The organism is Gilvimarinus sp. DA14 (assembly GCF_024204685.1).
Lineage (GTDB): Bacteria > Pseudomonadota > Gammaproteobacteria > Pseudomonadales > Cellvibrionaceae > Gilvimarinus.
In genome coordinates, this window is sequence record NZ_CP100350.1 from 3,060,172 (window position 1) to 3,290,857 (window position 230,686).

At 53.8% G+C, this 230,686-nt stretch carries 206 protein-coding genes and 1 other RNA gene (2 of these 207 running past the window's edge); 113 read left to right on the top strand and 94 right to left on the bottom strand.

All coding sequences use genetic code 11. The features are described 5' to 3' along the window. The 11 genes from NHM04_RS13335 to NHM04_RS13385 all read left to right on the top strand — a co-directional run. Positions 1-64: the 3' end of an ATPase, T2SS/T4P/T4SS family gene (locus tag NHM04_RS13335; protein ID WP_254264265.1), read on the top strand. Its footprint begins 1,607 nt before the window's first position; only the last 64 of its 1,671 coding nucleotides appear in the window; its start codon lies off the left edge, out of view; it ends in the stop codon at positions 62-64. Continuing rightward, positions 61-933 carry a type II secretion system F family protein gene (locus NHM04_RS13340; RefSeq protein ID WP_254264266.1) on the top strand — a complete coding sequence of 291 codons (873 nt, stop codon included), beginning with the start codon at positions 61-63 and terminating at the stop codon, positions 931-933. The genes NHM04_RS13335 and NHM04_RS13340 overlap by 4 nt, the downstream gene beginning before the upstream one ends. An 8-nt stretch (positions 934-941) precedes the next feature. After that, entirely contained in the window at positions 942-1,823 is an 882-nt protein-coding gene (locus NHM04_RS13345; RefSeq protein ID WP_254264267.1) for a type II secretion system F family protein, read from the top strand. Beyond that, positions 1,820-2,173, top strand: a complete 354-nt coding sequence (locus NHM04_RS13350; RefSeq protein WP_254264268.1) for a DUF192 domain-containing protein — start codon at positions 1,820-1,822, stop codon at positions 2,171-2,173. The genes NHM04_RS13345 and NHM04_RS13350 overlap by 4 nt, the downstream gene beginning before the upstream one ends. Beyond that, positions 2,155-2,661, top strand: a complete 507-nt coding sequence (locus tag NHM04_RS13355; protein ID WP_254264269.1) for a tetratricopeptide repeat protein — start codon at positions 2,155-2,157, stop codon at positions 2,659-2,661. Before NHM04_RS13350 ends, NHM04_RS13355 begins: the two co-directional genes overlap by 19 nt. Beyond that, positions 2,648-3,475 (top strand): TadE/TadG family type IV pilus assembly protein, encoded by an 828-nt coding sequence (locus NHM04_RS13360; protein ID WP_254264270.1) that lies wholly within the window; start codon positions 2,648-2,650, stop codon positions 3,473-3,475. The genes NHM04_RS13355 and NHM04_RS13360 overlap by 14 nt, the downstream gene beginning before the upstream one ends. A gap of 428 nt (positions 3,476-3,903) precedes the next feature. Continuing rightward, complete coding sequence (locus NHM04_RS13365) at positions 3,904-4,851, top strand: TRAP transporter substrate-binding protein (protein WP_371872601.1); 948 nt, start codon at positions 3,904-3,906, stop codon at positions 4,849-4,851. 9 nt (positions 4,852-4,860) lie between these two features. Next, positions 4,861-5,355: a TRAP transporter small permease gene (locus NHM04_RS13370; RefSeq protein WP_254264272.1), complete on the top strand. Its 495-nt coding sequence runs from the start codon at positions 4,861-4,863 to the stop codon at positions 5,353-5,355. Positions 5,356-5,414: 59 nt separating this feature from the next. Continuing rightward, positions 5,415-6,722, top strand: coding sequence for a TRAP transporter large permease (locus tag NHM04_RS13375; protein WP_254264273.1), 1,308 nt, complete (start codon positions 5,415-5,417; stop codon positions 6,720-6,722). Between the two features lie 8 nt (positions 6,723-6,730). Next, on the top strand, positions 6,731-7,114 hold the full coding sequence (locus tag NHM04_RS13380) for a VOC family protein (protein ID WP_254264274.1): 384 nt from the start codon (positions 6,731-6,733) through the stop codon (positions 7,112-7,114). Between the two features lie 26 nt (positions 7,115-7,140). Then, a complete protein-coding gene (locus tag NHM04_RS13385; RefSeq protein ID WP_254264275.1) occupies positions 7,141-8,427 on the top strand; it encodes a right-handed parallel beta-helix repeat-containing protein in 1,287 nt (428 codons plus the stop codon). On the opposite strand, the gene NHM04_RS13390 is transcribed toward NHM04_RS13385, so the two are convergent. Beyond that, positions 8,424-9,371: a sugar kinase gene (locus NHM04_RS13390; RefSeq protein WP_254264276.1), complete on the bottom strand. Its 948-nt coding sequence runs from the start codon at positions 9,369-9,371 to the stop codon at positions 8,424-8,426. The genes NHM04_RS13385 and NHM04_RS13390 overlap by 4 nt on opposite strands. A 315-nt stretch (positions 9,372-9,686) precedes the next feature. Here NHM04_RS13390 and uxaC point away from each other — a divergent pair, with 315 nt between their 5' ends. The 9 genes from uxaC (at position 9,687) to NHM04_RS13435 (ending at position 24,403) form a co-directional block, all read left to right on the top strand. Next, on the top strand, positions 9,687-11,102 hold the full coding sequence (gene uxaC / locus NHM04_RS13395; protein ID WP_254264277.1) for a glucuronate isomerase: 1,416 nt from the start codon (positions 9,687-9,689) through the stop codon (positions 11,100-11,102). Between the two features lie 14 nt (positions 11,103-11,116). Next, positions 11,117-12,592 carry a mannitol dehydrogenase family protein gene (locus NHM04_RS13400; RefSeq protein WP_254264278.1) on the top strand — a complete coding sequence of 492 codons (1,476 nt, stop codon included), beginning with the start codon at positions 11,117-11,119 and terminating at the stop codon, positions 12,590-12,592. Next, complete coding sequence (locus tag NHM04_RS13405; RefSeq protein WP_254264279.1) at positions 12,589-13,728, top strand: pectinesterase family protein; 1,140 nt, start codon at positions 12,589-12,591, stop codon at positions 13,726-13,728. Before NHM04_RS13400 ends, NHM04_RS13405 begins: the two co-directional genes overlap by 4 nt. 320 nt (positions 13,729-14,048) lie before the next feature. Next, on the top strand, positions 14,049-15,062 hold the full coding sequence (locus tag NHM04_RS13410; protein ID WP_254264280.1) for a substrate-binding domain-containing protein: 1,014 nt from the start codon (positions 14,049-14,051) through the stop codon (positions 15,060-15,062). Positions 15,063-15,085: 23 nt separating this feature from the next. Continuing rightward, the gene (locus tag NHM04_RS13415; RefSeq protein ID WP_254264281.1) at positions 15,086-16,750 is read left to right on the top strand and encodes a family 43 glycosylhydrolase; all 1,665 of its coding nucleotides are present in this window, start codon (positions 15,086-15,088) and stop codon (positions 16,748-16,750) included. Between the two features lie 308 nt (positions 16,751-17,058). After that, positions 17,059-19,815 carry a TonB-dependent receptor gene (locus NHM04_RS13420; protein ID WP_254264282.1) on the top strand — a complete coding sequence of 919 codons (2,757 nt, stop codon included), beginning with the start codon at positions 17,059-17,061 and terminating at the stop codon, positions 19,813-19,815. A gap of 124 nt (positions 19,816-19,939) precedes the next feature. Next, a complete protein-coding gene (locus NHM04_RS13425) occupies positions 19,940-21,553 on the top strand; it encodes a glycoside hydrolase 43 family protein (protein WP_254264283.1) in 1,614 nt (537 codons plus the stop codon). 2 nt (positions 21,554-21,555) lie between these two features. Next, entirely contained in the window at positions 21,556-23,151 is a 1,596-nt protein-coding gene (locus NHM04_RS13430; protein WP_254264284.1) for a carboxylesterase/lipase family protein, read from the top strand. Positions 23,152-24,169: 1,018 nt separating this feature from the next. Next, the gene (locus tag NHM04_RS13435; RefSeq protein WP_254264285.1) at positions 24,170-24,403 is read left to right on the top strand and encodes a DUF2789 domain-containing protein; all 234 of its coding nucleotides are present in this window, start codon (positions 24,170-24,172) and stop codon (positions 24,401-24,403) included. Positions 24,404-24,448: 45 nt separating this feature from the next. Here the strand turns inward: NHM04_RS13435 and NHM04_RS13440 are convergent, their stop codons facing one another. Beyond that, positions 24,449-24,955 carry a lactoylglutathione lyase family protein gene (locus NHM04_RS13440; protein WP_254264286.1) on the bottom strand — a complete coding sequence of 169 codons (507 nt, stop codon included), beginning with the start codon at positions 24,953-24,955 and terminating at the stop codon, positions 24,449-24,451. Between the two features lie 105 nt (positions 24,956-25,060). On the opposite strand from NHM04_RS13440, the gene NHM04_RS13445 reads away from it, so the two are divergent. The 6 genes from NHM04_RS13445 to NHM04_RS13470 all read left to right on the top strand — a co-directional run bounded on the left by NHM04_RS13445 (position 25,061) and on the right by NHM04_RS13470 (position 37,649). Beyond that, on the top strand, positions 25,061-25,963 hold the full coding sequence (locus NHM04_RS13445) for a LysR family transcriptional regulator (RefSeq protein ID WP_254264287.1): 903 nt from the start codon (positions 25,061-25,063) through the stop codon (positions 25,961-25,963). Between the two features lie 105 nt (positions 25,964-26,068). After that, the gene (locus NHM04_RS13450; protein ID WP_254264288.1) at positions 26,069-26,689 is read left to right on the top strand and encodes an energy transducer TonB; all 621 of its coding nucleotides are present in this window, start codon (positions 26,069-26,071) and stop codon (positions 26,687-26,689) included. A 272-nt stretch (positions 26,690-26,961) separates the two neighbouring features. Next, the gene (locus NHM04_RS13455; RefSeq protein ID WP_254264289.1) at positions 26,962-32,901 is read left to right on the top strand and encodes a discoidin domain-containing protein; all 5,940 of its coding nucleotides are present in this window, start codon (positions 26,962-26,964) and stop codon (positions 32,899-32,901) included. Between the two features lie 328 nt (positions 32,902-33,229). Beyond that, entirely contained in the window at positions 33,230-33,745 is a 516-nt protein-coding gene (locus tag NHM04_RS13460; protein WP_254264290.1) for an RNA polymerase sigma factor, read from the top strand. Between the two features lie 11 nt (positions 33,746-33,756). Continuing rightward, positions 33,757-34,794 (top strand): FecR domain-containing protein, encoded by a 1,038-nt coding sequence (locus NHM04_RS13465; RefSeq protein ID WP_254264291.1) that lies wholly within the window; start codon positions 33,757-33,759, stop codon positions 34,792-34,794. Between the two features lie 386 nt (positions 34,795-35,180). Further along, entirely contained in the window at positions 35,181-37,649 is a 2,469-nt protein-coding gene (locus tag NHM04_RS13470) for a TonB-dependent receptor (protein WP_254264292.1), read from the top strand. Positions 37,650-37,812: 163 nt separating this feature from the next. On the opposite strand, the gene NHM04_RS13475 is transcribed toward NHM04_RS13470, so the two are convergent. After that, positions 37,813-39,498, bottom strand: a complete 1,686-nt coding sequence (locus tag NHM04_RS13475) for a carbohydrate-binding protein (protein ID WP_254264293.1) — start codon at positions 39,496-39,498, stop codon at positions 37,813-37,815. A 219-nt stretch (positions 39,499-39,717) separates the two neighbouring features. Between NHM04_RS13475 and NHM04_RS13480 the strand changes: the two genes are divergently transcribed. Next, a complete protein-coding gene (locus tag NHM04_RS13480) occupies positions 39,718-40,557 on the top strand; it encodes a hypothetical protein (RefSeq protein WP_254264294.1) in 840 nt (279 codons plus the stop codon). 6 nt (positions 40,558-40,563) lie between these two features. Here the strand turns inward: NHM04_RS13480 and NHM04_RS13485 are convergent, their stop codons facing one another. The 9 genes from NHM04_RS13485 to NHM04_RS13525 form a co-directional block, all read right to left on the bottom strand. Continuing rightward, positions 40,564-42,687, bottom strand: coding sequence for a hypothetical protein (locus NHM04_RS13485; protein WP_254264295.1), 2,124 nt, complete (start codon positions 42,685-42,687; stop codon positions 40,564-40,566). Positions 42,688-42,982: 295 nt separating this feature from the next. Further along, positions 42,983-45,493, bottom strand: coding sequence for a glycoside hydrolase N-terminal domain-containing protein (locus tag NHM04_RS13490; RefSeq protein ID WP_254264296.1), 2,511 nt, complete (start codon positions 45,491-45,493; stop codon positions 42,983-42,985). A 19-nt stretch (positions 45,494-45,512) separates the two neighbouring features. Then, on the bottom strand, positions 45,513-46,313 hold the full coding sequence (locus NHM04_RS13495) for a rhamnogalacturonan acetylesterase (protein WP_254264297.1): 801 nt from the start codon (positions 46,311-46,313) through the stop codon (positions 45,513-45,515). Positions 46,314-46,384: 71 nt separating this feature from the next. Next, positions 46,385-47,179 carry a gluconate 5-dehydrogenase gene (locus NHM04_RS13500; RefSeq protein WP_254264298.1) on the bottom strand — a complete coding sequence of 265 codons (795 nt, stop codon included), beginning with the start codon at positions 47,177-47,179 and terminating at the stop codon, positions 46,385-46,387. 21 nt (positions 47,180-47,200) lie between these two features. Continuing rightward, entirely contained in the window at positions 47,201-48,040 is an 840-nt protein-coding gene (kduI, locus tag NHM04_RS13505; RefSeq protein ID WP_254264299.1) for a 5-dehydro-4-deoxy-D-glucuronate isomerase, read from the bottom strand. 43 nt (positions 48,041-48,083) lie between these two features. Next, the gene (locus tag NHM04_RS13510; protein WP_254264300.1) at positions 48,084-50,588 is read right to left on the bottom strand and encodes a glycoside hydrolase family 88 protein; all 2,505 of its coding nucleotides are present in this window, start codon (positions 50,586-50,588) and stop codon (positions 48,084-48,086) included. A 258-nt stretch (positions 50,589-50,846) separates the two neighbouring features. After that, the gene (locus NHM04_RS13515; RefSeq protein ID WP_254264301.1) at positions 50,847-53,549 is read right to left on the bottom strand and encodes a TonB-dependent receptor; all 2,703 of its coding nucleotides are present in this window, start codon (positions 53,547-53,549) and stop codon (positions 50,847-50,849) included. A gap of 304 nt (positions 53,550-53,853) precedes the next feature. Continuing rightward, positions 53,854-55,263, bottom strand: coding sequence for a glycoside hydrolase family 28 protein (locus tag NHM04_RS13520; protein ID WP_254264302.1), 1,410 nt, complete (start codon positions 55,261-55,263; stop codon positions 53,854-53,856). Between the two features lie 106 nt (positions 55,264-55,369). Continuing rightward, positions 55,370-56,140: a FadR/GntR family transcriptional regulator gene (locus tag NHM04_RS13525; protein WP_254264303.1), complete on the bottom strand. Its 771-nt coding sequence runs from the start codon at positions 56,138-56,140 to the stop codon at positions 55,370-55,372. Positions 56,141-56,342: 202 nt separating this feature from the next. Here NHM04_RS13525 and NHM04_RS13530 point away from each other — a divergent pair, with 202 nt between their 5' ends. From NHM04_RS13530 to rplQ, 32 genes are all read left to right on the top strand, one after another. Then, positions 56,343-57,869 (top strand): UxaA family hydrolase, encoded by a 1,527-nt coding sequence (locus NHM04_RS13530; RefSeq protein WP_254264304.1) that lies wholly within the window; start codon positions 56,343-56,345, stop codon positions 57,867-57,869. Positions 57,870-58,011: 142 nt separating this feature from the next. Further along, complete coding sequence (locus tag NHM04_RS13535) at positions 58,012-59,169, top strand: Re/Si-specific NAD(P)(+) transhydrogenase subunit alpha (RefSeq protein WP_254264305.1); 1,158 nt, start codon at positions 58,012-58,014, stop codon at positions 59,167-59,169. A 9-nt stretch (positions 59,170-59,178) separates the two neighbouring features. Then, positions 59,179-59,463: an NAD(P) transhydrogenase subunit alpha gene (locus NHM04_RS13540; RefSeq protein ID WP_254264306.1), complete on the top strand. Its 285-nt coding sequence runs from the start codon at positions 59,179-59,181 to the stop codon at positions 59,461-59,463. 12 nt (positions 59,464-59,475) lie between these two features. Further along, positions 59,476-60,876, top strand: coding sequence for an NAD(P)(+) transhydrogenase (Re/Si-specific) subunit beta (locus tag NHM04_RS13545; RefSeq protein WP_254264307.1), 1,401 nt, complete (start codon positions 59,476-59,478; stop codon positions 60,874-60,876). Positions 60,877-61,203: 327 nt separating this feature from the next. Further along, the gene (rpsJ, locus tag NHM04_RS13550) at positions 61,204-61,515 is read left to right on the top strand and encodes a 30S ribosomal protein S10 (protein WP_020210111.1); all 312 of its coding nucleotides are present in this window, start codon (positions 61,204-61,206) and stop codon (positions 61,513-61,515) included. Positions 61,516-61,623: 108 nt separating this feature from the next. Beyond that, the gene (gene rplC, locus NHM04_RS13555) at positions 61,624-62,268 is read left to right on the top strand and encodes a 50S ribosomal protein L3 (RefSeq protein ID WP_254264308.1); all 645 of its coding nucleotides are present in this window, start codon (positions 61,624-61,626) and stop codon (positions 62,266-62,268) included. Positions 62,269-62,288: 20 nt separating this feature from the next. Next, complete coding sequence (rplD, locus tag NHM04_RS13560) at positions 62,289-62,903, top strand: 50S ribosomal protein L4 (RefSeq protein WP_020210109.1); 615 nt, start codon at positions 62,289-62,291, stop codon at positions 62,901-62,903. Beyond that, entirely contained in the window at positions 62,900-63,196 is a 297-nt protein-coding gene (gene rplW / locus NHM04_RS13565) for a 50S ribosomal protein L23 (RefSeq protein WP_020210108.1), read from the top strand. Before rplD ends, rplW begins: the two co-directional genes overlap by 4 nt. 13 nt (positions 63,197-63,209) lie before the next feature. Continuing rightward, a complete protein-coding gene (rplB, locus tag NHM04_RS13570) occupies positions 63,210-64,037 on the top strand; it encodes a 50S ribosomal protein L2 (RefSeq protein WP_254264309.1) in 828 nt (275 codons plus the stop codon). A gap of 33 nt (positions 64,038-64,070) precedes the next feature. Then, a complete protein-coding gene (rpsS, locus tag NHM04_RS13575) occupies positions 64,071-64,349 on the top strand; it encodes a 30S ribosomal protein S19 (RefSeq protein WP_253969128.1) in 279 nt (92 codons plus the stop codon). Between the two features lie 25 nt (positions 64,350-64,374). Beyond that, entirely contained in the window at positions 64,375-64,707 is a 333-nt protein-coding gene (gene rplV / locus NHM04_RS13580; RefSeq protein WP_254264310.1) for a 50S ribosomal protein L22, read from the top strand. Between the two features lie 13 nt (positions 64,708-64,720). After that, on the top strand, positions 64,721-65,401 hold the full coding sequence (gene rpsC / locus NHM04_RS13585) for a 30S ribosomal protein S3 (protein WP_254264311.1): 681 nt from the start codon (positions 64,721-64,723) through the stop codon (positions 65,399-65,401). Positions 65,402-65,413: 12 nt separating this feature from the next. Continuing rightward, complete coding sequence (rplP, locus tag NHM04_RS13590; protein ID WP_020210103.1) at positions 65,414-65,827, top strand: 50S ribosomal protein L16; 414 nt, start codon at positions 65,414-65,416, stop codon at positions 65,825-65,827. Beyond that, positions 65,827-66,018: a 50S ribosomal protein L29 gene (gene rpmC / locus NHM04_RS13595; protein WP_020210102.1), complete on the top strand. Its 192-nt coding sequence runs from the start codon at positions 65,827-65,829 to the stop codon at positions 66,016-66,018. The genes rplP and rpmC overlap by 1 nt, the downstream gene beginning before the upstream one ends. A 2-nt stretch (positions 66,019-66,020) precedes the next feature. Next, positions 66,021-66,287, top strand: coding sequence for a 30S ribosomal protein S17 (rpsQ, locus tag NHM04_RS13600; RefSeq protein WP_020210101.1), 267 nt, complete (start codon positions 66,021-66,023; stop codon positions 66,285-66,287). A gap of 38 nt (positions 66,288-66,325) precedes the next feature. Next, complete coding sequence (gene rplN / locus NHM04_RS13605) at positions 66,326-66,694, top strand: 50S ribosomal protein L14 (RefSeq protein ID WP_020210100.1); 369 nt, start codon at positions 66,326-66,328, stop codon at positions 66,692-66,694. A gap of 36 nt (positions 66,695-66,730) precedes the next feature. Beyond that, the gene (rplX, locus tag NHM04_RS13610; protein WP_254264312.1) at positions 66,731-67,045 is read left to right on the top strand and encodes a 50S ribosomal protein L24; all 315 of its coding nucleotides are present in this window, start codon (positions 66,731-66,733) and stop codon (positions 67,043-67,045) included. A gap of 5 nt (positions 67,046-67,050) precedes the next feature. Beyond that, positions 67,051-67,590: a 50S ribosomal protein L5 gene (rplE, locus tag NHM04_RS13615; RefSeq protein ID WP_254264313.1), complete on the top strand. Its 540-nt coding sequence runs from the start codon at positions 67,051-67,053 to the stop codon at positions 67,588-67,590. Positions 67,591-67,600: 10 nt separating this feature from the next. After that, complete coding sequence (rpsN, locus tag NHM04_RS13620; protein WP_020210097.1) at positions 67,601-67,906, top strand: 30S ribosomal protein S14; 306 nt, start codon at positions 67,601-67,603, stop codon at positions 67,904-67,906. A 30-nt stretch (positions 67,907-67,936) separates the two neighbouring features. Further along, a complete protein-coding gene (rpsH, locus tag NHM04_RS13625; RefSeq protein ID WP_254264314.1) occupies positions 67,937-68,329 on the top strand; it encodes a 30S ribosomal protein S8 in 393 nt (130 codons plus the stop codon). An 11-nt stretch (positions 68,330-68,340) separates the two neighbouring features. Continuing rightward, on the top strand, positions 68,341-68,880 hold the full coding sequence (rplF, locus tag NHM04_RS13630; RefSeq protein WP_020210095.1) for a 50S ribosomal protein L6: 540 nt from the start codon (positions 68,341-68,343) through the stop codon (positions 68,878-68,880). Between the two features lie 10 nt (positions 68,881-68,890). Further along, positions 68,891-69,241, top strand: coding sequence for a 50S ribosomal protein L18 (rplR, locus tag NHM04_RS13635; RefSeq protein WP_254264315.1), 351 nt, complete (start codon positions 68,891-68,893; stop codon positions 69,239-69,241). Between the two features lie 10 nt (positions 69,242-69,251). Beyond that, positions 69,252-69,761: a 30S ribosomal protein S5 gene (gene rpsE / locus NHM04_RS13640; protein WP_026287037.1), complete on the top strand. Its 510-nt coding sequence runs from the start codon at positions 69,252-69,254 to the stop codon at positions 69,759-69,761. A gap of 36 nt (positions 69,762-69,797) precedes the next feature. Beyond that, positions 69,798-69,983, top strand: coding sequence for a 50S ribosomal protein L30 (rpmD, locus tag NHM04_RS13645; protein WP_254264316.1), 186 nt, complete (start codon positions 69,798-69,800; stop codon positions 69,981-69,983). A 1-nt stretch (position 69,984) separates the two neighbouring features. Beyond that, on the top strand, positions 69,985-70,419 hold the full coding sequence (rplO, locus tag NHM04_RS13650; protein WP_254264317.1) for a 50S ribosomal protein L15: 435 nt from the start codon (positions 69,985-69,987) through the stop codon (positions 70,417-70,419). Positions 70,420-70,428: 9 nt separating this feature from the next. Then, positions 70,429-71,766: a preprotein translocase subunit SecY gene (gene secY, locus NHM04_RS13655; protein WP_254264318.1), complete on the top strand. Its 1,338-nt coding sequence runs from the start codon at positions 70,429-70,431 to the stop codon at positions 71,764-71,766. Between the two features lie 22 nt (positions 71,767-71,788). Then, entirely contained in the window at positions 71,789-71,905 is a 117-nt protein-coding gene (rpmJ, locus tag NHM04_RS13660; RefSeq protein ID WP_020210089.1) for a 50S ribosomal protein L36, read from the top strand. Positions 71,906-72,157: 252 nt separating this feature from the next. Further along, entirely contained in the window at positions 72,158-72,514 is a 357-nt protein-coding gene (gene rpsM, locus NHM04_RS13665) for a 30S ribosomal protein S13 (protein WP_254264319.1), read from the top strand. 58 nt (positions 72,515-72,572) lie between these two features. Further along, positions 72,573-72,968 (top strand): 30S ribosomal protein S11, encoded by a 396-nt coding sequence (gene rpsK, locus NHM04_RS13670; protein ID WP_020210087.1) that lies wholly within the window; start codon positions 72,573-72,575, stop codon positions 72,966-72,968. Positions 72,969-72,980: 12 nt separating this feature from the next. Next, a complete protein-coding gene (gene rpsD, locus NHM04_RS13675) occupies positions 72,981-73,601 on the top strand; it encodes a 30S ribosomal protein S4 (RefSeq protein WP_254264320.1) in 621 nt (206 codons plus the stop codon). A 26-nt stretch (positions 73,602-73,627) separates the two neighbouring features. Next, the gene (gene rpoA / locus NHM04_RS13680; RefSeq protein WP_254264321.1) at positions 73,628-74,617 is read left to right on the top strand and encodes a DNA-directed RNA polymerase subunit alpha; all 990 of its coding nucleotides are present in this window, start codon (positions 73,628-73,630) and stop codon (positions 74,615-74,617) included. Positions 74,618-74,687: 70 nt separating this feature from the next. Continuing rightward, positions 74,688-75,083 carry a 50S ribosomal protein L17 gene (gene rplQ / locus NHM04_RS13685; protein WP_020210084.1) on the top strand — a complete coding sequence of 132 codons (396 nt, stop codon included), beginning with the start codon at positions 74,688-74,690 and terminating at the stop codon, positions 75,081-75,083. Positions 75,084-75,161: 78 nt separating this feature from the next. On the opposite strand, the gene NHM04_RS13690 is transcribed toward rplQ, so the two are convergent. The 14 genes from NHM04_RS13690 to NHM04_RS13755 form a co-directional block, all read right to left on the bottom strand. Further along, entirely contained in the window at positions 75,162-76,136 is a 975-nt protein-coding gene (locus NHM04_RS13690) for a glutathione S-transferase family protein (RefSeq protein ID WP_254264322.1), read from the bottom strand. 159 nt (positions 76,137-76,295) lie between these two features. Then, a complete protein-coding gene (locus NHM04_RS13695) occupies positions 76,296-78,521 on the bottom strand; it encodes an NADP-dependent isocitrate dehydrogenase (RefSeq protein WP_254264323.1) in 2,226 nt (741 codons plus the stop codon). Positions 78,522-78,758: 237 nt separating this feature from the next. Further along, entirely contained in the window at positions 78,759-79,061 is a 303-nt protein-coding gene (locus tag NHM04_RS13700) for a DUF2288 domain-containing protein (RefSeq protein WP_254264324.1), read from the bottom strand. After that, on the bottom strand, positions 79,058-79,960 hold the full coding sequence (locus NHM04_RS13705; protein WP_254264325.1) for a hydroxymethylglutaryl-CoA lyase: 903 nt from the start codon (positions 79,958-79,960) through the stop codon (positions 79,058-79,060). Before NHM04_RS13705 ends, NHM04_RS13700 begins: the two co-directional genes overlap by 4 nt. A gap of 2 nt (positions 79,961-79,962) precedes the next feature. After that, complete coding sequence (locus NHM04_RS13710) at positions 79,963-80,583, bottom strand: flavin prenyltransferase UbiX (protein WP_254264326.1); 621 nt, start codon at positions 80,581-80,583, stop codon at positions 79,963-79,965. 10 nt (positions 80,584-80,593) lie between these two features. Further along, entirely contained in the window at positions 80,594-81,955 is a 1,362-nt protein-coding gene (gene mpl, locus NHM04_RS13715; RefSeq protein ID WP_254264327.1) for a UDP-N-acetylmuramate:L-alanyl-gamma-D-glutamyl-meso-diaminopimelate ligase, read from the bottom strand. 117 nt (positions 81,956-82,072) lie between these two features. After that, complete coding sequence (locus NHM04_RS13720; RefSeq protein WP_254264328.1) at positions 82,073-82,390, bottom strand: hypothetical protein; 318 nt, start codon at positions 82,388-82,390, stop codon at positions 82,073-82,075. 40 nt (positions 82,391-82,430) lie between these two features. Next, on the bottom strand, positions 82,431-82,790 hold the full coding sequence (locus NHM04_RS13725) for a hypothetical protein (RefSeq protein ID WP_254264329.1): 360 nt from the start codon (positions 82,788-82,790) through the stop codon (positions 82,431-82,433). After that, positions 82,787-84,508 (bottom strand): S41 family peptidase, encoded by a 1,722-nt coding sequence (locus tag NHM04_RS13730; RefSeq protein ID WP_254264330.1) that lies wholly within the window; start codon positions 84,506-84,508, stop codon positions 82,787-82,789. The genes NHM04_RS13725 and NHM04_RS13730 overlap by 4 nt, the downstream gene beginning before the upstream one ends. A 126-nt stretch (positions 84,509-84,634) precedes the next feature. Further along, a complete protein-coding gene (gene ubiB / locus NHM04_RS13735) occupies positions 84,635-86,290 on the bottom strand; it encodes a ubiquinone biosynthesis regulatory protein kinase UbiB (protein ID WP_254264331.1) in 1,656 nt (551 codons plus the stop codon). A 16-nt stretch (positions 86,291-86,306) separates the two neighbouring features. Continuing rightward, a complete protein-coding gene (locus NHM04_RS13740; RefSeq protein ID WP_254264332.1) occupies positions 86,307-86,915 on the bottom strand; it encodes an SCP2 domain-containing protein in 609 nt (202 codons plus the stop codon). Then, the gene (gene ubiE / locus NHM04_RS13745; protein WP_254264333.1) at positions 86,915-87,664 is read right to left on the bottom strand and encodes a bifunctional demethylmenaquinone methyltransferase/2-methoxy-6-polyprenyl-1,4-benzoquinol methylase UbiE; all 750 of its coding nucleotides are present in this window, start codon (positions 87,662-87,664) and stop codon (positions 86,915-86,917) included. The genes NHM04_RS13740 and ubiE overlap by 1 nt, the downstream gene beginning before the upstream one ends. 75 nt (positions 87,665-87,739) lie before the next feature. Further along, positions 87,740-88,171, bottom strand: a complete 432-nt coding sequence (locus NHM04_RS13750; RefSeq protein WP_254264334.1) for an RDD family protein — start codon at positions 88,169-88,171, stop codon at positions 87,740-87,742. 10 nt (positions 88,172-88,181) lie between these two features. Further along, positions 88,182-89,009, bottom strand: coding sequence for a 23S rRNA (adenine(2030)-N(6))-methyltransferase RlmJ (locus NHM04_RS13755; protein ID WP_254264335.1), 828 nt, complete (start codon positions 89,007-89,009; stop codon positions 88,182-88,184). A 156-nt stretch (positions 89,010-89,165) separates the two neighbouring features. Between NHM04_RS13755 and NHM04_RS13760 the strand changes: the two genes are divergently transcribed. The 4 genes from NHM04_RS13760 to NHM04_RS13775 all read left to right on the top strand — a co-directional run bounded on the left by NHM04_RS13760 (position 89,166) and on the right by NHM04_RS13775 (position 97,253). After that, complete coding sequence (locus NHM04_RS13760; protein ID WP_254264336.1) at positions 89,166-90,887, top strand: autotransporter assembly complex family protein; 1,722 nt, start codon at positions 89,166-89,168, stop codon at positions 90,885-90,887. Further along, entirely contained in the window at positions 90,884-94,411 is a 3,528-nt protein-coding gene (locus tag NHM04_RS13765; RefSeq protein ID WP_254264337.1) for a translocation/assembly module TamB domain-containing protein, read from the top strand. Before NHM04_RS13760 ends, NHM04_RS13765 begins: the two co-directional genes overlap by 4 nt. Positions 94,412-94,658: 247 nt before the next feature. Continuing rightward, positions 94,659-95,474 (top strand): formate/nitrite transporter family protein, encoded by an 816-nt coding sequence (locus tag NHM04_RS13770; protein ID WP_254264338.1) that lies wholly within the window; start codon positions 94,659-94,661, stop codon positions 95,472-95,474. A 57-nt stretch (positions 95,475-95,531) separates the two neighbouring features. After that, positions 95,532-97,253 (top strand): bifunctional protein-serine/threonine kinase/phosphatase, encoded by a 1,722-nt coding sequence (locus tag NHM04_RS13775; RefSeq protein WP_254264339.1) that lies wholly within the window; start codon positions 95,532-95,534, stop codon positions 97,251-97,253. A 49-nt stretch (positions 97,254-97,302) separates the two neighbouring features. Here the strand turns inward: NHM04_RS13775 and NHM04_RS13780 are convergent, their stop codons facing one another. The 3 genes from NHM04_RS13780 to NHM04_RS13790 are packed head-to-tail and all read right to left on the bottom strand — an operon-like array spanning position 97,303 to position 100,569. Then, complete coding sequence (locus tag NHM04_RS13780) at positions 97,303-97,707, bottom strand: phosphate ABC transporter substrate-binding protein (protein ID WP_254264340.1); 405 nt, start codon at positions 97,705-97,707, stop codon at positions 97,303-97,305. Between the two features lie 14 nt (positions 97,708-97,721). Continuing rightward, positions 97,722-98,939, bottom strand: a complete 1,218-nt coding sequence (locus NHM04_RS13785; protein ID WP_254264341.1) for a porin — start codon at positions 98,937-98,939, stop codon at positions 97,722-97,724. Between the two features lie 25 nt (positions 98,940-98,964). Then, complete coding sequence (locus tag NHM04_RS13790) at positions 98,965-100,569, bottom strand: methyl-accepting chemotaxis protein (protein ID WP_254264342.1); 1,605 nt, start codon at positions 100,567-100,569, stop codon at positions 98,965-98,967. A gap of 276 nt (positions 100,570-100,845) precedes the next feature. Between NHM04_RS13790 and NHM04_RS13795 the strand changes: the two genes are divergently transcribed. After that, positions 100,846-101,058 carry a DUF2061 domain-containing protein gene (locus NHM04_RS13795; protein ID WP_254264343.1) on the top strand — a complete coding sequence of 71 codons (213 nt, stop codon included), beginning with the start codon at positions 100,846-100,848 and terminating at the stop codon, positions 101,056-101,058. Between the two features lie 15 nt (positions 101,059-101,073). Here NHM04_RS13795 and tatC read toward each other — a convergent pair whose 3' ends face one another. The 7 genes from tatC to NHM04_RS13830 are packed head-to-tail and all read right to left on the bottom strand — an operon-like array spanning position 101,074 to position 105,208. Then, the gene (gene tatC, locus NHM04_RS13800) at positions 101,074-101,838 is read right to left on the bottom strand and encodes a twin-arginine translocase subunit TatC (protein ID WP_254264344.1); all 765 of its coding nucleotides are present in this window, start codon (positions 101,836-101,838) and stop codon (positions 101,074-101,076) included. Then, a complete protein-coding gene (gene tatB, locus NHM04_RS13805; protein ID WP_254264345.1) occupies positions 101,835-102,209 on the bottom strand; it encodes a Sec-independent protein translocase protein TatB in 375 nt (124 codons plus the stop codon). The genes tatC and tatB overlap by 4 nt, the downstream gene beginning before the upstream one ends. Before the next feature lie 10 nt (positions 102,210-102,219). Further along, on the bottom strand, positions 102,220-102,453 hold the full coding sequence (gene tatA, locus NHM04_RS13810; protein WP_254264346.1) for a twin-arginine translocase TatA/TatE family subunit: 234 nt from the start codon (positions 102,451-102,453) through the stop codon (positions 102,220-102,222). A 34-nt stretch (positions 102,454-102,487) separates the two neighbouring features. Then, positions 102,488-102,829: a phosphoribosyl-ATP diphosphatase gene (locus NHM04_RS13815; protein ID WP_254264347.1), complete on the bottom strand. Its 342-nt coding sequence runs from the start codon at positions 102,827-102,829 to the stop codon at positions 102,488-102,490. Beyond that, the gene (gene hisI, locus NHM04_RS13820) at positions 102,829-103,224 is read right to left on the bottom strand and encodes a phosphoribosyl-AMP cyclohydrolase (protein ID WP_254264348.1); all 396 of its coding nucleotides are present in this window, start codon (positions 103,222-103,224) and stop codon (positions 102,829-102,831) included. The genes NHM04_RS13815 and hisI overlap by 1 nt, the downstream gene beginning before the upstream one ends. Continuing rightward, on the bottom strand, positions 103,221-104,012 hold the full coding sequence (locus NHM04_RS13825) for an aldo/keto reductase (RefSeq protein WP_254264349.1): 792 nt from the start codon (positions 104,010-104,012) through the stop codon (positions 103,221-103,223). The genes hisI and NHM04_RS13825 overlap by 4 nt, the downstream gene beginning before the upstream one ends. Further along, entirely contained in the window at positions 104,009-105,208 is a 1,200-nt protein-coding gene (locus NHM04_RS13830) for an FAD-dependent oxidoreductase (RefSeq protein ID WP_254264350.1), read from the bottom strand. Before NHM04_RS13830 ends, NHM04_RS13825 begins: the two co-directional genes overlap by 4 nt. 149 nt (positions 105,209-105,357) lie before the next feature. Here NHM04_RS13830 and NHM04_RS13835 point away from each other — a divergent pair, with 149 nt between their 5' ends. The 6 genes from NHM04_RS13835 (at position 105,358) to waaA (ending at position 111,159) form a co-directional block, all read left to right on the top strand. Continuing rightward, positions 105,358-107,103, top strand: coding sequence for a hypothetical protein (locus NHM04_RS13835; RefSeq protein ID WP_254264351.1), 1,746 nt, complete (start codon positions 105,358-105,360; stop codon positions 107,101-107,103). Between the two features lie 293 nt (positions 107,104-107,396). Beyond that, positions 107,397-107,576, top strand: a complete 180-nt coding sequence (locus tag NHM04_RS13840) for a hypothetical protein (RefSeq protein ID WP_254264352.1) — start codon at positions 107,397-107,399, stop codon at positions 107,574-107,576. A gap of 30 nt (positions 107,577-107,606) precedes the next feature. After that, on the top strand, positions 107,607-108,689 hold the full coding sequence (locus tag NHM04_RS13845) for a GDSL-type esterase/lipase family protein (protein ID WP_254264353.1): 1,083 nt from the start codon (positions 107,607-107,609) through the stop codon (positions 108,687-108,689). A gap of 87 nt (positions 108,690-108,776) precedes the next feature. Further along, entirely contained in the window at positions 108,777-109,115 is a 339-nt protein-coding gene (locus tag NHM04_RS13850; protein ID WP_254264354.1) for a hypothetical protein, read from the top strand. 58 nt (positions 109,116-109,173) lie between these two features. Next, complete coding sequence (locus NHM04_RS13855) at positions 109,174-109,752, top strand: CBS domain-containing protein (protein WP_254264355.1); 579 nt, start codon at positions 109,174-109,176, stop codon at positions 109,750-109,752. A gap of 114 nt (positions 109,753-109,866) precedes the next feature. Further along, on the top strand, positions 109,867-111,159 hold the full coding sequence (gene waaA / locus NHM04_RS13860; RefSeq protein ID WP_254264356.1) for a lipid IV(A) 3-deoxy-D-manno-octulosonic acid transferase: 1,293 nt from the start codon (positions 109,867-109,869) through the stop codon (positions 111,157-111,159). Positions 111,160-111,215: 56 nt separating this feature from the next. Here waaA and NHM04_RS13865 read toward each other — a convergent pair whose 3' ends face one another. The 16 genes from NHM04_RS13865 to NHM04_RS13940 form a co-directional block, all read right to left on the bottom strand. Further along, positions 111,216-112,619 (bottom strand): mannose-1-phosphate guanylyltransferase/mannose-6-phosphate isomerase, encoded by a 1,404-nt coding sequence (locus tag NHM04_RS13865; RefSeq protein WP_254264357.1) that lies wholly within the window; start codon positions 112,617-112,619, stop codon positions 111,216-111,218. Positions 112,620-112,666: 47 nt separating this feature from the next. Beyond that, a complete protein-coding gene (locus NHM04_RS13870; protein ID WP_254264358.1) occupies positions 112,667-114,262 on the bottom strand; it encodes a hypothetical protein in 1,596 nt (531 codons plus the stop codon). A 251-nt stretch (positions 114,263-114,513) separates the two neighbouring features. Then, positions 114,514-114,975, bottom strand: coding sequence for a GDP-mannose mannosyl hydrolase (locus NHM04_RS13875; RefSeq protein WP_254264359.1), 462 nt, complete (start codon positions 114,973-114,975; stop codon positions 114,514-114,516). Positions 114,976-114,977: 2 nt separating this feature from the next. Further along, positions 114,978-115,937: a GDP-L-fucose synthase gene (locus NHM04_RS13880; RefSeq protein ID WP_254264360.1), complete on the bottom strand. Its 960-nt coding sequence runs from the start codon at positions 115,935-115,937 to the stop codon at positions 114,978-114,980. Positions 115,938-115,949: 12 nt separating this feature from the next. Further along, a complete protein-coding gene (locus NHM04_RS13885) occupies positions 115,950-116,876 on the bottom strand; it encodes an FkbM family methyltransferase (protein ID WP_254264361.1) in 927 nt (308 codons plus the stop codon). A 2-nt stretch (positions 116,877-116,878) separates the two neighbouring features. After that, on the bottom strand, positions 116,879-118,360 hold the full coding sequence (locus NHM04_RS13890; protein WP_254264362.1) for a glycosyltransferase family 25 protein: 1,482 nt from the start codon (positions 118,358-118,360) through the stop codon (positions 116,879-116,881). Next, positions 118,360-119,475 (bottom strand): GDP-mannose 4,6-dehydratase, encoded by a 1,116-nt coding sequence (gene gmd, locus NHM04_RS13895; protein WP_254264363.1) that lies wholly within the window; start codon positions 119,473-119,475, stop codon positions 118,360-118,362. Before gmd ends, NHM04_RS13890 begins: the two co-directional genes overlap by 1 nt. A gap of 58 nt (positions 119,476-119,533) precedes the next feature. Further along, positions 119,534-120,304, bottom strand: a complete 771-nt coding sequence (locus NHM04_RS13900) for a sulfotransferase family 2 domain-containing protein (protein ID WP_254264364.1) — start codon at positions 120,302-120,304, stop codon at positions 119,534-119,536. Positions 120,305-120,355: 51 nt separating this feature from the next. After that, positions 120,356-121,483 (bottom strand): polysaccharide pyruvyl transferase family protein, encoded by a 1,128-nt coding sequence (locus NHM04_RS13905; protein ID WP_254264365.1) that lies wholly within the window; start codon positions 121,481-121,483, stop codon positions 120,356-120,358. A gap of 15 nt (positions 121,484-121,498) precedes the next feature. Continuing rightward, the gene (locus tag NHM04_RS13910) at positions 121,499-122,677 is read right to left on the bottom strand and encodes a glycosyltransferase (protein ID WP_254264366.1); all 1,179 of its coding nucleotides are present in this window, start codon (positions 122,675-122,677) and stop codon (positions 121,499-121,501) included. After that, positions 122,674-123,636 carry a glycosyltransferase family 2 protein gene (locus tag NHM04_RS13915; protein ID WP_254264367.1) on the bottom strand — a complete coding sequence of 321 codons (963 nt, stop codon included), beginning with the start codon at positions 123,634-123,636 and terminating at the stop codon, positions 122,674-122,676. Before NHM04_RS13915 ends, NHM04_RS13910 begins: the two co-directional genes overlap by 4 nt. Before the next feature lies 1 nt (position 123,637). Further along, on the bottom strand, positions 123,638-124,891 hold the full coding sequence (locus tag NHM04_RS13920) for a hypothetical protein (protein WP_254264368.1): 1,254 nt from the start codon (positions 124,889-124,891) through the stop codon (positions 123,638-123,640). A 38-nt stretch (positions 124,892-124,929) separates the two neighbouring features. After that, positions 124,930-125,889 (bottom strand): sulfotransferase, encoded by a 960-nt coding sequence (locus NHM04_RS13925; RefSeq protein WP_254264369.1) that lies wholly within the window; start codon positions 125,887-125,889, stop codon positions 124,930-124,932. A gap of 17 nt (positions 125,890-125,906) precedes the next feature. Then, positions 125,907-127,025, bottom strand: coding sequence for a hypothetical protein (locus NHM04_RS13930; protein ID WP_254264370.1), 1,119 nt, complete (start codon positions 127,023-127,025; stop codon positions 125,907-125,909). A gap of 11 nt (positions 127,026-127,036) precedes the next feature. Beyond that, entirely contained in the window at positions 127,037-128,335 is a 1,299-nt protein-coding gene (locus tag NHM04_RS13935; protein ID WP_254264371.1) for a hypothetical protein, read from the bottom strand. 180 nt (positions 128,336-128,515) lie between these two features. Then, positions 128,516-129,409: a glycosyltransferase family 2 protein gene (locus NHM04_RS13940; RefSeq protein WP_254264372.1), complete on the bottom strand. Its 894-nt coding sequence runs from the start codon at positions 129,407-129,409 to the stop codon at positions 128,516-128,518. A gap of 262 nt (positions 129,410-129,671) precedes the next feature. On the opposite strand from NHM04_RS13940, the gene NHM04_RS13945 reads away from it, so the two are divergent. The 3 genes from NHM04_RS13945 to NHM04_RS13955 all read left to right on the top strand — a co-directional run bounded on the left by NHM04_RS13945 (position 129,672) and on the right by NHM04_RS13955 (position 133,962). Further along, entirely contained in the window at positions 129,672-129,893 is a 222-nt protein-coding gene (locus NHM04_RS13945; protein WP_254264373.1) for an addiction module protein, read from the top strand. Between the two features lie 572 nt (positions 129,894-130,465). Further along, entirely contained in the window at positions 130,466-132,523 is a 2,058-nt protein-coding gene (locus NHM04_RS13950; protein ID WP_254264374.1) for a hypothetical protein, read from the top strand. Next, complete coding sequence (locus NHM04_RS13955; RefSeq protein ID WP_254264375.1) at positions 132,520-133,962, top strand: glycosyltransferase family 1 protein; 1,443 nt, start codon at positions 132,520-132,522, stop codon at positions 133,960-133,962. The genes NHM04_RS13950 and NHM04_RS13955 overlap by 4 nt, the downstream gene beginning before the upstream one ends. On the opposite strand, the gene NHM04_RS13960 is transcribed toward NHM04_RS13955, so the two are convergent. The 6 genes from NHM04_RS13960 to NHM04_RS13985 all read right to left on the bottom strand — a co-directional run bounded on the left by NHM04_RS13960 (position 133,875) and on the right by NHM04_RS13985 (position 141,781). Continuing rightward, positions 133,875-135,035, bottom strand: coding sequence for a glycosyltransferase family 1 protein (locus tag NHM04_RS13960; RefSeq protein ID WP_254264376.1), 1,161 nt, complete (start codon positions 135,033-135,035; stop codon positions 133,875-133,877). The genes NHM04_RS13955 and NHM04_RS13960 overlap by 88 nt on opposite strands. Before the next feature lie 45 nt (positions 135,036-135,080). Next, positions 135,081-137,546 carry a hypothetical protein gene (locus NHM04_RS13965; RefSeq protein WP_254264377.1) on the bottom strand — a complete coding sequence of 822 codons (2,466 nt, stop codon included), beginning with the start codon at positions 137,544-137,546 and terminating at the stop codon, positions 135,081-135,083. Then, positions 137,543-137,905, bottom strand: a complete 363-nt coding sequence (locus tag NHM04_RS13970; RefSeq protein WP_254264378.1) for a DUF2304 domain-containing protein — start codon at positions 137,903-137,905, stop codon at positions 137,543-137,545. The genes NHM04_RS13965 and NHM04_RS13970 overlap by 4 nt, the downstream gene beginning before the upstream one ends. Next, positions 137,902-138,618 (bottom strand): glycosyltransferase family 2 protein, encoded by a 717-nt coding sequence (locus tag NHM04_RS13975; protein ID WP_254264379.1) that lies wholly within the window; start codon positions 138,616-138,618, stop codon positions 137,902-137,904. The genes NHM04_RS13970 and NHM04_RS13975 overlap by 4 nt, the downstream gene beginning before the upstream one ends. A 105-nt stretch (positions 138,619-138,723) precedes the next feature. Further along, positions 138,724-139,803 carry a glycosyltransferase gene (locus NHM04_RS13980; RefSeq protein ID WP_254264380.1) on the bottom strand — a complete coding sequence of 360 codons (1,080 nt, stop codon included), beginning with the start codon at positions 139,801-139,803 and terminating at the stop codon, positions 138,724-138,726. Between the two features lie 130 nt (positions 139,804-139,933). Beyond that, a complete protein-coding gene (locus NHM04_RS13985) occupies positions 139,934-141,781 on the bottom strand; it encodes a hypothetical protein (protein WP_254264381.1) in 1,848 nt (615 codons plus the stop codon). A gap of 61 nt (positions 141,782-141,842) precedes the next feature. Between NHM04_RS13985 and NHM04_RS13990 the strand changes: the two genes are divergently transcribed. Then, entirely contained in the window at positions 141,843-142,022 is a 180-nt protein-coding gene (locus tag NHM04_RS13990; protein ID WP_254264382.1) for a hypothetical protein, read from the top strand. On the opposite strand, the gene cfa is transcribed toward NHM04_RS13990, so the two are convergent. Both cfa and uvrA read right to left on the bottom strand, forming a co-directional pair. Continuing rightward, complete coding sequence (cfa, locus tag NHM04_RS13995; RefSeq protein WP_254264383.1) at positions 142,019-143,224, bottom strand: cyclopropane fatty acyl phospholipid synthase; 1,206 nt, start codon at positions 143,222-143,224, stop codon at positions 142,019-142,021. The two genes, NHM04_RS13990 and cfa, sit on opposite strands and share 4 nt — an antisense overlap. A 170-nt stretch (positions 143,225-143,394) precedes the next feature. Further along, complete coding sequence (gene uvrA, locus NHM04_RS14000) at positions 143,395-146,226, bottom strand: excinuclease ABC subunit UvrA (RefSeq protein WP_254264384.1); 2,832 nt, start codon at positions 146,224-146,226, stop codon at positions 143,395-143,397. A 124-nt stretch (positions 146,227-146,350) separates the two neighbouring features. Here uvrA and NHM04_RS14005 point away from each other — a divergent pair, with 124 nt between their 5' ends. From NHM04_RS14005 to NHM04_RS14015, 3 genes are all read left to right on the top strand, one after another. Further along, complete coding sequence (locus tag NHM04_RS14005; protein WP_254264385.1) at positions 146,351-147,712, top strand: MFS transporter; 1,362 nt, start codon at positions 146,351-146,353, stop codon at positions 147,710-147,712. Between the two features lie 61 nt (positions 147,713-147,773). Continuing rightward, positions 147,774-148,364, top strand: a complete 591-nt coding sequence (ssb, locus tag NHM04_RS14010; RefSeq protein ID WP_254264386.1) for a single-stranded DNA-binding protein — start codon at positions 147,774-147,776, stop codon at positions 148,362-148,364. Positions 148,365-148,485: 121 nt separating this feature from the next. Beyond that, complete coding sequence (locus NHM04_RS14015) at positions 148,486-149,292, top strand: hypothetical protein (protein WP_254264387.1); 807 nt, start codon at positions 148,486-148,488, stop codon at positions 149,290-149,292. A 39-nt stretch (positions 149,293-149,331) separates the two neighbouring features. Here the strand turns inward: NHM04_RS14015 and NHM04_RS14020 are convergent, their stop codons facing one another. Further along, complete coding sequence (locus NHM04_RS14020) at positions 149,332-150,696, bottom strand: alpha/beta fold hydrolase (RefSeq protein ID WP_254264388.1); 1,365 nt, start codon at positions 150,694-150,696, stop codon at positions 149,332-149,334. Positions 150,697-150,848: 152 nt separating this feature from the next. Here NHM04_RS14020 and NHM04_RS14025 point away from each other — a divergent pair, with 152 nt between their 5' ends. Next, positions 150,849-151,712, top strand: coding sequence for a sugar nucleotide-binding protein (locus NHM04_RS14025; RefSeq protein WP_254264389.1), 864 nt, complete (start codon positions 150,849-150,851; stop codon positions 151,710-151,712). Positions 151,713-151,778: 66 nt separating this feature from the next. Here NHM04_RS14025 and fabB read toward each other — a convergent pair whose 3' ends face one another. The 7 genes from fabB to NHM04_RS14060 form a co-directional block, all read right to left on the bottom strand. After that, positions 151,779-152,996 (bottom strand): beta-ketoacyl-ACP synthase I, encoded by a 1,218-nt coding sequence (gene fabB, locus NHM04_RS14030; protein ID WP_254264390.1) that lies wholly within the window; start codon positions 152,994-152,996, stop codon positions 151,779-151,781. Positions 152,997-153,142: 146 nt separating this feature from the next. After that, on the bottom strand, positions 153,143-153,667 hold the full coding sequence (gene fabA / locus NHM04_RS14035) for a 3-hydroxyacyl-[acyl-carrier-protein] dehydratase FabA (RefSeq protein ID WP_254264391.1): 525 nt from the start codon (positions 153,665-153,667) through the stop codon (positions 153,143-153,145). 130 nt (positions 153,668-153,797) lie between these two features. Further along, a complete protein-coding gene (locus NHM04_RS14040; protein ID WP_254264392.1) occupies positions 153,798-154,760 on the bottom strand; it encodes a polyprenyl synthetase family protein in 963 nt (320 codons plus the stop codon). Between the two features lie 133 nt (positions 154,761-154,893). Next, complete coding sequence (locus NHM04_RS14045; RefSeq protein ID WP_254264393.1) at positions 154,894-156,186, bottom strand: NAD(P)/FAD-dependent oxidoreductase; 1,293 nt, start codon at positions 156,184-156,186, stop codon at positions 154,894-154,896. Positions 156,187-156,350: 164 nt separating this feature from the next. Further along, on the bottom strand, positions 156,351-157,373 hold the full coding sequence (locus NHM04_RS14050) for a Gfo/Idh/MocA family protein (RefSeq protein WP_254264394.1): 1,023 nt from the start codon (positions 157,371-157,373) through the stop codon (positions 156,351-156,353). 123 nt (positions 157,374-157,496) lie between these two features. After that, the gene (locus NHM04_RS14055) at positions 157,497-158,507 is read right to left on the bottom strand and encodes an AraC family transcriptional regulator (protein WP_254264395.1); all 1,011 of its coding nucleotides are present in this window, start codon (positions 158,505-158,507) and stop codon (positions 157,497-157,499) included. Beyond that, positions 158,507-159,412, bottom strand: a complete 906-nt coding sequence (locus NHM04_RS14060; protein WP_254264396.1) for a GGDEF domain-containing protein — start codon at positions 159,410-159,412, stop codon at positions 158,507-158,509. The genes NHM04_RS14055 and NHM04_RS14060 overlap by 1 nt, the downstream gene beginning before the upstream one ends. A gap of 316 nt (positions 159,413-159,728) precedes the next feature. Here NHM04_RS14060 and NHM04_RS14065 point away from each other — a divergent pair, with 316 nt between their 5' ends. Genes NHM04_RS14065 through NHM04_RS14075 form a run of 3 tightly spaced genes read left to right on the top strand, consistent with a single transcriptional unit; the run spans position 159,729 to position 166,422 of the window. Continuing rightward, a complete protein-coding gene (locus NHM04_RS14065) occupies positions 159,729-162,503 on the top strand; it encodes a TonB-dependent receptor (RefSeq protein WP_254264397.1) in 2,775 nt (924 codons plus the stop codon). A 57-nt stretch (positions 162,504-162,560) separates the two neighbouring features. Then, positions 162,561-164,450 carry a phytase gene (locus tag NHM04_RS14070; RefSeq protein ID WP_254264398.1) on the top strand — a complete coding sequence of 630 codons (1,890 nt, stop codon included), beginning with the start codon at positions 162,561-162,563 and terminating at the stop codon, positions 164,448-164,450. Then, complete coding sequence (locus tag NHM04_RS14075; RefSeq protein ID WP_254264399.1) at positions 164,443-166,422, top strand: PhoX family phosphatase; 1,980 nt, start codon at positions 164,443-164,445, stop codon at positions 166,420-166,422. The genes NHM04_RS14070 and NHM04_RS14075 overlap by 8 nt, the downstream gene beginning before the upstream one ends. A gap of 238 nt (positions 166,423-166,660) precedes the next feature. Here the strand turns inward: NHM04_RS14075 and NHM04_RS14080 are convergent, their stop codons facing one another. From NHM04_RS14080 to NHM04_RS14090, 3 genes are all read right to left on the bottom strand, one after another. Further along, a complete protein-coding gene (locus NHM04_RS14080) occupies positions 166,661-169,072 on the bottom strand; it encodes an RND family transporter (RefSeq protein WP_254264400.1) in 2,412 nt (803 codons plus the stop codon). Continuing rightward, on the bottom strand, positions 169,062-169,928 hold the full coding sequence (locus NHM04_RS14085) for a VacJ family lipoprotein (protein WP_254264401.1): 867 nt from the start codon (positions 169,926-169,928) through the stop codon (positions 169,062-169,064). The genes NHM04_RS14080 and NHM04_RS14085 overlap by 11 nt, the downstream gene beginning before the upstream one ends. Before the next feature lie 227 nt (positions 169,929-170,155). Further along, positions 170,156-170,842, bottom strand: coding sequence for an OmpA family protein (locus tag NHM04_RS14090; protein WP_254264402.1), 687 nt, complete (start codon positions 170,840-170,842; stop codon positions 170,156-170,158). A gap of 305 nt (positions 170,843-171,147) precedes the next feature. On the opposite strand from NHM04_RS14090, the gene acs reads away from it, so the two are divergent. After that, entirely contained in the window at positions 171,148-173,085 is a 1,938-nt protein-coding gene (gene acs, locus NHM04_RS14095) for an acetate--CoA ligase (protein ID WP_254264403.1), read from the top strand. Between the two features lie 22 nt (positions 173,086-173,107). On the opposite strand, the gene NHM04_RS14100 is transcribed toward acs, so the two are convergent. Then, positions 173,108-173,992, bottom strand: a complete 885-nt coding sequence (locus NHM04_RS14100) for a diguanylate cyclase (RefSeq protein WP_254264404.1) — start codon at positions 173,990-173,992, stop codon at positions 173,108-173,110. 122 nt (positions 173,993-174,114) lie between these two features. Between NHM04_RS14100 and smrA the strand changes: the two genes are divergently transcribed. The 4 genes from smrA to NHM04_RS14120 all read left to right on the top strand — a co-directional run bounded on the left by smrA (position 174,115) and on the right by NHM04_RS14120 (position 179,683). Beyond that, complete coding sequence (smrA, locus tag NHM04_RS14105) at positions 174,115-174,693, top strand: DNA endonuclease SmrA (protein ID WP_254264405.1); 579 nt, start codon at positions 174,115-174,117, stop codon at positions 174,691-174,693. A gap of 333 nt (positions 174,694-175,026) precedes the next feature. Then, positions 175,027-176,211 (top strand): efflux RND transporter periplasmic adaptor subunit, encoded by a 1,185-nt coding sequence (locus NHM04_RS14110; protein ID WP_254264406.1) that lies wholly within the window; start codon positions 175,027-175,029, stop codon positions 176,209-176,211. Then, complete coding sequence (locus tag NHM04_RS14115; RefSeq protein WP_254264407.1) at positions 176,211-179,345, top strand: efflux RND transporter permease subunit; 3,135 nt, start codon at positions 176,211-176,213, stop codon at positions 179,343-179,345. Before NHM04_RS14110 ends, NHM04_RS14115 begins: the two co-directional genes overlap by 1 nt. A gap of 134 nt (positions 179,346-179,479) precedes the next feature. Then, on the top strand, positions 179,480-179,683 hold the full coding sequence (locus NHM04_RS14120; RefSeq protein WP_254264408.1) for a DUF1418 family protein: 204 nt from the start codon (positions 179,480-179,482) through the stop codon (positions 179,681-179,683). 162 nt (positions 179,684-179,845) lie between these two features. Here the strand turns inward: NHM04_RS14120 and NHM04_RS14125 are convergent, their stop codons facing one another. The 6 genes from NHM04_RS14125 to NHM04_RS14150 form a co-directional block, all read right to left on the bottom strand. Beyond that, complete coding sequence (locus NHM04_RS14125; RefSeq protein ID WP_254264409.1) at positions 179,846-180,133, bottom strand: helix-turn-helix domain-containing protein; 288 nt, start codon at positions 180,131-180,133, stop codon at positions 179,846-179,848. Then, on the bottom strand, positions 180,120-181,454 hold the full coding sequence (locus NHM04_RS14130) for a type II toxin-antitoxin system HipA family toxin (protein ID WP_254264410.1): 1,335 nt from the start codon (positions 181,452-181,454) through the stop codon (positions 180,120-180,122). The genes NHM04_RS14125 and NHM04_RS14130 overlap by 14 nt, the downstream gene beginning before the upstream one ends. 366 nt (positions 181,455-181,820) lie before the next feature. Further along, on the bottom strand, positions 181,821-182,732 hold the full coding sequence (locus NHM04_RS14135) for a bile acid:sodium symporter family protein (RefSeq protein WP_254264411.1): 912 nt from the start codon (positions 182,730-182,732) through the stop codon (positions 181,821-181,823). A 112-nt stretch (positions 182,733-182,844) separates the two neighbouring features. Beyond that, on the bottom strand, positions 182,845-183,420 hold the full coding sequence (locus NHM04_RS14140; protein ID WP_254264412.1) for a YdeI family protein: 576 nt from the start codon (positions 183,418-183,420) through the stop codon (positions 182,845-182,847). 102 nt (positions 183,421-183,522) lie between these two features. Continuing rightward, positions 183,523-183,987, bottom strand: a complete 465-nt coding sequence (locus NHM04_RS14145; protein ID WP_254264413.1) for a GNAT family N-acetyltransferase — start codon at positions 183,985-183,987, stop codon at positions 183,523-183,525. A gap of 92 nt (positions 183,988-184,079) precedes the next feature. Continuing rightward, positions 184,080-184,430, bottom strand: coding sequence for a helix-turn-helix domain-containing protein (locus NHM04_RS14150; RefSeq protein ID WP_254264414.1), 351 nt, complete (start codon positions 184,428-184,430; stop codon positions 184,080-184,082). Between the two features lie 138 nt (positions 184,431-184,568). Here NHM04_RS14150 and NHM04_RS14155 point away from each other — a divergent pair, with 138 nt between their 5' ends. Together NHM04_RS14155 and NHM04_RS14160 are read left to right on the top strand one after the other, a co-directional pair. Next, positions 184,569-185,153 (top strand): NAD(P)H-dependent oxidoreductase, encoded by a 585-nt coding sequence (locus NHM04_RS14155; RefSeq protein ID WP_254264415.1) that lies wholly within the window; start codon positions 184,569-184,571, stop codon positions 185,151-185,153. Between the two features lie 8 nt (positions 185,154-185,161). After that, entirely contained in the window at positions 185,162-185,695 is a 534-nt protein-coding gene (locus NHM04_RS14160; protein ID WP_254264416.1) for a peroxiredoxin-like family protein, read from the top strand. Between the two features lie 711 nt (positions 185,696-186,406). Here NHM04_RS14160 and NHM04_RS14165 read toward each other — a convergent pair. From NHM04_RS14165 to NHM04_RS14175, 3 genes are all read right to left on the bottom strand, one after another. Beyond that, the gene (locus tag NHM04_RS14165; protein ID WP_254264417.1) at positions 186,407-186,835 is read right to left on the bottom strand and encodes a DUF3429 domain-containing protein; all 429 of its coding nucleotides are present in this window, start codon (positions 186,833-186,835) and stop codon (positions 186,407-186,409) included. A gap of 204 nt (positions 186,836-187,039) precedes the next feature. Further along, complete coding sequence (locus NHM04_RS14170) at positions 187,040-187,321, bottom strand: peptidylprolyl isomerase (protein ID WP_254264418.1); 282 nt, start codon at positions 187,319-187,321, stop codon at positions 187,040-187,042. Between the two features lie 102 nt (positions 187,322-187,423). Further along, entirely contained in the window at positions 187,424-187,639 is a 216-nt protein-coding gene (locus tag NHM04_RS14175; RefSeq protein WP_254264419.1) for a dodecin, read from the bottom strand. A 319-nt stretch (positions 187,640-187,958) separates the two neighbouring features. Here NHM04_RS14175 and NHM04_RS14180 point away from each other — a divergent pair, with 319 nt between their 5' ends. The 4 genes from NHM04_RS14180 to NHM04_RS14195 all read left to right on the top strand — a co-directional run bounded on the left by NHM04_RS14180 (position 187,959) and on the right by NHM04_RS14195 (position 194,471). Beyond that, positions 187,959-189,383, top strand: coding sequence for a GTPase domain-containing protein (locus NHM04_RS14180; RefSeq protein ID WP_254264420.1), 1,425 nt, complete (start codon positions 187,959-187,961; stop codon positions 189,381-189,383). Between the two features lie 239 nt (positions 189,384-189,622). Further along, positions 189,623-190,051: a hypothetical protein gene (locus tag NHM04_RS14185; protein ID WP_254264421.1), complete on the top strand. Its 429-nt coding sequence runs from the start codon at positions 189,623-189,625 to the stop codon at positions 190,049-190,051. A 597-nt stretch (positions 190,052-190,648) separates the two neighbouring features. Then, positions 190,649-192,475, top strand: a complete 1,827-nt coding sequence (locus NHM04_RS14190; RefSeq protein ID WP_254264422.1) for a glycosyl hydrolase — start codon at positions 190,649-190,651, stop codon at positions 192,473-192,475. A 364-nt stretch (positions 192,476-192,839) separates the two neighbouring features. Then, a complete protein-coding gene (locus NHM04_RS14195) occupies positions 192,840-194,471 on the top strand; it encodes a methyl-accepting chemotaxis protein (RefSeq protein ID WP_254264423.1) in 1,632 nt (543 codons plus the stop codon). A gap of 22 nt (positions 194,472-194,493) precedes the next feature. Here the strand turns inward: NHM04_RS14195 and NHM04_RS14200 are convergent, their stop codons facing one another. After that, entirely contained in the window at positions 194,494-195,546 is a 1,053-nt protein-coding gene (locus NHM04_RS14200; RefSeq protein ID WP_254264424.1) for an aldo/keto reductase, read from the bottom strand. Between the two features lie 241 nt (positions 195,547-195,787). Between NHM04_RS14200 and NHM04_RS14205 the strand changes: the two genes are divergently transcribed. Next, positions 195,788-196,519: a sulfite exporter TauE/SafE family protein gene (locus tag NHM04_RS14205; protein WP_254264425.1), complete on the top strand. Its 732-nt coding sequence runs from the start codon at positions 195,788-195,790 to the stop codon at positions 196,517-196,519. Positions 196,520-196,715: 196 nt separating this feature from the next. On the opposite strand, the gene NHM04_RS14210 is transcribed toward NHM04_RS14205, so the two are convergent. From NHM04_RS14210 to NHM04_RS14220, 3 genes are read right to left on the bottom strand one after another with little or no spacing between them, the layout of a single operon-like run. Then, positions 196,716-196,994 (bottom strand): YebG family protein, encoded by a 279-nt coding sequence (locus tag NHM04_RS14210; protein ID WP_254264426.1) that lies wholly within the window; start codon positions 196,992-196,994, stop codon positions 196,716-196,718. Between the two features lie 57 nt (positions 196,995-197,051). Next, the gene (locus NHM04_RS14215; RefSeq protein ID WP_254264427.1) at positions 197,052-198,218 is read right to left on the bottom strand and encodes a PepSY domain-containing protein; all 1,167 of its coding nucleotides are present in this window, start codon (positions 198,216-198,218) and stop codon (positions 197,052-197,054) included. A gap of 18 nt (positions 198,219-198,236) precedes the next feature. After that, complete coding sequence (locus NHM04_RS14220; protein ID WP_254264428.1) at positions 198,237-200,354, bottom strand: TonB-dependent siderophore receptor; 2,118 nt, start codon at positions 200,352-200,354, stop codon at positions 198,237-198,239. A gap of 128 nt (positions 200,355-200,482) precedes the next feature. Here NHM04_RS14220 and murJ point away from each other — a divergent pair, with 128 nt between their 5' ends. From murJ to prfC, 5 genes are all read left to right on the top strand, one after another. Further along, positions 200,483-202,087, top strand: coding sequence for a murein biosynthesis integral membrane protein MurJ (gene murJ, locus NHM04_RS14225; protein WP_256526696.1), 1,605 nt, complete (start codon positions 200,483-200,485; stop codon positions 202,085-202,087). A gap of 135 nt (positions 202,088-202,222) precedes the next feature. Continuing rightward, positions 202,223-203,560 (top strand): MATE family efflux transporter, encoded by a 1,338-nt coding sequence (locus NHM04_RS14230; protein ID WP_254264429.1) that lies wholly within the window; start codon positions 202,223-202,225, stop codon positions 203,558-203,560. A gap of 163 nt (positions 203,561-203,723) precedes the next feature. After that, positions 203,724-204,347 carry an adenylyl-sulfate kinase gene (gene cysC, locus NHM04_RS14235; protein WP_256526697.1) on the top strand — a complete coding sequence of 208 codons (624 nt, stop codon included), beginning with the start codon at positions 203,724-203,726 and terminating at the stop codon, positions 204,345-204,347. A 20-nt stretch (positions 204,348-204,367) separates the two neighbouring features. Then, entirely contained in the window at positions 204,368-205,153 is a 786-nt protein-coding gene (cysQ, locus tag NHM04_RS14240; protein ID WP_254264430.1) for a 3'(2'),5'-bisphosphate nucleotidase CysQ, read from the top strand. A gap of 148 nt (positions 205,154-205,301) precedes the next feature. Continuing rightward, positions 205,302-206,885 carry a peptide chain release factor 3 gene (gene prfC, locus NHM04_RS14245; protein ID WP_254264431.1) on the top strand — a complete coding sequence of 528 codons (1,584 nt, stop codon included), beginning with the start codon at positions 205,302-205,304 and terminating at the stop codon, positions 206,883-206,885. 52 nt (positions 206,886-206,937) lie between these two features. Here the strand turns inward: prfC and NHM04_RS14250 are convergent, their stop codons facing one another. Next, positions 206,938-208,104, bottom strand: coding sequence for a TonB family protein (locus tag NHM04_RS14250; RefSeq protein WP_254264432.1), 1,167 nt, complete (start codon positions 208,102-208,104; stop codon positions 206,938-206,940). Positions 208,105-208,428: 324 nt separating this feature from the next. On the opposite strand from NHM04_RS14250, the gene NHM04_RS14255 reads away from it, so the two are divergent. From NHM04_RS14255 to NHM04_RS14265, 3 genes are all read left to right on the top strand, one after another. Continuing rightward, the gene (locus NHM04_RS14255; RefSeq protein ID WP_254264433.1) at positions 208,429-209,121 is read left to right on the top strand and encodes a cyclic nucleotide-binding domain-containing protein; all 693 of its coding nucleotides are present in this window, start codon (positions 208,429-208,431) and stop codon (positions 209,119-209,121) included. Between the two features lie 114 nt (positions 209,122-209,235). Beyond that, positions 209,236-209,919, top strand: a complete 684-nt coding sequence (locus NHM04_RS14260) for a flagellar brake protein (RefSeq protein ID WP_254266641.1) — start codon at positions 209,236-209,238, stop codon at positions 209,917-209,919. Then, positions 209,870-210,625, top strand: a complete 756-nt coding sequence (locus tag NHM04_RS14265) for a hypothetical protein (RefSeq protein ID WP_254264434.1) — start codon at positions 209,870-209,872, stop codon at positions 210,623-210,625. Before NHM04_RS14260 ends, NHM04_RS14265 begins: the two co-directional genes overlap by 50 nt. 84 nt (positions 210,626-210,709) lie before the next feature. Here NHM04_RS14265 and NHM04_RS14270 read toward each other — a convergent pair whose 3' ends face one another. Further along, the gene (locus NHM04_RS14270; RefSeq protein WP_254264435.1) at positions 210,710-211,483 is read right to left on the bottom strand and encodes a hypothetical protein; all 774 of its coding nucleotides are present in this window, start codon (positions 211,481-211,483) and stop codon (positions 210,710-210,712) included. Positions 211,484-211,767: 284 nt separating this feature from the next. Here NHM04_RS14270 and dinB point away from each other — a divergent pair, with 284 nt between their 5' ends. Continuing rightward, positions 211,768-212,832, top strand: coding sequence for a DNA polymerase IV (gene dinB, locus NHM04_RS14275; RefSeq protein ID WP_254264436.1), 1,065 nt, complete (start codon positions 211,768-211,770; stop codon positions 212,830-212,832). 213 nt (positions 212,833-213,045) lie between these two features. Beyond that, a complete protein-coding gene (locus tag NHM04_RS14280; RefSeq protein ID WP_254264437.1) occupies positions 213,046-213,471 on the top strand; it encodes a biopolymer transporter ExbD in 426 nt (141 codons plus the stop codon). A gap of 140 nt (positions 213,472-213,611) precedes the next feature. Here the strand turns inward: NHM04_RS14280 and NHM04_RS14285 are convergent, their stop codons facing one another. From NHM04_RS14285 to NHM04_RS14315, 7 genes are all read right to left on the bottom strand, one after another. Continuing rightward, positions 213,612-214,892 carry an aminotransferase class I/II-fold pyridoxal phosphate-dependent enzyme gene (locus tag NHM04_RS14285; RefSeq protein ID WP_254264438.1) on the bottom strand — a complete coding sequence of 427 codons (1,281 nt, stop codon included), beginning with the start codon at positions 214,890-214,892 and terminating at the stop codon, positions 213,612-213,614. Between the two features lie 72 nt (positions 214,893-214,964). Then, a complete protein-coding gene (locus NHM04_RS14290) occupies positions 214,965-216,896 on the bottom strand; it encodes a M48 family metallopeptidase (RefSeq protein WP_254264439.1) in 1,932 nt (643 codons plus the stop codon). A 15-nt stretch (positions 216,897-216,911) separates the two neighbouring features. Then, complete coding sequence (locus NHM04_RS14295; RefSeq protein ID WP_254264440.1) at positions 216,912-217,508, bottom strand: LemA family protein; 597 nt, start codon at positions 217,506-217,508, stop codon at positions 216,912-216,914. Positions 217,509-217,530: 22 nt separating this feature from the next. Continuing rightward, the gene (locus tag NHM04_RS14300; RefSeq protein WP_254264441.1) at positions 217,531-218,109 is read right to left on the bottom strand and encodes a BON domain-containing protein; all 579 of its coding nucleotides are present in this window, start codon (positions 218,107-218,109) and stop codon (positions 217,531-217,533) included. After that, a complete protein-coding gene (locus NHM04_RS14305; protein WP_254264442.1) occupies positions 218,109-218,696 on the bottom strand; it encodes an SIS domain-containing protein in 588 nt (195 codons plus the stop codon). The genes NHM04_RS14300 and NHM04_RS14305 overlap by 1 nt, the downstream gene beginning before the upstream one ends. Positions 218,697-218,709: 13 nt before the next feature. Beyond that, the gene (locus tag NHM04_RS14310) at positions 218,710-219,093 is read right to left on the bottom strand and encodes a YraN family protein (protein ID WP_254264443.1); all 384 of its coding nucleotides are present in this window, start codon (positions 219,091-219,093) and stop codon (positions 218,710-218,712) included. A gap of 3 nt (positions 219,094-219,096) precedes the next feature. Beyond that, positions 219,097-221,043, bottom strand: coding sequence for a penicillin-binding protein activator (locus tag NHM04_RS14315; protein ID WP_254264444.1), 1,947 nt, complete (start codon positions 221,041-221,043; stop codon positions 219,097-219,099). 67 nt (positions 221,044-221,110) lie between these two features. Between NHM04_RS14315 and rsmI the strand changes: the two genes are divergently transcribed. The 10 genes from rsmI to murD all read left to right on the top strand — a co-directional run. Beyond that, the gene (rsmI, locus tag NHM04_RS14320; RefSeq protein ID WP_254266642.1) at positions 221,111-221,962 is read left to right on the top strand and encodes a 16S rRNA (cytidine(1402)-2'-O)-methyltransferase; all 852 of its coding nucleotides are present in this window, start codon (positions 221,111-221,113) and stop codon (positions 221,960-221,962) included. A 60-nt stretch (positions 221,963-222,022) separates the two neighbouring features. Then, an RNA gene (gene rnpB, locus NHM04_RS14325) (RNase P RNA component class A) lies at positions 222,023-222,369 on the top strand. Positions 222,370-222,683: 314 nt separating this feature from the next. After that, entirely contained in the window at positions 222,684-223,124 is a 441-nt protein-coding gene (mraZ, locus tag NHM04_RS14330; RefSeq protein WP_254264445.1) for a division/cell wall cluster transcriptional repressor MraZ, read from the top strand. Continuing rightward, entirely contained in the window at positions 223,124-224,062 is a 939-nt protein-coding gene (gene rsmH / locus NHM04_RS14335) for a 16S rRNA (cytosine(1402)-N(4))-methyltransferase RsmH (protein ID WP_254266643.1), read from the top strand. The genes mraZ and rsmH overlap by 1 nt, the downstream gene beginning before the upstream one ends. A gap of 8 nt (positions 224,063-224,070) precedes the next feature. Then, positions 224,071-224,358: a cell division protein FtsL gene (gene ftsL / locus NHM04_RS14340; protein ID WP_254264446.1), complete on the top strand. Its 288-nt coding sequence runs from the start codon at positions 224,071-224,073 to the stop codon at positions 224,356-224,358. A 51-nt stretch (positions 224,359-224,409) separates the two neighbouring features. Beyond that, a complete protein-coding gene (locus tag NHM04_RS14345; protein WP_254266644.1) occupies positions 224,410-226,098 on the top strand; it encodes a penicillin-binding protein 2 in 1,689 nt (562 codons plus the stop codon). After that, positions 226,095-227,591 carry a UDP-N-acetylmuramoyl-L-alanyl-D-glutamate--2,6-diaminopimelate ligase gene (locus NHM04_RS14350; protein WP_254264447.1) on the top strand — a complete coding sequence of 499 codons (1,497 nt, stop codon included), beginning with the start codon at positions 226,095-226,097 and terminating at the stop codon, positions 227,589-227,591. Before NHM04_RS14345 ends, NHM04_RS14350 begins: the two co-directional genes overlap by 4 nt. After that, complete coding sequence (gene murF / locus NHM04_RS14355; RefSeq protein ID WP_254264448.1) at positions 227,588-228,964, top strand: UDP-N-acetylmuramoyl-tripeptide--D-alanyl-D-alanine ligase; 1,377 nt, start codon at positions 227,588-227,590, stop codon at positions 228,962-228,964. Before NHM04_RS14350 ends, murF begins: the two co-directional genes overlap by 4 nt. Beyond that, positions 228,965-230,047, top strand: coding sequence for a phospho-N-acetylmuramoyl-pentapeptide-transferase (gene mraY, locus NHM04_RS14360; RefSeq protein ID WP_254264449.1), 1,083 nt, complete (start codon positions 228,965-228,967; stop codon positions 230,045-230,047). A 7-nt stretch (positions 230,048-230,054) separates the two neighbouring features. Next, positions 230,055-230,686, top strand: the 5' end (the start) of a protein-coding gene (gene murD, locus NHM04_RS14365) for a UDP-N-acetylmuramoyl-L-alanine--D-glutamate ligase (RefSeq protein WP_254264450.1). The gene runs 721 nt beyond the window's last position; 632 of the gene's 1,353 nt are visible here — the first part of the coding sequence; its start codon is at positions 230,055-230,057; its stop codon lies off the right edge, out of view.

A 230,686-nucleotide genomic window follows, 5' to 3' on the forward strand; every position in this document is an offset into this window, starting at 1 on the left:
AAACTTTTACGAAGAGCTGCGCGCCCGGGGTGTCGATGTCGATATGAGTATCTTTAAACCATGATTGCGGGACTTTCAGACATAGGTGTTCTGGCGCTGGTGGTTGTGCTGGTGTTCGCTGCGGCTATGTGCCTGGCCATGGCTGTAGCGCGCGAAGCGGGAGAGTTTGGCTCGCTATACCGGCGTCGCTTCACCTCCAACGCCAACCAAGAGTTGGCGGAAATGTTCATTTTTATGGACTCGTCCCAGCTATTTTTGATCAACATTATCGCCTTGGTGTTAATTCCCATCGGGGTGCACTGGCTGTTTCAGTTGTGGGTGGTTACCGCTGGTGTATTTGTCGTGCTGCTAATTGTGCCGGGCGCAATTTGGTCTCGCATGCGCAAAAAGCGCTTGCACAAGTTTGAAGAACAACTGCCGGACGCCTTTATGATGTTATCCAGCAGCCTGCAGGCCGGCGCCAGTATGAACATGGCGCTGGTGGATATGGTTAAGCAGTCGCCGGCGCCGGCCAGCCAGGAGTTTGGTCTGCTGGTCAAGCGCATGCAGCTTGGGGTAACTCTGGAGGACAGCTTGCTTGAGTTAGAAAAACGGCTGCCACTGCAGAGCTTTATTATGGCCAGCTCTGCTATTCGCATTAGCCGTGAAGTGGGCGGCAACCTGGTAGAAACCATTCAAAGCATGGCCGAAACCCTTCGGCGTAAAAAGACCATGGAGGGAAAAATTGATTCTCTCACGGCCCAGGGGCGGGCGCAGGGTACCTTTATGGCATTGCTGCCAATCGCGCTGGCGGTGTTGCTCAGCTTTCTTGAGCCCGAGGCTATGCGCAAGCTCTATACAACCCGCGAAGGTTTGATGGTGTTGGTGGTGATGATCTTTATGCAGATTATGGGTTTTGTGTTTATCCGCAAAATTACCAGTATCGATAGTTGAGGCAAGATATGAATAACCTGGTAGCCTTTGGTGCAGGAGCGGCGATGGCCGGCGCGGTAATGGCGGTTATCTATTTCGTCGCCGCGCTCAGCTACATGCTCACCGATGAAGAGCGCACCTACATGGACGAGCCGCCGGCGTTTATGAAGCCCGTGTGGCCCCTGATTCGTCTGGTAACCTATATTTTGGGCAGCAATTTGCCCAGCTCCTATTTAACCAAAGTGGATAACCAACTACAGAAAAACGGCGTGAGCTTTATGGTCACCGCCGAAGAGTATATTTCGGCTCGAGTGGTGTTCGCTCTGCTGTTGCCGTTTTTGGGTTGGTGTGCGCTGGCAAGCTCCGGCAAGGTGGACCCACTGATGCTGGTGCTGCTGGCCGCCGGTGGTTATTTTTTACCGGTAACCTGGGTAAAAGATGCCCGGCGCAAACGCGATGCCGAATTAATTCGCTCGCTGCCTGTTTATCTGGAGTACCTCACCATGTGTGTGGACGCGGGGCTAAACTTCTCTGGCGCTCTGAAGCAGGCGGTAGAAAAAGGGCCGCGCGGCGCCATGCGCAATGAGTTTCGTATCGTATTGCGCGATATCAGTTCGGGGCAAACCCGCGCCGATGCGCTAAACCGGCTCGCAGATCGGGTGGATTTAAAAGATATTTCGATATTTGTGCGCGCTGTGGTGCAGGCAGAAAAAATGGGTTCCAGCATGAAAGATACATTGCTGGTGCAAGCCAAAACCCGATTGAATGAGCGCTTTCAACGCGCCGAAAAGATGGCCATGGAGGCGCCGGTAAAATTGGTTATTCCGCTGGTAATTTTTATCTTCCCGCTCACCTTTATTATTTTGCTGTTTCCGATTGTGGTTAAGTATATTGAGCAGGGGACCTTTTGAAGTGCCTGCAGGCCAGCTGGCAGCGCGGCGGCAACCGGGTAGCGCACAGCAGGTTGATGTATGCGGATACTTATTGGCTCCGCCTGCGCGGTTTATTGGCGCGCCCCGCACCCGGTGCGGCCGAGGCCCTGTGCATTGAGCCGTGCAGCAGTGTACATATGTTTTTTATGCGCTATGCCCTGGACATCGTGTATCTCGATAGGGCCGGGGCAATTATTAAAATCGCCAGTCATCTCCAACCTTGGCGTTTGAGTCAATGCTGGGGGGCACACAGAGTCTTGGAATTTCGTGCCGGTGAGGTGGCGAGTTTAGGTTTGCAAGTGGGGGACGTATGCGTCGATGGTGGTTAATTGCTTTGCTGATTGGTCTATGTGCCTGTACCACACAGCAGCAAAGTGCCGAGGCTGTATTTGCCAGTCAGGAGCGTGCCGAGCGCTACTACCAGCAGGGCAACTACAATCAGGCTCTAACAGAATATCGCAGCGTGCTTGATGCGCTGCCTGAACACACACACAGCTGGTTGAGAATGGGCAACTGTTTTGCTCAGCTTGGGCGTTACCCCGAGGCGGTGAGCGCCTATGAGCAGGCTCTACTGTTGCAGCCGGATTTTGCCAGCGCCTGGATTAACCTGAGCTATGTTCAGGCGCAAATACTGGCCCGCACCGTGGCGGAAATGTACGAGCAGGTGCCCAAGACCGATCCGCAAATTGAGCGTGTGCAGGAGCTGGTCGATTCCGTACTCGCCCCTTTTGGTCGGGCCCAGTCCAATAGCGCAGCTAGTCCCGCCGCCGAGCAAGGTAATACGCCGTTGGAATTTACCGACTATGACGAGCAGTAAAACCAACCGCGGCCAGGCGATGATTGAGTTTGTCATCATCATTCCGGTATTGCTGTTGCTGATTTTTGCGGCGGTACAAATTGCGTTTATCTACTCGGCAAAAACGACGCTTAATTATGCAACCTTCCAGGCGGCGCGGGTGGCGGCCACCAATAACGCCACCTACAGCGCTATCCGCCGAGGGCTGGTGCGCGGTATGGCGCCTTTGTTTACCAACTCCTCGGCGCTCGGTGAGATGCGCGACGACATTGCCGCCGGTATCGATAGTGGCGGCACCCGTCGCGATGCCCTTTTTGAGGTGGACAATTACACTCGCGTAATTCGCATTAACCCCACCAGTGCGATGATTGGTTTGAGCGGCTTTGGTGAAGAGCTGGACGACGGCATGATCGCTCTGCCCAATGATAATTTGATGTACCGCCCTTCCAATTACACGGTGGACGACGTCAATATTCAGGACGCTAACCTATTAAAAATACGGGTGCAGTATTGCTACAAACTAATGGTTCCGCTGGTTAATAAAATTATTGGCTCGCTCAGTGAGTTGAATAATCGCCGCGACCCGGGCAGTTACCGCGAGCACCATACGGTCAACGACCCGCGCTTTGCCGATGCCAACCGCGGTGAGGTCAACGAAGCCGCAGGCGTGACCGCTAGCTACGACGAGCTGTGCGGTAATCGCGCCGATGGCCGCGAGGGTTTTGTGCTGTTTGCAGAAGCTATTGTGCGGATGCAGTCTCCAGCTTATGCGGAGGATTCAGACCCTGACTTTGAAGCGTTTATGTGTGACGGCGACAAAATGGTTTGCCCTTAGCCCGCTAACCTCTATCAGCATTTTGGTCAGGCAGGTTTTCAGAAAAACCCTTGTTTCAGGGTTGTTTTGTCAGGCCTTTTATGTAAATATTTCCCGTGATTGGTCAGATAGGTTGCTCGCCGCTCTAAATGGCAAGCTGATTCACTCTCAGGCTGTCACCCTTAAGCGGCTGTTTCCTGCTATCGGTCTTACCAATCAAGTGTGGCTCTCCTTGGGGCTTTTGGCCCGGCGCGGGTGCTGGCGTGGCGCTCCACCGAATTCGGTTGACCGTGTTGCACGGTAAGCACATGTCAGCCCCGCTTTTTTCTCGGTACAACCGGGAGCCTAACAAGAGTCAGACTGTGTTATAGTTCGGCTGACTTTAAGAGCCCATTACAATAAAAGCGGTGAGAATGAGCATGGGTAAGCCCTGGATAAAAATAACGTGTATGGCTCTGCTGGCGGGTGTATTGACGGCCTGCGGTGGAGAAACTGACGTGCGTACATTAAAAATGGCGCACACACTCGATCAAACCCACCCGGTGCATCAGGGCATTGTTTTTATGTCCGAACGCCTGACGGAAATTTCCGGCGGCAAGATGCAGATCGATATTTACCCCGGCGGTCAGCTCGGCAGCGAGCGCGAGTTAATGGAGCTGTTGCAAATCGGTTCCCTGGCCATGACCAAAGTCTCCTCTAGCCCCATGGAAGGCTTTGTGCCTGCCATGAAGGTTTTCAATGTTCCCTATGTGTTTCGCGATAACGAGCACTTTTGGCGAGTGCTAAACAGCGACGAAGGTAAAGAGCTTTTGCTGGCAGGGGATTCGGTTAACCTGCGCGGCCTGGGATACTTTGATGCTGGCAGTCGCAGCTTTTATAACGTGGATACACCTGTACACAAACCCGAAGATCTGACCGGGCAGAAAATTCGCGTGCAGCAGAGCCAAACCGCGCTGCAGATGGTGAAGGCTCTGGGTGGATCGCCCACGCCTATCTCCTGGGGTGAGCTTTACACGGCTCTGTCCCAAGGCGTGGTGGACGGCGCTGAGAATAATCCCCCCAGCTTCTACACCTCTAAACACTACGAAGTGTGCAAGTACTACACCCTTAACGAGCATACCTCGGTGCCCGACATTGTGCTGATCAGCAGTTATATCTGGAACAATCTGAACGAGCAGGAACAGGTTTGGCTGCAGCAGGCTATGGATGACGCCGTGGTGTACCAGCGTAAACTCTGGGCGGAGAAAACCCAGGAGGCGCTGGATGCGGTAGAGGCCGCGGGCGTTACTGTGATTCGCCCGGATAAGAAGCCGTTTATGGACAAGGTGCAACAAATGCACGAGTCCTACAAAGGCACCGAAATTTACGATCTGATTCAGACCTTCAAGGCGATGTAGGTTGGCCGTATGAAAGCGTTCGCACAAATTATCGAAAAAATCCTCGGCGCAGTGGTTGGCCTGTTAATGGCTCTAATGGTGCTGGATGTGACCTGGCAGGTGTTAACCCGCTTTGTGTTAAAAGAGCCCAGCTCTTACACCGAAGAGTTAGCGCGCTTTTTACTGGTGTGGATCGGCCTGTTAGGGGCCGCCTACGCCTATCGTAAAAAAGCGCACCTGGGGCTGGACATTCTGTCGCAAAAACTCGAGGGCGCGGCCAAGCGCAAGCTGGACATTTTTATTTCCATCGTCTGCATGGTGTTCGCCCTGGTTATTATGATCTACGGCGGCGCCAAGTTGATGCTGCTGACATTGGAGCTGGATCAAATGTCCGCCGCACTGCAGGTGAAAGTGGGTTACCTGTACAGTGTGATTCCGTTAAGCGGGGTTCTAATTGTACTGTTTTCGCTGGACCGAATTATTAACGGTGACCCAGAGCCAGAAACCCTGGAATTTTACGAATAATATTTTTCACATTTTGCCACCCGAGCAATTGCAAGAATAAACATAATTGAGGTAGTCAGATGGATTGGTCCGTCGTAGTTTTGTTGGTGACATTCGTCGTTCTGTTGGTTTTGAATGTTCCTATCTCTATCGGCATTGGTATTGCTACCTTCGCCGCCATGTTGTTTACCATCGACTTTGGCCCCGCTGCCGTTACCGTGGCGCAGCGTATGGCCAGTGGTATTAACAGTTTTGCCTTGCTGGCGATTCCCTTCTTTGTGCTGTCGGGATTATTGATGGGGCGCGGCGGTATCGCCCATCGCCTTATCGAATTTGCCAAGGTGCTGATTGGCATGCTGCCCGGTGGTCTGGCGTTTGTGAATATTATTAGCTGTACCCTCTTCGGCGCCATTTCGGGCTCGGCGGTTGCGGCCACCTCGGCCATTGGTGGTTTTATGATTCCCACCATGGAAAAAGAAGGCTACGACAAAAACTTTAATACGGCGGTTACCGTTGCCTCGTCCACCACAGGGTTGCTGATTCCCCCTAGTAATATTCTGATTGTTTACTCCCTCGCCAGTGGCGGCGTGTCCATTGCGGCGCTGTTTATTGCCGGTTACCTGCCGGGGATTCTGGTGGCCTTGAGTTTAATGGCTGTGTGTGCGGTGTACGCCAAAATGCACGGCTACCCGGTAGGTCGGGTTCCCACTGCAAAAGAGTTGACCAAGAAAACTCTGGATGCCATTCCCAGCCTGTTTTTGATTGTGCTGGTCATTGGTGGGATTGTCGGCGGCTTTTTTACCGCCACCGAAGCCAGTGTGATAGCGGTGCTCTATTCTCTGTTACTGTCGGTGTTTATCTACAAAGAGGTAAAACTGCCAGAGCTGCCAGAGATTTTTATTAAGTCGGTGGAGACAACGGCCATTGTGATGTTGCTGATTGCCACCTCTACGGCTATGAGCTGGATGCTCAGCTACGAGAATATTCCGCAGAATATCAGCGCTGCGCTAATGGGGCTGAGTGACAACCCGTTTATTATTCTGCTTACCATCAACTTGATATTACTGTTGGTGGGTATCTTTATGGATATGACTCCGGCGGTTCTGATTTTTACTCCAATCTTTCTGCCGGTAGCCATGGAGCTCGGCATGTCACCGCTGCACTTCGGCATTATGATGGTGCTTAACCTGTGTATTGGTTTATGCACGCCGCCAGTTGGCTCGGTATTGTTTGTCGGTTGTGGTATTGCAAAAACGTCTATTGCCAGTTTGATAAAACCCCTAATGCCCATGTACGCAGCGATGATCGTAGTGCTGATGCTGGTGGCATATGTGCCGGCAATTAGCGAGTTCTTGCCAACATTGTTTGGCCTTTACGAAGCTAAGTGAGTTCTAGTATGCGTATAGAACATTTTGCCTTTAACGTGGCCGAGCCCATTGCAATTGCCGAGTGGTACTGCAAGCATTTGGGTTTTACGGTAAAACATAAGTTTGATAAAGCGCCCCATACTCACTTTCTGGCGGATTCCACTGGAAATGTGATGATTGAAATTTACAACAATCCGCCCGATGAGGTGCCGGATTATCCCTCTATGAATCCGCTGACCTTGCACCTTGCTTTTGTCAGTGAAGACCCTGAAGTCGACGCCGAGCGCCTGTGCAAGGCAGGTTGCAAAGTTGTTGATGATGTTCGCTTAAAAGATGGTTCTGTGTTGCTCATGCTGAAAGACCCTTGGGGTTTTGCCATTCAGTTGTGTAAACGCGGCAACCCCATGGTGTAGCTCTCTTCTCCTAGTCCGGAGGTTTTATGAAGAAAATGTGTGCTAGTGGCGCTGTGTTGCAAACAGTCGCCACGGTTTTCGCGTGCCTGCTAATTACGTTAGCAAATGCCCAAAGTTTAGAGAATGTGTCTGGTTTTGGTATGGACACCCCGGCCGGAGAAGGCGGTCGAGTTATTAAGGTTACGAATTTAAATGCCGAGGGGGATGGCTCTCTGCGTTGGGCCCTGGAGCAAAAAGGTAAACGTATTGTCGTGTTTGAGGTAGGCGGCATCATTGATTTGCAAGGGCGCGGCATGGGTATTCACGAGCCCTACGTCACTGTGGCGGGGCAAACCGCGCCCAGCCCGGGCATCACCATTATTCGCGGTGGCATTGGTATAGGCACACACGATGTGCGCCTGCAGCATATTCGCGTGCGCCCGGGCACGAACGGCAAGGCCGAGCGCTCAGGCTGGGAGCCGGATGGGATAGGAATATCGCGGCAATTTGCACGCAATATTCATATCGACCACTGCTCTGCCAGTTGGGCGGTGGATGAAAATATGTCCGCCTCTGGTGAGCGCTACAAAGGGCCCGAGGCAACCTCGGGTAAGATTACTTTTAGTCATTCCATTATTGCCGAAGCCTTGGACTACGCGAGCCATAAAAAGGGTAAACACTCCAAGGGCATTTTGATTCACGACTATGTGCAGGATGTTGCGGTAGTGGGTAATTTGTTTGCGCACAATGATCGCCGCAATCCCTACTTTAAAGCACACGCCACCGGTGTGGTGGTAAACAACCTGATGTACAACCTGGGTAATGCTGCGGTGCAGCTGGGCTATGTGGAGGGCGAGTGGGACGGCAAAGAGTTGCGCCCGGGTAACCCCAAAGTCACCGTAGTGGGTAATGACCTTCGCTACGGTCGCGACAGTTACTCTGACTTGGCGCTGGTGGCCTACCAGGGCGATGCCTATGTGCACGATAATCAGGTGCTGAACCTCGATGGCAAGCCCATGCCCCAGGTGCAGGGCGATGTGCGGCTATTGGATAAACCACCGGTGTGGCCCCAGGGGTTAACCGCGCTGCCGTTGAAAGATGTGTATGAATCGGTACTAAGCCGTGCGGGGGCTCGGCCCTGGGATCGCGACGAGGTGGATGCACGCATTGTCGCAAGTGTCCGCAATCACACTGGGCGAATTATCGACTCGCAGGAGCAGGTGGGGGGCTATCCGCAAGCCAAGCCCGTAAGGCGTGCGCTTGAGGTGCCGGAGGACACCGCCGAAGTGTCCGCCTGGTTAGCCAGCTTCGTACCAGAAGCTTACCGCGATTAGCGGCCGGCTAGCTCGGTAAGAAATACCTGTTTGTCGATTACACCGCCGCGGTGGCGAATAATAATGCCGGCGCAGCGGTTGGCCTGCGTTGCCGCCTCGGCGGGGCTTTTGCCCGCCAGGTGAGCGGCGAGGTAACCGGCGTTAAAGGTATCGCCCGCTGCGGTAGTGTCGACAATGTCGGTGACCTTGGGAACGGCTACACGCTCTTGTTCGCCATCTTTGATAATAATGACATCCTCGGCGCCGCGCTTTAACACCAGCTCGCTGATGTTGCAGTCTTGATAGCGCGCCTGCACCTCGGCAATGGCGTCGCCATCGGTACCCCAGAGTAGTTCTTCATCATCTAGGGTCAGCAGTGCCAGATCGGTCAGGGCTAAAAGCTCAGAGTTTGCCTGTTGGGCTTGCTGTGGGTTATCCCAAAGGCGAGGGCGATAGTTACTGTCAAAGGCGACTTTGCCGCCGCGTTCTTTGTAGCGACGCAAAAAGCTCAATAAGTTTTTTCGCCCAGTCTCGCCAATAATGGCAAGGGTAATACCCGACAGATACACCATGTCAGTGCTGGCGAGCTGTTCGGCCAGGGTGCTCATTTCATCTTCACTATGAAATAACTCGCGTGCGGGTGCGCGATCACGCCAGTAAAAAAACTCGCGTTCGCCGTCCGGGCTGTTGTGAATCATGTACAGGCCGGGCACTTTACCTTCCTGGCGCACAATGGTGCCGGTGCTGATGCCTTCGTTTTCCAGCCGCTCAATGATGGCGTCACTGTAGTGGTCATCGCCCAGGCGGGTTACATAGGCGCTGTCAGTACCCAGCCGCGCCAGGGTAACCAGTGTGTTGTAGGTGTCGCCGGCGTAACCCAAAGCCTTGCGCTCGCCACCTTCGGCCGTGGGTTCTGCCCCGGCCAGCTCAATCATCACTTCGCCAATGCAGGCAATCTGTGCCATCTTGTCATCTCTTTATGTTTGAATTTTGGATACTGGGTCGCGATTCTACAATTGGTCAAGCCACTTTTTCAAGTCGAGGCCGGGCTAACCACTGTTAACATATAGTCAATTTTACTATAATGGGGCGGTACATAAATTGAGTTATTTGCCCCGCAGTCAGTGAGATTATAGGCCTTGTGGGGTAATGCGCGGCGGTTGTTATTGACAGACTGACGCGCTTTTGTAACCATAAATTGGTCATACCTAAAGGCTTGCCGCAAGCTGACTTGGTCAGACTGGTTTGTCTAACACTATAAACTACGGTAGTTAATTCACATGAGTGCACTTACATTACACCCAGATCGCCTGTTCCCCGCTGATGAGACCACCCGCGCCATTGCGCGCCGTCTTTATCAAGAGGTTAAAGACCTGCCCATTGTCAGCCCCCACGGCCATACCGACCCCTCTTGGTTTGCCGACAACGAGCTGTTTCCCAACCCGGCGGAGCTGCTGATTAAACCGGACCACTATGTATTTCGCATGTTGTATAGCCTGGGTGTGCCCCTGGTGGATTTGGGTGTGCCGAGTAAAGCCGGTTTGGCGGTGGAGCAAGATCCGAAAAAAATCTGGCGTCTGTTTGCCAAGCACTACTACGCCTTTCGCGGTACACCTTCGCGTATGTGGTTGGATTATGTGTTTAAAGAGGTGTTTGATTTAGATGTGCTGCTCAGCGAGCAAACCGCCGATGCCTACTACGAGCGCATCAACGGCTATTTGCAAACCGAAGCCTTTCGCCCTCGCGCCTTGATGGAGCGCTACAACATTGAGTGGCTAGCCACTACCGAGTCACCGTTAGACGATTTGCGCCACCACAAAAAAATTCGCGAAAGCGGCTGGAAGGGCGGTGTGATTACCGCTTATCGCCCAGACCCCGTAGTCGACCCCGACTTTGAAGGCTTTGCCAATAATGTGGCGCGCCTGGGTGAGATTACCGGCGAAGACACCAGCAATTGGAATGGTTACTTGGCGGCGCTGAAAAACCGTCGTGAATATTTTAAATCGTTCGGTGCAACCTCTACCGATCACGGGCACCCGACGGCGCAAACTTCTGACCTGTCGGTTGCCGAGTGCGAAAAACTATTTGCCAAAGCTTTGGCAGGGCAGTGCAGCAAGCAAGAGGCGGAAGTGTTCCGCGGGCAAATGCTGACCGAAATGGCGGGTATGAGTATTGAAGACGGCCTGGTGATGCAAATTCACCCGGGCTCGTTCCGCAACCACAACCCACATGTGTTTGAAAACTTCGGTCGCGACAAGGGTGCGGATATTCCGTCGCAAACCGAATACGTTAACGCGTTAAAACCACTGCTGGACAAATACGGTAACGACAATCGCTTATCGATTATTTTGTTTACTTTGGACGAAACCGTGTACTCGCGCGAATTGGCCCCGCTGGCCGGACATTACCCCGTGCTGAAACTTGGCCCCAGCTGGTGGTTCCACGACAGCCCCGAAGGCATGCGCCGTTTCCGCGAGCAAGTGACCGAGACGGGTGGTTTCTACAACACCGTTGGTTTCAACGATGACACGCGGGCGTTCTTATCAATTCCGGCACGTCACGACGTGGCTCGTCGTATGGATTGTAATTTCTTGGCGCGCCTGGTGGCCGAGCATCGTCTGCCAGAAGATGAAGCGCAAGAAGTTGCTATCGACCTGACCTATCGCCTTGTGAAGCAAGCCTACAAACTCGACTGAGTGGAAGACTATTCATGCAACGTTTAAATAAAAATAACCTGGGCGCGCTGGCCAATGTGGCCAGCCTGCCCAACTATGATCGCGACGCCCAGCAGGCGGGCATCGTTCATTTGGGCATCGGTGCCTTTCACCGTGCTCACCAGGCCTGGTACACCGAAGCGCTGTTAAACAAAGGTGCGCAAAACTGGCAAATCATCGGTGCCAGCTTGCGTTCGCCCACGGTTAAAAACCAACTGGCCGAGCAAGATGGCTTGTACACCGTCGTTGAGCGGGGCCCGGAAGGTGAAAAATTTCAGGTTATCGGTGCGGTAAAAGACGTTCTGGTGGGGCCAGAGTCGCCCGCAGCTTTGCTTGAGGTTATGAGCAAGCCCGAAATCAAAATCGTTTCGTTAACCGTCACCGAAAAAGGCTACTGTCACGACCCGGCCACTGGAAACTTAAACGAAAGTCATCCGGACATTGTGCATGACCTGGAAAACCCAGAAGCGCCCAAGTCTGCCATTGGTTATATCGTCGGTGCATTAAATGCGCGTCGCAAAGCCGGCGGAACAAGTTTTACCGTTTTAAGTTGCGATAATCTTCCCAACAACGGTGAAGTGTTGGAAAAGGTTGTATTGCAATACGCCGATAAATTCGACACCGAGTTGGCGGCCTGGATTCGCGCGAATACCACTTTCCCTTGCACCATGATCGATCGCATTGTGCCCGCCACTACCGATGCCGATCGCGGCGAGCTTGAAGGCAAACTTGGCCTGCGCGATGAAGGCATGGTGCTGGCCGAGCCTTTCAGTCAGTGGGTGATCGAAGATAATTTCTGCTCTGACCGCCCCGCTTGGGAAGACGCCGGTGCGCTGCTGGTGGATGAAGTGCACGCTTACGAAATTATGAAGCTGCGTCTGCTAAATGGCAGTCATTCGCTGCTGGCCTACACGGGTTACCTCGCCGGTTTTGACTACGTTAGTGAAGTTATGCGTGAGCCGGTGCTGGCAAGGTTATGTCAGGAATTTATGGACCGTGAAGTGGGGCAAACCGTTCAGGTGCCCACCGGCTTTGATATGGAAGAGTACAAGGTGCAGCTGCGCGAGCGTTTTGCCAACCCGGGCTTGAAACACCGCACCTGGCAAATCGCCATGGACGGTTCGCAAAAAATCCCTCAGCGCTGGTTGCAAACCCTGGCGGCGCAGCTTGATGGCGAAGGCAATATTGATTACCTGTGCCTGGCGCTGGCGGCCTGGATTCGCTATGTCTCTGGTGTGGATGAGCGCGGTCAGCCGATTGATGTGCAAGACCCGCTGGCCGCTGAGCTTAAATCGCTGGTAGACGCCAATCGCGGTGACGCGGCTGCAATTGTCACGGCGGTGCTAGGCGTTAAAGCTGTGTTCCCGCAAGCTGTCGCGGCGAGTGAAAAGGTTCACGCTGCGACTGCCGATTGGCTGGCACGCATCAGCGAGCAGGGCGTTTTGGCGGCGGTGAAAGCGGCTCAGCAATGAAGTCCTTTATTAAAAGTACCGGTGCGGCGCGCATAGCACAATTTGTAGTGCTTGTTGCTTTTGTGATGCTCGGCGTGCATCAGGCGCGAGGTGAAAGTCGCTTCGATGCTCTGGTTGCCCCGCCGGGCAGCGAGAGCGCCGACAAGTTCAGTGGCTTGCCCCGTTATGGCTCTATCGCCGGTGCGCTACAGGCTGGCCATAGCCAAATTGCCGTAGCTCCGGGCGACTACTACGAAAAGCTCACTATCAATCGCGACCAGGTAACGCTTGCCGGCCTTGGGGAAAAACCTCCGCGTATTTTCTTTGATGCCTACGCCGGAATGGCCGGCGTGTATCATCGCGATGACTGGGGTACGCCGGGCTCGGCCACGGTGACTATCAACGCTGTGGGCGTGCGTTTGCACAACCTGCATATCGAAAACAGTTTTGATTTTTTAGCCAACGACGCGCTGGATAAAGAAGACCCTTCACGAGTTCGTCATGCGCAAGCGGCGGCCTTATTGCTGGATATAGACAGCGATCTGACAGTTGTTACCGACAGCGTGATTGACGGTTATCAAGACACGGTTTTTGCCGATGGCGGGCGCAGCTATTTTTATAACAGCCAAATCAGCGGCAATGTCGATTTTATTTTTGGTGATGGTCTGGCTGTGTTTGATCAATGCGAGATTATATCGCGCAAACGTGGCAAGGCCTTTAAGTCGGGAGATATCCAAGGGCATATCTCCGCGCCGTCTACCAATATTAGTCAGCCTTATGGTCTGGTCTTTATTAACTCGCGGTTAACGCGGGAGGACGGCGTGCCGGATAACAGCGTCTCTTTAGGTCGCCCCTGGCATCCGACCACGACGTTTGCCGATGGCCGCTATGCCGATCCGGATGCGATTGGCTCTGCCGTTTATCTTGATACTTGGATGGATGCCCACATTCGCAAGGAAGGCTGGGCGAGTATGAACGGCACTGCTCGCGACGGAACCAAAAGCCGCGTGTTTACACCCGCCGAGTCACGTTTTTACGAGTTAAACTCCGGTGGTCCTGGGGCACAGCCCCACGCACAAAGGCGTACGCTGTCCGCTGCGGAGCAAAACTCCCTGCGTGAGTTTATCGCTCGTTTCAAAAGCGAGCTGAGTTTCTAATCGGGCAGCTTGCTGCCCGCCTTTATCTTGTCTGCTTACCTTTTAGTGCCGACGCTTAGGCGTACGATACGGGGAGTCAGTTCTGGCTTCCTGTTCGTTGGCAAGTTGTTAACCTTTTTCTTCCTACCTAAAGTGTAAAGTTTTTCAATTTGGAGCATTATCCGCCAATTTCTGCAAATTCCTGCCATTGCTAACTCGCGTTAGCAAATTATGTACTATATATTCCGTAAAAAGTGGTAAAGCCAAAAGCCATTTTTGGTCGTCCTTGCGGTCATGCAAGGGCGTGTAAAACCTGACACATAAAAATAATTGGTAGCAGTATGGCCCAAACCGTTGATGACATAGCAGCCCACATGGGGTTGTCGGTAACCACCATTCGCCTGGTGCTGTTAGGTAAGGCGCGCCAGTATCGTATCAGCCGTGCCACCGAAAGCCGGGTGCGTGAGTATATTGACGAGCATGGTTACCAAATCAATCACAGCGCCCGCAGCCTGCGTTTAAAGCGTACCGATACGCTGGCGCTGATAATTCCGCGCCTTTCTAACCATTATTTTGCGTACCTTGCCGAGCTTTTAGAGCGGCGCTGCCGCCAGGCAGGGTTGCAGCTCATGGTGGCCTGCTGTGACGACAGCGAAGAGAACCAGCAGGCGCTGATTGATAATTTTCAACAGCGCAACGTAGACGGCGTTTTTATGGTGCCTGCCAATGCCAAGCTTGCCGCAACAGCGGCGAGATATTTTGATAACCGTTTGGTGTTGCTGGATCGCGACTTTGGTATGTCTGAGTACCCCGTAGTGGTATCCGACAATGAACGGGCGGGATATGAGCTGGGCAGTAAGCTGTTGGAATTTTGTTTTGCTACGCAGCGCGCCCCCTCGATTTTACTGTTAGCGGGTAACCCTTATATGCCGTCTATTGATGCGCGCACTCAGGGAATAAAGCGCGCAGTTAAAGAGGCCGGCTTAGGGCGTAAAAACCTGCAAATACAAACAGCGCCGCGCAACGGTTTTAGCGACGGTAAGTCTGCGGTACAGGATTTTTTGCGCACCGGTCACGATCTGCCGTCAGTGTTGGTTACCTCTTCTATTCCTGTGTTTGAAGGTGCTCTTGATGCGTTGCGCGCCGAGGGGCGCGGCTATAGCTGCGACCAGGTTTTGGCCACCTTTGATGACAATACCATGCTGGACTTTCTGCCCAACCCTGTCTGCTCAATGCGTCAGGATTGCCCGCAAATGATTGACTTGGCATTTGCTGAAATGCAAGGGCTTATGACCGATCACGCCACCATCAGGCGGCATGTATCGACGCTGACTTTAGTGGCAAGAAATATGTAAACGTAATACGTAACAGGTGACGTATGAAAACAATAACTAAGCTAATGGCAGCATTGAGTGCGGCGGCACTTTTATCCGCTTGCCAGAGTGCGGAGCACTCTTCTGCACAAGTTGAGCGCGAGTGTTCGGATAGCCTGGGCAATTCGTTTATTCCCAGCTGCCAGCAATGGGCCACTACTTACGAGGGGCAGAGACAGGCGGATTTGGGAGATGGTACTTACCTCAACCCGATCATGGCGGGTGATCATCCCGACCCCAGTATTCTAAAAGATGGCGAGGACTATTATATGGTCTTCTCTACTTTTGAGTCTTATCCCGCACTGACTATTTGGCACTCCACCGACATGATCAACTGGGAGCCCGTGGGCCCGGCGCTGGAGAAATACGTGGGCAGCATCTGGGCGCCGGAGCTAACCAAGCACGAAGGTCGCTACTATGTTTATCTGCCCGCGAAGTACCCCGGTCACAATTCTAACTATGTTGTTTGGGCTGACCATATTGAGGGCCCCTGGTCCGACCCGGTGGATTTAGACCCGAACGAAGAGTATCCGGATCGCATTGACCCGGGCCACATTGTGGGCGAGGACGGCAAGCGTTATTTGTTTTTCTCTCACGGTGATTACGTACAGTTGTCTGACGATGGCTTGAGTTATGTCGGCGAAATGAAGCACGTTTACGACGGTTGGCAATATCCCGAAGAGTGGGATGTGGAAAGCTATGCCCAGGAAGGCCCCAAGATGATGAAGCGCGGTGACTACTTTTATATGACTACCGCCGTCGGCGGCACCGCCGGTCCTCCAACGGGCCATATGGTCATCGCTGCACGCTCCAAAAGCATTCACGGCCCCTGGGAGAATTCTCCATACAACCCAATCATTCGCACCGAGTCGGCTGCTGAAAAGTGGTGGTCGCGAGGCCATGCCACCGTGGTGGAAGGGCCCACCGAAGGCGATTGGTACATGATGTACCACGGCTACGAAAATGGCTTTTACACCCTGGGGCGGCAGAGCCTGCTCGAGCCTATCAAGTGGCTGGATGACGGCTGGTATGTGTCGGCCGGCTACGATGTGGGTAAGCCCATCCCTAAGCCCGAGGGCGGAGTAGGCGGTATTCAGCACGGCATGCCATTGTCTGACGATTTCAGCAAAAACAAATTTGGTATTCAGTGGAGCTTTTTTAAGGGCGATGTAACTGAGCAGGATCGCTTGCACTATGGCGTGGATGACCAGGGCCCTTACCTGAAATTGGACCCTAAGGGTGATTCCCCCTCTAATTCCTCGCCGATGAGTTTTGTCGCAGGCGACCAGGCCTACCAGTTTGAAGTTGATATAGAGCTAACTCCCGGAGCTATTGGCGGCGCCTTGTTGTTCTACAACGACAAGCTCTACGCGGGTGTTGGTGTGCTGGAAGACAAGTTTTTGCTGCATCGCTACGGCATGGACCAGCGTTATGCGCAAAAACCCGAAGGTAATAAGGTGCGGTTGCGGGTTACCAACGACAGGCACATTCTTACCGTTCGCTACAGTGTGGACGGTGGCGTTACATGGCAAAAGTATCCGACCCAGATGGAAGTATCGGGTTACCACCACAATGTCGCCTACGGATTTATGAGCTTGCGCCCGGCGCTTTACGCCGCCGGCGATGGCCCGGTTATTTTCCGCAACTTTACCTACAAAGCGCTCGAATAAAGCAGGTGTGAAATCCGGGGTGGCAGCTGCTGCCCCACGGAGAAGTTGCGTCTAAAAATTGGTCAGTCCGATATACTGAAAAGTGTTCAAAACTAACTTTCTAAATAGCAAAAAAATACTTTGTATATAGTATATAAATACACTAGATTGGTCGGGCCAATAGATCGTTAATGAAAGCTTTAGTGGTCTGTAAAAGCAATAATTGGACAGGCCGGTTGTTTGGGTAAGTGAGGCTGCTCAGCCCCAAGAACGGCCAGCTCGTCAACTACACTATCCGTGCATTACATAATAAATACGAAGGAGTGCTTATGTTTACTCGCAGAAAACTAACCAACCCGTTGCTCACCAGCTCATCCGTACTTGCCATGACTCTGGCGCTTTCTGGTCAGACATTCGCCCAAGAAGGTGACGCCGAAGAGTTTGCTTTAGAAGAAGTTGTGGTGACTGGCTTTCGCCAAAGTTTGGAGCGGGCGCTGGATGTTAAGCGCGATGCCGTCGGCTCGGTAGATGCCATTATGGCCGAAGACATTGCCGACTTTCCGGATCAAAACCTCGCAGAGTCGTTGCAGCGTATTCCCGGTGTAACCATCACTCGCGACTCCGGTGAAGGCCGTGAGATTTCGGTGCGCGGTTTATCCGGTGAATTTACCCGCGTACGTATTAACGGCTTAGAAGCCATTGCCGCTACTGGCGGTGAGGGTGGCCCCAACCGCGGTCGTAGTTTTGACTTTAATGTGTTTGCCTCTGAGCTTTTCAACTCCATTGAGGTACGAAAAACCGCACAGGCGAATATCGATGAGGGCTCGTTGGGCGCTGTAGTGGATTTGAACACTGGCCGTCCATTTAATTACGAAGAGGGTGCTACTTTTGCGGCCAATGTTGAAGGTCAGTACAACGATTTGACCGAAGATGTTGGTCCGCGCGTGTCGGGCTTGTTTGCGTACCACGACCCTGAAGGCGTGTGGGGTGCATCTTTCTCGGCTGCCTACTCGGATACCACTACCAAAGAAATGGGTCAGAATACCGTTCGCTGGCAGCGAGCTGGTTTCGCTTCAGTTATGGGGGTGGACTGCTCTGCGAACCCGGGTGACGCAGGTTGTGCTGAAGTGGCTGGAGCTTTCCATCCGCGTATTCCTCGCTACGGTCAAATTGAAGTTAAGCGCGAGCGCTTGGGTTTAACCGGTAGCTTACAGTTCCGCCCTACGGATGCCACCAAGGTAAGCATTGATGCACTTTATTCCGAGCTTGATGCGTCGCGCGGCGAAAAGTGGGGCGAAGTATTGTTTCGGGGTAATGAAGGTGGCATGGATGTTGTGGATTACAGCTATGATCCAAGCACCAACAACCTGAACATGATGGAGGTCAACAACGCCTGGGTTCGCAATGAAAATTTTGAAAAAGCCTGGACCACCAAGTTTAATCAAATTGGTGTTGATATAGAGCACGACTTTACCGATAACTTTAGTGGCCATTTGCTTTTAGGTACATCCGAATCCAAGCTGAACTTCCCTTACGAAATTACCTTTATGTACGATGACCGTGATTACAACGGTTATATGTACGATTACACCAACGATAAAGATCCCGTGCTGGCCTTTAACGGCCCGGATGTGACCGATGCTACTAACTTCCAGATGTCGGAGTTTCGTGATCGGCCTACGGATACCACGCATGGTTTTGACAATGTCAGTGTCGACTTTGATTGGCGCTTGAACGATGTGTTCAGTCTGGAGTTTGGTGCCAGCTATAAGAAATTTACCTTTGATACTGATGGTTATCGCCGCGACTCAACCGTTTGCGGTAACGAATCTATCGACTTCAATTGTGACACCGACGGTGACGGCACGGCTGATTTGTACGGTATTCCTGGCACTGCTGAGCTGTCAGAGGTTTACACCTTTGACGACGATGTGGGCGCTGGTAGCACGACTTCGTGGGTGATTCCGAGCCTGGACGGTTGGATAAACGAAATTGATTTGTTTAATCAGCCCGCCAGTCAAGATCAGGGTAGTGTCAACTCGGTTGAAGAGGAAGATCTTGCCGCCTTTGTACAATTGAACGGTACCACTGAAATCGCCGGCATGGGCTTCAACTTTAACGTTGGTGTTCGTTACGCCGAAACCGACCAAACGTCTTCCGGTTATAACTCCGGTTCTTGGGTAACTGTCGATCGCGATCCGTACGACGATATTCTGCCTTCTTTGAATACCGCACTTTGGGTGACGGACGATCTAGTGTGGCGTTTTGCTGCGGCGCAGGTAATGACTCGTCCGGGCCTGGGTAATTTGTCACCCGGTGGTAGCGTAGATACCTTTAACTACAAGGTGTCTTACAAAAACCCCTACCTGGATCCAACCCGTGCCGATTCATTCGATACCTCGTTAGAGTGGTATTTTGCGGACGAAGCTGTGGTGTCTTTGGCGCTGTTCTATAAAGACATCGAGTCGCGTCCCATCGGTTCTGAAAGCGAAGGCACCTACGCCTCTACTGGTTTGCCATTGTCTCTGCTGAACCCAACCTCGCCAGCAGGCCAGAACCCAGAAGGGCAGCCTTGGACCATTTCATCTATCGATAATGGCCCTGGCGGTGAAGTAGAAGGTTTCGAAGTGGCTTATCAATCGCCGCTGTCGGTATTTGGTGGCGAAGATACTCTTTTGGACAACTTCGGTGTTATTGCCAACTACACCTACGTAACCTCTGATGTGGATTACACCTTTGGTGATGAGATTATTACCGAGCGCTTGTTTGGGCTATCAGAAAACTCTTACAACGCTACGCTCTACTACGAAGATGATAAGTTCAACGCTCGTATCTCGGCGGCCTATCGCGATGATTACCTGACCAGCACCAGTGGTAATGGTAACCAGTTCGAAGGTTACGAGGGCACCATGAACGTAGACTTCTCAGCCGGGTATGCCCTGACCGAAAATCTGGACTTGAAACTTGAAGGTCTGAATTTGACCGACAATTATCAAGACCGCTTTACCGACCTTGAGAACAAGCGTCGTTATGAGTGGGACCACACCGGTCGCGTATTCACCTTCGGTGTTAAATACACCATGTAAAACCCATCCCCAGGACGATGGTTGGTTGTGAGCACTTCTTGTCATCCGTCCTGAACTCTTCAGCCGAACCAGCTTGCTGTGTTCGGCTGCTTTTTTATTGACAGACCACAAGCCTGAGGTGGATATGAGAACACTTTGGATGCTGGCGCTTATCGGTATGGCCGGCTGTCAAACCTCTCCCGAATCTGCGCAACCTAGCAAATCGGTTGCGGATAAAACCTATCAAAACCCTATTATTCACGCCGATTACTCCGACCCGGATGTGGTGGCTGTAAACGGCAATTTTTATATGACGGCGTCCAGTTTTAACGCGTCGCCCGGTCTGCCCGTTTTGCACTCTAAAGATCTGGTGCACTGGAAGTTGATTAATCACGCTCTGCCTACCCAAGTGCCGGCCGATGTATTCGCTACGCCTCAACATGGCAATGGCGTTTGGGCGCCCAATATTCGCTACCACAATAATGAGTATTGGATTTTCTACCCCGACCCCGATTATGGTATTTACGTGACTCGCACCAGTGAGCCGGCCGGCCAGTGGAGCGAGCCCGAATTAATTCTTGCAGGCGAGGGCCTGATTGATCCCACACCCGTGTGGGACGATGACGGCAAAGCCTATTTGATTCACGCCTGGGCAAAAAGCCGCGCAGGAATTAACAACATACTTACCTTGCGCGAGATGGCGCCCGATACCAGCTGGGTTTCGCCAGAGCACACCACCATTGTGGATGCCAATAAGCTTGAGCGTTTTCGCACGCTCGAAGGCCCCAAGTTTTATAAGCGCAATGGCTACTACTATATTTTTGCCCCCGCCGGAGGCGTGGACATGGGGTGGCAAACCGTTTTTCGCGCACGCGATATCGCCGGCCCCTACGAGCACCGCATCGTCATGGAGCAGGGCAATACGCTTGTCAATGGTCCCCACCAGGGCAGCTTGATTACCGCCCCCGACGGTCGCGATTGGTTTATCCATTTTCAGTCCAAAAAAGCCTATGGCCGTATACCGCATTTACAACCTGTTGCCTGGAAAGACGGTTGGCCCATCATCGGTGAAGACCCGGACGGCGACGGTGTGGGACAGCCGGTTACCGGTGGCCCCATGCCTCTGCCCGCTGTGGCGGAGGGCTTTAGCATTGATCCCGGCGATGAGTTTACCGAGCAATCGTTAAACTTGGTGTGGCACTTTAACGCCAATAAACAACAGCGCTTTTACTCGCTGAGGGAGAAGCCGGGCTTTCTGCGGTTGTTCGCCCAGCCGGCTCGCAAGGGAGATAACCTGTGGATGGAGCCGGCGCTTCTGATGCAAAAACTTCCCGCCGAAATCTTTGAGGCGCGCGGCAAAATTACCCTGTCGGAGAATGCTCGGGACGCAGGCTTGCTGCTATTCGGCGAAGACTACGCTTGGGTAGGCTTGCGCCGGGATGATCAAGGCCAGGTGCGCGTGGCTTATGTGCAGTGTATGGATGCGCGCAAAGGTTGTGAGGAAGATGAGACTGAATCCTTTAAGGTTAATTCCGATACCCTCGAGCTGCGGGTGATTGTGCAGCCGGGGGCGACCGCAGTATTCAGCTTTCGCGATGACCTCACCGGCCGCTTCCGCTCTATTGGGGAACACTTTCAGGCGAAGAAAGGACGCTGGGTCGGCGCTAAGATCGGCTTTTTTAGCCGTGCTAACGATGCACAGGCTTACGCGGATATCGACTATTTTCGTCTGAATAAAGTGGGTGGTCTGGGGGAATAAAAATGAGCGAATTGATTAATAATACACGCCGTCAATTTTTAAAAACGGGCGCTTTGGTGGCCGCCTCAGCGCCTTTGGCTGCAAGTGCCTTTGCCACGGCGGGCGCAGAATTACAAACTCGCAGCGGCCGGGTAAGGGGGGAAAAGCACAACGGCTTACATATTTTTAAGGGTATTCCCTATGGCGGCGACACCGCCCAGCGTCGCTTTCAGCCACCGGTAAAAGAGGCGTCGTGGCAAGGCGTGCGCGATGCCACAAGCTATGGTGCCTCCGCCCCCCAGGGGCGAGATGACAGCAGTAGTGAAGACTGTCTGTTTTTAAACTGCTGGACGCCAGGTTTAAACGATGGTGGCAAACGTCCGGTCTTGTTTTATATTCACGGCGGCGGCTATGCCAATGGCTCGGGCAGTGATCCCTTATATGACGGCTCTAGCCTCTGTCATCAAGGCGATGTGGTGGTCATTACCGTCAATCACCGTTTAAACGCGTTTGGCTATTTGTACCTGGCTAATCTGGCTGGGCCTGCGTATGCGCACTCGGGCAATGTGGGGCAGCTGGATTTAATCGCCGCATTGCAGTGGGTACAAGAGCACGCCGAGGCGCTGGGCGGCGACCCCAACAACGTCACCGTGTTCGGCCAATCCGGAGGCGGCGCCAAAATTGCCACCATGATGGCCATGCCTGCCGCGCAAGGCTTATTTCACCGCGCCTGGACTATGAGCGGACAGCAAGTCACTGCCGCCGGCCCGCGCGCCGCGACTCAGCGCGCCCAACGCTTTTTAGATACCCTAAAGCCCGGCGCCAGTCGTAAAACGCAACTCAGTGCCTTGCTTAAAGCGCCCATAGATGAAGTGCTGGAAGCAACCAAGGCCAAGGACTTTTCGCGCATTGAGGACAAGTCATTGCATTTTTGTCCGGTTATGGACTCCGGTGTGTTACCGCGTCATCCCTTTTGGCCCGATGCACCCGCGCAGTCGGCGGCCATTCCCATGGTGATTGGCAACACTCGCGATGAAACCCGCGCGTTTCTCGCCAAGGATGAAAACTTTAATCTTAAGTGGGAAGACTTGCCGGATAAAATCCGTCGCCAGCAATATGTAGATATCGAACCGCGCGCAGTGATTGATTTCTACCGTCAGCAATACCCTAATTACACACCCACTCAGGTTTTCTTTGCTGCCACCACGGCCGGACGGTCCTGGCGCGGTGCGGTCGAAGAACTAGAAGCCCGCGCCGCCCAGGGTAACAACACCTGGGCCTATCAACTGGACTGGGGCTCGCCATTAGACGGCGGTAAATACGGCGCCTTTCATACCCTGGATATTCCTCTGGTGTTTAACAATATTCATCAGCCGGGGTCGCGCACCGGCGACAGCGAAAGCGCGCAGAAAATGGCGCGCACCATGAGCGACGCGCTGCTAGCCTTTGCCAAAACCGGCAGCCCCAATGGCGAAGGTGAGCCAGAGTGGAAACCCTATGGCCTGGATAAGCGCCAAACCATGGTTTTCGATGTGCCGTCACACCTGGAGAATGATCCGCGCGGCGCAGAGCGAGCCTTTTATGCGCAGGTGCCGTTTATGCAGCGGGGAACGTTTTAATCAAATCTAATGTTGCCGCGCGTCACAGCGCGTGGCGAACCAAAAAAATACCGCTTGCGTGCTTTGGTTGTTCCGCACAGAAGTGGCTTGAGATGCTGGGGTTATGGCACTATAAGGCTCGGTTCTACTCGCCGGCGCCGGGGTTCACTGCAAGCGGCGCTCTCTTTTTTCGATGAGAAACCTTTTACAAAAACAACAATGAAGATTAAGAAGCGATATATTTGTTTTATTCTTATAGCTATTGTCTGGTTCGTCTTGTCTGGCGTTTTTTTTTCGACTAAAGAGAGTGTTGTAGATTGGGGGGGCGGATTTTTTTTGTACGCGGGTTCTAGCTACTATGTGTGTTGCTGGATATTTAACATTACAATGCCGCCACCTTTAACAGGTCCCAACATGGAGCCGGGCAAAGATGATTTTCTTCGTGCTGTATGCTTTATCTTCGCTTTAGGGTTAATGCTGGCATCGTCGCTTGGTTAAAGTTTTGCAAAAGAAGGAGTGAGAGCTGGGTAAGCGATCCATCTAAGTCGAACTTACATTTGAATTCCTTCTCGCTTTAATTTCCAAAGCCTCGGCGGAGGCCTCTGGGGTTTTTTAGTTGTAGTAACGGCAGATCTCCGGCGAAGAATTTCGTCGTTTGTGGATTACAGCGATCACATAACACGGTTCACTCCTAAATTCGTAAATAATCCGGTAAGAACAAATGTTCAGCCCCAAGCCTTAGCCTAGCGATTTCGGGTGTCATCTAGCCGGGTAGGGCGGTTGGTTCAATATGTCGGTTTGCCACATTTTCTGCCTCACCTTCCTGTCATAGTGTTCAGCGTCCCAAGTTAGTTAAGGCGCTGGACGGCGGATAAAAATACCCATCAGACCCACCAGTTCAGTAAATTTCACCTTCAAACATTGACTCTTTCCCAATATTCGCTGGCTATTGTCAACAATAGGTTTACATTAGTAGTAACGCTCGGCTGTTAATTTTACTGGTTCAGGAGTAATCTCAATATTTTGAAGGAGTTGTATTATGGAACCGCCCGTACATTCCCTAAGCGCGTTGTTCGATCAGTTGGGCTTGCCCAGCGAGGCCGAAGATGTTGAGGATTTTATTGGCCGCCATCGGCCGCTGGCCGCCGAGATTAAACTGGCCGAGGCCCCGTTCTGGAGCGAGAGTCAGCAGCGTTTTTTGCAGCAGGCGATTAGTGATGATGCCGATTGGGCCGAGGTGGTGGACGAGCTGGACGCACTGCTGCGCCACTGACGTAAAGGCAATGCCCTGCGTGTGTGGGCATTGCCTTTTTTCACGCTATTGATACGCACCGCTGGCGTAGGTTAACTCGTAGCTGTGGCTGTAGATTTCTAAAATATTTCCAAACGGATCTTCCATATAAATCATGCGGTAGGGTTTTTCGCCCGGATAATAGTATCTGGGTTCTTTCATTCGGCGCTTGCCGCCCGCTTGCTCGATTTTCTCGGCGAGTTCTTCAAGATTTGGGTCTTGCACACAGAAGTGAAACACGCCTGTTTTCCAGTATTCGAAATTATCTTCCGGGTTTTGCTGGTTGTTAAATTGAAACAGCTCGACACCAATTCTGTCGCCCGTGGATAAGTGGGCTATATCAAATTTCTTCCAGCCAGCGCCAAACACATCGGTACACATGACGCCTACGGGGCTGTCATCTTCCTCAATGGTGGTGGGTGGCATGATCAAATACCAGCCGAGTACCTGGGTGTAGAAGTCTACGGCCGCGTTAAGGTCTGGCACCGAAATACCAATGTGAGAAAAGGTGCGCGGATAAGGGGTGGTTTGCATAACGGTCCTCCTGTGTGGGTAGGTATTCAGAGTAGTAAAAACACAGCTAAACGTAAAATTATGGTTTATGATAATTTCCATAATTTTATGTAATGGTTGTGATGAATGAATTACCGTTGGCTGCATACCTTTATTACCCTTGTGGAAGAGGGCACCTTTACTCAAACCGCGCAAAAACTGCACATGACGCAGCCGGGCGTGAGCCAGCACATTGCGAAGCTTGAACAATCGCTAGGTGTAAGTTTGCTGGCCCGCGAGGGAAAACGCTTTGAGCTGACAGAGCCGGGGCGGCGGCTGGCCGATTACGCTGTGCGGGTGTTCCAGCAAGAGCAGCACTTGTTACAGACCCTGGCGGATGACAGCCCGTATCAGGGCGAGTGTCGCATCGGTTGCTCGGGCAGTTTGGCGCTGTTGCTTTACCCGGTTTTTTTGCAGCGCCAATGTGACCACCGCGAGCTGATGGTCAGCCTTGAGGCGGCGCCCAATGAGCGCTTAATCAATATGGTCGATAAAGGTGAGTTAGATGTGGCGGTGGTGAGTATTGCAAAGCCCAAGGGGGAGTTGGAGTACACGGCGATAGGGCATCAGAATTTATGCTTAGTAGTGCCGAAAACCTTCGCGGTCAAGCACAAAGGTTTACCTGACTGGGCGGCATTGCAGCAACTGGGTTTTATTGACCACCCGGATGCGGCCTCTTATATGAATCAGGTTTTAGCGTTGGCCTATGGTAAGCAATTTACCGGTTTGCAGGCGTTGTCTAAGCGAAGCTATGTGAATCAGATTAATCAAATCCTGACCCCGGTTGCCCAAGGCCTTGGCTTTACCGTCTTGCCGCAAGCGACGATCGACAGCTCCCCACACATCAAGAAAATTACGTCGGTGCCGTTGCCTAAGGCGGTGGTCGAGCCTCTTTATCTCATTAAGCGCCGGGAGTTTCGCAAGCCCAGCCGATATGAATGGTTTGAGTTGCAAATTCGCAGCGAAGTGAATCGGCTAGCCCGAGCGTAAATAACCGTTAGACGTTGCCTGAAAATTTATTAGCACAAAACAAACTTTGCGTGCCAAGCGTTGCTTGCCTATGGTTTGAGTGAGCCTCAACAAAGGTAATGGATTATGAGCACTGCAACGGCTATGCGCTTTACCGCAATTCCCATGGGGTTAATCTGTACCGCAGCACTTTTGCTGCTGATGGCAACCCTGATTCAAACCAACTACACCTACATTGAACCCGCTAAACCGGTCAATATTGGCAATGTCGTTATGCCCGAGTTGAAAGTCGAGGTGGTTTACGACTCGGCGCCCACCCGCCCTGAAGAACCGCCTGTCCCGCCTGCCTCGCCCGCCATTGAAGACCCGGTGCAGGTGGATACTCAAGGCCCCAATATCACCGTGTTTCGCGATCCGTCGCCGGCGAATGATTCGCTGAGCATAAACTTCGCGCAGCCCGGTGATTACTTGCCCATTGTTAAAGTCGCACCGCAATATCCGCGTACCGCGCTGAGCCGGAGTATTGAAGGCGAAGTGGTTGTGTCTTTTACCGTCACCGCAACCGGGGCAACGCGTGATGTCGTCGTGCTGAGTGCGCAAACCCTGGATGGATCGCCCACCAGCGTTTTTAATCGTGCCGCCATTCGCGCGGCCGAAGGCTTTAAATATAAGCCGCGTATTGAAAACGGCGTCGCCCAGGAAGTACACGGCGTGCAAAATCGCTTTCTGTTTGAGCTTGCCCGCTAGCGCATTCTAGGCCTGCTTTTTACTCTCACCCTCTGCCGGTGCTGTGCGCCGGCTTTTTTGTGCGTTTATTTTTTCAAGTTCTGAAACAGGCCCTAGTACTCGGCCCACAGTGGTGCCCGCAATGCTCCTTTGTCTGCGCATAAACGCCGCACTGTGCGTCGCTTAGGTGGAGGATAAATGCCCGTTGCTCGTCCTAGTTTCCGATATCCAAATAATAACGGCTGCTTCACCTCTTAGATTGGTGGCACGTAGCCAGCAATCGGAGAACGCCAATGGACTCTCAAACATTTCTGTTTTCACGTTGTCGTGCAATTGGCCTTGGCGCCATGCTCGGCACCTCAATGCTTTGGGGCAGTAGTGCTGCCTACGCACAGTCGGCGCCGGATGAGGCGGACTTCCAGCGCGAAGTTGTGGCCGAAGGGCTGGATTTGCCAATGGAGTTTGAAATATCGGCCGACGGGCGCGTATTTATTGCCAGTAAGTGCGGTGGTGTGTACGCCTGGAATTTAGATTCGGGCAGCCCAGCGCAAACCTCTACCGTGCCTAATGTGCGTTGCGTGTTTGAAGATGGCTTGTTGAGTGTGGCGCTCGACCCCAACTTTACCCAGAACAGTTATATCTACTTTCAATACACGGCGCCCGGCAGCATTACTCGCGTGTCGCGGTTTACGGTGAATGCGGATAACAGCCTGGATGTCGGCTCTGAGTCGGTACTCTTGGAGTGGATAACGGGCGATGAGGCCCATGGCCACATGGGCGGTTCACTGCAATTTGATACCCAGGGCAACTTGCTGATTACCACCGGTGATAACAAAGCGGCGGGCGGTTACTTTCAGCCTTCGGCTCAGGGAACCTCGGGCAACACCAATGATATGCGCGGCAAGATTTTGCGCATTACGCCCACCGCAGATGGCGGTTACACCATTCCGCCCGGTAATTTATTTGCAGGCGACGCGCTGCGCCGCCCAGAAATTTACGGCATGGGGTTTCGCAATCCCTTCCGCTTAAGTGTTGACCCGGCGACCAACTGCTCTTATGTCGGCGATATTGGCCCAGACGCTTCCACCGACAGTGCTGAAGGCCCAGGCGGGTTGGATGAGATCAACGAAATCTGCAGCGCTGGCAACTACGGCTGGCCTTATATCATTGGCTACAACCAGCCGTACGCCGGGTTTGACCCCAACAACATTGTCAACAACGCTTCTGATAATACTGGCGCAACGAACCTGCCCAATTCGGTGGGTGCCTTATGGACGGTGCGCCACCAGGCCACCATGGCAGGGCCGGTATACCGGCTGAATGAGGGTATTGATAACCCCTTTAAATTACCGGCTTACTACAATGGCAAACTGATCTTTTGGGATTTTAACAGCAGTCGTTTTAGCACTATCGATTTGAGCTCTCCGGCATCGCCGCCGGTGGCTGAACCCTTTCCCATTAATACCCAGGGCTTTCAAGGCGCCATTGACGCTGAGTTGGATCCGCGCACCCATCAACTGTATGTGTTGCAGTGGGGCTCTGGCTGTTGTGACAAAGAACCCTACGGTGGCGGTGCCCTGTATCGGTTTGATTATGTCGGCAACCGTGACTCGGGCACCAATGTGGCGCTGGGTGGTGTTGCCAGTGCCAGCAGTGAGGTGGCAGGTAATCTTGCCGCTTATGCCATTGACGGTGACCCAAGCACACGCTGGGAAAGTGACGCATCCGACCCACAGAGCCTGACGGTTGAATTGGCCGAGGCTGTGACCATAGGTTCCATTTCTATTGTTTGGGAGGGGGCCTACAGCTCGCGTTACGTGATTGAAGGGTCGAACGACGGTCAAAGCTGGACCCCTCTGGCGGAAGAACTTGCGGGCTCTGGTGGCACGCGCTTGCATATTATTGATTCCAGCGAGGCCTATCGCTATGTACGCTTAACGGGAACAGAGCGGGGCACCGGCTACGGCCATTCGATTTTTGAATTTGAAGTTTACGCTGGCGAAGTTGAAGAGCCACCCGAAGAGCTGACCGAGCACGCCTACCTGAACATGCCGCGCACGCTCGATGCGAATTTTACCGATGTGCCTTTGCTGTTGTCTCAAACTGGCGCCTTTGCCGATACCGCAAATCTGGTGCCCAGTGCACATTTAATTCCCTTTGAGCCCAACACAAAGCTGTGGTCGGACCGAGCGCTAAAAACCCGCTGGTTATCCTTGCCCGCCGAGCGCCAAGTGGAGTGGCACCAGAGCGACGATTGGGGTTACCCCCAGGGTACCGTGGCAGTAAAACATTTTGAGTTGCCCTTGGTGGGTGACGGCGCCGGGCTGACCAAGCGCCTGGAAACGCGTTTGATTGTGATGCAGGCCAATGGCCGGGTTTACGGTGTTACTTATAAATGGCGTGATGATAACAGCGATGCCGAGTTGCTGACCACCAGTGTGCTGGAAGACATTGTGGTCACCCGAGACGATGGCAGCAGCTGGACGCAAACCTGGGCTTACCCTAGCCCGACGGAGTGTATTGACTGCCATAATCCAGACTCGGCACAAATACTCGGCTTGTCCACCCGCCAGTTAAATGGTGAGTTCAGTTACCCCGATGGCAGCCGTGAGAACCAGCTGGTGCACTGGAACAATCTGGGTTTGTTTAGTCCCGGGTTTGATAACGCAAGTGTAGGCAGCTTTGACAAAATGGTGGCCATTACCGATACCAGTGCCAGTTTGGAGCAGCGGGTTAAATCTTATTTAGACACCAACTGCGCACACTGCCACGGCACGGGTAATGGTGGTTCGCAATGGGACGCGCGCTATAACACCCCGTTGGCGCAAATGCGTGTGGTGGGTGAAGCCACCACCGGTATCCGTAACTACCTGAATTATTACGGAATCGACAACGCCGAGGTGGTAACACCGGGGGCGCCACATCAATCCATTTTGTACATTCGCGATCAAAGCGAAAACCCTGACGACCGCATGCCGCCCATTGGCCGCGCCTTAGAACACCCGGAATATATCGCGGTGTTGGAGCAGTGGATTGACAGCCTGGATGGCACAACACCGCCGCCAACTACCGGGTTAATCAGCGGTAATGCCAGTGCCACGGCAACCTCTGTCGAGGCGGAATACGCCGCTGATTACGCCACCGACGGTGACCCGACCACCCGCTGGGCCAGCGAATTTGCCGATCCGCAATCGCTTACCGTGGATTTACAGCAGGTATACCGCATCGACCGCATTGTTCTTAACTGGGAGGCGGCCTACGGCAGTGCGTATGTTATTGAAGGTTCGCTGGACGGCCAGAACTGGGAGCCGGTGTACAGCCAGGAAGCCGGTGTGGGCGGCGAGGAAACCCTGGAAAACCTTTCTGGTAACTATCGCTACCTGCGCCTTACCGGCACGCAGCGCGGCACTGAATGGGGCTACTCGTTGTGGGAGTTTGAAGTGTACGGCGGCGAGCCGGTAACGGCGGCTGAGCCCGAGCTGGTCTCGCAAAATAAGGCGGTTACCGTGTCCAGCACCGAAGCGGACTACGCCGGCGCATTAGTGGTAGACGGGGACGCAACCACCCGCTGGAGCAGTGAATTTGCCGATCCGCAGTGGGTGCAGATCGACCTTGGCGAGCTGTATGCGCTGGATAGAATTGAGCTGAGCTGGGAGGCCGCACACGCCAGTGCTTACATCATAGAGGGCTCTACCGATGGCAGCGCCTGGTCTGAGTTGGTGAGTGTTGGCAACGCCGCCGGTGGCGACGTTGTACACGATGGCTTATCTGGCAGCTTCCGCTATGTGCGCCTGACAGGCACGGAGCGGGCCACCGAATGGGGCTACTCGCTGTTTGAAATGGCGGTATGGGGTGTTGCGGGCAGTGGCGATCCCGGCGATAACCCGGGCACACCGAGTCTTAGTGTGAATGCTCCGGTGAGCGGGCAAAGCTATCTGGAGGGCGAAGCGGTCATCGTTTCGGCCAGTGCCTCCGCCAGCCAGTGGTTTGCCGATGGCAATGGTCTGTTGGTGAGCGTCGACGGCGCGGTGGCCGAGTTCAGTGCCGCTAGCACGGTTAACCTGGGAGCCTTGGCCGCGGGAGCGCATACAATCGTTGTGCAGCTTGCGGACTCTGAGGCCCAAGCTGTGGGCAACAGCGTGAGCCTTAATGTGGTTGTGAACGAGCGCAACACTAACCCGGCGGAATTACTGTCGCTGAACAAAAGTGCTTCCAGCTCGGAAGTGGAGGGCGACTTTGTTGCCGCCAATGCAGTGGATGACGACTTGGGCACACGCTGGAGCAGTGCCCACGATGATGCAAACCACTACCTGCAAATTGACTTAGGGGCGAGCTACCCGCTTGGCCGGGTCGAGCTGGAGTGGGAGGCGGCCTATGCCACCGGTTATCGCATTGAAGTGTCGGGCGATGCGGCCAGCTGGAGCGAAGTGTTCAGCACTAGCAATGGTGATGGCGGCCTGGACACGGTTGATGTGTCGGCCAGTGGGCGTTACGTGCGCCTTACCGGCACCAGTCGGGCCACGGCTTATGGGTATTCGCTGTGGGAAATGCGCGTGTACAGCCAGGGCGATGTCGCACCAACGGCGCAGCTGGATGTGCTATCCCCCCTCGCTGGGCAAACCTTTGCTGCAGGCGAGGCGGTCACGGCCGAGGTCAGTGTCAGCGACAGTGACTGGTTTACGGACGGCGGTAGTTATCGCTACACCTTGGATGCTAACGCCGCCGTTACACGCAATGACGATGCGCCTTTTTCTCTCGGCGTTTTAAATGCGGGCGGCCATACGTTTGATGTGACCTTAGTCAGTGCAACGGGCAGCGATGTCGGCGCCGCTGAAAGTGTCACCTTTTATGTGGCGGGCGGCGAAACGCCTACCACTCCCAGCCCGGCACAATTGTCGCCCATTCAGGCCACAGCCTCTTCAGAAGTGGGTGGCAATCTTGCCAGTTACACCATTGATAGTATTTACAATTCACGCTGGGAAAGTGAAATCGCCGATCCGCAATTTTTAACCTTGGATATGGGGCAAAGCGTTTACCTGACCCGGGTGCGCCTGGATTGGGAGGCCGCCTACGCCCGTGTCTACCGTTTAGAAGTGTCCGCCGATGGTAATGAATGGACCAGCATTTACGAAAACACCAACAGCGATGGCGGAGTTGATGATATCGCCTTGAATGGTGAGCAGGGTCGCTACTTGCGGGTGTATGGGACGGAGCGTGCCACAGGCTACGGCTACTCGCTGTTTGAGGTTGAGGTATTTGGCTTGCCGGCCGATCCCTCACTGGCAATGATTGATGTGCTGAGCCCTGCCAATGGCGCCAGTGTGGCCGAAACCGATGCCGTCACCCTGTCGGTCAATATCAGTGACAGCAGCTGGCTTGTCAATGGCGGTGCCTACCGTTATCAGCTTAACGACCAGGCGCCAGTTACGGTGAATCAGTTGGCCGATATTAATCTCGGCACTTTACCCACCGGGCGTCACACCCTGGCCGTTACCTTAGTCGATAGCACCGGCGCGGCGGTCAGTGTGCCCCGCAGCCACAGCTTTACGGTTAATTGCGGTGCCGATTGCCCCAATGTGTTGGTGTTCTCGAAAACCTCTGGTTTCCGCCACGGGTCTATCCCCGCGGGTATCGCTATGGTGGAAGCGATTGCCGACGATTACGGCTATGGTTTTACCGCCAGTGAAGATGCCGCCGTGTTTACCGACGCGGGTCTCGCCCAGTACGACACCATAGTGTTTATGAACACCACCGGGGATATCTTTACCGACAGTCAAAAGGCGGCGTTTAGAAGCTATATCGAAAACGGCGGCGGCTATGTCGGCTCTCACTCGGCCGCAGACACCGAACACGGTTGGGACTGGTACACCGATGTGCTGCTCGCCGGTGCCGAGTTTATTCATCACGGTGATGGCATTCCCATGGCCCGGGTGGAAATCGAGCAGCAAAGCGATCCGTTGGTGAGCCATATAGGCAGTGACTGGAACCTGGCTGACGAATGGTATTTCTGGGAGTCCAGCCCACGAGGTGTGGGAAATGTGCAGGTGCTGGGTAATCTGGATCGCAGCAGCTACACCTCGAACTACCCAGTGGATGATCATCCTGTCATCTTTAAAAATACCGTGGGCAGCGGCCGTGTGTTTTACACCGCGATTGGCCACGTTGATGCCAACTTTTCAGATCCGAATATGATCGAAATGATGCGTAAAGCGATCGAGTGGACTTCTCAGTAGTCTCCCTCCTTTGCCCCCGGTAGCTATTACCGGGGGCTTTTTTGTCCCACTTTCACCTGATTAAAGTGGTCTGTGTGAGCCAGTTCTCGCAAAAAACCAATCGGTGCGCCACAGCCTTGCCACTTTGAGAGTGTTGCAAAGGTGGAAAACCTCTCGCCAGAAAACTTGATATACAAAACACTCGGCGAGTTTGCGCGCAAGCCTTAGCGGATTTGTTCCGCCCGGTCGTCTGATGTTAACAGGACCTAGTGACAACAGGCTTGGACGATGTAGTGCAGACGTAAGTCGAAAACAACATAAATAATAACGACAGACATCAGGTGATGGCATGCACTACATACGCAGTATGGAGAAAGTGTACTTTAAAGCGCTGGGGTTAATTACCCGTACCGTTGGCAAGGTAGTACCGCCGGACGATGTAGAAGATATTGTGCAGGAAACCTACGTAAAAGTCTGCCAGTTGCGCCCGCAGCAGAGCATTCGCAACCCTCAGGCGTTTGTGGTGAAAATGGCGCGCAATCTGGCGCTGGATCACATCAAACGCGCTGAGTACCGCCTGGCCTCGAGTATGAACGGCTGTGCGGTGGAGGTTGAAGCGCAATTGACCAGCAGCGAAGACCCGACCTTAGAAACTCTGGTGAGCGATGAGGCCTTTGGTATTTTTTGCGAAGCGGTACGGCAGTTGCCGCCACAGGCGCGACGCGCTTTTGTGTTAAAGAAAGTCTATGGCTACAGCCAAAAGGAAATAGCCGCGCAGTTAGGGGTCAGTGAAAGCACCGTGGAGAAGCATATCGCCAGCGGCTTGTATCGCTCGCGCCAATATATCAAGGAAAGAAACACCTAAGCGAGGTATCAATGGGCAAGGTTTATCGCCTGCGCCGAAAAGAGGATGTCGACCTGCAGGCTGCTCAATGGGTAGTGGCCATTGAGCGCACGCTCACCCCGCAGGAAGAGCGTGAGCTGTCCCTCTGGTTAAGCCAAAGCCCCCGCCACCGCAAAGCTTTGGCCGAGGCGGCCGATACCTGGGAGCAACTGGACAGTCTGGCCCGCTTGGCAGACTTGTTTCCCACCGCAGAATCCATGGCCCCGGATTCGGGCACGCGCTTTAACTGGAGTGTCGCGGCCTCGGTGGCACTGTTTCTGGTTTTCTCCTTCACCAGCAGTTTGTATTTCTGGCGTGATTGGGTCGCACCGGGTTCGCCAGTGGCACAGTTTACACAGCAATTCAGCACGGATGTGGGTGAGCAAAAACAGTTTGTGTTGAGCGACGGTAGCGAGCTACTGCTAAACACCGACTCAGAAGTGAGCATCCATTACGACAATAATCAGCGCAATATTTTTCTGTATCGCGGTGAGTTACACATCACCGTCGCCCACGATAGCAATCGCCCACTCAGGGTGCTTTCCGATAACAATATTCTTGAGGCGGTGGGTACGGCTTTTGGTGTGCAAAAGCTTGATCAAGGCGCGGTTTCTTTATTGGTGACCGATGGGCGGGTAAAGGCGTCTCGGCGCAATGAAAGCAGTGAAAACTCTGCGCCTGTGGCTGTGGTGGAATCCATTCAGCGCGGGCAGCGACTGATTCTCGCAGAGAATGAGGCGGCGATTGAAACTTTAACTGATTCAGGTGTTAATGCTCTGCTCGGCTGGCGCAACGGCCAGCTTATTTTTCGCGGCGAGCGGTTAGAAGCGGCCATTGCACAGGTGAGTCGCTATACCGATATCGATATTGTGATTGCCGATCCAAATCTAAAAGACGTAAAAATAGCCGGCTTATTTCGCGCCGGAGATATCCCCGCCTTACTGCAAAGCCTGCAGGATAATTTCTCAATTTACAGCGAGACGGTAAACGCTCACACCATCGCTCTGCATTCTGCTGCAACCGCACAATAATGATCCGATTCGTATGGAGGAAAGGCGCTATAACTTCGTCTTTGAAGGGAGCGATGCGCGGCATCGTTTCGGGAGTAGGGTCGGTATTGTTGGTTTTCTCAATGTCTCAGTGTGCTTGGGGTTTTGATAAAAACAAACGCATAACCTTTCGTATTCCTATGCAGCAAGCTGACGTGTCATTGACAGCGTTTGCAGAGCAGGCGCAGGTGACTTTAGTGTTTCCGTACGACGCGGTTAAAAACATAACAACGAACGAGGTTAATGGGCAGTTTACATTCTCCGGGGCGTTGGATGTTTTACTTGGTGGAACCTCTCTTGAATATTCTGTCAGTGACGACGGCCAGCTAACAATAATGAAGGATCAAACAGTATTAGAGAGCGATGCTATGAATAAAAAAAATTTATCCTTGGCGGTTGCCGGTGTTATGGGTGGTTTGCTGGGCGCCCCTGTGGATGCGCAGCAAAATGCTAATGTTTCGGCCAGTGGTCTAGAAGAGATTATGGTCACAGCCCGGCGCAAAGAAGAAAATTTGCAACAGGTTCCGGATACGGTTGTCGCGTTTTCCAGTGCGACTATTGAACGTGCCAATATTGAGGCCGCTCGGGATATTACCGTGCGTATTCCCAATGTTGCGATTACAGAATCTCTGAGTCCGTCTTCTACCTTTTTAATCGTTCGCGGTGTGTCCTCGGTAAGAAACTCCGAGCCAGCGGTTGCCGTTGTGGTGGACGGTGTGCAGATTGGAAGCTCTTCGGAGGTTTCGCAGTCGCTGTACGATGTGCAGCAGATTGAACTTCTAAAAGGACCGCAAGGCGCACTGTACGGGCGCAACGCCCTGGGTGGTGCGCTGATTATCACGTCCAAAAAACCAAGCCAGGACTTTGCCGGAAACTTTACGGTAGGCGGCGGCAGTGGTGATTTGTTTGAGGTTCGTGGCGCGCTTTCTGGCGCAATCACCGACGATGTGTTGTTTCGTTTTTCGGGCAATCACCGCTCTTTTGGCGGAACAATTGAAAATCAGTATTTAAATCGTGTTTACGAACGCAATGGCCGCGCGGTTGCGGGCTCTTCTCCCGGCAATAGTTACATGGATTTTGAAGAGAACCGTGATTTTCGTGCTCAGATTATGTGGGAGCCCAGCGATCAAACACGATTCGACTTGCGGTATTCCCACAGTGGCTTGGAGTCGGGTGCCATGTGGTATAGAAACTTATATCGCCTGGAGACCGATCCGAATGAAGTTTATGAGTTTCCCATAAACTCTAACGGCAATCCCACCGCCGTTCGCTCCATTGACACACTGACGCTAAAGTTTGAGCACGATTTTGACTTTGCCACTTTTACCTCCATCACCAACAGTACCGATACCAACGAACGCTACGGTGTGGCGGGTGAAACCCGTGGCCATGATCGTACCGGCAATGTTTTATTCTTTACTGAGCCGTTTGTCGATGAGTTTATTGCCGGTCTTGATTCTGAGGTAGACCGTGACTTTTTCAGCGCTCAATTGGGAGACTGGGCGGCCGGAAACTTTGTGGGCTCTGACCAGTACTACGATGTGCAGACCGTTTCGCAAGAGTTTCGCCTAACCGGCTCGGCCGACAAGCTCAGCTATGTGTTGGGAGCTTATGGGTTATTGACCGATCGGGCCGATACCTTGCGCTCGACCTGGGAAACCCCGAGCGGATCGCCTTTTGATTGTGAACCCGCGTATCCCGGTGGGCCCGCGGTGACGGACTTTACCTGTAACGGTTTTATCGATGCAACGCAAAATGAGCAGGACAACCGTGCCTGGGCCGTGTTCTTCAGTACCGACTACGACCTAAGCGACACATTAACGCTGACACTGGCGGGCCGCTACGATGAAGACAAACGCGAGGTGACGCGTATTGATGGGCCTACGGTCGACACCGAGGGTATGGGAGTAGGTAACAAGTGTGACGCCGATACGGACCCCGAGAATTGCGCGCGCGCGGGCTCAACCATTGGTAAAACCTATAGCGCCTTTCAGCCCAAGGTGTCGTTAGCGTATACGCCCAATGAGGCGCTTACGTTGTATACCACTGCCGCACGCGGATTTCGCAGCGGCGGTTTTAATGCCTCGGGCGCGCTGCTGGCAGACTCTTACGATCAGGAAACACTGGACAGCTTTGAGGTAGGTTTTAAAAGCAGTTTATTTGGTAATCTGTTACGGCTCAATGGTGCGGCGTTTTATCAGCGCTACGAAAATGCCCAGCAGTTTGAGTTTGATGGCAATATTTTTGTACAGAGCCTTTATAACATTCCCGAAAGTGAAATTAACGGCATTGAGTTGAGTATGGATTGGGTGGCCACCGATCATCTAATGGTGTCGGCGGGGCTTGGCATTATGGAGTCGGAAATTAAAGAGTTTGATACCGACATTCGCGACCGTATGCGTTCTGAATTGCTGGCGCGTACGGCGAACACAGTCAAACTGCCCGAGGGGACGGCCGAGGCGTTCGAGCGCAATTTTGAAGGCGAGCACATGCCAAACTTCCCACATCAGTCTGCCAATATCGCGTTAAATTATGACCTGCCTGTGGGCGACAGTGACAGTTTTATTGCGCATCTCGATTACAGCTACACTGCTGATCGGTACTGGTGGATTGATAACGAGGATGTGCAGGACAACCTCGGCCTGGTGGCGGCGAGTTTGTCTTATGTCTTTAAGGATAATTTAGAACTGGAGCTGTGGTGTAAGAATTGTTTGGATGAGGAATATGACTCGGAGTACGCGCCGACCGAAAAAGAATTGTTTGGTGGCGCCGCGAAAGATGTTGCCTATCGCGCGCGGGGAATTACTTATGGCTTACAGGCCAAATATAACTTTTGACCGTTTGGGGTTGAGTGAGCGGGCTCACTGTTAACCCGGCCATCGGGCCGCGCGAGCCCTTGAAATACCAGCGCGTCCACGCAGATGCGCCAGTATTTCAGGGGTGACAATAAAGTAGATCAGCACGGTCTACTTTATTGCTAAGTTAACAGCTCCGCTTTTTTTATTGGTAAACCCGTACATAGTCCACGTACATACGCTGGGTGCTGTAGTTGGCATGATCCGGATCGCCGGGCCAGTTACCGCCCACGGCGACGTTGAGCAAGAACCAGAAGGGCTGGTCGTAAACCCATTGGCCATACTGTTCAACTTGAGCGCGGCTGATACTGTAAAAGTTGATGTCGTTAACGAACCAGCGAATGCCGTTGGCATCCCACTCGACGGCGTAGACGTTGTAGGTCTGTTCGATTGGTTGCGCATGGTCTAAGTGGCCGGTAATAGGGGTGTTGCCGGAATAGCCGGGTCCGTGCAGAGCGCCGGAGGTAATATTGTTGGTGCCCACGTGCTCCATAATGTCCAGCTCGCCGCCTTGAGGCCAGCCCTGCGTATTAAAGTTATCTCCCAGCATCCAGAACGCCGGCCAGATTCCCTGAGCCTTTGGCAACTTAATTCGCGCTTCCATACGGCCGTACTGGAACGAGTGCTTGTTGCGGGTGTTCATGCGTGTAGAGGTATACCCGCAATTGCCGCCCCACCAGCATTGGCCGCCTTGTTCCTGGCGAGCTTCAATCACTAGTACATTGCTGCCCGCCTGGGGGTCGAACTGGATATAGGCGTTATTGCCATTGGTGTAATACTGCAGCTCGTTGTTGCCCCAGCCACCGCCACCGGTTTCAAAGTTCCAGGTGTTGGTGTCAATGCTGTCAAACTCGTCGCTCCAGGTGACAGTAGGGTTGGGTGTAGGAGGTGTTCCGCCCGCGGGAGACGCCTTTATCCAATTGAGATTCCAGCCGCCAGTGGTGGCGTATACGCCTAAGCTGTGGTTGCCCGCAGGCAGATAGGCATTCAGGGTAAGTGTCTGCCAGTTTTGCCAACCGCCGGTGTTGGGGATGTTCACCTCGCCCAGTAGGGTGGTGCCGCCGTTTAAGTCCAGCGACAGGGTACCGCCGGAACCGCTTGCGGCGCGTACCTGGATGTCGTAATTACCCGCCGTTGGAACTTCAAGGCCGGTGTAGCTCAGCCACTCGCCAGTTTCCGTCCAGCCAATGTTGTAACCGCCGCCGGTATCGCTGGTCGCTTCAATATCGACATCGCCTGTGCGATAAGCGCCGCCGGTGTTGCCCGCCGTGGTGTCGTAAGCTTCGTTGTAGTCTTCGGCTTCAAAGGTTTGCTCACTGGGGCTGGGGTTGACGCCGGTGGGTATAATTTCTATCCAGTTGAGGTTCCAGCCACCGGTTGCAGCGTACACGCCCAGTGAGTAGGTACCGGCATCCAGCGCCACTTGGGTTTCGACGGTTTGCCAGCTCTGCCAGCCGCCAGTGGCGGGCAGGGCGAGTTCGCCCAAGAGGATGCTGCCGCCGTTTAAATCCAGCGAAATTGTGGCGCCAGTATCGGTGGCGACCCGGGCGCGCACAATATACTGACCGCTGGCGGGGATGGTGAGATTATCGTAAGTCAGCCATTCGCCCGCTTCGGTCCAGCCAATATTGTAGCCACCGCCGGTGTCACTGGTGGCTTCAATATCAACGTCGTCGTTGCGATAAACACCGCCGGTATTGCCCGCAGTGGTATCGGAAAAGGCGTTGTAATCTTCCGCCTGAAAGGTGACGGCGCCAGCGGCGAGGGGAGTGCTCACCAGCAAGCCCAGCGCTAGTGGGCGCAGCTGATTTAACAAGGGGGTATAACGCATGTGTCTCTCCTTATTGTTAGTTTTGCCTCTAAGGCCTGCTCAGCATAGGGGGGGCGCGTAGTTGCTTGCGCTTCACTTTCCGGTAGGGGCGCAAGTGGGCGTTCCAAATAGAGTAAGACTTTGCGCAATTGCGGACTGGTTCGTGGCTTAAGTGCCAAATCCATAGCCTGTGCTATGATTGGCGCCAGTCAAAAAAGGACCGCTGTGCGGAGATTTGGAATGCTGCAAAAAGTTGTACTGCTTGTGCTGGGGCTACTGGCTTGTTGTCTGGTTCAAGCCTCTTCAAAAGGCCAGACAGGTGCGGCCGCAGTACCCGAGTATGTGCTTTGGGTGGGCGGTAACGCCCCCGGCCGCGCAGAACACGAAGTGCGGGTGATTCGCGAGGCGCTTGAGCGCACCCGCAGCGATTTTGGCGGCTACCGGCTTGAGGTTAGCAGCGACCCCAGCATCGCCGGGCGCTGGCGCCAGCACCTTGCACAGGGTGAGACTATACACATTGTGCCCACCTCTTATACTGACTTTCCTCCTGAAGAAATCACCCTAATTCCCGTGCCTGTGGCGGGCGGTCGTTTAGGGTATCGCAATCTGGTGGTGTTAAAAGATCGCCTGGCGGAGTTTGGCCGCATTAAATCGCGCAGCGAGCTCAGTCGTTATACTGCTGGGCAAGGTATTACCTGGCCGGATATGTGGGTGTATGAGGCCAACGAGTTGCCGATTCTTGGCGCCGATGAACTGCCCCAACTCTTTGCGCTGTTGCGCAGTGAGGATATCGACTATATCCCGCTGGGGGTGGAGGAGACTGAGTCCATCTTAGAACACTACACCCAGGCGGCGGATGAGTTTGCGGTGGTGCCCGAGCTGTTGATTTACTATCCGCTGTCGAGCTTTCCGGTGGTCTCAAACCAGCAGCCCGAGCTGATTACACGCCTCAAGGCCGGCCTTGAGGCGATGCACGCCGATGGCAGCTTGCCGCTCGATATTGGCCAGGGCGTAGAGAAGCCTCGTCAGTGCCGGGTCATCAAGCTGGAAAACCCCAGCCGTATTTTCCCTTTGCTTTAACAGGCGTTAGCGGCTGTACCGCATCTGCATAGCGGTCAGCACAAAGCGCCCGCCCGGGCTTACGGTGCCCGTGTGTTGCAGGCCAAACCCGCCCGATAAGGCGCCACCTACCTCGGCCTGCAGTTGAACCTCCGTCGCCAGCCCCGCACGCTTTTGTTGCTCTGTTTGCCCCTTGGCGCTACTTACCTGTGCGCTTAGCTGAGTCTTTGTGCGACGCAGAACAATCCGCGTGCCCGGATTAAACGCCGTGGCGGAGACGGATTTGCTGATAGCCTGGCCCACGCCGCGGCGATAGCGGTAGAGGGTGAAGTCGGTGGCGTTAGCGTACTTGTCGGTGCGCTCAATACGCAGGGCATAACCACTTTGGCTGGCTGCATCGTAATCGATATACACCTCTAGGTACTGGCCATTGGGACTGCCAAAGCCCTGGGCTGCCGTCTTCTCGGTGTCCAGATGAACACTCAGCTGCATATCAGTACTCGGCTGGGGCCGGTGGTACAGCAGGCGCGCGCCCTGAACCCTGGGTATCAGTCCCACGCTGTCGGCAGCGCCGTTAATCCCGCGGCCATAGTGCCAGGGAGTTTCACTGGAGGCGCGCCACTTCACGGTTTGATCTTTGGGGTAATGGGCGTCGCGCAGCCAGGCGTTGTTCTGTAGCCGAGGTTGTCGCGCCAGCGGAAAAAATTCTGGAGTTAGGGTGACGCGGTCGGTGTCGATTTCGATATCCTGCGGGTCGATAGCGCGGTCACTGACAACCCAGGTGGGCTCGCCCGTGGTGCTGCGATTGTGTTGCGGCTGAATACGGGCCGCCAGGTAGTGACCGGCATCGCCAGTTTGCAAGGTGTAATGCTGCAGTGGATCGCCGCGCTGGTTGATTGCCAGAGCTATGGGATTAGCATCGTCCGGATTTTGCATTCGGTACCATTGAATCCGCGAGCGATCGGGGCGTTGACCGTGACGGTAGTGCAGTGCCAGCGCATAATCCAACTTGGCTTTACCATTGGCAATCGCGATGGTTGGCCGTTGCGTGAGTTTGGGCGCGGGCAATTCACTGGGCACAATGGTCACTGCAATATTATTGCTGATGCTACCGTTGCCAGTTACCCGTACCGATTTGCTGATTGGTGTCTCGATATCTGCGGTATTGTTTATTTGTATTTGCTGCGGCGCTACCGGCGTTAGAGTAAGGTCGGGTGAATACCACTTTAATGTTTCGGCCGCGCTTGGTGGGTACACTTCGGCGTCCAGTTGCACTGTCGCGGATGCCGTTGCAGTCTGTGCTTTGAGCTGCACAATTAAGGGGACAGATTTATTTAACGGCACCGTGTTGTCGGTAGGGTTCCAGCCATCGCTTCCGGCCAGCAGTTGGCGGGCGGAATATAGCTTGGCCTGCGACTTGCTCAGCTGATAGCTGGCACTGGTGGGGTGAAGAGTGTAGTTCGCCTGGTTGAGGGTTACACCGTATGCATAATTTTGCACCCCGGACTTAGGCCGGGGCGTCCAGTGAATGGAATTGAGTGTGCCTTTGCTGTCGTGAAAGCGTACTTGGTTAAGAATAATGGCAGAAGCGCTTTTAGCGAGATACAGATCACCCGGCTCTTGCAGAGCCACCTCCCAGTCGGTATTGATAAACGCGGTGGTGGTCTTTCCGGCGCTGAACAGCGGCTTACTACTAAAGCTTTTAATACGACTGTTGGCAAATACATGTACATTGCCGCCGCCGATAAAATCATCCGTGCCTTGCACATACACGTTATTGAAATAAGCCCGTTTCACCTCGGCGAGTGCCAGGGTGTCGAGCATGCCGATAAAGTGCACATTAGCAAAGGTAAATTTATCCAATATTTTACCGCTGTTGTGCGCGCCTATGGCGTAGGCCTGAGTAATCGTGTCGCTGCGCTTTTTCTGGTTGAGGGTCGGGTTGCGTGGATACACCAAATCCACATTGCAGTAGTTGCCAATGGTAAGATTGCGCGCGCTAAAGCCGGTGCCGGTAACCAACAGTGACTCGGCGGGGGAAGAGCCCCCGGTGCTGGAGGCACCGATCATGTGGCCGCGATTATCCGCCAGAACAGTATCGCGAGGGTTATCCGTCAGGCCCGCGAGTGTGATCCAGTCTTTATCAATCACCAGCCCATGAGCTCGCTCTGTGCCCTTAAGTTGGTAGACGCTGGGCGCCAGGTAAATTACGGTGGGCTGACTTTGCGACCCAGATGGCGCGGCTTTTATCGCGGCGTGAAGACTGTTAAACCGGAAATGCCCATTACCCTCGAGTGTTTGATCGACATAAAGCGCTCTTGGCCCCAACGTTGGCAGAGCGGCGGACGTTTGCGATGGGGCTTTCGCAGAAGGAGCTTTGTTGACGCAACCGCCTAATAAACTCAGGCCAATCAATAAGATCCCTAACCGTTGTGCGTACGTGTTGTTACGGGTTTGCATGGAATTGGTATTGCGCTCCGACTTCAGTGTTAAAGGTATAGGTGTAACTGGGGCTGAGCTCCAATGCCGAGGTGTCGATACCTGCATGATCTACGGCGGGCTTTATGCGCGGTACCGACATTAGAGCGTTATCGGCCTGCACTTGGTCGTCAGCCGGGGTTAGAGTCGTCGTTCCGCTGAGTTTAACCGGGCTGCGCAAGGCGCTGTGCCCGCCCAGAGGCGATTGAATATTCACTTGCACGGGCTGATAGTTTTGCCACTTTAGATCGACGATAAATCCCCCCCGAGTAACCAAGCCTTTTACTTCCCCATTGGGCCAGGCTGAGGGCAGCGCGGGTAATAGATCGATAACGCCATCGTGGCTTTGCACCAGCATTTCGGCAATGCCTGCGGTTACGCCAAAGTTGCCATCAATTTGGAAAGGCGGGTGGGCGTCCAAAAGGTTAGGGTAGGTGCCGCCAGACTCGGAAAGACTATCAGAGGTGACCAGCGAAATTTGATCCTGCAGCAGTTTGTAGGCCCGGTCACCGTCGCGCAGGCGAGCCCATAAATTAATTTTCCAGCCCATCGACCAGCCGGTGGATTCATCGCCGCGTTGGTTCATTGACTGACGTGCGGCTAAAAACAGTTTGGGGGTGCGGTAGGCACTGATCTGATTACTGGGGTGCAGGCCATACAAGTGCGACACATGACGGTGTTTATCGCTCGGGCTGTCCCAGTCGTCCAGCCACTCCTGCAGCTGGCCGTGCTGGCCTATTTGCATGGGCGGTAATTGATCGCGCAGTTGCGCCAGCTCTTGTGCAAAGCTTTGGTCTTGTTCGAGTGCGTGGCTGGCTTCGATCACTAAGTTGAACAAATCAAAAATCAGTTGGTTGTCGATGGTAGTGCCGGCGGCAATAGAAAAACGTGCTTCTTCGGTGTCGCCTGGCTGGGTTTTAATGTAACTGTTTTCGGGCGAATTTGAAGGCAGTGCTACGAGCCAGCCGGTATCGGGGTCGCGTTGCAAAATACTGGCGTAAAACTGGGCAGCACCTTTGAGGACCGGGTAGTAGCGCGCAAGGAATTGCGTGTCGCCGGTAAAGTGATAGCGGTAGCCAATATGTTGTGCCAGCCAGGCACCGCCGCCGATCCATTGGCCCCAGAAGGGGCCGTCAACTTCGCCGGTGATGCGCCACAAATCGGTGTTGTGGTGCATCATCCAACCGTCGGCGTTGTAGATTTCTTTTGCCGAGCGCCGGCCGGTTTGCGACAAATCTTCCAGCATATCAAACAGCGGTTGATGCAGTTCTGATAAATTGGTTAACTCGGCCGGCCAGTAATTCATCTCGGTATTGATGTTGACCGTGTACTTGCTGTCCCACGGCGGCTTAGTGTGACGGTTCCAAATGCCTTGCAAATTAGCCGGCTGGGTGCCCGGCTGGGAGCTGCTGATGAGTAGGTAGCGGCCGTACTGAAAGTAGAGTTCGGCCATGGCGGGGTCTTGTAATTGCGCAAATTGGGCAATGCGCTTATCGGTTGGCAGGTGCGATGCTACCGCGTCCCCCAGGTCTAAGCTGACGCGATGAAACAGTTGCTGATATCGGGCGACATGCTCGGATTTCAACTCGGAAAAACTTTTTCCTAATGCGCAGCTTAAGTCCTCTTGCGCGCGTCGCCTGTCATCGCCGCTGACGTCATCGTAGTGATTAAAGTTGGTGCCAGTGCTTATATAAAGGGTTGCTTCACTTGCTCCGGTAATACTCAGCCCCTGGTCGTGGGTAATGATTTCACCGTCGGTAATCACCGGCTTTACCAAGGTGGTAAAACGTATTTTCCCCTCCACACCCTCGTGGTCTTGGCCTCGACCGGATATCACCAGCGTGGCATCTTTGATGCTGACTGTGTGAGGCTGCTCACTGCTAAACGACAGATCAAAGTTGAGTTTTTCAGGGCCCTTGGCGCTGTAATGGTGTACCAGCACGCGTTCGTCTAAAGCGGCAATACTCTCGCGAGTAAATTTCGTGTTTTGGCTGTGGTAACTCAGCGTATGGACGGCGTTATCGATATCCAGCTGGCGCTGATAGTCAGTAAATTGTTGCTGCCCAGGCCAGTCGATTTTGATGCTGCCGATGGTCTGATAGGGCATGCCATTATTTTTAGATTTAATCGCCTGGTTGGCCAGCGCCTGGGCCTGCTGATTTTGGTTGTTGAGCAGTAGCCGGTTTATCTCTTTAACTTGCTCGGCATAGTCGCCGCTGACATTATTATTGGGTCCGCCGGCCCAAATGGTGTCTTCGTTTATTTGGTACTCGTCTTGGCTTACGCCGCCGTAAATCATTGCTCCCAGGCGACCGTCGCCAATCGGCAGCGCCTGGTTCCAGTTTTCCGCCGCCCGATCGTAACGCAGGGTCAGTTCAGCTTGTGGCGATTGCGGTTGGGTTTCTGTGCTTGAGGGTGTACACGCACCGAGCGCAATACATGCCAGTGTGCCTAGACAGGCGATTATGGTTTTTTTCATTGCATTGCCTCCTTAGGCCTTAATGGGTTTGGGCTATGTCGACCAGGCCCCGATAAACCAGCTTGGCGACCTCTTCCGCGCCCTCGGGTTGGAAATGAGTGTTGTCGTCTTGACCGTCCGGGTAGGCGGGAAATTCTCCGGCCGGGAGGTTCATAAAATAGTTTGCACTGGTGTAGTCTTTACCTTTATCGGTAAAAAAGGCTTTGGAGCGCGCTAGAAGATCTATCCAGGGTGTGCCGGTTTCCAGGGCGATCTCTTTTACCGCGATGGTATATTCCCCGTGGTTATTTATCAGTTTTCCATCTTCCCAGGGGTAGTTGCGGGCGACTGGTGTCATCAAAATAGGGTAGGCGCCACGCTCGCGGGTTTGGGCAATAAACAGGCGCAGATATTCGCGGTAGCCCTCTGGGGTGACGTAGCGCTCGGTTTTTTCCACTGCCGCGTCGTTGTGACCGAATTGAATCAACACAAGGTCGCCTGGGTTCAAGTCGCGATAAACTCGACGCCAGCGGCCCTCTTCAAAAAACGTGCGAGTGCTTCGGCCACCGCGAGCGCGGTTGATAACCTGGACCTTTTCGGCATCGATTAACGGTGCTAATGCTTTTAGATTTTCACCGTTTACCAGCGGCTCAAGTTTTTGCGCCCAGCCGGTAACCGGGTGTCTATTTTCCCAATAGTCATCATTTAGTGTGTGATCCGCTGCGGTAGAGTCCGATGCGATGTAGATGTGGGTAATCTGACTTGTGTTCTCGGCCCAAGCGCTAAAAGTTACCGAGACCAATAAAAAAATGGCTGTGGTTTTTATTTTATTTAAGTTCATCTTAACTTGCCGATAGTTATGGTTTTTTACAGACGAAAAAAAACCCTGCTGGGCAGGGTTTTTTTTAAAAGCTAACTTTCGTTAGCTGGGCGGCCGATGGTGGCCAGTATGCCACCATCGACATAGACTATCTGCCCCGTGACAAAGTCCGATGCCCTGGACGATAAAAACACCGTGGCGCCCTGCAGGTCCTCCGGGTCGCCCCAGCGCCCGGCCGGGGTGCGGCTGATAATAAACTCATTCATGGGGTTGCCTTCCACGCGGATGGGCGCGGTTTGGCTGGTGGCAAAATAGCCGGGGCCAATGCCGTTCACCTGAACATTGTGTTTCGCCCATTCGGTGGCCATATTGCGGGTCAGCATTTTAAGGCCACCCTTCGCGGCGGCGTAGGCGCCGACCGAGCTGCGGCCCAGCTCGCTCATCATTGAACAGATGTTAATGACCTTACCGCCGCCGCGTTTGATCATGCTGGCGACTACGGGTTTGGTCATCACAAACACGCCGGTAAGGTCGGTTTTAATCACGTTCTCCCACTCGGCCAGCTCCATTTCCAACATGGGGGTGCGACGGATAATGCCGGCGTTGTTCACCAGGATATCAATGGGGCCGACTTCGCTTTCGATTTTGGCGACTGCGTCGGCGACCTGGTTCTCGTCGGTCACGTTAAACAGATAGCCGTGAGCGGTAATGCCGGCGTCGCGGTACTCTTTGAGTGCGGCGTCCACTTTCTCCTGCGAAGAGTGGCCGTTAATTACCACGGTGGCGCCGGCTTTGCCGAGGCCCATGGCCATAGCCATGCCCAGGCCGTGAGTGGCGCCGGTAACCAGCGCTACTTTGCCTGCAAGGTTAAATAATTCGGTAGACATATTGGATCCTTAAACGTCGTATTACTTCAGAGTATGAGGCTTGTGAAAGTCCATGTCGGTGTAGTCGAGGTTTTCACCGGCCATACCCCAAATAAAGGTGTAGTTGGCGGTGCCCACGCCCGAGTGCATGGACCAGGGTGGCGAGACAATAGCCTGCTCGTTACCCACCCAGATATGACGAGTCTCCTCGGCGGGGCCCATAAAGTGACACACGGCCTGCTCTTCGGGAATGTTGAAGTAGAAGTAGGCTTCCATACGGCGGCTGTGGGTGTGTACCGGCATGGTGTTCCAGATGCTACCGGGCTGCAATTCGGTCATGCCCATCTGCAGTTGGCAGGTGTCGACGACCCCGTTGATCAACAGCTGGTTAATGCGGCGCTCGTTACACGTTTCGCTAGAGCCCAGCTCCAGTACCTTGGCATCAGACATGCCGACTTTTTTGTGCGGATAGGCGTGGTGCGCCGGCGCCGAGTTCATATAGAACTTGGCGGGTTGGTCCGGGTTGTCGCTGGAAAAAATCACTTCTTTAGCGCCGCGGCCGATGTACAGTGCCTCTTTGGTGTTTAGCTCAAAGCGCTCACCATCGACCGTGATCGCACCCTTGCCGCCCACGTTAATGGCACCCAGCTCGCGGCGCTCGAGAAAGTGATCGGCTTTTTGCTGATAGACGGGCTCAAGTGGCACGGTGGCATTTACCGGCATGACTCCACCCACCATAATTCTTTCATAGTGGGTGTAGGTAAACAGCACTTCGTCGGCGGCAAAAATTTTCTCAATCAGAAAATGCTTGCGCAGCTTGTCGGTGTCATAGTGCTTGTAGTCGTCTTTATGAACAGCAAAACGCTCTTCAATGATTTTCATGGTATCTCCTAATCACGGTTTGCGAGCCTTCGGGGTTTTCCCTCTATTGGCTCAGCATGCGGTGCATTTCAATGCCGGCGAGAATAAACGGCCCGGTCCCTTTCGGATCATTCTCGTACACCGGCTCGCTCATATAGTAATCATAACTGCCGTCGCGGCCGAATCCGAGGCCCGCTACATAACAAATATTGGTAAGGCTGATGGTGTCATCGGCGTTTACGGTAATAAACTCGCGGATTAAGCCGTCGTAAGCTTTTCGTGCGGTATCTTTATATTCATCACCGATATAGCCATTGCGAATCGCTTTGGCGTAAAAATAGGTGAACATGGAGCTGGCGCTGGATTCACGATAGTTACCGGTGGCTTCGGGCATGTTCATAATTTGCCACCAGGTACCGGTTTGCGGATCTTGATACTTTTTCAGATCGGCCGCCATTTCGGTGATCATGTTCAGCAGCACTTGGCGAGACTCGGTGTCTTCGGCGGGAATATAATCAAGCACATCTACTACCGCCATGGCCAGCCAGCCCATACCTCGACCCCAGAAGTAACCAGACAGTCCGGTTTCTTTATCGGCCCAATCCTGTTGTTTTTCTTCATCCCAGGCGTGGTAGTACAGGCCGGTTTCGGCGTCGCGTAGGTATTTGTGGGTCAGCTCGAATTCTTTAACCACCTCGTGGATGCTGGCGCCGTCTTCAAACAGCTGCGAGTAATGAGCGAGAAAGGGCATGCCCATATAAACGCCGTCCAACCACACTTGGCTGGTGTACTTTTGCTTGTGCCAGAAAGCGCCTTCGCTGGTTTTCGGATGCGACTCTAACTGCTCGCGCAAAGTGGTGGCGGCAATTTTGTATTTTTCTTTGCCGGTATCTTCAAACAGACGTAGCAAGTTACGGCCAGGGGCGATCGAGTCAATGTTGTAATTGGATAATTTGTAACGCCCAATTTCGCCTTTGTCGTTGATAAAACTGCCGGTCACTTTGGGCATAACTTGCGCATACTTTTCGGCAGGCGCTTCTTTATTGAGTTCGTCGTAGGCCATTGGCAGTAGGCCGACTATGTCATATTCAAACTTAGGATCACGCTCGCGGTTAACGTCCCAGCCGTCGTAGTGATAACTGAGCGCTTTGCGTTCTAGCTCTGAGTCGGCTAGCCGCTTACTCCACTCCAGTGCTTGTTCGCCCGTTACTGGGTAAGATTTTTCGGCTTCACTGTGGGCGGTAGTGACCTGTTCACGCAGCGGTAACGTCAGCTTCTCCGCCTCGCGCTCCAGGTAATCAACAAACTCGGCTTTGGTTGCAACTCCATCGATTTCACCTTCCCAGGCAGCCAGAAAATAGTAGTCCATATCTTCGGCGGCAGATTTCATCACCGAGACATAATTGTGTTCGTCTTCGGTTTGCGCTTCGCGTTCTGATTTGCGGAACAGCAATGCCATGCCTAAGTGATCGTCATTCAGGGTTTGTTTGCCCCAGCTGGCGACATAGGTGTAGGCCTTGCCGGTAATATTGACGTCACCCTCAATCAGTTCGGTGCCCGGGTGCTTAACCAGACCAATGGCAAAATTATTCAGCGGCTGAGTCAACTCTAAGCGGGTGTGTACCAGTCGGCTACCGCCGTGCATAGACAGCTTGGCGTTTAAGTCGGTTTCGGTGTCGGCCACCTTCCAGTTTTTATAATCAATGCTGAAAGATGAATAAAAGTTGCCGTTGTCGAGAATCTTGGCGTCCCAACCCGTAACGTCGTTGACGCGAACGACTTGTTCGCCGTCCCAATAACCATAGCCGCCGGCCCCCAGCGAGCTGCCTACTTTAAGGATGTCCATACCCCAATCGGCGGGCTCATGGTAAGAGTCAAAACCGTCTTGTCCGACGTTTTGCAGCACCATGTCGTGGGTTTTCTTGCCAAAAATATCAAAACCGTTGCGGCGGTCTAAGTAAATTCGATAACCCACTAAGTCCGACTCAATGCCCGGACCTTCATAGCGAATAAAATACGAGTGATCGTCGTGCTGCTCGGGCGGGGTCAGGGCGTTAACGTTTTCGAACTCACCGCCCACATAAATTTGCTTGCCGGGCTTCTCCGGGTCCTCTCGCCATTCGCCGCCGGTTTTCCGCGAGATTTCGGCCTGGGCACGCTGGGTGTTGGCCTCTTTAGCGGCGCCTTCTTGCACCTGCAGGGTAATACTGGCGCTGGCCTCGATATCGATTAGGGTAAACAGGCTGTCGTCGTTGCCATCGCCATCGCGATCAATCGCCTGGCTGGGAATGGCCTCGCCATCGACTACAAAGCCCAGGGTGGCGGCGCTGCTACCGCTGACGCCCAGCTCGTTGTAGCTAATGAAATAGGGCTCATCGCTGCGGGCAAATTCGGAAGGGTTGCTAAGTACGATACTGGCGATGCTCTGTGCCTGTTTCGCAACACTCGCTTTGCTGCTTTCAGCTTTGGCAGCAGGGGCTGGCGCAGTATTGGTTTCGGATTCCTGACAGGCGGTTAACGCCAGCGAACTCAGCGCAACAAGCGCAGCAAGAGATGCATGTTTGGGCATAGTGGTTACCTGTTTTTATTAATGCAGTTTAAAGTGTAAGGTCGCTTCACCTTTGTACGCAGGCAAGAGTGCCCGCGGGTAAGAAACAGCTTTTCCGGCAGTGACGGTCAGAGTTTCAATCGGCTTATAGTGCGATTGAAGCGGCGGACGTTTTTGGCTGCAAGAAAACTTTGGTTAAGGAGCACGCTCCGTAAGCAAAGGCTTCCTGATAACAAATGGGCACCGCGTTGCGGTGCCCATTGTTGCTCTAAGAAATACTTAGAACTTGTACTGAGCACCTAAATAGTACTGGGTGCCAGTGTGGTGGTAAACGCTAACACGATCAGAGCTATCCACCACCTGGTGGTTAAACTCGTCGGTCAGGTTGATACCTTCCAGAGTCAGCTTCAGGCTTTCGGTCACATTGTAGTTCAGTGACAGATCAACGTTGGCTGTGCTGGCGGTGTACTCCAAGTCATTACCATTACGGCCTGGGTAGCGGGTCAGGTAATCGTCACGGAAGGTGTAGGAAATACGAGCACCGAAGGTGTCGTTTTCAAAGTACAGGGTACCGTTATAAGACTTGGGTGACATGCCGGTCAGCTGGTTGTAATCTGGCTCTTCACCGTCAGCGGCGTAGTTCACTTCAGAATCTACTTTGGTGTAGTTCAGAATCACACCAATGTTTTCAGTGAATGGCTGCTGATACTGGATTTCGAAGCCATCCAGATCGCCGCCACCGCCGTTCACACGACGGTTAACATCGAAGCTTTCGCTCGGGTTGGCCGGAGTTCCATTCAGCAGGTCGTCTGGCAGACCCAGGTCAGCCCATGGCACGCCCTCGTCGGTACGGCTGGTGATGAACGACTCGATGTCTTTTTGGAAGTAGGCCACAGACAGCAGCGCATCGTCCATAAAGTACCATTCCCACGACAGGTCAATGGCATCGGCGCGGAAAGGATCGAGGAAGGGGTTGCCGTAGCTCACAGTGTTGTTAAAGCCATCGACGCTACCGCCCGGAGTTACATCGCTCAGTGATGGACGAGTCATAACTTTGGCCCATGAGGCACGCACGAACATGTTGTCGGTCACTTCCAGCACAGTGTTGATGGCTGGTAGAGTATCATCGTAGGTGCGATCAACCGTTACCAGTACTGGCTCGTCGCCGGCATCCTGGAAGCCAGAAGATGATTGCTCGGTTTCTACGTAGCGCACGCCCGCGTTACCACGGAAGCCCATGCCGGCGAGTTCAGTGTTCCAGTCCAGCTGTACAAAGTAGCCAGTGTCATCTTCGCTCACGCTGCGGTTGTCTTGCAGACGATCGTTGGAAACCGGCAGACTGTCCAGACCTACGGCGTCTGAGGCTGCACCTACATCTGGGCTGATCCAGCTCAGGGTTGTACCGCTCGGTGCGCCCAGGCCGTTGCCCATGCTGGTGATGTAGTAGAGGCCATCGATAGCAATAGGGCCGCCAATACCGTCAATGCCGCTCAGGCTGGTATCGTAGCGTTTTTCGCCGACATCAAACTCATAGCTTTTGTAGCTAACACCGGCTTTTAAAGTCAGCGCGTTGTTGATGTCCCATTCACCGTCAAACTTGAAGTTGTCAAAGCTGTTATCGGTGTAGTTAGGACGCTGACGAATATTGGTGTAAACAAAGTTGTCCGGGTTCTGCACATCGAAGTTGCCAAAAGATACTTCGGGCAGCTCATTGTTACTGGTGAAATCCCAGGTGTATTGCGCGGGAGTCGCACCTTCGATTCCGGCAGAGGCTTTGTCATCGAAAATGACGGTGGTTTGAATCGGATTGTCAAAGGTTGACTCCGAGGTGCCCACCAAGGCGTGAATGCGGAAGCTGTCGGTGAAGTCGTGAGTCAGCTCGGCGGTCCATTGAGAAAAGTCAGTTTCCAGCTCGTCGTGACGGTTTTCAATGCGGATGTTGGCGTTGTCCAGAGAACCCGCCACCATGGTGCCGCTGTCGTTTACCTGGTAGCTCAGCAGGTTGGTGGTGTCTGCTTCAGAACGAATCAGCGCTTCCAGGAATTCCTCGTCGCGACTGGCATCGAAGGTTGATTGCAAGTAATCAACAACAATTTCGGTGCGATCGGTGGGGCGCCACTGAAGGGTACCGGTAAAACCAATACGCTCCTGCTCGTGAGTCAGCTTGCCATAGCGAGGAATACGCGGGTGAAAGTAATCACTGACTTCGCTGGTGTCGCCGTTAGCACAAGTACCGCAGGATACCCAGTCGCTAGACTGCTGCCAGCGCACGGTGCTGAAGCCTTCTTCCAGAGCGTTGCGGTCGCTGTAAGAAATAGACGCTAACCAGCCGAAGGTTTCCGCGTCATTCTTGCCGCTGATTACTGCGGACAAGCGCGGATCGGATTCTTCAGACAGGTCGTTATAGCCCAGTTGAGCATTAATAGCGGCGTTAAAGTTGTCGTCGGCATCCAGAGGGCGAGCGGTTTTCAGCTGGATGGTCGCACCCAGGGAACCTTCATCGACATCGGCTGAGGCCGTTTTCAATACCGCCAGCTCGGTAAACAGCTCGGAGGCGAAGGTGTTGAAGTCAAATGAGCGAGAGCGGTTGGCACCACCTGATGAGTCAGTACCGCCGGTGGTGGACATGGCCTCCATTCCGTTGATCTGTACCCGGGTAAATTGCGCGCCAAGGCCGCGCACACTTACCTGACGACCTTCACCGGCATCACGGGTAATGGCAACACCCGGAATACGCTGCAAAGATTCGGCAAGGTTTTGATCTGGAAAGTCGGCGATGTCTTCGGCGTAAATGGCGTCAACAGAGCCTGCCGCATCGCGCTTGGTGTTAAGTGAGCTTGCAATACTGCCGCGGAAGCCTGTTACTACGACCTCCTCAAGCATTCCCATTTCTTGTTCACTGCTGTCCTGGGCATAGGACGAAGTTGCAACACTCGCAAAAGCGATGGCTGCAACCAGTGGTTTTACGCTAGGAGTTTTCATTATTGTATCCCCATTCCGATGGTTGGTTGTGAGCTAAAAAATTATTGCATTGACCAATTATTATGAATTAGCAAATCGATAATGGCATAAATTGGTAAACCACACAACCACTCCTGCATTACCAATTTCAATTTTTATTGCCACTTTACAAATGTATTATCGTACAAAATGCGCGCAATTATGGTTTTGGTTTCAGCAATGAAAGCCAATGTCGCTGATGGATTAAGCGGGTAGCGTTCGGACGGTCATGGGAGTGGCAAATGCGGTCCTAAATTGGTCGGACCGCATTTGGTCTGGCTGACTATCAGCTGCGAAAGGGTTTGCCGTTAATGCTGACTTGGTGGGTTACCAGGCCTTCTACATTCTCGATAATCCCGGGCTCGTCTGCTTGTTTAAACTCGCAGTTGTAAAAGCGCAGGTCGGTGATGGGCGCGCGATCGAAGCCGCGCACTTTAAAGACCTGCTGAGCTTCGTCGCATATCAGGTTGCGCACTTCTACATGGCGCACGGTGGGGTCGAATTTGCCTGCGTCGCCTTCCTCATAATGGAAGTTGATGACAATGGCGTCTTTTACGGTGCCTATGGTGCAGTTGCGCATGTAAAGGTGTTCGAGCAGGCCACCGCGTACGGAGTTGGTTTTAATGCGAAAACCGCGCTCCAAGTCGGGGCTGCTCATGGTGTTGTTTTCGGCAAAGACATAGCGCACGCCGCCGGAAATTTCGCTGCCAATAACCACGCCGCCGTGTCCGGCGCGCATCTGGCAGTTGCGGATAACCACATTTTCGGTGGGGGTGTTTACCCGGCGCCCGTCGTTGTTGCGGCCAGATTTAATCGCAATGCAGTCGTCCCCTGTGTCGAAATAGCAGTTCTCAATGACGACATTTTTACAGCTCTCCGGGTCGCAGCCGTCCGAGTTGGGGCCCAGGCTTTCCAGGGTCACGCCCTGCACGGTGACGTTTTCACTCAGCACTGGGTTAAGTAGCCAGAAGGGGGCGTTAATGATCTTTATGCCTTCAATTAATACGTTTTGGCAGCGATAGGGTTGGACGAAGGGCGGGCGGAAGTAGTAGCCCTCGCTGTAGTGGCGGTCCTCGGGGGGCACACCTGCTTCGGCTTCGGCGAACAATTTGTCGCGCCCTTCTTTCTGGCTGGGATAGCCTTCAACGCCCCATTCTTTATTGCCTTTCCATGGCCACCAGGTGGTGGGGTTGGCACGCCCGTCCAGCACGCCGCGGCCAGTTACCGCAATGTTTTCTTGTCCGTAGGCGTAGATAAGAGGCGAGTACCCCATAAATTCCACCCCTTCCCAGCGGGTGAATACTTCCGGTAAGAACCGTTTCGGGTCTGTATAGAAGGCGATAACCGCGTCTTTTTCCAGGTGCAGGTTGACGTTGGATTTGAGATGGATTGGGCCGGTTAAAAAGGTGCCGGCCGGCACCAAGACCCGGCCGCCTCCGGCGGCGTTACAGGCCTCGATAGCTTGGGCGAAGGCCTGGGTGCAATCGGTTTTGTCATCGCCTTTAGCGCCGTAATCGGTAATGGCAAAGTTGCGGTCGGCAAAGGTGGGAATGGTAGTTTTCTCCACTATCTGATCGGCCAGGTGCCAGGGGGCGGTTTGTGTGGTGCTCGGCTTGTCTGGGCCGCCGGTAGCGCAACCTGCCAGTGGAAGTGCCGCTAAACCCTTTAGGGTATTTCGTCGTGAAATCTGGGGCATAAAAGGCCTCTTATGATGATTGTTATTGATGATGAGGCTAGATTAACGTAAAAAACCGGTTTTTGGTATTACCAAAAACCGGTTTTTTGTCAGGCAAGGGGGCGGATCAGGGGTTGATCAGGTTAAAGCGCTGGCGGTTGTGCATAATGGCGCGACGCGCCTCTTCGACGGCTTCGGCTTCGGTGGCATCCAGTAGCTGTTGAATTACGCGGGTCAAGTGCTCGCGCATGGCGGCGCGGGCGGCTTTGGCATCGCGGGCTTCCAGCGCTTCCAGGATGGCGTGGTGCTCTTCAATGCGAGGCTTGGAGCCCGCCTGGCGCACCTTTTCCAGAATGCGCGCTGATACCGGAGAGCTGTTGCGCAGCGCCCATAAATGACTGCACACAGAAACTATGGCGTCGTTTTTGGTGGCGCGGGCGATCAGCATATGGAAATTTTCGTCGGCCTTTTCGCAGATCGGCTCGCCTTCGTTTTCGGTGACCATGTCATCCAGTGCCTGGCGCACCTCAGCCATCTCTTCGTCGGTAATCTTTTGCGCGGCCAGGCCTGCAGCCTCGCCTTCGAACAGGATGCGGGCTTCGAGAATATCAAAGGGGCCTACGTCCAGATTGGTGCTGGCCAGGCGATCGCTTTCGCCGTCGCAGATGTATACCCCGGAGCCACCGCGCACTTCAACAAAGCCTGCCAGTTCAAGCGCGATAATGGCTTCGCGAATGGTGGGGCGGCTGACTTCAAAGCGCTCGGCGAGCTTGCGTTCGGCCGGCAGGCGCGAGCCGGGAGGGTATTCGCCCTCGGCGATGACGGAGGCCAATTGCTCGGCTACCCGCTGGTAGAGCCGGCCGCCGGAAAGTTTGCCTGCATCAAGTGATACGTTCATGTGTTTTTCTGCGCCGTGTTTGGGGAGTTTGACCGGCCGATTTTACCAAGAGTAGATTTTTTGCTCAAGCCAATATTGGTCTTTTTTAGTCATACCAAAATGCTATTGCGGTCTGACCAATTAGCTGATAGATTGTCGGTCATAAGTTGAGAAAGGTGGCGCTAGCCGCCTGTGTCATGTTCGGAATAGTTTAGAGGTGGTCGTGAGCAAGCTGATTCATTTGCATCAACAGGACAATGTCGCCATTGCTGTTGAGGATATTGCGGCCGGGGAGCAACTGAGTATCGCTGGGCGAGACTTTGAGGTAGTTGAGCCCATCGGTCAAATGCACAAAGTGGCGGTAAAGGCTGTCGCGCAGGGCGAGGCAATCATTAAGTATGGGCAGTTTATTGGTTACGCTGCTGCCGATATCTCCCCTGGCCAGCATGTGCATACCCATAATTGCATTATGGGGGACTTTGCCAAAGATTACGGCTTTTGCCGTCATGCGGTGCCCACAGATTATGTTCCGGAAAGTGAGCGCGCGACCTTTATGGGTTATCGCCGCGATAGCGGTAAAGTGGGTACGCGCAACTATATAGGTATTTTAACCACGGTAAATTGCTCGGCTACCGTAGCCAAGCAGATTGCGGCCAACTTTAGTTTTATCGGTGCGCTGGATGACTACCCTAATGTGGATGGTGTGATTGCGTTAACTCACGAGTCCGGCTGCGGCATGCGTGCCGAAGGTGAGGGTTATGAGTTGCTGCAGCGTACCTTCGAAGGTTATGCGGCGCACCCTAATTTTGGCGCAGTGCTGCTGGTTGGTCTGGGTTGTGAAACCATGCAGGTCGATGGCGTGCTGGAGCAGGCAGGTCTGCAGGAGTCGGACCGTTTTAAGGCCTACAATATTCAGGGGGTTGGCGGCACCCGCGCGGCGGTTGAGCAGGGTGTGGCTGAGGTACGCAAAATGCTGCCGCTGGTAAATGACATTCAGCGCGAGCCCTGCCCGGCTTCTGAGCTGGTGCTGGCGGTGCAGTGCGGTGGTTCCGATGCCCTTTCTGGCGTTACTGCTAATCCGGCGCTCGGTGTGGCTGGTGATATCCTGATTCGCCATGGCGGCACCGTGATCTACTCTGAAACCCCGGAAATTTTCGGCGCCGAGCACTTGCTGACCCAGCGCTCGGCCACCCCCGAGGTGGCGGAGCAGCTGTTAGAGCGTATTCGCTGGTGGGAGGACTACACCCGTGTGCACGGCTTTGAGTTGAATAACAACCCGTCTCCGGGTAACAAGGCCGGCGGTCTTACGACTATTTTGGAAAAGTCGCTCGGGGCTCAGGCCAAAAGCGGCTCTACCACTATGACCGCGGTGTATCAGTACGCTGAGCCGGTTACTGAAAAGGGCTTAGTGTTTATGGATAGCCCCGGTTTTGACCCTGTGTCGGTGACGGGGCAGGTGGCCTCGGGGGCGAACGTAGTGGCATTTACCACTGGCCGCGGGTCAGCATTTGGTTACAAGCCGGTGCCCAGTATTAAGCTTTCAAGCAACAGCACCATTTACCAGCATATGAAAGAAGATATCGACATTAACTGCGGGTCAGTGGTTGATGGTGACGAAACCCTTGAGTCGTTGGGGGAGAAGATTTTCGACGTTCTGTTGCGCATCGCCTCGGGAGAGCCAACCAAGAGCGAAGAGCTTGGCTATGGTGAGGCCGAGTTTAATCCCTGGAAAATTGGCGCAGTCGTTTAAGGCCTTTCACCGGCCCGCGCTCTAGTTGTTTATCTGACTGATTTTGTATCGGCACTCGCTTTGTGTGGGTGCCGGGCTTGCCCTTGAGTATTGGCGGGGTGCCACCTACATTCAAAACAATAACAAAAGCGAGGCTTGGTCTATGAAGATAGTCGTGCCGAAGGAGCGCCGCGCTCACGAGCGCAGAGTTGCCGCTACCCCGGATACCGTTAAAAAGTATGTCGCCATGGGTTTCGAGGTGGCGGTTGAGGCGGCAGCGGGGCTTGCCAGTCAGTTTCCCGATGATCTATACCGCGCCGCTGGCGCCCATATCGAACCGGATGTCGCTCACCTGTACTCGGGTGCCGGCATTGTGCTTAAGGTGCAGCGGCCCTTGTTGGCGGGTGAGGGTGAGCTGGATGAGTTGGCGCTAATTCCTCGCGATGCGCTGTTGCTTGCGGTGCTTTCTCCCTATGCCGCTACCGATTCAGTGCCTGCCTATGCTGAGGCGGGCATCACCGCTATGGCGCTTGAGTTTGTGCCCCGTATTACCCGCGCCCAGAGCATGGATGTGCTTAGCTCCCAGAGTAATCTTGCCGGTTATCGTGCGGTGCTCGATGCCGCTTACGAGTACGACCGCGCCATGCCTATGATGATGACCGCTGCCGGTACCGTGGCGCCCGCCAAGGTGATGGTGTTGGGGGCTGGTGTGGCTGGCTTACAGGCCATTGCCACCGCCAAACGCCTGGGTGCTATTGTCTCGGCCACGGATGTGCGCCCGGCGGCAAAGGAGCAAGTCGAAAGCCTGGGTGGACGTTTTGTGATGGTGGAGTCCGACGAGGTCAAAGAGGCCGAAACCGCCGGTGGCTATGCCAAAGAAATGAGCGACGATTTTAAGCGTCAGCAGGCCGCGCTGGTTGCCGAGACGATCAAGTCCCAGGATATTGTGATTTGCACGGCGCTAATACCGGGGCGTAAAGCGCCGGTATTGGTGACTGACGCCATGGTGGCCAGTATGGGGACAGGCTCAATCATTATTGATCTGGCTGTCGAGCAGGGCGGCAACTGCACCGCATCGCGCCCTGGCGAGGTGGTGGACGTTGGTGGTGTGAAAGTAGTTGGGCACTTTAATGTGCCAGGCCGAATTGCTGCGGACGCCAGCGCGCTCTACGCCAAAAACCTTCTTAATTATTTGACGCCGCTGGTTGATGCCGAGGCGGGTGCATCATTGCAGCTGGATTTCGAGGATCAGATTCTTGCGGCTACCACTCTGACCCGAAACGGTCAGGTAGTTCACCCGGCATTTGCTGATAATAAATAGGAGGTGGTTATGCACGGCGATTTTATCTCTCAGTTGTCCATCTTTGTGTTGGCGGTATTTGTCGGATACTACGTGGTGTGGAGCGTGACCCCGGCGCTGCATACACCCTTGATGGCGGTGACCAATGCTATTTCCAGTGTGATTGTAGTGGGCGCGCTAATTGCGGCTGGGCCAGAAGGGGTGAGTCAGGCCAAGATTCTCGGCTGCATAGCGGTGGCACTGGCTTCGGTGAACATCTTTGGTGGTTTTGCTGTCACCCAGCGGATGCTGGCCATGTATAAAAAGAAGAAGTAGGGGGAGTCTGATATGGATATGCAAAGTATCACCTCGCTGGCTTACCTGGTGGCGGCTGTTCTGTTTGTTCTCGCTTTGCGGGGGTTGTCGTCGCCCGAGACTTCACGCACTGGCAATATAATGGGCATGCTGGGTATGGCCATTGCCGTGGGCACCACCATTCTCAGTCCAGAGATTGCCTCCTATACCTGGATTGTTGGCGCTGTATTGATCGGTGGTGCGGCGGGCTTATTGATTGCCTCCCGGATCGCCATGACGGCTATGCCGCAGTTGGTGGCGGCTTTCCATTCTCTGGTGGGGATGGCCGCTGTGCTGGTGGCGGGGGCGGCCTATTTGAATCCCGCCTCTTTTGGGTTGCTGGATGCCGAAGGTAGCATTTATATCGCCAGCCGTATTGAAATGAGTTTGGGGGCTATGATTGGCGCCATTACCTTCTCCGGCTCTGTGATTGCCTTTGCCAAGCTGCAGGGTTTGGTGTCGGGGCGACCGGTTGTTTTCTCTGGGCAGCACCTGCTCAATGCGTTGCTGGGAGTGACGGCCTTGGGGTTGGTGGCATATTTCTGCCTCGATCAGTCTGGCTGGGTGTTCTGGTCGCTGGTGGGGCTCGCCTTTGTGCTCGGGTTTCTTATCATTATCCCCATCGGTGGTGCCGATATGCCGGTGGTGGTAAGTATGTTGAACTCCTACTCGGGCTGGGCTGCGGCCGGTATCGGTTTTACCTTGCACAACAATGCTCTGATTATCACCGGTGCGCTGGTCGGCTCATCCGGCGCTATCCTTTCTTATATTATGTGTAAGGGGATGAACCGTTCTTTCTTTAACGTGATTTTGGGCGGATTTGGCGGCGACTCGACTGCGGTGGCTGCTTCGGGTGGGGCCGATGAACGCCCGGTTAAGCAGGGTAGTGCAGAAGATGCCGCCTTTATTATGAAAAACGCCGGTTCGGTGATTATTGTGCCTGGCTATGGCATGGCTGTGGCTCAGGCGCAACACGCGTTGCGTGAGATGGCAGATGAGTTAAAAAAGGCTGGGGTGAAGGTAAGTTACGCGATTCACCCGGTGGCGGGGCGTATGCCTGGGCATATGAATGTGCTCTTGGCTGAGGCGAATGTGCCCTACGACGAGGTTTTTGAGCTTGAAGATATTAACAGTGAGTTTCAGCAGGCGGATGTGGCGTTCGTGATTGGTGCTAACGATGTCACCAACCCGGCGGCCAAGACGGACCCGGCCAGCCCCATTTATGGCATGCCGATCCTCGATGTGGAAAAGGCTAAGACCGTTCTGTTCGTGAAGCGCGGCATGGCTACAGGTTATGCTGGGGTTCAAAATGAACTCTTTTTTAACGACAACACCATGATGCTGTTCGGTGATGCGAAAAAGATGGTTGAGACGGTATTGCGCTCATTGGATTAATTGCCGTGTATCGCTTGCCTGAGGGGGTGCTGTACGCACCCTTTTTTGTAGGTTCGTGCTTCTTTATATATAAGGCTAAATAATTTACCGGTAGTACTTGTATCTGCGCACCAAGTCGCTACAATGCGCGCCCGCTCGCGTTTTTACGGCGGAAACGACCTGATCTGGGCGCGGTTTTCCCTCTGGTTAAAATATTTACAATTTTTCCTGGTTTTTGGTTGACACCGGCCGGGTCGGTCATTAATATTGCGCCTCCATTTTGCACGGGCCCCGGTGGTCTTGCCGAGATGGATTGTTCTTTAAAGTTATTATTGGAGTTTGGTTCACATGCAGAATCAACGCATTCGGATTCGCCTGAAGGCTTTTGATCATAAGCTTATCGATTCTTCTACCCAGGAGATCGTTGAGACCGCTAAACGCACAGGCGCCCAAGTGCGCGGCCCCATTCCGTTGCCGACCCGTAAGGAGCGCTTCACTGTATTGATCTCTCCGCACGTTAATAAAGACGCGCGTGATCAGTACGAGATTCGTACACACAAGCGTTTGCTCGATATCGTTGAGCCTACTGAAAAAACCGTAGATGCCCTGATGAAGCTGGATTTGGCTGCAGGCGTTGAGGTTCAGATTAGTCTCGGCTAAAAACTTGTAAATGTCTGGCTGAGTAAAACAATTTATTCAGCCTTGTGTAACGCTCTGAAATGGGCGGCCATAGCGGGTAAGAGCCCCGTACACTAAGAGGTTAGTAAAATGACGATTGGTATTGTCGGCCGCAAAAGCGGTATGACTCGTATATTTACCGATGATGGTGTTTCCATTCCCGTGTCTGTGATTGAGGTAGAGCCCAATCGCATCACTCAGGTTAAGAATGTAGAAACCGACGGTTACAATGCTGTGCAGGTTACCGTAGGGTCTCGTCGTGCCTCCCGTGTTAGCAAATCTGCTGCAGGTCACTTCGCCAAGTCTAATAACGAGGCTGGTCGTGGCGTGTGGGAGTTGCGTAACAATTCTGAAGAAAATTTCGAAGCTGGGTCCGAGTTGACTGTTGCCACATTTGAGGCAGGTCAAGTCGTTGACGTAACCGGCACCTCCAAGGGTAAAGGTTTTGCAGGTACAGTTAAACGCTGGAACTTCCACATGCAAGACGCTACCCACGGTAACTCACTTTCTCACCGTGCTCCGGGTTCTATTGGCCAGTGCCAAACTCCGGGCCGCGTCTTTAAGGGCAAGAAAATGTCGGGCCATATGGGTGCTGAGCGTGTAACCGTTCAGAACTTAGAAGTGGTTCGTGTTGATGCCGAACGCAATCTGCTGTTGGTTAAAGGTGCCATTCCGGGAGCTCCCGGAAGCGACGTAATCGTACGTCCAGCGGTTAAAGCGAGCAACAACGCTTAATTGTCCTAGGGGAATCGACCATGGAATTGAATATAGTTACTCCCGGCGGCTCCAACGGTACTTTGAAAGTGTCTGAGGTTGCCTTCGGCAAAGAATTTAATCAGGACCTGGTTCACCAGGCGGTAGTTGCCTACATGGCAGGTGCGCGTCAGGGTACCAAGGCCCAGAAAACTCGCTCTGAAGTAGCTGGTGGCGGTAAGAAGCCCTGGCGTCAAAAAGGCACTGGCCGCGCGCGTGCCGGTACTATCCGCAGCCCAATCTGGCGCTCTGGTGGTACTACTTTCGCAGCCAAGCCACGCAACTTCGAGCAAAAGCTCAACAAGAAAATGTATCGCGCAGCACTGCGTTGCATTCTGTCTGAGTTGAATCGCCAAGAGCGTTTAGTGGTTGTTGAAGAGTTTGATGTTGAAGCTCCTAAAACCAAAGCTCTGGTGCAAAAGCTGGCTCAGTATGGCTTGTCTGAAGCGCTGATCGTGACAGAAGAAGTAAGCGAAGGTTTGTACCTGGCTTCTCGCAACCTGCACAAGGTTGATGTTCGCGACGTAGCAGGTATCGACCCTGTTAGCTTGATTCGCTTCGACAAAGTGGTAGTGACTGTTGCTGCGATGAAGAAATTCGAGGAGATCCTGGGATGAATCAAGAGCGCATCTATAAAGTCTTGTTAGGCCCGGTGGTTTCCGAAAAGGCGGCTGCCGCAGGCGAAACTGGTAATCAAGTGGTATTTAAAGTTGCCGCTGATGCTACCAAGCTGGAAGTTAAAGCCGCTGTTCAGGCGCTGTTCGATACTAAAGTTGAGCAGGTCCGCATTCTGAACGTTAAAGGCAAAACCAAGCGTACACGCTACGGTCTCGGCAAGCGCAGTGACTGGAAAAAAGCTTACGTGCGCCTTGAGCAAGGTCAAGACATCGACTTTGCGGTAGCTGAGTAAGGGGATTGTTGCAATGGCTATTGTAAAACGTAAACCAACCTCGCCCGGTCGCCGCTTTGTAGTAAGCGTCGTTAATCCGGACTTGCACAAAGGTGCGCCTTACGCGCCCCTGTTGGAAAAGCAGTCTCGCTCTGGCGGTCGTAACAACGCTGGTCGAATCACCACTCGTCACATTGGTGGTGGTCACAAGCAGCACTATCGCCTGATCGATTTCCGTCGCAACAAAGACGGCATCGCAGCGACCGTAGAGCGTATTGAATATGATCCGAACCGCACGGCCTACATCGCACTGGTGTGCTATGCCGACGGTGAGCGTCGCTATGTGATTGCGCCTAAGGGTCTGAAGGCGGGTGACAAAATTGAATCTGGTGATGCTGCGGCTATCAAGCCCGGTAATGCTCTGCCTCTGCGCAACATTCCCGTAGGTAGCGTGGTTCACTGTGTTGAGCTTAAGCCTGGTAAGGGTGCGCAAATTGCTCGCTCTGCCGGTACTTCGGCTCAGTTGGTAGCTCGTGACGGTGTATACGCCACTCTGCGTCTGCGCAGCGGTGAGACCCGTCGAGTGCTGTCGGAATGCCGCGCCACTTTGGGCGAAGTATCCAACAGCGAGCACAGCCTGCGTTCTTTGGGTAAAGCAGGTGCCACACGCTGGCGCGGTGTGCGCCCGACTGTTCGCGGTGTTGCGATGAACCCGGTTGATCACCCGCATGGTGGTGGTGAAGGTCGTACCTCTGGTGGCCGTCATCCAATTTCACCTTGGGGTACTCCAACCAAGGGTTACAAAACGCGCAAGAACAAGCGTACTGACAAGATGATAGTTCGTCGTCGCGACAAGCGTTAATTGACGACCTGACAACCTAAAGAGGAAGCAACAGTGCCACGTTCACTGAAGAAAGGTCCTTTTATCGATCTTCACCTGATTAAGAAGGTCGAAGCAGCGATCGAAAAAAATGATCGTCGCCCGATCAAAACCTGGTCTCGCCGCTCCATGATTCTTCCGGAGATGGTTGGCTTGACTCTGGCGGTACACAACGGGCGTCAACACGTGCCGGTCCTGATCAACGAAGAGATGGTTGGGCACAAATTGGGCGAGTTTGCAGCGAGCCGCACTTACCGCGGTCACATTGCAGACAAGAAAGCTAAAAAGCGCTAAGCGCTAGTGCCTACGAGGTAATACGATGGAAGTAGCAGCAAAATTACGCGGTGCTCGTCTGTCGGCGCAGAAAGCGCGTTTGGTCGCTGACCAGATTCGCGGTAAAGGCGTTGAAGAAGCTCTTGATATTCTGACTTTTAGTCCGAAGAAGGGCGCTGCGATTATGAAGAAAGTGCTCGAGTCTGCAATTGCAAACGCTGAGCATAATGAAGGTGCTGATATTGACGAGTTGAATGTGTCTACCGTGTTTGTAGACGAAGGCATGACTATGAAACGTATCATGCCGCGCGCAAAAGGTCGTGCAGACCGTATTTTGAAGCGCACTTGTCATATCACCGTAAAAGTAGCCGATCAGTAAGAGAGTAGGCGTTATGGGTCAGAAAGTACATCCGACAGGTATTCGTCTGGGTATTGTCAAAAGCCATACCTCTACTTGGTATGCTGGCGGCGATGATTACGCAGACAAGCTGAACAACGACTTGGAAGTGCGTCAGTACATCCAAGACAAACTGGCAAATGCCTCTGTTAGTCGCGTTGATATTGAGCGTCCGGCTAACACTGCGCGCATCACCATTCACACTGCCCGTCCGGGTATTGTGATTGGTAAAAAAGGTGAAGATGTTGATCGCCTGCGCGCTGAAGTAAGCCAGAAAATGGGCGTGCCTGTTCACATTAACATTGAAGAAATTCGCAAGCCTGATCTGGATGCGGCTCTGGTTGCCCAGGGTGTTGCTCAGCAGCTCGAGCGTCGCGTTATGTTCCGTCGCGCCATGAAGCGCGCGGTACAAAACGCCATGCGCCAGGGTGCTGAAGGTATCAAGATTCAGGTAGGTGGCCGTCTTGGTGGCGCTGAGATCGCCCGCTCTGAATGGTACCGCGAAGGTCGTGTGCCGCTGCATACTCTGCGTGCGGATATCGACTACAACACTGCCGAGGCGTCAACTACCTACGGGATCATTGGCGTTAAAGTTTGGATTTTCAAAGGCGAGATTATCGGTGATGTAGAAACCACCGAAGCCGCGCCTAAGAAAAAAGGCTCAAAGTCTAAGTAAGGGGTACGCAAGATGCTGCAACCGAAGCGTACGAAGTTTCGCAAGCAACAGAAAGGCCGCAACCGCGGTTTGGCCCATCGCGGCTCCAAAGTTAGCTTTGGCGACTTTGGATTGAAAGCGACTGGTCGCGGTCGTATTACAGCACGTCAGATCGAAGCGGCCCGTCGTGCTATGACTCGTCACATTAAACGTGGCGGTAAAATTTGGATCCGAGTATTCCCGGACAAGCCAATTACCGAAAAGCCTCTGGAAGTTCGTCAGGGTAAAGGTAAGGGTAATGTCGAATACTGGGTGGCACAAATTTGCCCAGGTAAAGTCCTGTATGAAATGGACGGCGTAAGCGAAGAGCTGGCTCGTGAAGCTTTTGCGCTGGCTGCGGCAAAGTTGCCAATTACTACAACATTCGTTAAACGTTCGGTGATGTGATGAAAGCTTCAGAACTCCGGGAAAAGTCCGTTGAAGAGCTGAACAACGAGTTGCTTGCCCAGCTGAAAGAGCAGTTCAAGCTGCGTATGCAAGCGTCGACTGGCCAGCTGAGCCAGACTCACTTGTTGTCGCAAACTCGTAAAGATATTGCTCGCATCAAAACGGCGCTTAGACAAAAGGCAGGTAATTAACGATGGCTCAGACAGAAAAACTGGCTCGTACACTGACTGGTAAAGTCGTCAGCGACAAGATGGATAAAACCATCACAGTATTGATCGAGCGTCGCGTTAAGCACCCGATTTACGGCAAGTACGTGAGTAAGTCATCCAAGCTGAAAGCGCATGACGAAAACAACGAGTCCAAGATGGGCGATACCGTGACTATTGCTGAGTCACGTCCCCTGTCTAAAAGCAAGTCATGGGCTTTGGTGAAAATTGAAGAGCGCGCAACTGAAATCTAAGGATTTCTTGCGGCATAGATTAGTTTCGGAGACGGACGATGATTCAAACAGAATCCTACTTAGATGTAGCGGACAACAGCGGCGCACGCCGTGTCCAGTGCATCAAGGTGCTTGGCGGCTCCCACCGTCGTTACGCAGCCGTGGGTGACATCATCAAAGTTACCGTAAAGGAAGCCATTCCACGCGGTAAGGTGAAAAAAGGCCAGGTAATGAAGGCGGTAGTGGTACGCACCAAGCGCGGTGTGCGTCGTCAGGACGGTTCGTTGATCAAGTTCGACGACAACGCTGCTGTACTGCTGAACAACCAGGATGCTCCGGTTGGTACACGTATTTTCGGACCCGTAACTCGTGAGTTGCGCGGCGAGAAATTCATGAAAATCATTTCTCTGGCGCCGGAAGTGCTTTAAGCACTTTGACAGAGTTAGAGAGACGAGGGCAGACAAATGCGTAAGATTAAACGTGATGACGAAGTGATTGTTATCGCCGGTCGCGACAAAGGCAAACGTGGCAAAGTGGTTCGCGTTTTGGCCAATGACAAGGTGATCGTATCTGGTATCAATCTCGTCAAAAAGCACCAGAAGCCAAACCCTCAGTTGGGTGTTGCTGGTGGTATTGTTGAGAAAGAAGCCGCTATTCATGTTTCCAACGTTGCGATCTACAACGCCGCAACCGGAAAAGCTGATCGTGTTGGCTTCAAGGTTGAAGGCGATAAGAAAGTTCGCGTCTTCAAATCCAATGGCGAAGCCGTAGGGGCGTAAGTAACATGGCTAGGCTTAAAGAAGTATACAGCAAAGAGATCGCTCCCAAACTGAAAGAAGAGTTGGGTTTGGCGAACGTTATGGAAGTGCCGCGCATCACTAAAATCACCATCAACATGGGTGTTGGTGAAGCAGTGGGCGATAAAAAAGTGCTTGAAAACGCTGTGGGTGATCTGGAAAAGATCGCCGGTCAGAAAGTAGTCGTAACCAAGGCGCGTAAGTCTATCGCGGGTTTTAAAATCCGTGACGGCTGGCCGATCGGCTGTAAAGTGACCCTGCGTCAAGACCGTATGTACGAGTTTTTGGATCGTCTTATCTCGATCTCAATTCCTCGTATCCGCGACTTTCGCGGTATCAGCCCAAAGCAATTTGACGGCCGTGGCAACTTCTCTATGGGTGTGACTGAACAGATCATCTTCCCCGAGATTGACTACGACAAAGTAGACAAACTGCGTGGTCTGGATATCTGTATCACCACAACGGCACGTAATGACGAAGAAGGACGCGCTTTGTTGAAAGCGTTTAACTTCCCGTTCAAAGGCTAAGGGTAGAGACATGGCTAAAAAATCTATGATCGCACGCGAAGCAAAACGTGCACGTCTGGTTGAGAAGTACGCTGCCAAGCGTGCCGAATTGAAAGCGATTATTTCCAGCCCTGCTTCATCTGAAGAGCAAGTATGGGAAGCGCAAACCAAGTTGCAGAAACTGCCTCGTGACGCCAGCCCTTCTCGTGGTCGCAACCGCTGCCGCGTGACCGGCCGTCCGCACGGTGTTTATCGTAAGTTTGGTCTTTGCCGTCACAAGCTGCGTGAAGCGGCTATGCGCGGTGACGTCCCGGGTCTGGTTAAGGCGAGCTGGTAAGCTCAGGCCCATATATAGGAGCAGATTCAGATGAGTATGCAAGATCCGTTAGCAGATATGCTGACCCGCATTCGTAATGCGCTGCAAGTTGGTAAGACTGAAGTGAGCATGCCTTCTTCCAAGCTTAAGGCAAACGTTGCCAAAGTTCTGGTAGAAGAAGGTTATGTCAAAGACTTCTCTGTAAGCGAAGGCCCTAAGGCCGAGCTGACCATCGAGCTGAAATATTTTGAAGGCAAGCCGGTAATCGCGGAACTCGACCGCGTTAGTCGTCCCGGTTTGCGTAACTACGCTGGTAAAACCGAGCTGCCGAGTGTTCGTAACGGCCTGGGTGTTGCCATCGTTTCGACCAGTAAAGGTGTTATGACTGATCGTGCTGCACGCGCCGCTGGCGTGGGTGGCGAAGTCCTCTGCACAGTATTCTAACGGGAAGAATCATGTCACGAGTTGCAAACAGTCCGGTTGAAGTACCCGCTGCTGTTAATGTCACCCTTAACGGGCAAGAACTTAGCTTGAAGGGCAGCAAAGGTACGTTGGCAGTGACCGTTCACGACGCAGTAGAAGTAACGCAGGAAGATAACGTTCTGCGCTTTGCTGCCCGCGACGGTGGTGCCAAGCAGGAATCTATCGCTTTGGCGGGTACTATGCGTGCCCTGGTAGGTAACATGATGGTCGGCGTAACTGAAGGCTTTGAGAAAAAGCTGCAGTTGGTTGGCGTTGGTTACCGTGCCAAAGCTACAGGTAACACTGTAAACCTGTCTTTGGGTTTCTCTAACCCTGTGGATTACACCGTTCCAGAAGGTGTCACAGTGGAAACTCCGAGCCAGACCGATGTCGTACTCAAGAGCGCTGATAAGCAGCTGCTCGGTCAGGTGGCCGCGGAGATCCGCGCGCTTCGTCCGCCAGAGCCTTATAAAGGTAAAGGTGTGCGCTTCGCTGACGAACAAGTACGTCGTAAAGAAGCTAAGAAGAAGTAGGGGCTAGGTTATGAGCGATAAGAAGCAATCTCGTCTTCGCCGTGCGCGCCGTGCCCGTGCCAAGATCCGTCAGTTGGGCGTAAACCGCCTGACCGTTCACCGCACGCCACGTCACATTTACGCACAAATCATTGCCCAGGATGGAGCCAGCGTTTTAGCGAGCGCCTCCACTCTGGACAAGTCACTGCGCAGCGGTGCCACTGGCAACGCTGATGCTGCCAAAGCTGTTGGTGAGTTGATCGCCGAGCGCGCGAAAGCCGCTGGCGTTACCCAAGTTGCCTTTGATCGCAGTGGGTTCAAATATCACGGTCGCGTAAAGGCATTGGCTGATGCCGCGCGTGAAGCTGGACTGGAATTCTAAGGGTAAAGACATGGCTTTTACTAAGAAAGATGACAGCAACAACGAAGGCTTCCAGGAAAAGCTGGTACAAGTTAACCGTGTTGCTAAAACAGTTAAAGGTGGTCGTATCTTTGCCTTCACCGCACTTACCGTTGTAGGCGACGGTAATGGCAAGGTGGGTTTCGGCCGCGGTAAGGCGCGCGAAGTGCCTGTTGCTATTCAAAAGGCAATGGAAGCAGCGCGTCGCAATATGATTTCTGTAGACCTGAACGGTGATACACTGCAGTACGCCACCAAGGGTCGTCATGGCGCCTCTAAGGTTTACATGCAGCCAGCATCTCCTGGTACTGGTGTAATTGCCGGTGGTGCTATGCGCGCTGTACTGGAAATCGCCGGTGTACAGAACGTTCTGGCTAAGTGCTACGGTTCTACCAACCCGGTAAACGTGGTTCGCGCTACTTACAAAGCGCTGCGTGACATGGCTGCTCCTGAAGCAGTAGCCGCAAAGCGTGGTAAGAGCGTAGAAGATATTCTGAACTAATCGACACTGTCGATTCTAGGAAAGCGGTATACGAGCATGGCTAAGAAAATGATTAAGGTGACTCAGATCAAGAGTACCGCAGGCCGTCTGAAGAACCATCAGGCTTGTGTTACAGGTTTGGGACTGCGTCGCATCGGCCACACTGTTGAAGTAGAAGATACTCCTTCAACTCGTGGCATGATTAACAAAGTGAACTATCTGGTTAAGGTAGAGGGAGAGTAACATGCGTCTTAATACGCTGAATCCCGCTCCCGGCAGCACCCACAGCAAAAAGCGTGTTGGCCGTGGTATCGGTAGCGGCCTGGGTAAAACTGGCGGTCGTGGCCACAAGGGTTTGAAGTCTCGCTCAGGCGGTACGGTTAAGCCAGGTTTCGAAGGCGGTCAGATGCCTTTGCAAAAACGCCTGCCTAAGTACGGTTTCTCTTCACGAGTTGGCCGTGTGACTGCTGAAGTTCGCTTGAACGAGCTGAACAAAGTAGAAGGCGAAGTGGTAGATCTGGAAACCTTGAAGCAGGCCGATATTATCGGTGCCAACATCAAGCGTGCCAAGATCTTTGCCTCTGGCGAAGTGACCAAAGCCGTTACAGTGAAAGGTTTATCTGTAACTAAAGGCGCCAAAGCTGCCATCGAAGCGGCGGGCGGAAAAGTCGAAGAGTAAGAGGTGCCAATGGCAACTCCCGGTAATCTGCCGTTAGCAAATCAAAAAGGATTGGGCGAGCTTTGGGCTCGCCTTCGTTTTCTGTTTTTGGCAATAGTGGTTTACCGGATCGGTACCCACATTCCGGTTCCGGGTCTTGACCCTGACCGGATTGCCGATCTGTTCAATCAGAATCAGGGAACGGTGCTGGGCCTGTTTAATATGTTTTCGGGCGGTGCACTGGAGCGTATGAGTATTCTCGCTCTGGGTATCTTTCCCTACATTTCAGCGTCGATCATTATGCAGTTGATGACTGCGGTGACTCCTTCGCTGGAGCAGCTGAAAAAAGAAGGTGACGCTGGTCGTCGTAAGATCAACCAGTACACCCGCTACGGCACAGTCGTATTAGCTACCGTTCAGGCCATGGCCATGGCGGTGAGCTTTTCGGGTTTTGCGTACGGTGGTGAGCCGACCATAGCTTTCTACTTTATCGCTGTAGTGTCGCTGGTGACCGGTGCCGTCTTTATGATGTGGCTGGGCGAGCAAGTTACAGAACGCGGTATTGGTAATGGTATTTCCATGCTGATTTTCGCGGGTATTGTGGCTGGCTTTCCGGGTGCGATTGGAGCGGCTTTTGAGAGCGCCCGTCAGGGGGATCTCAATATTTTAATGCTGCTGGGCATCACAGTACTGGCTATTTTTGTGATTTGGTGTATTGTGCGCATCGAGCGCGGCCAGCGCCGCATTACGGTGAACTACGCCAAGCGCCAGCAAGGCCGTCAGGCTTATGCGGCTCAAACTAGCCACCTGCCATTGAAAATCAATATGGCAGGCGTGATTCCGGCGATTTTTGCCAGCTCTATCTTGTTGTTCCCCGCGTCTATCGCGCAGTGGTTCGGCGAGGGAGGCGACGGTCCGGTGAGTAATTTCCTGCAGGATTTTGCTCTAGCCATTGGCCCTGGCCAGCCTTTGAACGTTATTTTGTTTACCGGCTTGATTGCGTTCTTCTGCTTCTTTTATACGGCGTTGATGTTTAACCCTAAAGAAGTGGCGGATAACCTGAAGAAATCAGGTGCTTATATTCCGGGGATTCGTCCCGGTGAGCAGTCAGCCAAGTATATTGACAGTGTTCTGACCCGCTTGACGGTTATCGGCGCTGTTTATATGTCGGTAGTTTGTCTGATGCCTCAGTTCCTGGTAGTGGCGGCCAATGTGCCTTTCTACTTGGGTGGTACTTCGCTGCTGATTGTAGTGGTAGTGGTAATGGACTTTATGTCCCAGGTTCAGGCTCACTTGATGTCGCATCAGTATGAATCACTGATGAAGAAGTCAAACTTGAAGGGGTACGGCAGCGGCAACGCTCGCTAACCCGAAGTTAAAGGGTAGGATCATGAAAGTTCGTGCTTCTGTTAAAAAGATTTGCCGAAACTGCAAAATGGTACGTCGCAACGGTGTTCTGCGGGTAATCTGCAACGCCGAGCCACGCCACAAGCAGCGTCAAGGCTAAGCAAGACGGTGGGCGGCTTGCCGCCCGTCGGCCAGAAAAGGTGGCATTTATTGCCACCTTTTCTGCCAGCTGAACAACCATAACAGCTGGCTTGCACACTAGGGGGCGTTGACTGTCGTCTGATGAGAAATCATCAGGCTATTGCTTTTTTGTGGTTTTGCCGCTATCCTTGCGCGCCTTTTTATCGAGAGCGTCAGGGGTGGGGTATTTCCACGTCAACGCTGCAATTTTAGAGTTACTGGAGTAATTTGAATGGCCCGTATTGCTGGTGTAAACATACCAGACCATAAACACGCGGTTATATCCCTGACTTATATCTACGGGGTTGGCCGGACCACCGCCAAGCAGATCTGTGCTGCTACCGGTATTGCTGAAGATGCGAAAATCGGTTCTTTGTCTGAAGAACAGGTTGACCAGCTTCGCACCGAAGTGGGCAAGTTTACCGTTGAGGGTGACCTGCGTCGTGTTGTGTCTATGAACATTAAACGCTTGATGGATCTGGGATGCTACCGTGGCCTGCGCCACCGTCGTAGCCTGCCGGTGAATGGTCAGCGTACTAAGACTAACGCTCGTACCCGCAAAGGTCCGCGTAAGCCGATTAAGAAGTAATTTTTAACGCTTACGCCCACATTCAAAGTACGGTAACAACAGTTAGGAAGAGATTGCTATGGCCAAGCCAGGTAATAAAGCCACGACCAAGAAAAAGGTTAAAAAGCAGGTAGCGGATGGTGTTGCACACATCCACGCCTCTTTTAACAACACGATCGTAACGATCACAGACCGCCAGGGTAATACCCTGAGCTGGGCCACCGCTGGTGGTTCTGGTTTCCGCGGTTCGCGTAAAAGCACCCCGTTTGCGGCTCAGGTAGCTGCAGAGCGTGCCGGTGAAGCCGCTAAAGACTACGGCTTAAAAAACCTCGACGTTGAGGTAAAAGGTCCAGGGCCAGGCCGCGAGTCTGCTGTTCGCGCCCTGAACAACGTTGGTTACAAAATTACCAACATCACAGACGTGACGCCTATCCCGCACAACGGGTGCCGTCCGCCGAAAAAACGTCGAGTGTAAGGGGGCAAACTAATGGCACGTTATATTGGACCAACTTGTAAGCTGTCCCGTCGCGAAGGCACTGACCTGTTCCTGAAGAGCGGTGCGCGCGCGCTGGACTCAAAATGCAAACTGGAAACCGCTCCAGGTATGCACGGCCAACGCCGTGGACGCCTGTCTGACTACGGTGTTCAGTTGCGTGAGAAACAAAAAGTACGTCGCACCTACGGTGTACTGGAAAAGCAATTCCGCGGCTACTATAAAGAAGCTGCTCGTCGCAAGGGCGCTACTGGTGAGAACCTGCTGCAGCTGCTCGAGTGCCGTCTGGACAACGTGGTTTATCGCATGGGCTTCGGCTCAACCCGCGCTGAAGCACGTCAGCTGGTATCTCACAAGGCGATTACCGTTAATGGTCAAACCGTTAACATCGCTTCTTTCCAGGTAGCAGAGGGTGACGTTGTAGCCGTTCGTGAGAAGGCAAAGAACCAACTGCGCATCCAGAACGCTCTGACTCTGTCAGGCCAGCGTGCTGATGTTGAATGGGTTGAAGTAAACGCTGACAAGAAGGAAGGCACTTTCAAGCGCGTTCCGGATCGCAGCGACTTGCCGGCTGAAATCAACGAAAACCTTATCGTAGAGCTTTACTCCAAGTAAGGGATTAACCGTTAACAGGTGTGGCTATGCAGACTGCAGTAAACGAATTTTTGACTCCGCGTCATATCGACGTAACCGAAAACGGCCCGACCCACGCAAAGGTCGTGCTGGAGCCGCTGGAGCGTGGTTTCGGACATACACTGGGCAATGCGCTGCGTCGTATCTTGCTGTCTTCGATGGCTGGCTGTGCCATCATCGAAGCCGAGATCGATGGTGTGTTGCACGAGTATAGCGACATTGAGGGTGTTCGCGAGGACGTTATTGAAATCCTCTTGAACCTCAAAGGCGTAGCCGTGGTAATGCACGGTAAAGATCAGGCAGTGTTGACTCTGACCAAAAAAGGTCCGGGTGTTGTTACTGCTGGTGATATTCAAGTTGACCACGATATCGAGATTAAAAACCCCGAACACGTGATCGCCAATATCACTGGTGACACTACTCTGACTATGCGTCTGACTGTCGCCCGCGGCCGTGGTTATCAGCCTGCTGATGCCCGCCGTCAGGAAGAAGACGAAAACCGCGCAATCGGTCGTTTGCAGCTGGATGCATCTTTCAGCCCCGTGCGTCGCGTTGCCTACAGTGTAGACAGCGCTCGTGTGGAGCAGCGCACCGACCTGGATAAGCTGATTCTGGATTTGGAAACCAACGGTACCATCGATCCTGAAGAAGCCATCCGTCGCGCCGCGACCATTCTGCAACAGCAGCTGGCCGTGTTTGTCGACCTGGAGAGCGAAGCACAATCACAACCGGAAGAGAAAGAAGAGGCGATTGATCCTGTTCTGTTGCGTCCGGTGGATGATCTGGAGCTGACCGTTCGCTCGGCCAACTGCCTGAAAGCGGAAAATATCTACTACATCGGCGATCTGATTCAGCGCACTGAAGTTGAGCTGTTAAAGACTCCGAACTTGGGTAAAAAGTCTCTGACCGAGATCAAAGACGTACTCGCCTCGCGCGGTCTGTCTCTCGGTATGCGTCTGGAAAACTGGCCCCCGGCCAGCCTGCGCAACGAAGATTAATTCATAGTCCCGCGTAAGCGCGGGTTAACGAGATTGCTGTGAAGCAATCATAAGTGAAGGATTTAGCGTCATGCGTCATCGTCATAGTGGCCGTAAACTGAATCGTAACAGTTCGCATCGTAAAGCGATGTTCCGCAACATGACCATTTCATTGGTTGAGCACGAACTGATTAAAACAACTCTGCCCAAAGCCAAAGAGCTGCGTCGTTTTGCCGAGCCTTTGATCACTTTGGCCAAAAAAGACAGTGTAGCGAATCGCCGTTTGGCTTTTGCTCGTCTGCGTAATGCCCAAGCGGTTGGTAAATTGTTTACCGACCTGGGTCCGCGCTACGAAGCTCGCCCCGGTGGTTACCTGCGTATTTTGAAGTGCGGTATGCGTGCCGGCGACAATGCCACCATGGCTTACGTCGAGCTGGTTGACCGCCCTGCAAATGCTGTTGCTGAGGAAGTGACCGAAGCCGAATAAAATCGGTTTTTCACTGCCTACGTAAAAAAGCCGGCTTGCCGGCTTTTTTACGTTCTGCTGTTTTATTCAGGCTTTATTTTAGCCTCGCCCATGAGGTTGCTCCAGAGGTTCAAGCTCAGGCCCTTGCGGAACAATACCGGTCGGATTGATCATGGTGTGGCTGCGATAGTAATGGCCCTTGATATGCTCAAAGTTAACTGTCTCTTTTACCTCTGCCCATTGGTATAACTCACGGGTAAACCCCCATAGGTTCGGGTAATCGGCAATGCGTTTGATGTTGCATTTAAAGTGACCGTGATAAACCGGATCAAAACGTATTAGAGTGGTGAATAAACGCCAATCCGCTTCGGTGATCATGTCGCCGGTTAAATACCGACTCCGCCCAAGCCGTGTTTCCAGCCACTCCAAACTCTGGAACAGTTCTGTTACCGCCTCATTGTAAGCGTCTTGCTTGGTCGCGAAACCGGCCTTGTACACGCCATTGTTAACGGTGTGATAGACCCTGTCGTTAACTTGCTCAATTTCATTTCGGAGCTTTTCTGGGTAGTAATCTCCTGGCTCAGCTCCTAAGCGATCAAACGCGCTGTTAAACATGCGAATGATGTCGGCCGATTCGTTGCTGACTATCCGTTGTTGTTGTTTGTCCCACAACACAGGTACCGTCACGCGGCCTGTGTAATCGGCCTTATCGGCGGTGTAGATTTGATGTAAAAACTCCGCGTTGCGTACAGGGTCGGCGATCACGCCGGGAGCGTCTTTAAAAGTCCAACCGTGTTCTGCCATTAGCGGGTTGACGACCGAAATATCGATAAATTTTTCTAGACCTTTAAGCTTGCGAAAAATAAGTGTGCGATGAGCCCAAGGGCAGGCGAGAGAGACGTAGAGATGGTAGCGTCCAGCTTCTGCTTTAAAGCCACTGTCTCCGGTTGGTCCAGCGCTGCCATCAGTAGTCACCCAGTTGCGATACTGGGCGTTACTACGAACGAATTTTCCCTCGGTTGAGTCGGTGTCGTACCATTTATCCTGCCAATTACCTTCTACTAATAAGCCCATGTTGACTCCTAACAGTTCTCGATAGCCTAAGGTTAGAAGTTTGCCGTACAGAAAAACACCGGAAAAGCTGTGGGTTGTGATTGAAAAAAGCGATCAGACACAAAAAAGCCGGGGTAACCCCCGGCTCTTAGCTGTTTGCAAAAACGTTAAAGGTTTTACTTACAGCGAATCGACAATCGCGTTTAAGGTGTTGCTGGCACGCATGGCGGCCGAGGTTTTAGCGTCGTCGGTTTTGTAGTAGCCGCCGATGTCTACCGGCTTACCCTGGGCGCCGTTAAGCTCTGCCATGATTTTATCTTCATTACTGGCCATGTCGCTGGCGACTTTGGCGAAGCGCTCGGCGAGCTCTTTGTCATCGGTCTGACTGGCCAGAGCTTCGGCCCAGTACATGGCGAGATAAAAGTGGCTGCCGCGGTTGTCGATTTCACCGACTTTACGGCTGGGCGACTTATTCTCGTCCAGGAATTTACCTGTGGCTTTGTCCAGCGCCGCACCGAGTACACTGGCTTTGGTGTTGCCTGTGACTTGGCTATAGTGCTCAAGGGAGGCGGCCAGGGCCAGGAATTCACCCAGTGAGTCCCAGCGCAAGTGGCCCTCTTCGGTAAATTGATCCACGTGTTTCGGGGCAGAGCCACCGGCGCCGGTTTCAAACAGGCCGCCGCCGTTCATCAGCGGTACGATAGAAAGCATCTTGGCACTGGTGCCCAGCTCCAGAATCGGGAACAGGTCGGTCAGGTAATCACGCAGTACGTTACCGGTCACCGAGATGGTGTCTTCGCCGTCTTTGGCGCGCTGTAAGGTAACGCGAGTCGCTTCAACCGGAGAAAGAATGCGGATATCCAAGCCTTCGGTGTCGTGCTCTGGCAGGTAGGCTTCTACCTTTTTAATCAGCTCCGCATCGTGGGCGCGGTTTTTATCCAGCCAGAAAATGGCCGGGCTGCCAGTGGCGCGGGCGCGGTTAACGGCCAGCTTGACCCAGTCTTTGATGGGGGCGTCTTTTACCTGGCAGGCGCGGAAAATATCACCCTCTTCTACTGGTTGCTCCAGCAGAGTCTTGCCGTCTGCATCGATAATGCGCACAGTACCAGCGCCCGACATCTCAAAAGTTTTGTCGTGCGAGCCGTACTCTTCCGCCTTCTGTGCCATCAGACCTACGTTAGGCACGCTCCCCATGGTGGTGGGATCGAAGGCTCCGTTTTCCTTGCAGAAGTTGATGGTCTCGGCGTAGACACCCGCGTAGCAACGATCGGGAATGGTGTATTTGGTGTCTTGCAGGTTACCTTCCGGGCCCCACATTTTGCCCGAAGAGCGAATCGCAGCGGGCATAGAAGCATCGATGATTACATCGTTAGGCACGTGCAGGTTGGTAATGCCTTTGTCCGAGTTCACCATGGCCATTTCCGGACCGGCGGCATAGATGGCTTTAATGTCGGCTTCAATGGCCTCGCGCTTGTCGGCGGGCAGCCTTTGAATATTGCTCAGCACGTCGGCAAAGCCATAGGTTGGGTCGACACCCAGCTCTTTAAATTCGGCGCTGTATTTTTCAAACAGGTCTTTAAAGAAAACACTGACCGCGTGGCCGAAGATGATGGGGTCAGAGACCTTCATCATGGTCGCTTTCATATGCAGAGAGAAAAGCACGCCTTCTTCTTTGGCGTCGCTAATGGCCTGGGCCAGGAACGAGCGCAATGACTTGGCGCTCATGACGGCGGCGTCCAGAATTTCGCCGGCTTGCAGAGCCAGGCCGTCTTTTAGGATTTCTTTGCTGCCGTCGGCCTTTTCAAATTCGATTTTCGCGGTGGTGGCGGCCGGCAGGGTCACGGATTTTTCGCTGCCAAAAAAGTCGCCTTCGCTCATGTGCGCGACATTGGATTTAGAATCTTTAGACCACTCGCCCATAGAGTGCGGGTTTTTGCGGGCGTAGGCTTTTACCGAGGCGGGTGCGCGGCGGTCAGAGTTGCCCTCGCGCAGTACCGGGTTTACCGCCGAGCCTTTCACTTTGTCGTAGCGAGCGGCAACGGACTTTTCTTCGTCGGTTTGCGGGTTTGAAGGGTAGTCGGGCAGTTTATAGCCTTTGTCCTGCAGCTCTTTAATCGCTTCTTTAAGCTGAGGGATAGAGGCGCTGATGTTCGGCAGTTTAATGATGTTTGTTTGGGGCAGCTTGGCCAGTTCGCCCAGCTCGGCCAGGGCGTCGCTCTGGCGCTGCTCGTCGGTCAGATATTCCGGAAATTGGGAAATAATACGGCCGGCCAGCGAGATGTCTTTTAGCTCAACTCCAATGCCTGACACTTTGGTATAGGCCTCGATAATCGGGAGGAGCGACTGGGTGGCCAGTGCCGGAGCTTCGTCGGTTTTGGTGTAGATAATCTTTGAATCTGTAGCCATTCTTCTACCTGTGATTGTAAAGAGGGTATCTTCAGAGGCCGGATGAGACCGGGCGGGCCGGGGCAAAGCACCGGGCACAGGTAAAGCGCAATCCCGCGCAGGCTGTTCATCCTCAACTGGCCACTTGTGGCGGCCAATACTCGACAACAAGCCTCTGCATTGGAGGAGGCGGCATTATAGCAGCACACAAGCCGCTTCGCACTCTGCGAGGCTGGTGGTATAGGGTGGATGCGAACTTTAGGGTTTTTCCTGCACCATTACCCAGGGTTTGATCACGACGGCCCAGAGCAGGGCGTCGGCCTCAAACCAGGCTTGGGCTTGCTCGTCGCTGACGGGCCCAACTTGGCCTTCGCTCATCCAGTGCTGAATTTGCGCGGCATTGTCTTTGGCCATCTCAGTGGCGACCCGAGTCAGGTCCAGCTCGGGGGCGACAAAAACCGCCCTGCCGCCGGCGAAAAAACGCTGTAAATCCCGCCAGGGGATCTGCGCGGTTTCGAGGTTAACTTTGGTTTGCAGTATGTCGTCGTGTTGGTCGGTCATGATGCTTTGTTTAATAGCGCCACTGCGGCGCGGCTATTGTTGGTTTTATTCAGTGAGCGGCAAATATTGGCGCCAGCGCGAGCGACCTTATTGATGTCTACCCCGTGCTCTATACCCAAGCCGTTTAACAGGTATAGCACGTCTTCCGTGGCGACGTTGCCGGTGGCGCCTTTGGCGTAAGGACAGCCGCCGAGACCTGCAACCGAAGAGTCCGCAACCGCAATACCTTGCTGTAAGGCCGTATAAATATTGGTAAGTGCCTGGCCGTAGGTGTCGTGCATGTGTACCGCCAGTTTCTCTGGGGCGATTCGCTTTAGCAGGGTTTTAAGTAAGGTTTGCGTGCTGGCGGCGGTGCCGGTACCGATGGTGTCACCCAGCGAAATTTCGTAGCAGCCCATGCTCAGCAGCTCTTGTGCGATCTCCAGGCACAGCTCTGGTGTTACGGCTCCACTGTAGGGGCAGCCAAGAACGCAGGAGATATAGCCGCGCAGAGGGATGCTGTGCTCGCGGGCGGCGCTAGCCACTTCGGCAAATTTCGCCAGGCTTTGCTCGATGCTGCAGTTCAGATTCTTTTGGCTAAAGGCTTCGCTGGCCGCCGCGAATATCGCCACCTCGCTGGCGTTTGCCTGTCGGGCGCGTTCGAAGCCTTTCAGGTTGGGGGTCAGGGCGCAGTAGCTAACGCCGGGTTTGCGCCTAAGATTCGCAAACACCGCTTCGCTGTCTGCCATCTGCGGCACCCATTTCGGGTTTACAAAAGCTCCAGCTTCTATGCGAGTCAATCCTGCGTCTGCAAGGGCATGAATTAACTCGAGCTTATGGATAAGCTCGATATTACCTGGCTCGTTTTGCAGTCCATCGCGCGGGCCCACTTCAACGATAGACACTGTTGAGGGCAGCAAGACTACTCTTCACCCCAGCGAGGCATCAGGTCCTGCTCCAGTCCTAATTGGTCAAGAATACGAGCGACAACAAAGTCGATCAACTCTTCAATGGTAGCGGGCTGCATGTAAAAGCCGGGGCTCGCCGGTAGTACCACTGCGCCCAGCTGGGTGAGCTTAAGCATGTTCTCCAGGTGTATTGCCGAGTAGGGAGTTTCCCGCGGCACCACAATTAATTGGCGGCGCTCTTTTAGGGCGACGTCCGCCGCGCGCTCAATCAAGTTATTGCTGGCGCCGCTGGCAATGGATGACAGAGTGCCGCCGCTTGCCGGGCAAATCACCATAGAGGAGGGAGAGCTGGAGCCCGAGGCCACTGGCGAGAACCAGTCATCGCGGCCGAACAGGGTCAGCTGCTCATCACTTGCTCCATAGCGCTGGCTTAAAAAAAGTTGCTGCTCTTCAAGATTGGTGGGTAAATCCAAATCTGTCTCGGTACGTATGACTACCTCAGCGGCGCTGGATAACAGCAAATACACATTGCAGTCTGCCGCCAGTAAACACTGCAGCAAGCGCAGGCCGTACTGAGCACCCGAAGCGCCGGTCATGGCCAGGGTGATGGTGCGGTTTTCACTAGGGCTCGTCATGGTTATTCCGTCACAGGGCATGTTTGTTCAGTTGCGCCACCAGCTTTTGATGTAAGCCACCGAAGCCGCCGTTGCTCATAATAACAATATGCGTATCCGGTTCGGCCAGGGCCAGGGCATCGTGAATTATGCTGTCCAAGTCATGGTATAGCTTTGCCGGTACCGGCGAGTGGTTGACCACATCAGCCAAGTCCCAATCGGTATCCGGAGGTTGGTACCAGAGTACATCGTCGGCATCGACGCAGGCGGGTGCTAGTGCACTTTTGTGGATCCCCAAACGCATGGTGTTAGAGCGCGGTTCAATTATAGCGATTATTTTGCCGTCACCCACTTTGGCTCGCAGCCCCGCCAAGGTGGTTTGAATGGCGGTGGGGTGGTGGGCAAAGTCATCGTAAACCTTAATATGATGGGTATCGGCAATGCACTCCAGGCGGCGTTTTACACCTTTGAATTGTTGCAGCGCGCGCGCGCTTATCTCCGGCGTGACGCCGACATGCCGCGCCGCCAAAATGGCTGCCAGTGCATTGCTGACGTTGTGCTCGCCGTTTAATTCCCAGTGCACGTCGGCCTCGACTTTTGAGCCATACATAACACTGAACTTGGACCCATCCGGGTTGATATTGCGAGTGCTCCATTCGCCCAGATCGCCAATGGTTTCAGACTCGCTCCAACAGCCTTGCGCGATAACCTGCTCGATAGCTTCAACGCCCGCAGGGTAAATGACCCGGCCGTTGCCGGGCAGGGTGCGCATCAAGTGGTGAAACTGGCGCTGAATATCGGCAAGAGAATTGAAAATATCGGCGTGGTCAAACTCAAGGTTGTTGATAATTAACGTGCGCGGCAAATAGTGCACAAACTTAGAGCGCTTATCGAAAAAGGCGCTGTCGTATTCGTCCGCTTCAATCACGAAAAAAGGCGTGTCTCCTAAACGGGCCGACACGGGAAAATTCTGGGTCACGCCGCCGATCAAAAAACCGGGGCTCATACCGGCGTATTCTAAAATCCAGGCGAGCAAACTGGCCGTGGTGGTTTTGCCGTGGGTGCCGGAAACGGCCAGTACCCATTTGCCTGGCAGTACGTGCAGGCGCAACCACTCGGGGCCAGAGGTATAGGGAATGCCGCGCTTAAGTACGGCCTCTACCGCCGGGTTGCCGCGACTTAGCGCATTGCCAATGATCACCAAGTCTGGCGCTGGCTCTAATTGCGCGGGGTCGTATCCGCTGATTAATTCTATACCGGACTGCTCCAGCTGGGTGCTCATGGGCGGGTAGACGTTTTGATCCGAGCCGGTCACTCGGTGGCCCAGCTCTTTCGCCAGGCAGGCCAGCGAGCCCATAAAAGTGCCGCAAATGCCGAGAATATGAATATGCATGCGATGTTAAAACCAGAGAAAAACTTGTGGCGAGCTTAGCATAATGGTGCGGTGCGGGGTACGGCTGGACTAAAGAGCTGGGTCCAGCCATCGGTAGAGGAATAACCTCAGGCCGGATTAATCGCGCTTGAGCTTATGCTCGTCGTGTTGGTGGTGCTCACCGGGTAGGGCATCGGCGGCATTTTCCTTGGCATTGTCGATCTTGTCGCCCGCTTCTTTTTTGGCGTCTTTAACCGAATCTTTAACGTCGTCTTTGGCATCCTTCGCAAGCTTTTCGGCATCGCAATTGCCGCTGACACCCACGGTGGAGTCGAGGGCGGCATTGCGCGCCGCCTTCTTGGCATTGCAATCAATCAGTTCTGGCTTTTTTAACTCGGCCTGGGTGTAACCGGCTGCGGCGAGCAAACACAATGTATGGGGCAGTAGCTTTTTCATCTCATCTCCTTTGCTGTGCAAGAGTGAAAAATCAGTATAGCTACATTGCGGCGCAATGAGCGCTTTGCAGCACCCATTGTTTGTCAGACTCCTCGTGCTTGAGAATGCACTGGCCGTTTTCCAGCCACAGGGTGAAGTGGTCGGGCCTGTCCATGGTAAGGCCAGCGCCGCCCTGATTTTGCAGGCTACTTGGCGTGGGCGCGTCGATAATCAGGCGCGGGCTGTGGGTGAGCGCCTGCGCGGATAACACCACTTTAGTACCCAGGGCGCGCGATACCGTGGAGGTTAATTCGGCGCGTGTGGCATCGCTGGGCGCCACCAATAGCGCCGGCGCGCTGGTTTCGGTTAAATACTGGCACGCGGCGAGCAAGCTCGCCGCCGCTAAAACCAGCGCCCTCACTGGGGCTGCCTCAAGATGCTGTCGCCCATACCCGGCGGCTGGTAAACAACGCCGTCGCGCGCGCCCACTTGCTTGGCCTTTTGCAGCTGAGAGGCCTGGCCTTTGGCGCTGGTGCCCGCGGGGCAGCTGCCGGTATTGCGATAGTGCAGGGCAGCGGCCAGACGCGCTTCGGCCGGATCGCCCAGCAAGTTATTCAGATCGTCCGCCACCAGACACCCTGGCAGTTCGGCCCGGTTGCTGCTGTTGGCAGCGCCGGGGAAAAAGCCGTCGGCATAGTCGCCAAAGCCTTTGGCGTTACTGCCCTTAAACTGGGTGGTGAAGTAAGACAAACCACAGTTATGCACCATGTAGGCGCCGTAGGGTTTGCCGCAGGTGGCGCCGCCAATTAAGACCACCTCGACATCAATGCCGCGCAGGCCGTTAATTACTGACTCAGAGGCCGAACAGGTGTTGCCACCACTGAGCACAAAGACACGATTCAAATCGAGAGTTGGCAACGCCTGGCCCGGTGCGAGAGAGAAGCCCTGGGTGGTGCTATGAAACTCCATGGGGGTAAGTTCGGCACCGGTAAATGGGTCTACCTCGGTGTGCTTGTCGTTAAACTCGGTAATGGTGAAGGTTTTACCTGCTGCCTGACTACCGGCAATCATATAGCCGAGCTCGCTGGCGATATCCAGGTAGCCGCCGCCGTTGTAGCGCATGTCCAGCACCAGGTCGCTGACGCCCGCGGCGCTCAGCTCACTGATGGCGTAGGTTAGCTCTGCTTCGGCGGTGGCAATATGGGTGTTAAAAAGTATATAGCCAACCTCTCCGGTCGGCGTGCTGATAACAGACGCCTGGTTTACCGCTGCGATGGTTACCTCGCCGGCGGTCAGGGTAATCTCGCGGGTGGCGTTACTGTTTAAATCCTGCACGGTAAAGGTGTGGCTTTCACCCATGCTGCTGGGGAAAAGTCCGGCGTTAAGGGTGTTAACCCCAGCTTCGGTGTTGTCATTGACCAGGTCCACACCATCGACGGCCAGTACCCGTGCGCCGCGCTGCAAGTTCGCCTGGTCGGCGGAAGAACCCGGCTCTGTGTAAACGACTACCGCTTCGCGTGGCGGCAGGCTGGATAAGAGCGCCCATTGCACGCCATAGCCGACCGATACACCGGATTCTTGACGCACCAGATAAGAGTCGGTTTCGTCGTACCAGTGAAATTGGTCTTTGGCGTTGCCCGACGCTGTAGTGGCCGTGGTTTTTTGCAGATTAAAGTAGGTGATGGTGTCGTAGGCGCGGGGGTTTAAGTCCTCCACCTCGTCGTACCAGAGGTAAACCTCGTTGGTCAGTGAGCGCAAAAACGCATTCTCATCAACATAAGAGCCCGGTTGATCCGGGTAGGGTTGGTCACTGTAAGGGGCGATGCCTGTGCGCGGCGCGGCGCATTGGTCGCGGAAGTTTTGTCGCGGCGGGTACACGCCCTCTACCCAGGTGTAGTCCTGATTGTCGACGCTGCTGGACGACGAGGAGCTGCTGGAGGAAACTGACGATGAACTGCTGCTTTGCACTGAACTTGACGATTGGTTGGGGGGAGAGACGGGCGACGGTTCGTCGTCATTGATGCCGTAGTAGTCCTGCACCCGGTCCAGAGTGGTGGTATTGCTGCCACCGCCACAGGCGCTCAAGCCGAGCACAATGGCGCCAGCCAACAGGGTTTTAAAAGTTTGAGGTGTGTTCATCGCAAGCTTATCTCCATGCTGCTTCGTTATTTAATTGTCATTTCCTAGAAATTTTATCTGTCCAGATCTTACCAGCCCGCGCTGCACTATTCATAGCACAGAGTTCATAGCACTAAGTCGTGAGTCCTAGCGCCGAATCGCGAGTAAAACCAAGCCTAGCCCCGATAGTAGCCAGGCTGCGATAGGGACATCGGCGAAGCTTATGCCCTGGGTCAGGTCTAAATTTTGTGCCTCGGGCCAAAGCAATGCCGTCGCCCCTGCCAGTGAGGCCAGCGCTGCCAAGGTGAGACGCCGACGGTTCGCGGCGCGGCGCTCCCGGCGCTTGGCTTGAGCTCGGTATTCGGCCAGCTCGCCGCGTAAATCGTCCAACCGCTGCACTTGCTGCAGACCGTTAAACAGCAAATGTGGCACCTCGGGGAATTTTTCCATCCACTCGGGTCCGTAACGCTTTAGGTCTTGCCACAGGGATTTTGGGTGAAAGCGATTCTTCAGCCAGCGCTCTAAAAACGGATGCGCTGTGGCCCATAGATTGAGCTCTGGGTAGAGTTGCCGGCCCAGCCCTTCAATATTGAGCAGGGTTTTCTGCAGCAACACCAGCTGCGGTTGTACTTCCATATTAAAGCGCCGTGCGGTGCGGAACAGGCTGAGGAGCACATGGCCGAATGAGATGTCTTTCAGCGGCTTTTCAAAAATGGGTTCACACACCGTGCGGACCGCCGCCTCCAGCTCTTCAATCCGGGTAGTCTCGGGTACCCAGCCACTTTGCACATGCAGCTCGGCCACCTGGCGGTAGTCGCGGCGAAACATCGCTAGCATATTGCGCGCTAAGTAATATTGGTCGGCGCGGTTGAGCGAGCCCACAATCGCCATATCCACAGCAATATATTGCGGTTGGGTCGGGTGCTGGCGGGAAACAAAGATATTGCCCGGGTGCATATCGGCGTGGAAAAAATTGTGCTCGAATACCTGGGTAAAAAAGATTTCTACCCCGCGCTCGGCAAGCTTTTTCATGTCCGTGTCTTGCGCGTGCAGCTCGTCGAGGTTGGTCACCGGTATGCCCGATATACGTTCTAATACCAGCACTTTGCGACGCGTGTAGTCCCACATGACCTCGGGAATATACAGCAGGGGCGAATGCAAAAAGTTGCGTCGCAGCTGCGAGGCATTGGCCGCTTCGCGCTGTAAATCCAGCTCGTCGAAAATAGTGGTGCGATAATCCTCGACCACTTCTATAGGGCGCAGACGCTTGCCATCGGCGCTGTATTTTTCCACGAGGCGAGCGATCAATTCCAGCAGACGGGTGTCTTGCTGGATTATCTTTTCGATGCCGGGGCGAATAGCTTTCACAACCACTTCGCGGCCGTCGTGTAGAACCGCCGCGTGTACCTGCGCCACCGACGCCGATGCCAGAGGCTCGCGATCAAACTGCTGGAAGACGTTGTCGACGCTGTCGCCTAACGAATCTTCCACCAGCTGGCAGAATTTCTCTTTGGCAAACGGGGGTACGCGATCTTGCAGGGCGCTCAGCTCGGCGATGATATCCGGTGGTACTAAATCCGGGCGGGTGGACAGCAGCTGCCCGAATTTAATAAAGATAGGCCCCAGAGATTCCATTGCCAGGCGCAGCCGTTCACCGCGGGTTAAATTGCCTGCAGGGATCAGTGCCAGGGGAGCCAACAGCATTCGCAGCCACCAGGGCAGATTAGCGCGCAGCAAGAGCAAATCGAGACGGTAGCGGGCAAAAGTGGCCAGAATGGTGAAAAGTCGCAGCACGCTGGTCATGGGTGGATATCAGTCCTTAACAGGCGCTAAGCAGCCGGTTTATCCGCGCTTCAAGACGGTCGAGCGCCTGGCGGGTATCGTTAATGTCGTCGCAAAACAATTCAAATTCGTTGCGTCCTAGGGCCTGAGCACCCTCTTCGGTCAGGTATTCGCCGCCGAGTTGTTGCGCACTATCGGCGCGCGCGCGGCTCCAGCCAGCGGCACGGCGCACTTGCTTGGCAATCATGTGGGCGGGCAGGGTGCCAATTATATCGGCCAGGGCCATTTCCCAATCGATATCCAGGCTTTGCAACAGCGCTTTTAATTCGGCCAACAGTTGCGGTGAGCCTTCCAGCTGCACGCCTGTGCCGTAAAGGCTGGTGGAATCGCTGCGCAGTAACTTGGCTAAATCCGCAGCTGTCCCCTCAAGGGAGCAGGTGATCTCGCCATCGAAGTGTTGCTGAATACGAATGGGGTCGCCCAGCAGAATATAGATATCGAGCGCGGGAGCGGTGCAGTGTATTGCCAGAGTTTTGCCGCTTAAGGCGCGCAGGCGCGCCCGGCTACCCGGGTCGTACTCCAGTGCCCGCGCGGCGGCTTTTTCCCCAGCGCTTGCCAGCGCCGCTATGGCCGTGGCATCCAGCATCAGGGCTTGATGCCGCTGTGCAGAGCCACCACGCCGCCGGTCATATTTTGGTACTCGGTGAGCACAAAACCGGCGTTGTCCATCATGCCCCGCAGGGTTTTCTGATCCGGGTGCATGCGAATGGATTCGGCCAGGTAGCGATAGCTGTCAGCATCTCCGGTAACCCACTTGCCCATATTGGGCAAAATTTTAAACGAGTAGGCGTCGTAAGCTTTTTCCAGCAGTGGATTGGTGGGCTTGGAAAATTCCAGCACCAGCAGTTTGCCGCCAGGTTTTAGCACTCGCAGCATGGAGCTTAAGGCCAGGTCTTTATCGGTCACGTTGCGCAGGCCAAAGGCGATGGTAATGCAGTCGAAGGTGTTATCGGCAAAGGGTAAAAACTGCGCGTCTGCCTGGGCTACGCTCAGGTTGCCCGCTACGCCTTTATCCAGCAGCTTATCGCGGCCCACCTTGAGCATAGAGTCGTTAATGTCTGCCAGTACCACCAGGCCATCGGCGCCCACCTGGCGGGCAAACTGGTAGGAAAGGTCTCCGGTGCCGCCGGCGATATCCAGCACTTTTTGCCCCGCCCGCACGGCGGCCTTTTCAATTGTCAGGCGTTTCCACAGGCGGTGCACCCCGCCGGACATTAAATCGTTCATCAGGTCGTATTTGCCCGCTACCGAGTGAAATACACCGGCGACGCGCTCGGCTTTTTTCTCCACGTCAACTTCTTCGAAACCGAAATGGGTGGTTTTTTTGTCGCTCATAGCAGGCCTTTTGTGCAGCGCATAATCATGCGGCGGAAAACGGTGGCAACATTGTACATTGATGCTGCGGGTGCGTCAGCGCTGGCGCTCGATTACCACAGTGCCGGCGAGCTTGTCGTGCCAACCCTGCTTGCGGCTGTCCAGGGCTATCCAGACAAAGCCCAGCAATAAAAAGAAGGCCGAGATGTAGTAGCTCAGGTAGCGAATCAGCAGTTGCCAGGGGGTGGGCTTTTGCAAAGTGGTGGCATCGACGATCACCGCATCCACAATCATTTTGCCCGGCGTGGCCGATTTAAGTAGCCAGAACAGCAAGGTGAAGGCGGCGGGTAGGCCATAATTGACCCAAAAATTTTCCGCGCTCGCCATCAGCATGGCAAGCCAGTCGCCACTATGGCGGTATAGGCCCATAGTGATGGCGATTAAAATCGGCAGGATGACCAGTGAGTCAACTAAAAAGGCGATAAATCGACGCCAGAAACCTACATAGCGAGGTTGCTGTGGGGCCATAGCAGAACTCCTAGTCTTTTAACTGTTCAATCCGAAACTGGGGTGTTGCACTTAATTGCCCGGCCAGCCACGGCAGGGCGGTTTGCATTTGTTCGCGCAGCGTCCAGGGCGCATTGACGGCAATCATACCGCTGGCGGTCATACCGTGGCCATGGTTGTCGGGGCTTATCCCCAATTCAAACAGCTGTATATTGCTCATCTCGCTGCCGCACAACTGCTTTTCCAGGCTGTTGATAGTGCCTCTATCCACCACTGGATACCAGAGCAAAAAGCAGCCGGTGGCCATGCGTTTGTGTGCCTGCACCAGAGCGTCAACCACCAAGCGATAGTCGCTTTTGATTTCATAGCTGGGGTCAATTAACACCAGGGCGCGGCGGGTGGGCGAGGGCAAAAGCCGCTTTAACCCGGCAAAACCATCGGTATTGCTGCTGTGAATACGCTTGCTCTGTCTGAACCTTGTGTTTAGTAAGCGGTAATCACTGCTGTGCAGCTCAAAGAAATAGGCTTCGTCCTGTGGGCGCAGCAAGTTTGCCGCCAGCTGCGGCGAGCCGGGGTAGTACTTTAAAGCGTTGCGATTAAATGCGCGGATGGCGTTCAGGTAGTAATCCACCACCGGCGGTGCGCCACTGATATCGTAAAGACGTGCAATGGCGGCGAGGTACTCGGCATTTTTTTCTTTCTCGCTGGTCAAGGCATAGGCGCCAGCGCCACTGTGGGTGTCAATTACCCGCAAGCCGGTGTCTTTGCGTTGCAAATAGCCTAGGCAGTTGAGATAAACGCAATGTTTGAGAATGTCGGCGTGATTGCCGGCGTGAAAACTGTGGCGGTAACTGAGCATGTTGAAAGGCCTTGTACGAAGCAGGCGATTATAGACCGAAAGCCGTGCCCGCGCGGTAAAAACTGCGGGGTGACTACCTGGGTTTTTGCGTAGGTGATAGCGCTTTGGCGATGGTAGACTGTGAGACTGATTAAGAGAAGTTGGAACGGGAGTGTTATGTCTCAAGGCTGGACAAAGCTGTGGTGGTTGTTTGCGCTATTGGCTGCGCGCGCAACTGCAGCTCCCGAACTGGTGTTGTCCGGTGGCAGCGATCAGCTGCGCGATAACATTCGCGCCTATTTGAACGTCGAGAGTCAGTCCTGCCGGCTGGCTCGCTGGCACGTGCGCGCCCTGGGCGAAGAACTCGATCGACGCATGACCGAAGCCGCCCAGGCGCTGGGGTATTACCAGCTGGAGGCGGAAAAAACTTTTGATCGCACCGAAGACTGCTGGCGCCTGAGCCTGGCGCTTACGCCTGGGCCTGTGGTTACCTACGAGCAGGTAGAAATTTTGCTGGAGGGCGAGGGGCAGAATAACAGCGCCTTGACTAAATTAGTTAACGACACTCGCCTCAAGCCCGGTGCGCCGCTCAATCATGGCACTTACGAATCTTTTAAAACCCGTTTGCTGCAGACCGCCAGTGCGCAGGGTTTTTTTGATGCCAAACTGGTGCGCTCTGAAGTGCTGGTATCGCAAGAGCAAAACAGCGCGCGCCTGCATTTAATCCTCGACACCCGAGCCCGCTACCGAGTCGGTGAAATTACCGTTAATCACGATATTCTGCGCGACAGTTTGATTGATCGCTATATCACTTTAGAGCGCGGCCAGGAGTACCGCTCGGAGGATTTAGTTAAGCTGCGCAGCGAGCTACAGGCGAGCAATTATTTTGGCTCGGTAAGTGTTAAACCGCAGTTAAACGCGCTGGAAAACGGCGAAGTGCCGATTCATATCGAACTGTTAAAAGGCCCCAAGCACAGCTACTCGGTGGGTGTTGGTTACGCCTCGGATATTGGCCCGCGCATTTTGCTGGGCTATGAAAACCGCTATATCAACAGTCGCGGTCACAGCCTGGATGCCACGGTTAACGCCTCGGAAGTGATTACCACCTATCAGGTGGGCTACTCCATCCCTATGGCTCGCCCGGCCTACGAGGTGCTGCGTCTGTATACCGGGTTTAGTCAGGAGGATATCAACGATTCGGTCAGTAACCGCCTAGCCACGGGCTTGAATTACTCCAGCTGGGAGACCAGCCAGTGGTTGAATAATTTTGGCCTGAGCTACGAGGAAGAAGAGTACAAATTTGGCGATGCACCCTCGAATACCTCGGAGCTGATTATCCCCGTGTACTCCACCTCCTATTCCAGCTCTACGGATGTGCAGTACCCGCGTCGGGGCTGGAATATTATGCTGCGCGTAAAAGGGGCCAGCGACGCCTTGGTTTCCAGCACTGACTTTGCGCAGGTTTATTCGCGGGTAAAATTTATTTTGCCGTTAGGGGATGGCCGCCTGCTGTTTCGCGCAGAAGGTGGCGTGACCGAGGTGGACGACTTTAGCAAGTTGCCCATTTCGCAGCGCTTTTTTGCCGGCGGTGATGCCAGCGTGCGCGGTTATGATTACAAAACTTTGGGCCCCGTCAACGACGACGGCATAGTGATTGGCGGCTCGCGGCTGTTAACCGGCAGCGTGGAGTACGACCATCGAATCTATGGGGATTTCTCCCTAGCCACTTTTTACGACGAGGGCACCGCCTTCAATAAGGGTTATCTCGATCCCTACCGCGGCGTCGGTGTAGGCGTGCGCTGGATTTCTCCGGTGGGGCCGGTGCGCGCCGATATTGCCAAAGCGTTGGACGGCGACGAAGGCTGGCGTGTGCACTTAAGCGTGGGGCCGGATTTGTGATTAAACGCTTAGTACTGCGCAGTATTCTGTTTGTGGTGGTACTGGCCATGTCGTTGCTGTGCGCCGTCACCATCCTTATTGCTACCGAGCCTGGCACCCGTTGGTTGCTGACTAAAGTGCGCGAAGCCACAGGCGCCGAGCTGACCCATGTGCAGGGCGCGCTGCTGCGCGGCGTGCAGCTTAAGGACATTCGCTATCACACCGAAGCGCTGCAGCTAGACGTGCAGCAGCTGGATATCGCCTGGCACCCGGTGGGGGTGCTATGGGGAGTTTTGATAGTCGACCAGCTCTATGTGGATGGCGCTAAGGTAAATATTCCTATCAGCGAGTCGGCCCCCGCAAACGATACGGAATTTCAGTGGCCAGATCTGGGCGTTCCTGTGTCCCTGGTGGCATCGGATGTCAGTCTGAATGGCATTCAGGTCAACTATGGTGAGGAAGGCTACTCGCTGGACAATATCAAGGCCGGGCTAACCTACGGACCGCGCTCTCTTACCATCGATAAGCTGGACCTTGCCACCGCTGGGCAGACTTTATCGCTACAGGGGCAGGCCAGTCTCAGTTACCCCTACAGTCTGGAGCTGAGCGCCGCCGCCCACATGCGCGTGTCCGAACAAACCCCCGCAGCCACTGATGTGACCCGTTTTGTTCCCGAGGTTTTGTATCGCAACGAATTGCAGGCGGAGCTTGAAGCACACGGCAATATTGCGCAGCTGGAGTTCACCTTGGCGACGACTCTCCCGGCTGAGATTGAAGCCCAGGGGCAGTGGAAGACCGGGGTGGAAAATGCCCCCGATTTACAGGCTACCCTGACCGCGCCGGTACAGCCGGTGGCCGCCTACTGGGCCGATGTTGCGGCGGTAGAGGACATGCAGGCCGGCGGCGAACTCACCGTAAACGGCTGGCTGGATGATTACCGGGCGCAGTTTAATGGCCAGTACACCTTGGTCGGCTATCCGGCGGTGGATGTGCAGCTGGACGGCGAAGGCAATTTGCAGGGCATCGTGTTGCCAAAAATTGAACTGGCGGCCGACCCCATGCAGTTATCGGGCAGTGGCAATGTGCAGTGGCAGGAGCTGGTCGCCTGGGCTTTGGAGGCTGAGGTCGAACAACTTAACCCGGCGCTGGTGCTGGAAGGCTGGCCGGGGCAAATAAACGGCAGTTTTAGCACCAGCGGCCGCTGGCAAAACAGCGAACTAAGTCTGGATGCCTCGATTAAGCGTTTAAGCGGCAGCTTGCGCGGCCTGGCGGTGCAGGGCTCGGGCGCTGCCAGCCTCGCACAAGAACGCCTGCAGTTAACGTCGGTGCAGTTATCTCTGGGCGGCAATTTACTGCAGGTGAACGGCCATATTGGCGATACCTTTGGCCTGGACTGGAACCTGCGCGCGCCTTTGCTAGAGCAGATTGATCCGCGTATCGGCGGGCAGTTGGATGCCTCCGGGCACTTGGGTGGCAGTCGCCAAAGCCCCCAGCTTGAAGGCGGCGCCACGGCGGTGGATTTACACTGGGGCGATAATCGGATTGAGCAGCTGGCGCTGGAATCTCAAGTGACCGATTTGCAGCGTCAGGCGCTGTCTCTGCAAGCCGAGGCCCAGGGCCTTGAGCTGGCCGGCAGTCGCTATCAGAGCGCCAATGTGTCGTTTACTGGCAGCCCGTCAGAACATCAGTTAACGGCCAGTTTACTGCAGGATCAATTCGCCCATGGTGAAACCCAAATCAGCGGTGGCTGGGATGGGCAGCAATGGCAGGGGCAATTGCGCCAACTATCGATAACCACGCCCTATGTTCGTCCCATGGAGCTGAAAAGCCCTGTCGCAGTTACCGCGGCGGCCGAGCGGGTGACGGTGAGCGATTTCTGCCTGCTGACTCGCAGGCAACAAACCGGGGAGGTGCAGTCGTCGGCCTGCGTCACAGGCAAGTGGCAGCAGGGCCAGGGTGCTGCCGGTGAGCTTGCCGTGGAGCGTTTGCCGCTAAATTTGTTGCGTCGCTGGCTCAAAGAAGAGGTAGATGTTGAAGGCTACCTCCAGGGGCAGGGCAAGTTCAGCTGGGCTGAAGGGGGCGTCCCCAAGCTCAATGCTGACTTTAGCGCGGTGGGCGGCGCGTTTATTTACCGCCTCAACGACACCGAGAGCGATCGCTACCCGCTGGATGAATTTGGTCTGCACATTCAGCAGCAGGATACTCGTTTAACCGCCACCGCCGAGCTGGCGTTTACCGACTATGGCAGTGTCAATGCCGAGCTGCTGGCTCAGATGGACAGCAAGCATCTGCAGGGCGAGGTGTTGGCGCAAATGCAAAGCATCTCGCCACTGGAGGCGCTGTTGCCTGCTGTGCGAGATATAGAGGGGCGGCTGGATGCCCGCGCGCAAATATCCGGCACCTTTTCCGATCCACAGCTAGTGGTGGATGCCAGTGTATCCGGCGCAGCCTTCGAGGCGCCCTCGCTGGGGGTTAGCTTTACCCAGCTCAACGCTACCGTGCAGGGTAATCAAGACGACCTAACCGCTGAGGTCAACACCCGTGCAGGGGAAGATGGCAGTTTGTCACTGCAGGCAAAGGCCGAGCAATTGCTGGAGCCGCAGTGGCAGGTGCAGGCCTCGCTTACTGGCGATTACGCTCATGTGATGGACAGCGAGTTGCTCAACTTATATTTCACTCCAGATTTACAGCTGCAGGCGAGCGCCGAGCGTATTGATGTCAGTGGTCGCGCGTTGGTGCCCGAGGCGCATGCGGTTATCAATACCTTGCCGGTGTCGGCCACCAAGGTGTCCGACGATGTTGTGGTTATCGACGCTGAAGATCCTCAGAATCAGGGTAATATTCCAGTTTACGTAAACGTGGAGTTTGCTCTGGGGGATAAAGTCAGTTTCGATGCCGCTGGTTTTAAGGCCCGCTTGGGCGGTGAGCTGAGTATCGACAAATCACCCGAGCGCGCCCTTTTTGCCCTGGGCAATATCAATATTATCGATGGGCGCTTTCAAGCCTACGGCCAGGATTTAACCATCGAAAAAGGCACCTTGTCTTTTCAGGGGCCCATGGACAATCCGGGGCTGAATGTCACCGCTACCCGCGAGGTGGAAGAGGTTGAGGTAGGGTTGATTATCGGTGGTACCTTGCAAAACCCCACCAGCGAGATCTTTTCCCGCCCACAGCAAACCGAAAGTGATGCCATGAGTATGCTGTTTACCGGCAAACCTATCAGCGGGGCATCATCGGGTGAGGCCTCTATGCTGGTGAATGCCATTGCCAAGCTCGGGATTAAACGCGGTCAGTTTGTCGCCGATGATATTGCCGGGCGTTTCGGTCTGGACGAATTGACCATTAAATCCGACGACGATGTCAAAGACAGCAGCTTATGGCTGGGTAAATATCTTACCGAAGATTTGTACGTGCACTATGCGATCGGGCTGTTCGATAGCATTTCAACTGTGGGCCTGACTTATTTTATTTCCGATAACCTTCGCCTGGAGGCTGAATCCGGCGAAGTACAAAGTGCTGACTTAATTTTCCGTATGCAGAGGTAAGTTTTGGTGCGCGTGCACCGCTATATTTTTGCATTTGCACTGAATTTGCCCTCGATCTGTCCATCCTTTAAAGCGCTAATTTTGGTCGCTTGCTTTAATGTGGTGCGTTTTTGGGGCAGCTCCTGCCACTTGATTTTCAGTGCTTACTTATTTCTCTATTGAAATCAGTTGGTTACTGATTCTTTTACGCTTGGCATAAGGATTGCCAATTAGGGTTTGACTGCAACTTTAATTGGAAGGAAAACCCATGGCTTATATTGAACCCTCCGAGTTCGTCACCAAGATGGTCGACTCCGGCGAGCAGAAAGTGTACATGTCCACCAAGGACACCCTAATCCGCGCATTTATGGCCGGCGCGATTCTCGGCCTGGCGGCAATGTTCGCGATTACCGTGATCGTCAAAACCGGCAGCCCACTGATTGGCTCGTTGCTCTTCCCGGTGGGCTTTATCATGTTGTACCTGATGAAGTTCGACCTTCTAACCGGGGTGTTTACCCTGGTGCCTCTGGCGTTAATTGATAAGCGCCCCGGCGTCACCTTTGGCCAGGTCATGCGCAACTGGGGGCTGGTGTTTTGTGGCAACTTTGCCGGCGCGTTAACCGTCGCCTTTTTTATGTCGTTTATCCTTACCTACGGCTACAACGTAGATGGCGGCGCCCTGGCGGCCAAAGTGGGTGAGATTGGTGAGTCCCGTACCGTGGGTTATCAGGCTCACGGCCTGGATGGCTGGATCACCATTTTTATTCGCGGCATGCTGTGTAACTGGATGGTATCCATGGGTGTTGTCGGTGCCATGGTGTCTACCTCGGCTACCGGTAAAATGGCGGCTATGTGGATGCCGGTAATGCTCTTCTTCTTTATGGGTTTTGAGCACTCTATTGTGAACATGTTTTTGTTCCCCTTCTCTATGATTATGGGCGGTGACTTCACGGTAGCGGATTACCTGCTGTGGAACGAGTTGCCCACTGCTCTGGGTAATTTGGTGGGCGGCTTCCTGTTAGTGGGCTTGCCCTTGTACTACACCCATGTGCGTACCAGCCCCGAGCGCAGCATCGGCCGCTAAAACGCGTACAGTTGAGACTCCGTCCACCATTGGTGGGCGGAGTTTTTTGGTTGATTCATGAACGATAAGTTACAAGTGCGTATTGGCCAATGCACAGACAAAGGCCGCAAAAAAATCAATCAGGATTTTGTCGGCGCTTGTACTCCCAACGAGCCGCTGCTCAGCAGCAAAGGCATTGCGATCGCATTGGCCGATGGGATCAGTAGCAGTCACGTCAGCCAAGTGGCCGCCGAGACGGCGGTATCGAGTTTTCTCGACGATTACTATTGCACCTCGGATGCCTGGTCGGTAAAGAACGCCGCTCGCAAAGTGTTGCAGGCCACCAACTCCTGGCTGTACTCGCAAACTCGCAATAGCCCTTACCGGTTTGAGCGCGACAAGGGTTATATCTGCACTTTTTGCGCACTGATTTTAAAATCCAATACCGCGCATCTTTTTCACTGTGGCGACAGCCGTATTTACCGTATCGCGGGTGATGCGCTGGAACCTCTAACGGAAGATCACCGCCGCCGCATCGACGCCAACACCAGCTACCTGACACGCGCGCTGGGGGTGGAATATACCCTTGAGCTGGATTACCAACAGCTGAACCTGCAAGAGGGCGATCGCTTTTTGCTCGCTACCGATGGCCTTTATGAGTTTGCTTCGGCGGCAGAAATTACGCGTATATGGCAAGAGCATGCCGCGGACTTAAACCGCGCCGCCCGAGCCATGGTGGACTTGGCGCTTACCAATGGCAGTGATGACAACCTGAGCGTCCAGCTGTTACAGGTGGATAGTTTGCCGCTTCGTGGTATGCATGAAGTTCAGCAGCAATTGCATAGCCTGCCGCTGCCGCCGCGCCTGCAGCCGCGCATGGAGTTTGATGGTTACAAGGTACTGCGCGAGATTTATATCTCCAGTCGCAGTCATGTGTTTTTGGCCGAAGATTTAGAAACTGGCGCTAAGGTAGTGGTCAAAACACCCTCGGTGGAAATGCGCAGTCAACCAGAGTACTTAGAGCATTTTTTAATGGAGGACTGGATTGCGCGGCGCATTGATAATGTCCATGTCTTGAAAGCCGCCGAGCGTTCGCGCGCCAAGCGATATTTGTATATCGCCACCGAATACATCGAGGGACAGACATTAGTGCAATGGATGCGCGACAACCCTCAGCCCAAGCTCGAAATTGTGCGCGATATTATCGAACAGGTAGCCCGTGGTCTGCAGGCGTTTCACCGCCAGGAAATGATTCATCAGGATCTGCGTCCTAACAATATAATGATCGACACCGAGGGCACGGTAAAAATTATCGACTTTGGCGCAACACGGGTAGCCGGTGTGGCCGAGACGCAGACACCTACTAACGAGATACCTGGCACCGCACAATTTACCGCCCCTGAATATTTTAATGGCGAGGCCGCCGGCGCTTACTCGGATATTTTTTCGCTCGGGGTAATCACCTACCAAATGCTCAGCGGCGATCTGCCTTACGGCACTTCTGTGGCGCAGGCGGCCAGTGGCCGGGCGCGACAAAACCTGCAGTATCGCTCTATGATCCCTAAGCGCAAAGGTATTCCCCCGTGGGTCGATGCCGCTATTGCCAAGTCGGTGCAGGTTAAACCCGCAAAACGTTACCGCGAGCTAAGCGAATTTATAATGGATTTGCGGCGGCCCAATCGTCAGTTTTTAAATCAAACCAAGCCGCCTTTGATCGAGCGCGATCCGATAAGATTTTGGCAGGGACTATCTTTATTGCTCTTTGTACTATTGATTGTCAGCCTGACAAAAAACCTATAAAAAAGCCGGCGCAATGCCGGCTTTTTCTTTCTCAGTGCGAGTTCTTTGATCAGGGTGTCAGCACCACCTTGACAGAAGCATCCACTTCGCTGGAATCAATATAGCCAATCGCTCCCGGCGTGCTGGCTACTGCCGCTTTTACGGCAGCGGTAGAGTCCAGGGTACGCGGCGGCTGCCCTTTACCGGTAAAAACCTGTTTTGACCAAAACGCGTTTAGCTGGGCCTGTGAGCGCCCCGTGACTTTATTGTGAAACTCTTCGCGCAGTGCCTGGCCCGACTCCAGGTCAATCGGGTCAGCGCTCTGCCCGTTGGGCAGTGACTTGCTGCGGCCGATAAATAAATCTCTCACCTGGTTGGCGTCCATGGCATCGGGGCCAGAAGGGTTGGTTATAACCACCACCTCGGCGCAGGTAAAGGGTGCGAGAAAAGACAGGGCTAATAAAAAGTTACGCATCTTCTTTTCTCCTGTTAGAACGCTGAATCGATTTTAATGGAGTACACGTCGATATCATCATAGGCAATACTGGGAGCAACATTGCCAGGTAAATCGCCGCCGGTATCGCCAAAGTCAGTGGCGCGGGTGACATCGAATTTTACCGCTACATTACTCATGGCATCCCAGCGTAGCCCCAAGCTGTACGCCGTGCGCTCTGAATTTTGCACATCTGAAAGCGCCAGCGCGCTTAGCTGACCAAATAGCGGGCTGCCGGGGGTGTTAATCGCATTAAAAATAAATTCGCGCGAATAAGGGCGCTCATCATCGTCGGTTGATTCTTGCATTGAGTAAGTAAAGTAGGGGGCGAGGCTACCAAAGGTATAGGCGAGGGTAATATACCCCGAGTCTGTATCCGGCGTAGGCCCTTCAATTTCCAAGCGAGTAAACTCGGAGATAACCTGCAAGCTGCCGTTGTTGTAACTGGCGCCCAGGCCGTAAAAATCGGTTTTTAGATCATCTCCGCCAATGGTGATTTCAGAGGTGGCGAGGTTGCCGCGCAGGGTCCAGATAAAATCGGTCCAGGTGGCCGAGCCGCCAAACAAATCGTTTACCTCCAGGCGAACCGCTTGCCCGAGGTTGCTGATGTCTTCTTCTGACTCGCCCATAAATGCCTGGAAAGTGAGGGTGGACATATCAAAGTTGACATCGTAAAGGCCGTCGATACCCGTGTAACTGGTGACAGGTACATTGCCATAAACTTCTTCAGGGGGGCGAATCCAGGGCTGGGCATAGCCTACTTCCAACGAATCGGAATACATAAACAGGGGCAGGCGCATTTTACCGGCGCGCATTTTAAACACCGGGGTAAATTGATGGCTAATGTAGGCCCATTCAATGCTAGGGTCCCAGTCGTCGTTGCCGCGCCCGACCAACTGCATAGTAACTTCGGTTTTGTCGGTCAAAGTGAAAGCGCCCTGTAAACCGAACAAGCTCTCGGGGTTAAAACTGCCCTCTTCGGTGTAGCCGGCATAGCCGCCATCGTTGCTCGCCAGGCCGTAGCCGACACTTAAAAAACCGTTAAAGCGCAGGCGGTTGTCGTCTGGCTTGTTAACTTGTGTTTGCAGGTTTTGTACCTGCTGTTCCAGTTGATCGATACGCTCGTCACTGGTCTGAGCGACACTGGCGTAGCTACAGATCACGCTGCTCAACGCTAATGCCAGCGCTTTTTTGGTGTGTTTAATAGGTTGCATGAATGACTCTCCCTCGAAGTGTTATTTACACTTTAAATTGCGATGCTACCTTGCCCAGCCGTTGCGAAATGTCGTCGATATCCTGACAGATTTCATTCATGGCGCTGGTACTGCTGGTAACGGTTTCGGTGTTTTGATGAATGTTGGTGACATGTTCGAGAACTTGGTTAAAGGTATGGCCTTGCTCTTGAGTGGCGCTGGCGATTTGTTCGTTAAAGGTGCTGATTTCTTTAACGCTGGTAAGAATGCTGCGCAGCGACTGCTCGGATTCGCGGGTGGCTTCCACGCCAGTATTGGCCCGTTCAACACTGGCCTCCATAGCGCTTACGGCGCTCTGAGAAACCTGTTGCAGTTCGCTGATCACGGTGTGAATTTCTTCGGTCGCTTGGCGGGTGCGCACAGCCAGGTCACGAACCTCGTCTGCCACTACCGCAAACCCCCGACCGTGTTCGCCAGCGCGCGCGGCTTCAATGGCAGCGTTGAGTGCCAATAAGTTGGTTTGCTCCGCCACGTTTTGAATGGTGTTGAGCAGTTGGCCAACATCGTTGCTAAAACCGTCAAACTTATTAACCACCTCTGCCGAGTTGCGTACGTCTCCGGCAAGTTCGGTAATAGTTTGTACATTGGTATTTAGTGTCGCCTGGCTCTGAGCGGCCGTCTGGTTAATTTCCCCGGCCTGCGCCGAGGCGTTGCGGGCAAAACCCGCGACTTGCTCAACACTGCTCATCAAGTCTTCAATAGCGTTGCGCGTGGCGGATATGGCTCGCGCCTGAGCGCCAATTTCATCCACATTTTTATCGCTGGTGGCGGTTAATCGGGTGGATACCGAACTTAGCGAACCCACGTCCTGTAACACTTCAGCAAAGGAGTGATGGAGCTTGGCAACAAATATATTGAAGTTTTCGACCAGTTCGAGAATTTCATCGTTGCCCCGATAGTCAATGCGTGAGGTCAAGTCTCCCTCACCCGAGGCCATTTCATGCAGCGAGTGAGATACCTGTTGCAGGTTACGGGTAATGGAACGGCCGATAATAAGGCTGAGTATCACCAGGGCAATGACGGCTGCCAGAGAAATACCCAGGGATATGCGGCTGGCCTGAGCCGAACTGTCAACAGTGGTGCCAATGGATTGGGTAAACGCGCGCTCGTTGGCCAGTTTCATCTGCTCCAGTTGCCCGCGCAGTTTTTCTAGGCGGTCCGCATTGCGACGGGCAGTATCAGCGATTTTGGAAAAATCCACCGTGCCGTCAATAAAACTGCGGGCGATCTCGATGGCGTTGTTGTACCAGGTGGTGAGCAGGTTCTTTGTGTCGCCGATCTGTTGTTCAGTATTGAGCTCGGCCAGTTTGTCCAGATTGGCGCTGATAAGTTGATACTGCTTTTGCGCTGCGGTTAAAGGCTCGGTATCGCCAGTGGTCACTGCCGAGTTAATGTACTGCTCCATCAGCAGCAGACTGCCGAGATTGACTGTGGTGAGCTCAAGGCTGGGATAAAGCTTGCTTTGGACATCGCGCAGACGCGCAGCATTGTCTTTTTCTACCAAAAGCGCGTAGCCCTGACTGACCACGAACGCAATTAGCGCAATGGCAACGATCAGCAAAAGCTTATGAGATATCTTTAATTTCAGCACGGGCAGTCCCTGATGGTGTGGCTTCAGCAATTTGTTATCGGCCGCTTTGGCGCAACGTTAAGGCGAAGCGGCGAATTGTTTTGCTTTTATTGTGTATAGCAACGCGCCGGGCAGGGCGCAAATGAAGGGGTTTATGGGGCGGCGGGGCTAAACCATGCCGCTTGATAGCTTGGGGCTATTTAATGGATTTATCTAATTGCTTTGAGGGGTTAAATGAGAGTGGTTATTATTATCTCAAGGTTGTTAATTCACTCAAACTTTTAACCGGAGGCGGTAATGACTAAGACAATAACCTTCGCAGTATTGCACTTCACCGTCGCGTTCACAGTGACTTACCTGTTAACCGGCGATATTTTGATCGGCAGCGCCGTGGCCTTGGTAGAGCCGGCCATCAACACCGTGGCTTTTTACTTCCACGAGATGGGGTGGAATCGCTGGGGTGGTAATAAAGAGACTGTGACAGAGGTGTTCGCCCAGCGGGCAATGTAGAAAAGGTGCGGACTGCTACTGGTCCGCACCTCCCTGATCATTTTCGGTGGTGCCGTGTTTGCGATACAGCAAGCGGCCGAAGAAAACCCCCGCTTCAAACAGCAGCCACATGGGCAGTGCCAGCAAGGTTTGCGAAATTACATCGGGCGGTGTCAGCAACATGCCTATGACAAAGCAACCCACAATCACATAGGGGCGTTTTTTCGCCAGCCCATCGGGAGTGACCACTCCGGCCAAAATCAGTAGTACCGCCGCAATGGGAATCTCAAAAGCCACACCAAAGGCGAAAAACAGCTTCAGAACAAAATCCAGATAGCGGCTAATGTCGGTCATGATGGCGACATTGGCGGGCCCCACCGAGGTAAAAAAGCCGAACACCAGAGGGAATACCACAAAGTACGCAAAGGCCATCCCGGCGTAAAACAGCAATACCGACGAGGCGAGTATAGGCAGGGCCAATTGTTTTTCATGTTTGTACAAACCCGGGGCAATAAAGGCCCAGGCCTGATACAAAATAAAGGGCACGCTGATCACAAACGCCAGAAACAGCGTGAGTTTAAACGGGGTTAAAAACGGCGAGGCCACTTCGGTGGCGATCATCTGGCTGTTTTCGGGCAAGTAAACCTGCAAAGGCTTGGAGGCAAAGTCGTAAATCTCGGCCGAAAACGGCAGCAGGCAGGCACAGACAATGCCGGTGACCAAAATCGCGCGCAATAAACGGTTGCGCAGCTCTATTAAGTGCTGCACTAAGGGCAGCTCTTGATCGGTAGAGTCACTCATGATTTATCGGCGTCGTCCGCTTTACGGGGTTCAGTCTTATCGCTCGCCTCGCCGTGGGCGTGCATGGGTTCTTCCGGCGGCGGGCCATAGTGGCCGTGCATGCGCTTGGTGCGCTCTGGGTCTACCGCCTCTTCAATATCGCGGCGGGTGGCCTCGAGGTTGCGCATAATTTCTTCGTTGTGCAACTGGCGACGAATATCGTCGGCGCCAATTTGTTTTTCAATTTCGCTGCGGGTTTCGCGCAGGCTGCGCTTGAGCCGGCCAATCCACAGGCTGACGCTGCGCACGGTTTCGGGCAGACGCTCGGGGCCGATAATCACCAGCGAGACAATGGCGATTACCAGCAGCTCAAAAAAGCCGATATCAAACACGTTTCAGGTCTTAGTGGCTTTTGGTTTTATCGTCGCTTTTCGCGGTGTCAGCGCTTTCGGACTCGGCGGCCTCGGCGTCGATTTTTTTCGGATCTTCGTGTTTGTCCTCGTCACTGACGGACTTTTTAAAACCTTTAATGGCTTCGCCCAAGTCTGAGCCCATGCCGCGCAGGCGTTTGGTGCCAAACAGCATAATGACAATGGCGAGTACGATTAACAGCTGCCAGATACTGATATTGCCCATGTGGAATTCCTCAAATACTCAATGATGTCTGCGCTCAGGACTTGCGCGCGGCTTTTTCGTCGTGCCCGGATACGCCGAAGCGGCGGGCCAGTTCGTTTAATACGCTATCGGCGGATTCATCCAAGTGCGACAGCATTACCAGCGAGTGAAACCACAGGTCAGCGGTCTCGGCAATAAGCTCGCGTTTGTCGCCGCTGGTCTGCGCGTCTTTGGCCGCCAGAATAGTTTCTGTGGCTTCCTCGCCGACTTTTTCCAAAATTTTATTGAGCCCTTTTTGATGCAAGCTGGCGACGTAGGATTTTTCGCCGTCGGCGGCATTTTTGCGCGCCTCGAGTATACGGGTCAGTTCGGCCAGAATATCTTGCTTGTCACTCATTAGTAAATCTCGCTGGGGTCTTTTATCACCGGGTCAACCGTGTGCCAGGCGCCATCTTTGTAGGTGCGGTAAAAGCAGCTTTCGCGCCCGGTGTGGCAGGCAATGCCGCCCAGTTGTTCCACCTGCAGTACAATCACATCTGCGTCGCAGTCCAGGCGCATTTCGTGCAGGGTTTGCACGTGCCCGGATGACTCACCCTTGCGCCACAGCTTACCGCGCGAACGCGACCAGTAAACGGCGCGTCCCTCTTTGGCGGTAAGCGCCAAGGCCTCGCGGTTCATCCAGGCCATCATTAAAATGCGGCCGGTTTTGTGGTCCTGGGCGATGGCCGGCACCAGGCCGTCGGCGTCCCATTTTACTGCATCGAGCCAGTCGCTTTCGCTCGCTTGTGTCATGTCAGGGCCTTTTTTGCTTTGGCGATGTTATCACGTAAATGCTGCGGGTTGATGGTGCCAATAATCGCGCTGGTAACGCCGGCGTGGGCGTAGGCAAAGTCCAGGCAGGTTTGCACCGGGTCGGCATCTTCGCTGTTTAAATGGCCGCTGGCCAGTGCTTTTTTTAACAGCACCCCTTTGTTGAGTTTAAGGCACTCGTCAATCACCGCCTGCTCTTCAATATGGCCCGGGTTGTAGGTCACCATTACGCAATCGGATTCGCGCGCGGCCAAGATGCCGCCTGCCACGGTTTTGGTAGACATACCAAAGGCGCGAATACTGCCTTCTTGCTTGAGTTTGCCGAGGGCCTCAAATGCACCTGAGTTTTCAATAATGTCGACATCGTTACCGTCGGAGTGGACCAGTACTAAATCCAGCCAGTCGCGCTGCAGGCGTTTAAGCGAGCGCTCTACACTGGCGCGGGTGTGAGCGGCGCTGAAGTCAAAATGGCTGCTGCCGTTAATATATTCCTCACCAGTTTTACTGCATATCACCCAGTCGTGTGCGCCTGCGCCCAACAGTTTGCCCAAGCGTTCTTCGCTCAGGCCATAGGCCGGGGCCGTATCAATCAGGGTGATGCCGCACTCGCGGGCGGTCTCTAGCAAAGCCTGGGCTGCGGCGTCACTAGGCAGCTCGAAAGCGCTGGGGTATTTCACCCCCTGATTACGGCCGAGCTTTACTGTGCCCAGGCCAATGGCGCTGACGTGTATACCGGTACTGCCCAGGGGGCGGTGGTCAAATTGATTCATGGTGTTGTCTCCCAGGGTAGGGCGGCCAACGCCGGTGGGCTTAACCGTTGGCGCAGTTGCTCCAGCGCGTCACTGTGGTTCGCGCCCGGCGCTGCAAGCTGCGGCATAATTTGCTGCGCCATATTGGGTGTTAGGGTTAGTTTGGTTGGCCAGGCTGCGATCACGTTATCCAACCCGGGTACGGGCTCGGCATAGGCTTGATCGGGCCGCACCAGGCCCGGCTGCTTGGGCTCGGCGCGCTCGATGTACAGCGTGGAAAACTCGGCATGGGAAAATTCCAGCCAGGGAAATAATTGCTGCAGCTCGGCGCGGCCTTTGGCAATCAGCTGGTCATCGCTTAATCTCGCGCCCTCTTCGGCGAGGCTGCCGCCCAGATACCACACCATACGGCCGTCGGCGCCCGGATGGCTGCTAATTGTCAGGCGCGGGGTTTTCTCGGCGCCCAGGCAGTGGCCATAAAACGGGTAGGGGTTATCGTGGCGCACCACCAGTTGGCGCAAGGGGCGCAGTTGCTGCTCGGGTTGCTGCGCGTCCACGGCCTGCAGCAAAGCCTGGTTGCCTTTGCCGGCGGCAAATATAAATTGCCCGGCGTTAATCACGGTGCCGCAACCCAGCCTTTGCTGCGCTCGCGTGCCCTCGCGGTGCCACTGGTAGCCGCTGTCTAGCTGAAAAATATACCCGGCGTTATTGGCGGCCAGGTTGGCCACCAGCGAGGGAACATCCAGCACCATATCCACCAGCTTGTAAAGGCTGCCGCTAAATGCCGGGTTGGCGAACAGGGCGGGGCGCTCGGCTTTGCCTACTTTTTCCACCCGCCCGCGCAGGGCGCGGCTGGCAAAAAAGCTGGTGAGCTTACCCACAGTGGAGGTGGACCACATATAAAAGTGGTCGCTCAGCACTCGGGTTTGGCGCAAATCCACGTCCCCCTTGCCTGCCAGGCAGGCGCGCCAGTGCTCGGGCATATCGGCAATGGCTTCCGAGGCGCCGGAAAGCGTACCCGCCAGGGTGTATTTGACTCCGCCGTGAATCATGCCCTGCGATGCCACCGTTTGCCCGGCACCCAAGGGGCCATCGCTGAACAGCGCGGCCGTGTAACCGGCTCGGCGCAACCTCTCCAGCAGCCACAGCGCAGCAATACCGCCACCGATGATGGCAATATCCAGGTTGATTGTGGGGCTGGCCGAGCTCGCTTGCATAACTACCCGATGGCTGTGTGAATTAGGGCGCGTAGTATATCGGCTATTGGTTTTTTTTGCCGCCGTGGGCGGCTGACAGTGTTGTGCAACTTAGTTACTATTGCCACCCATAAAAATGTAGCTAATTACCAAGCAGGGAAACAACGAGCATGCAGGGAAAGTCTAAAGTCGCCGCCATTATTATTATCGCCAGCGTAATGTGTGCGCTGGGATTGTATGTCTGGGCGGGTGCTAAGCAGGCAGGACTTTACGGTTACGGCTTTATGCGGCTGTACCAGGGTGACCTGGTAGTGAATTTCGACCGCTCACTGGTGTGGTTAGATGAAACTGGCCGCGAGCGCCGGGCCTTGGATTTGCAAATCGAAGGGCTGCGCCCGGTGGGCGACTTTGACTTTTTTGCCAATGGCGATGTGCTGGTGTATCACCGCGCTGCCCCCTTGGGGGTGTGGCAAAACATCAAGGCTTTTTTGCGCTTACGCGAGCCTTCGCGCCTTGGCAGTGCAGTGCAAGCCGGAGCCCGGGCCGATGGCTTCTACCGTTGCCGGCTGGCTCCCTTGGATTGTCAGCCATTACTTAACCCGCAAGTGTTGCCCGCCCGCAGTCTGCGCTTGGCCGTCGACCGCGAACAAAACGTCATTTACCTTGCCGATACTGCCGACCACAGTGTGTATAAACTCAGCGCCAGCGGCGAGGTACTGGCCGCGCGCCGCGAAGGTTTTAAATTCCCCAATCAATTAATCATCCGCGAGGGCTCATTGTGGCTGGCCGATACCAATCATCATCGCCTGGTTGAGCTAAACACCGCCACTGATAAGTTTGCGACCGAGGTAAACAGTTATCGGGTTACTTTGGGCGGTGAGCACCGCTGGCCCCACCAGCTAACGCCCACCCGCGATGGCTTTTGGGTGCTGGTGGGTAACAATGCGATGGCCAATGGGCGCCTCGCGTTGGTGACCGGCGAGGGCGAGGTCAGCCAGCCACTCGCGGCCAATGTATTGTCTGGTGCGGGGCTTACCGACCCGCTGGCCATTCAGCTCTGGCAGGGCGATTTGTGGCTGAGTGATTTTGCCGAGCCCAAACTGGTGCGCATTAACGTGCAAAGCCAAAGGGCCCACAGGGTAGAGTCAGAGAGTCTGGCCGCGCTGGAGCAGCGTTATCTGGCGCGTTACAGCCACTACCAATTGTGGAAAAACACGGCTATCGCGCTGTTTGTACTGGTGCTTGTTGGCGGCTTTATTGCCGCGTGGTTGCTGGAAAAAGAGCAGACCCGAGCAGCAATTCGCTCGGCGGGCAGAGCAAAAACCTTCAGTGTTGATGGCGAGGTAACGCCCACGGGGAGCGACGAAATTGTCTGGCTGCCGTCGGCACTTAAACCCTGGCATCACTGGTTGCCGAAAATCATCTGGGTCATTTGGGGCTTTATGCTACTGGCCTTGGCGCTGCTTTATTTTGGCGCCGAAGAGACGCCCGCGGCTATTATGCAACTGGGGGTGATTATGGTGGTGTTTTTGGCCGTCGTCAGCTGGGGAGTACAGCGTTTATTTGGCTTTTTGTCCGCCTCGCGACTCGGCGTAATTGGCGAATCGCTGGTACTAGTGGATGGCAAAGGTGCACGCACTGTCGCCAGGGGGGCTGAGCTTGCTTACAGTCAGCACTTTATTTTTGCCGATCAAATAGCCCTGGCGCTGGGCAACCCGAATATGCGCTTTTTTAACGAGGCGGAGCTGAAAAAGTGGGTCTACCCGCGTTTAAAGCAGGGCCATAAATTATCCCCCTGGGAGCAAACCAAACATCTCTGGCGCTTGCGCCACCCGCAAATGATTTATTCGGCGGTTATGTTGTTGGCAGTACTAATTTTGTATTTGCTCATCGAATTTGTCTTGGTTAAGCCTTGAGCGGCCTGTTTAATGTCTGTACTATTGCGGCTTGGCTGCTTATTCCATAATCAACAGTAGCTATAACTAAATTCCATATTGGCAATCAGCAATGAAAACCTGCATGCACATTATGACCACCGTTACTTGGGCCGGCGCTCGCCGCTGCACAAGTGGTGTTTGCATGGTTAATTTGCGGAATCTGGAATTTATCTGAAAATAACAGGGGCCGCGTATAGACCGCGGCCTTGTTAGACCTTTCCTGTTTCTAATCTGCTGCCGCGCTATCGGCCCCCACACAAGGAGTGTTGGGGATGTTTGCGTTTATTCAAAAATACCTGCGGCTATTAAAGCCGAAAAAGCCGCCGCCTATTGGCGCGGGCGAACTGGAAGCCTTGCAAAAGGATGCCGGGGTGAGGGTAACCCGTATTCGCCTGCCGTCTGGACGTGAAGTGGTGCTGGTTCATCGGGATGAAAATAATGATTCGCTATAATGCGCGTTTTAGCAAAATCGAGATAATGCCATGAAAGATATGTTTGCTCGCTCTGTCTTGGCGCTGTGTGCTGCGCTAGTGTGTAACTTTGCCGCTGCCGAGCAGCTTGCCGCGCCGAACCAAAAGCACTTTAGCTACCAGGGCCGAATTGATTTTAGCGAGCCCGCCGCGCCGGTGCTGAGCTGGCCTGCCACCCGTATCGATCTGCGCTTTGCCGGCAGCGAAGTAGCGGTAATACTGGACGACGACAGCGGCAATAACTTTTACAGCGCTTTTATCAATCGCGATTGGGATAACCCAATTGTGCTGGATTTGTTGCCCGGCAAACATCGCTATGGCGTGGCCGAGGGGTTGCCCGAGGGCGAGCATCAGCTAACCCTGGTAAAGCGCACCGAAGGCGAAGAGGGGGTGACCCGTTTTCTTGGCGTAGCATTAAATGACGAGGCCAAGCTGTTGGCCCCGCCCGCGTTGCCCGAACGCCGTATTGAAATTTATGGTGACTCCATTACCAGCGGCATGGGCGTTATGGCCCCCCTGCGCGGGGAGGACGGCAAGCTGGCCGATAAAAACGCGTTTATGTCTTATGGTGCGATGACGGCCCGCGCCCTTAACGCCGACTACCGCGCGATCTCGCAAAGCGGGATTGGGGTTATGATCAGCTGGTTTGATTTCACCATGCCGGATTTTTACGATCAGCTCACCGCCGACGGCGACAACGACAGCCAGTGGGATTTCAGCCGCTGGACGCCTCAGGTGGTGGTGGTCAATTTAATGCAAAACGACAGCTGGCTGGTGGAAGACCGGCTGGACCCGGTTCCCTCCGCTGAGCAGCGCATTGCCGCCTACCTGGAGTTTTTGCAATCCATACACAGTAAATACCCAGATGCGTTAATGGTAACCGCGCTTGGCAGTATGGATGCCACCGCCGAGGGCTCGCCCTGGCCGGGCTATATTGAACAAGCTACCGCTCAAATGCGCGAGCTTTATCCCCAGGGTGAGTTTGCCACCGTATTTTTCCCCTTTACCGGCTATGGCCAACACCCGAGGGTGGAGCACAACCGCGCTAACGCCGAGTTGCTGACCGACCTCATTAAACAAAAAATGAACTGGTAAAGTTTTTATAAGCCTGTTGAAATAACAGCCCCAAAGCCTTATATCAGTTTAACGGGCCTAAAAGGCCAATTTTTGCACAAGGTATCTATGTACGCATTGCCAGCCAATCAGGTTAACCAGCGCCGCCGGGTATCCGGCTGGTGGCTGCTGCCTATATTGTTGCTGGTCATGTCTTTGGGCGGCCAACCACAAAAGGTTGAGCCAGCCGCGGTTGCCGATTCGCTGGCGGTCGATTTACTCGCCGTCGATATCAATCACAACCAGAACTCTCTGGATGAACCGGATCACGATCTGATTCGCACCGGCGAGGCCGCTTTAGCCAGCCACGGCGCGGCCAGTCTTTGTTCCGGCCGCGCGTCGCGCTCTGCGGCCGCCAGTATTCTCGCCTTTATTGCCCGGGCACCTCCCGCCTTTAATCACGCTTAAAAACCTTTTCTTTTTTCGTGTTTAAAGCCCGCAGTGCGTCTGCGGCGAGGAGATTACTATGAAACCCGTACCGAGTATTCCTGTGTGTCGGTTAAACCACAAACTGACCCTGAGCAATGTACAAACCCCCGAACTGACCCCCACCAGTCCAGCGGAGAAGGTCTTTATCGACTTCGACAGCCGCCAGCCAATGGTGATTGACCAGACCGTAAGCGTGGACGACGCCGCCTACCTGATGCGCATTACCCACTCCAAAATCAAACTGGTGGTGGGGCGCAACAACCAATTGCTGGGTATTGTCAGCGTGCGCGACATCGAAAGCGTAAAAGTGCTGGCCACCGCCTCGGCCATGGGCGTGGCCCGTGCCGATTTGACCGTTAAAGACATCATGACCCCCACCGTGCGCTTGCAGGGTATATACCGCAAAGTCATGGAGCGCGCCCGCGTCTCCGACCTGGTTGAAGTGCTGGAGTTTGAAGGCGCCAGCTATCTGCTGGTGCTGGAAGACAACGAAGAAATCTGCGGCTTAATCAGCGCCGATGAAATCGCCCATCGCCTGGATCGCTACCTGGATATCGAGCCCGTAGCGCACAGCTTTAACGACGTGTTCAGTGCCCTGAAAGTCAGTAATCATTAGTGAACTTAGCCCGCGCAAGCGGGCTTTTTTGCCTCAAACCTCAGACATCCGACCCTGCGCCACCTTTATATCAGCCCCCTCTCACGCTATGCTGTGCGCTTTTGAATGGCCGCTATGCGATTTCTCTACACCGTCATTTATGCCCTGTTTATTCCCCTGGTGCTATTGCGCCAGTGCTGGCGCGCGCGGCGCGATCGGCGGCATATCGAGCGCTTGGGCGAGCGTTTTGGTTTTGTGGCAGCCGTGCCCAAGCAGAAAAAACGCCTGTGGTTACACACCGTATCGGTGGGGGAGTTTTTGGGCGCACAGCCGTTAATTCGTCAGTTATTGCAGCGCGATGATATTGAGCTGTTAATTACCAGCACCACTATCACCGGCTCCGAGCGGGCGCGCGAGACTTTGGCCAGCCACATCGAGGCAGGCCAGGTACTGCATACCTACATGCCCTACGACCTTCCTTTTGCCATAGCTCGCTTTATAAACAAACTGCAGCCAGACGCACTGGTCATTATGGAAACCGAGCTCTGGCCTAACACCCTCGCCGTAGCACATCGTAAAGGCCTGCCCAGCGTATTGATCAACGCTCGTCTATCCGAGCGCTCGGCCCGCGGCTACGGGCGCTTAGCCAAGTTAACCTCGCGTATGCTGGCTCAGCTGTCAGCGGCGGCCATCCAACAAAAGGCCGATGCCGAACGCCTTTTTCATTTGGGGCTTGCGGCAGATAAAGCGCAGGTTACCGGTAATATTAAGTTCGATATAACCATTGCCCCCGAGCTGCGAGAGCGAAGCGAGGCTTTGGCGCGCGACTGGACCCTAAACGGCCGGCGCCAGGTTTGGCTGGTGGCCAGCACCCACGCCGGAGAAGATGAAATAATCCTCGATGCCTTGGGCACATTAAGGGCAAAAGGAATCGGCGCGGAGCAACTATTAATGGTGTTAGTACCGCGCCACCCAGAAAGGTTTGAACGGGTAGGGCAGCTAATACAAACACGCGGCTTTAACAGCGTTCATCGCTCCAGCCAAAAAGTACCCGATGTGCAAACCGATGTGATGCTCGGCGACACCATGGGCGAGCTAATGCTGCTATACGGCGCCAGCGACATGGTTTTTATGGGCGGCACCTTGGCCGACGTAGGCGGGCACAACTTTATCGAACCCGCCGTTTGGGCCAAACCATTGCTAGGCGGGCCGGTACTGTATAACTTCGCCGAAGTGTCGCGGTTACTCATTGAGGCGAATGCGTTAAAGATTACTCCAGACGCCCAGGCTATCGGGACAGAGGTGGAACGCTTGTTTACCGATCAAACCGCCCGCGAGCAGTCCGGCCAAAATGCACTGCAAGTGGCAGAGCAAAATCGCGGCGCGCTGGCGAAAACATTGGCGGTTATTGATGGGGTCGTTTCGTAAAAGCTATTGACTTCCAGATATTAGGTAGAACTTAGAATGGAAATCTCAGTTTTGACTTAGTTACGACCATACTTATCTTCAAGGCGAACAATATCGTCCTCACCCAGGTAAGGCCCGCTCTGTACCTCAATAAGCTGAAGTGGAATTTGACCCGGGTTTTCTAGTGCGTGCACACTGCCGACCGGAATATAAACCGACTGGTTTTCAGCAATCAGTTTTGTGTCATCGTCAATCGTAACCTTGGCAGTGCCAGAAACAACCACCCAGTGCTCTGCGCGATGATGATGCATTTGTACCGATAATTTTGCACCTGGGTTTACGGTGATACGCTTGACTTGATAGCGGTATCCGGCATCAATCGATTCATACATTCCCCAAGGTCGGTAAACATCCCGGTGCAGCCGGTACTCAGATCGTGCAGAGGCCTTCAGTGATTGCACAATGGTTTTAACATCCTGAACCTGGTCTTTCGCTGCTACTAAGACGGCATCTTTTGTTTGCACAACTACCAGGCCATCCAGGCCAACCGTGCTGACCAGAGAGTTCTCAGCAAAAACATAGGTGTTGCGGCTGTTGTGTTGAATTACATCACCTTTACTGGTGTTGCCATTTTCATCTTTATCTGACACATCTGCCATTGAGGACCAGGAGCCTACGTCACTCCACCCCGCATCTAAAGGGAATACGGTGGCGCGCTTGGTGTTTTCCATCACGGCGTAATCAATCGATTCTGACGGGCATTGTGAGAATATTTCTTTGTTCACCCGGATAAAATCTAAGTCTTCTTCTGGGGCTGAAAATGAGTCCTTACAGGCCTGGTAGATGACAGGCCGGTGCTGTTCAAGCTCTGCTAGATAACGGTCGGCCCGAAACAGGAACATACCGCTGTTCCAGTAGTAATCTCCGCTGGCTAAGTAAGTTTTGGCAGTACGCAAATCCGGCTTTTCTACAAAACTTTGAACCTTATAGCCAAGCGTTTGGCTGGTACCGGCTTGAATATAGCCATAACCAGTTTCCGGGTAGGTCGGGACTATGCCAAAAGTGACTAAGTCGCCGCCTTGCGCTGCCGCGGTGGCTTTTTCTACCTCAGCACGAAAAGCCTCGGCGTTCTGAATAACATGGTCTGCAGGTAATACCAGCAAAAGGGCATTTGGATCTGTCTTTAAAGCGGTAAACGCAGCTAAAGCAATGGCAGGGGCCGTATTTTTACCCACGGGCTCAAGAATAATGTTGTGATCCAGCTGGTTAATCTGGCGCAATTGTTCGGCAGCCAGGAATCGGTGCTCTTCGTTACAGACCAGTATTGGAGCGTGGGGTTTGAGTCCGGCTAGTCTTTGCAACGTTTCTTGCAAAAGCGTGCTTTCACCGACCAGTGGAAGAAACTGCTTAGGGTAAAGCTCTCGAGACATAGGCCAAAGGCGACTGCCAGAGCCTCCGGAAAGAATAACGGGGAAAATCATTAAAGCCGTTCCTTAATAGTTTTTATTTCAGTCGCGTGTAAGAAATTTTAGTATTCGTTATTAGCCTGGGCTTTTAGCAGTCGGGGGATCAGGGCTAATGCGTCCAGGTACAGCTGCCGGGTGCACAGTCTATCAAATTGAAACAATAACGCGGCCAAAATCACGGCTTGTACGTCTACCGACTTTAAGGCTGGCCGCTGTTTAGATGCTTGTTGCAAAGCGTGCGAGATGTTCTGCAAACTCTTCGGTGCAATTGGCCAGCTGCTGCCAAGCGGTTCCAGAGCCCAGCGGCCCCAGGCGGAAATCCAAAGCTTTCCCTCGCCGTCCTGTAGCAGGGTGTTGGCATTAACTTCAGGGTTAACCATCGCTAAAGGTAAATTGCGGAGCCTCGCTAGCATATCGGGTAGCAGCTCTTCCAGTTGGTGCACTAGTGGTCTTTGTTGATCGCTAGCCGCCATGTATAAGCGTTCAAAAACATCAGCATCCAGGCGTTGCCAAAGTATAGGGTGTGAGCGGGCATAGCGGTCGGTCAGGTCTTCTGGTGGGTCAAAAGACCACAGAGCAGCGAGGTAAGCTTCTGAGTGTTTTCCAGGCGCGACAGGTGTGCAGTTATCGGGCAGTGCGAACAAGTGGCAATGCCACTTTTCCACCGGCCCTGCCGCTAACAACGGCAGGGCCGGTAAATCCTTGCTGGATTCTTCAAATAACAGAGTGGCCTCGTGGCTTGCAAGTAGGGAAGGGGTGCGCCCATACAGCCTGAGCAAATAACGGCCAATCCGCTCTTCTTTGTCATCCAGTGCGTCAACTTCCAGGGCGACGACTTCATTTACTCCGGTTTGGTGCCAATAAATACTCAGTCGCTGTGGGTTAATTGCTAAGTGCTCAAGTAAAAAGGAGCGCAGCCAGTGTTCGCGGGACTCTAGAACGAACAAAGACCAAAACTGAAACTGCTTTTCATCTTTTTGCGAAAGGGTATGGTGAGCAAAAAATAAAGCGTTTAATTTGCGCCGATTATTATGCAAATTTACAATGGCGGATACCAACTGGTTTGTTCGCGTAAACGCTTGGCGCGTAAGTAGCAGGGAGATAATGGCAAATAAAAAGCCCTGGGCGGCACCGGATAAAAACTGCACGACCAATAATAAGAAGGCGAGTAAGAAACCTATTGCCGTTAGCACTTGAGTTAGAGGAACTAAGTTTTCGTCAATACGTTCCCGTAAAGGTTTGCTGCATTTGTGTACTAGCGCAATGCTCATAGTGCATATGGCCGTATAGCCAATCAGAAACAAACACAATGGAGGGAAAAAAACAGCTACAGCCAGCCAGACGCAAGCAATAAACACCGCGTTGGATAACGCCTCGGCATAACGGCGATAGCTAGAGGCTGCAATGTCGTCTTGGTTCTCAAATAGCACAACTTTGCGGCTTTGGGTAAGTAAGCGCTTTGCGCCACTATCTGAAATAAGGCGCAGCAGTCGCTCCGCAATCAGGTGAAGAACAAAGAAGCCCGGTGTCGCTATGCTTAAGCACAGAATCAAGGTGTCACGCTCTAACGGAATTAAATTCTTGGGAAGGTAATGAGGAAGACCTTCAGACCCTATCAGAATTAGCACTTTCAGGGGGAGCAGAAACGCTAGCAGCATTGAAACTTGTGACACAAGTGTAACGGGAATAGCTAGTAGCGTTGGCCCAGGGGCCACCCGAAAGAACTTGCCACCAAGAGACAAGAGCCAACGAAAGCTGCCAGAAGCGGCATCGGACAAGGTTTTTCTCCTTATGTATTTGACGATTAAAGGGTTAATAGAGATTGTAATTGGTCGCAGGCTATTGATGAAGAGAAGGCTTAAGGTCTCAGGCCGTGTTATCGCAATTGGTTACTTATAAAAGGTAATTGCTACGTGAAGTATGCACGGCTGTAATCATGAACCTGTGGGTTTGCTAGAATCTCCGGAACCGTCATCCACTGGTATTCAGCGTGCTGCACTTTAGGCAGGTCTTTTAGCATTTGTTTTAGTGCGACTTCGAAAGCAAGCACAACATAATGCGTAGAAACCGTTTGCGTTGAATTGTCAGCAAAAACAAAATCATCGTAAAAGTGCTCATATAGGCCTTTCCACCTTGCTTTGGGCATAGGTATTTCTAACCCCAGCTCGGCTTTGGTGAGCCTTAAAAAAGCACTTTCTAGGCGCTCTTCTTTCTGAATGCGCCCGCCCGGTACAAACCAGTGGTTCTTAGCCGGTCGGTTAGTGCGCCACCCTAAAAGAAACTGACCTTGTGGGTTTCTTACCACAAGGTCAATAGATACTAAAGGTGTATGGGCAATGACTTGGGTAAAGTCTTTAGTGCTTAAATACAAGTTTAGCCCCTGAAATTACTCTGGTTGTTTAAAAACCATTGGTAAGCATTGCGCAGGCCGTCCTCCAGTTCTATAGAATAAGTCCAGCCCAGATTGCGGAGGCGCGATACGTCCATCAATTTGCGTGGTGTACCGTCCGGCTTGGATGTATCCCATTCAATACTTCCTGTAAATCCCACCACTTTGGCAACGGTTTCGGTTAACTCTTTAATGGTGCAGTCTACGCCTGTGCCTACGTTAATGTGGCTTAACATTGGCTGAGTGTGCTCTTGGTAGGTTGCGTTTTCCAGGTTCATAACAAATACACACGCCGCTGCCATATCGTCAACATGCAAGAATTCACGCATCGGGGAGCCAGAACCCCAGGCCGTTACAGAGTTATCACCGCGCTCTTTGGCTTCGTGGAATCGGCGGAGTAAGGCGGGAATAACGTGGCTGTTCTCCGGGTGAAAATTGTCGTTCGGGCCGTATAAATTGGTTGGCATCACTGAGCGGTAATCGCGACCGTACTGTCGGTTATAGCTCTCACACAACTTAATGCCCGCAATCTTGGCAATGGCATAAGGCTCGTTAGTAGGCTCCAGCGTACCGGTCAGTAGTGCATCTTCCCGCATAGGCTGCTCTGCCAGTTTCGGATAAATACATGATGAACCTAAAAATAACAGTTGTTGCACGCCTACTTTATGGGCCGAGTGAATAATATTCGACTCAATCATCAGGTTTTCGTAAATAAACTCGGCGGGGTAGGTATTGTTGGCGATAATGCCGCCGACTTTAGCGGCAGCTAAGTACACTTGATTTACTGATTCAGATTCGAAGAAGGCCTGAACCGATTGTTGGTCAAGTAGATTGAGCTCTTTACGAGTGCGGGTAATGACATTTACATCGCTCTTCGCTTGAAGTTGACGGACGATTGCCGATCCAACCATGCCGTTATGGCCGGCTACAAAAATATTTTTCATGCTGGCGTTCCTTTAATCGGTATCCAATTGGAAGAGGTGGTCATGGTAAGACAGCCTGTCGATTTTTTTGTAGCCATGAGTAGCTAGGTATTCGGAAAGTGTTTCAACATCTTCGCTTTCAATAAGCATATATTTTATGGTGTGCTTGTTGAAATCTAACCCTTTCAAGACTTCCAGTTCAACACCTTCAACATCGAGGGATAAAAAGTCAATATCTCTTGGTGCCTTGGCGTCTTCGAGTATATCGGTGAGCGTTCTGGCAAGAGCAAAATAAGGAACTACCTCTTCATGACTTTGTAGGAAACGTTTTCCACGTTGAGCGTGTTCTTGAACATTGCTTAGTGTTGAAAACTCACTTTCTTGGCTTGTCATTAAGTTGGAATAGAGAAGTTTTACAGTCTCTTGTGGGTAATTGAAAGGTACGCAGGCTGCATTGCAAAAATAATTAGACTCAGACCGGTTCTTTTTACACTCAAGAAAGTTATGCAATATAGGCTCGATAAGAACGCCCTTCCAGCCTCTTTCTTTCTCAAAGTAGGCTGTATTGGATTGGCTTAAGCCGTTGTTCGCTCCAAGTTCAATATAATAACCGTTGTCATAGTTTAGGTAGTGTTCGAGCTGACGGTCTATATTGTCGAGACCTTGGTATAGCGTATTTTCAGTAGAAAGCTTTGATGCAGCAGGTTTTGCACTGCTTATTATCTCTAGGTTAGTGATTAGTTTAGTTTGTGCTGACAGTCTTAAAAGTTCAAGTCTTAGGCAATCTAGTTTGGGTTCGTTGAGAGCTTTTGCTTGATCAAGGTCTCGCTTAACCTTTAATAAGTCATCAAGTAGTTTACAGATGTGTGATTTATCATCGATAGAGAAAGAATTGTAGTTGTCCGGAAGGGACAGCTCTAATTGCTTAACAACTTCTATTAGTTCGGTGCTGTCTATCACTTTCAGTCTCTTATATTCTGAATTCCGCCAGCTATAAATCCAGGGTTTGGTGAAGCGTGGCGTGGGATTGTAATGTTTCCAAGTGAGAAAATAGATGTCACCCAAGGGTACTTGTTGGATGGGCCAAACCCAGCATAATCAGCTTGGTTGAAGCCGCGATCGCGAAAAAATGCGCAAGTGTCGGGTAGCCAGTCAGAATTGTCCAGTACAATGAAGCCTCCGTGTGCCAGGGCATGGACAGCTCGTTCGGCGCAATGATAGCGTAAGGAGCCGTGAATGTATCCGTCTATGACTATAACGTCATACTTCTTGCTAGATGTATTCGCAATGTCGATTTGACCCGAGTATTCCGCTAGGCTTGACAATATATATCTGGTATTTGGCCGTTTTAATCTTTTTGCGAAATCGTGCCAGGTTGCATCATGGTCTACGGTGGTGACGGAGGCACTTCTTTTTGACCAAAACTCAGTAGAGTAACCAGACCCCCACTCAAAAATATGTGAACTTGAATAGTCATAACGCTCTATTTGGAATAAGGCGCTATACGTTATCCAGGGTATGGGGTTTCCTTTTGCATCAATACTCTTCCATTTCTCCCTAGTCTCTTTATGGTTGTAGTGTTCCTCATAGTGGCGTTGGATAAAGCTTTCATCTGTCGAGCGGTCGATCCTTTTCCTGTTAGGGGAGGGACTTGTCCACAAGTCGAGTAGTTTTTTGTACTCGGCTTCAGATTCAACGCGCTTTATGTGTGCGCTCTGACGTGCAGCATCATCTTTGTCGATGCCTTTAGGGTGAATGGCAGAAGGAAAGCGAGCGAAGCTCTTATTAAAAGATAACTCTGTTGCAATAAGCGGCTCAACAGTTGCTGCATCGATGTCAGGGCTGCTTGCTATGGTCGAGTGGACCCATACATCTGATGTTGTATCAATCACTTCAAACTGACTGAGCAAGTACTTTGCCATTGCTTGGTTGATTAAGTAGGCGGGATTGCTCATCACCCTTTTCTGGCTTTCTTGAAGATCAATTACTTCCGATAGTGTTTGGTGAGTATCCTGCCCCGACTGAGAAAGTCTGATTAGTTGTGGCTTATTGGAGTTATCACGCTTTTGCATAAGCTTGTTAAGCAGCGAGATTCCGTTTTCATAGAAAAGCACGTCGTCTTCGCATATAAGTGTCCAGCCAATATTTTGGGCAGCCTTTTTCCACACGTCTGCAAAGGATAGCCAGTTCGCTACCTGTTGCGGAATCAGTACATTGTTACTGCAATGGCAGGGTGTTTTGTTGCATCGAAAGCAATTGGGGTACGGTTTTACGCATGAATTTCGGTATAGCTCTTTAACCCTGTCGCTCTCTGGCGTTGTTGCCTTTACAAACTCGTAATCAATAATCCCTTGAGTTGAGAAATGCTCGCGAATATGCCGTCGACGCTCCGCTGCTCCCGGTAGTGACACGACAAATACCTTGCTTATGTTTTCACTAAGCATTATTCCACCGATACCGGAATTTCATAACCGTGCTCTTTGAGCAGGGCGTGGCGTTTGGCAACCTGAAGGTCTTCAGCAACCATTTCGGCGCACATTTCTTGAGTGGTGATCTCGGGCGTCCAGCCGAGTTTCTCTTTCGCTTTACTTGGATCTCCGAGTAGTGTTTCTACCTCTGCTGGACGGAAGTAGCGTGGGTCTACTTTAACGATGGCGTCGCCAACCTTAATATTGGGTGCGTTACTGCCTTCTATTGCTTCTACAATACCTTGCTCCTCTACCCCTTTGCCTTCAAAACGTAGGGTAATGCCAAGCTCCTTAGCAGACCAGCTTATAAATTCACGAACCGAGTATTGAACGCCGGTGGCAATTACGAAGTCTTCAGGTCGGTCTTGCTGCAGCATCATCCATTGCATGCGTACGTAGTCTTTAGCATGGCCCCAGTCACGCAAGGCGTCCATATTGCCCATATACAAACAGTCTTCTAAGCCTTGTGCGATATTAGCTAAGCCGCGGGTGATTTTACGGGTAACAAAGGTTTCACCGCGCCGAGGGGATTCGTGGTTAAACAAAATGCCGTTGCAGGCATACATGCCGTAAGATTCGCGATAGTTAATAGTAATCCAATAGGCGTAAAGCTTGGCCACCGCATAGGGTGAGCGGGGGTACATGGGTGTAGTTTCTTTTTGCGGCGTTTCTTGCACCAAGCCATAAAGTTCAGAGGTGGAGGCTTGGTAGAACCTGGTTTTTTTCTCCAAGCCCAACAGGCGAATAGCCTCCAAAATCCGAAGGGTACCCATTGCGTCTACATCGGCTGTATATTCTGGAGATTCAAACGATACTGCTACGTGCGATTGCGCGCCCAGATTGTAAACTTCATCCGGTTGAACTTCCTGCAAAATACGTGTCAAGTTAGATGAATCGGTCAAGTCGCCGTAGTGCAAAACAAAGTTTTGATTTTCTACGTGTGGATCTTGATAGATATGGTCCACTCTTTGAGTGTTGAATAAAGACGCGCGGCGTTTAATGCCGTGAACCTCGTAGCCTTTCTCTAATAGGAATTCCGCTAAATAGGAGCCGTCTTGACCGGTAACGCCGGTGATTAGTGCTTTTTTCATGGGGTTCTCGTAAGAAGTTTGACTAAGTGCATTTCTACGCTAGTGTTCCTTTACCTTTCTAAGGGGCGCTCGTTTTTTCCTGGCCTTCTAAAAATCTTCTTCTTATTTCTTCGTACAGTAACAGGTCTAGAGAGTTGTACCTTAAAATTGATTCTGCTTCGTCTTTGTCTAGAGTTGTAGTGTACTTAGATTTGCTAATGTTCTTTGACTCTATTTCTAGGCTCTCCCAGTTATTTGATTTACAAATGAGCTTAACACTGTCTTCGAAGTGCTCTTGAATTCCTACATTTACGAATCGCTTCTCTACTCTATCAAGAGCAATTTCAATCATTTCCCTGTGGCAGCCGTCGAATGGTATTTTATTATGATCTCTTCCGAGAAAAAACCTAAGCATCCCATTGTTTAACTCTTTTGATTTTAGGCGTTCTACATAGTCACCTACTGTTGGTGCTTCATTTTTCAATCGTTCGTGTAGATAATGGTTTGAGTTCTCTTTAACAAAATTATAATGAGATAATATTCTGCTGATAGGGTGGCGAAGTACGGTTATGTACTGGGCATCGGAGTCAAATGCTTCGTGTAGTCCATAGGGCATGTGCCCAATAACTGCCTTGAGCCCTGAAAGTTTAGATTTACCTAAAGAGTACAGGTTTTCTATTGATGCTTTATGTCGGTCACTAAATTTCCCATTTGTCGGGGCTCCTGTTATTCCGAGTGTATAAATTTCGTTCCTTTTGAAATTGAGGTGGAATAGTTGATGCAGTGTTGATCCTGCCGTTTTGGGTATGTGCATGAATATTATAGGCTTTGCCGGGTCTCGCTTAATCAAGATTCTCACCTTTAGGTAATTTAACTCACTAATTAGTGTTGCGGGAGTTGCTTAAATGTTGTTGGCTTCTAGATAATCTCGGAAAACCCTTTTAAGGTGTTGTCGTTTGTCTTCATATAGTGGGAGCTGCTCTAGAAACTCGGTATACATTAGCTCCGGTAAGTCTAAAAGGTCTGTCTTTAAGAAAATCGATAGAGGAATTCTAGGAAATGCCATGGAGTCACTCAGGCCTAGTGTTCTCGAGTCATGTGCTATCAAAACTGAGGGAACACCGGCTTGCAGTGGGATCATGTTTCCGTGAATTCGCATTCCGAAACTAAGGTCGCAAGTCCTTGAGAAGTCTAGCCAAGAATCGATAGATGAGAATCCTAATACCTGCTGCTTCAGGAGGCCGGCTAAACGCTCATGGGATATGCCGTCCGGTTTGTTTGCTCTGTAAGGTGCAGGAATCTCATCCGATTCTCTTAGAAAAAAAGGATATAAAACAGGGCTTTGAATTAAATAGTTAGAGTTTGTGACATTCATAAAGCCCAGTGTCTTTCGAAGGACCGCGCCCGAGTGTTCGTTCCCGCCACTAAACTCACCTAATACAAATTTTTGGAAGTTTAAGCTTTTTTCTCGGCTTTTTTTCGCCTGGGTAGACAGGTTTTTTATAAAATCATCGGATTGGTTGATTAAGTTAGAAGGACACCCAGTTACGATAGCATTTTGAATTCCGGCTTTTTGTAAAAGCGTTAAGGTAAAATGGTCGCGAACGCTTACTTGTTCGGAGTGGTTTGATATGGCCCTTGCTAGCCGTGCTGTGTTGGGCCCAAGCTCTAAATCTTGGCTAACACTAGATGCTTGCGCGCCCAAGCCGAACGCTACCACTGGGGCGCCAAAGTCCTCAATTACCTTGGCTCTCACGAGATTTGAGCGTTCATCTGCTTCGGAAAACCCCAACCAATTCGCGCAAGAGATTAATAGTTTTTCAGCTTTTACTTTCTGTTCAATTAATTTGCGAGCGTTTCCCCAGTTAACTAACTTGTAGGAGTCAAGGTCTGATACTAGGTGACGTAGAGCATGACGGAAAGCAAAGTTTCCGGTGTTTAGCCCTGTGATCCTCATAATGTCAGTTGCGCTTTTCTGATAGGCTTCGGGTATGTTGTCGATTTCGTCCAAATCTAGATATAACTTCATTTGATAACCTGTGTACTAAATATTGTCTCTGGCAAATAGGTTGATATAGCTGCTCGAAATGATCAAGGGATTGTGCATCGATATCGATCTGGCTTTTCCTTTAAATAGGCGTTTGCTTAGTGATGAGATGGCTTCTGCAACTGCAATATCAGAATAATCTTGAAGAACGGTGCCCGCTCCTAATTCTACTGTAAACTCTTCGCATCCGTGTCCTGGCCCTACAATAGGCGTCACACCGTAGGCACTGCTCTCAACTAAAATATTTGGCCAGTTATCGTCAAGTGACGGTGTTAGTAGGTAGTCTACTTGACAGTAAATATCTACAATGTCTTCGTGATTACTCTTGTGGCCATGGTTGATGACCTTATAGCCATGGGGTGTTAGTTGATTCAATACTTCTTTGTCTAGCCTGCCTACCAAGTGAATGACGAAGTTCTCTATTTTCTCTGGTGCCAGTTTCGCTAGTTTTATGAAGCCATCTATTGCGAGTTGCAGTTGTTTTCGTATTTCATAAAAGGAGTCGGCTATTACAAGAATGTGAACTCTTCCATCTAGGTTCGCTGCACGTTTCTTATGTGTGATTGGTTCATACGCGTTGCGAATTGTTATTCCGCGGCTTTGAGGTACAATCTTAGCTTCTATCGCTTTTCTGACAATGTATTCACTTGGGGCGGTTAGAGTTACGTTCTTGAAAGAAAATATCATGCGTTTAAGGTTGTGTGCCGCCTCTACATCTTTTTGTGGCATTAGCGTCGTATTTACTTGAGGGCACAGTTTGCAGGATGTTAAATACTGCCTGCATGTTGAGGGGTAATGGCAGCCGCCAGTAAAATAGTAAAAGTCGTGTAGGGTAAAGACGATTCTCTTGCCAGTTTTAGCTAGTTCAAATATTTCGGCAATTGTAAGTAGGTAGCTCGCCCAATGTATATTCAGAACGTCATACTTCATGAGCATTTTTATGATGTGGGGGCGGACCTCTGATGCAAAGTCTACTGTATAGTGCGTGTTGCCGATCGTGCCATTCGTTGCATTGACGGGAGGCGAAACACGATCAGATACAGAGCATAGTGCTTGCATATCAATAAATTCGACATCACATCGATCGGAATGGTGTTTCTGTATTGCTTCAAAAATTCGATATGCTGCTATTCCGGCGCCGCCGCCTGAAGCGCTTGATAGTATGGCTATTTTCATGACTCCGCCTCAAGGTCCGCCTGAAGCAGCGTTTGCTTCTTCTTGTCTACTAGTTTTTTGAGGTCATTAAGTTCAGCTGTTGTCAATTCAAGCTGTGATGCCAACGTTTCGTGCTGCGATAAGCTATCTACTTTTTTCTGTAGTTCGTTGTAAAGGTCCGTCAGGATGCTTAGGGTGTTCTTAGCTTGTTGGGTTCCACCGTGCTTGGCTTGAACTAGTGCCAAGGCGGAAATGGATTCGGCGCGTGCACCTCGGGTTTTGCATTCCTCATGGTATACGCTATAGGCGATGTCCAGCGGAATGTGGTGGAATTTATATTTTCTAGCCATGCCGATGAAGAGATCAGCATCCATAGCATAATGATCGTCTATATTAAGGGGGCCGATAGAATTCCATGCTTCTTGTGTAAAAAATACACTTGGCTGGATCAAGTGGTTTTTTGCATAGTCGAGTAGATAATCAAATTGAAGTTTTGTTTCGTTAAACTTAAAGTGGTTGATCGGCTTGAAATCGATTTCCGTCATATAGGCATCGCCAACCAGTACATTGCATTCGGGATGTTCAGCAAAGTATTCTCTGACTTTTATAATGGTGTTTGGCAGAATTATGTCATCGCCATTTAGCCAGTAAAGAATGTCTCCATTGGATTTTTGGTAGCCTTTATTAATTGCGTCGGACTGTCCTTCATCTTTCTCTGAGTAGATTTGCGCAAACATGTCTTTGTAGTGATGAATAATACTATGAGAGTTGTCGTTACTTCCCCCATCCTGCATGATAATTTCTACGCCAGACAGATCATTGCAAAGAAGACTTCTCAAAGTCTTTTCTAGAAAGGCGCCACTATTGAAAACCGGTATTACGATAGACATTGATGGTAGTGATTTATCGGTCGTTACAATTCTTTCTTTTTCCCATGGCAGTTGGCATTTTTCGTTCAGTGGGACGATGTCTAGGTACATGTTATGCGCCTCCTAGGCAGAGCTTTATACGCGCGAGTATATCTACTTGAGTTGAAGTGGTGCTTGACCACACTAAATAATCGAATAAGCGTTTGTTGAAGATTTTATGGTTCACTAATTCTGAGGCGAAAACACTAAAAATTGCATCGTCGCGCTGAGCCCCGGGAAGGATTTCACAGTTTTTTATTTCGGCTTTATGCAGACTGCCTTCCGGGTAGCGGTTTGAAAGTGTTTGGTGGCTTTGCGGTTGCGCTTGAAGAAAATTCCACAAGGTAAATAGTTTTGCTGTCATGGGGGCGGTTCTAACAAAGCAGCCGGGGATGAATTGATTGGCAACCCCCCAATCCCCTTCCTCGCTAACTCTTTTAATTATTGCCCTAAGTCGCTTAAGGTTTGCATTGGTCAGAATTCCATTGATATCTGTAAGCTTTATGCTTGAGGAGGTTGGTGCGTCCGAGCTTCTGTTTGATCCGTTAGGATGAAAAAAGGTTTGTAGTCTCGAGCGAATGGGTAAATTGGTTTTGCAGTGTGAGCTGATGCGCTTTGCATATTCGTTGGCAACCCAGTAAGGCTCTGACTTTTCTAGGTGCAGAAGTCTTGCGATGTCTCGAGCGTAGGGTGCAAACTCGTTCAGAGTTGAGTATGTGTTCTTGTGATATTTATGAGCGGCAATCGGGGCATCACAAATCCTTCCGTATAACTTCTGCTCAATGATTGCTCCGGCTAAGTAGTCCCATCCGGGCGCACCAAATGCCATGACATTCGCTGCTTCACATACCCTTAACTCATCACTAAAAGGTTCTACGGCTTCCGACGACAGGAAGAATAGGTCTAGTCCGCCGCGATAGAACTCATTGTCTCGCGGGTCTATTTCCGACAGGGAAAGAACTTCCCGGCGAGCAAGTGCAAGGCATGGTGCCAGTGACTTCAATACGCGTGTCAGGGGGGTTGAGTGTAATGCGAATATGTCAGAATTAGTGATTATGACATCTTGATGGACACGCGAAATATGCTCGACAATAGGTAGAATCTTTGGGAGGTACTTTTGATTCTGTGAGTAAGTAGTATCACCCTCGTCTATTTCGATAATTTCTTGCTCTACCAAACCGTGCTTCAATAGCAGTTCAGCTTCCTTGGGGGCGTTAAATGTTTTTATTGCGTATCCTGCCTGCTTCCAGGAGTTGAAACAGGTTAATTGATGTTCAATATCGCCAAACGGGTTGACGGTTGTCGCTACTAAACCTCTATTTTTCATTGCGCCCTGGTCTCATAGTGTTATTCCGTATCTTTTGGTTATTCGCTTAAAGGCTGGACTTTGTAATATTGGCAAAGCTCTTTGAAAGACTCTGATTCAAGTATTTCTTGTTTATAGCTTTCGTTGAGAGGCTTTCGCTTTCTTGGTTCTATTAGGCTTCCCGATCGTCCGCTGTCACCGCTTACGTTCATTATGTCCATGTAATCAATCGCTTCCGGAGTTACGGAAATGCTAAGTAGCTCTGCATATTTGCGAAGCTGCAGCTCGGGCTCCAAAACAAAATCTTCGTAATACGCGATTTGGGGTTTATCGAAAGCATTTAGAAATCTAAGCAGTCGCTGGCAATATTCATCGAAGGTATTTGGATGGAAGTGTACCCAGCCGTTTACACGCAAAGATAAAAACGAATCGATAGGGTTTCGCACTGTTACTAGCTGTTTTATGTCGAAATGCGGCTGCAGTAGTCTGGTTACTGTGTCCAGATTAGGAGGGGGCGTTTTCATGCAATAGTCCGCATGACTGTGCGCTCTTATAACGAGAGTTCCTCCTAGGTTGCGCGTGTGCTTCTCCGTCTTAATTATGGAGTCTACAAAAATTTCTTCTGCAAGCTTCTCTGCTTGGGGGATTGCACCATAGTAGGCCTGAGTTACGATATCTCTAGGGGAGTAAACGGCTTTTGACCAATCATTGCCGTGTCGGGTAGTGGGATGTATTTCACTTAGCAAGAAAACGTTAGATTGCGCCGCTAGGCATTTGGATATTAGACTGCCGCCGCTACAAGCAAAATGGTGAATAATACGTAGTGTGGGTTTTACATCATTCTTTTCATTGTTAACCACTGAAGCACAGCGCTCCAGTAGGCTTTGTGTGTTGTCAAACCTGCTGAATTCTTGTGGGGCTGGGCTTTTATCACCGCGCTCAGCACCGTAGTCATTGATAAGACTAAGTGCTTGCTGTAACTCTTGTTGGAGTGTTTTTAGGTCAGTAGATTTGGACATTGTTTTTGCAGCCCTTACTACCATTTCTCGAGCAGCTCAGGGTGCTCTTGCTCAACTTTGCGGTAAAAGTGGGACGCTGCCTGCAGTTTGCCATGTAGCTCTTTAATCAGGTCTTTAAGTTCTTGCTCGCTTTCTACTTTTTCGGCGTAGCGTTTGCGTAAGTCGGATGTGTCTGCCTGTGCTTTAGCCAGTAGCTTGGTGCTAAGCTGTGCAGAGCGCATTTGTTCTTTTAATTCCACCTGCGCTTGTTCTAGCTGTTCTCTTAGGTCTGATTCTTGATTGCTCTGGTTTTCTAGCTTGTTTTGAATATCGTTCTCTTGCTGTAGCAAGGCTTCTTTTTTCGCTTTCAGTTCAGTGCATTGTGATGCCAAAATATAGTTCTGATTCTCTAGCTCGCTAATATCCTGCCGAGCTTTTTGAAGCTCCGCTTTCAGTTTGAATTTTTGATTTTCTAGCGAGGCATACTTTCTTTGTTGTTCGCAGGCTAGGGCCTTAAAATTGCGCCCGTACAGTACTCGACCGATAAGTGGGTTGGTTGATTCTTCAACTGCTAAGCGCGAGAACCCTAACGGCTGTATGAAGGCGTCACTTTCTTCTAAGGTGGCGCCAGATTCGGCTGCTATTGCTTCATTTAAGGCCACGCGCACTTCAATCATGTCCACCGATTCCAGAGAACCGTTCAACCCTTGTAGCAAGCGAGTTGCGGGTAGGCAGTCAATGGTCAGCCAGTTGTAGCTTTCCGGGCTTTCCCCTTTTTCTTCCAGTAATTGGCTAAGGGTAATGGTGGGATGTTGGGTTTGCTCTAGCGTTTGTATGTTGGGCCACAGTTGGCTTAGAGCTAGCGCTGATAGCAGTCCGTTGTCTTCTTCGCGGGTTAGGTGGTGCCAGGTAGCTTGCCCGTTTGATTCGCTGATTAAAGCTTGTGCTGCTTGCCAGTTTCTGTGGGCCGAGGTGGCGTGGGCAAGCAGTTGCGTGGCGTGTTCATTTGCCTCTATGGCCAGTAGCTTGGGTACTTTTTTAAATCGTTCTTCGCCTAGCATGTCGCCGCGGCCTGCGCCAACGTATAGCCAACCCTGTACTGGGTTAAGCGCTTGCAGTAATAGTTGCCACTCGGCAATGCTTGTTGAGTTTTGCATAAATGGTTACTTCAGCCTTTCTGCGGCGCAACAAGTGCCCGAACAAGAATTGTCTTTAACCGTATAGCCAGTTGGCGATGGTCATCGCTGCCCTTCTCGGCAGGAGACTGGGTTTTGGGAAAACGAAACTCTAAGTGCCATGTGGCTTGTTGCGAGCTTTGAGCAGAATCTATTTGCGCGCTAATTTGGCAAGGGAAGCGTTTAATGGGCAGTTTGCCGAATTTGTGCTTAAGGTTTAATGGTTCGCCATTAAGCAATATTTGCATTTGCTTTACGATACTGGTGTCCAGGGCGTGCACAATGTCGAATACGAGCTCAAAGGGGCCTTGACCCGCCGCAGGCAAGTTGAGCGTGCTGGTTGTGCCGGGGCCCGCCCAGCGGCCGTCATTCTCGGCGTCGTACCAGTTGTTTCCTATAATTTGCTCTTCACGCAGGTCAAACAGCGTTGCTAGTGCTAGCCCGGCGCTCGGGGCGGTAAATTGCGCGGCGGTGCCGGCTTGGCGGCTGGTCGGGTCAGTCAGCTTTTGGTATTCGCAGAAGTAGTGTTCCAGCTCTTCTTGCACCTGATGCAGTTGTAATAAAAGCAGCTCGTTCTCTTCTTCCAGCTCCTGCAGTTTTTCGGCGTTGGGCTCGGCGGCCTTATTTTGTGCGTTGGCTGCTTCAGAAAGCTTGCTGTGCTCATTCTGGAGCTCTTGCAACTTTTTGTTGCTTTCGCGGTATTTGTCGGCTGTGGCTGAAAGTTGGGTGTAGTCGGTGGCTATCCGCTGCAGGGCTTTGCGCAGGCTGGCTTGATGTTGCTGCAGGGCTTGCTCTCCGTTTACGTCTGCCACGGTTTCCAGGTCGCGGTATAAGCTGCTGCTGTTCGTGTCTGTGTATGCCAAGCAGCTGCCCAGCGCCTCTGTTAACGGCTTCGCGTTTAACTCGAACTCTGGCTCGCGGGTAGTATTGATTGGGTAGTCGGTCTTGCCGGCTAGCGCTGTTAATACCTTTTGGGGGGTATAAGTAAGGGCCAGCTCGTTCACCAAGGTGCAATGCTCCCGGTTGAGCATAAAATGGCGCAGTATGGCTTTTGTACTGTCGCTCCAGCGCTGTAGCGCTTGGTCACAAGCGATTTCGCTATCCTGCTCCAGCGCGCGGGCGAGGGCTAGGCCCGGGGGAGTGTATAGAATTAACGTATGGCCATTGTTGGCTATGGCCGATGACAGTGATTGCTCGTTATCTAGCTCCTTTATTTGCGCCTGAGCAAATAGGCGCTGCACGCTGGAATGATCCCCTTCGGGATGTCCGATGATAACTGACAGAGGTTGCATTCTTGCTGATCCTTGTGAACTTTCGGGGGCTTTCCTTACGTTAAGGACAATACCGCGCTTTTAATTTCAGCGCGGTATTGTAGCAGCATGGGCGATTAAATATGTAGTGCCGTAGTGCGGCAGGTTGCCGGTTTGGCGCCGCAATTAATCTAGCCCGTGTCTGAGTGTAAAAATTTGCCGTCAGGCTATTTGCAGTGGGGAGTAGCGGGGCGAGCTTTTCAATGTTTGCCGGAGATTGCTGGCTTCGGCTGCCCCCAAATAGGGCAGGGCTGCCTGCAATGTGTTATGGGCGTGCTCGGAGAGCGTTTCGCCTGCCGGTGGTTTTCCCCCGCTCTCTAATAATTCTGAAAAATAGGTTAACAACCAATGCCCTGGGGCGTTACCCAGGTGCCGGTGAAGCACCTGTAAACCTTCGAGGGCGACCCAGTAACGCATGTTTAGAGTGATGCAGCCATCGTGAAGCCTTGAGCAGGCCTGGACTTCGTCTACAAAACCGATGCGCCCAGAAAAGGCCTTAAAAGCCCTTAACCAGTACTCAAAGTCAAACGCGGTTTTGATGCTTTCGTCCAGCGGGCCTAGCAGCTGGTGCGCTGTACGGGTAAAAAACATGGTGGGTTGGCAAATATAGCAGCCCTGGGCAAAGCGGTTATAGGGGGTGCTAGGTGGCAGGGTGGGGTAACGGCTAAGTTCTTTGCCATTTTCATCGACATGAATGCCCTGGCCATAGGCCATAACGTAGTTTTCGGGGCCGGTTAAGGCGCTCACCGCCCGCCCTACTGCGCCGGGTGTGTAAAGGTCGTCGGAATTCAGCCAGCCAATCAGTGTGCCGCGAACGCGGGCCAGGGCTTTGTTGATGGCATTGGCAGGGCCTTTATCTGGCTCGGAAAACCAGCGCAGGCGGCCGTCTTGTGCTTGGATGCGTGTGAGTACATCAACTGTGGCGTCGGTCGAGCCGCCGTCGGCCACTATCAGCTCCAGGCGGGGGTAGTCTTGCTCCAGCACGCTGGCTATAGATGCCTCAATGAACTCCGCTTGGTTAAAAGAAGGCATGACGATGGAAACAAGGGGCCGCATGAATTTATTCCGCAAATAGATGGTCGCTGTAGACTATGGCGATCATTGTACTTTGTTTGTTCCGAGATTGTTTGAACCCCGAGATTAGGGGGGTGATGTCAGCTCGTTTCTGGCTTCCGGCGGGCGGAGGGCGGCTAAGGCTCCGAGAGTAAGAATCGCAGGTAATTTTGTAGCAACTCATTACGCCATTTCTTTCAGGCCTATAACTCTAGCGTGCTAGAATTGACCAAGATGCTTACTGACTCCACGAGGTGCCTCAACTATGAACCTGGAACAAGTCATTCAAGAGACAAAAGGGCTGTCGGCCAGTGATCGAGCGCTGCTGGCCCATTGTTTGATTTCCAGCCTTGAAACTCAACATGATGAGGGGGTAGATGCTGCTTGGGCCAAACTTGCCGAGCGGCGAATTGATGAGCTTGAAACCGGCGCGGTGAGGTTTTTGTCATGGGAGGAAGTTAAAAGCCAGCTTAAGCGCCCCGGGTAATGGCGGATTTAAGCTTTCACCCAGCAATTTCTGGTGAGCTCCAAGAAGTTTACTCGTGGTACGAGCGGCAGGCCTTGGTGATGATTTCATTCACGAGCTTGAGTCTGCCTACGAATCAATAAAATCTTGGCCGGAAACATGGCCGAAATTCAGTAGGCGTACCCGTAGATTTATATTGAAGAAGTTTCCATTCGCTGTCGTTTATAAGCCCTCCGGCTCTATTTGCCATGTAGTTGCCATAATGCACCAAAGCCGCAAACCAGGATATTGGCTCCACCGACTATAGCTAATTGCTATTGGTGGGTAGTTTTAGTCCGCTCGTCCCCCAAAAACCTAAAAGCTTCTTGTCAGACTTCTGCAATTGATTTATTCCGCTAAGGCTGGCGAGCTTGATGTAGATAATAGCCCTGATCCTACAGATGATGATTGACGGTGAGTGCCGTATAATCGCGGGCCTTTGAGTGGCAGATTGAGGCATTTGCATGGGGAGTGATGCAGCACCGGTACGTGTTGACAGGATTGTATTACATATAGGGACCGAGAAAACCGGAACCAGCTCAATCCAGCGGTTTATGGCAAAAAACCGGGCCGCCTTTGCCTCGGAGGGCGTGGTTTACCCGCGTTTTACCGGGTTTCATGGCGGTACGCAGTGGGGGGTGGTTGCCGCCGTGCAGCCGCGTCCGTGGGAGTCGGAAATAGGCGCCCGCCTGGATATTCGCGACAAGGCTGGAGCCCAGGCCTATCGGCAGCAGTTGGTGACATCTATAGACGAGGAGCTATTGGCTTGTCGCAACCGCCACACCCTTGTTTTTTCTTCTGAGCACTTTCATAGCCGATTATCAACTCCTGCCTTGTTGGCTGAGCTAAAAGAGCTGCTGAGTCGCTGGAGTGATAACGTTGAGGTGGTGGTGTACTTCCGCCGCCAGGATCGTGTTGCTGTCAGCCTGTATTCCACCAAGCTCAAAACCGGCCAGTTGAACCCACCTGTTTTCCCTCCCTTTAAGGCGGGCTCGTTACCTTACTATTTCGACTACGCGCGCATTTACGCCAATTGGAGCCAGACGTTTGGTGAAGATGCGGTAAAGGCGGGCATATTCGAGCCGCAACGCCTTGATGACGGTGACCTGCTGACAGATTTTTGTCATTTGGCGGATATCTCGATGAGTGGGAAAAAGCGGCCTGCAAAGGTTAATGAGTCGCTCAGTGAAACGGGGGTACAGCTGCTGTCGGAGCTGAACCGGCAGTGGCCCAAGGGGCCAGGCCAGGGGCTTAATCTGTCGCGTGAGCTTCTCGTGCTCAGCATTTCCCGAAAACATAAAGGGCGTAGCTTTCCTGCCACCCGAGCTCAGGCGGAGGCTTTTTATGGGCACTTTGCCGCCGGTAATGCCCAGGTCGCCAAGCAAGCGTTTCCGGCTCACGAGGGGCCCTTGTTTGACGAGAACTTTAACGATTACCCCGAAGTGTTGGTTCCGCCAGGCGCGGACTTTAGTGATGAAGTGAGTGATCGCATAAAAGCTTGGCGAGCCGCTGCTGCTGCCGAGCAAAAAGTTGGGGTGGGGCGCTGGTTGCTGCCCGCAAGGAGATTGCTGGGCGGTGCGGTAGTCGGAGTAATATCATGTGTGGCTCGGGTTAGGCGTTGGCGTGCTAAGCCGCAGGCAGGCTCGGCGGTTGATTTGCCTCCGGTTTTTTTGCATATGGGCTTGCCTAAAACCGCCACGACAACATTGCAGGAAACCCTGTTCAGCCAGCACCCTGGTATTTGCTACCTGGGTAAGAGCAATAGCTGGAGAACAGGCAAGCATTGCGCCTCTGAAGATATATACCGCGCTCTGCAGCCTATTCTTTGGCAGTGCTGGAAGCCCACAGATGTAGCCCAGGTGCGATCAGTGCTGCGAAGCTACTCCCAGATGCGGGGGCCGGAAAAGCCAATACTTGGCTCTTGGGAGGGGTTGTTGATTAAGCCAGCTGTAGAATTTCAAGCGATTTTACGGGGGGCAAAAGATGCGTTGGGGGATATACGCTTAGTCGTGACTATGCGCAATCCTCTCAAGCGGTTGCCGTCAGCTTATTTGCACGCTCTGAAAACCTGCGCGCTAAACGGTAAGCATCACACGATACCCAACGGCAGGGCTTTTATTACTTTTGCCGAATGGCTGGAGTGGGGCGGGCGATTGCGCCTGATAAACGACACTCGGTTTGATTTCGAAAAAAACCTTCGTTTTGCAGTGAAGTTTTTGGGCGCAGATAAGGTCGGCGTGTTTTTGATGGAGGATATGATTGAAAACCGAGAGGCTTTCTTTGGCCGCGTTATGGATTTTGTAGGCGTAGAGCGTCTAGGTGCTGAGCTGGTTGATGACAAACATTTGAGCCCAGCGCTTACGGCTGCTGAATTTGATTTTCTTAAATCCCTCGACGCTTCTCCAGAGCAGCGTAATAAGTGGTTTGCGCTAGGCAATCGCGACCGCCGATTGCGCTTGGCGAGTATCGCGGAGAAAGCTAATGGCGATAAATACACCGCTGTTTTAAGTGATGCGGAGCGCACCTTGATAGCCAACCGCAGCCGCAGTCTGCATCATTGGTTGCTCAATACCTTCGACCTTGAGCTGGAACGCCATGGGTATCCTCTGTGAGTAATACCGGTTCAGCACAGCGTCGAATTTTTATCGAGTGTAGCCACACTTATTTGGTGGGTGGCAGCAGCGGTATTCGCCGGGTGGCGCGCAATTTGGCGAATGAACATCAGAGCGCGTCGAGCGACGCTGTGCAGTTGGTGCCGTTGGTGTGGGCGGGGCGTGGTTTTTTGAGTCCTAAACGGCCGCTTACCGAGAAGGCGCATCCAATCACGATTTTTGGGCGCTTGGCGCTAGGTTGCATTGGGGCCGCAAGCCGTGTGGTTAGGGCGGTACTGCGCTTGCCTCTATTGAGGTGGCTGGGCAAACTTGTTGAGGACTCGCTTGATAAATCTCGCGGCGGCATTGACCGTGAGGATATCGTTGACGGTCAATCTGCACAGGAAGCGGAGCCTGCGCCAAGTAACTCCGATGGCTTTTACCGTGTGTTTGGTTTGTTGGTGTGGCCTTTGGGCTTTTTGTTTCTCAAACAAGTTCGCTTCCGCCGCGGGGATATTGTCGTGTTAGTGGATTCGACTTGGGATTCGCCTGCAATGCTGCACGCCCTGTTTGAGGCGCAAGAACGCGACGGTATTCATGTTGGCGCTATGTTGCACGATTTATTTCCACTCACCATCCCGCATATGTGCCAAGCCAGCACAGTCGCCGGTTATACCGGTTGGTTTAAGCAAGTGTCGGAGGGGGTGGATTTTTTTATCACTAATTCAGCCGCTACTAGTCGTGCGCTGGATATGCAGTTGAAAGATAGTGGATCGGAAAGAGCTCGCAGCCTGCCCGCCGGGCATTTCCGGCTTGGGGCAGAGGTGCATCAAGCTGTGGCGCCACTTTCGGGCTCTGATCCGCTCCATTCTGTACGCGGATTCGTTGTGTTGGCCGTGGGTACTATTGAGCCGCGCAAGAATTATCAGGTTATTCTCGACGCGCTGGATGAGCTGTGGGAAAAATATGATGTAACGCTAGTCGTTGTCGGCCGGCCGGGTTGGTCCAGTGATGATGTTTTACATCGCCTGCGTGAGCATCCGCAGGCCGGTGTGCGCTTGCTGCATCTTGATAACGCAGACGATGCGGCCCTGAGCGCTTGCTACGAGCGCGCCGATGCTTTGGTGTGTGCCTCCTGGGCGGAGGGTTTTGGTTTACCGATTGTCGAGGGTATGCGTTATGGCGCCCCGGTACTGGCGTCGGCGATTGATGTGTTTCGGGAGGTCGGCGGCGACGCCTGCCGTTACTTTGCCCCTGATCAACCAGCGGAGTTGGCCAGTGAGTTGGAGCAGTTGATTCAGCAGTGGCAGCTAGGTAAGCCGGTGCGGCAGCCGCAATGTGATTATGCTGTTAGTTGGCACCAAAGCGCGGTTCAGTTTCGTGACGAGGTGCTGCGTTTGGCTTGCGCTGCTTCAAGCAGGACGGCCAGTGTTGACTCTGCTGCACGATCCCAGCTATAGAGAGGGGCTAGATCGGCGGCGGCTTTGATCAGGTTTTCGCGTAGCGCCTTATCTAGTGCGACACGCTGAAGGCCGTTGGCGATAGAGTCGGGCTCCAGAGGGTCGACCAGCAATCCGGCTGCCCCGGCTACTTCTGGCATGCTGGAGAGGTTGGCCGTTAGTATCGGCAGGCCGTGCTGCAGGGCCTCGACAATGGGCAGGCCAAAGCCTTCATACAGGGATGGCATAACCAGACACAGGGCGTTGGCGTAGAGTGTGGCCAGCATTGTGTCTGACACCTGCCCGAGCAGGTGCACCCGCCCGGAAATTTTCAAATCCGTTATCTGTGCTTCGAGGTTCTCACCTCCCCATCCTTGCCCCCCGGCTATTGCCAGTGAGGGAAAATCCGGCTGTGCGTGGCACGCTTTGGCGTAAGCCTCGAGAAGCCTCGGCAGATTTTTACGTGGCTCCGGTGTACCGACAAATAAAAAGTAATGCTGCTTTTCAAGGGCGGGGGCGTAGTCTTGCAGCCTGCCCGGTGGTGGCAGCGCCTCGGCGGCTGCGTGGATTACCTGGGTTCGCGGTTGTGTTTCGGGCCAGTGTTTGGCCACGTCTTGAGCCGTCGCATTGGATACCGTTATTACTCGTTCGGCTTGTCTAGCAGAGCGGCTCATTAAAGTGCGATCCAGTACGCGGGTGCTGGATCGCAGGGTCTCTGGCACCTTGGCCCAGGCGAGGTCGTGAATAGTGACTACGCCCGCTGTTTCTTTTGGCAGCCAGAGTGGTAAACGGTGTGCGGGGGCCCAGAACACATCGGGTTTGTCCTGTCGACACCAGTAAGGCAGTGATAGGGCGGGGGCTAAAATTCGACCTGCGTGTTCGGGTAAATGATCTTGGCGCAGAGCCGCGGGGCTTGGCAGCTGGGTGCAAGAATCAGCCGAGCGAGCGTAAAGATACCATTCGACGTTGTCGCGCGAGTTGGCCATCATGCGTGGCAGAATGGCCTGCAAGTAGCGCACCAGACCACCGTTGCTGCCGGATAGCAGGCTGCAATCTACCGCGATACGTACAGAGGTTTTAGCGGGCTCAATCATTATCGCTAGCCGGTGCGTTTGTCGTACGTGTTCTTTGTTGGACCCTTATTCGGCGTGTTGCGCTTGTTTGCATAACACACCTAGCGGGGTGATGAGGCTTGGTTTTACTTTTTGCAGTGGTTTCGGGCAGTTCGCCTGAGAGCTGCTTTGGCCATCCGTGAGCCAAATGACAGCACCCGCTGCAGCTGCGCGTTTGCGTGGCAGGCGGCCATTATTAACGTACACCGCGTGGGGCAAAAGGGCATACTTAAGCCGCCGCGAAACGAATTTATGATGATCGCCCGCTTCCACCACAATGACGCGTTGCGGCTCTGGCCCGAGTTGCTCGCGTAATTGCTGTGCAAATTCCATGTTTGCTGCGTCATTGGCCGATTCCAGCGCCTCGTGATTGTTGGTATTAGCGTAGTGAGCCTGGGTAGCCAGTGCTTGGTGGTAGCTGTTGTGCAGCCAGCGCGCGTCTACAGCTAGCCAGGCAATAAGTGCTACACCAAGCATCGGATACATTGGCGCGGCGGCGCGCTTGTTAGTCACAAGCAAAGCAACCCAGCAGAACAGCACCCAGAACCCGGCCAGAACGGGTAGCGATGGCAGGCTAGTGGTTGCGCTCAGCTCGGTGCGGTTGACCGAAGTTTGATCCCAGTATTCGGGGGTGGCCCAGTCACTTGCGATGAAATCCAGCAAGGCCTGGGGGGTGGCCGCTTCAAGCTCTAGGCCGTGGAGGACCAAGGGCTGTTTCGAGTTGGCGTAGAGAACGATTCCAATCTCAATAATTTCACCCCGCCAGTTACTGTCGTCACTTAGCATGATTGGCCCGGCGCCAAAGATCAATTCTCGGCTAAAAGGTTCTGTGGGTCGGGTTTTAGTGCGCCAAAATAAGGTTTGTTTACTATGGCCTGTCCCTTCTATATCTACATTAAGGATTTCAAGGTTCTCAGCGTTAAATCGCACCGGGCCAGTGCTTAGCACGGCATGCCTGTCGCTGCCCGGCGGCAGCAGTAGTCCTGCGCGGGTTTTGCGCATTGAGCCATACACAACCTGTAACTGCTGTGCTTCGAGGTCCAGATTAGCTTCGGGTTCGTACTCGCCATTTGAAGTATCGATGAGCAGCCAAACAACAAATAAAAGTAGGAAGCACGCGGTTCCTGCTAAAACTGCGAGAAAGCTGCGCCATTTATGCCCTGAAGGTGCCGTTATTGGAATTGAGCCTGCAAGGTATACCAGTGCAAAAATAAAAACGGGTGAAACCTGCAAGAGTAATCGACTTGAGGCGGTGCCGACCCAGCTGCCTGCGTTTGTCGTACAGAATAGTACTAATTGGCTAGCGAAAAGGGTGGCAAATATTAGGCTAATGATTTTCGCGGTAGCTCTTGCTGGCGTGCGAGGCAGTAGTGCTAACAATAGGGCTGCCGGTAGCAGGTACCAAAGCAGATGCCAGCTATCGGCAATCCACAGCAGTTGCCCGTAGCTGACAAAGTCAGTGTGCAGCTGTAATTCGAAGCGCGAAAAGCCAAATGCCAAAATCGATAACAGCAGTGCGCCGGCCAGCGCCAGAATTACCGCTGATGTGCGTAGTCGCAGCTTGAGTAGGCAGATAACAATCAGGCCGCAGGTCAGCCAGATGATGGCATCGTGTTTGACTAATAACCCCAGTGCCAGGGCTACAACCCCCAGCAGTAGTTGCCCCCGGTGTGACTCCAGCAGCCCTCGGGCTATGGCTATTAACCCTAAGCCGCTAAACCCTGCGAGCCATAAATCGGCATAGCCTGCCAAGCTTATATGGGTGTTAAGTAGTGGCAGGGACAGTAGCAGTAATGCAGCCAAGGGGCCCAGCAGGCGTTTGCTGCTAGCCGCTACCGCTTGGCCCCACAAAGCCAGGCCCAGGGCGATAGCGGCCGACATTGTGGGCCAGCCAGCGAGGTTGTCTTGCCAGCTGCCCACCAGGCTTGCCAGCCACCAGGATTGTGCGGGTAGCAGCCAGGGATAGTGGTGCCCCTGAGCTGTGTAGTTGTCCGTATCGGTTTGGCTAAACCACTGCCCGGGCGAGACTATGTCCGCCGGAGCGCCGTTGAAATACCAGGCCTTCGCGGTGTACATCCAGGTTTGCCAGGCATCCCAGGGGTAGACCGGGCGCAGGTACAGCTCCCACGCGGCGATACCCAGATGCAGGGCAATGATTGCCACAAGCAGAAAGGTCAGCCAGCGCTGGCCTGAAGAGGCGGCCGATAAAATTAAAGGCTCTGGAATCGGTAACCGGCGAGCTAGCCATCTGGCGCCGCAGTAGAAACCCAGGGCCAGCATCGCAGGGCAAAAGAGTAACCCCTTTGCTGTGGCCAGCCAGGGAAGTTGCCACGCGAGAAAGGCGCTTGCGGTTATCAGGGTAGCGCCGAGAAAGTAGCCGTAGCCAAGCCATCCCGTAGGGGTAAGGCTTAGTCTTTGACGTAGCGGGTGCAAAGCCAAAGCACCTGCAACCCACGGCAGCAGCAGGGATATGGATAGCAACAAAGGGTTCATGATGCGGAGGCGTCGTCGTTCCTTTTGGCCTTCTGCCGTAAGCTGCCTTCCAGCATGGCAACCCGTTGAATCAGGCGTTGTAGCTGTACTTCTTGATGGGCCTGGTCAATGTCCATCAGTAAAATCTTGATAACCAGCACGGCGATGGCGGCTACCAGAGCGAGTATGGGCGGGTAGCCAATTCCCACAGTTTTGGCCAGCCAGTCCACCATGGGCGGGGCAAAGCCCAGACCTGCGAATACTAAGGCTACCAGCACCCAGAAAACGCCGTGGCGCACGTGCAATTTATCGCGGCGAATCAGAACCAGAATAGTGGTTGCCACTATCAAGCCAAGGGTAGCGCTAATCCATAAAATCATGTCTTACTCTCCATTCGTGCGCTCAATCGGCGTTTGGATAGGCCCAACACCAGGGTCTGCAGCATGTAGCGGCTGACAACAAGCCAGGAGTGAAAAACCCGCGATGACCCTTCGCAGCGATCGCCCATTTGCACCGGTACATCCAGCAGCTTGAGTCCGGCGGCCTGCAAACGCAGCAACACTCCTACATCTTGGTAATCCAATAAAGTGGCGCGCGCATCGGCTAACACTTCCATGGCGCGGCGGTTGTACACTCTGAAACCCGAGGTGATGTCCTCCATGCGCAGGCCAGAGGTGGTTTTCATCATCATCCAGGCGAGCAGGCGCAGGCGCGAAACCCGGCCCGGGCAGGTGCCTATGGCGACGTCGGCGCTACCTTTGATAACAGACTCTAACAGGGTAGGGAGTGCGTCCGGCTCATGCTGGCCGTCGGCATCTAGGGTGACTACTATGTCGAAGCCTTGTTGCAAAAGGTAGCGAATTCCCGTTTGCGTTGCGCCCCAGGCGCCCAGCCGGGTGGCCAACGGCAATACCAAGGCGCCCGCTTGGGAGGCGACATCGCCGGTATCATCGCTGCTGTAGTCGTCGACAACCACTATCGGGTAGTCGCACTGAGCCCGCAGGGTGGAAATCACCTTGCCGATTGAGGCTGCTTCATTTAGCGCGGGAATGATGACGCCAACTCTGGGCGAAACACTGGCTCGTGTTGTCACAAAATATCCTATTTTTCAGAGCGCGTTTTGAAAACGGGGCAGTATAGGCGAGGCGACAAGGATATTCTATGGTAATACTGTAATATTCTTGCGAGGAGTGAGCCGTTACACCAATTCGCGGTAGATTTTTGCCATCGCTGCGGCCGAAACGTCAATGGTAAAGTCGTCTTTGAAACGAGCCAAACCAGCCTCACCCATAGTTTTGCACAGAAGCGGGTCGCCCGTCAGCTGATTTAACGCCTCTGCTAGTGCACTTTCATCGCTAGGCGGTACCACTAAGCCGGTTTTATTGTGCTGCACAATCCACGACATGCCTGTGCCGGGCACTGAAGTGACTACGCAAGCTTTGCCCTGGGCCATTGCCTCCAGTAGCACTATGCCGAATGCTTCTGTGCGCTCAATAGACGGCAAACACAGGCAGTCACTGGCTCGCAGTCGCTGATCGAGTTCGTCGTCCGAAAGGTTGCCGAGTAAATTTACTCGCTTTTCCAAGTGCAGTTGCTCGATAAGCGCTTCGAGCTCTTGGCGTCGCTCGCCCTCACCGACTATTTCTAGCTCTACGTCGGGGCACTGGGTTAGCGCTCGAAGCAGTACATCAAAACCTTTGTAATAGGTAAGCCTGCCCACGGCAATGACGCCTAGTTTAGGTTTTGACCTCGCGGCGGCGGGTAAGGCGCCCAACTGCGGTTCGGGAATGCCGAGTGGTACTACCCGGCAGCTTGTGCGGTAGGCGGCAAGTGCCGGGCTGCTTTGCATATAAGGCGGCGAGCTCGCCACAATGACCGAAGCGCGGCGCAGTACCCATTGCTCAAACGGTCGGTACAGGCGGTAAAACCAGCGCACCCCACGGTTAAGCGCCTTCACTGGAACATCCGCATGCCAATGCACCACCCAGGGAATTTTGCGGGCTCGGGGTAAGAGCAGTGCCCAAAATGCCGAGACATTGGGCATATGCAGGTGCAACACAGACGGGGCTTCGTTTTTTATCAGGCGGTTGAGGTGCCAGGGAAAGCTGGGGCTGATGGGGGTAAAAAGCAGGTTGGCCCACACCGGTACGCGAAAGACTTTGGTGGCGCTTCGCGCGGGCTCATCTTGGTTGCCCTGAGGGGAGGCATGCACCAGAGCAATAGAATGAATGTCTTGTTGCTCAAGTGCGGTGGTTAAATCGCGCAGATAGGTTTCCATACCGCCACGGTGTGGTGGATGGAATTTGCCAATATGTAAAACAGTAGTGGCTGGTATTGATTCTGAGCTCAATGGCTAGCGTCCGTAAAAGTTTGGGCAAGTCTGCTTTTGGGGGCTGGTGTTAACTCACCTATTTGCGCAACCGCAGAAAGCTCAGCAGCTGATTGCGGTTGTTAGCGTCGGGGGCCTTGAGTGCCATTTCCAGGGTGTTCGCTTCGCCGATTTGACGGCAATGTTCCCACGCCAGGCGCCAGCTATTGAGGGCTTGGCTGTAGTGGCCGGCGCGGTCTCGTACTTGATTAAGAACCTGCTGTTGATTCTGTTGGTCACTGGCCAGGCCCTGGCGGCAGTTTGCCAGCAGTTGTTGCATGTCTGCGGCTAAATAGGGCGGCGGCTGCAGTGTCCGCAAGTTGTTCATCACCTCGCTCGACATATTGGCGCGGTTACTGGTCAGATGGCATTGGTAGTCAGTCGCCAGGGTTTCGTTCGGTGCCTCCGCCAGAGCTTGCAAAGATTGCCCCAGCCACTGTAGCCGGGTGTTGGTCGTGGCGCTGGGTATGGTGTCGCGCAGCTTGTGTAGATATTCGGCCAGCACCTGACAGGCTGAGACGCTTCTAGGGGTTAATAAGTCTTCCTGGTCAAACTTTCGTTTCTGCTCTGGTTCGTGTTTCAGCATCCACGGAAGCTGGGCAAACAAGCTTTCTGGGTATACGCAACAAACCAGGTCGGCAAAAAGCAGGTCTTCACCGCGGCCATTGGGAAAGGTGGGGGGCATTAGTTGGCGGTTATCGACCCCCACTAGTGGGCTTAGCAGGGTGTGGTGTGGTAATACCTTTTGCCCTTCAGATTGGCGCGCCATAAGGCGTTGAGATGTTAGGCGGCGATAGGATTCTTCGCTTTCTAGCCAGGGGGCCAGCTGCTCTGTTGGTAGTGTGTAGAGCCAGCTGGCACTGCCGGTGCCGGGGTCGCCCAAAATGCCGTTGACACTTATTTTTACCTGCGCGTTGGGTTTCAGCCAGTGCAGGTCGGCGCTCGTAATAGATTGCCAAAAGCTCTCTCGCTGAGGCGTTTGTTCTGCCAATGTGGATAGCGATTGACCCAGCCAGCGGCTGTGGGCCGCCAGCGGGTCGAGATCCAATGTTGACCAGGCGCTTTCCATGGACTCGTCGCTAGGGTACATAGTCCATTTCGCATTTTCGTCCGAGGCGACTTTTATTGCTGCGGTGTCTTCGGGGGCGCCAATGGGGGTGAGCTGGGCGTCGTCATCTATGAGTGCGGTGGTTGTCCCAGCGCTCAGCAACAGGGCCGTATTAAACGTTGCTCCGGCACTCATTTCGGGATCATTTGGATCGCCGTTTAGCCACCACTGCAAGTGGTCAGCATTTGCGCCCGAGGCAGTTGCTAAGGTGTCCGCCATGCGCTCCCTATCTGCACGTGTTATGTGAATCAGGTTCGCCGATAATTTATCGCGATAGGAGTCCAGCAGGTTTCGGCTGTGCTCCAGGTCCGACTCTTCGCGGGCGTCATCGATAACCACAAGGGTGTTTATCGAGGCGCCACTGCGGCCGTTTTGCACACTCTTTAATAGTCGTTCTAATGCCTGCGGGCAGCGAAAGGTTCGCACATAAAGGGTCTTGATGCTTTCGTGTTCGGTGCTGGCTGTGGCCGAGTTTGCGTAGTTTTGTGCAAGTTGTTCAGCGCTTACCAACAGCCCCTGCTTGACCATGTGTTCTAAGCCCTGGTGGATCTGCTGGGCGTGAGGTTGCAAGGCCGGCATTTCTTTAATCGCAATAGCTGTATGCTCATCGAGACTGCGCCATTGGTTGCATAACAGCAGTACGTTCGCCAGAGTCTCGTGTAAAGGCTGTGCCTGCTCGCCGTTTTGAGGCAGCACCAGGCGCTCGGCTTCATGGAGCGGCCAGCTGACAAAAGGGGGAGCAATATATAGGTGCCCAGCACCGGCGAGAGGTTCTTGCATAGCCGTAAATATCCTTAGCGATGGTTCTGAAAGCGTGGCCGCAGTCCAATTGGGGCTGGCTATGCTAGCGCGACAACCGTTGATCAGCAAGTCGAACGCCAGCGGTCGCCGCTGGGTTTGTGGCGCAAGTTCGAGCGGTAAAAATGCCGACCAGGTGGTGCGTGCGCTTTATCATCGGCGTGTGGCACGGCTGGTAGGAGGTTACGCGGGGTTCGTTCGCCTGGGCCGTTTGCAGGCTTAGCGCAAGCTGCGGTATTCACCCATTGCTTCTGGCTTGCTGAATACCAACTGCCAGAGCTGCCCGCGCCTGGCGCGAAAGTACCCCGCACAACTGCAAAGGTAGTAGCGCCACATGCGGTAAAAGCTGGGAGAGTATTGTTCGGCAATTTCGCTCCAGCTGGCTTCAAAGTTTTGCTTCCACGCCATTAAGGTTTTGTCGTAATCCGGGCCGAAATTGTGCCAGTCTTCCAGGCGTAATATGTCTAGGCTGGCGTGGGTAATTTGCTCGCGCGATGGGACTTTGCCGTTGGGGAAAATATATTTGTGAATAAAGGCATCGGGGGTGACTGAGGTGTGTTCTTCGCCAATGGTGTGGAGTAAAAACAAACCCTCGGGCGCGAGTAAGCGGGCGGCGGTGGTGAAATAGGTGCGATAGTTTTTGGGGCCAACGTGCTCGAACATGCCCACCGAGACAATGCGATCAAACTGGCCGTCGAGCTCGCGGTAGTCGATCAGTTTTATTTCAACTGGCAAGTCCGCTACGCGCTGCTCGGCGAGTTTTTTCTGTTCTTTGGATATGGTTATCCCCGTTACCTTAACCCCGTAATGGCGCGCGGCGTGTTCGGCCAGGCCGCCCCAGCCGCAGCCAATGTCCAAAAGGCTCATGCCGGGTTCGAGTTTCAGCTTACGGCAAATTAAATCCAGCTTATTAAATTGTGCCTGCTCAAGGTTTTCGGCTTCGGCCCAGTAGCCACAGCTGTAACTCATGGTGGAGTCCAGCATGCGGGTGTAAAGTTCGTTGCCGATATCGTAATGGGCTTCGCCCACTTCAAAGGCGCGAGCGCGGCTTTGAAAGTTAAACAGGCCGTGTTGCGCTGCTGACAGAACAAGCCGTACCTTGGCCATGCCTTTAAGCTTGGTGGGTAGCCGTGCGTGCAGTAAGCGGGTGAACATTTCATCCAGTGCGTCGCAGTCCCACCATCCTTCGATATAAGACTCGCCAAAACCCAGTGAGCCACGGCTCAAGATGCGGGCGTAGGTGTCCGGGTTATGAATCTGAATATCCCAGGGGCGCTGGCCGTTGACTTGTATGTCTGCCAACGCCAACAGAGCGCTAATTTTGTCTTCGGCGGAGCCGCTTAAATCGGGCTCAGTGTTAAAAGATTCACTTACCCGGGGGGCGGGCTCGGGAGTTTGGGCGGTGTTTTCAGCGGTGTTCTGCATCGGAGTCCTCGCTTACTTGCGCGGTGGGTGATGGAACGGCTCGCCAACTAGATTAGGAAAGATTATTCAGGGTGACCAATAAATGCCTTTAATAGTGCTTATTTGAGTAATTTATAAGAGCCGCAGTGCAGCCCCTATAAATAGTGCGGCTCTTATAAATTCTGCAGAGGTTATTGCTTTGCCTTTAGCAGGGGTTTTAAAAAATGCCCGGTGTAGGAGGCTTTGTTTTGCGCTACGTCTTCTGGCGTGCCGGTGGCAATTATCTGCCCGCCGCCGCTGCCGCCCTCGGGGCCCAGGTCGATCAGGTAGTCGGCCGTTTTAATGACATCCAGGTTGTGTTCAATCACCACGATGGTGTTGCCGTGATCGCGCAGTCGATGCAGTACGTCCAGCAGCAGCTGAATATCGCCAAAATGCAAACCGGTGGTGGGTTCGTCGAGAATATAAAGTGTCTTGCCTGTGTCGCGCTTTGACAGCTCTTTGGCCAGCTTAACGCGCTGCGCCTCACCGCCAGATAACGTGGTTGCCGCCTGGCCCAGGCGAATGTAAGAAAGGCCCACATCCATCAGGGTTTGCAGTTTGTTGGCTACCGATGGAATGGCATCGAAAAATTCGCGGCCTTCTTCTACGGTCAGCTCCAACACTTCGTGAATGTTTTTGCCTTTGTATTTTATTTCCAGGGTTTCGCGATTGTAGCGCTTGCCCTTGCAGATATCGCAGGGCACGTACACGTCGGCGAGAAAATGCATTTCAACTTTGGTAACACCGTCGCCCTGGCAGGCCTCGCAGCGCCCGCCTTTGACATTAAAACTAAAACGCCCGGCTTTGTAGCCGCGCGAGCGCGCTTCGGGGGTGCCTGCAAAAAGCTCGCGTACCGGAGTAAAAATACCCGTGTAGGTGGCGGGGTTAGAGCGGGGTGTGCGGCCAATGGGGCTCTGGTCGATATCCACGCACTTATCCAGTTGGTCCATGCCGGTAATACTTTTAAAGGGCGCTGGTTTTAGGGTGCTGGCGCCATTCAGTTCGGTGGCGGCAATGGGGTAAAGGGTGGAATTAATCAGGGTGGATTTACCCGAGCCAGAAACGCCGGTCACACAGGTCATTAGGCCCAGTGGCAGCTCCAGGGTGACGTTTTGCAGGTTGTTGCCGGTGGCGCCAGTGAGGGTGAGTATTTTATCCGCGTTAACGGGCGTGCGTTTAGCGGGTACGGCAATTTGCTTGCGCCCCGACAAATACTGCCCGGTAAGGGAGTCGGCGTTGGCCATAATGTCGTCTACCGTGCCCTCGGCAATGACCTGGCCGCCGTGCACTCCCGCGCCCGGGCCTATGTCAATGACATGGTCGGCGAGGCGAATGGCGTCTTCATCGTGCTCTACCACAATCACGGTGTTGCCCAGGTTGCGCAGGTGGGTGAGGGTGCTCAGCAGTCGTTCGTTGTCGCGCTGGTGCAGGCCGATGGACGGTTCATCCAGAATGTACATAACGCCCACCAGCCCCGCGCCTATCTGGCTGGCTAGGCGAATGCGCTGCGCCTCGCCGCCAGACAGGGTGTCGGCGCTGCGGTTCAGGGTCAGGTAGTTAAGGCCCACGTCCACCAAAAAGCGAAAGCGGTCGCGCAGCTCTTTTAATATTTTGTCGGCAATGCCGGCGCGGGCGCCTTCGAATTCCAGCGCCTCAAAGTAGCTGTGTGCTTCGCCCACGGGCAGCTCAACCATTTGCGGCAGTGTTTTTTCATCCACAAATACGTGGCGTGCCTCTTGGCGCAGGCGGGTTCCTTTGCACGAGGGGCAGGGCTGGGTGGACAGAAACTTGGCCAGATCTTCGCGCACGCTGGCTGATTCGGTATCGCGGTAGCGGCGCTCCAGGTTGGGAATGACACCTTCAAAGGTGTGGTTGCGCTTGATGACATCGCCGCGCTCGTTGACGTAATTAAACTGAATAGAGTCTTTGCCCGAGCCATTTAAAATGGCGCTCTGTTGTTGGGGGGTAAGTGCCTCCCAGGGGGTGTCCACATCAAAGCCGTAGTGCTCAGCCAGCGAGGTGAGCATATGAAAATAGTAGATATTGCGTTTGTCCCAGCCGCGAATCGCCCCCTGCGACAGCGACGCTTCGGGGTAGAGCACAACTTTGCTCTGATCGAAAAACTGTTTTACGCCCAGGCCGTCGCAGGTGGGGCAGGCGCCTGCGGGGTTGTTGAAAGAAAACAGGCGCGGTTCCAGTTCGCTTAGACTGTAGTCACACACCGGGCAGGCGTGCTTGGCGGAGAACAGTCGATCCTCCTGCTCACCATCCATAAAGCTGATGCCGGCCAAGCCTTCGCTGAGGTTTAGGGCGGTTTCGAAAGATTCCGCGAGGCGAATTTGCAGGTCATCGCGCACTTTAAAGCGGTCCACCACCACATCGATGCTGTGTTTCTTCTTTTTATCCAGCTTGGGGGCATCGTCTAAATCTACCAGCAGGCCGTCAATGCGGGCGCGAATAAAGCCTTCGCGTTTCAGGCTCTCTAAGGTATGTAAGTGCTCACCTTTGCGGTCGCGCACCACAGGTGCCAGCAGCATTAGCTTAGTGCCCTCGGGCAGCGCCAATACGGTATCGACCATTTCACTCACGGTTTGCGCCGCCAGCGGAATGTCGTGCTCGGGGCAGCGCGGTTCGCCCACCCGGGCAAACAGTAGGCGCAGATAGTCGTAAATTTCGGTAATGGTGCCCACGGTGGAGCGCGGGTTGTGCGAGGTGGACTTTTGTTCGATGGAGATGGCGGGGCTCAGACCCTCTACATGGTCGACATCCGGCTTTTCCATCATCGACAGAAACTGGCGCGCGTAGGTAGAAAGCGACTCGACGTAACGGCGCTGGCCCTCGGCATAGAGGGTGTCGAACGCCAGCGAGGATTTGCCCGAGCCGGACAGGCCGGTAATCACTACCAGCTTGTCCCGGGGAATATCCAGGTCAATGTTCTTCAGGTTGTGCGTGCGCGCGCCGCGAACGTAGATGGTATCCAAAAGCTCACCTGTGATTCGTTCAAAAACCGCCCATTATACGGTAATTACAAGACAGGGGCGGCTCCGATACGGGGGAATCTCTGGTAGAATTCCGCTCTTTTCGACCACTGGTTTAGGTTTATTCGTGACGCCCCGTCCCGCCCAATTTGAACGCCGCGCCGTGATGGCTCTGTCTTCGCTCTATGCGTTTCGCATGTTGGGGCTGTTTATGGTGCTGCCGGTGTTGAGTGTTTATGGCGCCAGCTACACAGGGGCCAGTGCGGCGCTGTTGGGTTTGGCGCTGGGCGCTTACGGCGCTTCGCAGGCATTATTGCAAATTCCCTTTGGCGTGCTGTCCGACAAAATTGGTCGCAAGCCGGTCATTATTGCGGGCTTGCTGATTTTTATTGCCGGCTCGGTAATCGCCGCCATCGCCGACTCCATCTGGGGGCTGATTCTCGGGCGGCTACTGCAGGGTGGCGGCGCTATAGCCAGCACGGTGATGGCACTGGTGACTGACTTAACCTCGGACGAAAACCGCACCAAGGCGATGGCCAGTATCGGCGCATCCATCGGCGTGTCATTCGCCCTGGCTTTAGTGTTAGGCCCGGCGCTAGCGGGCTGGGGCGGCCTGAGCCTGATTTTTTGGGTGACCGCGGCGCTGGGAGCACTGGGTATCGCCATTACCTTGTTTGTAGTACCAAAAGTGGCGCTGAGCCGCACCCGGCGGCGCGAATCCGGCGCGGTGCCGCAGCTGCTGTGGCAAACCCTGCGCAACCGCGAGCTACTGCGCCTGGACGCCGGTATTTTTGCCTTGCACTTTGTGCTGATGGCTACGTTTGTGGTGGTACCTCTGATGCTTAGCGGGCCTCTGGGGGTGGCGCGGGCGCATCAGTGGCTGGTGTATTTGCCGGTGTTGGCGGGCTCTTTTGTGGCCATGCTGCCGTTTATTATCGTGGCGGAAAAGCGGCGCAAAATGAAACCGGTGTTTTTACTGGCGGTGGCGCTGCTGGCGCTGTCGCTGCTGTGGCTGGCGATTGTGCCTCAGGGACTCGTGTGGTGGTTGATTGGTTTGTTCGCCTTTTTTATGGCCTTTAACCTTCTCGAGGCCACCTTGCCGTCGCTGGTGAGCAAGCTTGCGCCGGCAGGCTCGAAGGGCACAGCCACCGGCATTTATTCCACCGCGCAGTTTCTGGGCGCTTTTTGCGGCGGCGCTGCGGGCGGCATTTTTTACCAGTTAGGTGGTGTGACACTGGTGCTGGGAGTGTGCACGCTGGTGGTTGGGCTATGGTGGTGCCTGGCCCGGGGAATGGCGCCGCCACGTTACTTGGCGAGTTTGTTGTTGCCACTTAATGGTCGCGACCCGGCGGCGATAGAGCCGCTGCTGGCCGCGCAAGAAGGCGTGGCCGAGGTGCTGATCGTACCCGGTGAAGATATGGTTTATTTAAAGGTCGATTCGCGCCGGGTTGATCGGGCGGCAATCGCAAAGCTATTGGAATCTGAATAATTCGGCCACTGTGTTAAAGTGGCCCGCTAACGAATGAAGACGCAATTCTCAGGAGAAGATTATGGCATCGCGTGGCGTTAACAAAGTCATCTTGGTGGGTAATCTGGGGCAAGACCCGGATACCAAATACATGCCCTCAGGCGGCGCCGTAACGAATATCAGTGTGGCGACGTCAGATCAGTGGAAAGACAAAAACACTGGCCAGCCACAAGAGCGCACCGAGTGGCATCGCGTGGTCTTTTTTAATCGCCTGGCGGAAATTGCCGGTGAATATCTGCGCAAGGGCTCCAAGGTGTACATTGAAGGTTCACTGCGTACCCGCAAGTGGCAGGGCCAGGACGGACAGGACCGCTACACCACTGAAATTGTCGCCAGCGAAATGCAAATGCTGGACTCTCGCGGCGGCGAAGGCGGCGGCAACTTCGGCCAGGGTAATTACGGCGGCGGCCAGGATAACTATGGTGGTGGCCAAAATTACGGCGGTGGCCAGCAAAACTACGGCGCACCGGCGGCAGCCGCTGGTGCGGCAGCGGGCGGTTTTAACCAGCCCCAGGGGCAGCCTAATCAGCAGCAGGCGCCCCAGCAACCACCCGCACAGCCTCAACCACCGGCCGGTGGGTTTGACAGCTTTGATGACGATATTCCGTTCTGATTTCGTCACGGTGAAGTGGTAAAAAGGCTGCGCAGGGCGCGGCCTTTTTTGTGCGTAAAAGAAAAATAGCGCGCCAATTACGTTATCATTGCCGAAGAGTGAACAGCACAGCGGATGAGCTATGGGAATTCTCGACGAATTAAAACAACAGGCCGCCAGTATGCGCGCCGCCGAGGCCGAAGAGGCCCAGCGCAAGGCGGCGCAGCAGGCATTTTACGAGCAATCTTTACAGCCGGTTATGCTTCAGGTGCTGAGCTATCTGGATGAGCTGGTTAAGCAAATTAATTATGTGCAGCCAGAGCGTCATATCGCCTACCCTTTAGCGCCCGATCGCCAGAGCAAAATCGAGTTAGTGCAAAGCGCTTATAAATTGGTTATTGATAGCTCCGCTAACCCCAGGCAGTTGGATGTTCGGCTCAGTGCCAAGCTCACTGAGTCTGTCGAGTACGACATTCGCGACCGCGCCGCTATCGACAGTTACTGCACCTACCTAAACAGCTACAACTTTAAGTACCATCGGCGCGATCAGCTTAACAGCAGGCACAGGTTGCAAAGCGCGCTGTTTACGCTGGAGGGGCCGCTGCAGCTTGCCATGCGAGTACAGGCCGACTCTGAGCAGCAGTGCATTGTGGTGTTGTTAAAAAACTTTAGTGCACCCGGAGTGCAGCGCTACCGGTATCAGCCAGGGCAAGTTGATGACGCTCTGCTCGATCGCATGGGGCGGTTGATTCTGCACGAGGTGGATACGTTAAACGCACCGGTAGAGGTGCCTACCGAAGTGCGCGAAAAGCTTCGTCAGCAATTGTTGCAGAAACAGCGTGAAGAGACGCAGCTTGAGCTTGATAACTCTGAAGAGGGAGCAAAGCTGTGGCAGAGATCGGCGTCGCGATTGCGGCAAATCAGTCGCGCAAACGATGACGAGCGCTAATACAGTGCTGCTTACGGTCATTATAGTTTGAGCTTTTTTTCAGGGCGCCCCCAGCCGATACACACCATGCATTAGCTTTGACTTACCCGCGCTGTTGATGTCGCTGACAGAAAAAATATAAAGGTTGGGCGCCAGGTTGGTGAGGGCGGACTTTTCCCCTACCAGTGAAGCGCCGGCAAGGTCCAGTTCACTCTGGCTGGCCACTATGGCGCGCTCTGCGTTTATTTTCAGGTTGGTGGCTGAAACCTTGCTCTGCTCTACCTGCAAACCCGTGCCCGGGTTTGTGATGCTGACATCCAGCATGCTCACCTGACTTTGACTGATGTAAACCGACTGTGCTTGCACCTGATAAAGCTGAATATTATCGCAGCGGTCAATGTGAATGCTGCTGTAGCGCCCGCTTAATGTTTGATTATTCTGGCCGCTGCAATGGAAGTCACCTTTTTGCTTGAGGTCGCTTAATGGTTTGTTAGCGGCGGTGTTTTGCGACGTAAAAAATTCTTCGATTACCGGGTAAATCAGCTCCGGGTAGTGGATGGGCATATGACCCATGTTGGCAAAGGTTTTTAAGCGCGAGTTGGGCAGTTGGCCATTGAGTAATTGACCGGTGCGCAGCGGTGTGAGCGGATCGTCCTCTCCCCATAAAATTAAACTGGGTAGGGTCAGCTTGTTCAGCTCGCCGGAGTAATTTTCTTGCACCAGTGCCAGCGCTGCGTTGAGGTTGGGCCGGCCCTGCAGGGCGGTTGCCCAATTGTTATCGCTGGTGTTTAGTAGCAAGTCAGGGTCGGGTAGGGCGTCCCAGCGCAACAGGTCGCCGCCCAATGTGCGTGCCATTAGACTTAGGTTGTCGCGCAGTGGCTCTGGCAATTGCTGCAGTGCTGGCAGCAGATCGCTTTGCAAGGGCATGGCGGCGGAGTACTGGGCGAAGCTGCTGCGCTCGAGAATGCCCGCGGCGCTAATCAGCACCAGGTGAGTTAAATAATTTGGGTTGCGGGTGGAAAAACGCAAGGCGACATTGGCGCCCATAGAGTGGCCGATTAACGCAAAGCGTTGAATACCGGCTTTGTCTACCAGCGCTTTAATCATGCGCGCGTAGTTTTCTGGCGAATATTTACCCGCCGGGGCGCTTGAGCGGCCAAAGCCGGGCAGGTCGATCGCCAGCACCCGATAGTCGCGCGCCAGCAGGGGTATTAACTCTTGCCAGTCACGCCAACCGTTTTGCCCCAAACCGTGTACCAGCAGTATGGTGTCGGGGTTTTCTTTGCCCGCTTCTACCCAGAACACCTTGCCGTTAAATACGGGTTCGGCGGCGTAGCCAGAGTGCCAGTTCGCCGGTAGGGGCGAAGCGCCCACAGAGGCGGCACAGATGAGTAGAGCAAGGATGAGTAAACAGGCGCGGCGCAAGATATTTTCCTTTAGTTGCCAGGGCGCTATTGTGGCAGATGCGACGCACCGCTCGCCAGATAGCGCCGGGCGAATTGAGCACTGGCGCACCGGTAGCCTTGTGCAGTCGCTACTGCGATAATGCAGGCCACATTTAACAATGAGAAATTGCTTTGAAACTGTTGTTAGCCGATTCACATCACTCGCTCGGCGTCGCCCTGGAGCACGAGCTGGAACGCGAGCCGTTTAACCTGTTGCAACCGCCCAGCAACGAGCTGGACTGGAGCGATCGCGATGCAGTGGCCGAATATATCGCCCGCCAGCGGCCCAACATTGTGTTGAATAACCTGGGGTGGGGCGACAGCCCCGCGTCGGCCAATATTGCCCTATTGCCCCAGGCTGCGGAAAATATTGCCAGTGCTTGCGCCGAGCAGCAGATTCCGGTGCTGCAATTGTCCAGCTATCGCGTTTTTGGCGATGACAATAAAAGCAAACACTCTGAAAAAGACGAGCCCACACCCAATAGCGATTTGGGGCGTGCTTTTTATCTCGCCGAGCAGAAAGTGCTGGAAGCTGATGCCAGGGCGCTGGTGTTGCGCGCCAGTTGGATTGTGGGCAGCTATGGCGATAACCTACTGACACGCCTGTTGAGCGCCCTGCAGGAGAACCAGCCCTGGCGACTCAACGCTCGGTTGCGCGGTGCCCCAACCGCCTTGTCTGATCTGGCCCGAGTGACGGTGGCGATTATTAAGCAAATCAATAGCGGAGCCGAATGCTGGGGGGTATACCACTACTGCTCAGGGGATGCCTGCAGTGAGGTGGAGTTTGCCGAGCAATTGTGGGAGGTGCTGTGCCAGCAGGACTATAAAGGCCCTGAGCCTGTGTGGGAGCGCATTGACGAGCCAGCGGTAGAGGTGCCGGTCAGTGCGGTGCTAAGCGGTTTGCGGGTGCGCAACGATTTTGGTGTGCAAACGCGCACCTGGCGCACTTACCTGTTGCCCATGGTGCGGCAGTGGTTGCATACCCAGCAGGGATAAAGAAAAATTTAAAAGATAAAAAGAGGGGCTGCGGCCGTCCTTGGCCGCAGTTAGCGCCGGCGAGCGTTATTGCTCGAGGTAGCGCTGGAATACCAGACAGGCGTTGGTGCCACCAAAGCCAAAGCTGTTGGACAGAATGCGATTGAGCTGCACATTGTCCTGGCGCTTGCGCACGATGTTCATGCCATCGGCTTCGGCGTCCAGCTCATCAATATTGGCGGAGGCGCAGATAAAGTTGTGCTCCATCATCAACAGCGAGTAAATCGCCTCTTGCACCCCGGTGGCGCCCAGCGAGTGGCCGGTGAGTGATTTGGTCGAGCTGATGGCGGGTACTTTGTCGAAAGTAGCGCGAATGGCTTTCAGCTCTGCCAGATCACCCACAGGGGTGCTGGTGCCGTGGGAATTGATGTAGTCGATATCGCCGTCTACGGTTGCCATGGCCTGACGCATGCAACGCTGGGCACCTTCGCCCGAGGGGGCCACCATGTCGTAGCCGTCGGAGGTGGCGCCGTAGCCCACCAGCTCGCCGTATATTTTTGCGCCGCGAGCCTTGGCGTGTTCTAACTCTTCCAGCACCAGGCAGCCGCCGCCACCGGCAATCACAAAACCGTCACGGGCCGAATCATAGGCGCGCGAGGCTTTGTCTGGGGTGTCGTTGTATTTGGTAGACAGGGCGCCCATGGCGTCGAACAAGCAAGACAGCGCCCAGTGTTCCTCTTCGCCGCCACCGGCAAACATAACGTCTTGCTTACCCAGCTGAATCAGCTCCATGGCGTTGCCAATGCAATGGGCACTGGTGGCGCACGCTGAAGAGATGGTGTAGTTAACGCCTTTAATTTTAAACGGTGTTGCCAGACAGGCCGAGGTGGTGCTGCCCATGGTTTGTGTGACGCGATAGGGCCCAATACGCTTGAGGCCGCGCTCGCGCAGCACATCGGCGGCTTCTACCAGATTTTCTGACGAGGCGCCGCCAGAACCCATGATAATCCCGGTGCGCTCGTTAGAAACTTGCTCCTCGCTCAGGCCCGCATCGCGAATGGCCTGATCCATAGAGATGTAGGCATAACCTGCGGCATCGCCCATAAAGCGCAGCACCTTGCGGTCGATGTGCTCTTTTAGGTCGATATCCACAGAGCCCGCGACTTTAGAGCGGAACCCCATTTCTTCATAGGTGGAATTGTAAGTAATGCCGGATTTGCCCTCGCGCAAGGCGTCGAGAACAGTGGCTTTATCATTACCGAGGCAGGAGACAATGCCCATACCGGTAACTACAACGCGTTTCATAGGCTACCTCTTTGTATTGCTCAGCCCGCCACAGGCGGCAGTTAACCTGTGCCATTATGGCACAGCCTGCCGCATTTCTGTGGCAGGGCTGTTTCGACCCGCGGGGGAGAGCTTAGTGCCCTAGTCAGGCAAGTTTGCCGTTATTATTAAAAGGAGTCGGTGTTAGAAAACAGGCCTACCCGCAAATCCTTGGCAAAGTAGATGTCTTTGCCGTCCACGGATACGCGACCATCGGCAATACCCATAATCAGTTTGCGCTCGATCACCCGCTTCAGGTTAATGTGATAACTGACCTTTTTCGCGGTGGGCAGGATTTGGCCAGTGAATTTTACCTCGCCACAGCCCAGGGCGCGACCGCGACCCGGGTTGCCTTTCCAGGCTAAAAAGAAGCCCACCAGCTGCCACATAGCGTCCAGCCCCAGGCAGCCGGGCATTACCGGGTCGCCAGGGAAGTGGCAGTCAAAGAACCACAGGTCGGGGCTGATATCCAGCTCGGCGACAATTTCGCCCTTGTTGAACTCGCCGCCGGTTTCGCTGATATGCGCGATGCGATTGAGCATCAGCATATTGGGAACCGGCAACTGGGCATTGCCCGGGCCAAACATACGGCCGTGGCCACACTCGAGCAACTCTTCCAAATTGTACGAGCTCTTTTGGACGAATGAAGTCATATAGTTTTAACTCTGGATCAAATTCATGGCGGCCAGAGCGTACACTGGCTCTGGCGGCAAAGGGGCACATTCTACCTTTTGCCCGGCACTTGTCCAGTAGTGAACGCGCCGGGGCGGCGGGGTTGGAGGGTTAGTGGTTGCGGCCCAAGGAAAATTGGGCAATTTCCACCAGTGCCTGGCGGTAGCGCGATTCGGGCACAGATTTCAGGCTGGCCAGGGCGGCTTCAACCGCGCGCTCGGCAGCTTGCAGGGTGTAGTCCATAGCGCCTGTGGCCTCGACAATGGCCACAACTTGCTGCAGTTTGCTGGCGTCGCTATTGCTAATGGCCGCGCGAATCAGCTCGCGATCGGCATCGGCGGCCCGGCTCATGGCGTAAATTAACGGCAAGGTGGGCTTGCCCTCGGCCAGATCGTCGCCCACATTTTTGCCCAGCGTGTCGGCGTCGCCTTTGTAATCCAGCGCATCGTCTACCAGCTGAAAGGCAATGCCCACCTGCAGGCCGTATTCTTTAAGTGCCTGGCGGATTGTTTGATCTGCGCCGGCTATTACCGCACCGACCTCGCAAGCCGCTGCAAACAATACAGCGGTTTTCTTGTGGATGACCTCGATATAACCGTCTTCGGACAAATCCGGGTCTTTGGCGTTGATCAGCTGCTGAACTTCGCCCTCGGCAATGACATTGGTGGTATCGGATAAAATGGACATTACGTCCATATCGCCGATGGCGACCATCATTTGAAATGAGCGCGAATAGAGAAAGTCGCCCACCAGCACACTGGGGGCATTGCCCCACTCGGCGTTGGCGGTGGGGCGGCCGCGGCGCAGGGTAGAGGTGTCGACAACATCGTCGTGCAATAGCGTGGCCGAGTGAATAAACTCGATAATCGCCGCTAAATCCAAATGCTGCTTGCCTGAATAATTCAGGGCGCGGGCGGCCAGTAAAACCATCAGCGGGCGCAGCCGCTTACCGCCTGCTTCGATCAAATAGTGGCCGATGTTTTCTACCAGCCCCACATCCGAGTGCAGTTGGCGAATAATCAGTTCGTTAACTTCTTGAAAGTCATCGGCGACAACATTGTGGAAGGGCAGCATGCAGACGTCCTGTAGGTTTGGCAGAGCGCATCCTAGGCAGAGGGGGGTAGGCTGTCAAGCCGATATACCCGGCGACATGGGTGCAGCACAAGGCGTGGTGACTAAAGCGCCCCCGAATGCGGGGGCGAATCTTTTAATGCAGTTTAAGCTTGGGCTTGAGCCAGCGGTTGATACTGCCCGATAACATTAACAGCCCGGTTTTGATATAGCCGTGTACCGCCAGCTGGTGCATACGGTACAAAGAGATGTACACCACGCGCGCCAGGCGGCCTTCAATAAATAAAGTGCCGCGGCTGAGGTTGCCCATCAAGCTACCGACGGTGGAGTAGTTGGCAAGCGACACCAGCGAGCCGTGATCCTTGTACTGAAAGACTTTTTTCTTGCCGCCGTCGAGCTGAGCGCGAATATTGTGGTAACAGATATCCGCCATTTGGTGGGCGGCCTGGGCGCGTGGGGGCACACGATTGCCATCGGTTTGGACAAATTCGGCGCAATCGCCAATGGCGAAAATATTGGCCTCGCCTTTGACTTGCAAATAGGCGTTTACCGGCAGCTGGTTAATGCGATTGGTCTCAATGCCGCCAATGTTCTTTAATACATCCGGCACCTTTACGCCCGCCGCCCAGACCATTAAGTCCGCTTCGATTTTCTCGCCCTCGCCGGTTTCCAGGCCATCTTGCTGGGCGGCGGTAATGCGGGTGTTCAATTTAATGTTTACCCCCAGCTTCGCCAGCTCGCGACTGGCCGAGGCCGAGATGCGCTCGGGCAGGGCGGGCAGAATGCGCCCGCCCGCTTCAATCAACGTCACGTTAAGGTGTTCATTGTCGACGGCATCAAAACCGTAGGTGTGGAACTTGTGTACCGCGTGATGCAGTTCGGCGGAAAGTTCTACGCCGGTAGCGCCGGCGCCCACAATGGCGATATTGACCGAGTCGCGCACCCCGGGAACGCGTTGAATGCGCAAAAACTTACCCAGTAATTTATTGCGAAACCGGTGCGCTTGCCCCGGGCCGTCGAGAAAAATACAGTGGTCTTTAACGCCGGGGGTGTTGAAGTCATTGGACGATGAGCCCATCGCCAGCACTAGCATGTCGTAATCAATGCGGGTTTCGGGCAGCAGCTCCTGGCCGTCTTCATCGAACATAGGGGCCAACACCACCTGGTGGTTGGTGCGGTCGATGTCGGTCATGGTGCCGATGCGAAAGTGAAAGTGATTGGCAAACGCATGGGCGCGATAGCTGACGGCGTCTACCCCTTCGTCCATGGTGCCCACAGCAATTTCGTGCAGCAGTGGTTTCCAGACGTGGGTGGTGTTTTTATCAATCAGGGTAATGTGTGCTTTTTCTTTGCGGCCCAGCTTTTTACCGAGCTTGGTAACTAGCTCCAACCCGCCGGCACCGCCGCCGACTACAACAATCTTTTTCACGTGTGACTTTCTCCTTTGCGGCAGAGGGTTGCCCCGCCTCGACTAATAAAGGGCTTTTGGCCCAGTTGTTACGATTGTAAGTGTGTTCGTTGTTGTAATAATAATCCGTTCGCCGTTCGCCGTTCGCCGTTCGCCGTTCGCCGTTCGCCGTTCGCCGTTCGCCGTCAAACCTCCAGCCATTGCCCAGCGTTTGCACTGGCAATAATCTTATCCAGCACCTGCATATTGCTGACCCCATCGCGCAGCGGTGTCGGTACCGGCTTGTTGTGCAGTATGGCATCGCAAAAGTGATCTGCCATGGCGCGGTATTGGTTGGCCGGGGCCAGGGTAATGGTTTCACTGTTGCCGTTTTGCTGCACAATAATTTGCGCTTCGATGTCGGCGGTGGGGTTAAATGGCAGGGGGATATAAATAAATCCTGCTTCGCCACACAGCTTGGCCCACTGGCCGGGCTCGGTTTTGGTCGAGCAGCTGAAGCTGGCGGTGCCGGCGTCGAACTCCATTATCGCCGAGGTGATGGCATCTACTTCGTAGTCCATAAAATTCATTTGGCCGCAAACGCGCTTGGGCTCGGCGTTGTAAATAAAACGCGCCAGAGAAATCCCGTAGCAGCCGATATCCATCAACGCGCCGCCGCCCATATCGGCGTTATTGCGAATATTAGTGGCGTCGCGGTTGTTGTAGGAGAACTCGCACTGGATATTGCGCACCGGGCCAATCACTTTGTCGCACAATTCGCGCACCTGTTGCCACTGGGGGTGAAAGCGGTACATAAACGCTTCCATGACTTTTACATCGGGGTAGTCTTTGCTGGCATCCAGCAGTGTTTGCGCGTCGGCGGTATCCATGCCCAGGGGTTTTTCCACCAGCACGTGTTTGCCGGCGGCCATGGCCTTGACAGACCAGGGCACATGTAGGTGATTAGGCAAAGGGTTGTAGATGGCGTCTACATTTGGGTCGGCTAGCAGTGCTTCGTAGCTGCCGTGAGCGCGTTCAATACCGAGCTTTGCGGCAAAACTTTGTGCTTGCTCCTCGCGGCGCGACGCAACAGCGACGACCTCGCCGAGCGACGAGCTTTGCATGGCGGGAATAACGTGTTCGCGGGCAATTTTGGCGGTGCTGAGCACACCCCAGCGGATTTTGGCCATAGTCTCCTCGGGCGCTGCGGGGTAAGTGAGTGGCGGCATTATACGCTCTTAGACGAGTCCGCACTATGTGGATAACTTCAGACTGACTTTAAAGAATAGTCAATTTTAAGCGGCGGTTAAAGGCCGTTTGCTGTGTGCGCTGTGCGTAAATTGGCGGCGAACTTAGAGCGAGGCGCTCAGGGCGCTGGGGAGTACGCCGGTCCAGCGTTTAAAGGCGCGGCGCAGGTTGCGGCTGTCGTGAAAGTGCAGGCGTGCCGCGATATCCTCGATATCCAGTCGCTGCCGGGTAAGCCACTCAATGGCTAATTCTTTGCGCACACTGTCGTAGCGTTGCTGAAAGTGGGTGCGGTGTTTTTTAAGCTTGCGCTTTAACGTGGCGGGGCTGATTTGCAGTGTCTCGGCAACTGATTCAAGGCTGACGTGCCCCGGAATGCCGGCGCGAATCAGCCCGTCAATATGGGCAATAAACCCGGCGTTCGGGGCGTCTGCATACTGCGCCTGACACTGGCGTTTGGCAATAATGACGGCGCTATTGGTGCCCACGGCGCTGGCTGCAGTGGCCCAGGTGCGGGGCAATCTCATGGCGCTGATGTGCTGGCGCCCGCGCACACGGCAACCCCAGTTAACTTGGTAGTGCTCGAGGTTGCTGAGCTCGCCCGGTAAAAAATAATCCCACGGCAAGGTCTTTTGATGCAGCTGGCGGCCCAGGGCGGTCACGGCGGTCATCATCATGTCGGTTAAAAAGCCGCTGTGTTCGTTCACTTCGCAGCTGTCGTGCCAGTATAGATAAAGAAACTCGGCATCCAGTGATAGCCGGGGGTGCAGTAGGGGGCTCAGGCGCGCGCTGTAGGTTTCCAAGGTTTGCAGGGCGTCCAGTAAATGTGGCGCCTGGGTCAGGGCGGTGCCGGCGGGACCGAAGTTGCCCGGAAACAGGCGATGGCCGGCGAGAAAGGCCGCGTCTTTGCCGGGCAGTTGCTGGCGAACATTGCGAATTAACGCGAAGCCTTGGCTGGGTTTAATGTGGAGATTGCCGGAGAGAAAGTCGTCCATAAAAATGCCGGTGCCGCGCAACAGGCGGTCCGGGTCTAGCCCGCGACTGCAGGCCAAATCGATCAGCACCGCGGGAAACTCGTGGGCGGCGATTACCGCTGTGTCATTTTCGTACCAGGACACTAAGCAGCCCTCGGCGCGCGTTTATCTTTCGCCGCTAACAGCCGTTGCGTGGCCTGCTCAATGAGTGCCTGCGCGCTATGGCCTGAGTCTGTGGCGCAGCCGGCACTGGCGCTGTGGTAAACGCTTTCACCTTGCGCAGTTTTGTAGGCGAAGTGGCTGACGGCATCTTGCAGCTGAGCACACAATTGGGTTGCCAGCTGTTCCCCCGCCCCCGGCAGCACCACCGCAAAGCGATCGCCGGCGTAGCGACACAATAAATCGCAGCGCCGCAAGTTTAACAGCAGAACTTCGGTTAGTTCTTTTAACAGGCGGTCGCCTTCGGCGTGACCAAAGCGCCGGTTGATGACATCGAACTGATCCAAATCCAACAACACCAATGTCAGCGGTTGTTGCAGCTCGCGGCAGTGTTGCATTTGTTCTTCGAGTTGCTGGTTCAGAAAGCGTGCATCACCTAATCCGGTTAACTGATCTTGCAGGCGGTAGTCGCGCATATTTTGCTCTTTGCGGCGACGTTCCTGGCTGAACACTAATTGCTCTTTGTGCCAGTGATAGAGCGCCAGGGTCAGCACAATCAGGCCGATTGGCATAAGCACGGATTCAATGCTGCCACGCCAGGGCGAGGCGTCGGGAATGGCGACCACCTCGTCCATCAAATCCTGGAACGAGCCGATAAAAATTAACCCTAGCCCGAGTGCCAGTAGGCTGGTTACGGAGCCCTTGGGGCGGCTGTTAAGGGTAAAAGCCAGCCATAAGGCTGTGAGTAGACAAACACCCGATTCGCCCACAATGTCGAGCCAGTCAATCTCTTGCCATAGCTTAATCTCACCCACGGCAAGGGTGAGTAATATCGTCAGGTTGGTGGCCAGAGCTATGGCCAGCAGTTTCCATTTGTGCAAGCGAATCATGGGGTGTCCGAAATTAACAATAAACGCCCCTGTAACTATCAGCCTTATGTAACAGTTGTGTGACATAGGGCGGGGGCAAATTGGCTCAGGGAGTTTTTGTTTGCACGGCGTTTTCACCACGGTTGTTGGGCCGAGGCCCCGTAATGCCGTGTTTTTTGGGGGCTTATTAGCTCAAAACCCGTAACCGCGGGGGTAAATTGAAACGGTTTGCCCAAGGCTGTCACAGAACTGTCACGCGCACTTTTTACTGTCTGCTCCACTTTCTAAAAGCCAGCCAATTGCTGGCACTGTTGTTAGACCTCTTGGGGGAGATTCTGTGAATACACTTGCCAAAATCCGCGCGCCTAAAGTGCGCCGCCAGTTACTTGCCGCTGCCATTGCTATGGTGGGTGCGGCGCATTCTTATGCCGATGGCCAGATCAGCGGTCAGTTAACCACCGAAATCAGTGGTGTACCCCTGCAGGGTAGCCGGGTAAAAATTGAAGAGTTGAACGTGAGCGCCGTTACTGGTCGCGACGGTCGCTACAACCTTTCGGGCATAGAGCCTGGCACCTACACCTTGAGCGTCAGTTACCTGGGTGTACAAACCATGCAGCGCACGGTCGAGGTTGTGGATAACGAAACGCTGGTCAGCGATTTCAAAATTCAGCCCTCTCGCCCCGAGCAGGAATATGTAATTGTTATGGGCCAGGCGGGTAGCTTGAATAAAGCGCTGAACGTGCAGCGTTCATCCGACAATTTAGTCAGCGCCGTGGCTGCGGATGCCATTGGCCAATTCCCCGACACCAATGTGTCGGAAGCGCTGCAGCGTCTGCCTGGTTTATCCATTGAGCGAGATCAGGGTGAAGGCCGCTATGTGCGTATTCGTGGCTTGGGGCCAGATTACAACTCGGTCACTGTAAACGGTGTAAACCTGCCTTCGCCGGATTCCGGTCGCCGTGCGGTGGCTTTGGATGTCATCCCTTCTGATTTACTTGAAGGCTTGGTGGTAAGCAAAACTCTGACGGCCGATATGGATGCCAACTCGCTGGGCGGCAGCATTGATATTCAAAGCCTGTCGGCGTTTGATCGCGACGACATGTTCTACTCTTTTACTGCCGAGGGCAGCTATAACGAGTTGACTGAAAGCACCAGTCCCAAGCTGGCGCTGACGGCCTCTGATCAGTTCAGCATTGGCAGTGGCACCAATAACCTTGGCATTGCCGGTGGTATCAGCTGGTATGACCGTGAATTCGGTTCGGACAATGTTGAAACCGGCGGCGGTTGGGATTTTGACGATGACGGCGCACTGTTAGAAGAAGTCGAGCAGCGCGACTACCTGATTACCCGCGAGCGCTCAGGCGCTACCTTAAACTTTGACTATAAACTGAGTGAAAACACCGAGCTTTACTGGCGCAACCTGTACAGTAAATACACCGACTCGGAAATTCGCCAAGCCAATATTTTTGAATTTGAAGAGGGTGTTCTGCCGGGGGCTGCTGGTGTGGCCGAAGTGGCGCGCGAGCTAAAAGATCGTGAAGAAACGCAAGAGATTCTTTCTACCTCTCTGGGTGGTACCACTCGTATTGACAGCTGGACCATTGACTATCGCGCGGCGGTATCCGAGTCCAGCGAAGACGAGCCGCAACATGTAAGCGGCGCCGTGTTTGCCGGTAGCGATGCGTTTGAAAATGTTTCTTTCACCGACACTCGCCAGCCTTACTTAAGCGTGCCCGACGCTTTCTTTTCCGCCGATAGCTATGAAATGGACGAAGTGGAAAAAGCGTCTTCCGGTACCGACGATACCGAGCAATCTTTTCAGCTGGACTTTACCCGCGATTTCTTTATTGCCAAGCACTCAGCGCAGTTAAAGTTTGGTGGTAAGTACCGCAATCGTGAAAAAGACAATGACGTTGAAATTTGGGTGTTTGAGGACCTGGACGAAAACGGCTTTAGCGATGACGAGCTGTTGATGAGCGGTTACGCCGCCGGCGCCCCGGATTACACATTGGGCGATTTTGGTCCTGGCATCAACACCGATGCCGTTGCCGCTTCACTGACCGGGTTGGATGAAAGCGAATTTTACTCCGACGAAGATTCCACCATTGAAGACTTTGACGTGGAAGAAACCGTATCGGCTGCCTACTTGATGGGGCGTATCGATTTAAGCGACTTGCGTTTGATTGCCGGTGTGCGCTACGAGGACACAGAGTTCGACTCCCAGGGTACTCGCTTCGATGGCGATGAGTTTACGCCAATTGAAGTGGATAACCAGTACGACAACTTTTTCCCCTCGGTACACGCGCGCTACGCTATCGGTGAAAATACTCAGTTGCGCGGCTCCTGGACCAACTCGCTGGTGCGTCCTAACTTTGAACAGTTAGCGCCCAACTTTGTTATCGATGACGAAGAGGCCGAATTTGGTAACCCATTGCTAAAGCCCATGGAGTCAGAAAACTTTGACTTTGGCTTTGAGCATTACATGGGTGTGGCCGGTGTAGTTTCGGCCTATGTGTACTACAAAGATATTGAAAACTTTATCTACCAGACCGATTTGGCGGGCACTGATCAATACGGCGATTACGACGAGGCTATCACCTTCGCCAATGGCGATGCCGCTGAAGTATCAGGTATCGAACTGGCGTTCTCTAAGCAGATGGACTTTTTACCCGGCGCATTCAGTGGCTTACTGCTGTCAGCTAACGCGACTTTCTCAGATTCTGAAGCAAGCTTGAGCTACTACGATGAAGACGAAGGTGGCTGGTTGAGCCGCGACAGCAAATTACCCAGTCAGTCGGATACCACCGGTAACCTGAGCATTGGCTACGAGGCCTCGAGCTTTAATATGCGCCTCGCCGCCAATTACAAATCAGAGTATTTGTTGGAAGTGCAAGACGTCACCGATGCGGCAGAAGATATCTATGTGGATGAACAAACCCAATTGGATTTTTCGGCCCGCTATTACCTGAGCGAAGGCATGCAGCTTTATTTTGAAGCGCTGAACTTAACCGACGAGCCCTACTACGCCTATGTAAACGATTCCTCTTACAATGCGCAGTATGAGAGCTACGGTTTAACCTTCAAGCTGGGTTTAACAATTACCAATTTCTAAAACACCAATAACAAAAACTCACAGCGGCGCGATGCGCCGCTTACGGGATAAAGTGATATGACGTTAAAGCATTTATCGGCAACTATTGCGCTGTGTGCCAGTCTCGGTGCATGTGCAGCGCCCAACAGTGATCAGGGCAATGCCAAAATTGAATCCATACCCGCCATCAGCCAGGGTAAAACTGCCTTTTGGTTAACGCTAAATGAAAGCAGCCAGCTGCAATCTGGTGCAGGTAACACTATTGTCGACGCTGTGCAGGCAGTTGACTTAGTACCCATCAAAAATGGATTTTTACTGGCAGTGATTGAAGGGGTAGAGTCAACGCCCAAGCTGTATCAGTTGAGTGAGAATGGTAAAAAAGTAAAACCTCTAGCCGCTCTGGCTTCACCCGAATTTTTGGTAGAAGGCCTATGCCTGGCGCCAGAGGCGGACGGCAGTGTCTCTCTGTTTATGCTGGATGAGCGCGGCAGCGCCGAGCAATGGGTTGTTTACGCTGAAGGTGAGACCCTTACGCCCGCTAAGCTGCGCACCTTACCAATCGCGCCCAATGCCACCGCTTGCGCCGCTGATGGCAACGGCGGTTTGTTTATCGCCGAAGAGGAAATGGGTCTGTGGCGTTATTCATCCAATGCCGAAAAACCTGTCAGCCGCGAGGTGGTTGATTTGGCGAGCCCTTACGGCGAGCTGGGCGAAGGTACTGAAGCAATCGCCTATCTAGGCGGCAATATCATAGCCGTTACTGTAGATAGCGCAGAGGTTCGCTTGTATCAAAAAGCTGGCGATAGCTGGAGTGCGACCGAGCTGGGGCAGTGGGCAGGTATCGCCGAGCCTGAGCAGTTGCGCGCCTGGCACGATGCCAAAACCAATGAGTTACAGCTGCAAGTGCGCGACGATGCCAGTGGTGAGTTTGCTCGCACAAGCTTTTCACTGGATGAAGGGCTGTTGAGTTTTGCCAGCGCCGAAGCCTCCGCTGCTGCGGATGTTAAAGTTGTGCAGCCCCAGGTGCAGACCGAACCGGTGGCCCGCTTTGGCGACGCGGCGGATGATCCGGCAATTTGGGTTCACCCTACTAGCCCCGAGCAAAGCTTAATTTACGGCACCGATAAAAAGTACGGTCTGGGGGTTTATCGCTTGGACGGCTCTCAAGCGCAAATGCTGCCTACGGGGCGTCTGAATAATGTCGACCTTCGCTATGGTTTTGATTTTGGCGATGGCGTTGATGATATTGCCGTCGCTACCCAGCGCGATGATAATTCCTTATCCATTTATAGAGTGGATGCCAACAATGGTACGGCAACGCACCTGGCGGAGTTGCCCACCGGGCTTGAAGAAATTTACGGTTTTTGCATGTATCAGGATGGTGCTAAAACCTACGCCATTGCCAACGGCAAAAGCGGCACCTTCGAGCAGTACCTGCTGAGTGCGAATGCGGGCAAGGTAACCGCAACGCTTGCGCGTACCTTTGCGGTTGACACTCAGCCCGAAGGTTGTGTGGCTGACGATGCTACAGGAAGACTGTTTGTGGGCGAAGAGGCCGTGGGTGTTTATACACTGTCGGCTAAGCCTGACAGCGACGAGGCTTTGTCTTTGATTGCCGCTACCGATGATGTATTAGTAGCGGACGTAGAAGGCATGGCCCTTTACCCGGCAGTCAATAGTCGCTACCTGATTGTGTCCAGCCAGGGCGATGACAGTTATGTGGTGTTTGAGTCCAGCGCGCCATACAAGCGTTTAGGAAAATTTCGGGTGGGTGCCAACTATGGTGCCGGGGTGGATGCCATTTCTGAAACCGATGGCCTGGAAGTCACCCACCGGTCCCTGGGTAAAGGCTATGAGCAAGGTGCATTTGTGGCTCAGGACGGTCACAATATTATGCCGGAGCAACCGCAAAACTTTAAACTGGTCCCTTGGTCGGATATCGCCCGGGAGTTGGATTTGAATGACTGAGAAAAACATACAGGGGCGCGATTTCGATATTGACGATATCGCGGTTAACCCCACCCAAAGAACTTCCCTTGGGGAGCTCGCCTGTTCGCGACGTCGCTTCGTGACAGGTTCCATGGCTGCTTGCCTGGCGCCCGGCGCCGGGCCTTTTTTATTATCGGGGTGTGCCACCCAGAGCTCTTCGTCCATTTTTAACGATGCGCCGCGTCCGGATATTGGTTTTACTCCTGTGCCAGTGGCGCTCGGCGATCAGGTTGACGTTGTGACTGTGCCCAATGGCTACACGGCACGGCCGTTTTTTTCCTGGGGCGATAAAGTGGTTAACGGGGCGGTTGATTGGCGTTCTGATGCCAGTAACTCCGCCGCCGAGCAAGAGCTGCAAGCCGGGCAAAACAACGACGGCATGCATTTTTTTCCCTTTCCCGATGCGCCCAACGAGCACGGCTTGCTGGTGGTAAACCACGAATACATTAATGACACTTTGCACAGCAACGGCCCCACCGTAAGCGAAAACGAGCAAGGGCAAAAGCAGCGCCCCATGGAAGAGGTGCTCAAAGAGCAAGCCGCTCACGGCGTAAGTGTGATTGAAATTAAAAAGGACGCCGCCGGGCAGTGGCAAAAGGTTTACCCCTCGCGCTTCAACCGCCGTTTGACTGCCAATACGGTAATGGATATCAGCGGTCCGGCTGCCGGTAATGCTGCAATGAAAACCCTGCAGGATGATACCGGGCGCCGTGTGTTAGGTACGTTAAATAATTGCTCAATGGGTGTTACCCCCTGGGGCACCTATTTAATTTGCGAAGAAAACTGGAAAAATTATTTCGTTAACCGCGACGAGCAGGACTGGAATAGTCGTCCGGCCCACAAGCGCTATGGCATATCCGCAGGAGCCAACAGCTACTACAATTACTGGGAGTCGGCCGACGAGCGCTTTGATGCCACACCTAAAGCGGGGCAAAAGCACGGCGGTTATGTGAACGAGCCCAATCGCTTCGGTTGGGTGGTGGAGTTTGACCCGTTCGACCCTGAATCCCGTCCGGTTAAACGCACAGCCCTTGGCCGTTTGGTGCGCGAGGGCTGCACCTGTGTGTTGGCTGACGATGGCACCATGGCGTTTTATTCCGGCGACGATACTCGCGGCGAGTATGTGTATAAATTTGTTCCCGAGGGTAAGTTTCGCGCCGATGCGCCCGCTGCAAATCGAGACTTGCTGGATAAAGGCACCGCCTATGTGGCTGTTTATCATGCGGACGGCACCGGCGAATGGCGCGCTCTGGTGCAGGGCGAAAATGGTCTGACCCCCGAGAACGGTTTTGCCACCCAAGCCGATGTGCTGATTAATCTGCGCGGCGCTGCCGATGTCGTGGGGGCAACCCCCATGGATCGGCCCGAGTGGGTCGCGGTGCATCCGCAAACTACCGACGGTTATGTAACCCTTACCAACAACTACAAACGCGGGGTCGACCCCGACCAGCCGTTGAACGCGGCTAACCCGCGCGCCGACAACGACCATGGGCAGATTCTGCGCTGGCGCGAGTTCGATCAAAACCCGGCCGCTGAAAAGTTTCACTGGGAGCTGTTTCTTCTCGCCGGTCCCGTGCTGCAGACCCAGCCTAAACCCGGCGAGTTTGCCGCGCTTGAGGGGGATCGCTTTTCCTGCCCCGATGGCTTGTGGTTTGACGGCGACGGCCGCCTGTGGATTGCCACCGACTACGACGAGCTGGAGCCTGAATACGCCGGGCAGGGCACCAATCAGCTGCTGTGCGCCGACCCGGTGACCCGCGAAGTGAAGCGCTTTATGACCGGACCCGTAGGGGCCGAAATTACCGGCTTAACCGGCACGCCCGATGGCAAAACCCTGTGGTTTAACGTGCAGCATCCCGGGTTAAGTTACCCGGCCAGCGATGGCGTGACCCGGCCGCGCTCCACCACCGTGGTGGTCACCAAGGATGATGGCGGTGTGATTGGAACCTGACAGATAGCAGCCTGACAGATAACAACCTGAGAGTTGCTTAAAACTACTGCGCCTGGGTGGGAATAAAATTGGTTTCCAGCCTGGCGCTTTCACCTATTAATCTGGCAATTAAGAGGCTCGTCCTGAGCCTCTTAATTGTCGCCCTGTAAAATCGGCGGAATTTGCGAAATTCCTTGATTTTACAGGGCTCTCGCTCGCCTTCGGCGACGTTATTAACCCGACAATCATAGTTGCCGGGTTAATATGCAAGTCCTGATTCATTCTCGACAGCCTCTGCCTTGCCGGGTAAAAACTTTTTCAGCAAAACAGGCAGCAAGGTTAAATCGGCCAGCAGCGCAACGCTCATGGCCAGGCCCGAGAGTAAGCCAAACTGAATGCTGGGCACAAAATCCGAAAACAGCAGCATCGAAAACCCGATCACGATAATCAAAGTGGTGTACAACAGGGCATAGCCCACGCTGTGATGGGTTCGGTACAGGGCGTCCGTGTGTGAGGTCTCTTCACGGTAGCGGTGCATATAGTGAATGGTGTCGTCCACGGCTATCCCCATGGCGATGGAGGCGATGGTCATGGTCATTAAGTCCAGCGCAATACCCAACCAGCCCATGGTGCCCAGTACGGCGATGGTGGTGAGTATGTTTGGCACGATGCCGATCAATGCCAGGCGCAAAGAGCGAAAGATCACCCAGAACGCCAAGGTTAAGACGACATAGACCAAGCCTAAAGAGAGTATCTGCGAGCGGAAAAGCTTTTGCAGAATATTTTGGTACAGCATAAACAGGCCCGTCATTTGATACTCACCCTCCGGTATCTCTAACGCCCGCATATCCGCTCTAATTTGCTCGATGTAGTCGCTGCGATTTAGCCCTTCAGTTGTGTCCTGTACCCGGGTGCTGACGCGAAACTGGTGCTCGTCCTGGTTGTAGTATGAGCCCAAAAGGCTCTCGCGCAGGTCTTTGTCCAAGGTCCAGTAAACGGCGTTAATCTCATACTCCGTTAGCGGTTTGCCGTCGTTAATCTGTTTGGCAAGCTCGGTAAAGTTAACCACCGAGAGCGTATCGCCGCTGGCTTGGTAGTCCGTTAGCGCGGCTTGGATAAGCTGCAATCTTTGCAGCTGCTGCGCGGTAAAGTCCAGGTCGGTGTTTTCGGGCTTCGCCGGTGAGTAAGTAATATCCAGCGCGGTGGTGCCGCCAAATTGTTTATCAATAAAGCTGAGTTCCCGGTGAACCTGGGTGGACTCTTTAAAATAATTAATAAAACTGTTTTCGACGCTCAGGCGGAACAACCCGGCAGCGCTTGCACCCAGTAGGACAACACTGATTAACACTACCAGCTTGCCGTGCTGGTTTGCCAAGCGGTAAAAACCGTTGAGTAAAAGTTTGGCGAATTTATGGGGTGTTGGCTTTTCCTCGCGTTTTAAAAACGACAGTAACGCCGGGAATAGCAGCAAACTGGTGGTAATGGACACCAGCATGGCAATCATCATCATCCAACCAAAAGCGATCACTGGCTGAATGTCGGTAAGCAGTAATGAGGCGAAGCCCACCGAGGTTGTAATGCCGGCGTAAAGACAAGGTTTAAACTTTTTCCGCAGCGCTTCGCTAAGAAGCTGCTTTTGCGTCCACTCGCGGTGTTTTTCGCAGGTTTCGCGGTATTGCACAATCAAGTGCACCACAATTGCCAAGGTTAAAATAAGCTGCAAAGCGACAAAGTTGGCTGAAATAACCGTGGCTTTAAACCCTAGGGCACCAAATAACCCTAAGGTCATCACTACACTGCTGACGCAACAGGTGGCGGTGAGTGCGACCCAGCGCAACCGGCGAAACAGAGCCAGCAATAGCAGGCAGATGATAATCGCGATGGCGCTGCCAAACACCACCAGATCGTTTTTCACGATATTAATCAGCTGATACCCGAGGGCGTGGGCTCCGCCGATATAAAGATTGGCTGACTTTTCGTAGGGTTTGATGATTTCCCGAATCCGGTCAATCTCGCGGTTGCGGGTTGCCGTTAAACGTTTCTCTATGGGCTCGGCTCTGGTTTGTAAATTGGCCAGCCTCTGGGTTTCGCTATCGGTAAGCTCCCCCTGCAGCATTTTCTCTTGCAGCTTGGTGATTTCAGCCTCAATTTCGGAAAGTTGTGGGTCGGCCTTAAACAGCAACTGGATAGCGGTGGCGGTTTGTTCGCGGTTTATCACCAAGTCTTCAAAGATTGGGTGGTCAGCGAAGGTTTCTTTAAGCTGGGCGGGCGAAAAGTTTTTGTTCTCGATGGTCCACTGGTCGGCCGCACCGGCACTTAGGCCGCCGTCGGCCAAACCGATTAACGGTACATTTAAAATAGAGCGCACCGATTCGACTCGCTCTATGCTTGCAAACTCTGCGCTCAGCGCGGCTATATCGTCAAAGCTTTGTTGCGATAGTACATCGTGGTTTTTGGGCTCATAGGCCACCAGTAGAAATTCCTGCGGCGCAAAGCGTGAGTCGGTTACCCGGGTTTTCAGGTACAGCTGGTTGTCCTTGGTTAACAGGGTATCGGCCGAAGCATCGATGGTGAACTTGCTGGCCTGCCAGGCCAGGGTCAAGGTAAGCGCGATAAATACCAGCAGTATGGCTTTGTGATGGCGAACCGCCGCGGCAATTTTATGGTCCATCGGCTGCCTCGTTTTGTTCACTTAAACCCTGGTAGTCTTCATCGCGCATAATGCTTTGCAGATACAGGTTGCGAAACAGAATATAAGGGTCGTCGCTCTTTTCTCTTAGCGCCTCGTAGCGTTCGGCATCGCTGGCATAATCTTGCAAGTAATCGAAGGCTTTTACGCCGAATTTTTCCGGGTTGTCCATCAAGTAGGTGATCGGGTTAAGCAGGTAGTCGGTAATAGCCGAGGTGCCATCGCGTAAATCCGATGGGCCAAAAAATGGCAACACCAAATATACACCGTAGCCCGCGCCGTATTTCATCAGGGTATCGTCGAAGTGGGCTTCGGCGCGTTCCAGGCCAAACCAATCGGCCGCCGGGTCAAATAGCCCGGCGAGCCCTAATGTGGAGTTAATTAAAAAGCGCGCCAGGTTGCGACAGGCGAGTGTGCCTTCAAGCTGCAACAGGTTATTCACTAAATAAATAGGCGTTTTGATGTTGTAAAACAGATTGGTCACGCTGTTGCGTACGGGTAGTGGCACCACTTTGACGTAGCCACTGGCCAGCGGGATCAGCGCATAGCGATAGGCGACATCGTTAAAGGCAAACATGGCGCGGTTAAAGCCTTCCAGGGGGTCGTTATAATCCGTGTAGGACACCACTGTCGGTTCCACATCGGGAATGCCCTCGGGCGCATCGATTACTTTAACTCCGCCTTCAACATCGCTGGCGGGTGTTTCTAGGGGTACGTAGCGGCGGCCCACGTCTTGTTCGGGTTGGTTAAGGCTGGCGCAGCCACTGCCGGCAACGGCCAGTAAGGTGATAAAAAGCCAACGGCAAAACGTTTGCGTACCAAGGCGGGTGCCGATCATGGTGGAGTCCTGTATCGCGCTATCGTGTTGTGATTTTTAGGCGTATCCATCGGCATTTAGCAAGCGCTGTGCCAAGCGCTTTTTTTACTCTGAGCCTGCGGTGAGTGCGCGGCGCGCGGGCGAGGTGAGTCAAAAACTACAGAAGGGGGCTGAGGAGTTTGTAATATCTACCAAAAAAGGGGCGGCCAGGCCGCCCAAGTTGGGGGTGAGCTAGAAAGGTTCGGTTGTCAGTGGGCGTGAACCAACGTCGGCGATTGGCTTTGGTTGATAATTTGAATGTCCACCCGGCGCTCCAGGGCGTAGGTTTCTAAATCTCGCCCATTGCTGCGACCAGAGGATGCGCCGTGGGCGGTGATGCTGATGCGTGCGGCATCGACGCCCGCCGCGACCAAGGCATCTTTGACCGAGTGAGCGCGATATTGCGACAGCACGTTGTTGTATTCATCGGTACCGCGCGGATCGGCGTAGCCGTCCAGCTGCACGCTAAGCTCGGCGTTATCCACCAAAAATTTTGCCAGGCTGTCCAGCGCTTGCTGGTTTTGCGGGCTTAAGGTGTCCTCGCCCGTTTTAAACATCACTTGCAGTTCAAGTTGATCCAGAGTGATGCTTTCAAAATCGTTGATGGTGGAGTGGGCTAGGTGCAGCTGTTCGGTGACATCACGCAGCTGACTTTGCGAGAGTTGGTATTCTTTCTCCAGTTGCTTGGCCTCCTCGTTATTTTCCATTTGTTCAGTCACATAAATGGTGCCGATAAAAGCCGCCAGCATGCCTACCGGGCCACCCACTAAGGCGCCGGTAATAACTCCGGCTGTGGCAACCCCGGCTTGCTTGGTTTCCAGGCTGGCGGCTTGGGTGCTGGGCATTTGCGTGGCGCTGGCGGCAATGATGGCGCTGGCAAGTAGTGCTTTTTTCATGGTGTTGCTCCTGTTGTTGCGCTAAAAAGTGGATGTTTTCTGTGTCTACAGGAGCTATTTAACCGTCGCAAAAGGGCAGGGCGGTGGCGCAAATCGGGCAAGTTGCGTAGCAATTGTGCTGAATAATGGCGCCGTGCGCCGGAGTGTTTGAGTGAGTTTTAAGTTTTGCAATTCTGTGTGTTTTGACAACGTTGTCTCTGGCGCTGACGGTAATCCGCTGTTAAGCTTGGTCAGTTCATAATATCGGCCCAGCCCCGCCGACGGCGGGCGGCACAATAACAGACAAATCAGCGCGGAGATTATGTATGACCGAGCAGCACATTTACCCGGTACCCGAGGCAATCAAACAGAGCGCCGCTATCGATGCCGAGACCTATCAAAGCCTCTACCGTCAGTCGGTAGAATCACCCGACGCCTTCTGGGCCGCCCAGGCCGAGACCTTTTTAGATTGGAAAGAAAAGTGGCATACCGTCAGTGAAAGTGACCTGAAAAAAGGTGAAGTGGCCTGGTTTGTAGGCGGTAAGCTGAATGTCAGTGTTAACTGTATCGACCGTCACCTTGAAGCGCGCGGCGACCAAACTGCGATTATCTGGGAAGGTGACGACCCGTCTGAAGATCAGCTGATTACTTACCGCGAATTACACGAAGAAGTTTGCCGCTTGGCGAATGTGCTGCGCGATCGCGGTGTTAAAAAAGGTGATCGGGTTTGTCTGTATATGCCCATGATTCCCGAGGCCTGCTACGCCATGCTGGCCTGCGCCCGTATTGGCGCGGTGCACTCGGTCGTGTTTGGTGGTTTCTCGCCCGACGCGCTGAAAGATCGCATTCAAGATGCCGACTGCCAAGTGGTGATTACCGCCGATGAAGGTGTACGCGGCGGCCGCAAAATTCCCCTCAAAGCCAACACTGATAAAGCGCTGGCTGCATGTCCCGGGGTGCATACTTGCCTAGTGGTAAAACGCACGGCGGGTGATATCGAGTGGCACGAGTCGCGCGATGTCTGGTATCGCGACGCCGTAGAGGCGACCAACCCCGAGTGCGAGCCCGAGTGGATGGATTCGGAAGATCCGCTGTTTATTCTCTACACCTCAGGCTCAACCGGTAAACCCAAGGGCGTGTTGCATACCACCGGCGGTTATTTGCTGCAGGCGGCGATGACCCACAAGTATGTGTTTGACCTGCAAGAGGGCGATGTTTACTGGTGCACCGCCGATGTCGGTTGGGTTACGGGCCACAGCTATATTGTTTACGGCCCCCTGGCCAATGGCGCTACCAGCTTAATGTTTGAAGGCGTGCCTACCTATCCGGATGCGGCGCGCTGCTGGGAGGTGGTCGACAAACACGGGGTGAACAGCTTTTACACCGCGCCAACAGCCGTACGAGCCTTGATGGGCGCGGGCGATGATTTTGTCAAACGCACTTCGCGCAAATCTTTGCGCATTCTGGGCAGTGTGGGCGAGCCCATCAACCCCGAAGCCTGGGAGTGGTACTACAAAGTTGTGGGCGATGAGCGCTGCCCGATTATGGATACCTGGTGGCAGACCGAAACCGGCGCTCATATGATGACCCCGTTACCGGGCGCTACCGACCTTAAGCCGGGCTCGTGCACCAAGCCATTTTTTGGTGTACAGCCGGTGCTGCTGGATGCCGAAGGTAATGAAATTGAAGGCGCGGGCGAAGGCAGCCTGGCGATTAAGGCCAGCTGGCCCAGCCAGATTCGCACAGTGTATGGCGACCACCAGCGCTGCATTGATACGTACTACTCAACCTACCCCGGCTATTACTTTACCGGTGACGGCGCGCGCCGCGACCAAGATGGCTACTTCTGGATTACCGGCCGTGTCGACGATGTGCTGAACGTCTCTGGGCACCGTATGGGGACCGCCGAGGTTGAAAGCGCGTTAGTGCTGCACGAACAGGTGGCCGAAGCGGCTGTGGTGGGTTACCCCCATGATATTAAGGGCCAGGGCATCTACGCCTATGTCACGCCAATGAGCGGTGTGGAGCCCAGTGATGAGCTGAAAAAAGAGCTAATTTCACTGTGTGTACAAGAGATTGGCGCTATTGCCAAGCCGGATATTATTCAGTGGGCACCGGGTTTACCGAAAACCCGATCGGGTAAGATTATGCGGCGTATTTTGCGTAAAATTGCCGCTAATGAGTTGGATACTCTGGGTGATACTTCAACCCTGGCGGACCCTGCGGTGGTGGATGATTTAATCGATAACCGAGAAAATCGTTAAGCCTTTTCGCTATCACTAAAAATCAGGCGGCTCTGCTCAGGGCCGCCTCGTTACCATTCACCAAATCATCCAGTGACGTTGTTTCCGATGACTGCTGAATGTCCCACTTAACCCGAACCGATAGTTGTTTTTCTTCCGGATGCGATAGCGTCACCGTTGCCATCATGCTCTGTAAGCGTTTGGCAATCGGCTCGGCGTCGCTGGCCTGCATATTAGGTACAAACAGCGCCAATTTACGCCCGCCGATGCGGCAGGCAATATCTTGCTCGCGAGTATTGTTCAGTAGCACGCGGCCTAGCTCGCTGAGCACCGCATCGCCGTGTTGCAGGCTATAGCGTGTGTTTATCTCCGGTAAATCAGTAATGGCGAAGGTAATCAGTGCGCAAGTCTCGCCGTTCGCCTGGCAGGTGCTCAGCAGCTCAGAACAGCTGGAGTAAAAATAGCGCCGGTTAAACAGTTGGGTCGTCTGGTCGCGGGTAGACAAACTGTGTTCAATTTTTCGGTAGCTACCCAACAGCAACCGACTCAGCCGGTAGGCTTTAATAATTCGGTAGGCGCCTAATACCAGCAGTATCAGGCCTGTGGGCCTTAACACTTTAATTGCGCTTTCCATTGGCGGCGGCATAGTAAACAACAGGTTGCGAAGCAGATCGTGCCAGCTGCTCAGAAATAACAGCGCGCTGGCTAATACCAACACCACCGCCAGGGATCTTTTTATGGGAGCAAAGCAGAAAATAGCGAGTAATAAGAAGCTGGCGGCGGTTAAAGCCAAATCGCACACCATGAAAAATACGTTAAGTTGGGTTACGGGCCTGATATCGCCACTGGCAAAACCGGCAGCCGTCCAAACCAGGCAAGCCAGCAGGGCACTGAGTAAGGTGAGCATCGCCTGAGAGAAGTGACTCATGGTATTCCCTTGCTCTGATTGTTGTTTACACGGGTTCTGACAGCATAGTCCAAAACCGGCGTGATGCTAGTTCCAAAATCCGGCATAATACATCGTCAAATGTAGTGTATAGATGTAGAGCCATGAGTGACAAAGACCAGGACATTTTCCTGCAGGAAATGAGCGATGTGCGTCCCATACGCGCCGACAAAAAAGTCGCCCTGGAAAAAACCAAACCCAGCACCCAGACTTTGGCTAAGCGCCGTCAAGCCGCTACTGCCACCACGGCCAAAGACACCAATTTTCTTAGTGCCGAGCATATCGACCCGGTAAAGCCGCTGGATATTCTGGAGTTTAAGCGCGATGGTGTGCAGCACGGGGTGTATAAAAACCTGCGCCTGGGCAAATACAGCATCGACGCCCGGTTGGACTTGCACCGCATGACCGTCGAGCAAGCCCGCACTTCGCTTTATCAGTTTGTGCAAGACTGCATGAACCACGATATTCGCTGCGCCCTTATTACCCACGGTAAAGGTGAAGGCCGCGAACATCCCGCCCTGTTAAAAAGCTGCGTCGCCAACTGGTTGCCACAGTTTGACGATGTGCTGGCCTTTCATTCCGCGCAAAAACATCACGGCGCCAGTGGTGCCACTTACATATTGCTAAAAAAGAGCGAGCAAAAGCGGCAAGAGAATTGGGAGAAGCACTCGCGGCGGAAATAGTCGCGTAGCGGTAAAGCGCGCGTCGGGGCTGATAATACTGAACGCTGAACGTCTGAGTCCTAAGGGGGCGAGGGTGGTGCGCTGGTGCGGTGGCCCTTAAGCTGATATTGTATGATAAATAAGGGTTGCCTATTCGCAAACCCATAATAATGGTAAGAATACCTTAAGCGAGCGTGTCGCTTACACCTCGCTAATCCACATCAATGAGATCATGCCTATCCCTGCCACTGTGTTGGGGTTGCGCACTGACATGTCTTATTGTCATCGGTATGCCTTGGGGCGCCGTATCATTCGCTGAAAAACAATATTGAACCGATCAGCCGGAGACTTTGCATGAATCACAATAACGAGACTCAGCCCGCCATGCCATTAAAGAAAATGCTGTGGGGGTGCGCGGTGGTTATCGCGATCGCGTTGGGAGCCTCTTATTTAATTCACAATAGCGAACCTGTTGCCCAGCGCGAGGGCGCCACTAAGCGCACCGCCATGTTGGTGGATGTTATGCCAGTTGAGCGCGGTACTTACCGCCCCGTGATTGTCACTATGGGTTCCGTATCGCCCTCGCAAGAGGTCACCCTACAGCCTCAGGTGAGCGGCCGAATAGCTTCGCGGGCGGATAACTTCCGCCCGGGCGCCTTTGTGGAAAAAGATCAGCTGCTGCTCACCATTGATCCGGCGGACTATGAAATTGAATTGGCCGCGCGCCAAAGCGCCCTGGCCCAGGCCGAAGCCGCCTTGAATATCGAGCAGGGCGAACAGGTAGTCGCCGAGCAGGAATATCGCCAGCTGGGGCGCGATTTGCCCGCGATGCAAGAGGCCCTAATGCTGCGCCAGCCCCAGCTGGCGGCGGCCGAGGCCGAGCGGCAATCGGCAAAAGCCCAGGTGGATAGAGCGGCGTTGGATTTACAGCGCACCCGACTGATGGCGCCCTTTGATGCGCAGATAGTCTCGCGCGCGGTTAACGTGGGCTCGCAGGTGGCGCCGGGCAATGCCCTGGCGCGGCTGGTCGGCACGGAAAGTTATTGGGTGATCGCCACCATCCCCCTGTCTAAAATGCCTCACATTGATTCGGTAAAAGATTTAAGTGTTGAGCTGCGCGATCGTTCCGCCTGGCCCGAGGGTGAGACCCGCGAGGGCAAGGTTCTCTCGCTGGTGGGCGAGCTGGACGAGCAATCGCGTATGTTGCGGTTATTGATTGAGGTGGACGACCCGCTGGCGCGCACCGAGGCTCACGCCGACAAAATGCCGCTGGTGCTGGGTAGCTATGTGGAGAGCCGCATAACCGCCGAGCCACTGCAAAATGTGGTGCGTTTAGAGCGCCAATACTTGCGCAAAAACGACACCGCCTGGGTGTATGAAGACGGCAAGCTGTCTATCCGCTCGCTGGATATAGCCTTTATGGATGCCGAACACGTTTATGTTCGCCAGGGGCTTGCCAGTGGTGACCGCGTGGTGACTACCAGTCTGGCGCGTATCAGCGACGGCGCTGCTCTGCGTTTGAGTGAAGGGGAGCAGTAATGAGCGATAACCAAGCGACCCATACGCGCTCCCAGGGGCCCATAGAATGGATGGCGCGCAACGCCATCGCCGCCAACCTGTTAATGATTATCTTGTTGGCGGGCGGCCTTTACATGGCGCTGACCATGCAAAAAGAGGTGTTCCCCGAGTTTGAAATCGATGTGGTGGAGGTGACCGTCTCCTACCCGGGCGCCTCGCCGGAAGAAGTAGAGCAGGGCATTTTGCAGCCCATTGAAAGCTCGGTACGCGGCGTTCAGGGCATTCAAGAAATGACCTCCGAGGCCCGCGAAGGCTGGGGCATGGTCAGCCTTGAGCTGGTGGCTGGCGCCGACCGCATGAAAGCCTTTCAGGAAGTTGACCAGGCGGTGAACCGTGTGCGCACCTTCCCCGACGATGCCGAAGACCCCGAAGTGCGTATTCGCGACAACTCCCGTGAAGTGATGGAGGTGGGCCTTTACGGCGATATCGACATCTGGAGTCTGCGCAAGCTGGCGGAAAATTTGCGCGACCGCTTACTCACCGAGCCCGAAATTACCCAGGTGGACCTGGGTTGGGTGCCGGGCTACCTCACTCACGTAGAAATCCCCCGCGAGCAACTGCGCCGCTATAACCTGACCTTGGGCGAAGTCGCGCAAATGATTGAGTCATCGGGGCGCGATGTGCCAGCCGGTTCGGTGGAAACCGACCGGGGTGAAATTCTGCTGCGCATGAATGAGCGCAAACAATGGGCCGAAGAGTTTGCCACTATTCCTGTGGTAACGACTCCCGCCGGTGCAATCGTCACCCTGGGTGATATTGCCGAGATACGCGATGGCTTTGAAGAGACCGGGTTTCACTCGCAGTTTAATCGCCAGCCGTCGGTCGAGGTGAATATTTTTAGGGTGGGTAATCAGTCACCCCTGGACATTTCAGCCGCCGTCGAGCGAGTGCTTAAAGAGCTGGACACCACCTTGCCCGAGGGCGTTCACCACCGCATTGACAGCAACAGCGCCGAAGATTTTAGTGACCGTTTAAACCTGCTGTTAAGCAATGGCGGCCTGGCGATTTTAATTGTATTAACCATTCTCACCATATTTCTCGAGCTGCGACTCGCCTTCTGGATCATGATGGGTATGACCATCTCCTTTGTGGGCGGCATACTGTTTTTGCCCGCGCTTGGGGTCAGCATCAACATGATTTCCATGTTCGCCTTTTTGGTGGTGCTGGGTATTGTGGTGGACGATGCCATCGTCGTAGGCGAAAACATTTACGAGTACCGACAGCGCGGCTACAGTCATTTGCAGGCTGCCATTAGCGGTGCCAAAGATATTGCCTCGCCGGTGACCTTTACCATCTTAACCACCGTGGTCGCGTTTATTCCGGTAATGTTTATTCCCGGCACTACCGGCAAATTCTGGTGGCCTTTCCCCGTCGTGGTGATTATTGTCCTGCTTATCTCGCTGGTCGAGGCTTTATTCATTCTGCCCGCCCACCTGGCCGAAAGTGGCAAAGGCCGCAAAAGCAAACTGGAAAACTACGCCCACGACCGTCAGCAAGCCCTGGCCAACAAGTTCAATGCCTTTGTGCAAAACCGCTATCGACCTTTTGTAGAAAAATGCATTCGGGTTCGCTACTTCACCATCAGCGTGGTGGTGTCAGCATTGATTATCGCCGGCGCCTATGGCACCAGCGACCATATGGGCACAGTGATGATGCCCCGGGTAGCGGCCGATGAAATCGAAGCGGGTGTTCGTCTGCCGGTCGGTACCACCCTGGAGCAGGCTGCCGTGGTGGCCAATGCCATCACCGAACAGACCCACGAGATGTTTGAAAAGCACGACCTGTACAAGGCGGCCGAAGGGATTAAAACCAATGTGCGCGGTAAAAGCTTTATCGATGTGGAAATTGTTATGCTGCCGCCAGATGAACGCGACATTGGCTCGCGCGAAGTGATCGAACTGTGGCGCAACGAAATCGGCGATATTGAAGGCGTGGATCAAATCACCTTCGAGGCCGAGCGCGGCCCCGGCGGCTGGCGCGACGACTTAAGTGTGGACTTGAGCCATACCGACACCGAACTCTTGGCCGAAGCCAGCCAGGTCTTTAAGGCGCGCATGGAAGAGTTTGCCAACACCCGTAACGTGAATGACAACTACAACAAAGGCAAACTGCAATACAACTTTTCCCTGCGCCCCGAGGGCGAGTTGCTGGGCCTGACGCCTTCCGAAGTAGGCCGACAAGTGCGCGACTCCTTTTACGGCGCCGTGGCCATGCGCCAGCTGCGTGGCATTAACGAAATTGAAGTGCGCGTCAAACTGCCCCTGGAGGAGCGCCGCCAACAGCACACTCTGGATAATTTGCTGATTCGCACTCCCGATGGGGTAGAAGTGCCCCTGTACGACGTGGCCGATCCGCATCTGGCCGAAGCGTTTAGCTCGCTCAGCCGACGCAACGGCCGCCGGGTGATTAACGTGGGTATGGATGTGCACCCGCAAAGCGCGCTTAACCAGGTATCGGCGGCAATGAAACAGCAAGTGCTGCCCCAGCTGCGTGCCGAATATCCGGGCCTAACCTGGACATTTCGCGGCAGCGACGCGGAAATGCGCGAATCCACCCAAGTGCTCTGGGGCGGATTCGGCATGGCCATGTTCGTGATCTACTCGTTACTCGCCATTGCCTTTCGCAGCTACTTACAGCCGCTCATTGTCATGGTGGCAATACCCTTCGGCATTATCGGCGTGGTGATTGGCCACCTGGCCCTTGGGTACGACCTATCACTGGTGAGCCTGATGGGTATTGTGGCACTGTCCGGCGTAGTGGTGAACGGCTCGTTAATTCTGGTCGATCATGCCAACAAAACCCGCGACGAATACGACAGCGCCTACCAGGCGATCTGCGATGCCAGTGTGCGGCGTTTCCGGCCTATTTTTCTCACCACACTCACCACCTTCGGCGGGCTTTCGCCCATTATTATGGAAACCTCCCGCCAGGCGGCGCAGCTGATTCCCATGGCGATCTCGCTCGGTTTCGGGATTGTCTTTGCCAGCGCCATTGTGCTGATTGTCGTGCCCTGTTTCTTTATGGTGCTGGATGATTTGAAGCGGTGGCAGGCGAAGTCGAATGGTGGGGCAGAGAGTCGGATGTCGGACGTCTGATGTTGGACGGGACAAGAGGTGGGGAACGGTTTACGGCTAACGGGCGGTAGGCCGCCTCACCTTGCAAAGTAAGCCGAGCAACGGCTATTCTGCGACGCAAAATAATCGTAGGAAAACCACAAAAAGGAAAGTTTATGAAACTACCCATTCACCTGGCCGTACTGGATTTTTTTGCCTGCATTTTAATTGGCCTGGGCATGGCCATGCACTTTGCTAATATCGATTTTCTGCCCGAATCAATGCGTTTTGAAAAAGACGGCTTGGTGTTTATCGTCGTGGGAATCGCGCTTATGTTGCCAGCGGTGCTTTATATATTGCGTGGATTGCGGAAGAGATAAATGATTTAAGGGGAACGGATAACGGTTGGCGGGTGCACAGTCGGACGTCGGACGACTGATGTCCGATGCTAATTAAAGACAGAAGAAAGCCACTTGCGAAAGAAAATAAACGAGCAAAATTCCGTTCCCCGTTCCCCGTTCCCCGTTCCCCGTTCCTCGTCCCTACAACCGCTTTTGCACCAATCCCGCCTCTAACCCAAAAGCCTTACAGCAGCGATTAATAGTACTCAGGCGCGGGTCGCCCTGATTGTTTTCAAGCTGTGATAGGGCCTTGCGCGACACTTTGGCGACTTTTTCGCCGTACTCTGTTTGTGTCATCCCCAGTAATTCGCGCATGGTGCGAATGGCTTCGCCGATGCTGATATCACCGTGGTTAATTCGCTCCAACAAGGCGTTGCGCCCCTGAATAAAAGATTCCTGTTCCGGGGCCACGAGTTTATTCTTGGGCATGTAACAAGTCCTCAATCAGTTGGCACTGCTTTTTTATAGAGTGTTCACGCATTTGAATAATGTCTTCGTCCAGGCCTTGCTCGCGAGCAGTAGCGCTAAACGCTTTTAGAGCAGCAAGCCAGCGCGCAAAGGCTGCGCACATTTTGCCAGTGCTTACCTGGGGGTAGTGCGTCCTCACGTAGTGAAATACCCCGTCCCAATTCGGCTGACCCGCAGTTTCCAAGGGTGTTTGCCAGCGACATACACGCGGAATCATTTCCGGGTCTAAAAACATAGGGGCGAAGTCGAACAAAGGCGACAGCCGCGTAGAGCCGTCCTCTAATTTGAGCAAGGCACTGTTGCGTGCGTGATTATCTTTATTGCCCAGCGCGATGTTGGCGACGTCGCGTCCAATAAACTCAATAATGTCTTGTTCGGGGTCATCGCTAAAGTTGGCCACTGCTGCAAGCAGCTGTTCTTGTGGAGGGCTTGCGCCAAAATCGGCAATGCCCGCTGCGCTGCACAGGCTTTCCTGGCCGCGCCGTATAACAGTATTGTTTGCTACAACGCGATCAAAGCGCGGAATAAACAAGGCATTATTTTTATAATCTAGGGCTTCACCTACGTTAAGCCCTAGGGCACGAGCAAGCTCCAGATATGCTCCCTCGTTGCTGAGTACTTGCCGGTCACGCTCGCTGTGACCGCGGGGGAACTTAACCAGCCAGTGCTTTTGCACCTGGGCGTCATCAATGGCGCCTTCAGCGTGCCAGCGATCATTGTGGTCCTGCACCAGTAAAAACTTGGGGGCCTCCCCTTGAACATCCGAAGCGCTGGCGGTCAGTGCGCCGTGGGCAAAGGCGTACTCAATAAAGTGCTCGCCTCGCTCGACAATTTCCGCTCGACTAAACCCCGGGTGTTGCTCGCCGGAGTAGGGCATGCCCTGTCCGTCAGGCGCGACAATATCGCGCCGATTTTTGACTGCCTCGCGCACGCGTAAATTACCCGGCGGCGCTCCGGCCCCATGCATAAGCAAAGTCCAGTCTGCCGATAGGCCGTCATTTAAGTCGTGTTTGTCGATAAGGTGGCGGCGGCCGGCCCCGGTAGGTAGCAAATCCAAAACAAAGGCAGGCCAATGTGGGTAGGTATAGTTGCCAAAGCTGATCGGAAGCTGGCAACTGACCGCCCGCCAATCGGGAGACTCCTGCAGGTGGTTGCCCGCGTAGGTTACGTGGTAGTCAAAGTGCCCACGCCCGTAAATACCGCGCTCCGGGTCATCCACTTGCAAAATGCCCGCTAAGTGCCACCGCCCGCTATGGTGTACTTCAATATGCGCCTTAGCCACAAAACCTCCTTTTGAGTTTGCCACCTATAATATGCATAAAAATACAAAAGTCCATTATATGAGTAATTAACAACTCATATAATGCGTGGGATGGCAAGGTATGACTCTTTTAAGATGCATGCTTTTGGTCGTGGGGGCGGTAGGTGAGGGTGAGACAGCATGTTGTTCTATCGCCGGTTTAATCAGGGGGCATTGAGTAGACGGGGTTGAGTGTCACACCCGATGTAAGACAATCGTCTGTTCTGCGTTCTGCGTTCTGCGTTCTGCGTTCTGCGTTCTGCGTTCTGCGTTCTGCGTTCTGCGTTCTGCGTTCTGCGTTCACCGTTTTTTGTACCTCCGACATCAGTCGTCAGACATCAGACGCTTCTATCTCCTCTTTTTCCACCAACTCGCCAAAACCGACCCGGACACATTGTGCCAAACCGAAAACAGTGCCCCCGGCAGGGCCGCTGTGGCGGTAAAAAACTGTTGCGCCAGGGCCACGGCCAGCCCCGAGTTTTGCATGCCTACTTCAATAGCAATGGTGCGACAGGTGGGCTCGTCAAAGAGCAGTGCGCGGGCCAGCCAGTAACCGCCGAGCAAGCCAACGCCGTTGTGCAGCACGACGGCCAGCAACACCAATGCCCCGATACTCGCCAGCCGTCCGGCGTTCAGCGCCACCACAATGGCAATAATCAGCGCAATTAATGCGACGGCAATACTGGCCAGCATCGGCTCAAGCCGTTTTATTGTTTTGGCGATGAAGTGATGTAACGCTACGCCCAGCAGCACAGGCGCCACGACAATTTTGGCAATGCTTGCCAGCATACCCAGGGTATTAATTTCAACGGTGTTCTTTAGCAGCAGCCAGGTAATAAACGGGGTTAACACCACCGAGGCCAAAGTGGACGCGAGGGTCATAGACACCGACAGCGCCACGCGGCCCCCGGCCAGCCAGGCAATCACGTTGGATGCCGTGCCGCCTGCCGCCGAACCCACCAACACCATGCCGGTGGTCAGCTCCGCGCTTAAACCTAAAAGCCGCGAGACCGCGAGCGCGGCTAAAGGCATTACCGTAAACTGCAAAGCAAGCCCCAGCAATATCGGCCTTGGCGTGCGAACCACACGCGCAAAATCCGCCGCCGATAACGTCAGCCCCATCGCAAACATCACCAGCGCCAGCAGCCAGGCAATGCCGGGTGCCATCGGGGTGAAGGTGGCGGGGAGCAAGTAACCCAGCGTTCCCAGCAAAATGGCCCAAAGGGGGAATAGACGGTTGAACTGGTGGAATGGCTGCATTTTTATGTCTATATAGGAGGAAGAATTTAACATGCTGCTTGAGCTTTTCGGGGCTTGGCATCGCTATAACTGGCAGTGGCTAGGTTAGTCGCGTGTTAATGCCGACAACTACTTAGTTGGGCTGCTCTTGTTGGGTAAGCATTGTCATGTACTTGGTAAATCGCTTTTGTCTGGTTTCGGATTTCTTGGCGCTGGTTAGGCCGTGCGCAATAACATACCGAGTTGATTTATTGAGCGTGGCATAAAACTGCTTTGCGTTTGGTTGGTTTTCTAATGCCGCTAAGAAATCTTCGGGCACGGTCATCTCGCTGACCACATAAGCGTTATCCCAGCGCCCATCGGCTTTTGCTGCGCGAACGTGCGCTAGCCCGGGATCCTCCATTCGGCCTTCTTTTATCAGGCGTTCAACATGCTCCGTGTTCCTTTTAGACCAATTGCTTCGTGGTGTTCTGGGTGTGATGCGCTGAAGATAGACCTGATCATCCAGCGATTTCTTAACTCCGTCAATCCAACCCCAGCATAGAGTTTCAATAACAACATCATTCCAGGTGACGCTTTGAACCCCTGTGCCTTTCTTAAATATCTTTACCCACAACTCGCTTTCAGTTGCGTGATTAACCTTGAGCCATTGCCGGAGCGTTTTGGACGTTGGAAAGGACATGATCTTTTGTGGGTCAGGTTTGGGCATCAGGTAAAGCTCTGTTGTGGGTAACCTTCGTAAGTCAAAGCGAGTTGTGGTGAGTCTAGGTGCTGTCGAACCCTAGGGAATTGGCCTGAACCACATCATTTTCTAAGTTTTAAGTTCTAGCTGGAACCTTAGCTTCAGCTCGTTACCTCGATCTAAGTAGGTGCCGACAACTCGCATTCCTGTCTTTAAGTTTACTAACTGCATCGGCAGGTTGTCGTTAGCAGTGGTGGTCTCAAGATAACGATACCCCTTCTCCTTGACTTTATTTTGCAAAGCGAGTGCAAGTTCGGTGGCTATTCCACGGCACTGGTAATCTTTATGCACACCACCAATCCAGCTTTCAAAATATCCCAGCCTAGGGCTAAAGCCTATCTTGCAGCCCACTAACAGATCCTTCTCGTAGGCATAAATACCTATAATGTCAGATCTGTTTCTAAGTGAGTGCTCAATCACGTTTTCATTAAAGTCGCCGAAGCTACGGAAGAGGCTTTCGATGCTTTCCATTTTCGCGGGGTAACCTTCGGCGATTTGTATGTTCATTTTTAAGTCTATATTTAACGCCTGCATTTGTGGCTGGTTTGGAGCCTAGCGGAAAACCAGTCCGACAACATGCGTTTGTTAGCTGATGATTCAGACTTACTCAAAACCACTTTTTCGATTTACGTTTTTATATCATTCTCTTCAGACCATATTCTTAAATCGTCAAGAATTCTCAGGGCGCTTCTCCCAAAGTCCGTTAATTCATAGGTAACCGCTACTGGGCGGTCATTAATAACCTTGCGTAGTACCATACCGTTAGCTTCCAACTCTTTTAAACGTTGATCAATCATCTTCTTGCTGGCGCCACCGAGCATTCGAGCAAGATCGTTGAAGCGGACAGGCGAATCCTTTAAGTGATAAATAATTGAGCCTGTCCATTTACCGCCAATGAGTCTCATTCCTCTCTCGATGGCGCAAGGCTCGGTGCAAGCATTGAGTGCCGTCTTTCGGCCTTTACCGTCGATTTTCACAATACTCTCCATCTTTCACACTCCACGAGAACCAGGTTACTAAAAGTATACTAGTTGATTTATGGGAAAAGATTACCATAATAAACCGGTAAATCAAGTTTAGACCCCGTTTTCAAAGAGCACGAGAGAGGTTCACCTATGAGTAATGTTTTAATCATTAATGCACACCACGAATATCCGTTCTCCAAGGGTGAGTTAAACAGGTCGCTTGTCCTTTTGGCTCAGCAACTAATCGAGGCAAAAGGCCATGTCGTGAGGCTGGTGACAGTAGACGATGGGTGGAATGTGGAGGAAGAGCTTAAAAATCATCGATGGGCAGACATTATTCTTCTTCAATCCCCTATTAACTGGATGGGAGTTCCATGGACATTTAAAAAATACATGGATGAGGTCTATACAGCAGGTATGGACGGTACTTTATGCAACGGCGATGGGCGGACCAGAGAGCAGCCTCGCAGTAACTATGGCGCCGGGGGTACCTTAGCTGACAAAAAATACATGATTTCGCTTACATTTAACGCCCCAATGGAAGCTTTTGATAATAGTAATGAATACTTATTTCAAGGCAAAAGCGTGGACGATCTAATATTTCCTATGCACATGAATTTTCGATTTTTTGCTATGGAGGCAATGGAAACTTTTGCTTGCTTCGACGTGATGAAGAACGCGACGATAGAAAACGATTTTAAGCGCTTTGAAGACCATATAAACAAGCATTTTTAGGAGAAATTATGTATACAAAAAAACTGCATGCGGGAGCCAAATTTCCCGAGGTTAAAGCCACATTACTAAACGGTGAAAAAATTCTTCTTTCGCGCCCAAACGGCGATAAAGATTGGAAGCTTGTGCTTGTGTATAGAGGAAGACATTGCCCGCTATGTACGAAGTATCTTAATGAACTGGAGCAACACATCCAATCTTTATACGACGCCGGCGTTGACGTTGTAGCAGTATCAGGCGACAGCAAAGAGCAACTAGAGAGCCACCTGGAAAAGCTGGATGTAAGCTTCCCAATGGTATATGGTTTAACTCAGGAGCAAATGCAAGAGATGGGTTTGTATATTTCCACTCCTCGGTCCGAGAAAGAGACAGATCACAACTTCTCAGAGCCGGGGCTGTTTGTTATCAACCAGGACGGCAATATTCAGGTGGTCGATATTTCAAATAATCCATTCGTAAGGCCAAGCTTATCTGAATTTATCTCAGGTATTAATTGGATTCGAAACCCAGAAAACAACTACCCTATTCGTGGAACCTTTAGGTAAAAACTCGGAATCTTGGAGCAGCTAACAGCTAATTCATTAGCATGGTCATATCTAGACGTTATGTCTAAATCTAGCCATTTTTTCTACATGTACACATGTCTATATCTGACCAACGTTAACGTTATTCTATAAAGCTTGTATCTATATCCGTACATTTCTCTGCGGCGCCCTCGATGATACGGCTTTGAATGCCCATGCTTATCGCTGAGTTGCGTGGCATTTAACCAGAGCTTTAGTTGTGGGCTCCAGCGAGCGCCGTGGGCTTTGAGGTTTTGCCGTAGTTCAGTTTCTTTATACTCGCATTGTAATGCCACAACTTCCTTGCGGTGCTGGGATAGTTGCTGGTTGGTCGAAAGGGGTAGGGAGTGCTTTTGGCGTTGGTCTACCACGATTTCGATAGTAGTCAGTGTGGTTTGATTGCCCCCGTCGCGGTAGCGTACAGCCACGAGTTGTTCGCCCCATTCATGTAAAAAGCGACGGGCGCCGGCTGAGTCGTGTCGAATGGTTTTTATAACGCGCACTCGCTTGCCTCTTCCTTGTGTTTTTAATTGTTGGGCGCCCCTCTCGGCGATTCTTTTGTTATAGGTGCTGGGGCAATCAAAAGCGTTTTTTGCTTTGCCGCAATCGCTTGGTCGATTGGCAACTCGGCTGTCGGTCGTGCTGGTCGTAGGCTAAATCGCCTTTATTGATGTATCTGGGGTCGTGGCTAACTCAGGCCGTGACGAATACGGCGATAACCGATGCCAGGCAGGCTACCACAATGAATGTCAGCCTGGTGCGAAGCCATTGGTAGCCGGCTTCTTGCCGAACCCACACCCGCTCGCAGGCCCAGCAGGCGATGAAGCCTAGCGTTAGCCCCGCCAGCGCGAGTAACGGCCAGCCGGTTACGGCGTAATACAGTGCGGCCCAGCCACTGAGTGCGAGGGCATTGCTGGCGATTAATGCCCCGGCACGCGAGCCTGTCTCGCTCTGTACCTGGCCCCACAGGCTGCCCGCCATAAAGCTAAGGATGATGGCGCCATAACTGATAAGCCCCAGCACCGCCGTGTGACGATAGTCGGGTAGGGCGCATGCGAGTGCGAGACCGATAAAGGGAATTAAGCCCGCATAACCGAGCAGGTTTCTAAGTGTTTGGTTCATGGTGCCTCCTAACGCGTTTTACGCAGTCGGCGGGAGGATGGATGTATGGCTGTGGGATTAGCGCTATTTGAGCCACAGGTCGTGGGTATGGGTGGCTTTTGCGGGAGTCAGAAATATTTGTGGAATTGCGCTGGGCGCAGAGGAGGGGCAGAGCTCCGGTGGGCCACCGCGTTGTCGGTGCCACCGGTCGCTGAGCAAATGCGTTTAGTCTTGACGCTCGGTTACTTCCAGCAGGTGATAACCAAACTGGGTTTTTACCGGGCCCTGCACTTCATTAAGCGGTGCGCTGAATACGACTTTGTCGAATTCCGGTACCATTTGGCCGGGGCGGAATGAGCCTAAGTCACCGCCGTTACGGCCCGAGGGGCATTTGGAGTGGTCTTGCGCCAGTTTGGCGAAATCTTCCCCGCCTTGGATTTGGGCTTTCAGTTCGTTACAGGTGTCTTCGCTTTCCACCAGAATGTGGCGTGCGGATGCTTGGGCCATGGTAGTGTCTCTCTCAGTGTTAATGGCTTTGAGTGTTAACGGTTTTCGGAGTTAACGATTGAGGCGCGTAAGATAATGGGTTTTGCACCTCAAATCCAGGTATCAACTGCCCTCGATGCGAAAACCGATTTTCAGGCCAACCTGGTAATGGCCGACTTTGCCGTCGACAATATGGCCGCGGGTTTCGGTCACTTCAAACCATTCCATATGACTCACGCTTTTGCTGCATTCGGCCAGCGCGTTTTCGATGGCCTCTTCAATGCTGTTGGGTGATGAGCCGACAATTTCGAGCTTTTTGTAGGTGTGATGGTTGGACATGTAAACCTCCTTGCTGGAGTAAGAGTGTATGTTCAGTTAAACAGAAGTCCGGCCCGATGAAAAGGCGAGCGACTCGAGTAGAGTTCGTTGTGAGTTTTACTTTGGTTCAGTGCTATGGCAACGTCAATGCGCTGACTATTAACCTGGCAATTAAACAGATCGTCCCCATCTGTTTATTTGTCGTCCTTAAAGACGTTCGAGTGACATAGTAATGTCGGTTTTTAAGGGCTCGCATTCACTTCGCAATTTTGATTGCCGAATTAATAGGTGTGAGAGAACCTTTGGCTTCGAGTTATCCGAAAACGCGAGACACAACGCCATGAAAGACCTGATTCGCCAGTTTGGTCGTCTGCGCCTATTGGCGCTGGTGTTAGCTTTCTTGCCGTTTGCCGCACTGCCTTTGGCGGGCATCGTCTGGCTTTGGCAAAGCGGCCATATGTTGGATTGGCTGTTGTTACTGGCCGTGTGCGCCGGTGTCGCCATGTTACTGCAGTGGTGGCTGGCGTCGCAGGATAAACGCCAGACGCTTGAATCGCGCACCCAGCCAGATGGCAATTGGTCATCTACTGCCGAAGGCGCCTGGGCGCAGGTTGAGGCGCTGGCCGAAAGTGCTGCCCCCACCGAATACCCGCTAAACGACAGCGGCGCTTTACTGCAGTTAGCGCAGAAGACGCTAGAGCGAGTCGCCGGGCATTTTCACCCCGAGAAAGAGCAACCCCTGCTGGCGTTAACCTTGCCTCACACCCTGTTGATTATCGAGCGGGCCAGCCGCGAGCTGCGCAAGGAAATTGTGCACACCTTACCCTTCAGCCACCGGCTTAGTTTGGGCAACCTGGTACAGGCGCGTCGCTTGCAGCAAACGGCGGCCCGTTATCACAATGCCTACCGGGTTGGGCGAGCGTTTCTCAGCCCCGCGACGGCGCTTTATAAAGAGTTTAGCCGTGCGGTGAGCGGGCAGATTCTGGATTATGGCAGCGAGCGGCTGCAGCGTTGGCTGCTGCAGGAGTATGTGCGCAAGGTCGGTTTTTACGCCATTGAATTGTACAGCGGCAATTTACTGCTAAGCGGCGAGCTAGTAGGCGCCGAGGGGCGCCCCCTGCAGGTGTTGGTGCTGGGTCCTGCGCAAAGCGGTAAAACCAGTGTGATTGAGGCGCTGGTGGGTGAGCAGGCACTGGTTGAACCGCCGACAAGCGATAACGGACTTAGCGAATACCGATTAACCTCGCCCGAATGGGGCGAGCTTGTGCTGTGGGATACCCCTGCCTGGAAAAGCCTGCCCAGGCGGCAGGCCCGGCGAGCCGTCGCCCAGGCCGATACCATTATTTGGGTGAGCAATGCCGAGCAAATGGATACCGACTACGAGGCTGAACAGCTTGCGCGGTTAAAGCGTTGGCTGGGTGAGCGTGCCGGGCAGCCCGAGCCGCCTTTGCTGGTGGCGCTGACCCGTTGCGAGCAAGAGGATGCAACAGAGCTTAAGCTGCGGGTGGCCGGTGCCCTGGCAGTCGCGCCCGAGCAGGTGGTTGCGCTAACCCTTGCTGAGCCTCTTGACGCTTATGCGCGCCAGCCTCTGCAGGCGGTTTTTGCGGCGAATATTTCCCAAGCGGTGCGCAGCCACTACTGGCGCTACCTGAACCGGCAGCGCCGGGAAGAAAACCGCGAAATCGCCGGACAGCAATTGCGCAATGCGGCGGGCAACGCCTGGCGCACCGCTCGCAGCGTATTTCGCCGCCGTAAAAAGCCATAAAGGCCAGCGCTTGCCCTTTGCTTCATCTCACTTTTTAAGCGGTAGACCAGCGCGCTTAATGTATTGTCGCTTTTATCATTTGCCACACTACCTGGCCCTTGTTCGCGATTTGCTTACTCTGTGTACTTGGGTAGCCGGCTTGTGCCGAGGCGGCGGTAATGTGGGTGTTTTTCTGTGATGTCGGCGGCGATGGTTTACGCTGAGAAGGTCTAGGGTGAATGTTTTTGCAGGAGCTAGCGGTGGCTCGATTTATCTTGCTTTGGTTTTGCGTTTTAAGTCTTACGTTAACATCTCCGTCCAGTCTGGCGTTTGAGTTAAGCAGTAAAGGCGAGGTGGTGTGGGTTGCGGATGGCGACTCGTTTCGCTTTCGCCCCGACAATGCGCTGATGTGGGTAAAGTTGAGAAAACAGGCATTAGCACGGGATAAGAATACCACCCACAGCATGCGGGTAGACGATCGCTTTGTACATGAGGATATGTCGTTTTTAGTGCGGGTGGGGAATGTCGATACCGCCGAATCGAACACGGCACGAGGAATCGAGGCCGAACGGTTTGCTCGCGCTAAGCTTGAGGGGGAAAGGGCACTCTGTACTGCTGGGGTATCGGCTATTACGGCCGGCCGATTTGTTCATTTTGGACGAATGACTGGGAATATGGTCGGCTTCTGATTGAGTTGGGTTATTCCGATTATGAAACCCGCTATGGAGAGCACCCGCTTTTTCATCACGATTACCTTAAAGCCGCAGCGCGCCCTTAGCTGTTTTCTTTTCTCTATGCTGTACTGGAAATTCTGTTGCGGCCACAATTTGTGACGCTTTTTATTATTTCTTTTGTCTGATTTTTATTGGGCGAAGCTGTCGTTTTTGGCCGTCTATTTTGTTGCTAAAAACGCCAAACAATTACACGCAATAAATTTGATAACGATAACTAACGATTTATACGCCCAGCTTCTTTGCTCTAGATCTCATTTCTGTATTTTCATTGATATGGCTTTTGTTGTTGTGATGAATTTCTCGGTGTTTTTATTCTGTTCGGCGAATGATGTGCGCGAGCTGAATGGTATCGGTTACACATTTTTGGCCAAAGTGGTGTGTTGTTCTTTGCCGATAAATTTACGGTTCTAGTTGAACTTTTTTCTCGGTTGTAAACCTGGAAAACCGTAATTAATAGCAGTGGGTTTTATTGTTTTTTTGCCTGCTGAGGATGTCCCGTTTAGCTCTGTTTCTGAGTTGTTTAACAATAATTTAAAGCAATGGAGTGAACCAATGATAGATATACGATTAAGGCCTGTTTTACCTGTGGCGTTTGCGGCAACATTTGCGTTGGCGGCCAGTGTCGCTCAGGCAAATACCGTTACCGGTATTAATCAAACATCTGCCACTTTGACCGTTCAGAATGACTGGGGTAGTGGTTATTGTGCATCGGTTTCAGTGGACAATGGCGGCAGCGCTGCTTTGAGCGAGTGGGAGGTGACACTGCAAACCAATAATTCGTCCATTAATAACTTATGGAACGGCAATTTAAGTGGCAGCCGTGTTACCAATATGAGTTATAACGGCCAGGTTGGTGCCGGCGGTAGTGCCTCTTTTGGTTTTTGTGCCACGGCCAATGCCACGGAGAACTATTTGCCTGAGCTGGTGGCGCTAGAGGTTAATGGTGGCGGTGGAAGCTCAAGCAGCTCTTCGTCCAGCAGTTCGTCATCCAGTAGTTCTTCAGAATCATCTTCGAGTTCGTCCTCTTCAAGTTCAGAGTCCTCGAGCTCAAGTTCAGAATCTTCCAGTTCATCCACCAGTTCGTCTTCCTCAAGCGCGGGCGATGTTATTCCAAACTCTGCCAGTAACGGTTGGCCTTACTGTCGCAATGCGGCGTCAGATCCAGATGGCGATGGCTGGGGTTGGGAGAACAGTTATTCGTGCATTGTGTATGAGTCGGCTGCCGACCCGGGCCCGGGTGATTTTCCTTACTGCCAGATAGGCGCTGAACAAATTACCTTGTGTTCTGCCGATAACGGCAGCTGGGGCAGTGAAAGCGGCGCAGTGTGTTTGTCGCAGAGCATGTGCCCGGGTATGGGGAGCAGTGAGCAAAGCGCCATGCGCGATTTGCCGGTAAACCCTAATGCCAGTGCCAGCACTGTGGCGGTTTACGATTATCTGCAGTCCATTTGGGGCAGTTATATGCTCTCGGGGCAGATGGATCAGACCTGGCAAGATGCGATTGATCAAACCCAGCGTGTGATTAACGATACCGGCCGCGCTCCGGCGATGATGGGCTACGACTTTATGAACTACGGTTTGTACTGGAACGGCATTTCCGGGCTGACCCAAACCGAAGAGGCCATCGAGTACTGGAACCAGGGCGGCCTGGTAAGTTTTACCTGGCACTGGCGCGATCCGAATGCGGCCGAGGGTGTTATTGGCGAGTTTTACACCGAAGACACCGACTTTGTCATTCCCGTTGTAAACGGCGAGCTGGACACCGCGAGTGAAAGCTTTGCCAACATCGAAGCGGATGTGGATATGATTGCCGCCGAACTACAGCGCTTGGAAGACGCCGGTGTGCCGGTGTTGTGGCGCCCGCTGCACGAGGCCTCGGGCGGTTGGTTCTGGTGGGGCCGCACTGATCGCGCCGACGATGTGCCCGCCGCCTACGCCCAGGTGGTGTTGTGGCGCTATTTGTACGAGCGCCTGACCAACCATTACGGCCTGGATAATCTGATTTGGGTGTGGAACGGTCAGGGCGGCGCCTGGTACCCCGGCGATGAGTATGTGGATATTGTCAGCCACGATATCTACGACGGCCAGCAAAACTACGAATCGCAGATTGATGTGTACGAGCTGACCGCCGCTTATCCTCACGAGGTGAAAATGGTCGCGCTGAGTGAAAACAGCAACATTCCCGACCCGGACCAAATGGCCGCCGATGGTGCCTGGTGGTTGTGGTTTATGGTTTGGAATGACGGTGATACCGCCGAGGGTGTGACCAGTTCCTCTAACTTCTGGACCGGTGAGTACTTTAATACCAACGCGCACAAGTCACATGTGTATAACCACGAGTGGGTGATTACCCTGGACGAGTTGCCGGACTTTCCCTAGGGGCAGAGTGCGTTGTTGTAATTAATCTGTATTGTAGGTGTAACAGAGAAAAGGGCGGATCAATCGATCCGCCCTTTTTTTGTTTTGTGTGGGTTTTTATATCTGCGTATTTTGCCGCCAATTTTCGCAAATTTTGACTAGACTGTTAAAGCGAAACCGGTTTGGAGTCGATAACTAGGGGTCGTTTATACCCCCTTAACAAGCGGCTGAATTTGCGTCGAAATTCTGCGTTAAAGGCACGTACTAAACCTTTGGCTTGTGGCGGCGCATTATAGCCGCCGGATGAGTTGAGAAATATTAGGCCCTGTGGTTGAAACAGGCGCTTTGACTTACAAAGATTGCAACTGCGAGGAGCTAAGTGCTCATGGGATTAAAAATTGGCTTGCGCCTGGCAATAGGGTTTGCCTTCGTCATTGTGTTAATGGTGTTACTGACGTTATTTTCTGTATGGAAAATGTCCAGTGTGGGCAGCGCCTTAACCACCATCAATGACATAAACAGCGTAAAGCAACGCTACGCAATTAACTTTCGCGGCAGTGTGCACGATCGCGCCATCTCGCTTCGCGATGTGGTGATGGTACCCAATGCCGCTGAGGTGGCAGAGGCGGTACAGGAAATCCGCAGCCTGAGTGCCGACTATGCCGATTCGGCGCAAAAGTTGGATGCGCTTTTAGCCAGTGAACAGCAAAACGATCCTGCGGAAATGGCAGCGCTGCAAAAAATCAAAAATATTGAGGCGCGAACCATACCGATTATTGAGAGGGTTATTGCTCTGCGCAATGGAGGGCAGCGCCAGGCGGCAACAGATACCATGCTGGCCGATGCCAAGCCCGCGTTTATCGAATGGTTAAAGCTAATTAACGAATTTATCGATTTGAAAGAGCGGCAAAATAACGTTATCACCCGTGAGACTCGCGAACTTACCTCGGGGTTTGCGCTGGTGAGTTGGTTAATTACTCTTGGCGCAATTGCCCTAGCGGTGGTAGCGGCAGTACTGATCGCGCGTTCTATCACCGCGCCGCTGCGCCGCGCGGTTACCGTTGCCCAGTCCATTGCTGCGGGAGATTTGAGCGAGCCTATTGTGGCCAGTGGTAAAGATGAAACCACCGAGGTGATGCGCTCGTTGGAGACTATGCGCCAATCATTGCGCACTACAGTGGGGGCGATTCGCGAATCGGCCGATCAGTTGAGCAGCTCATCGGGAAAAATTTCCGAAGTGACGGTGCGCGGTGCTGAGCTGGCTGACAAGCAAAATAATCAATTGCAGGACGCTTCGCGGGCAATCAGTGAAATGAGCGGCTCGGTTAACGAAGTAGCCGAAAACGCCGTGGCGACCTCGGCCGAATCCGAGGCGGCGCTGCGTTCCTCGCAGGACTCGTCCGAGCGGGTAGAGCACACGGTGAGTTCGCTGCGCACTATGCTGCAGCAAACGCAAAACACCTCCGAATTAATTCAGGCTTTGGCCGTTAAAAGCCAGGACATTGGTGAGGTGTTGAATGTTATTCGCGCGATTGCCGAGCAGACGAATTTACTCGCTCTGAATGCTGCCATCGAAGCGGCCCGCGCCGGGGATGCGGGCCGTGGTTTTGCGGTAGTGGCCGATGAAGTGCGCAACTTGGCCAGCAAAACTCAAGCGTCGACCCACTCGATTGAAGAGATGATCAGCGCGATTCAGGATAATGTGCAATCGGCGGTAGCCTCCATTGAAAGCTCTACGGCTCAGGGGCAAGCGACGAGCGAGCTGGCCAGCGAGGCAGTGCAGTCGCTCGACAGCGTAAAACAGGATATCCAGCAGATTGCCGGGCGCAACCATACCATTGCGTCGGCCGCCGAACAGCAGGCCCAGGTGGCCCGCGATATTGACGATGGTATTGCCAGCATACGCTCGCTGGCCCAGGAAGTAGATGCGGTGGCCGAAACCACCAGGCAAGAGGGCGAAACCCTGCAGTCACTGTCGTCGGTGCTGCTGGATAATATTCGTATCTTCCGCTTGTAGCAGCCGCTTAAGTTTCCGGGCCCTAAAAAGGTACCGGAAACTCTTTGTGCACCTCGGCAATATCCGCGAGAACAGAGTCGCTGAGGGTAATGGCAAAGGCATCAATGTCTTCTTTAAGTTGGTCCATGCTGGTGGCGCCGATAATCGTTGAGGTAACGCCATCGACTTGGTCGCACCAGGCGAGCGCTAATTGCGCGGGGGTTAATCCATGCTTTTGCGCCACATCACAATAAGCGCCTACGGCAGCATTGCTCTGTTCGGTATCGCGGAATAATCCATTGCGCTGCGCTTTACTCCAGCGGCTGCCTTCGGGGCGGGCACCGTTTAAATATTTACCCGTGAGGGCGCCGGCTGCTAGCGGCGACCAAGGTAAAAAAGCCACTTGTTGATGGACACAGTTTTCAATCAGGTAGGGCCAGTCTTTGCTGTGTAGCAAGTTAAATTCGTTTTGAATGGCCGTGACGCGGGTAAGCTTGTGTTGCTCGGCCAGGCGAACATACTCGTTGATGCCCCACGGGGTGTCATCCGATAAACCAAAATGGCGAATTTTGCCCGCTTGCACGCTTTCATCCAGCGCCTGCAAAATTTCCAGCATTTGCGCCGAGTGCGCCGCGGTGTCCACATCGGTAAAGTTAATGCGCCCCGGTGCGTGTTTACCAAAGTGTGGCGAGGTACGGTTGGGCCAGTGCAGCTGGTACAGATCGATATAGTCGGTTTGCAGTCGGGCGAGGGAATCGTCAATGGCTTTGAGGATGGCTTCGCCAGTAATATCACCGCCACCGCGAATGTATTTAAGTCCGTTTCCGGCGATTTTACTGGCGAGATAAAACTCGTCGCGCCTGCCCGGGTTGGCGGCAATCCAGTTGCCAATAATGGTTTCGGTAGTGCCGTAGGTGTCGGCCGTGGGGGGTACCGCGTACATTTCGGCGGTGTCGATAAAATTGATACCCCGCGCCAGCGCGTATTCAATTTGGGCGTTGGCATCGGCTTGATTGTTCTGTGTTCCCCAGGTCATGGTGCCCAGGCAAACCCGCGATACAGACAGCCCGCTGTGGCCCAGTGTGCTGTATTCCATAGGTGCTCTCCCGTTGGTAGGTTAACAGCCCTGTAGTATGGGGGCGGTTAAGATGAATCTCCATGGGGGGATAAGTGGTTTGGTTTTTGCTGCAGGCTGCGCACTAAGGGCGCTGATTTCGGCACTATGGCGCGAAAAACACAGAAAGTTTTGCAAAAAGGGTCGCCTGGGAGGCCATTCTACCGTTAAAATTGTATGACATATTGATAATGAGTTGTTGAGTTTCTCAGGAAGTACCCATTTGTCCGATATCAGTCTGCTGCAAATACTGCTCGCCAATCTGGCGCTGCTTGCTGGCTCCTGCCTGCAGGGCGTGGCCGGCTATGGTATCGGCACCTTATCGGCGCCCTTGCTGTTTTTGATCAGTCCGGCATTCTTGCCCGGTGTCGCTCTGATTAACGCGGTATTGCTTAACATTCTGATGCTTATTCGCAATCACCAGAGCCTTAGCTTTCGCCAGGTGCACTATGCGATAGGCGGCAATATTATTGGCACAGCTTTGGCAGCGCTAACACTTACGGTATTAAGTGCCCAGGGGTTCGATTTAGCCTTTGGAGTACTGATACTGCTGGCAGTGGGGATGAGTGTATTGGGCGTTAAGCCCCGTCTGACGGATCGCAACAGTATTTTTGCTGGCGGCGCCTCGGGTTATATGGGCACTATTACCGCTGTCGGTGGCCCCCCCATCGCCCTTATTTACCAAAACGAGACAGGCCCTTTGGTGCGCGCCAACCTGTCGGCGTTTTTTCTCTTTGCCAGCCTTGCCAGTGTGGTTGCTCTGGCGCCCGCCGGTTATATTGGCATGACAGAGCTTAAGCTCTTTCTGGCGACCTGCCCTGGTGTCTTTATCGGGTTTTGGTTGTCGGGGCATTTGGTACACCGTTTACCCTTTACCGCCTTGCGCCCTATTATTCTCTCTATTGCCGCCATTGCCGGTATCGCCGCTGTGATTCGCGGCATTGTGGCCCACTGATTTCTGTACTTTTCTGGGTGCTGTGTCGAGCTGATCGACATCCTTCTTATTTATTCAACCGATAAAAAAACCGCCGCATCGTTGAGGCGAATGCAGCGGTGAAGAAGCGACGGCGCGTTGTGGAAGCGGTGCGACGCCGCGTGCGCCGTTGTGGTGATGAGTGGTGGTCATCCGGCGCGTGGTGAAGGGTGTGGTTTTACTGGTTGGCGGCCAGGGGCGTTACGCTGGAGTCTTCGTCTACCTCTAATAAAGCCTCTGGCTTGCCTTTACAGGCCTTGGCCAGCTTCTCGCTATTGCGCGCCAGCAACAGGCCAATGGCTTCGCTGTGTTCTTCGCTGATTCCTTTAACGGAATTTTCAATCAGGTCGGTAATATTGGCTGCCAGCTCCAACATTTTGTCGTGAGCTTCGGCGGCTTTTTTATCATCAAACATCTTTCCATCCCGGTCACATTTCCAGACGGCGACTACTGCCATGGTTAACCTCCATTGCGATACTGTTTGGATATACAGTATCGGGCGGCGGTTAAGCTGTCAAGCAAAAAAGAAAGGCAGGGTGAGCCCGAGACTCGCCAACACCAGTGCCAGCTGGAGCCAGCGGCTGTGGCCAATCAGCCGCCAGGCGGCGCGGGGATTGGGGCCTTTGCGGCGACTGCCAAGGCGCAGAGCGCACAACCAGACGCCACTGCCCGACAGAATGGTCATGGCCAGGCCCCAGATAAACCAGATGATTTTGCTGGGATAACCGGCAAAGGTGCCAAAGTGGAGTGGGTCGGCGGCTTCGGCAATGCGCTGGTGAACGCTCAACTGCTCGCCTTTAATCTGGCCGATAAGGGTTTGGGTATTGGCGTCAACCGCGATGGTGTTGGCGCGATCGCGCACCAATATCGCCGTGTCCTCGCCCTGTAGTAGCAGGGGTTTGTCTTTTAATACCAGAATGCGCTTGAGCTCAAAGCCCGGGTTCTGCGCCAGGGCTTGATTGATAGCTGAAGTCAGCCTGGCAGCGTCTTGTGGTTGTGCTTGAGCTTCCGCTTCGGGTAAAAGGCTGGTTGCGGCGGGCGCCGAGCCACCCCAGCGCTCTATCAAATACCACAGGCCGGTTAGGGCGATAAGACCGATAAATGGCAGGCTCCAAATACCCAACCAGCGGTGCAGGTCGCCCCACCAGCGTCTGGGGGTATCGCCACTGATGGGCGTTTTGGCAAAGCCGCGCCACCATTTTTTGTAAATAAAAAACGCCGAAAAAAATGACAATAACAAGGGGATGCTGAGCAGCCCGACAATGGTGAGGCCCCATTTGAGCGGCAGCATTAAATGCCGGTGGGTCTGGCGGAGAAATCGGTGGGCGTTAAACCACGGGGCGGTTCCGGTCACCTCGGCGGTGTAGGGGTTGATGTAAATTCGCTGCAGCTCGCCGCTTTCATCGCGGGCAATGGCTTCGGCCGCCATAAAGCGCGGCAGGCCCAGATTAAGAGAGCTGACCGTCCAGTCGGGGTTGGCGGTGTGGGCGGCGGCCAGCAGTTCACCGGCCGGACGCTCCTTGCCATCCGCTGGTGCTTCTACCCGTAGTTCGGGCGTGAGCAGCCAGTCGATTTCATAGGCAAACACCGCCAGAGTGCCGGTGAGCGAGATAAAAAACAGCAACAGACTGAATTTTATGCCCGCCCAGCTGTGCAGACTAAACCACTGTTTGCGGTTCATCCGCCGCGCCACTGAGTGTTAAAACTCGCGGCTGATGGTGGCCACCACACGGCGCGGTTCACCGGGGAAGTGACCGGTGCGGGTAATAAAGCCACTTTCGGCGTACTCTTCATCGAACAGGTTGCTGACATTCAGTTGCAGTTTCCACTGGTCAAAACTGCTTTGCCAGCTGGCGTCGAACACGGTGTAGGGTTTCACATAATCGCCCTGAATGCCGATTTGCTCGTCTTTGTAGTCCACCCCAAAAGCGAATGCCGAGTTAATGGAGGGAAAGTCGTAGCGCGTCCACAGCCCCAGCAGGTTGCGCGGGGTGTTGGCAAACCGATCGCCGGTGGCGTTGGTGATGCCGCTGGTGGCTTCGAGAACCTTGGTGTCGTTGTAGGCGTAATTCAACGTCATGGTCCAGTGGCGCAGTAGGTCGGCGCTTAAGTCCATTTCTACCCCGCGGCTGCGCACCTTGCCCACGGCAATTAAGTCGTCCACGCCGTCGCCGCCGACATCGCCCGCCGGGTCGGATTGCACGACATTGGTTTTTTCAATTTCGTAGGCGGCGACGTTTAACTGCGCGCGGCCCGACCACAGAGTGAGCTTGCTGCCAATTTCAAAGCTTTGGCTTTCTTCCGGGGCAAAGGGGCCGCCTTTTTCTTCGTCCTGGCTCGAAACACTTTGCGGCTCAAAGCCCTCGCTGTAGCTGGCGTAAAAGTTGAGGTTGTCGGTTAAGTGGTAAACCGTGCCCAGGCGGTAGGTGAGGGCGGTGTCGCTGTCTTCGGCGGTGCCGCTGGTGCTTTCAAAGTCGTTAAAACGCAGACTAACCAGCACATCCCAGGCGTCGGATAATCCGATTAAGTCCTGCACATACAGGCCCGATTGGGTCAGCCCCGATTGCGATTCGCTTTCCCAGTCGCGATCATCCAGGCCGTACTGGGCGCGAGAGGTCTGGCCGTAAACCGGATCGTAAAGACTTAGTGGTGGCACAACGCCGCCATCGGTTACGGGGCTGCCGCGCTTGGCTTTAAAGTCGCTGTCCAGGTCATAAATATCAAAACCCGTCAGCAGCTGATGGCTGATGCCGCCGGTGTTAAATTCGTAAATTAAGTTGGCGTAAGCGCTGGTGCCTTCGCTGTTGCGCACTTGGTCGCGAAACTGGCGCGCCATCATGTCGTCTACGCCATCGTCATTGGAGTCGTAAAGTCCGCGCGGCTCGTGATAGTTCTGCAGCTCTTGGTTTTCATAGTAGCGAACCGCCGCATCCAGTTTGACGCTGTCGTTAAACGCGTGTTGCAGGCGCGAGTAGAACACATCGGCGCTCAGGCTTAAAAAGTCGGTGGGTTCGTTGTGGTTCCAGCTGGGGTCCACCAAAAACTCGCCGTCTTCATCCACCGGCACGCCGCGCAAACGGTTGGCCCCCAGAGTTTGATCCACAAACGAATATTTGACTTGCACGCTGGTGTCGACGCCCGGCTGCCAAATAAAACCTAAGTCGCCCTGGTCGTTGTCGTTGGTGCTGTTGTTGCGAAACGGCTCTTCGGTCTCTTTAAGCATGGCTACCCGGTAGCCAAAGTCGCTGTCGCCAAAACCGCCGGTGGCCTGCACGTTCACCCCGGTTAAGTCGTAATCGCCTACCACAATCTGGGCGCGGCCGTACTGCTCCAGGCTGGCCTGGCTGGTGGCGTAGTTAATCAACCCGCCCGGCGCGCCGGCACCGTAGATGGCGCCACTGGGGCCTTTAAGTATTTCCAGGCGGTCAACGCCAAAGGTGCGCGGTACGGTAAAGCCCGCGTAGGGGTCGCCGCGCAGGCCGTCGTACAACGCATCATCCTGACGGAAGCCGCGAAAGGTAATGCCCGAATAACTGAATACGCTCACGCCGCTGATATCGCGATATAGATCCCGCGCATCCCGCGCGCCCTGGTCTTCAATTAGCTCGGCGTTAATGATTTGCACCGAGGCAGGCACCCGCGACAGGTCGGCATCAATACGGGTCGATACCGAGGAGTTGTTGGCGCGATACAGAGACTGGGCCCGGCCGGTGACGACCATGGTTTCCAGTTTCTCGGCGCTGGGTTCAGAGTCGGCTGCCTGAGTTAGGGGCGAGGCGAGGGCTACGGCGAGAAAGAGAGGTGATCGTTTAAGCATGAAGTTATCCGTTCTGCGAAATTTGTGCGGATGGTAAAGATTATCATGTATATTTGCAATTGGTGTGCTGTTCAATCGCGTGGTTGATATGGATAATGGCGCTCTTGTAACCGCCCACAGGATGCCGCGTGAGTCAGTTAGAAACCCCACAGCCCTCGGCCAATAAGCCGCCCGCCAAGCCCGGCCTACTTCGTTCTAGCAGCAAGGTGGGCGCCATGACCATGAGCTCGCGGGTGCTGGGGTTGGTGCGCGATGTGGTGTTTGCCCACACCATTGGCGCCGGTGGCGGGGCCGATGCTTTCTTCGTAGCGTTCAAGATTCCCAACTTTATGCGCCGCCTGTTTGCCGAAGGGGCTTTCGCCCAGGCGTTTGTGCCGGTGTTGTCGGAGTATCGGCAAAATGGCTCTCACGCGGCGGTCAAGGCGCTGGTGGATCGGGTAGCCGGGGGCCTGGGATTGGTGTTGCTGCTGGTGACCGCGCTGGCGGTGTTGGGCGCGCCTTTGGTGGCAACAGTATTTGCGCCAGGCTTTCGCGGTGACCCCGAGCAGTTTGCCCTGGCCACCGAGATGATTCGCATCACCTTTCCCTATCTGATGCTGATTTCGCTAACCGGTTTGGTAGGCGCCATTCTCAACAGCTACGACCGCTTTGCAATACCAGCGTTTACCCCGGTGTTATTGAATGTGGCGCTTATCGTCGCCGCCTTGGTCGTCGCCCCTATGTTTGACCCATCGGCGCTGGGACTGGCCTGGGGTGTGTTGGCCGCCGGGGTGTTGCAGTTGCTGTTTCAGTTGCCGTTTTTAAAACCCATCGCGTTGGTGCCCTCGCCCAAGGTGGATTGGCGCGACCCCGGGGTTAAACGCATTTTGACCTTGATGGTGCCGGCGCTGTTTGGGGTGTCCGTCAGTCAAATAAACCTGCTGCTGGATACGGTGATTGCCTCCTTGCTGCCCGATGGCAGTATCTCCTGGCTTTACTATTCCGAGCGCTTGGCCGATTTGCCCCTGGGGGTGTTTGCGGTGGCTATCGCCACGGTTATCTTGCCCAACTTGTCGCGCCAGCACGCCGGTAAAGACCCCGCCAGTTTTGCCAGTACTCTGGACTGGGCGCTTCGCCTGGTGTTTTTGATTGCCTTGCCCGCCGTGGTGGCGCTGCTGATTCTGGCCGAGCCAATTCTGGTTACTCTGTTTCAATACGGCGCCACCACAGCGGCGGATACGGATATGGCGGCCCTAAGTATGCGTGCCTACGCCCTGGGTTTGTTGGCTTTTATGCTGATTAAAGTGCTGGCCCCTGGCTTTTACGCCCGCCAGGATATGAAAACCCCGGTGCGCATTGGCATTATCGCCATGGCGGCCAACATGGTGTTGAACCTGATTTTTGTGGTGCCGCTGCATTTTTACTACGGCATTGGCCATGTGGGCCTGGCCCTGGCGACGGCGGCTTCGGCTTATATAAACAGCGGTCTGCTCTACTGGGGCCTGCGCCGCCGGAAGATATTCTGGCGTCAGCCGGGCTGGGGCCGCTTTTTGTTGCAGTTATTGCTGGCTAACACCGCGATGGGGGTGTTGCTCTACGCTGCCACAATGCTCTGGCCCGAGTGGATACAGTGGGGTGCGTTTGACCGCATCTGGCGCCTGGCCGCCCTATGCGCCGCAGGCGCCGCCATCTACGCCGCCATCTTGCTTATCACCGGACTGCGTCCCCGACATCTGAAACATCGCAGCTTTTGAGTAAGTCGCCGTAACCGTATAGGGTGGGACGGGGCTTACTCAGCACTCACTGCCTCGGGCGCTGAGGCAGTGCGCCTGGATCACCGTTGGGCGTCTGTTATACTCGCCTCCCTCCGCAGAAACAGGTTCCACTCCATGCCTCCGTTACAGGCCACCATGACAGAAGGCCGGGTTTCATCCCAATTGCGCGCCCTGGCTTTGCCCATGGTGTGGGGGCTGTTGGCGACCATGTCGTTTAATGTGGTCGATACTTTCTTTGTTGCTCAGCTGGGCAATTCACATCTAGCCGCGATGAGCTTTACCTTCCCGGTGGTGATGGTGCTGACCAGTATTGGTATCGGCCTAGGGGCGGGCACGTCATCGGCGGTGGCGCGCAGTGTGGGAGCGGGTGAGGCCAATGATGCTCAGCGGCTGGCGACCGATGCGGTCACTTTAACTCTGCTAATTTCCGTCAGTGTCTGTGCGATTGGTTGGTTTACGATCGATCCGCTATTTACCCTGCTGGGCGCCTCCAGCGAATTGTTGCCACTTATTCATCAGTACATGAGTATCTGGTACTTCAGCGCGCCCTGTTTGCTGGTGCCCATGGTGGCTTTGGCATCGCTGCGCGCTATGGGGATGAGCCGGGTGCAGGGCACACTGATGAGCGCTGCCGCTGTGTTTAATGCACTGCTGGACCCGCTGCTTATTTTTGGCCTGTGGGGATTGCCTCGTTTGGAGTTGGCCGGCGCAGCCTGGGCTACCTTAATTACCCGCGGCCTGACGCTGATGATCGCACTTTACATATTGCGCGCCCGAGTGGGCTTGCTAACTACACCTTTCGCTCCCTGGGCGGCCATTGTGCGGTCTTGGCGCAGCATTGTGCATGTTGGGCTGCCGGCCATGGCATCCAATATTATTATTCCCCTGGCCAGCGGTATTGTGGTGATGATGGTCGCGCGCTACGGCACAGATGCGGTAGCGGGCATGGGCATTGCCGTGCGCGTTGAGCCCCTGGCGCTGATTGCTTTTTATGCACTATCTGGTGTGGTCGGGCCCTTTTTCGGCCAGAACCACAGCGCCGGTATTCAGTCCAGACTTAAGCAGGCGCACAAGGTATTAAGCGTATTTTGCCTGGGGTTTGGGGCTTTGCTGGCACTGCTGCTTTGGCTTTTAAGCGGACCCATCGCCGGGTTGTTTACCGATCATGCCGAGGTCGCCGCGGTGGCGGTACTCTATCTCAGTATTGTGCCTTTTAGTTACGGTGCCTACGGGTTGGTGATGTCTGTGAATGCGGCCTTTAACGGCCTGGGCAAACCCTGGCCCGCCATGTTGCTCTCCGCCAGTCGCGTATTGCTGGTCTTTTTGCCCTTAGCCTGGTTGCTGCAGCTGGTTTGGGGGCTGAATGGTTTGTTCGCGGCTACCGCGGTGACCAATGTACTGGTGGGCGGTTGGGCCTGGCATTGGCTGCGTAAGCAGGTAACCGAGCGCTAGAATGTGCCTCCCATTCTGTTGATCGGTATCAGGGCGACCTTGTTACAGCGGCGTGATAAGGTTTGTTCGTTACACTTGATAACCACTTTGCGGGCCACTGCGCTTCTGTAGCTATGGTGGAATAGGTACAATGCGCCATTCGGTAGAGACCCCAGGGATAGACATGAGCGACAGCAACACGCCCTACGAGCTGAAGAATATTAATTTGCCCTCCAATGCGGTGTGGCATAAATGCACTGTCAGCCCGCTGGACAGGGCGAGATTGATGGAGCAAACCCCGCGCTGTATATGGCTTACCGGGCTGTCTGGCGCGGGTAAATCCACTGTTGCCAATGCTCTGGATGCCACCTTGCACGAGAATGGTGTGAAGTCTTTTCTGCTGGATGGCGACAATGTTCGCCATGGACTGAACAAAGATTTGGGTATGACTGAGTCCGATCGCGCGGAGAATATCCGCCGCGTGGGCGAGGTGGCCAAGCTGATGGTGGACTCGGGGCTGGTGGTGATTTGCGCGTTTATTTCACCCTACAAACGCGACCGACAGATGGTGCGCTCAATTTTCAAACACGGCCAGTTTGTCGAGGTTTATCTGGAAACACCTTTGTCTGTGTGTGAGCAGCGTGACCCCAAGGGGCTGTACAAAAAAGCCCGCGCTGGTGTTATCAAGCAGTTTACCGGTATCAGCGATCCCTATGAGGTGCCGGAGAACGCCGAAATCACCATTGATACCAGCACCCTCAGTGTTGCCGACAGCGTCAAACATATACTGCAGGTCTTATCCCAATAGAATTCCCTTCAGGATGCCCCATGAGTAATACACCCGACTACCCGCAAGTCATTGAAACGGCGGAGCAGGCCGGTGACCTGATTATGCAGGTTTACCAGCGCGACTTTTCTGTTGCACATAAAGACGATGACAGCCCGCTCACCGAGGCTGATTTAGCGGCCCATCAGCACATTCAAAAAGCGCTGGAATCTCTTACCCCGGACATTCCCGTGCTGTCGGAAGAGAGTGCCGATATCAGCTGGCACACCCGGCAAGCCTGGCGTGAATACTGGTTGGTCGACCCATTAGATGGCACCAAAGAATTTATTAAAAAGAACGATGAATTTACCGTGAATATTGCGCACATCGTCGATGGCCATCCTGTATGGGGTGTGGTGGTGGCGCCTGCGCTCGGCATTACCTATTACGGAGGCCGGGCGGTAGACGGCAGCTTTAAAGTTAAAGATGGTGACACTCAGGCTATTCGGGTAGCCGATGTGCCGACCGATTCCAGCGGCTGGTGTATCGTGGGCAGCCGCTCACACCAAAGTGAAGCCTTCGCCGATTTTATCGCCCGATTTGATAACCCGCGCATTACCAGCATGGGGAGTTCGCTCAAAATCTGTTTAGTGGCGGAAGGCCAAGCGCATTTATACCCGCGCCTCGGCCCCACCAGCGAGTGGGATACCGGTGCCGCTCACGCAGTTTTAGTCGGTGCCGGTGGTAAAATTATTGAAACGGAATCGGGCCGGCATTTGCCCTATAACCAAAAAGAGTCTGTGTTAAACCCGTACTTTATTGCCGCTGCCGACGCCTACCAGAGTTAACCGCTCTGGGAATTAAATTTCACATCTAATATTTTCGCGTGCTGGCACTTACTCTTGAGTGAGGGGGCCAGCAACAGGCAATTGTGTCCGTTGTGCATTTGATGGACAATACCGCCCCTCTGTTAACCGACCCTATTTAAGTAAACTCATGGCCAATCCCGCTTTGCTCAAGCAAATCCAAAAGCGTCGTACCTTTGCGATTATTTCTCACCCGGATGCCGGTAAAACCACTATTACCGAAAAGCTGTTGTTGTTCGGTAATGCCATTCAAGTGGGGGGCTCGGTCAAGGGTAAAAAAGGCCCTCATGCCAAATCGGACTGGATGACCATGGAGCAGGAGCGGGGTATTTCGGTGACCTCGTCGGTCATGCAGTTTCCCTACAAAGACCGCACCGTAAACCTGTTGGATACGCCCGGGCACGAGGATTTTTCGGAGGATACCTACCGCACCCTCACGGCAGTTGACTCGGTGTTGATGGTAATTGACGGCGCCAAGGGTGTGGAAGATCGAACCATCAAGCTGATGGAGGTTTGTCGGCTGCGCGATACGCCAATTTTGTCTTTTATCAACAAGATGGATCGCGATACCCGCGACCCTATTGAGGTAATGGACGAAGTTGAAGATGTGTTGAAAATTGCCGCTGCGCCCATCAATTGGCCGCTGGGGATGGGGCAGCACTTTAAGGGCGTCTACAATCTTTATACCGACACTATCCATGTGTATCGCTCTGGGCAGGGGCATACGATCCCTGAGGATGAACAGGTTAAGGGCCTTGATAGCGACGAGGCGCGGCAGCTGTTAGGGGACGAGTACGAGGACATCTGCGACGAGATTGAACTGGTGCGCGGTGCTACCCACGAGTTTGAGTTGGATGAGTATCTGGCCGGGCGTATGACTCCGGTTTTCTTTGGCACGGCTTTAGGTAATTTTGGTGTGCGTGAAATGCTCGATGGTTTTGTCGAGTGGGCGCCCAAACCTATTGGCCGCGATACCAACGAGAGGTTTATCGAGTCTTCTGAAGAGGGTTTTTCTGGTTTTGTTTTTAAAATTCAGGCCAACATGGACCCTAAGCACCGCGACCGGATTGCCTTTATGCGGGTTTGTTCTGGGGTGTATAAGAAAGGGATGAAAATGCGGCACGTACGCATTGGCAAAGACGTTAAAGTCTCCGATGCGGTAACGTTTATGGCCGGCGATCGCGAGTCGGTAGAAGAGGCGGTTTCCGGAGATATTATCGGCTTACACAACCATGGCACGATTCAGATCGGCGATACTTTTACCGAAGGTGAAGCGCTCAAGTTCACGGGCATTCCGCACTTTGCCCCTGAGCTGTTTCGCCGTATTCGCCTGAAAGATCCACTCAAAACTAAGGCACTGCAAAAAGGTTTGCAGCAGCTGTCGGAGGAGGGTTCAACTCAGGTTTTCTTTCCTTTGAATAACAATGACATTGTTGTCGGCGCTGTGGGGGTGCTGCAGTTTGAAGTGGTTGCCTACCGTTTGAAGGATGAGTACAAGGTGGAAGCGGTGTACGAGCCGGTGAATATTGCCACAGCTCGCTGGGTTGAATGTGATGATGCGAAAAAATTCGAAGAGTTTAAGCGCAAGTGCGCTGATAACCTGTGTATCGACGGCGGTGGCCATTTGACTTACTTGGCTCCTACCCGGGTTAATTTATCGCTTGCCGAAGAGCGTTATCCCGATGTACGCTTCAGAGCTACGCGCGAGCATTAATCTCTAATCGGTGAGGCAAAATAAAAAGCCCGGGCCAAGACCCGGGCTTTTTTTATTCTCTGCGCAGGGCAAAGGTAATAGGGATGGTGAACTCGTGGGTGATGCCCGTGATAATTTCAGGAATCTCGGGGTAGGGCGCCGCATCTTCAACCGCCTCCATTGCTTCACTGTTTAAGATGGAATACTCCGTCTCTTCCAGCATTTCCGCGTTAAGCAGGTTGCCACTACGGTCCAGTGCTACGGCGATACGCACAAACCCTTCGTAGCCGCGCTGCAGAGCGCGTCGAGGGTATTCAATTTCTAACTGTACCTGGCGCACCAACCGAGAGAAATAGCGCTGGTTGGCCAGCAGCGACTCGGCGGTGAAGGTGGGAACATAATCTTCGCTATCCTCTTCTTCGGGTTCTGGCTCGGGCGCTGCTACCGAACTACTGGAAACCGCTACTGCACTGCTTGCGCGAACAGGTTCTGGTGTGGGCTCTGGCTCTGGCTCGGGTTCGGCAGCTGCCTGCGCCGCGGGCTCAGCCGCTGGCAGTTCGGTTTTTGGAAGTTCGATTTTAGGTGCGGCAATCACCGGTGCGGCTTCGGCAATAGCGGGGGCCGCCTCACTTTGCGGTTGCGCGGCAACTTCCGGCTCGGGTTCAGGCGTGGGGGCAGGGGCCGGCTCTGGAGCGATCCATCCGGCCACTTGGTCAATGCGCTCTGGGGTGGGGCTAAGCGATTGATAGCGGCTGCGCAAACTATCGCTTACATCACCCGCAACTAACAGTTGATCGCGAAAGTTGGAGGACAGGGGAACCCGGCCTACCCAAGTGCTGGCCAGCAGGGCGAAGAAATCGTCGTTGGCAATGGTACCGATGGTGATTGTGTCTACAATAATGCTCACACCTTCGCCTGGGGTGAGGGCAAACACTATATGGTCACCCTCACGCAGGCGCTCGGTAAACATTTTGGTGAAGGCCACCATGTTGTCCGCTTGAGCGGTCAGTGCATCAGAGCGGTTGTTGATCGCCATGCCCTCAATCCACATGCGGCTAAAACGTCGCGCCGATAATCCCCTGTTGGCGGTGACTTTCAGCTCCATGCGCATGGGCATATCGGCCGCGAGCAATACATCGGCGTTCTCGGTGAGACTTTCACTGTAAATAGCACCGATAAACTGGTCTTTACCCAGTTCCTGGTGCACGGCCATGCCGTTCAGCAGCGGGGCTGCGGTCACAAAATGTGACAGACCGATCAAGAATGTGGTTACACACGCCAACGAATATCGAATTGAGCGGAGGGATCGCATATAGTGGCTTCACTTAGTGTTAGAGTTATTGGGCATTTATGACCGCAGAGTCTGACAAGACACCCCTGCGACAATTTTTTGTACTATACCCTTTACTCTACCGAAAAACTGTGCTGTCGAAAAGCGGGAACTTCCCTTATTTATCCGACAATTGGTTTTGTAGATACCTTTTGATCATGATTAGCCTTAAACACCAGTTCCTGTTAGTTGCGCAATATAAAATAAAGCCCGGACCAGAGGGTGCTGAGCGATATGGAAATTAAGCGGATAGAAAAGTTGGATCGCCGGGCGATAGAACAGTTGTTGTTCGCCATTCCTTTTTTTAAGGCAGTTCAGGCATCCGATACCAATCAGTTTGAGGCGCTGCTGCAGCATTCCCGGCTTATCGTCTATCGCCCGGGCGAAGTGGTGTTGAATCGTGGCGATGGTGATCAGGGGCTTTATTTCTTGCTTAAGGGGCGCCTGGCGGTATACGCCGATGAAGCTCTTACCGGCCAGGCGGTAAACTATATTACCCCCGGCGAAGTGTTTGGCGATTTGGCGCGCTTAACCCATAGGCCACGATCAGCCACAGTGGTGGCGGATACGGGCTACCGCGAGGTGCTGGTGTTCTCGGCTGACTTTGCCGCTTTTGGTGATCTTGAGTCTACCAGGCCCATTTCTTTGCACACCAAGCTTCTGTACTACCGCAATACCGTGCACAGTTTGCGCTGGAAGCTTGAGGTCTATCGCTCGCAATACCCACAGGATGAACTCGCCGAGCGTCATCGTGCGGTAAAGCTGTATATGGGGCCGAAAGACACGCTGGACGAGCTAAAATCGCTCCATGGGCAGGCCCGCGATTTAGCTGATTTGTTACTCGCATGGAATAGTCGCTTTGGTGCGATCTATCCCCACGCTCAATCTCCCGCCCCCCAACTGATGGCGCGCGTGCAGCAAAAATAAAAATTCCGCCCTCTGGCGCTTAACTTGCTAAATCTATAAGGCTCTTGCGATACTTTAGCGCTAACTAAAAGTACGCCCGGTAAAACGGGCCGCTAAGTGGAGTATCTGGTGACAATGGAGTTTGAAGATTTACGTCTGGTGCACGGCGCTACCCTGCAGGTGCAAATTAGCAATAGCGCAGGGCAACCGGAACGATACTCCTGCCGCTATGTTGGTGCGGTTGCCGGGCGCAGTCTTATTTTTACCCAGCCGCGCACGGGCGGCAAAGCCCCGCGTTTTCGTCCCGGGCAACGTATAGCGGTACGGTTGATGATTGCCAATGGTATTGGCTTATTTGCCGCCACGGTTGAGGCGCAAACCACCGACCCGCTGCCCTTGTTGCACGTCAGTTATCCCGACTCGGTAACTTTTAAAGGAATACGCAGTGCAACTCGGGTGGTGGTGAACCACCCCGCTTCAGTCACCAACGAAGATGAGCTGGACAAGCCTCAAACCTCGGGGCAAATTGCCGATATCAGTATTAATGGAGCCCGCCTTGAGCTGCGAGAGCCAATCGCCAAAGTTGGCGATAAGATCAGGCTGGAAGCACAGATTGCAGTACAGGGGCACTCTTGGCCACTGGTGGTAGAAAGCGTGGTTCGCTCGCGTGTCGAGCGTAGCACTCAGGAGCAAAACCAGTCCTTACCCGCTGTTTATGGGGTAGAGTTTACCGAACCCGATAAAGACGCCTTGTTGGTCTTGCACGCCTATGTTTTCTCGCAAATTGCCGCTGAACAAACACCGCAAAATTCGCTTTAGTTTATCTCTGCTTGCAGTCTTGTGCCCGGCTTTGCAGGCTGTAGAGCTTGAACAATTGCATCTGCCGCGCTCTTACCTGCGCTATTTGCCCCAGCTTTACGATGGCGCCCAGTTAATGGAGCAGACTGAGAAGTGTGCCCGGTTTATCAGCGGTACATTAAATATCGATGCCAGCGAAGAGACGGCTCCGGTGTTCAGCTACACCTGCCGCGATACCAATGAATTGACCTATCGCTGGAAGGTCGATGGCAATTCTCTCGACATTCTCGACGATACTCGACCTGAGGGGCGTATTAGCTTTGCTGCTTATCAGGCAGAATTGGAGCGGCAGCGTCAGCTTGAGCGCGAGCGGGAAATCGCGCGGCAGGAAGAAGTGGCGCGCTTACAAGCGCAGCGTGAGGCAATAGAGGCTGAGCGAGAAAAGCTGCGAATGGAGCGTGAGAGGGCTGCCTATTGGCCCAGGTGTAAAGCGCTACTGGCCGAGCAGACGCGCAATATGAAGCAGGTGCAGTGGCTGTTTGATCAGCAACCGGAGGCCGAGCTCTTGCCCGTCGAGCAAAGTGAACAGGTGGCTGTGCGCTTTACTATGGATTTCAACGCGCAGGATTATTATCGTCAGCCCTTGGAATATCGTGCCTATTGTGAGTTCGTGCCGCCGGCCGAGCCCGTTATTGAAATTCATCCGCGCAAGCTGATTAATAAGTAAGTCAGTTCGGTTGGGGTGGAAAAAATGGCAGGTACAAAAAAGCCACCGCAATGAATTGCGGTGGCTTTTTTGCTGCGCTTGGGCTTACTTAGCCTTTGGCTTGCGTCCGCGCTTGGCCGGTGCTTTTTTCGCAGCGGTGGTGCGCTTAGCCGGTGTTGCCTTGGCTTTGCGAGTTGCCGGCGCCTTGCGAGCTTTGCTCTTGGTGCTGGCTTTTTTAGCGGCGGCTTTTTGCTTGGCGGCGGCCTTCTTGGCAGCAGCGCGAGCTTTAGCAGCGGCTTTTTTCTCGGCAGCTTTTTGCTTGGCAGCGGCTTTTTTGGCAGCGGCTTTTGCTTTAGCAGCGGCTTTTTTAGCGGCTAGCTTAGCCTTGGCAGCAGCCTTACGCTCGGCGGCTTTTTGACGTACAGCGGCTTTTTTGGCAGCGGCTTTTTCTTTGGCAGCGGCTTTGCGATCGGCAATTTTTTGCTTTTTCGCCAGTTCACGTTGCGCCTTAGCCATGGCAGTTTCGTGCTGCTTGGCTACCTTGTTGGCCGACTTAATGCTGGCCAGTTGCTGTTTAGCAGCTGCCAGACCCTGACGAGCCGAGGTGGCTTCAGCCTGAGCTTTTTTAACCGCCGCAGTAGCAGTGGTAACCTGCTTGGCGGCCGCAGGGGTTTTCTTTTTCTTGGCCGCAGCCAATTTTGTTTTGGCTGCTTGCAAAGCTTTGGTCGCTTTGGTTACAGCTTTCTGTTGGGTTTCAACAGCTTTTGCAGCAGTTTTCTCTTCTGCGGCGCGAGCTTTGCTCAGTTGGTCTTGCAGCTGAGCCAGCTGTTTTTCCAACTGATCAACTGTGTTTACAGCTTTAGTTTTACGAGCAGCCATGGTGAGCTTCCTTTATTGTTGTGAACAAGAAAGTAAACGAATTAGATCCGGCGGTGAAAACTTTAAGACTTTACCGGCGAATTTCAACCATTTTACGACATTTTTAGTTAAAAATCGTTGAATTATAAAATTTATTCGCGCATTTATCGTTTTTTTTAAAGTTTTCACCCGCCTAACTGGTAAAAAGACCGGTTTGCTGATCGCAAAATATTTATTTGCTGATCGTTTGCCGCTGTACAACTGATTTATACTGACTTTTTATACAGTGCTTATTTGGGTTGTGAATGTCTCGACAAATCATTCATATCGATGCGGATTGTTTTTTTGCGGCCGTTGAGATGCGCGAGCGCCCCGAGCTTGTGCATCGGCCGATTGCAATTGGCGGCAGTGCCAGTGCTCGCGGGGTAATTTCTACTTGTAATTATCCCGCGCGGGAATTTGGTGTGCGCTCGGCAATGGCAACGGCACGTGCGCTGCGTCTTTGTCCCGGTTTGATTTTGCTGCCTCACCGCCTGGATTTATATCGTGAAGTCTCGGCATCCATGATGAGCATCTTCCGGCGTTACACAGATTTGCTTGAACCTTTGTCGGTTGATGAGGCCTATTTGGATGTTTCGGCATCCGCAACTGATGAGCAGCAGGCGCTGGATGTCGCGCGAAAAATTCGTCGGGACGTCGCTCGCGAATTGCAGATTACTGTGTCGGCGGGAGTGGCTGGCAATAAATTTCTGGCGAAAGTTGCCAGTGACTGGCGCAAGCCAGACGGTTTGTTTCAGGTTTCACATGTTGATACGGATAAATTTGTAGCCGATTTGTCGGTGCGCTTGATTCCCGGAGTCGGGCGGGTAACCTGCGAGCAGTTGCAGTATTTAGGTGTGATTTATTGCCGCGATTTGTATCGCTACTCGATTGATGAGTTGCAGACAATGTTTGGCCGCTTTGGCGCCAGGCTGTATTGGTTCAGCCGCGGCATTGATGAGCGCGAAGTAACTCCCGAGCGCGAACGCAAGTCGGTCAGTGTGGAGCAGACCTTTGCCGAAGATTTGGCGAGTAAAGAAGCTTGCTATGACAAGCTGTACGAGCTGTGGCCGCGACTGCAGCGCCGCCTGGATAAAATCGATCAGGAGGCTGCTGTCGCCAAGGGCTTCGTCAAGGTCAAATTTGCCGACTTTACCCAAACCACCGTGGAGCGTCCCGGCACGCAATGGGGCCCAGAAGCCATGCGCCCACTGTTAACCGAAGCGCTGGCACGGGGTCATCAAAAGGTGCGCTTGCTCGGCCTTGGGGTTCGCTTGGAGCAAAGCCCGGCAAGCGACACGCCAGACCAGATTGGTTTGTTTGACACTTAGGCTTGGTGCAGGGGGTGGCGGTGCAGGCCTTTACGTATATTTGCCCTAAAAAAGTGGCGAAATGGGTTAGTCAGCGTCAGCACAAGCTGGTAGTATTGGCGCTTCGAATATGAGGGGCCTGTATAACCGCCCATAGAATTCCCCTATTTGGGGCATCTAGAAGCTCTACAGGGGCTCTGAACATCCACTAGCATAATAATGGGAGTGTGTACGGTGAGTCGTAGAAAGAAAAACCGTAACTCTGAGGAAAGTAATGATATCGACCTGACGCCGATGCTGGACGTTGTCTTCATCATGCTGATCTTCTTTATCGTAACGGCGTCCTTCGTTAAGGAAATTGGCCTTGACGTGAATGTTCCAGAAGAGAACGACGAGCCTCCACCGCCCAACGCGGATCCGAACATCCTGGTGCAAATCAGTGCCGATAATCAGATCTGGATGTTTGGCGAAAATGGTCTGCGCCGTATCGATGAAGCCTCTGTGCGCTCAAATATTGCGCAAATGCGCGCCGAGCTGCCTAAGGCATCGGTCATTATTCAGGCGCATGAAGAGTCTGATGCTGGTGTTTATGTCGCAGTCGCTGATGCCGCTCGCGCCGCCAAAGCTCCTAACGTTGTACTGGTGCCTACCGAGAATTAACAATCGGTCGCTTACCAGGCATAAAAAAACCACCTTCGGGTGGTTTTTTTATGCCTGGAAGCTATGTCCTGTAGGGGGCAAAGCCAAAAGGCAAAGAAAAGCCGCCCGCAGGCGGCTTGTTTACTGCAGCGAACGCCGTGTTACTGGTCGGCTAAAGCCTTGCGAACTGAGGCAAGTTTGACGCAGGTGACAAACACTTCCATCGCGCCCACCACTTCTTCTACCGAAGGTACTGAAGGGGCGATGCGGATATTGCGGTCTTGCGGGTCGTCGCCATAGGGGAAGGTGGCACCGGCTGGCGTCAGCTTCACTCCGGCTTCTGCAGCCAGGCGCACGGTTTCTTGAGCACAGCCAGGGCGGGTGTCGAAAGAGACAAAATAGCCGCCCACCGGTTTTTCCCAGCTACCCAGGTCTGTGTCCGCAAACGCATTTTGCAATGCGTTCAGTACTGCATCAAAGCGTGGTTGCAGCAGCTCTGCGTGCTTTTTCATGTGCGCCATCAGGGCGTCGCGGTTGGGTAAAAAGCGTGCATGACGCAGCTGGTTTACTTTATCCGGGCCGATGGTGCAGGCGCCGAGAAATGCTTTCAGGCCCGCCAGGTTAGCAGCGCTGGCGGCAGTAAATGCTACACCCGCACCCGCGTGGGTGATTTTTGATGTGGAGGCAAACTGAATAACGGTATTTTCGGTGCCGTGTTTGGCGCACAGATCGAATACCGATGCCAGTTGCGGTGGATTGTCGATTAAATCGTGCACCGCGTAGGCGTTATCCCAAAACACGCGGAAATCGGCGTGGGCAATGTCACCCAGCTTGGCGATGCGCTCCACGGTGGCATCGCTGTACACCACCCCTGTGGGGTTGGAGTACTTGGGCACGCACCACATACCGCGAATGCTGCTGTCTGATTTGATCAGCTCTTCTACGGCGTCCATGTCGGGGCCGTCGGCGGTCATGGGTACGGTAACCATTTCAATACCCAGTTGTTCGCACACAGTAAAGTGACGATCATAGCCGGGTACGGGGCAGATAACCTTGGGGGAGGTAATATTGCTCCAGGCGCTTTCGCTGCCGGTCAAGCCGAACTCGTAGGCCGCCATCATCGTTTGATGCATCAGGGTCAGGCTAGCGTTACCGCCCACCAGGATATTCTCTTCGGGTACGCCCATCAGGTCGGCGCCCAGGCGTTTGGCCTCGGGAATGCCGTCAATACCGCCATAGTTGCGGGTGTCTACACCGCTGTCGGTTTTGTAGTTGCCGTTCAGAATGCCGTCCAGAGCGTCCGACAGGGAGAGCTGTTCGGCCGAGGGCTTGCCGCGGGTTACATCAAGGCTGAGTTGTTTGCTGACAATGGCCTCATAGTCTTGGCTCAGTTGTGCTTCCCATTCACGCAGTTGTTCGGGAGTGGCTTGATCCAGTCGCAAGGGGTCACCTCAAAAGTTGGTTAAGCGCGCGCGGCGCAGGTGGCGACATTATAGCGGCTGCGGCGCAAAGATTTAAGAGTGTGGGCTGGCGTTTAGCGGGGGCACCGGGCAGTCGAGGCAGACGGCAATAGTGCGAAAAAGCTCGGCCTCGCGTGGCGTGATCAAACCGTCCTGTTCAATGCATACAACCATAGCTTTAAGCAGGGCGGGTTTTTGCAGAGGTTTGACTTGCTGCAGCTTGGCGAGTGCACGGTCGAGTTTGTCCAGCGATAGCTGCTCGCTGGGTAGCGGCTGCAGCTCGCCCAGACGCAAACAGTGTACGGCGCTGCGAAAAGCGAGCGCTTGCGGTTCGGTCTCGTTGGTCCCCGCTCTGGCCAGCAGAGTTAATAAAAGCGCACATTCATCGCGCAGTTGGCGCAGGTTAAGTGATTGGCGATAGTCCGTACGTTGATTCAGCTGGTGGCGCACTAAACGGCGCACGATCCATTCATTAAAACTGACTTTGCGATCTGCTTGAATTAGGGTGTCCACGGCCTGCAGAAAAGTTTTCTGCTGGGCGGGGCTCAGTTCCTTAAGTGCGGGTGTGGCCAGCTCTATCAGTGGCAGGCGCAATTGCTCCGGCTGAGCCTGGCTGCTTTGGGCAATCGTTTGCAGCTGGTTTATTTCTGCACTAGCGTAAAGTTCTTGCAAGGCGCCCCACTGAGCTTGCAGTTGTGCGGTGTCGGCATCCAATAGTAGGCCGAAAATAATCGCCCGGGCGCCGTAGGGCTCGTGGGCCGCTTGCAGCAATGCTTGCGGAATGTTCTGTAGCAGTTGTTTTGCGTGAAGCAGATGTGCGCTGTTGGGTTGGCCCATTTGTTCCACGGCGCTGGCGAGCACTGCGGCTTTCATTATTGCATCGGCCTGCTGCGAGGCGTTGCTTTGGTTATCTTTTACCGTTTCGGTGGCCGGTTGTTCTTGCGTCTCAAACGAGCCGTCCCAGTTTGGTTGTATGCGTTTGATGCGTTCGGACAAAGGCGGGTGGGTCGCCATTAAGCCGCTGAAGGCGGTTTTTACCCCTTGACCAAAGTACATGTGGCTAAACTCTGCCGAATGCTCGGCCTCGAGGCGGCTACCTGCGGGCAGGGCGCCAATTTTTTTCAGCGCACCGGCAATACCGCTGTTGTCGCGGGTAAACTGCACCGCTGAAGCGTCGGCTAAAAACTCTCTCTGTCGACTTACCGCCGCTTTAATAATGTTGCCAAAAAATGTGCCGGCATAGCCGATGATCATGAGCCCAATGCCGATGGCAATAATCGCGCCCTGTGAATTGTCTTTGCTGGAGCGGCCAATACTGCGATAAGCACTGCCGCGCACCATAAAATGGCCAATAAGCCCCAGCAGCAAAATGCCATTTAGCAGCGCCACCAGGCGCATATTAAGACGCATGTCGCCATGGAAAATATGGCTGAATTCGTGCGCAATGACGCCTTGCAGTTCGGCTCGGCTTAATCGCTCCATACAGCCACGGGTGACTCCGATAACGGCATCTTGCGCAGTGTGACCCGCAGCAAAGGCGTTAATCGCCGCTTCTTCCATGACATACACCGGGGGCACCGGGGTGCCCGAGGCAATGGCCATTTCTTCAACTACATTCAGCAGTTGGCGCTCGTGAAAATCCTGCGAGTTGGTGTTGATCGGGTGTCCGCCCAAGGCCTCGGCTACCGCTCGGCCGCCACGACTAAGTTGGAAGTATTTGTATAAACCGCCCAGAAAAACGACCACCATTACCACCAGCGCGATGCCGCTGACGGCTTGCCAATCCAGCAGCAACTGCAGCTTTTGCCACCAGCTCATGCCGGCAGTTTCCATAACAAAAGCACTGTTGCCGGTTTGCAGGTAATAGGTGAGAAGGGCAAAGAGCGCCGTGGTGACGGCGATAAGGGATAAAATGGCAAGCGCCAATAACAACACCAACTTGCGGGTGTTGCGCTTGGCGATATCCTGTTGCTGGAAAAAATCCACGCTTAGCAGAGCCGCTTAAAACTGTACTTTGGGTGCTTCCTGAATTTGCTCGCTGTCTTCAAATTCCAGCAGGCTGGCGTCTTCTCTATGGCCAAACATGCCGGCCAGTACCACCTGGGGGAAGCTCTGTTTATAAGTGTTGTAGCTCATTACCGAGTCGTTAAACGCCTGGCGGGCGAAGGCGATTCGGTTTTCGGTGCTGGTCAGCTCTTCTGAAACCTGCTGCATATTGGCGGATGCTTTTAAATCCGGGTAGGCTTCCATCACCATATTAAGGCGCCCCAGTGCCCCAGACAGCGCACCTTCAGCGCCAGCCAGTTGGCCCATTGCGGCGGCATCACCCGGCGCGTTGGCGGCAGCTTTCAGTCCCGCCATGGCCTGGTTGCGCGCGGCGGTGACCGCTTCCAGGGTTTCACGTTCGTGGGTAATATAAGCTTTAGCGGTTTCGACCAGGTTTGGAATCAGGTCGTAGCGCCGCTTAAGCTGTACTTCTATTTGGGCAAAAGCATTTTTAAAACGGTTTTTCAAGCTGACCAATTGGTTGTAAATGCTGATGGCGTAAATCACCAGCCCTGCAATCACGACCAAAATTACAATAGTTGAGACGTCCATAAGTCTGCCCTGCTGTTAGGGGTTAATCGATATATTCAAACACTCTTACCACTTTCTGCACTCCACCTGTGTGACGCGCCACATCGGTGATGGCTTCGGCCTCGGCATGGGTGACCAGGCCCATTAAAAATACTGTGTTGTTTTCCGTCACTATCTGCAGACGGCCGCTGTCAATATCGCGGTTGGTCAGTAGTTTGGATTTGATTTTTGTCGACAGCCAGCTGTCGTTTGCCCCTGCCAGCAATGAGATAGGGGCCTGTACTTGAAGCTCGTTGTGTACCTGCCGCACATTGGGCAGTTTCCTTGCGGTATTACCGGCTAACTCGCGCAGCTCCTTGGTGGGTACCTGGCCTACCAGCAATACCACCGCGTTAAAGCTGTGCACACTGATGGGGGCGTCGTTCAACATTGGGTGAGCTTTGTTAATGTTGACGGCGGCGATGGTTTCAATTTGCTGATCGTCAATTTTGACGCCCAGCGAGCGCTTGCCCGGGTCTATTTGTATTGGCTCGTCGGTGGTGGCGCTGATAATACTGGTGCAGCCGTTGAGGGTTATGCCGAGCAACAAAATGGCGCACCAGGAAACCAACTTCTTGTGCATTATTCATGACTCCCGAACAGTTGTTGTTCAATTAAATCGCAAAGACAGAATAGCGTGAGCAAGTGCACTTCATGAATGCGCGCATAGGGGGCGTCGGGTGCGCGCAGTTCAATGTCGCGGTTATCCAGCAGTGAGACTATGTCATTGCTGTCGCGCCCGGTGAGTGCGATGACGGGGATGTCCCGGTCGTGGGCGGCGCTGATCGCTTGCAGCAAATTACCTGGACTGCCAGCTGCGTTTATCAGTACCAGAATATCGCCCGGGTTGCCCAGTGCGCGAATCTGCTTTGCGTAAATTTCGTTATAGGTGTGATCTTGGGCGATGGCCGATTGGGTGATGGCATCGGCGCCAATATTTAAGGCTGGCAGGCTGGGGCGCTCGTGCTCAAATCGGTTCAACAGGGCCGAGGTAAATGTTTGCGCTAAGGCGGCACTGGCGCCGTTGCCACAGGTGAGAATTTTGCCTTCATGTAGCAGGCTCTCGACCATAAGTTCGCTGCTGTGGGCAATCAACGGAGCCAGCTGTTCGCCGGCCTGCATTTTTGCTTCAATGCTTTCGTGAAATAGAGTGATGACCCGCTGTTCCATATATGCCCTGTGCTTACGCTGTGCCAAACGCGTCGGTAATCCACTGCGGTGGTTGCGACTCGTCAAGTGTGCTCAATGCTACCACATCAAAGCGACAGGGTATTTCATCCGTCAGCTTTTGCTGCTGCAGGTACCATGCCGCTGTGCGCAGCAGTTTATTCTGTTTGCTGGCGTTAACGCTTTCGGCTGCGCTGCTAAAGTGTTGGTTGCTGCGCAGCCGCACTTCGACAAAAACCAGTGTTTGCCGTTCACGCATAATTAAATCAATTTCGCCACCCGGGCCTTTGACGTTTGCGGCGATAAACACGAGCCCCTGCTGCTGTAAAAAAGCTCGTGCCTGTTGTTCTGCCTGGTCGCCGCGTTTTTCGCCGCGCGAGCGTTTGCCGAACAGTGCCATGGTTTATTCGTCGCGCTCCAGTGGGCGCGTGCTTAACGGTTTGGCGATGCCGTTATCAAACTCGGCCCAAATGGGCTCGCGGACAATCTTGCCGGACTTGTTAAGAGTGAGCGCGCCCGTTGCACCCAGTAAGCGAGTTTGTGGTAGTTGTTGTAGCTGCGGCAGCCTTGGGTATAAGTGGTAGGCATCGGCGCCCATGGCGTAGAGGCGCTGGTAGGCGGCCGGACCTTCGGCAAACTGTTGGATGGCTTTGGTCTCGGGGCTGGCCGAGAAAAACCACGGCAGAGTATTAAAGCGAATACCGTTCAGGTCGCGATCACCCTTTGCGTCTGTGCTGCCATCGTAAATTTGACTGGTGGCCAAGACGGGCAAATCTCCGGCGTAGTGGAAGGCCAGAGTGGGCTTTATTTGTCGCGCTTGGGTTGGGTTGGCGATCATAAAAATAACGTCCACATCCTTGCGTCGTCGCGGTTCGAACTCACTATTGGTGTAGATGATTTGTCGCAGTTGGCGATGGCGCTCTTCACTTTGACCGATTAGTAGCGAGCGCTTGATGACGTCGGAATAATCTCCTGCGCCTATGTAGCGAGTGTCGGTGACGATACTGCCGCCCAGTGCAATCCACTGCTCGGCGAAGGCATCGATGGAGCGGCTGGCCCAGTCGATATCTGGGGCTATGATCATGACGCGACGATAACCTTGCAGGTGAGCAAAGCGGGCAATGTCGCGGGCCTCGTCTTCCGGCGCCAAGCCAAACTGATACAGCTGCGGAGTAAAAAGAGAATTGCCCGGTGCAGCTGGCTCGATTGGGGGCAGGTTTATTGGCTTGCTGATCGGGGAGAGCATTGCCGGGTTTTGCTGTGTCGCGGGCGTTGGCTGGGCCGCTTCACCGTCACTGTAATTGAGCGCAAGGATCGGCACGGCAAGCTGCGCGCGGGTCGCCAGTATGTCTACGTTTTCTTTTGCCAGCGGGCCGATAATTATCTGCGCGCCATCGGCTACCGCCTGATCATAAAGTTGGTTGATGTCCGCACTACTGGTGTCGTACTGGAGGATTTCAGGGCGTTGACCGTTGGTTTCCTGGCTCAGGTAGGCCGCTAAAAATCCGTCGCGCACGGCGGTGGCGGCGCCGGCGAGGCGGCCGGTTTGCGGCAGTAGCATGGCAATTTTGCGCGGCTGCTGGGCAATCAGTTGATTGAGTAGTTGGAGGTCGCTGGGCAGCTCGAGGCTGGCCGGGTGGTAGGGCCAGCGCATTTGCCACAGTTCCACCCGCTCCAGCTGGCGATTGAGGTTGGCGGTGTTGTCGCGGCTAATTTGTGCCAGTTGTGCCCAGCCCTGTAGCTCGCGGTCATCGGTCTGGTTCGCCAGGCTCTGCAAGTCTTCACCGGTCAGGCTCATTAAATCCTGCCAAATGGCTTCATTATTCAGTTGCAGTTGGTCACGGCTGAGAAACTGCCCCAGCTGAATACGGGTGTTTAGGCTCTGTTGGTAATCGCCCAGCAGTGATTCGACTTGGGCGCGCCGCTCCAGAATCAGGCTTTGCTCGCCCGGTGGCAATTGTGGCCAAAGGGCGGCCAGACGCGAGGCAAACAGAATGTCGTGGGCGTCGAAGTATTCACCGGCAGCGAGAGCCGCTTCGCTGGCATCTTTGCTGTAGCGCATAAACACAGGGTCGCTGAGGCGCGCAGTGTCCAGGCTTTGCAGCAGGTTGAGCGCCCACTCAGGCTGATTTTCTTTTAGCAGCAGTTCGGCGGCTTGCAGTATATAGTCGGGCCGCTGACTGGCTGGTGCTTCGCGTGCGCTTTGTACCAGATCGCGCACCTGGCTTTCCAGTGCCGACTCGCTTAGGGGGCCGTCGCTTGGCTTTTGCGTTTGAGGTGCAGGGCCTGAACAGGCGACAAGCAGAGTCAGCAGGACGGTTGGAATCGCGCGGAAAAATCTAGTGCTCATGAGCCAGCTCGTGTCGGTGGGGGCGCTGGGTAGTGGTAAACTGCCTGCTTTTGCTGCGGAGTCGTACATGCAACATCAGCCGGGAATCCTCTACGTGGTCGCCACCCCAATTGGTAATTTGGCCGATATGGTACCGCGTGCCGTCACTGTGCTCCAGACGGTAAGTGTGATTGCCTGCGAAGATACCCGGCACAGCGCGCGTTTGCTACAACATTTCGCAATCGAAACCCCCTGTGTGGCCTACCACGATCACAGTGATGAAAAAAAAGTAGACGCATTGCTGGCTCGCCTACAAGCCGGCGAAGCGGTGGCGCTAATTTCTGACGCCGGGACGCCGCTGGTGTCGGACCCCGGGTTTCGGTTGGTGCGGCGCGCCCGCGAACAAGGGGTAAAAGTTGTCCCGGTGCCGGGAGCCTGCGCTTTTGTCGCGGCATTGAGTGCGGCTGGCTTGCCGTCTGATCGGTTTATTTTCGAGGGTTTTCTGCCCGCTAAGTCCGGTGCCCGGCTCAAGCAATTGCAGGCGCTTGCCGGGGAGAGTCGCACTCTTATTTTCTACGAGGCGCCGCATCGGGTGCTGGAGTGCCTGCAGGATATGATCACGGCTTTTGGGGCTGAGCGCGAAGTGGTGTTGGCGCGCGAGCTGAGTAAGGCTTTTGAAACCATTCACGGGGCGGCGGTCGGTGAGCTGGCGCACTGGGTGGCCAGTGACAGTAATCAACAGCGCGGTGAACTGGTGCTGTTGGTGCGCGGCGCACCGCCGCAGGCGGAAGGTTTGGATGACGACGCTGTGCGCACCATGGAAGTGCTGCTGGCCGAGCTGCCTTTGAAGCAGGCCGCTGCCCTCGGCGCCAAGCTGACTGGGTTGCGCAAGAATGAGCTCTACCAGTGGGCGCTGGCGCGTCAATCGGATGATGCCTAGGGGGCCTGTGCAACAGCTTTTTACTTGACTTTCGGTGTGGTCAGGTTATCTTTTGCGCTCGGAGTCGGCTCGGCAGTCGCTATCCCTTAGGGGGTGGAGGAAAGTCCGGGCTCCGCAGGGCAGAGCGCCAGGTAACGCCTGGGAAGTGTGAGCTTACGGAAAGTGCAGCAGAGAGTAGACCGCCTAAGCGCGCAAGCGCCGGTAAGGGTGAAAGGGTGCGGTAAGAGCGCACCGCGCGACTGGTAACAGCTCGCGGCATGGTAAACCCCGCTCGGAGCAAGACCAAATAGGAATCCATTGGTGTGGCCCGCACTGGATTCGGGTAGGTTGCTTGAGGTGCGCGGCGACGCGCATCCCAGATGAATGACTGTCCCAGACAGAACCCGGCTTACAGGCCGACTCCGATTTATTTCCCCATGATATGCCGCTAAGGTCTATCGCCCCGTCGTTATTAATCCCAAAAGATCCCACACTTAAAGTAATTTCTTAAGAGTTGCTTCTATCTCGCTGTAATTTATCGTTTTTGTTGTTGGCGGCTTGTGTTGTTTTCTGCTGCTTGTGCGCTATTTCTCAACCTTTAGCTACCTATTTGTGAATTTTACCGGCAATTTCGCGGCGGCTTGCTTGACTTTGGCCGTCTCCGATTTATAGTGTGCCAATGTGGTGAAAAGTGGATATAAGTGGTTTTTTGTGGAATAGCGGATCCTTCAAGTGGTGAATTGTGTTAACTGGTAACTATGCCATCAATATGGACGCCAAAGGGCGCATGGCGATACCGACTCGAGCAAGAGAAGAGTTGGTAGAGCTTTGTGGCGGCCGTTTGGTGGTTACCGCGCACACCCAGGACCCCTGCGTACTTATTTATCCCGAGCCCCGCTGGCAGGAAATACTGCCCGGCATTCAGGCTCTTCCCAGTATGAATAAAGCCGCGCGTCGCGTGCAGCGCTTGCTGATTGGTCACGCCTGTCCCATGGAAATGGATGGCAATGGTCGGATCTTGGTGCCGCCCACTCTGCGCTCGCGCGCCAATCTGGACAAAAAGCTCATGCTGACTGGCGTGGGTGACAAGCTGGAGCTCTGGGATGAAGACGCCTGGACGGCTCAGATGCAGGAGTCATCCGACGACGAAATACCTGAGCAGCTGGAAACACTGGACTTTTAATCACTATGGATGCTCAGCCACACATAACCGTACTCGAACAAGAGGCGGTGGACGCCCTAGTGGTGGACGCCGCCGGTTTTTATGTGGACGGCACTTTTGGGCGCGGCGGCCACAGTGCGCGGATTCTTGAGCGGCTGGCGCCGAATGGCAGGCTGCTGGCATTTGATAAAGACGTGGCAGCTATTGAGGTGGCCGCTGAACGTTTTGCGCAAGATTCCCGTTTTAGCATTGTCCATGACAGCTTCGCCACTCTGGCCGAGCAGGCCGGGCAATTGGGCATGGCAGGTCAGGTCAGTGGGGTGCTACTGGATTTAGGCGTGTCATCACCGCAGCTAGATGAAGCCGAGCGCGGCTTTAGCTTTTTGCACGACGGCCCTCTGGATATGCGCATGGATCAGACTCGCGGCATCAGTGCCGCCGAGTGGGTGAACACAGCCGCCGAGGCCGAACTGGCGCGGGTGATGAAAGAGTATGGCGAGGAGCGGTTTGCCAAGCGCATGGCGCGTGCACTGGTGGCTGAGCGCACTAAGGCGCCGATTGAGCGCACCGGCCGCCTGGCGCAAATCCTCAAAGATGCCAACCCGGCCTGGGAGAAAGGCAAGCATCCGGCGACGCGCGCTTTTCAGGGGATTCGCATCCACATTAATAATGAGTTGGGTGATCTGGAAGCGGTACTGCAGCAGGCGCTGGATGTATTGGCTGTGGGCGGGCGCCTGGTAGTCATTAGTTTTCACTCGCTGGAGGACCGGCTGGTGAAGCGTTTTATTCGCCGCCAGGAAAAAGGCGACCCCGTGCCCCGTGGCGTGCCGCTGATGGATAGCCAGCTCAATCGCCGGTTGAAGAGTCATTCTAAGGCCATTAAGGCCGGCTCGGAGGAGTTGGGTAACAACATACGCTCGCGCAGTGCCGTTATGCGCATTGCCGAGAAAATCGCCTGAGGCCTGTGATGAGCAGCGCTGGGCGGGGGCCGCTGGTGTTGGTGTTGGCCCTGTGGTGTGCCTGCGTAGTGTCGGCGCTGGCGGTAGTGAGTGTAACCCAGCAGGTGCGCCGCAATACCGATGAGCTTGAGTCCCTGCGCCGTGAGTCGGCCGAGCTGGAAGTGCAGTGGGGGCAGTATTTGTTGGAACAAAGCACCTGGGCGTCTTACTCCCGGGTGGAGAGCAAGGCGCGGCGCGAGCTGAATATGCACGTGCCGCATGCGGAACAAATAATTTTGATTGATAAGGAACCTTAGGTGCAGCATCTGACATTAAAGTCATGGCGGTTTTACAGCGTAGTCTTAGCTATGCTGGTGCTTGCCGCGCTGCTTATCTGGCGTATTGCGTCTTTGCAGGTGCTGCCCGATACCGCTCGGGGCTACCAGTTTCTGCAGGGCCAGGGCGACGCCCGCACCATTCGTACCGAGCCCATCAGTGCCTACCGCGGCGTTATCACCGATCGCAACGGCGAGCCGTTAGCGGTGAGCACGCCCGTGGAGTCCATATGGGCCAACCCACAAATTTTGCTGCAAAACCCTAAAGACTGGGGCCGACTGTCTCAGGCGCTGGGCTGGAACAAGGCCCAGCTGGAAAGCCGCCTGGCACGTTACTCGGGCAAAGAGTTTGTCTATTTGGAGCGTCACCTGCCGCCCCAAGAGGCCGCCGCCATTCTCGACTTGGGGGTTGATGGCGTTTACACCCAGCGTGAATACCGCCGCTATTACCCCGCCGGCGAAGTGGCAGCGCACATCGTCGGAATGACAGATATCGATGATCGCGGTCAGGAGGGCATGGAGCTAGCCTACGACGCCTGGCTTGCCGGTGAAAGTGGCGCCAAACAGGTCCTGAAGGATTTGCGAGGTCGCACCGTAAAAGAGCTGGGCCTGATTCAATCGGCTCGCAGCGGGCGCCCCTTGGCGCTCAGTATCGATTTACGTCTGCAGTATCTAGCGCATCGTGAATTGAAAGAAGCCGTGCAGGAGTTTGGCGCTAAGGCGGGCTCTGTGGTGGTGCTTAATGTGCGCACTGGCGAGGTCTTGGCAATGGTGAATCAGCCATCTTACAACCCCAATGATCGCGCCAATATTCATCCGGCCAGTCTGCGCAACCGCGCCCTTACCGATGTGTTTGAGCCCGGCTCCACCATGAAGCCCCTGGCTGTGTTGGCAGCCCTGGAAAGCGGTAAATTTCACCCTTACTCGGTCATTGATACCACTCCGGGTTATGTTCAGGTGGGGCGTAAAACCTTGCTCGACCCGGTCAATTATGGCGAGTTGGACCTAACCCGCATTATCGCTAAGTCAAGCCAGGTGGGCATGACCAAAATGGCATTGTCCATGGAGCCCAACCTGATTCGCGATATGTACTACCGTTTGGGGCTGGGGCAGGGCACGGGCACCGGCTTTCCCGGTGAGGCTGTCGGAGTACTGCCCTCTTACACTAAGTGGAAGCCCATTCAGCGTGCCACTTACGCGTTTGGTTATGGCTTGAATTTGACGGTCTTACAGTTGGCGCATGCCTATGCGGTGCTCGCCAGTGATGGTGAGCAGCGTCCAGTATCTTTGCTGCGCAGTGAAGACACGCCCGCGCCCGGGCAGAAAATTGTCGACAGCGAGCACACCCGCGCCGTTATGAAAATGCTGCGCAAAGTTGTCAGCATGCAGGGCACCGGCAGCCGCGCGAAAGTCGAAGCGTATCCGGTGGCAGGTAAAACAGGTACTGCACACAAGGCTGATGCCGGTGGCTATGCCGACAACCGTTACATAGGCTCGTTTGTGGGGGTTGCGCCGGCGGACAACCCAGAGATCGTTGTTGCGGTAATGATTGATGAGCCCAACGATTCGAAATATCACGGCGGCCAGGTAGCAGCCCCGGTTTTTTCCAGTGTTACCGAAGGGGCTTTGCGTTTACTGCAAGAGCCGCCGCGCTCGGCGCCCAATCGTTTGACGGTGAAAAAGCGCGAATCGAGTGATCAGGTGGCGGGGGTGACTCTATGAGCGCCGCCATAAACCTTGGGGAGCTGGTAAATCAAACGGACGCCGCCTGGGCGTCTGTGTGCGTTTCGGGCATGACCTCTGACAGTCGCCATGTGCGCAGCGGCGATGTGTTTGTCGCACTGCAGGGGGCTCGAGTTAACGGTGCTGAGTTTATCGATGATGCGGTCGAGGCAGGAGCTGTAGCTATTCTTAGCGATAGCGAGGCAAGCCTGAGTTACGCCGGTGAAACACCGGTGGTACGGGTAAAGTCGCTGCACAAAAATTTAAGTGAGATTGCCGGTCGTTTTTACTCAGACCCCAGCGCGGCGATGGATATTATTGGCATTACTGGCACCAATGGTAAAACCACCACCGCGCTCTTGGCGGCGCAGCTGTTGCAAAAGCTGGGGCGCAAAGCGGCGGTGATGGGCACTCTGGGGTTTGGTTTGTTGGAGCACGAGTTAACTGCTACAGGTTTTACCACGCCCGACGCCATTACCACTCAACGCGCTCTCGCGCTGTTGCGCGAGCAGGGCGCTGATACGTTAACAATGGAAGTGTCCTCTCACGCCCTGGCGCAACATCGGGCGCGCCATGTGGCCATGCGTACCGGCGTGTTTACCAATTTATCCCACGATCATCTGGACTTTCACGGCGATTTAAAAGCCTATGGCAAGGCCAAGGCACGCTTGTTAAAAGCGCGCGGCTTACAGCATGCGGTTATTAATCGCGATGACCCCTGGTGCAAGTCGCTGCTGAAAAAAGCGGGCGACTTGAGTCGAGTGCTCAGCTACTCGCTAACTTCCGCCAAAGCGGATGTGCGCTTTGAATCTATCGAGTATTTGGTCGATGGCATTCATGCCCGGGTCAATGTGCATGGCGAGCAGGCGCAAATCCGCTCGAAGCTAGTCGGTGACTTTAATGCCAGCAATCTTCTTGCGGTGATCGCCATTGCCTACTTACGCGGTTTCAGTCTTACGGATATCTGCGCGCAAATTGAGGTGTTGACTCCGGCCCCCGGACGAATGGAGCAAGTGCGCATTGCCCCCGAGCAGGACATTCAGGTGGTGGTGGATTACGCCCATACACCCGATGCACTGGTAAAAGCGCTGCGTGCGCTCAGAAGACACACCGAGGGCAGCATCTGGTGTGTGTTCGGTTGCGGCGGTGATCGCGACCCGGACAAACGTCCGGTAATGGGGCGGGTGGCAGAGAAGTCCGCCGATTATGTGCTGGTGACTAACGATAACCCCCGTAGTGAAGATCCGGCGGAAATCGCCAGTCAAATTGTGCGTGGCATGCACAACCCCGAGCGCTGTTTGATTATTCCCGAACGGGACAAAGCTATTGCCCTTGCCGTGCAGCAAGCGGCGGCCGGTGATGCTGTATTACTGGCGGGCAAAGGGCACGAACAGGTGCAATCCTTTGCTGAGCGTGACCTGCCTTTTAGCGATGTTGAGCAAGCGATCATGGCGCTGCAAATCCGCCAGCAAAAAAGCGGAGGTGGCGCATGATCGGCGAGATGTCACTACAGCAGCTGGTGCGTGAATTCTCCGCCGAGCTGACCGCGGTTAAAACGGCCGACTGCAAACCCTTTACCCGAGTCTGTACGGACTCCCGCCAGCTTGCAGCCGGTGACTTTTTTGTCGCCTTGCGCGGGCCTAATTTTGACGGCCATCAGTTTTTGCCGCAGGCAGAAAAAGCCGGCGCTGTGGCAGCCCTGGTCGATAGCCTGGTGACGGACTGCGCGCTACCGCAGCTGCAGGTTGACGATACGATTTTAGGTTTGGGCGAAATCGCGCGGATCAATCGCAGCCGATTTAACCGCCCGGTAATTGCGATTACCGGCTCCAGTGGCAAGACTTCGGTGCGCACTATGGTGGATGGCATTTTGCGCTGCGAGGGCGAGGTGTTAACCACTGCTGGCAATTTGAATAATCATATTGGCGTGCCGCTAACCCTGCTTAAGCTCAATGGCAGCGAGCGCTATGCGGTGATTGAAATGGGTGCCAGTGGTATAGGCGAGATTGCCTATTTGTGCAGCCTGGCAATACCCGATGTGGTCTTGGTTAATAACGTAATGGCTGCTCACCTTGAGGGCTTCGGCTCTTTGGAGGGGGTAGCAGAAGCCAAGGGTGAAATTTATCAGGGCGTAAAAGACAGTGGCTGTTGTGTGGTGAATCTGGATGATCAGTTTGCCGCGAAATGGTTGCGTGAGTTACACGATCGCAAGCGTTTGACCTTTGCGCTGCAAAACCAACAAGCCGATTGTTACGCCGAAAATATAATGATGCAAGGGCGTGGCCAGCACTTTGACTTAATGCTGGCCGGGCGGCGTTTACCAGTGCGGTTGCAGGTCTCCGGCACGCACAATGTGCGCAACGCCATGGCGGCGGCTTGCTGCGCCTATGCCGTGGGCGCCAGCGATGCGTCTATTGTCAGTGGTCTGGAAAGTTTTACTCCTGTTGCCGGGCGCATGAAGTATCTGCCGGGGCCGTGTGGCAGCACGATTATCGATGATGCCTACAACGCTAACCCGGGTTCGGTACGCGCTGCAATTGATGTTCTCGCCGCAACGCCGGGCGCCACTATTTTGGTGTTGGGAGATATGGGCGAACTGGGCGAAGAAGGCTACTTACTGCACGCGGAAATTGGCGTCTACGCATCGGATAAAAATATTCAGGCGGTTTTTACCCAGGGGCCATTAGCTCAGGCGGTTAGCGATAATTTCAGTGGTCCAGCTAAGCACTTTGACGATCAGCAGCAACTGATCGAACACTTATTGGCAGTTATTACGGAAAGCGACTGTACCGTTTTGATAAAAGGTTCACGCAGCGCCCGGATGGACCGTGTTGTCAGCGCCTTAACCTGCGAGGAGAAATCCTGAATGTTGCTCTGGCTGGCAGAACAATTACAAAGCTACCACAGCGGTTTCTTTGTCTTTCAGTACTTAACTCTGAGGGCCATTCTCAGCGTTATGACGGCTCTGGGGATTTCGCTGCTGCTCGGTCCCTGGATGATTCGCAAATTAAATCAATTACAAATTGGTCAGTCGGTACGCGACGACGGCCCGCAATCGCACTTGAGTAAATCGGGTACCCCAACCATGGGGGGCACCTTGATCTTGGCGGCGATTTTTATCAGCAGCTTGTTGTGGTCTGACTTAAGCAATCGTTACGTGTGGGTAGTGCTGGTGGTTACCGCTATTTTTGGCGCTGTCGGCTGGGTCGACGATTATCGCAAAGTGGTGCAGAAAAATTCTCGCGGTTTGCCCGCGCGTTGGAAGTATTTTTGGCAGTCGGTAGGTGGTGTTGGGGCCGCAATTTTTCTTTATGTGACGGCGACCCAGGCGGTGGAGACACAATTGTTTTTACCTTTTTTCAAGAATTTTGCGCTGGAGCTAGGGCTGTTTTACATCGTGCTTACCTACTTTGTGGTGGTGGGTTCGAGCAACGCGGTCAATCTTACCGACGGGCTCGACGGTTTGGCGATTATGCCGTCGGTCATGGTGGCAGGTGCGCTCGGGGTTATCGCCTATGTGGTGGGCCACTATGAGTTTGCGCAATATCTGCACATTGCTCATGTGCCGGGTAGTGGCGAGCTGGTGGTGTTTTGTGCTGCGTTGTGCGGTGCGGGGCTCGGCTTTTTGTGGTTCAACACTTATCCGGCGCAGGTTTTTATGGGCGATGTAGGCGCCCTGTCGCTCGGCGCGGCGCTGGGTATTATCGCTGTTATTGTGCGTCACGAAGTGGTGTTTTTTATTATGGGTGGGGTTTTCGTCATGGAAACTCTGTCGGTGATTTTGCAGGTAGGCTCATACAAGTTGACCGGCAAGCGAATCTTCCGCATGGCGCCGCTGCATCACCATTTTGAATTAAAAGGCTGGCCCGAACCCCGGGTCATTGTGCGTTTTTGGATTATTACGGTCATGCTGGTGTTGTTCGGCCTGGCCACGTTAAAACTGCGTTAGGTGTAATGTGACTGATTTGATTGCCACAAGCAAATTGATCGCCGTCGTGGGCACCGGAGTTTCCGGTTTGTCTGCTGCGCGCTTTTTGCAGCGCAATCATCAGCGCTTTGCGTTATTTGATACCCGCGCCGAGCCGCCTAACCGCCAGTTAATTGCCGAGCAGTTTGCCGATGTGCACTGCGAATTTGGCCATTGGGATGCCGAACTTCTGGCCAGCGCCGACGAGATTATCGTCAGCCCCGGCATTGCAACCACCATCGATGCCTTGGCTCCGGCCCGCGACGCTGGTGTGCCTATAGTGGGTGATATCGAAGTGTTTGTGCGTCATGCGCGCGCGCCCATCGTCGCCATCACTGGCTCCAACGGTAAAAGTACGGTAACCACCCTGGTGGGTGAGATGGCTAAGGCCGCCGGGCTTGAGGTGGCCGTGGGTGGCAACCTGGGTACGCCTGCGTTGGATTTACTGGATGATGCGGTTGAGCTTTATGTATTGGAGCTATCCAGTTTTCAGCTCGAGACCGTCAGTAAGTTGGGCGCGCAAGTGGCCTGTATTCTTAATATCAGCCCCGATCATATGGACCGCTATTCCGGCATGCCTGCCTATCACGCCGCCAAGCAGCGCGTGTATTTCGGTGCGCG

Excerpts from the sequence above, each read along its gene's own strand:
- NHM04_RS13345 (WP_254264267.1), top strand. The coding sequence starts at position 942 with ATGAATAACCTGGTAGCCTTTGGTGCAGGAGCGGCGATGGCCGGCGCG.
- cysC (WP_256526697.1), top strand. The coding sequence starts at position 203,724 with ATGAGCGACAGCAACACGCCCTACGAGCTGAAGAATATTAATTTGCCC.
- rplW (WP_020210108.1), top strand. The coding sequence starts at position 62,900 with ATGAATCAAGAGCGCATCTATAAAGTCTTGTTAGGCCCGGTGGTTTCC.
- NHM04_RS13930 (WP_254264370.1), bottom strand. The coding sequence starts at position 127,025 with ATGCAAAACTCAACAAGCATTGCCGAGTGGCAACTATTACTGCAAGCG.
- NHM04_RS13825 (WP_254264349.1), bottom strand. The coding sequence starts at position 104,012 with ATGAATCAATTTGACCACCGCCCCCTGGGCAGTACCGGTATACACGTC.
- NHM04_RS13535 (WP_254264305.1), top strand. The coding sequence starts at position 58,012 with ATGAAGATAGTCGTGCCGAAGGAGCGCCGCGCTCACGAGCGCAGAGTT.
- NHM04_RS14075 (WP_254264399.1), top strand. The coding sequence starts at position 164,443 with ATGACTGAGAAAAACATACAGGGGCGCGATTTCGATATTGACGATATC.
- rplP (WP_020210103.1), top strand. The coding sequence starts at position 65,414 with ATGCTGCAACCGAAGCGTACGAAGTTTCGCAAGCAACAGAAAGGCCGC.
- rpsD (WP_254264320.1), top strand. The coding sequence starts at position 72,981 with ATGGCACGTTATATTGGACCAACTTGTAAGCTGTCCCGTCGCGAAGGC.
- NHM04_RS13525 (WP_254264303.1), bottom strand. The coding sequence starts at position 56,140 with ATGAACGTATCACTTGATGCAGGCAAACTTTCCGGCGGCCGGCTCTAC.
- mpl (WP_254264327.1), bottom strand. The coding sequence starts at position 81,955 with ATGCATATTCATATTCTCGGCATTTGCGGCACTTTTATGGGCTCGCTG.
- NHM04_RS13945 (WP_254264373.1), top strand. The coding sequence starts at position 129,672 with ATGAACCTGGAACAAGTCATTCAAGAGACAAAAGGGCTGTCGGCCAGT.
- NHM04_RS14310 (WP_254264443.1), bottom strand. The coding sequence starts at position 219,093 with ATGGCACTGTTCGGCAAACGCTCGCGCGGCGAAAAACGCGGCGACCAG.
- NHM04_RS14120 (WP_254264408.1), top strand. The coding sequence starts at position 179,480 with ATGAAACTACCCATTCACCTGGCCGTACTGGATTTTTTTGCCTGCATT.
- NHM04_RS13470 (WP_254264292.1), top strand. The coding sequence starts at position 35,181 with ATGAATAAAAAAAATTTATCCTTGGCGGTTGCCGGTGTTATGGGTGGT.
- rpsN (WP_020210097.1), top strand. The coding sequence starts at position 67,601 with ATGGCTAAAAAATCTATGATCGCACGCGAAGCAAAACGTGCACGTCTG.
- NHM04_RS13510 (WP_254264300.1), bottom strand. The coding sequence starts at position 50,588 with ATGCCCAAACATGCATCTCTTGCTGCGCTTGTTGCGCTGAGTTCGCTG.
- NHM04_RS14125 (WP_254264409.1), bottom strand. The coding sequence starts at position 180,133 with ATGCCCAAGAATAAACTCGTGGCCCCGGAACAGGAATCTTTTATTCAG.
- NHM04_RS13370 (WP_254264272.1), top strand. The coding sequence starts at position 4,861 with ATGAAAGCGTTCGCACAAATTATCGAAAAAATCCTCGGCGCAGTGGTT.
- NHM04_RS13990 (WP_254264382.1), top strand. The coding sequence starts at position 141,843 with ATGCTAGCGCGACAACCGTTGATCAGCAAGTCGAACGCCAGCGGTCGC.
- NHM04_RS13985 (WP_254264381.1), bottom strand. The coding sequence starts at position 141,781 with ATGCAAGAACCTCTCGCCGGTGCTGGGCACCTATATATTGCTCCCCCT.
- NHM04_RS13785 (WP_254264341.1), bottom strand. The coding sequence starts at position 98,939 with ATGCAACCTATTAAACACACCAAAAAAGCGCTGGCATTAGCGTTGAGC.
- NHM04_RS13940 (WP_254264372.1), bottom strand. The coding sequence starts at position 129,409 with ATGCGGCCCCTTGTTTCCATCGTCATGCCTTCTTTTAACCAAGCGGAG.
- NHM04_RS14090 (WP_254264402.1), bottom strand. The coding sequence starts at position 170,842 with ATGAAAAAAGCACTACTTGCCAGCGCCATCATTGCCGCCAGCGCCACG.
- NHM04_RS14015 (WP_254264387.1), top strand. The coding sequence starts at position 148,486 with ATGGGAATTCTCGACGAATTAAAACAACAGGCCGCCAGTATGCGCGCC.
- NHM04_RS14195 (WP_254264423.1), top strand. The coding sequence starts at position 192,840 with ATGGGATTAAAAATTGGCTTGCGCCTGGCAATAGGGTTTGCCTTCGTC.
- NHM04_RS13520 (WP_254264302.1), bottom strand. The coding sequence starts at position 55,263 with ATGCCCCAGATTTCACGACGAAATACCCTAAAGGGTTTAGCGGCACTT.
- rpsE (WP_026287037.1), top strand. The coding sequence starts at position 69,252 with ATGGCTTTTACTAAGAAAGATGACAGCAACAACGAAGGCTTCCAGGAA.
- smrA (WP_254264405.1), top strand. The coding sequence starts at position 174,115 with ATGAGTGACAAAGACCAGGACATTTTCCTGCAGGAAATGAGCGATGTG.
- NHM04_RS13440 (WP_254264286.1), bottom strand. The coding sequence starts at position 24,955 with ATGCAAACCACCCCTTATCCGCGCACCTTTTCTCACATTGGTATTTCG.
- cfa (WP_254264383.1), bottom strand. The coding sequence starts at position 143,224 with ATGCAGAACACCGCTGAAAACACCGCCCAAACTCCCGAGCCCGCCCCC.
- tatC (WP_254264344.1), bottom strand. The coding sequence starts at position 101,838 with ATGAGTGACTCTACCGATCAAGAGCTGCCCTTAGTGCAGCACTTAATA.
- NHM04_RS13960 (WP_254264376.1), bottom strand. The coding sequence starts at position 135,035 with ATGATTGAGCCCGCTAAAACCTCTGTACGTATCGCGGTAGATTGCAGC.
- NHM04_RS14255 (WP_254264433.1), top strand. The coding sequence starts at position 208,429 with ATGGAAATTAAGCGGATAGAAAAGTTGGATCGCCGGGCGATAGAACAG.
- NHM04_RS13405 (WP_254264279.1), top strand. The coding sequence starts at position 12,589 with ATGAAGTCCTTTATTAAAAGTACCGGTGCGGCGCGCATAGCACAATTT.
- NHM04_RS13970 (WP_254264378.1), bottom strand. The coding sequence starts at position 137,905 with ATGATTTTATGGATTAGCGCTACCCTTGGCTTGATAGTGGCAACCACT.
- NHM04_RS13410 (WP_254264280.1), top strand. The coding sequence starts at position 14,049 with ATGGCCCAAACCGTTGATGACATAGCAGCCCACATGGGGTTGTCGGTA.
- NHM04_RS14265 (WP_254264434.1), top strand. The coding sequence starts at position 209,870 with ATGTTTTCTCGCAAATTGCCGCTGAACAAACACCGCAAAATTCGCTTT.
- acs (WP_254264403.1), top strand. The coding sequence starts at position 171,148 with ATGACCGAGCAGCACATTTACCCGGTACCCGAGGCAATCAAACAGAGC.
- rplC (WP_254264308.1), top strand. The coding sequence starts at position 61,624 with ATGACGATTGGTATTGTCGGCCGCAAAAGCGGTATGACTCGTATATTT.
- NHM04_RS13475 (WP_254264293.1), bottom strand. The coding sequence starts at position 39,498 with ATGCGTTATACCCCCTTGTTAAATCAGCTGCGCCCACTAGCGCTGGGC.
- rplD (WP_020210109.1), top strand. The coding sequence starts at position 62,289 with ATGGAATTGAATATAGTTACTCCCGGCGGCTCCAACGGTACTTTGAAA.
- NHM04_RS14140 (WP_254264412.1), bottom strand. The coding sequence starts at position 183,420 with ATGCCCAAACCTGACCCACAAAAGATCATGTCCTTTCCAACGTCCAAA.
- NHM04_RS13390 (WP_254264276.1), bottom strand. The coding sequence starts at position 9,371 with ATGGCACAGATTGCCTGCATTGGCGAAGTGATGATTGAGCTGGCCGGG.
- NHM04_RS13385 (WP_254264275.1), top strand. The coding sequence starts at position 7,141 with ATGAAGAAAATGTGTGCTAGTGGCGCTGTGTTGCAAACAGTCGCCACG.
- NHM04_RS14215 (WP_254264427.1), bottom strand. The coding sequence starts at position 198,218 with ATGAACCGCAAACAGTGGTTTAGTCTGCACAGCTGGGCGGGCATAAAA.
- NHM04_RS14305 (WP_254264442.1), bottom strand. The coding sequence starts at position 218,696 with ATGGAACAGCGGGTCATCACTCTATTTCACGAAAGCATTGAAGCAAAA.
- NHM04_RS14145 (WP_254264413.1), bottom strand. The coding sequence starts at position 183,987 with ATGCAGGCGTTAAATATAGACTTAAAAATGAACATACAAATCGCCGAA.
- NHM04_RS14230 (WP_254264429.1), top strand. The coding sequence starts at position 202,223 with ATGCCTCCGTTACAGGCCACCATGACAGAAGGCCGGGTTTCATCCCAA.
- kduI (WP_254264299.1), bottom strand. The coding sequence starts at position 48,040 with ATGAAAATCATTGAAGAGCGTTTTGCTGTTCATAAAGACGACTACAAG.
- ubiB (WP_254264331.1), bottom strand. The coding sequence starts at position 86,290 with ATGACCAGCGTGCTGCGACTTTTCACCATTCTGGCCACTTTTGCCCGC.
- NHM04_RS13545 (WP_254264307.1), top strand. The coding sequence starts at position 59,476 with ATGGATATGCAAAGTATCACCTCGCTGGCTTACCTGGTGGCGGCTGTT.
- NHM04_RS13815 (WP_254264347.1), bottom strand. The coding sequence starts at position 102,829 with ATGAGTGACAAGCAAGATATTCTGGCCGAACTGACCCGTATACTCGAG.
- hisI (WP_254264348.1), bottom strand. The coding sequence starts at position 103,224 with ATGACACAAGCGAGCGAAAGCGACTGGCTCGATGCAGTAAAATGGGAC.
- NHM04_RS13850 (WP_254264354.1), top strand. The coding sequence starts at position 108,777 with ATGTACGCATTGCCAGCCAATCAGGTTAACCAGCGCCGCCGGGTATCC.
- NHM04_RS13915 (WP_254264367.1), bottom strand. The coding sequence starts at position 123,636 with ATGTACCTAGACATCGTCCCACTGAACGAAAAATGCCAACTGCCATGG.
- NHM04_RS14135 (WP_254264411.1), bottom strand. The coding sequence starts at position 182,732 with ATGCAGCCATTCCACCAGTTCAACCGTCTATTCCCCCTTTGGGCCATT.
- rpsJ (WP_020210111.1), top strand. The coding sequence starts at position 61,204 with ATGCAGAATCAACGCATTCGGATTCGCCTGAAGGCTTTTGATCATAAG.
- NHM04_RS14210 (WP_254264426.1), bottom strand. The coding sequence starts at position 196,994 with ATGGCAGTAGTCGCCGTCTGGAAATGTGACCGGGATGGAAAGATGTTT.
- NHM04_RS13540 (WP_254264306.1), top strand. The coding sequence starts at position 59,179 with ATGCACGGCGATTTTATCTCTCAGTTGTCCATCTTTGTGTTGGCGGTA.
- NHM04_RS13450 (WP_254264288.1), top strand. The coding sequence starts at position 26,069 with ATGAGCACTGCAACGGCTATGCGCTTTACCGCAATTCCCATGGGGTTA.
- rpmJ (WP_020210089.1), top strand. The coding sequence starts at position 71,789 with ATGAAAGTTCGTGCTTCTGTTAAAAAGATTTGCCGAAACTGCAAAATG.
- NHM04_RS13690 (WP_254264322.1), bottom strand. The coding sequence starts at position 76,136 with ATGGGCTTATTAGTAGAAGGTAATTGGCAGGATAAATGGTACGACACC.
- mraY (WP_254264449.1), top strand. The coding sequence starts at position 228,965 with ATGTTGCTCTGGCTGGCAGAACAATTACAAAGCTACCACAGCGGTTTC.
- NHM04_RS14295 (WP_254264440.1), bottom strand. The coding sequence starts at position 217,508 with ATGGACGTCTCAACTATTGTAATTTTGGTCGTGATTGCAGGGCTGGTG.
- NHM04_RS14270 (WP_254264435.1), bottom strand. The coding sequence starts at position 211,483 with ATGGCTGCTCGTAAAACTAAAGCTGTAAACACAGTTGATCAGTTGGAA.
- NHM04_RS13455 (WP_254264289.1), top strand. The coding sequence starts at position 26,962 with ATGGACTCTCAAACATTTCTGTTTTCACGTTGTCGTGCAATTGGCCTT.
- dinB (WP_254264436.1), top strand. The coding sequence starts at position 211,768 with ATGTCTCGACAAATCATTCATATCGATGCGGATTGTTTTTTTGCGGCC.
- NHM04_RS13730 (WP_254264330.1), bottom strand. The coding sequence starts at position 84,508 with ATGAACACACCTCAAACTTTTAAAACCCTGTTGGCTGGCGCCATTGTG.
- NHM04_RS13460 (WP_254264290.1), top strand. The coding sequence starts at position 33,230 with ATGCACTACATACGCAGTATGGAGAAAGTGTACTTTAAAGCGCTGGGG.
- ssb (WP_254264386.1), top strand. The coding sequence starts at position 147,774 with ATGGCATCGCGTGGCGTTAACAAAGTCATCTTGGTGGGTAATCTGGGG.
- NHM04_RS14100 (WP_254264404.1), bottom strand. The coding sequence starts at position 173,992 with ATGAGTCACTTCTCTCAGGCGATGCTCACCTTACTCAGTGCCCTGCTG.
- NHM04_RS13770 (WP_254264338.1), top strand. The coding sequence starts at position 94,659 with ATGGCTTATATTGAACCCTCCGAGTTCGTCACCAAGATGGTCGACTCC.
- rpoA (WP_254264321.1), top strand. The coding sequence starts at position 73,628 with ATGCAGACTGCAGTAAACGAATTTTTGACTCCGCGTCATATCGACGTA.
- NHM04_RS13375 (WP_254264273.1), top strand. The coding sequence starts at position 5,415 with ATGGATTGGTCCGTCGTAGTTTTGTTGGTGACATTCGTCGTTCTGTTG.
- rpsK (WP_020210087.1), top strand. The coding sequence starts at position 72,573 with ATGGCCAAGCCAGGTAATAAAGCCACGACCAAGAAAAAGGTTAAAAAG.
- NHM04_RS13720 (WP_254264328.1), bottom strand. The coding sequence starts at position 82,390 with ATGAAAAAGCTACTGCCCCATACATTGTGTTTGCTCGCCGCAGCCGGT.
- rplB (WP_254264309.1), top strand. The coding sequence starts at position 63,210 with ATGGCTATTGTAAAACGTAAACCAACCTCGCCCGGTCGCCGCTTTGTA.
- NHM04_RS13400 (WP_254264278.1), top strand. The coding sequence starts at position 11,117 with ATGCAACGTTTAAATAAAAATAACCTGGGCGCGCTGGCCAATGTGGCC.
- NHM04_RS13840 (WP_254264352.1), top strand. The coding sequence starts at position 107,397 with ATGTTTGCGTTTATTCAAAAATACCTGCGGCTATTAAAGCCGAAAAAG.
- rpsH (WP_254264314.1), top strand. The coding sequence starts at position 67,937 with ATGAGTATGCAAGATCCGTTAGCAGATATGCTGACCCGCATTCGTAAT.
- NHM04_RS13865 (WP_254264357.1), bottom strand. The coding sequence starts at position 112,619 with ATGATTTTCCCCGTTATTCTTTCCGGAGGCTCTGGCAGTCGCCTTTGG.
- NHM04_RS14180 (WP_254264420.1), top strand. The coding sequence starts at position 187,959 with ATGAAAGACCTGATTCGCCAGTTTGGTCGTCTGCGCCTATTGGCGCTG.
- prfC (WP_254264431.1), top strand. The coding sequence starts at position 205,302 with ATGGCCAATCCCGCTTTGCTCAAGCAAATCCAAAAGCGTCGTACCTTT.
- NHM04_RS14200 (WP_254264424.1), bottom strand. The coding sequence starts at position 195,546 with ATGGAATACAGCACACTGGGCCACAGCGGGCTGTCTGTATCGCGGGTT.
- NHM04_RS13430 (WP_254264284.1), top strand. The coding sequence starts at position 21,556 with ATGAGCGAATTGATTAATAATACACGCCGTCAATTTTTAAAAACGGGC.
- NHM04_RS13695 (WP_254264323.1), bottom strand. The coding sequence starts at position 78,521 with ATGGCTACAGATTCAAAGATTATCTACACCAAAACCGACGAAGCTCCG.
- NHM04_RS13920 (WP_254264368.1), bottom strand. The coding sequence starts at position 124,891 with ATGAAAAATAGAGGTTTAGTAGCGACAACCGTCAACCCGTTTGGCGAT.
- rpsQ (WP_020210101.1), top strand. The coding sequence starts at position 66,021 with ATGGCTCAGACAGAAAAACTGGCTCGTACACTGACTGGTAAAGTCGTC.
- NHM04_RS13435 (WP_254264285.1), top strand. The coding sequence starts at position 24,170 with ATGGAACCGCCCGTACATTCCCTAAGCGCGTTGTTCGATCAGTTGGGC.
- rpsC (WP_254264311.1), top strand. The coding sequence starts at position 64,721 with ATGGGTCAGAAAGTACATCCGACAGGTATTCGTCTGGGTATTGTCAAA.
- NHM04_RS13355 (WP_254264269.1), top strand. The coding sequence starts at position 2,155 with ATGCGTCGATGGTGGTTAATTGCTTTGCTGATTGGTCTATGTGCCTGT.
- NHM04_RS14300 (WP_254264441.1), bottom strand. The coding sequence starts at position 218,109 with ATGCACAAGAAGTTGGTTTCCTGGTGCGCCATTTTGTTGCTCGGCATA.
- NHM04_RS13480 (WP_254264294.1), top strand. The coding sequence starts at position 39,718 with ATGCTGCAAAAAGTTGTACTGCTTGTGCTGGGGCTACTGGCTTGTTGT.
- NHM04_RS13495 (WP_254264297.1), bottom strand. The coding sequence starts at position 46,313 with ATGAACTTAAATAAAATAAAAACCACAGCCATTTTTTTATTGGTCTCG.
- NHM04_RS13740 (WP_254264332.1), bottom strand. The coding sequence starts at position 86,915 with ATGCTGGATGCCACGGCCATAGCGGCGCTGGCAAGCGCTGGGGAAAAA.
- NHM04_RS13710 (WP_254264326.1), bottom strand. The coding sequence starts at position 80,583 with ATGACGAGCCCTAGTGAAAACCGCACCATCACCCTGGCCATGACCGGC.
- NHM04_RS13980 (WP_254264380.1), bottom strand. The coding sequence starts at position 139,803 with ATGGAAACCTATCTGCGCGATTTAACCACCGCACTTGAGCAACAAGAC.
- NHM04_RS14220 (WP_254264428.1), bottom strand. The coding sequence starts at position 200,354 with ATGCTTAAACGATCACCTCTCTTTCTCGCCGTAGCCCTCGCCTCGCCC.
- rplQ (WP_020210084.1), top strand. The coding sequence starts at position 74,688 with ATGCGTCATCGTCATAGTGGCCGTAAACTGAATCGTAACAGTTCGCAT.
- NHM04_RS13340 (WP_254264266.1), top strand. The coding sequence starts at position 61 with ATGATTGCGGGACTTTCAGACATAGGTGTTCTGGCGCTGGTGGTTGTG.
- NHM04_RS13830 (WP_254264350.1), bottom strand. The coding sequence starts at position 105,208 with ATGCAAGCGAGCTCGGCCAGCCCCACAATCAACCTGGATATTGCCATC.
- NHM04_RS14080 (WP_254264400.1), bottom strand. The coding sequence starts at position 169,072 with ATGGACCATAAAATTGCCGCGGCGGTTCGCCATCACAAAGCCATACTG.
- NHM04_RS13380 (WP_254264274.1), top strand. The coding sequence starts at position 6,731 with ATGCGTATAGAACATTTTGCCTTTAACGTGGCCGAGCCCATTGCAATT.
- NHM04_RS13845 (WP_254264353.1), top strand. The coding sequence starts at position 107,607 with ATGAAAGATATGTTTGCTCGCTCTGTCTTGGCGCTGTGTGCTGCGCTA.
- NHM04_RS14040 (WP_254264392.1), bottom strand. The coding sequence starts at position 154,760 with ATGCTGCCCTTCCACAATGTTGTCGCCGATGACTTTCAAGAAGTTAAC.
- NHM04_RS14190 (WP_254264422.1), top strand. The coding sequence starts at position 190,649 with ATGATAGATATACGATTAAGGCCTGTTTTACCTGTGGCGTTTGCGGCA.
- NHM04_RS13870 (WP_254264358.1), bottom strand. The coding sequence starts at position 114,262 with ATGCTGCTAGCGTTTCTGCTCCCCCTGAAAGTGCTAATTCTGATAGGG.
- NHM04_RS13415 (WP_254264281.1), top strand. The coding sequence starts at position 15,086 with ATGAAAACAATAACTAAGCTAATGGCAGCATTGAGTGCGGCGGCACTT.
- NHM04_RS13490 (WP_254264296.1), bottom strand. The coding sequence starts at position 45,493 with ATGAAAAAAACCATAATCGCCTGTCTAGGCACACTGGCATGTATTGCG.
- NHM04_RS13890 (WP_254264362.1), bottom strand. The coding sequence starts at position 118,360 with ATGCTTAGTGAAAACATAAGCAAGGTATTTGTCGTGTCACTACCGGGA.
- tatA (WP_254264346.1), bottom strand. The coding sequence starts at position 102,453 with ATGGGCAATATCAGTATCTGGCAGCTGTTAATCGTACTCGCCATTGTC.
- rplN (WP_020210100.1), top strand. The coding sequence starts at position 66,326 with ATGATTCAAACAGAATCCTACTTAGATGTAGCGGACAACAGCGGCGCA.
- NHM04_RS14170 (WP_254264418.1), bottom strand. The coding sequence starts at position 187,321 with ATGGCCCAAGCATCCGCACGCCACATTCTGGTGGAAAGCGAAGACACC.
- rpmC (WP_020210102.1), top strand. The coding sequence starts at position 65,827 with ATGAAAGCTTCAGAACTCCGGGAAAAGTCCGTTGAAGAGCTGAACAAC.
- NHM04_RS14315 (WP_254264444.1), bottom strand. The coding sequence starts at position 221,043 with ATGAGCACTAGATTTTTCCGCGCGATTCCAACCGTCCTGCTGACTCTG.
- NHM04_RS13360 (WP_254264270.1), top strand. The coding sequence starts at position 2,648 with ATGACGAGCAGTAAAACCAACCGCGGCCAGGCGATGATTGAGTTTGTC.
- gmd (WP_254264363.1), bottom strand. The coding sequence starts at position 119,475 with ATGAAAAAAGCACTAATCACCGGCGTTACCGGTCAAGACGGCTCCTAT.
- cysQ (WP_254264430.1), top strand. The coding sequence starts at position 204,368 with ATGAGTAATACACCCGACTACCCGCAAGTCATTGAAACGGCGGAGCAG.
- NHM04_RS13905 (WP_254264365.1), bottom strand. The coding sequence starts at position 121,483 with ATGAAGTTATATCTAGATTTGGACGAAATCGACAACATACCCGAAGCC.
- NHM04_RS14085 (WP_254264401.1), bottom strand. The coding sequence starts at position 169,928 with ATGATCGGCACCCGCCTTGGTACGCAAACGTTTTGCCGTTGGCTTTTT.
- fabA (WP_254264391.1), bottom strand. The coding sequence starts at position 153,667 with ATGACTTCATTCGTCCAAAAGAGCTCGTACAATTTGGAAGAGTTGCTC.
- NHM04_RS13910 (WP_254264366.1), bottom strand. The coding sequence starts at position 122,677 with ATGAAAATAGCCATACTATCAAGCGCTTCAGGCGGCGGCGCCGGAATA.
- rsmI (WP_254266642.1), top strand. The coding sequence starts at position 221,111 with ATGCAACATCAGCCGGGAATCCTCTACGTGGTCGCCACCCCAATTGGT.
- NHM04_RS14160 (WP_254264416.1), top strand. The coding sequence starts at position 185,162 with ATGTATACAAAAAAACTGCATGCGGGAGCCAAATTTCCCGAGGTTAAA.
- NHM04_RS13425 (WP_254264283.1), top strand. The coding sequence starts at position 19,940 with ATGAGAACACTTTGGATGCTGGCGCTTATCGGTATGGCCGGCTGTCAA.
- NHM04_RS14345 (WP_254266644.1), top strand. The coding sequence starts at position 224,410 with ATGCTGGTGCTTGCCGCGCTGCTTATCTGGCGTATTGCGTCTTTGCAG.
- rpmD (WP_254264316.1), top strand. The coding sequence starts at position 69,798 with ATGGCTAAGAAAATGATTAAGGTGACTCAGATCAAGAGTACCGCAGGC.
- NHM04_RS14155 (WP_254264415.1), top strand. The coding sequence starts at position 184,569 with ATGAGTAATGTTTTAATCATTAATGCACACCACGAATATCCGTTCTCC.
- rpsM (WP_254264319.1), top strand. The coding sequence starts at position 72,158 with ATGGCCCGTATTGCTGGTGTAAACATACCAGACCATAAACACGCGGTT.
- NHM04_RS13755 (WP_254264335.1), bottom strand. The coding sequence starts at position 89,009 with ATGCTCAGTTACCGCCACAGTTTTCACGCCGGCAATCACGCCGACATT.
- rplF (WP_020210095.1), top strand. The coding sequence starts at position 68,341 with ATGTCACGAGTTGCAAACAGTCCGGTTGAAGTACCCGCTGCTGTTAAT.
- rplE (WP_254264313.1), top strand. The coding sequence starts at position 67,051 with ATGGCTAGGCTTAAAGAAGTATACAGCAAAGAGATCGCTCCCAAACTG.
- NHM04_RS13935 (WP_254264371.1), bottom strand. The coding sequence starts at position 128,335 with ATGCAACCTCTGTCAGTTATCATCGGACATCCCGAAGGGGATCATTCC.
- NHM04_RS14260 (WP_254266641.1), top strand. The coding sequence starts at position 209,236 with ATGGAGTTTGAAGATTTACGTCTGGTGCACGGCGCTACCCTGCAGGTG.
- NHM04_RS14165 (WP_254264417.1), bottom strand. The coding sequence starts at position 186,835 with ATGAACCAAACACTTAGAAACCTGCTCGGTTATGCGGGCTTAATTCCC.
- NHM04_RS13855 (WP_254264355.1), top strand. The coding sequence starts at position 109,174 with ATGAAACCCGTACCGAGTATTCCTGTGTGTCGGTTAAACCACAAACTG.
- NHM04_RS13835 (WP_254264351.1), top strand. The coding sequence starts at position 105,358 with ATGCAGGGAAAGTCTAAAGTCGCCGCCATTATTATTATCGCCAGCGTA.
- NHM04_RS13775 (WP_254264339.1), top strand. The coding sequence starts at position 95,532 with ATGAACGATAAGTTACAAGTGCGTATTGGCCAATGCACAGACAAAGGC.
- NHM04_RS14350 (WP_254264447.1), top strand. The coding sequence starts at position 226,095 with ATGAGCGCCGCCATAAACCTTGGGGAGCTGGTAAATCAAACGGACGCC.
- NHM04_RS13780 (WP_254264340.1), bottom strand. The coding sequence starts at position 97,707 with ATGCGTAACTTTTTATTAGCCCTGTCTTTTCTCGCACCCTTTACCTGC.
- ubiE (WP_254264333.1), bottom strand. The coding sequence starts at position 87,664 with ATGAGCGACAAAAAAACCACCCATTTCGGTTTCGAAGAAGTTGACGTG.
- NHM04_RS13500 (WP_254264298.1), bottom strand. The coding sequence starts at position 47,179 with ATGTCTACCGAATTATTTAACCTTGCAGGCAAAGTAGCGCTGGTTACC.
- NHM04_RS13365 (WP_371872601.1), top strand. The coding sequence starts at position 3,904 with ATGGCTCTGCTGGCGGGTGTATTGACGGCCTGCGGTGGAGAAACTGAC.
- NHM04_RS14110 (WP_254264406.1), top strand. The coding sequence starts at position 175,027 with ATGAATCACAATAACGAGACTCAGCCCGCCATGCCATTAAAGAAAATG.
- NHM04_RS13795 (WP_254264343.1), top strand. The coding sequence starts at position 100,846 with ATGACTAAGACAATAACCTTCGCAGTATTGCACTTCACCGTCGCGTTC.
- NHM04_RS13700 (WP_254264324.1), bottom strand. The coding sequence starts at position 79,061 with ATGACCGACCAACACGACGACATACTGCAAACCAAAGTTAACCTCGAA.
- NHM04_RS13880 (WP_254264360.1), bottom strand. The coding sequence starts at position 115,937 with ATGAAAAATATTTTTGTAGCCGGCCATAACGGCATGGTTGGATCGGCA.
- NHM04_RS13420 (WP_254264282.1), top strand. The coding sequence starts at position 17,059 with ATGTTTACTCGCAGAAAACTAACCAACCCGTTGCTCACCAGCTCATCC.
- NHM04_RS13445 (WP_254264287.1), top strand. The coding sequence starts at position 25,061 with ATGAATTACCGTTGGCTGCATACCTTTATTACCCTTGTGGAAGAGGGC.
- NHM04_RS13465 (WP_254264291.1), top strand. The coding sequence starts at position 33,757 with ATGGGCAAGGTTTATCGCCTGCGCCGAAAAGAGGATGTCGACCTGCAG.
- NHM04_RS13950 (WP_254264374.1), top strand. The coding sequence starts at position 130,466 with ATGGCAAAAAACCGGGCCGCCTTTGCCTCGGAGGGCGTGGTTTACCCG.
- rplO (WP_254264317.1), top strand. The coding sequence starts at position 69,985 with ATGCGTCTTAATACGCTGAATCCCGCTCCCGGCAGCACCCACAGCAAA.
- NHM04_RS13760 (WP_254264336.1), top strand. The coding sequence starts at position 89,166 with ATGTCTCAAGGCTGGACAAAGCTGTGGTGGTTGTTTGCGCTATTGGCT.
- NHM04_RS14060 (WP_254264396.1), bottom strand. The coding sequence starts at position 159,412 with ATGATTCGCTTGCACAAATGGAAACTGCTGGCCATAGCTCTGGCCACC.
- uxaC (WP_254264277.1), top strand. The coding sequence starts at position 9,687 with ATGAGTGCACTTACATTACACCCAGATCGCCTGTTCCCCGCTGATGAG.
- waaA (WP_254264356.1), top strand. The coding sequence starts at position 109,867 with ATGCGATTTCTCTACACCGTCATTTATGCCCTGTTTATTCCCCTGGTG.
- fabB (WP_254264390.1), bottom strand. The coding sequence starts at position 152,996 with ATGAAACGCGTTGTAGTTACCGGTATGGGCATTGTCTCCTGCCTCGGT.
- NHM04_RS14050 (WP_254264394.1), bottom strand. The coding sequence starts at position 157,373 with ATGCCGCCACTCACTTACCCCGCAGCGCCCGAGGAGACTATGGCCAAA.
- rplV (WP_254264310.1), top strand. The coding sequence starts at position 64,375 with ATGGAAGTAGCAGCAAAATTACGCGGTGCTCGTCTGTCGGCGCAGAAA.
- NHM04_RS13925 (WP_254264369.1), bottom strand. The coding sequence starts at position 125,889 with ATGTCCAAATCTACTGACCTAAAAACACTCCAACAAGAGTTACAGCAA.
- rplR (WP_254264315.1), top strand. The coding sequence starts at position 68,891 with ATGAGCGATAAGAAGCAATCTCGTCTTCGCCGTGCGCGCCGTGCCCGT.
- secY (WP_254264318.1), top strand. The coding sequence starts at position 70,429 with ATGGCAACTCCCGGTAATCTGCCGTTAGCAAATCAAAAAGGATTGGGC.
- NHM04_RS13750 (WP_254264334.1), bottom strand. The coding sequence starts at position 88,171 with ATGGCCCCACAGCAACCTCGCTATGTAGGTTTCTGGCGTCGATTTATC.
- NHM04_RS14175 (WP_254264419.1), bottom strand. The coding sequence starts at position 187,639 with ATGTCCAACCATCACACCTACAAAAAGCTCGAAATTGTCGGCTCATCA.
- rplX (WP_254264312.1), top strand. The coding sequence starts at position 66,731 with ATGCGTAAGATTAAACGTGATGACGAAGTGATTGTTATCGCCGGTCGC.
- NHM04_RS13515 (WP_254264301.1), bottom strand. The coding sequence starts at position 53,549 with ATGAAAACTCCTAGCGTAAAACCACTGGTTGCAGCCATCGCTTTTGCG.
- ftsL (WP_254264446.1), top strand. The coding sequence starts at position 224,071 with ATGAGCAGCGCTGGGCGGGGGCCGCTGGTGTTGGTGTTGGCCCTGTGG.
- NHM04_RS14115 (WP_254264407.1), top strand. The coding sequence starts at position 176,211 with ATGAGCGATAACCAAGCGACCCATACGCGCTCCCAGGGGCCCATAGAA.
- murF (WP_254264448.1), top strand. The coding sequence starts at position 227,588 with ATGATCGGCGAGATGTCACTACAGCAGCTGGTGCGTGAATTCTCCGCC.
- NHM04_RS13965 (WP_254264377.1), bottom strand. The coding sequence starts at position 137,546 with ATGAACCCTTTGTTGCTATCCATATCCCTGCTGCTGCCGTGGGTTGCA.
- NHM04_RS14070 (WP_254264398.1), top strand. The coding sequence starts at position 162,561 with ATGACGTTAAAGCATTTATCGGCAACTATTGCGCTGTGTGCCAGTCTC.